This window comes from Staphylococcus sp. 231237_7MaSpsaltlick, from assembly GCF_043107035.1.
Genome location: NZ_JBICNX010000005.1, coordinates 57,672 through 288,357 on the forward strand (window position 1 = coordinate 57,672; position 230,686 = coordinate 288,357).

At 32.0% G+C, this 230,686-nt stretch carries 221 protein-coding genes and 1 pseudogene (2 of these 222 only partly in view); 160 read left to right on the forward strand and 62 right to left on the reverse strand.

The genetic code is table 11. The features are described from left to right. Nucleotides 1-270: the 3' end of an NADPH-dependent FMN reductase gene (locus ACF91D_RS10880; protein WP_039068920.1), read on the forward strand. 297 nt of this gene lie to the left of the window's left edge; 270 of the gene's 567 nt are visible here — the last part of the coding sequence; its start codon lies off the left edge, out of view; the stop codon is at nucleotides 268-270. A 158-nt stretch (nucleotides 271-428) separates the two neighbouring features. Here ACF91D_RS10880 and ACF91D_RS10885 read toward each other — a convergent pair whose 3' ends face one another. From ACF91D_RS10885 to ACF91D_RS10905, 5 genes are all read right to left on the reverse strand, one after another. Next, on the reverse strand, nucleotides 429-767 hold the full coding sequence (locus ACF91D_RS10885; RefSeq protein ID WP_039068919.1) for a transcriptional regulator, SarA/Rot family: 339 nt from the start codon (nucleotides 765-767) through the stop codon (nucleotides 429-431). Between the two features lie 97 nt (nucleotides 768-864). Then, on the reverse strand, nucleotides 865-1,614 hold the full coding sequence (locus ACF91D_RS10890; RefSeq protein ID WP_069792784.1) for a hypothetical protein: 750 nt from the start codon (nucleotides 1,612-1,614) through the stop codon (nucleotides 865-867). A gap of 300 nt (nucleotides 1,615-1,914) precedes the next feature. Continuing rightward, nucleotides 1,915-2,793, reverse strand: coding sequence for a GTP cyclohydrolase FolE2 (gene folE2, locus ACF91D_RS10895; RefSeq protein WP_039068917.1), 879 nt, complete (start codon nucleotides 2,791-2,793; stop codon nucleotides 1,915-1,917). Nucleotides 2,794-2,807: 14 nt separating this feature from the next. Then, nucleotides 2,808-3,473: a bacillithiol biosynthesis deacetylase BshB2 gene (gene bshB2 / locus ACF91D_RS10900; protein ID WP_039068915.1), complete on the reverse strand. Its 666-nt coding sequence runs from the start codon at nucleotides 3,471-3,473 to the stop codon at nucleotides 2,808-2,810. A gap of 12 nt (nucleotides 3,474-3,485) precedes the next feature. Further along, complete coding sequence (locus ACF91D_RS10905; RefSeq protein ID WP_392437018.1) at nucleotides 3,486-3,845, reverse strand: YojF family protein; 360 nt, start codon at nucleotides 3,843-3,845, stop codon at nucleotides 3,486-3,488. Nucleotides 3,846-4,214: 369 nt separating this feature from the next. On the opposite strand from ACF91D_RS10905, the gene nagB reads away from it, so the two are divergent. The 7 genes from nagB (at nucleotide 4,215) to ACF91D_RS10940 (ending at nucleotide 9,921) form a co-directional block, all read left to right on the forward strand. Further along, on the forward strand, nucleotides 4,215-4,946 hold the full coding sequence (gene nagB, locus ACF91D_RS10910; RefSeq protein ID WP_318760340.1) for a glucosamine-6-phosphate deaminase: 732 nt from the start codon (nucleotides 4,215-4,217) through the stop codon (nucleotides 4,944-4,946). Between the two features lie 109 nt (nucleotides 4,947-5,055). Next, entirely contained in the window at nucleotides 5,056-5,688 is a 633-nt protein-coding gene (hxlA, locus tag ACF91D_RS10915; protein ID WP_039068910.1) for a 3-hexulose-6-phosphate synthase, read from the forward strand. A gap of 1 nt (nucleotide 5,689) precedes the next feature. Further along, a complete protein-coding gene (hxlB, locus tag ACF91D_RS10920; protein WP_327620815.1) occupies nucleotides 5,690-6,238 on the forward strand; it encodes a 6-phospho-3-hexuloisomerase in 549 nt (182 codons plus the stop codon). Nucleotides 6,239-6,693: 455 nt separating this feature from the next. After that, on the forward strand, nucleotides 6,694-8,274 hold the full coding sequence (dcuS, locus tag ACF91D_RS10925; protein ID WP_069792783.1) for a DcuS/MalK family sensor histidine kinase: 1,581 nt from the start codon (nucleotides 6,694-6,696) through the stop codon (nucleotides 8,272-8,274). Between the two features lie 14 nt (nucleotides 8,275-8,288). Further along, nucleotides 8,289-9,008, forward strand: coding sequence for a response regulator (locus ACF91D_RS10930; protein WP_119586130.1), 720 nt, complete (start codon nucleotides 8,289-8,291; stop codon nucleotides 9,006-9,008). Nucleotides 9,009-9,162: 154 nt separating this feature from the next. After that, nucleotides 9,163-9,531 carry a YbaN family protein gene (locus ACF91D_RS10935; RefSeq protein ID WP_107543199.1) on the forward strand — a complete coding sequence of 123 codons (369 nt, stop codon included), beginning with the start codon at nucleotides 9,163-9,165 and terminating at the stop codon, nucleotides 9,529-9,531. Between the two features lie 225 nt (nucleotides 9,532-9,756). Next, the gene (locus ACF91D_RS10940) at nucleotides 9,757-9,921 is read left to right on the forward strand and encodes a hypothetical protein (RefSeq protein WP_326025312.1); all 165 of its coding nucleotides are present in this window, start codon (nucleotides 9,757-9,759) and stop codon (nucleotides 9,919-9,921) included. 144 nt (nucleotides 9,922-10,065) lie between these two features. On the opposite strand, the gene ACF91D_RS10945 is transcribed toward ACF91D_RS10940, so the two are convergent. After that, nucleotides 10,066-10,302, reverse strand: a complete 237-nt coding sequence (locus ACF91D_RS10945) for a hypothetical protein (RefSeq protein WP_327620814.1) — start codon at nucleotides 10,300-10,302, stop codon at nucleotides 10,066-10,068. A 277-nt stretch (nucleotides 10,303-10,579) separates the two neighbouring features. Between ACF91D_RS10945 and ACF91D_RS10950 the strand changes: the two genes are divergently transcribed. Further along, the gene (locus ACF91D_RS10950; protein WP_327620813.1) at nucleotides 10,580-11,176 is read left to right on the forward strand and encodes an NDxxF motif lipoprotein; all 597 of its coding nucleotides are present in this window, start codon (nucleotides 10,580-10,582) and stop codon (nucleotides 11,174-11,176) included. Between the two features lie 690 nt (nucleotides 11,177-11,866). Here the strand turns inward: ACF91D_RS10950 and lepB are convergent. Further along, on the reverse strand, nucleotides 11,867-12,451 hold the full coding sequence (gene lepB, locus ACF91D_RS10955; protein ID WP_327620812.1) for a signal peptidase I: 585 nt from the start codon (nucleotides 12,449-12,451) through the stop codon (nucleotides 11,867-11,869). A gap of 377 nt (nucleotides 12,452-12,828) precedes the next feature. Between lepB and ACF91D_RS10960 the strand changes: the two genes are divergently transcribed. The 3 genes from ACF91D_RS10960 (at nucleotide 12,829) to thrS (ending at nucleotide 16,735) form a co-directional block, all read left to right on the forward strand. Next, on the forward strand, nucleotides 12,829-14,052 hold the full coding sequence (locus ACF91D_RS10960; protein ID WP_327620811.1) for a hypothetical protein: 1,224 nt from the start codon (nucleotides 12,829-12,831) through the stop codon (nucleotides 14,050-14,052). A 92-nt stretch (nucleotides 14,053-14,144) separates the two neighbouring features. Then, nucleotides 14,145-14,438: an antibiotic biosynthesis monooxygenase family protein gene (locus ACF91D_RS10965; RefSeq protein WP_119605171.1), complete on the forward strand. Its 294-nt coding sequence runs from the start codon at nucleotides 14,145-14,147 to the stop codon at nucleotides 14,436-14,438. 383 nt (nucleotides 14,439-14,821) lie between these two features. Next, nucleotides 14,822-16,735 (forward strand): threonine--tRNA ligase, encoded by a 1,914-nt coding sequence (gene thrS, locus ACF91D_RS10970; RefSeq protein ID WP_327620810.1) that lies wholly within the window; start codon nucleotides 14,822-14,824, stop codon nucleotides 16,733-16,735. A gap of 140 nt (nucleotides 16,736-16,875) precedes the next feature. Here the strand turns inward: thrS and ACF91D_RS10975 are convergent, their stop codons facing one another. Then, nucleotides 16,876-18,273 carry an aminotransferase-like domain-containing protein gene (locus ACF91D_RS10975; RefSeq protein WP_119586116.1) on the reverse strand — a complete coding sequence of 466 codons (1,398 nt, stop codon included), beginning with the start codon at nucleotides 18,271-18,273 and terminating at the stop codon, nucleotides 16,876-16,878. Between the two features lie 163 nt (nucleotides 18,274-18,436). On the opposite strand from ACF91D_RS10975, the gene ACF91D_RS10980 reads away from it, so the two are divergent. Further along, complete coding sequence (locus tag ACF91D_RS10980) at nucleotides 18,437-19,321, forward strand: DMT family transporter (RefSeq protein WP_327620809.1); 885 nt, start codon at nucleotides 18,437-18,439, stop codon at nucleotides 19,319-19,321. 332 nt (nucleotides 19,322-19,653) lie between these two features. Here ACF91D_RS10980 and ACF91D_RS10985 read toward each other — a convergent pair whose 3' ends face one another. Further along, the gene (locus ACF91D_RS10985) at nucleotides 19,654-20,061 is read right to left on the reverse strand and encodes a carboxymuconolactone decarboxylase family protein (RefSeq protein ID WP_039068903.1); all 408 of its coding nucleotides are present in this window, start codon (nucleotides 20,059-20,061) and stop codon (nucleotides 19,654-19,656) included. A 110-nt stretch (nucleotides 20,062-20,171) separates the two neighbouring features. Here ACF91D_RS10985 and ACF91D_RS10990 point away from each other — a divergent pair, with 110 nt between their 5' ends. After that, nucleotides 20,172-20,582 carry an Lrp/AsnC family transcriptional regulator gene (locus ACF91D_RS10990; RefSeq protein WP_101050461.1) on the forward strand — a complete coding sequence of 137 codons (411 nt, stop codon included), beginning with the start codon at nucleotides 20,172-20,174 and terminating at the stop codon, nucleotides 20,580-20,582. A gap of 46 nt (nucleotides 20,583-20,628) precedes the next feature. On the opposite strand, the gene ACF91D_RS10995 is transcribed toward ACF91D_RS10990, so the two are convergent. Next, entirely contained in the window at nucleotides 20,629-21,537 is a 909-nt protein-coding gene (locus ACF91D_RS10995) for a PhzF family phenazine biosynthesis isomerase (RefSeq protein WP_101050460.1), read from the reverse strand. 293 nt (nucleotides 21,538-21,830) lie between these two features. Here ACF91D_RS10995 and ACF91D_RS11000 point away from each other — a divergent pair, with 293 nt between their 5' ends. From ACF91D_RS11000 to ACF91D_RS11035, 8 genes are all read left to right on the forward strand, one after another. Next, the gene (locus ACF91D_RS11000; RefSeq protein WP_369967359.1) at nucleotides 21,831-23,174 is read left to right on the forward strand and encodes a 2-hydroxycarboxylate transporter family protein; all 1,344 of its coding nucleotides are present in this window, start codon (nucleotides 21,831-21,833) and stop codon (nucleotides 23,172-23,174) included. Between the two features lie 68 nt (nucleotides 23,175-23,242). Continuing rightward, nucleotides 23,243-24,418: an NAD(P)-dependent malic enzyme gene (locus ACF91D_RS11005; RefSeq protein WP_327620808.1), complete on the forward strand. Its 1,176-nt coding sequence runs from the start codon at nucleotides 23,243-23,245 to the stop codon at nucleotides 24,416-24,418. A gap of 340 nt (nucleotides 24,419-24,758) precedes the next feature. Next, a complete protein-coding gene (locus tag ACF91D_RS11010; protein ID WP_327620807.1) occupies nucleotides 24,759-26,129 on the forward strand; it encodes an AMP-binding protein in 1,371 nt (456 codons plus the stop codon). After that, complete coding sequence (locus ACF91D_RS11015; protein WP_327620806.1) at nucleotides 26,126-27,268, forward strand: acetyl-CoA C-acyltransferase; 1,143 nt, start codon at nucleotides 26,126-26,128, stop codon at nucleotides 27,266-27,268. Before ACF91D_RS11010 ends, ACF91D_RS11015 begins: the two co-directional genes overlap by 4 nt. Next, nucleotides 27,240-27,602, forward strand: a complete 363-nt coding sequence (locus ACF91D_RS11020; RefSeq protein ID WP_327620805.1) for a hypothetical protein — start codon at nucleotides 27,240-27,242, stop codon at nucleotides 27,600-27,602. Before ACF91D_RS11015 ends, ACF91D_RS11020 begins: the two co-directional genes overlap by 29 nt. A gap of 1 nt (nucleotide 27,603) precedes the next feature. Continuing rightward, the gene (locus ACF91D_RS11025) at nucleotides 27,604-27,867 is read left to right on the forward strand and encodes a hypothetical protein (RefSeq protein ID WP_327620804.1); all 264 of its coding nucleotides are present in this window, start codon (nucleotides 27,604-27,606) and stop codon (nucleotides 27,865-27,867) included. Nucleotides 27,868-28,058: 191 nt separating this feature from the next. Further along, nucleotides 28,059-29,471 carry an MFS transporter gene (locus tag ACF91D_RS11030; protein ID WP_039068892.1) on the forward strand — a complete coding sequence of 471 codons (1,413 nt, stop codon included), beginning with the start codon at nucleotides 28,059-28,061 and terminating at the stop codon, nucleotides 29,469-29,471. Between the two features lie 293 nt (nucleotides 29,472-29,764). After that, on the forward strand, nucleotides 29,765-30,211 hold the full coding sequence (locus ACF91D_RS11035) for an ASCH domain-containing protein (RefSeq protein WP_039068891.1): 447 nt from the start codon (nucleotides 29,765-29,767) through the stop codon (nucleotides 30,209-30,211). Between the two features lie 256 nt (nucleotides 30,212-30,467). Here ACF91D_RS11035 and vraX read toward each other — a convergent pair whose 3' ends face one another. Both vraX and thiD read right to left on the reverse strand, forming a co-directional pair. Further along, nucleotides 30,468-30,638 (reverse strand): C1q-binding complement inhibitor VraX, encoded by a 171-nt coding sequence (vraX, locus tag ACF91D_RS11040; RefSeq protein WP_017723548.1) that lies wholly within the window; start codon nucleotides 30,636-30,638, stop codon nucleotides 30,468-30,470. 275 nt (nucleotides 30,639-30,913) lie between these two features. After that, entirely contained in the window at nucleotides 30,914-31,744 is an 831-nt protein-coding gene (gene thiD / locus ACF91D_RS11045) for a bifunctional hydroxymethylpyrimidine kinase/phosphomethylpyrimidine kinase (protein WP_039068889.1), read from the reverse strand. 598 nt (nucleotides 31,745-32,342) lie between these two features. Between thiD and ACF91D_RS11050 the strand changes: the two genes are divergently transcribed. The 4 genes from ACF91D_RS11050 to ACF91D_RS11065 all read left to right on the forward strand — a co-directional run bounded on the left by ACF91D_RS11050 (nucleotide 32,343) and on the right by ACF91D_RS11065 (nucleotide 35,308). After that, the gene (locus ACF91D_RS11050; RefSeq protein ID WP_039068888.1) at nucleotides 32,343-32,999 is read left to right on the forward strand and encodes a uracil-DNA glycosylase; all 657 of its coding nucleotides are present in this window, start codon (nucleotides 32,343-32,345) and stop codon (nucleotides 32,997-32,999) included. A gap of 3 nt (nucleotides 33,000-33,002) precedes the next feature. Further along, on the forward strand, nucleotides 33,003-33,368 hold the full coding sequence (locus tag ACF91D_RS11055; protein ID WP_039068886.1) for a DUF5327 family protein: 366 nt from the start codon (nucleotides 33,003-33,005) through the stop codon (nucleotides 33,366-33,368). A gap of 26 nt (nucleotides 33,369-33,394) precedes the next feature. After that, the gene (locus tag ACF91D_RS11060) at nucleotides 33,395-33,757 is read left to right on the forward strand and encodes a DUF423 domain-containing protein (RefSeq protein ID WP_039068954.1); all 363 of its coding nucleotides are present in this window, start codon (nucleotides 33,395-33,397) and stop codon (nucleotides 33,755-33,757) included. A 63-nt stretch (nucleotides 33,758-33,820) separates the two neighbouring features. Then, nucleotides 33,821-35,308 (forward strand): APC family permease, encoded by a 1,488-nt coding sequence (locus ACF91D_RS11065; protein WP_039068884.1) that lies wholly within the window; start codon nucleotides 33,821-33,823, stop codon nucleotides 35,306-35,308. A gap of 142 nt (nucleotides 35,309-35,450) precedes the next feature. Here ACF91D_RS11065 and ACF91D_RS11070 read toward each other — a convergent pair whose 3' ends face one another. The 3 genes from ACF91D_RS11070 to hemQ form a co-directional block, all read right to left on the reverse strand. Continuing rightward, nucleotides 35,451-35,903, reverse strand: coding sequence for a threonine/serine exporter family protein (locus ACF91D_RS11070; RefSeq protein ID WP_039068882.1), 453 nt, complete (start codon nucleotides 35,901-35,903; stop codon nucleotides 35,451-35,453). A gap of 11 nt (nucleotides 35,904-35,914) precedes the next feature. Further along, nucleotides 35,915-36,685, reverse strand: coding sequence for a threonine/serine exporter family protein (locus tag ACF91D_RS11075; RefSeq protein ID WP_172643899.1), 771 nt, complete (start codon nucleotides 36,683-36,685; stop codon nucleotides 35,915-35,917). A gap of 498 nt (nucleotides 36,686-37,183) precedes the next feature. Next, a complete protein-coding gene (gene hemQ, locus ACF91D_RS11080) occupies nucleotides 37,184-37,933 on the reverse strand; it encodes a hydrogen peroxide-dependent heme synthase (protein ID WP_327620803.1) in 750 nt (249 codons plus the stop codon). A 173-nt stretch (nucleotides 37,934-38,106) separates the two neighbouring features. Between hemQ and pta the strand changes: the two genes are divergently transcribed. The 6 genes from pta to ACF91D_RS11110 all read left to right on the forward strand — a co-directional run bounded on the left by pta (nucleotide 38,107) and on the right by ACF91D_RS11110 (nucleotide 45,433). Beyond that, nucleotides 38,107-39,093, forward strand: coding sequence for a phosphate acetyltransferase (pta, locus tag ACF91D_RS11085; protein WP_119585875.1), 987 nt, complete (start codon nucleotides 38,107-38,109; stop codon nucleotides 39,091-39,093). Continuing rightward, nucleotides 39,093-39,929 carry a lipoate--protein ligase family protein gene (locus ACF91D_RS11090; protein WP_039068875.1) on the forward strand — a complete coding sequence of 279 codons (837 nt, stop codon included), beginning with the start codon at nucleotides 39,093-39,095 and terminating at the stop codon, nucleotides 39,927-39,929. The genes pta and ACF91D_RS11090 overlap by 1 nt, the downstream gene beginning before the upstream one ends. A 618-nt stretch (nucleotides 39,930-40,547) precedes the next feature. Then, nucleotides 40,548-41,471: a mevalonate kinase gene (gene mvk, locus ACF91D_RS11095; protein WP_039068874.1), complete on the forward strand. Its 924-nt coding sequence runs from the start codon at nucleotides 40,548-40,550 to the stop codon at nucleotides 41,469-41,471. 5 nt (nucleotides 41,472-41,476) lie between these two features. After that, nucleotides 41,477-42,460 carry a diphosphomevalonate decarboxylase gene (gene mvaD / locus ACF91D_RS11100; RefSeq protein ID WP_327620802.1) on the forward strand — a complete coding sequence of 328 codons (984 nt, stop codon included), beginning with the start codon at nucleotides 41,477-41,479 and terminating at the stop codon, nucleotides 42,458-42,460. A gap of 12 nt (nucleotides 42,461-42,472) precedes the next feature. After that, nucleotides 42,473-43,549, forward strand: a complete 1,077-nt coding sequence (locus tag ACF91D_RS11105) for a phosphomevalonate kinase (RefSeq protein ID WP_039068872.1) — start codon at nucleotides 42,473-42,475, stop codon at nucleotides 43,547-43,549. Between the two features lie 273 nt (nucleotides 43,550-43,822). Further along, nucleotides 43,823-45,433, forward strand: coding sequence for an alpha-glucoside-specific PTS transporter subunit IIBC (locus tag ACF91D_RS11110; RefSeq protein WP_119605302.1), 1,611 nt, complete (start codon nucleotides 43,823-43,825; stop codon nucleotides 45,431-45,433). Nucleotides 45,434-45,586: 153 nt separating this feature from the next. Here ACF91D_RS11110 and ACF91D_RS11115 read toward each other — a convergent pair whose 3' ends face one another. Further along, a complete protein-coding gene (locus ACF91D_RS11115; RefSeq protein ID WP_039068871.1) occupies nucleotides 45,587-46,336 on the reverse strand; it encodes a MurR/RpiR family transcriptional regulator in 750 nt (249 codons plus the stop codon). Nucleotides 46,337-46,559: 223 nt separating this feature from the next. On the opposite strand from ACF91D_RS11115, the gene ACF91D_RS11120 reads away from it, so the two are divergent. The 20 genes and pseudogenes from ACF91D_RS11120 to ACF91D_RS11215 all read left to right on the forward strand — a co-directional run bounded on the left by ACF91D_RS11120 (nucleotide 46,560) and on the right by ACF91D_RS11215 (nucleotide 66,332). After that, on the forward strand, nucleotides 46,560-47,642 hold the full coding sequence (locus ACF91D_RS11120; RefSeq protein ID WP_069792770.1) for a Gfo/Idh/MocA family protein: 1,083 nt from the start codon (nucleotides 46,560-46,562) through the stop codon (nucleotides 47,640-47,642). Nucleotides 47,643-47,660: 18 nt separating this feature from the next. Next, entirely contained in the window at nucleotides 47,661-48,377 is a 717-nt protein-coding gene (locus tag ACF91D_RS11125; protein WP_327620801.1) for a ThuA domain-containing protein, read from the forward strand. 19 nt (nucleotides 48,378-48,396) lie between these two features. After that, entirely contained in the window at nucleotides 48,397-49,443 is a 1,047-nt protein-coding gene (locus tag ACF91D_RS11130; RefSeq protein ID WP_327620800.1) for a Gfo/Idh/MocA family protein, read from the forward strand. A 19-nt stretch (nucleotides 49,444-49,462) separates the two neighbouring features. Beyond that, nucleotides 49,463-50,431 (forward strand): sugar phosphate isomerase/epimerase family protein, encoded by a 969-nt coding sequence (locus ACF91D_RS11135; RefSeq protein ID WP_039068867.1) that lies wholly within the window; start codon nucleotides 49,463-49,465, stop codon nucleotides 50,429-50,431. 379 nt (nucleotides 50,432-50,810) lie between these two features. Then, nucleotides 50,811-51,152, forward strand: coding sequence for a YuzB family protein (locus ACF91D_RS11140; RefSeq protein WP_029377819.1), 342 nt, complete (start codon nucleotides 50,811-50,813; stop codon nucleotides 51,150-51,152). Between the two features lie 409 nt (nucleotides 51,153-51,561). Then, a complete protein-coding gene (locus ACF91D_RS11145; protein ID WP_039068866.1) occupies nucleotides 51,562-52,497 on the forward strand; it encodes an aldo/keto reductase in 936 nt (311 codons plus the stop codon). 265 nt (nucleotides 52,498-52,762) lie between these two features. Next, a complete protein-coding gene (locus ACF91D_RS11150; protein WP_107550059.1) occupies nucleotides 52,763-53,305 on the forward strand; it encodes a flavodoxin family protein in 543 nt (180 codons plus the stop codon). A 200-nt stretch (nucleotides 53,306-53,505) separates the two neighbouring features. Next, nucleotides 53,506-53,985 (forward strand): GNAT family N-acetyltransferase, encoded by a 480-nt coding sequence (locus tag ACF91D_RS11155; protein ID WP_039068864.1) that lies wholly within the window; start codon nucleotides 53,506-53,508, stop codon nucleotides 53,983-53,985. A 28-nt stretch (nucleotides 53,986-54,013) separates the two neighbouring features. Further along, nucleotides 54,014-55,318, forward strand: coding sequence for an HD domain-containing protein (locus ACF91D_RS11160; protein WP_172643896.1), 1,305 nt, complete (start codon nucleotides 54,014-54,016; stop codon nucleotides 55,316-55,318). 262 nt (nucleotides 55,319-55,580) lie between these two features. After that, the gene (locus tag ACF91D_RS11165; protein ID WP_101050450.1) at nucleotides 55,581-56,093 is read left to right on the forward strand and encodes a YwhD family protein; all 513 of its coding nucleotides are present in this window, start codon (nucleotides 55,581-55,583) and stop codon (nucleotides 56,091-56,093) included. A gap of 623 nt (nucleotides 56,094-56,716) precedes the next feature. Beyond that, on the forward strand, nucleotides 56,717-57,130 hold the full coding sequence (locus tag ACF91D_RS11170) for a YwiB family protein (protein ID WP_069792764.1): 414 nt from the start codon (nucleotides 56,717-56,719) through the stop codon (nucleotides 57,128-57,130). Further along, nucleotides 57,131-58,798, forward strand: a complete 1,668-nt coding sequence (gene argS, locus ACF91D_RS11175; RefSeq protein ID WP_327620799.1) for an arginine--tRNA ligase — start codon at nucleotides 57,131-57,133, stop codon at nucleotides 58,796-58,798. A 162-nt stretch (nucleotides 58,799-58,960) separates the two neighbouring features. Beyond that, nucleotides 58,961-59,581, forward strand: a complete 621-nt coding sequence (locus ACF91D_RS11180; RefSeq protein WP_101050516.1) for an endonuclease III domain-containing protein — start codon at nucleotides 58,961-58,963, stop codon at nucleotides 59,579-59,581. Between the two features lie 233 nt (nucleotides 59,582-59,814). Then, a complete protein-coding gene (locus ACF91D_RS11185; RefSeq protein WP_039068856.1) occupies nucleotides 59,815-60,699 on the forward strand; it encodes an ABC transporter substrate-binding protein in 885 nt (294 codons plus the stop codon). A 284-nt stretch (nucleotides 60,700-60,983) separates the two neighbouring features. Beyond that, complete coding sequence (locus ACF91D_RS11190) at nucleotides 60,984-61,934, forward strand: FecCD family ABC transporter permease (RefSeq protein WP_039068949.1); 951 nt, start codon at nucleotides 60,984-60,986, stop codon at nucleotides 61,932-61,934. Nucleotides 61,935-62,003: 69 nt separating this feature from the next. After that, nucleotides 62,004-62,748: pseudogene (locus tag ACF91D_RS11195) on the forward strand (HAD family hydrolase). Beyond that, a complete protein-coding gene (locus ACF91D_RS11200) occupies nucleotides 62,705-63,505 on the forward strand; it encodes an alpha/beta fold hydrolase (RefSeq protein ID WP_039068853.1) in 801 nt (266 codons plus the stop codon). The pseudogene ACF91D_RS11195 and the gene ACF91D_RS11200 overlap by 44 nt, the downstream one beginning before the upstream one ends. A gap of 330 nt (nucleotides 63,506-63,835) precedes the next feature. Beyond that, nucleotides 63,836-64,342 (forward strand): SA0570 family protein, encoded by a 507-nt coding sequence (locus ACF91D_RS11205; protein ID WP_039068851.1) that lies wholly within the window; start codon nucleotides 63,836-63,838, stop codon nucleotides 64,340-64,342. A gap of 275 nt (nucleotides 64,343-64,617) precedes the next feature. After that, the gene (locus tag ACF91D_RS11210; protein WP_039068849.1) at nucleotides 64,618-65,328 is read left to right on the forward strand and encodes a hypothetical protein; all 711 of its coding nucleotides are present in this window, start codon (nucleotides 64,618-64,620) and stop codon (nucleotides 65,326-65,328) included. Between the two features lie 203 nt (nucleotides 65,329-65,531). After that, on the forward strand, nucleotides 65,532-66,332 hold the full coding sequence (locus ACF91D_RS11215) for an alpha/beta fold hydrolase (protein ID WP_069792759.1): 801 nt from the start codon (nucleotides 65,532-65,534) through the stop codon (nucleotides 66,330-66,332). A gap of 247 nt (nucleotides 66,333-66,579) precedes the next feature. Here the strand turns inward: ACF91D_RS11215 and sarA are convergent, their stop codons facing one another. The 3 genes from sarA to ACF91D_RS11230 form a co-directional block, all read right to left on the reverse strand. Further along, on the reverse strand, nucleotides 66,580-66,954 hold the full coding sequence (gene sarA, locus ACF91D_RS11220; protein WP_017722642.1) for a global transcriptional regulator SarA: 375 nt from the start codon (nucleotides 66,952-66,954) through the stop codon (nucleotides 66,580-66,582). A gap of 521 nt (nucleotides 66,955-67,475) precedes the next feature. Next, the gene (locus ACF91D_RS11225; RefSeq protein ID WP_392437036.1) at nucleotides 67,476-68,255 is read right to left on the reverse strand and encodes an HlyD family secretion protein; all 780 of its coding nucleotides are present in this window, start codon (nucleotides 68,253-68,255) and stop codon (nucleotides 67,476-67,478) included. Nucleotides 68,256-68,372: 117 nt separating this feature from the next. Next, entirely contained in the window at nucleotides 68,373-69,302 is a 930-nt protein-coding gene (locus ACF91D_RS11230) for a DMT family transporter (RefSeq protein WP_039069366.1), read from the reverse strand. A 223-nt stretch (nucleotides 69,303-69,525) separates the two neighbouring features. On the opposite strand from ACF91D_RS11230, the gene ACF91D_RS11235 reads away from it, so the two are divergent. Beyond that, entirely contained in the window at nucleotides 69,526-69,774 is a 249-nt protein-coding gene (locus ACF91D_RS11235; protein WP_039069365.1) for a hypothetical protein, read from the forward strand. 126 nt (nucleotides 69,775-69,900) lie between these two features. Here the strand turns inward: ACF91D_RS11235 and ACF91D_RS11240 are convergent, their stop codons facing one another. Continuing rightward, nucleotides 69,901-70,119: a DUF2922 domain-containing protein gene (locus ACF91D_RS11240; RefSeq protein WP_039069364.1), complete on the reverse strand. Its 219-nt coding sequence runs from the start codon at nucleotides 70,117-70,119 to the stop codon at nucleotides 69,901-69,903. A 14-nt stretch (nucleotides 70,120-70,133) separates the two neighbouring features. Next, entirely contained in the window at nucleotides 70,134-70,340 is a 207-nt protein-coding gene (gene sroA / locus ACF91D_RS11245; RefSeq protein ID WP_039069363.1) for a sigS mRNA-stabilizing protein SroA, read from the reverse strand. Between the two features lie 146 nt (nucleotides 70,341-70,486). Here sroA and ACF91D_RS11250 point away from each other — a divergent pair, with 146 nt between their 5' ends. From ACF91D_RS11250 to ACF91D_RS11290, 9 genes are all read left to right on the forward strand, one after another. After that, the gene (locus ACF91D_RS11250) at nucleotides 70,487-71,038 is read left to right on the forward strand and encodes a tyrosine-type recombinase/integrase (RefSeq protein ID WP_101050444.1); all 552 of its coding nucleotides are present in this window, start codon (nucleotides 70,487-70,489) and stop codon (nucleotides 71,036-71,038) included. A 23-nt stretch (nucleotides 71,039-71,061) separates the two neighbouring features. Then, nucleotides 71,062-73,458, forward strand: coding sequence for a DUF4040 family protein (locus ACF91D_RS11255; protein ID WP_327620798.1), 2,397 nt, complete (start codon nucleotides 71,062-71,064; stop codon nucleotides 73,456-73,458). Then, nucleotides 73,445-73,870 carry a Na+/H+ antiporter Mnh2 subunit B gene (gene mnhB2, locus ACF91D_RS11260; protein WP_017722634.1) on the forward strand — a complete coding sequence of 142 codons (426 nt, stop codon included), beginning with the start codon at nucleotides 73,445-73,447 and terminating at the stop codon, nucleotides 73,868-73,870. The genes ACF91D_RS11255 and mnhB2 overlap by 14 nt, the downstream gene beginning before the upstream one ends. Then, a complete protein-coding gene (gene mnhC2 / locus ACF91D_RS11265) occupies nucleotides 73,867-74,214 on the forward strand; it encodes a Na+/H+ antiporter Mnh2 subunit C (RefSeq protein ID WP_039069360.1) in 348 nt (115 codons plus the stop codon). The genes mnhB2 and mnhC2 overlap by 4 nt, the downstream gene beginning before the upstream one ends. After that, entirely contained in the window at nucleotides 74,204-75,706 is a 1,503-nt protein-coding gene (gene mnhD2 / locus ACF91D_RS11270) for a Na+/H+ antiporter Mnh2 subunit D (protein WP_039069359.1), read from the forward strand. The genes mnhC2 and mnhD2 overlap by 11 nt, the downstream gene beginning before the upstream one ends. After that, on the forward strand, nucleotides 75,706-76,188 hold the full coding sequence (gene mnhE2, locus ACF91D_RS11275) for a Na+/H+ antiporter Mnh2 subunit E (RefSeq protein WP_029377794.1): 483 nt from the start codon (nucleotides 75,706-75,708) through the stop codon (nucleotides 76,186-76,188). Before mnhD2 ends, mnhE2 begins: the two co-directional genes overlap by 1 nt. After that, nucleotides 76,185-76,487, forward strand: coding sequence for a Na+/H+ antiporter Mnh2 subunit F (gene mnhF2 / locus ACF91D_RS11280; RefSeq protein WP_039069358.1), 303 nt, complete (start codon nucleotides 76,185-76,187; stop codon nucleotides 76,485-76,487). Before mnhE2 ends, mnhF2 begins: the two co-directional genes overlap by 4 nt. After that, nucleotides 76,462-76,908, forward strand: coding sequence for a Na+/H+ antiporter subunit G (locus ACF91D_RS11285; protein ID WP_017722629.1), 447 nt, complete (start codon nucleotides 76,462-76,464; stop codon nucleotides 76,906-76,908). The genes mnhF2 and ACF91D_RS11285 overlap by 26 nt, the downstream gene beginning before the upstream one ends. Nucleotides 76,909-77,232: 324 nt before the next feature. Then, nucleotides 77,233-79,284, forward strand: coding sequence for a cation:proton antiporter (locus ACF91D_RS11290; RefSeq protein WP_039069357.1), 2,052 nt, complete (start codon nucleotides 77,233-77,235; stop codon nucleotides 79,282-79,284). 609 nt (nucleotides 79,285-79,893) lie between these two features. On the opposite strand, the gene mntC is transcribed toward ACF91D_RS11290, so the two are convergent. The 3 genes from mntC to ACF91D_RS11305 are packed head-to-tail and all read right to left on the reverse strand — an operon-like array spanning nucleotide 79,894 to nucleotide 82,401. Beyond that, nucleotides 79,894-80,823: a manganese ABC transporter substrate-binding lipoprotein MntC gene (mntC, locus tag ACF91D_RS11295; protein ID WP_039069356.1), complete on the reverse strand. Its 930-nt coding sequence runs from the start codon at nucleotides 80,821-80,823 to the stop codon at nucleotides 79,894-79,896. Next, on the reverse strand, nucleotides 80,820-81,653 hold the full coding sequence (locus tag ACF91D_RS11300) for a metal ABC transporter permease (RefSeq protein ID WP_080750311.1): 834 nt from the start codon (nucleotides 81,651-81,653) through the stop codon (nucleotides 80,820-80,822). The genes mntC and ACF91D_RS11300 overlap by 4 nt, the downstream gene beginning before the upstream one ends. Before the next feature lie 25 nt (nucleotides 81,654-81,678). Then, the gene (locus ACF91D_RS11305) at nucleotides 81,679-82,401 is read right to left on the reverse strand and encodes a metal ABC transporter ATP-binding protein (RefSeq protein WP_039069354.1); all 723 of its coding nucleotides are present in this window, start codon (nucleotides 82,399-82,401) and stop codon (nucleotides 81,679-81,681) included. 120 nt (nucleotides 82,402-82,521) lie between these two features. Between ACF91D_RS11305 and ACF91D_RS11310 the strand changes: the two genes are divergently transcribed. Further along, a complete protein-coding gene (locus ACF91D_RS11310; protein ID WP_017722623.1) occupies nucleotides 82,522-83,166 on the forward strand; it encodes a metal-dependent transcriptional regulator in 645 nt (214 codons plus the stop codon). 918 nt (nucleotides 83,167-84,084) lie between these two features. Here the strand turns inward: ACF91D_RS11310 and ACF91D_RS11315 are convergent. Further along, on the reverse strand, nucleotides 84,085-84,486 hold the full coding sequence (locus tag ACF91D_RS11315; RefSeq protein ID WP_039069353.1) for an Lrp/AsnC family transcriptional regulator: 402 nt from the start codon (nucleotides 84,484-84,486) through the stop codon (nucleotides 84,085-84,087). Nucleotides 84,487-84,603: 117 nt separating this feature from the next. Here ACF91D_RS11315 and ACF91D_RS11320 point away from each other — a divergent pair, with 117 nt between their 5' ends. The 3 genes from ACF91D_RS11320 (at nucleotide 84,604) to ACF91D_RS11330 (ending at nucleotide 87,304) form a co-directional block, all read left to right on the forward strand. Beyond that, on the forward strand, nucleotides 84,604-85,365 hold the full coding sequence (locus tag ACF91D_RS11320) for an MBL fold metallo-hydrolase (protein ID WP_039069352.1): 762 nt from the start codon (nucleotides 84,604-84,606) through the stop codon (nucleotides 85,363-85,365). 12 nt (nucleotides 85,366-85,377) lie between these two features. Continuing rightward, nucleotides 85,378-86,523 (forward strand): MFS transporter, encoded by a 1,146-nt coding sequence (locus ACF91D_RS11325; protein WP_107549809.1) that lies wholly within the window; start codon nucleotides 85,378-85,380, stop codon nucleotides 86,521-86,523. Nucleotides 86,524-86,740: 217 nt separating this feature from the next. Continuing rightward, a complete protein-coding gene (locus ACF91D_RS11330; RefSeq protein ID WP_107549810.1) occupies nucleotides 86,741-87,304 on the forward strand; it encodes a GNAT family N-acetyltransferase in 564 nt (187 codons plus the stop codon). Between the two features lie 718 nt (nucleotides 87,305-88,022). On the opposite strand, the gene ACF91D_RS11335 is transcribed toward ACF91D_RS11330, so the two are convergent. After that, complete coding sequence (locus ACF91D_RS11335; RefSeq protein WP_039069350.1) at nucleotides 88,023-88,772, reverse strand: M50 family metallopeptidase; 750 nt, start codon at nucleotides 88,770-88,772, stop codon at nucleotides 88,023-88,025. 237 nt (nucleotides 88,773-89,009) lie between these two features. Here ACF91D_RS11335 and tarA point away from each other — a divergent pair, with 237 nt between their 5' ends. Then, nucleotides 89,010-89,756 carry an N-acetylglucosaminyldiphosphoundecaprenol N-acetyl-beta-D-mannosaminyltransferase TarA gene (tarA, locus tag ACF91D_RS11340; protein ID WP_039069349.1) on the forward strand — a complete coding sequence of 249 codons (747 nt, stop codon included), beginning with the start codon at nucleotides 89,010-89,012 and terminating at the stop codon, nucleotides 89,754-89,756. Between the two features lie 268 nt (nucleotides 89,757-90,024). Here the strand turns inward: tarA and ACF91D_RS11345 are convergent, their stop codons facing one another. From ACF91D_RS11345 to tagH, 3 genes are all read right to left on the reverse strand, one after another. Further along, a complete protein-coding gene (locus ACF91D_RS11345) occupies nucleotides 90,025-91,059 on the reverse strand; it encodes an NAD-dependent formate dehydrogenase (RefSeq protein WP_119585404.1) in 1,035 nt (344 codons plus the stop codon). Between the two features lie 297 nt (nucleotides 91,060-91,356). After that, the gene (locus ACF91D_RS11350) at nucleotides 91,357-91,716 is read right to left on the reverse strand and encodes a Na-translocating system protein MpsC family protein (RefSeq protein WP_119585406.1); all 360 of its coding nucleotides are present in this window, start codon (nucleotides 91,714-91,716) and stop codon (nucleotides 91,357-91,359) included. Between the two features lie 171 nt (nucleotides 91,717-91,887). Next, complete coding sequence (tagH, locus tag ACF91D_RS11355) at nucleotides 91,888-92,682, reverse strand: teichoic acids export ABC transporter ATP-binding subunit TagH (RefSeq protein WP_039069348.1); 795 nt, start codon at nucleotides 92,680-92,682, stop codon at nucleotides 91,888-91,890. Between the two features lie 385 nt (nucleotides 92,683-93,067). Here tagH and ACF91D_RS11360 point away from each other — a divergent pair, with 385 nt between their 5' ends. From ACF91D_RS11360 to tagD, 4 genes are all read left to right on the forward strand, one after another. Further along, nucleotides 93,068-93,868 carry an ABC transporter permease gene (locus ACF91D_RS11360; RefSeq protein ID WP_039069346.1) on the forward strand — a complete coding sequence of 267 codons (801 nt, stop codon included), beginning with the start codon at nucleotides 93,068-93,070 and terminating at the stop codon, nucleotides 93,866-93,868. 365 nt (nucleotides 93,869-94,233) lie between these two features. Beyond that, nucleotides 94,234-95,325, forward strand: coding sequence for a teichoic acid glycerol-phosphate primase TarB (tarB, locus tag ACF91D_RS11365; protein WP_039069345.1), 1,092 nt, complete (start codon nucleotides 94,234-94,236; stop codon nucleotides 95,323-95,325). Beyond that, nucleotides 95,322-96,380: a glycosyltransferase family 2 protein gene (locus tag ACF91D_RS11370; RefSeq protein WP_039069343.1), complete on the forward strand. Its 1,059-nt coding sequence runs from the start codon at nucleotides 95,322-95,324 to the stop codon at nucleotides 96,378-96,380. Before tarB ends, ACF91D_RS11370 begins: the two co-directional genes overlap by 4 nt. 92 nt (nucleotides 96,381-96,472) lie before the next feature. Next, complete coding sequence (tagD, locus tag ACF91D_RS11375) at nucleotides 96,473-96,871, forward strand: glycerol-3-phosphate cytidylyltransferase (RefSeq protein ID WP_017722614.1); 399 nt, start codon at nucleotides 96,473-96,475, stop codon at nucleotides 96,869-96,871. A 416-nt stretch (nucleotides 96,872-97,287) separates the two neighbouring features. On the opposite strand, the gene pbp4 is transcribed toward tagD, so the two are convergent. Next, the gene (gene pbp4, locus ACF91D_RS11380) at nucleotides 97,288-98,583 is read right to left on the reverse strand and encodes a penicillin-binding protein PBP4 (protein WP_327620797.1); all 1,296 of its coding nucleotides are present in this window, start codon (nucleotides 98,581-98,583) and stop codon (nucleotides 97,288-97,290) included. A 245-nt stretch (nucleotides 98,584-98,828) separates the two neighbouring features. Here pbp4 and ACF91D_RS11385 point away from each other — a divergent pair, with 245 nt between their 5' ends. From ACF91D_RS11385 to ACF91D_RS11440, 12 genes are all read left to right on the forward strand, one after another. Continuing rightward, nucleotides 98,829-100,547, forward strand: a complete 1,719-nt coding sequence (locus ACF91D_RS11385) for an ABC transporter ATP-binding protein (protein ID WP_327620796.1) — start codon at nucleotides 98,829-98,831, stop codon at nucleotides 100,545-100,547. 388 nt (nucleotides 100,548-100,935) lie between these two features. Then, on the forward strand, nucleotides 100,936-102,165 hold the full coding sequence (locus ACF91D_RS11390; protein WP_069792748.1) for a NupC/NupG family nucleoside CNT transporter: 1,230 nt from the start codon (nucleotides 100,936-100,938) through the stop codon (nucleotides 102,163-102,165). A 565-nt stretch (nucleotides 102,166-102,730) separates the two neighbouring features. Next, entirely contained in the window at nucleotides 102,731-103,567 is an 837-nt protein-coding gene (locus ACF91D_RS11395; RefSeq protein ID WP_327620795.1) for a YitT family protein, read from the forward strand. Nucleotides 103,568-103,903: 336 nt separating this feature from the next. Further along, on the forward strand, nucleotides 103,904-104,707 hold the full coding sequence (locus ACF91D_RS11400) for an ABC transporter ATP-binding protein (protein WP_327620794.1): 804 nt from the start codon (nucleotides 103,904-103,906) through the stop codon (nucleotides 104,705-104,707). A 9-nt stretch (nucleotides 104,708-104,716) separates the two neighbouring features. Continuing rightward, nucleotides 104,717-105,718 carry a FecCD family ABC transporter permease gene (locus ACF91D_RS11405; protein ID WP_039069335.1) on the forward strand — a complete coding sequence of 334 codons (1,002 nt, stop codon included), beginning with the start codon at nucleotides 104,717-104,719 and terminating at the stop codon, nucleotides 105,716-105,718. Continuing rightward, a complete protein-coding gene (locus ACF91D_RS11410) occupies nucleotides 105,715-106,731 on the forward strand; it encodes a FecCD family ABC transporter permease (protein WP_039069334.1) in 1,017 nt (338 codons plus the stop codon). Before ACF91D_RS11405 ends, ACF91D_RS11410 begins: the two co-directional genes overlap by 4 nt. 288 nt (nucleotides 106,732-107,019) lie before the next feature. After that, complete coding sequence (gene dhaK, locus ACF91D_RS11415; RefSeq protein WP_392437047.1) at nucleotides 107,020-107,985, forward strand: dihydroxyacetone kinase subunit DhaK; 966 nt, start codon at nucleotides 107,020-107,022, stop codon at nucleotides 107,983-107,985. A 31-nt stretch (nucleotides 107,986-108,016) separates the two neighbouring features. Continuing rightward, nucleotides 108,017-108,595 (forward strand): dihydroxyacetone kinase subunit DhaL, encoded by a 579-nt coding sequence (dhaL, locus tag ACF91D_RS11420; protein ID WP_039069332.1) that lies wholly within the window; start codon nucleotides 108,017-108,019, stop codon nucleotides 108,593-108,595. Next, a complete protein-coding gene (gene dhaM / locus ACF91D_RS11425; RefSeq protein WP_069792745.1) occupies nucleotides 108,595-108,957 on the forward strand; it encodes a dihydroxyacetone kinase phosphoryl donor subunit DhaM in 363 nt (120 codons plus the stop codon). The genes dhaL and dhaM overlap by 1 nt, the downstream gene beginning before the upstream one ends. A 155-nt stretch (nucleotides 108,958-109,112) precedes the next feature. After that, the gene (locus ACF91D_RS11430) at nucleotides 109,113-109,613 is read left to right on the forward strand and encodes a hypothetical protein (RefSeq protein WP_039069330.1); all 501 of its coding nucleotides are present in this window, start codon (nucleotides 109,113-109,115) and stop codon (nucleotides 109,611-109,613) included. Between the two features lie 394 nt (nucleotides 109,614-110,007). Beyond that, a complete protein-coding gene (locus ACF91D_RS11435; RefSeq protein WP_039069329.1) occupies nucleotides 110,008-111,075 on the forward strand; it encodes a YkvI family membrane protein in 1,068 nt (355 codons plus the stop codon). Nucleotides 111,076-111,219: 144 nt separating this feature from the next. Further along, on the forward strand, nucleotides 111,220-112,251 hold the full coding sequence (locus tag ACF91D_RS11440; protein ID WP_327620793.1) for an alpha/beta hydrolase: 1,032 nt from the start codon (nucleotides 111,220-111,222) through the stop codon (nucleotides 112,249-112,251). A 376-nt stretch (nucleotides 112,252-112,627) separates the two neighbouring features. Here the strand turns inward: ACF91D_RS11440 and ACF91D_RS11445 are convergent, their stop codons facing one another. After that, a complete protein-coding gene (locus tag ACF91D_RS11445; protein WP_039069326.1) occupies nucleotides 112,628-113,134 on the reverse strand; it encodes a GNAT family N-acetyltransferase in 507 nt (168 codons plus the stop codon). A 121-nt stretch (nucleotides 113,135-113,255) separates the two neighbouring features. On the opposite strand from ACF91D_RS11445, the gene ACF91D_RS11450 reads away from it, so the two are divergent. The 5 genes from ACF91D_RS11450 to ACF91D_RS11470 all read left to right on the forward strand — a co-directional run bounded on the left by ACF91D_RS11450 (nucleotide 113,256) and on the right by ACF91D_RS11470 (nucleotide 118,129). Then, the gene (locus ACF91D_RS11450; protein ID WP_069792744.1) at nucleotides 113,256-114,173 is read left to right on the forward strand and encodes an NAD-dependent epimerase/dehydratase family protein; all 918 of its coding nucleotides are present in this window, start codon (nucleotides 113,256-113,258) and stop codon (nucleotides 114,171-114,173) included. Nucleotides 114,174-114,185: 12 nt separating this feature from the next. Further along, a complete protein-coding gene (locus ACF91D_RS11455; RefSeq protein WP_069792743.1) occupies nucleotides 114,186-114,860 on the forward strand; it encodes a response regulator transcription factor in 675 nt (224 codons plus the stop codon). Further along, nucleotides 114,853-115,881 (forward strand): sensor histidine kinase, encoded by a 1,029-nt coding sequence (locus tag ACF91D_RS11460; RefSeq protein ID WP_039069321.1) that lies wholly within the window; start codon nucleotides 114,853-114,855, stop codon nucleotides 115,879-115,881. Before ACF91D_RS11455 ends, ACF91D_RS11460 begins: the two co-directional genes overlap by 8 nt. Before the next feature lie 609 nt (nucleotides 115,882-116,490). After that, nucleotides 116,491-117,108, forward strand: coding sequence for a DUF47 domain-containing protein (locus ACF91D_RS11465; protein WP_017722596.1), 618 nt, complete (start codon nucleotides 116,491-116,493; stop codon nucleotides 117,106-117,108). Nucleotides 117,109-117,121: 13 nt separating this feature from the next. After that, nucleotides 117,122-118,129, forward strand: coding sequence for an inorganic phosphate transporter (locus tag ACF91D_RS11470; RefSeq protein WP_039069320.1), 1,008 nt, complete (start codon nucleotides 117,122-117,124; stop codon nucleotides 118,127-118,129). 420 nt (nucleotides 118,130-118,549) lie between these two features. Here ACF91D_RS11470 and ACF91D_RS11475 read toward each other — a convergent pair whose 3' ends face one another. Beyond that, nucleotides 118,550-119,356, reverse strand: coding sequence for a LysM peptidoglycan-binding domain-containing protein (locus ACF91D_RS11475; protein WP_039068845.1), 807 nt, complete (start codon nucleotides 119,354-119,356; stop codon nucleotides 118,550-118,552). Between the two features lie 463 nt (nucleotides 119,357-119,819). Between ACF91D_RS11475 and ACF91D_RS11480 the strand changes: the two genes are divergently transcribed. The 5 genes from ACF91D_RS11480 to ACF91D_RS11500 all read left to right on the forward strand — a co-directional run bounded on the left by ACF91D_RS11480 (nucleotide 119,820) and on the right by ACF91D_RS11500 (nucleotide 124,922). Continuing rightward, entirely contained in the window at nucleotides 119,820-120,473 is a 654-nt protein-coding gene (locus tag ACF91D_RS11480) for a Bax inhibitor-1/YccA family protein (protein ID WP_069792741.1), read from the forward strand. A 340-nt stretch (nucleotides 120,474-120,813) separates the two neighbouring features. After that, the gene (locus tag ACF91D_RS11485) at nucleotides 120,814-122,964 is read left to right on the forward strand and encodes a helix-turn-helix domain-containing protein (RefSeq protein WP_069792740.1); all 2,151 of its coding nucleotides are present in this window, start codon (nucleotides 120,814-120,816) and stop codon (nucleotides 122,962-122,964) included. A gap of 164 nt (nucleotides 122,965-123,128) precedes the next feature. Next, on the forward strand, nucleotides 123,129-123,485 hold the full coding sequence (locus ACF91D_RS11490) for a transcriptional regulator, SarA/Rot family (protein ID WP_039068841.1): 357 nt from the start codon (nucleotides 123,129-123,131) through the stop codon (nucleotides 123,483-123,485). A gap of 212 nt (nucleotides 123,486-123,697) precedes the next feature. Next, nucleotides 123,698-124,414: a YebC/PmpR family DNA-binding transcriptional regulator gene (locus ACF91D_RS11495; protein WP_069792739.1), complete on the forward strand. Its 717-nt coding sequence runs from the start codon at nucleotides 123,698-123,700 to the stop codon at nucleotides 124,412-124,414. A gap of 1 nt (nucleotide 124,415) precedes the next feature. Then, nucleotides 124,416-124,922: a cupin domain-containing protein gene (locus tag ACF91D_RS11500; protein WP_069792738.1), complete on the forward strand. Its 507-nt coding sequence runs from the start codon at nucleotides 124,416-124,418 to the stop codon at nucleotides 124,920-124,922. A gap of 84 nt (nucleotides 124,923-125,006) precedes the next feature. Here the strand turns inward: ACF91D_RS11500 and ACF91D_RS11505 are convergent, their stop codons facing one another. Next, nucleotides 125,007-126,119: a 5-methyltetrahydropteroyltriglutamate--homocysteine S-methyltransferase gene (locus ACF91D_RS11505; RefSeq protein ID WP_069792737.1), complete on the reverse strand. Its 1,113-nt coding sequence runs from the start codon at nucleotides 126,117-126,119 to the stop codon at nucleotides 125,007-125,009. Between the two features lie 210 nt (nucleotides 126,120-126,329). Here ACF91D_RS11505 and ACF91D_RS11510 point away from each other — a divergent pair, with 210 nt between their 5' ends. From ACF91D_RS11510 to ACF91D_RS11530, 5 genes are all read left to right on the forward strand, one after another. After that, complete coding sequence (locus tag ACF91D_RS11510) at nucleotides 126,330-127,016, forward strand: ribonuclease FAU-1 family protein (protein ID WP_069792736.1); 687 nt, start codon at nucleotides 126,330-126,332, stop codon at nucleotides 127,014-127,016. Nucleotides 127,017-127,238: 222 nt separating this feature from the next. Continuing rightward, nucleotides 127,239-128,093 (forward strand): LysR family transcriptional regulator, encoded by an 855-nt coding sequence (locus ACF91D_RS11515; protein ID WP_327620792.1) that lies wholly within the window; start codon nucleotides 127,239-127,241, stop codon nucleotides 128,091-128,093. A 98-nt stretch (nucleotides 128,094-128,191) separates the two neighbouring features. Next, nucleotides 128,192-129,403 (forward strand): sugar efflux transporter, encoded by a 1,212-nt coding sequence (locus ACF91D_RS11520; protein WP_069792735.1) that lies wholly within the window; start codon nucleotides 128,192-128,194, stop codon nucleotides 129,401-129,403. 2 nt (nucleotides 129,404-129,405) lie between these two features. After that, nucleotides 129,406-129,894, forward strand: a complete 489-nt coding sequence (locus ACF91D_RS11525) for a DUF456 domain-containing protein (RefSeq protein ID WP_039068835.1) — start codon at nucleotides 129,406-129,408, stop codon at nucleotides 129,892-129,894. Between the two features lie 260 nt (nucleotides 129,895-130,154). Beyond that, complete coding sequence (locus tag ACF91D_RS11530; protein ID WP_039068834.1) at nucleotides 130,155-131,315, forward strand: MFS transporter; 1,161 nt, start codon at nucleotides 130,155-130,157, stop codon at nucleotides 131,313-131,315. 594 nt (nucleotides 131,316-131,909) lie between these two features. On the opposite strand, the gene ACF91D_RS11535 is transcribed toward ACF91D_RS11530, so the two are convergent. Next, nucleotides 131,910-132,593 carry a DUF1129 family protein gene (locus tag ACF91D_RS11535; RefSeq protein ID WP_039068832.1) on the reverse strand — a complete coding sequence of 228 codons (684 nt, stop codon included), beginning with the start codon at nucleotides 132,591-132,593 and terminating at the stop codon, nucleotides 131,910-131,912. A gap of 101 nt (nucleotides 132,594-132,694) precedes the next feature. Here ACF91D_RS11535 and ACF91D_RS11540 point away from each other — a divergent pair, with 101 nt between their 5' ends. The 4 genes from ACF91D_RS11540 (at nucleotide 132,695) to ACF91D_RS11555 (ending at nucleotide 134,680) form a co-directional block, all read left to right on the forward strand. Then, nucleotides 132,695-133,162 (forward strand): GNAT family N-acetyltransferase, encoded by a 468-nt coding sequence (locus tag ACF91D_RS11540; protein ID WP_069792734.1) that lies wholly within the window; start codon nucleotides 132,695-132,697, stop codon nucleotides 133,160-133,162. A 40-nt stretch (nucleotides 133,163-133,202) separates the two neighbouring features. Continuing rightward, complete coding sequence (locus tag ACF91D_RS11545; protein ID WP_052253452.1) at nucleotides 133,203-133,415, forward strand: SA0632 family lipoprotein; 213 nt, start codon at nucleotides 133,203-133,205, stop codon at nucleotides 133,413-133,415. Between the two features lie 314 nt (nucleotides 133,416-133,729). After that, entirely contained in the window at nucleotides 133,730-134,026 is a 297-nt protein-coding gene (locus ACF91D_RS11550; RefSeq protein ID WP_039068830.1) for a hypothetical protein, read from the forward strand. Between the two features lie 102 nt (nucleotides 134,027-134,128). Further along, on the forward strand, nucleotides 134,129-134,680 hold the full coding sequence (locus ACF91D_RS11555; RefSeq protein WP_039068829.1) for a GNAT family N-acetyltransferase: 552 nt from the start codon (nucleotides 134,129-134,131) through the stop codon (nucleotides 134,678-134,680). Between the two features lie 203 nt (nucleotides 134,681-134,883). On the opposite strand, the gene ACF91D_RS11560 is transcribed toward ACF91D_RS11555, so the two are convergent. Then, a complete protein-coding gene (locus ACF91D_RS11560) occupies nucleotides 134,884-136,311 on the reverse strand; it encodes an aminotransferase-like domain-containing protein (RefSeq protein ID WP_327620791.1) in 1,428 nt (475 codons plus the stop codon). Between the two features lie 118 nt (nucleotides 136,312-136,429). Between ACF91D_RS11560 and ACF91D_RS11565 the strand changes: the two genes are divergently transcribed. Further along, nucleotides 136,430-137,044 carry a LysE/ArgO family amino acid transporter gene (locus ACF91D_RS11565; RefSeq protein ID WP_327620790.1) on the forward strand — a complete coding sequence of 205 codons (615 nt, stop codon included), beginning with the start codon at nucleotides 136,430-136,432 and terminating at the stop codon, nucleotides 137,042-137,044. A gap of 65 nt (nucleotides 137,045-137,109) precedes the next feature. On the opposite strand, the gene ACF91D_RS11570 is transcribed toward ACF91D_RS11565, so the two are convergent. The 4 genes from ACF91D_RS11570 to ACF91D_RS11585 all read right to left on the reverse strand — a co-directional run bounded on the left by ACF91D_RS11570 (nucleotide 137,110) and on the right by ACF91D_RS11585 (nucleotide 139,937). Beyond that, on the reverse strand, nucleotides 137,110-137,676 hold the full coding sequence (locus ACF91D_RS11570; RefSeq protein ID WP_039068826.1) for an LOG family protein: 567 nt from the start codon (nucleotides 137,674-137,676) through the stop codon (nucleotides 137,110-137,112). 2 nt (nucleotides 137,677-137,678) lie between these two features. Continuing rightward, a complete protein-coding gene (locus ACF91D_RS11575) occupies nucleotides 137,679-138,143 on the reverse strand; it encodes a YaiI/YqxD family protein (RefSeq protein WP_327620789.1) in 465 nt (154 codons plus the stop codon). A 5-nt stretch (nucleotides 138,144-138,148) separates the two neighbouring features. Then, nucleotides 138,149-138,850 carry a hypothetical protein gene (locus tag ACF91D_RS11580; RefSeq protein ID WP_039068823.1) on the reverse strand — a complete coding sequence of 234 codons (702 nt, stop codon included), beginning with the start codon at nucleotides 138,848-138,850 and terminating at the stop codon, nucleotides 138,149-138,151. Between the two features lie 211 nt (nucleotides 138,851-139,061). Further along, nucleotides 139,062-139,937: an undecaprenyl-diphosphate phosphatase gene (locus ACF91D_RS11585; RefSeq protein ID WP_039068821.1), complete on the reverse strand. Its 876-nt coding sequence runs from the start codon at nucleotides 139,935-139,937 to the stop codon at nucleotides 139,062-139,064. Nucleotides 139,938-140,231: 294 nt separating this feature from the next. Between ACF91D_RS11585 and ACF91D_RS11590 the strand changes: the two genes are divergently transcribed. Then, nucleotides 140,232-141,875, forward strand: a complete 1,644-nt coding sequence (locus ACF91D_RS11590; RefSeq protein WP_327620788.1) for an ABC transporter ATP-binding protein/permease — start codon at nucleotides 140,232-140,234, stop codon at nucleotides 141,873-141,875. After that, entirely contained in the window at nucleotides 141,859-143,538 is a 1,680-nt protein-coding gene (gene cydC, locus ACF91D_RS11595; RefSeq protein WP_107550171.1) for a thiol reductant ABC exporter subunit CydC, read from the forward strand. The genes ACF91D_RS11590 and cydC overlap by 17 nt, the downstream gene beginning before the upstream one ends. Before the next feature lie 295 nt (nucleotides 143,539-143,833). Here the strand turns inward: cydC and mgrA are convergent, their stop codons facing one another. Next, nucleotides 143,834-144,277, reverse strand: coding sequence for a global transcriptional regulator MgrA (gene mgrA / locus ACF91D_RS11600; protein ID WP_017722569.1), 444 nt, complete (start codon nucleotides 144,275-144,277; stop codon nucleotides 143,834-143,836). 227 nt (nucleotides 144,278-144,504) lie between these two features. Here mgrA and ACF91D_RS11605 point away from each other — a divergent pair, with 227 nt between their 5' ends. From ACF91D_RS11605 to mdh, 5 genes are all read left to right on the forward strand, one after another. Then, nucleotides 144,505-145,431 (forward strand): CobW family GTP-binding protein, encoded by a 927-nt coding sequence (locus ACF91D_RS11605; RefSeq protein WP_107550176.1) that lies wholly within the window; start codon nucleotides 144,505-144,507, stop codon nucleotides 145,429-145,431. Nucleotides 145,432-145,465: 34 nt separating this feature from the next. Then, entirely contained in the window at nucleotides 145,466-146,374 is a 909-nt protein-coding gene (locus ACF91D_RS11610; protein ID WP_069792727.1) for an aldo/keto reductase, read from the forward strand. 25 nt (nucleotides 146,375-146,399) lie between these two features. Further along, the gene (locus ACF91D_RS11615; RefSeq protein WP_039068813.1) at nucleotides 146,400-146,699 is read left to right on the forward strand and encodes a hypothetical protein; all 300 of its coding nucleotides are present in this window, start codon (nucleotides 146,400-146,402) and stop codon (nucleotides 146,697-146,699) included. A 33-nt stretch (nucleotides 146,700-146,732) separates the two neighbouring features. Beyond that, the gene (locus ACF91D_RS11620) at nucleotides 146,733-147,344 is read left to right on the forward strand and encodes a DedA family protein (RefSeq protein WP_069792726.1); all 612 of its coding nucleotides are present in this window, start codon (nucleotides 146,733-146,735) and stop codon (nucleotides 147,342-147,344) included. Nucleotides 147,345-147,444: 100 nt separating this feature from the next. Next, complete coding sequence (mdh, locus tag ACF91D_RS11625; protein WP_069792725.1) at nucleotides 147,445-148,380, forward strand: malate dehydrogenase; 936 nt, start codon at nucleotides 147,445-147,447, stop codon at nucleotides 148,378-148,380. 385 nt (nucleotides 148,381-148,765) lie between these two features. Here the strand turns inward: mdh and ACF91D_RS11630 are convergent, their stop codons facing one another. The 3 genes from ACF91D_RS11630 to ACF91D_RS11640 all read right to left on the reverse strand — a co-directional run bounded on the left by ACF91D_RS11630 (nucleotide 148,766) and on the right by ACF91D_RS11640 (nucleotide 150,457). Continuing rightward, nucleotides 148,766-149,041 (reverse strand): hypothetical protein, encoded by a 276-nt coding sequence (locus tag ACF91D_RS11630; RefSeq protein WP_069792724.1) that lies wholly within the window; start codon nucleotides 149,039-149,041, stop codon nucleotides 148,766-148,768. Then, complete coding sequence (locus tag ACF91D_RS11635) at nucleotides 149,038-149,655, reverse strand: DUF1361 domain-containing protein (protein WP_039068809.1); 618 nt, start codon at nucleotides 149,653-149,655, stop codon at nucleotides 149,038-149,040. Before ACF91D_RS11635 ends, ACF91D_RS11630 begins: the two co-directional genes overlap by 4 nt. Nucleotides 149,656-150,037: 382 nt before the next feature. Then, the gene (locus ACF91D_RS11640) at nucleotides 150,038-150,457 is read right to left on the reverse strand and encodes a PPC domain-containing DNA-binding protein (protein WP_039068807.1); all 420 of its coding nucleotides are present in this window, start codon (nucleotides 150,455-150,457) and stop codon (nucleotides 150,038-150,040) included. 204 nt (nucleotides 150,458-150,661) lie between these two features. Here ACF91D_RS11640 and norA point away from each other — a divergent pair, with 204 nt between their 5' ends. The 11 genes from norA to ACF91D_RS11695 all read left to right on the forward strand — a co-directional run bounded on the left by norA (nucleotide 150,662) and on the right by ACF91D_RS11695 (nucleotide 164,350). Next, a complete protein-coding gene (gene norA, locus ACF91D_RS11645) occupies nucleotides 150,662-151,822 on the forward strand; it encodes a multidrug efflux MFS transporter NorA (RefSeq protein WP_039068806.1) in 1,161 nt (386 codons plus the stop codon). Between the two features lie 398 nt (nucleotides 151,823-152,220). Beyond that, nucleotides 152,221-152,955 (forward strand): hypothetical protein, encoded by a 735-nt coding sequence (locus tag ACF91D_RS11650; protein ID WP_119585295.1) that lies wholly within the window; start codon nucleotides 152,221-152,223, stop codon nucleotides 152,953-152,955. A gap of 181 nt (nucleotides 152,956-153,136) precedes the next feature. Next, the gene (gene galU / locus ACF91D_RS11655) at nucleotides 153,137-154,006 is read left to right on the forward strand and encodes a UTP--glucose-1-phosphate uridylyltransferase GalU (protein ID WP_039068804.1); all 870 of its coding nucleotides are present in this window, start codon (nucleotides 153,137-153,139) and stop codon (nucleotides 154,004-154,006) included. Between the two features lie 107 nt (nucleotides 154,007-154,113). After that, nucleotides 154,114-154,599, forward strand: coding sequence for a Cys-tRNA(Pro) deacylase (ybaK, locus tag ACF91D_RS11660; RefSeq protein ID WP_327620787.1), 486 nt, complete (start codon nucleotides 154,114-154,116; stop codon nucleotides 154,597-154,599). A gap of 545 nt (nucleotides 154,600-155,144) precedes the next feature. Continuing rightward, nucleotides 155,145-155,903, forward strand: a complete 759-nt coding sequence (locus ACF91D_RS11665) for a DeoR/GlpR family DNA-binding transcription regulator (RefSeq protein ID WP_069792722.1) — start codon at nucleotides 155,145-155,147, stop codon at nucleotides 155,901-155,903. Then, a complete protein-coding gene (gene pfkB / locus ACF91D_RS11670) occupies nucleotides 155,900-156,823 on the forward strand; it encodes a 1-phosphofructokinase (RefSeq protein ID WP_101093958.1) in 924 nt (307 codons plus the stop codon). The genes ACF91D_RS11665 and pfkB overlap by 4 nt, the downstream gene beginning before the upstream one ends. Nucleotide 156,824: 1 nt before the next feature. Beyond that, nucleotides 156,825-158,774 (forward strand): PTS fructose transporter subunit IIABC, encoded by a 1,950-nt coding sequence (locus ACF91D_RS11675; protein ID WP_101050403.1) that lies wholly within the window; start codon nucleotides 156,825-156,827, stop codon nucleotides 158,772-158,774. Nucleotides 158,775-158,972: 198 nt separating this feature from the next. Further along, nucleotides 158,973-160,133 carry an N-acetylglucosamine-6-phosphate deacetylase gene (gene nagA / locus ACF91D_RS11680; RefSeq protein ID WP_327620786.1) on the forward strand — a complete coding sequence of 387 codons (1,161 nt, stop codon included), beginning with the start codon at nucleotides 158,973-158,975 and terminating at the stop codon, nucleotides 160,131-160,133. Between the two features lie 267 nt (nucleotides 160,134-160,400). Further along, entirely contained in the window at nucleotides 160,401-161,750 is a 1,350-nt protein-coding gene (locus ACF91D_RS11685; RefSeq protein ID WP_069792720.1) for a hemolysin family protein, read from the forward strand. A 329-nt stretch (nucleotides 161,751-162,079) separates the two neighbouring features. Beyond that, a complete protein-coding gene (locus ACF91D_RS11690; protein WP_119585289.1) occupies nucleotides 162,080-162,919 on the forward strand; it encodes an aldo/keto reductase in 840 nt (279 codons plus the stop codon). Nucleotides 162,920-163,288: 369 nt separating this feature from the next. After that, nucleotides 163,289-164,350 (forward strand): glycosyltransferase family 2 protein, encoded by a 1,062-nt coding sequence (locus tag ACF91D_RS11695; protein ID WP_039068794.1) that lies wholly within the window; start codon nucleotides 163,289-163,291, stop codon nucleotides 164,348-164,350. 180 nt (nucleotides 164,351-164,530) lie between these two features. Here ACF91D_RS11695 and ACF91D_RS11700 read toward each other — a convergent pair whose 3' ends face one another. From ACF91D_RS11700 to queC, 5 genes are all read right to left on the reverse strand, one after another. Then, on the reverse strand, nucleotides 164,531-164,785 hold the full coding sequence (locus ACF91D_RS11700) for a GlsB/YeaQ/YmgE family stress response membrane protein (protein WP_017722549.1): 255 nt from the start codon (nucleotides 164,783-164,785) through the stop codon (nucleotides 164,531-164,533). A 63-nt stretch (nucleotides 164,786-164,848) separates the two neighbouring features. Then, the gene (locus ACF91D_RS11705; protein ID WP_039068792.1) at nucleotides 164,849-165,442 is read right to left on the reverse strand and encodes a hypothetical protein; all 594 of its coding nucleotides are present in this window, start codon (nucleotides 165,440-165,442) and stop codon (nucleotides 164,849-164,851) included. A gap of 236 nt (nucleotides 165,443-165,678) precedes the next feature. Beyond that, nucleotides 165,679-166,395, reverse strand: coding sequence for a 7-carboxy-7-deazaguanine synthase QueE (gene queE, locus ACF91D_RS11710; RefSeq protein WP_069792717.1), 717 nt, complete (start codon nucleotides 166,393-166,395; stop codon nucleotides 165,679-165,681). Next, nucleotides 166,388-166,816 (reverse strand): 6-carboxytetrahydropterin synthase QueD, encoded by a 429-nt coding sequence (queD, locus tag ACF91D_RS11715; protein WP_039068790.1) that lies wholly within the window; start codon nucleotides 166,814-166,816, stop codon nucleotides 166,388-166,390. Before queD ends, queE begins: the two co-directional genes overlap by 8 nt. 2 nt (nucleotides 166,817-166,818) lie before the next feature. Beyond that, the gene (queC, locus tag ACF91D_RS11720) at nucleotides 166,819-167,490 is read right to left on the reverse strand and encodes a 7-cyano-7-deazaguanine synthase QueC (protein ID WP_327620785.1); all 672 of its coding nucleotides are present in this window, start codon (nucleotides 167,488-167,490) and stop codon (nucleotides 166,819-166,821) included. A 255-nt stretch (nucleotides 167,491-167,745) separates the two neighbouring features. On the opposite strand from queC, the gene ACF91D_RS11725 reads away from it, so the two are divergent. From ACF91D_RS11725 to ltaS, 6 genes are all read left to right on the forward strand, one after another. Further along, nucleotides 167,746-168,339: an anthranilate synthase component II gene (locus ACF91D_RS11725; protein WP_069792716.1), complete on the forward strand. Its 594-nt coding sequence runs from the start codon at nucleotides 167,746-167,748 to the stop codon at nucleotides 168,337-168,339. After that, nucleotides 168,323-169,465, forward strand: a complete 1,143-nt coding sequence (pabB, locus tag ACF91D_RS11730; protein WP_069792715.1) for an aminodeoxychorismate synthase component I — start codon at nucleotides 168,323-168,325, stop codon at nucleotides 169,463-169,465. The genes ACF91D_RS11725 and pabB overlap by 17 nt, the downstream gene beginning before the upstream one ends. Next, a complete protein-coding gene (locus tag ACF91D_RS11735) occupies nucleotides 169,465-170,073 on the forward strand; it encodes an aminotransferase class IV (RefSeq protein WP_101050397.1) in 609 nt (202 codons plus the stop codon). Before pabB ends, ACF91D_RS11735 begins: the two co-directional genes overlap by 1 nt. Nucleotides 170,074-170,412: 339 nt before the next feature. Further along, the gene (locus tag ACF91D_RS11740) at nucleotides 170,413-171,120 is read left to right on the forward strand and encodes a 5-oxoprolinase subunit B family protein (protein ID WP_101050395.1); all 708 of its coding nucleotides are present in this window, start codon (nucleotides 170,413-170,415) and stop codon (nucleotides 171,118-171,120) included. After that, the gene (locus ACF91D_RS11745) at nucleotides 171,108-172,112 is read left to right on the forward strand and encodes a 5-oxoprolinase subunit C family protein (protein ID WP_039068781.1); all 1,005 of its coding nucleotides are present in this window, start codon (nucleotides 171,108-171,110) and stop codon (nucleotides 172,110-172,112) included. The genes ACF91D_RS11740 and ACF91D_RS11745 overlap by 13 nt, the downstream gene beginning before the upstream one ends. Before the next feature lie 716 nt (nucleotides 172,113-172,828). Then, nucleotides 172,829-174,769, forward strand: a complete 1,941-nt coding sequence (ltaS, locus tag ACF91D_RS11750) for a polyglycerol-phosphate lipoteichoic acid synthase LtaS (RefSeq protein ID WP_039068779.1) — start codon at nucleotides 172,829-172,831, stop codon at nucleotides 174,767-174,769. A gap of 258 nt (nucleotides 174,770-175,027) precedes the next feature. Here the strand turns inward: ltaS and ACF91D_RS11755 are convergent, their stop codons facing one another. Next, nucleotides 175,028-175,846, reverse strand: a complete 819-nt coding sequence (locus ACF91D_RS11755; protein ID WP_039068777.1) for a ZIP family metal transporter — start codon at nucleotides 175,844-175,846, stop codon at nucleotides 175,028-175,030. Between the two features lie 112 nt (nucleotides 175,847-175,958). Here ACF91D_RS11755 and ACF91D_RS11760 point away from each other — a divergent pair, with 112 nt between their 5' ends. From ACF91D_RS11760 to ACF91D_RS11785, 6 genes are all read left to right on the forward strand, one after another. Beyond that, nucleotides 175,959-177,839: an ABC-F family ATP-binding cassette domain-containing protein gene (locus ACF91D_RS11760; protein WP_039068775.1), complete on the forward strand. Its 1,881-nt coding sequence runs from the start codon at nucleotides 175,959-175,961 to the stop codon at nucleotides 177,837-177,839. 13 nt (nucleotides 177,840-177,852) lie between these two features. Next, a complete protein-coding gene (gene recQ, locus ACF91D_RS11765; protein WP_039068774.1) occupies nucleotides 177,853-179,631 on the forward strand; it encodes a DNA helicase RecQ in 1,779 nt (592 codons plus the stop codon). 457 nt (nucleotides 179,632-180,088) lie between these two features. Beyond that, complete coding sequence (locus ACF91D_RS11770) at nucleotides 180,089-181,051, forward strand: ABC transporter ATP-binding protein (RefSeq protein ID WP_039068772.1); 963 nt, start codon at nucleotides 180,089-180,091, stop codon at nucleotides 181,049-181,051. Further along, the gene (locus ACF91D_RS11775) at nucleotides 181,048-182,565 is read left to right on the forward strand and encodes an ABC transporter permease/substrate-binding protein (protein WP_327620784.1); all 1,518 of its coding nucleotides are present in this window, start codon (nucleotides 181,048-181,050) and stop codon (nucleotides 182,563-182,565) included. The genes ACF91D_RS11770 and ACF91D_RS11775 overlap by 4 nt, the downstream gene beginning before the upstream one ends. 188 nt (nucleotides 182,566-182,753) lie before the next feature. Beyond that, nucleotides 182,754-183,809, forward strand: a complete 1,056-nt coding sequence (hisC, locus tag ACF91D_RS11780; RefSeq protein ID WP_039068770.1) for a histidinol-phosphate transaminase — start codon at nucleotides 182,754-182,756, stop codon at nucleotides 183,807-183,809. A 251-nt stretch (nucleotides 183,810-184,060) separates the two neighbouring features. Further along, entirely contained in the window at nucleotides 184,061-184,609 is a 549-nt protein-coding gene (locus tag ACF91D_RS11785; RefSeq protein WP_039068769.1) for a 5' nucleotidase, NT5C type, read from the forward strand. 190 nt (nucleotides 184,610-184,799) lie between these two features. Here the strand turns inward: ACF91D_RS11785 and ACF91D_RS11790 are convergent, their stop codons facing one another. The 5 genes from ACF91D_RS11790 to ACF91D_RS11810 all read right to left on the reverse strand — a co-directional run bounded on the left by ACF91D_RS11790 (nucleotide 184,800) and on the right by ACF91D_RS11810 (nucleotide 191,487). After that, nucleotides 184,800-185,750: a diacylglycerol/lipid kinase family protein gene (locus ACF91D_RS11790; RefSeq protein WP_392437069.1), complete on the reverse strand. Its 951-nt coding sequence runs from the start codon at nucleotides 185,748-185,750 to the stop codon at nucleotides 184,800-184,802. 629 nt (nucleotides 185,751-186,379) lie between these two features. Then, nucleotides 186,380-187,888, reverse strand: coding sequence for a peptide MFS transporter (locus tag ACF91D_RS11795; RefSeq protein ID WP_327620782.1), 1,509 nt, complete (start codon nucleotides 187,886-187,888; stop codon nucleotides 186,380-186,382). Nucleotides 187,889-188,385: 497 nt separating this feature from the next. Then, nucleotides 188,386-189,900 (reverse strand): peptide MFS transporter, encoded by a 1,515-nt coding sequence (locus tag ACF91D_RS11800; RefSeq protein WP_039068765.1) that lies wholly within the window; start codon nucleotides 189,898-189,900, stop codon nucleotides 188,386-188,388. A 184-nt stretch (nucleotides 189,901-190,084) separates the two neighbouring features. Next, the gene (gene queF / locus ACF91D_RS11805; RefSeq protein ID WP_039068764.1) at nucleotides 190,085-190,585 is read right to left on the reverse strand and encodes a preQ(1) synthase; all 501 of its coding nucleotides are present in this window, start codon (nucleotides 190,583-190,585) and stop codon (nucleotides 190,085-190,087) included. A gap of 20 nt (nucleotides 190,586-190,605) precedes the next feature. Beyond that, nucleotides 190,606-191,487, reverse strand: coding sequence for a DMT family transporter (locus ACF91D_RS11810; protein WP_039068763.1), 882 nt, complete (start codon nucleotides 191,485-191,487; stop codon nucleotides 190,606-190,608). A gap of 720 nt (nucleotides 191,488-192,207) precedes the next feature. Between ACF91D_RS11810 and nrdI the strand changes: the two genes are divergently transcribed. From nrdI to ACF91D_RS11850, 8 genes are all read left to right on the forward strand, one after another. After that, complete coding sequence (gene nrdI, locus ACF91D_RS11815) at nucleotides 192,208-192,606, forward strand: class Ib ribonucleoside-diphosphate reductase assembly flavoprotein NrdI (protein ID WP_039068761.1); 399 nt, start codon at nucleotides 192,208-192,210, stop codon at nucleotides 192,604-192,606. Then, complete coding sequence (nrdE, locus tag ACF91D_RS11820; protein WP_039068760.1) at nucleotides 192,569-194,674, forward strand: class 1b ribonucleoside-diphosphate reductase subunit alpha; 2,106 nt, start codon at nucleotides 192,569-192,571, stop codon at nucleotides 194,672-194,674. The genes nrdI and nrdE overlap by 38 nt, the downstream gene beginning before the upstream one ends. 115 nt (nucleotides 194,675-194,789) lie before the next feature. After that, nucleotides 194,790-195,758: a class 1b ribonucleoside-diphosphate reductase subunit beta gene (nrdF, locus tag ACF91D_RS11825; protein ID WP_039068759.1), complete on the forward strand. Its 969-nt coding sequence runs from the start codon at nucleotides 194,790-194,792 to the stop codon at nucleotides 195,756-195,758. A 398-nt stretch (nucleotides 195,759-196,156) separates the two neighbouring features. Next, entirely contained in the window at nucleotides 196,157-197,125 is a 969-nt protein-coding gene (locus ACF91D_RS11830) for an ABC transporter permease (RefSeq protein ID WP_327620781.1), read from the forward strand. Continuing rightward, nucleotides 197,115-198,074: an iron chelate uptake ABC transporter family permease subunit gene (locus ACF91D_RS11835; protein ID WP_327620780.1), complete on the forward strand. Its 960-nt coding sequence runs from the start codon at nucleotides 197,115-197,117 to the stop codon at nucleotides 198,072-198,074. The genes ACF91D_RS11830 and ACF91D_RS11835 overlap by 11 nt, the downstream gene beginning before the upstream one ends. After that, nucleotides 198,071-198,871: an iron ABC transporter ATP-binding protein gene (locus tag ACF91D_RS11840; RefSeq protein ID WP_039068756.1), complete on the forward strand. Its 801-nt coding sequence runs from the start codon at nucleotides 198,071-198,073 to the stop codon at nucleotides 198,869-198,871. Before ACF91D_RS11835 ends, ACF91D_RS11840 begins: the two co-directional genes overlap by 4 nt. A gap of 105 nt (nucleotides 198,872-198,976) precedes the next feature. Then, a complete protein-coding gene (locus tag ACF91D_RS11845) occupies nucleotides 198,977-200,023 on the forward strand; it encodes a ferrated catecholamine ABC transporter substrate-binding lipoprotein SstD (RefSeq protein WP_327620779.1) in 1,047 nt (348 codons plus the stop codon). 315 nt (nucleotides 200,024-200,338) lie between these two features. Beyond that, nucleotides 200,339-200,665 (forward strand): PH domain-containing protein, encoded by a 327-nt coding sequence (locus tag ACF91D_RS11850; protein ID WP_069792706.1) that lies wholly within the window; start codon nucleotides 200,339-200,341, stop codon nucleotides 200,663-200,665. Nucleotides 200,666-200,948: 283 nt separating this feature from the next. Here ACF91D_RS11850 and ACF91D_RS11855 read toward each other — a convergent pair whose 3' ends face one another. The 3 genes from ACF91D_RS11855 to ACF91D_RS11865 all read right to left on the reverse strand — a co-directional run bounded on the left by ACF91D_RS11855 (nucleotide 200,949) and on the right by ACF91D_RS11865 (nucleotide 202,971). After that, on the reverse strand, nucleotides 200,949-201,263 hold the full coding sequence (locus ACF91D_RS11855; protein ID WP_039068753.1) for a CHY zinc finger protein: 315 nt from the start codon (nucleotides 201,261-201,263) through the stop codon (nucleotides 200,949-200,951). 14 nt (nucleotides 201,264-201,277) lie between these two features. Continuing rightward, complete coding sequence (murB, locus tag ACF91D_RS11860; protein ID WP_039068752.1) at nucleotides 201,278-202,198, reverse strand: UDP-N-acetylmuramate dehydrogenase; 921 nt, start codon at nucleotides 202,196-202,198, stop codon at nucleotides 201,278-201,280. A gap of 230 nt (nucleotides 202,199-202,428) precedes the next feature. After that, a complete protein-coding gene (locus ACF91D_RS11865; protein WP_327620778.1) occupies nucleotides 202,429-202,971 on the reverse strand; it encodes a GrpB family protein in 543 nt (180 codons plus the stop codon). Between the two features lie 127 nt (nucleotides 202,972-203,098). Here ACF91D_RS11865 and ACF91D_RS11870 point away from each other — a divergent pair, with 127 nt between their 5' ends. From ACF91D_RS11870 to ACF91D_RS11880, 3 genes are all read left to right on the forward strand, one after another. Beyond that, nucleotides 203,099-203,992: an EMYY motif lipoprotein gene (locus tag ACF91D_RS11870; protein WP_039068750.1), complete on the forward strand. Its 894-nt coding sequence runs from the start codon at nucleotides 203,099-203,101 to the stop codon at nucleotides 203,990-203,992. A 154-nt stretch (nucleotides 203,993-204,146) separates the two neighbouring features. Beyond that, the gene (gene ytxJ / locus ACF91D_RS11875) at nucleotides 204,147-204,467 is read left to right on the forward strand and encodes a bacillithiol system redox-active protein YtxJ (RefSeq protein WP_039068748.1); all 321 of its coding nucleotides are present in this window, start codon (nucleotides 204,147-204,149) and stop codon (nucleotides 204,465-204,467) included. Nucleotides 204,468-204,746: 279 nt separating this feature from the next. Further along, nucleotides 204,747-205,871, forward strand: coding sequence for a glycerate kinase (locus ACF91D_RS11880; RefSeq protein WP_327620777.1), 1,125 nt, complete (start codon nucleotides 204,747-204,749; stop codon nucleotides 205,869-205,871). A gap of 184 nt (nucleotides 205,872-206,055) precedes the next feature. Here the strand turns inward: ACF91D_RS11880 and pepT are convergent, their stop codons facing one another. The 4 genes from pepT to gdpS all read right to left on the reverse strand — a co-directional run bounded on the left by pepT (nucleotide 206,056) and on the right by gdpS (nucleotide 210,185). Beyond that, entirely contained in the window at nucleotides 206,056-207,288 is a 1,233-nt protein-coding gene (gene pepT / locus ACF91D_RS11885) for a peptidase T (protein WP_039069815.1), read from the reverse strand. Nucleotides 207,289-207,300: 12 nt separating this feature from the next. Beyond that, complete coding sequence (locus tag ACF91D_RS11890) at nucleotides 207,301-207,801, reverse strand: threonine/serine exporter family protein (RefSeq protein ID WP_101050365.1); 501 nt, start codon at nucleotides 207,799-207,801, stop codon at nucleotides 207,301-207,303. Nucleotides 207,802-207,816: 15 nt separating this feature from the next. Beyond that, nucleotides 207,817-208,578 (reverse strand): threonine/serine exporter family protein, encoded by a 762-nt coding sequence (locus tag ACF91D_RS11895; RefSeq protein WP_039069816.1) that lies wholly within the window; start codon nucleotides 208,576-208,578, stop codon nucleotides 207,817-207,819. A gap of 536 nt (nucleotides 208,579-209,114) precedes the next feature. Further along, nucleotides 209,115-210,185, reverse strand: coding sequence for a GGDEF domain-containing protein GdpS (gdpS, locus tag ACF91D_RS11900; RefSeq protein ID WP_039069817.1), 1,071 nt, complete (start codon nucleotides 210,183-210,185; stop codon nucleotides 209,115-209,117). Between the two features lie 407 nt (nucleotides 210,186-210,592). Here gdpS and ACF91D_RS11905 point away from each other — a divergent pair, with 407 nt between their 5' ends. Further along, nucleotides 210,593-211,654 (forward strand): glycosyltransferase family 4 protein, encoded by a 1,062-nt coding sequence (locus ACF91D_RS11905; protein WP_039069818.1) that lies wholly within the window; start codon nucleotides 210,593-210,595, stop codon nucleotides 211,652-211,654. A 119-nt stretch (nucleotides 211,655-211,773) separates the two neighbouring features. Here the strand turns inward: ACF91D_RS11905 and ACF91D_RS11910 are convergent, their stop codons facing one another. Next, the gene (locus tag ACF91D_RS11910; RefSeq protein WP_039069820.1) at nucleotides 211,774-212,415 is read right to left on the reverse strand and encodes a YigZ family protein; all 642 of its coding nucleotides are present in this window, start codon (nucleotides 212,413-212,415) and stop codon (nucleotides 211,774-211,776) included. Between the two features lie 164 nt (nucleotides 212,416-212,579). Between ACF91D_RS11910 and fakB1 the strand changes: the two genes are divergently transcribed. The 15 genes from fakB1 to ACF91D_RS11985 form a co-directional block, all read left to right on the forward strand. Further along, entirely contained in the window at nucleotides 212,580-213,443 is an 864-nt protein-coding gene (gene fakB1 / locus ACF91D_RS11915; RefSeq protein WP_039069822.1) for a fatty acid kinase binding subunit FakB1, read from the forward strand. 271 nt (nucleotides 213,444-213,714) lie between these two features. Further along, complete coding sequence (locus ACF91D_RS11920; protein ID WP_039069824.1) at nucleotides 213,715-214,797, forward strand: DEAD/DEAH box helicase family protein; 1,083 nt, start codon at nucleotides 213,715-213,717, stop codon at nucleotides 214,795-214,797. Then, on the forward strand, nucleotides 214,790-215,461 hold the full coding sequence (locus ACF91D_RS11925) for a ComF family protein (RefSeq protein WP_327620776.1): 672 nt from the start codon (nucleotides 214,790-214,792) through the stop codon (nucleotides 215,459-215,461). The genes ACF91D_RS11920 and ACF91D_RS11925 overlap by 8 nt, the downstream gene beginning before the upstream one ends. Before the next feature lie 66 nt (nucleotides 215,462-215,527). Beyond that, nucleotides 215,528-216,094 carry a ribosome hibernation-promoting factor, HPF/YfiA family gene (hpf, locus tag ACF91D_RS11930; RefSeq protein ID WP_327620775.1) on the forward strand — a complete coding sequence of 189 codons (567 nt, stop codon included), beginning with the start codon at nucleotides 215,528-215,530 and terminating at the stop codon, nucleotides 216,092-216,094. Nucleotides 216,095-216,379: 285 nt separating this feature from the next. Further along, nucleotides 216,380-218,911, forward strand: coding sequence for a preprotein translocase subunit SecA (secA, locus tag ACF91D_RS11935; RefSeq protein ID WP_101050359.1), 2,532 nt, complete (start codon nucleotides 216,380-216,382; stop codon nucleotides 218,909-218,911). A gap of 219 nt (nucleotides 218,912-219,130) precedes the next feature. Beyond that, a protein-coding gene (prfB, locus tag ACF91D_RS11940; protein WP_101050357.1) for a peptide chain release factor 2 occupies nucleotides 219,131-220,247 on the forward strand; the annotation gives its coding sequence in 2 pieces (ribosomal slippage) (nucleotides 219,131-219,202 and nucleotides 219,204-220,247; 1,116 coding nt in all). Between the two features lie 476 nt (nucleotides 220,248-220,723). After that, nucleotides 220,724-221,662, forward strand: coding sequence for a CHAP domain-containing protein (locus ACF91D_RS11945; protein ID WP_327620773.1), 939 nt, complete (start codon nucleotides 220,724-220,726; stop codon nucleotides 221,660-221,662). Nucleotides 221,663-221,960: 298 nt separating this feature from the next. Continuing rightward, nucleotides 221,961-222,602, forward strand: coding sequence for a YfbR-like 5'-deoxynucleotidase (locus ACF91D_RS11950; RefSeq protein ID WP_029377670.1), 642 nt, complete (start codon nucleotides 221,961-221,963; stop codon nucleotides 222,600-222,602). A gap of 5 nt (nucleotides 222,603-222,607) precedes the next feature. Then, nucleotides 222,608-222,838 carry a CsbA family protein gene (locus tag ACF91D_RS11955; protein WP_101050353.1) on the forward strand — a complete coding sequence of 77 codons (231 nt, stop codon included), beginning with the start codon at nucleotides 222,608-222,610 and terminating at the stop codon, nucleotides 222,836-222,838. A 321-nt stretch (nucleotides 222,839-223,159) separates the two neighbouring features. Next, nucleotides 223,160-225,142: an excinuclease ABC subunit UvrB gene (uvrB, locus tag ACF91D_RS11960; RefSeq protein ID WP_039068626.1), complete on the forward strand. Its 1,983-nt coding sequence runs from the start codon at nucleotides 223,160-223,162 to the stop codon at nucleotides 225,140-225,142. 5 nt (nucleotides 225,143-225,147) lie between these two features. Continuing rightward, nucleotides 225,148-227,982 (forward strand): excinuclease ABC subunit UvrA, encoded by a 2,835-nt coding sequence (uvrA, locus tag ACF91D_RS11965; protein ID WP_101093978.1) that lies wholly within the window; start codon nucleotides 225,148-225,150, stop codon nucleotides 227,980-227,982. 291 nt (nucleotides 227,983-228,273) lie between these two features. Then, a complete protein-coding gene (gene hprK / locus ACF91D_RS11970) occupies nucleotides 228,274-229,209 on the forward strand; it encodes an HPr(Ser) kinase/phosphatase (protein ID WP_039068628.1) in 936 nt (311 codons plus the stop codon). 3 nt (nucleotides 229,210-229,212) lie between these two features. Beyond that, entirely contained in the window at nucleotides 229,213-230,049 is an 837-nt protein-coding gene (gene lgt, locus ACF91D_RS11975; protein ID WP_039068629.1) for a prolipoprotein diacylglyceryl transferase, read from the forward strand. A gap of 9 nt (nucleotides 230,050-230,058) precedes the next feature. Then, on the forward strand, nucleotides 230,059-230,535 hold the full coding sequence (locus ACF91D_RS11980) for an acyltransferase (RefSeq protein WP_039068631.1): 477 nt from the start codon (nucleotides 230,059-230,061) through the stop codon (nucleotides 230,533-230,535). A gap of 21 nt (nucleotides 230,536-230,556) precedes the next feature. Continuing rightward, nucleotides 230,557-230,686, forward strand: the start of a protein-coding gene (locus ACF91D_RS11985; protein WP_069792697.1) for a tetratricopeptide repeat protein. The gene runs 1,307 nt beyond the window's last position; the window shows 130 of its 1,437 coding nt (coding positions 1-130); the start codon lies at nucleotides 230,557-230,559; the stop codon falls past the right edge of the window.

The window sequence follows — 230,686 nt, forward strand, 5'->3', positions numbered from 1 at the left end:
ATGGATGATTTTAAAATGAAACCAGTTGGCTTGATTGGTAATAGTGGGGGTATAGTAAGTTCTGAACCACTATCACATTTAAGGTTAATTGTTAGAACGTTGTTAGGTATAGCGGTACCAACACAAATCGCTACTCATGATACAGATTACAAAAAACTTGAAGATGGTACATTATACTTAGATAATGAAGAGTTCCAATTACGTGCACGTCTATTTGTAGATCAAATAATCTCATTCGTTAAAAACAGTCCTTACGAACATTTAAAATAGGGTGAGAGTACCATTTCATTTATGAACTAAAATGGTGCTGTTAATCAGTGTAAAATAGTTATAAAAGGAAGCAAAAATCCTACATAATACTCTACATCACAATAATGGGCTGGAACATATATGTTCCAGCCCATTATTTATATTATAAACTTGGTTGATTAGCTTTTTCTACTTAATATCGTATCGACTATTAAATGATATTGCTTAATAATAGATTTTATTTTAGAGAAATCAATATCATGTAAGAAAATGCGTCTTTCATCATAAACGTCTCTTGATTTTTTAAACAATCCTAAGTCACTTAAGTGATTAATTTGTACTGATATTGGTGTATTTTCTATATTTAAGTGTTTTTTAAGTTCTACAGCATCAATTTTTTCTTTATTGAGGTAATTTAGCTTTTCTAAAATTACAATTTCTAAAAACGACATGTCTAAATTCTTCTTTAGTGCTCTTTTAATTGTATTTCTATTTTCTTCATAATAAATTGTATCCATATTTACCCTCTCAATTCTTTTTAAACTTTGTATAAAGATTTGTCTTATTGGTTCACTTTATAGTGCGCATCCATATTGACTATGCCTTTAATACGTTTTATTTATTAAAAGATTGATAGGGAGCATAGCCTTTAATTTTTTCAAATTGTTGCAAATAATTTTGAAAAGTACGGAAATGATATATTTTCCAGACGTCTTCTAATGTATCTCCGTTCAATAATGAACAATTAGAAAAATGAATTTTTGCAGCAACAATATATTGTGACAATGTACTACCTACGATCATTGTAAAAGTTCGAGATAAAAAGCTAGCATTTACAAAAAATATTTCGGCAATTTGCTGACAATTTAATTTATCTTGTATATGATTGTGAATGTAAATTGTCACGTTTTTAATTAGCGCATATTTATAATTATTTGCTTCATATCCAAGTTGATTGTTACACATGCTTAATGTATGTATAGTTGTTAAAAGTGTTAAAAATGCTTGATTAGGTATATGACTTTGTTCCGTCAAAGTTGAAAAAAGATTTGTAAATTGTGATTTTAGTATACGGTGCGCTTCAAGATGTGTAACAATGGTTTTGGACATTGTTTGTTCGATATCATTTATGTAATGGTAGTTGTTTATTGATAAGCAAAGTAAGTCAGCATCAATAGATATAAGCTCGGTATATTCATAATCATGGACGTAAAAAATATCACCAGCAATATATTGTTCAAAGATATCGTTTTTTAGTAAAGTGACATCGCCCTTTGAGACCCAATAAATATTTAAAAAGTGTGGCGTACTTAAATTATAATCAGTGCTTTTTATAAGTTTATGAAGTTTAATTTTATAGTCCATCTTTTCATTACCCCACACTTATCGTATAAAAATTGATTTAAAGTTACTATCATAATCATTTTAATATGGAAATCGTATATAGAACATTAGCTAAATTTAAATCTTAGTATTTATTGTTTTAAAAATAGAGAAGTGCAGCTTAAATAGATGTTAAAATTTTTAATCTAACATACTAAAATTTTACTCAAGTGTCACTTATACTACCAAAACATAAAAAATATATTATATATGCAAACAAAAAAAGCGTACAAAAAGTCTGGTTAATATCGACGTTTTGTACACTTTTTAAATGTCTAAATTTTATTTTCTGTATTTTAATTTTGCAAAAGCATCATGTTGATGTATAGATTCTTCGTTACGACATTCTATATCGAATCCATCGAGCCATTCAAAACCGACTAAGTCTGCAGCGATTAGACGAATTAAATCTTCTACAAATCTTGGGTTTTCATAAGCGCGTTCTGTAACGCTTTTTTCATCTGGACGTTTGAGGATAGGGTATAATATAGAGCTTGCGTTAGCTTCCATGGCATCAAGAATTTTTCCTTTATAATCGTCTACTAGTTCAACATCTTTATTGATGTATGCTTTGACAGTTACGATACCACGTTGGTTATGAGCTGAGTATTCACTAATTTCTTTAGAACAAGGGCAGAGTGTCGTTACTGCAGCTTGAATTGTGATTTCCTTACGTGTTACTTCTTTTTTATCTATTGCTAGGCCGTAAGTAACATCTGCATGACCTACAGCTTTAATTTGAGTTACTGGGCTGTGTCGATCAAAAAACCACTTTGCTGATACATCTAGGCCAGCAGCATTTTGATTCATGCTTTCTTGTAAACTACGTAGCAGTTGATAAAGTGAGTCAAAGTCTAATTCTATACCGTTATGGTAGTGTTTTTCTACGCTTTCTAAAATACGGCTCATATTGATACCTTTTTCATCTTGATTAAGGCTTGTTGAGAAACTAAAGTTTCCAGCAGTTTGGAAACGATCAACAAGTACAGGATAAACAAGGTTTTTAATGCCGACTTCTTCTATCTCAAATAAGAAGTCTTTATGAGTGCTTTGCAAGTCTTTCATATTTTCTTTTACGGTTGGTTTAGTTCCTTCAATAGGGTCGACGGAGCCGAAATGTTTCCAACGACCTTCTCGAGTAGATAAGTCAAATTCTGTCATGCTATTGCCTCCACTTAAGATTCAAAGTTATAAGTCCAATAAGGTTCTACTTCTAAGAAACTGTGCACTTCTCCAGGGACATCAGGTGTTGCTAATTGCTCTAAAAATGGTCCTGTTTGTGATGCGTGTGCTTCAAATGCACGAAGTTTTACCTCTTTATAATCACTGATCTCATTTAGAATGTCAGGTTCACCTAATTTTTCAGGTGCGTCATTACTAAATGCTACAAGTTGTAAACGTGGTCTTTCAGATGCTGGCATACGACCAACTGTTCTTACGACTGCCTCAGCAGTAGCTTCATGGTCTGGGTGTACAGCGAACTGAGGATAGAACGAAATAATTACAGATGGTTGTAATTCATCAATTAAAGATTTAACCATAGCATCCATTTCGTCATGTGGTTCAAATTCAACCGTTTTATCTCTTAATCCCATTTTACGTAAATCAGTTATGCCTATTGCTTCCATGGCATTTTCTAATTCTTTTTCTCTAATGTCCGGTAATGTTTCACGTGTTGCAAAAGGTGGGTTACCTAAATTACGACCCATTTGCCCAAGTGTTAAACATGCATAAGTGACCGGAACGCCATTGTCGATATAACGTGCGAGTGTGCCCGCAGATGAAAATGATTCATCATCTGGGTGTGGAAAAATTACTAATACTTGGCTTTCCTCTGACATAATATGCCCTCCTTAAGCTTTAAATGGTTGAGTACTTATTTCTAAAGCAGCAGCTAATTGACCTTCATAGTTAAATCCCGCTAATAGAAACTCGTCATTTTCATTTACTTCGTAATGTGTTAACCCCTGAACATAAACCCAACCATTATCTTTTAATTTTAGTCCAACGCGGTAAGGATCTTTGTTGCCGCCTTTCAGTTGCGCATGTTCATAAGTCACTTGTATATTTCTTAAAAAGGTTCCCGCATTAAATACACATTGGTCAAAGTGTGCAGCGTAAGCACCATTTGTCGTTTCGACGTGTAGGTATACAGGTTTATGCTCATATGAAGAAAGTAAAGATTGTACTTTTTCATGATTTATTTCTTCCAAAATTTTGCCTCCTTGCTTTCAAAACCCAACATTACAAAATTCATTTGATTTAAATTTAGTACAAACAATGTACGCAAAAAGATATCTACAGTCTAGTTTAAACCGACTTTTGTACATTTGCCACCTGAAAAGTAAATTTTATATACAAGAATTGTACTGTAATTTTGATTATCTATCTATTCTACTAAAAACAGCAATAGAAATGTATAACTCTGCTCATTTTAATATAATTAATTTATGAATTTTTTTAAGGTGTAAGTTCTAAAATTCAATTTCTGTTAAAACGAATAAAAAAACGTATAATGAGTAGTGTGATTGTATATAGTATAAAGTAGTAGTTTAATCATCTTAATAGGAGGGCATTTGTTTATGAAAATAACAAATCTTGGAACAAGAGATTATGCTTCTTTTTATGTAGCTTGCGAATTATATAAACAGATGAGTCAACAATGTCATAGCAAATTAGGTTTGGCTACAGGTGGTACCATGATAGGGGTCTATAAATTTTTAGTCGACTTATTAAAGAAAAATAAATTAGATGTATCGCAAATAGAAACATTTAATTTAGATGAATATGTAGGGCTTGATGCAAATCATGCACAAAGTTATCACACATATATGAATAACGTATTATTCAAACGTTATCCTCACTTTAATCTGTCATTACTTCATGTTCCAAATGGTAATGCAGTGGATTTAGATGAAGAAACAAAGCGCTATGAATATTTGATTAATCAACAAGGTCCAGTAGATATTCAAATATTAGGCATCGGTGAAAATGGACATATTGGTTTTAATGAGCCTGGTACAGATGTGAACAGCGCAACGCATATTGTAAATTTAACAGAAAGTACGATTAACGCGAATAGTCGTTATTTTGAAAATGAAGCTGAAGTACCAAAACAAGCTATTTCTATGGGGCTTTCTACTATTTTAAAAGCTCAGAGAATTATTTTACTGGCATTTGGAGAGAAGAAAAGAGAAGCTATTGAGAAATTAGCTGAAAATGAAGTGAACAGTGAAGTTCCAGCTACCATATTGCATGCACACCCCAATGTAGAAATTTATGTTGATGATGATGCAGCACCTAGATTAAAGTGAGTGAGTTTTAATCATACAGAAAAGGGTAAACATTTTAAGCGTAAGATTTTAAAGCGTAAGCATAGCCAAATGAGGCTTTGATAATCTAATTCAAGAAGGGATGATCATTTTGGAATTACAACTAGCAATTGATTTATTAAACAAAGAGGAAGCGGCAGAGCTTGCAAATAAAGTTAAAGATTATGTAGATATTGTAGAAATTGGTACACCGATTGTAATAAATGAAGGGTTACCAGCAGTACAACATCTAAATGATAATATTGAAGGCGTTAAAGTTTTAGCTGACCTTAAAATTATGGACGCAGCAGATTATGAAGTGAGCCAAGCGGTGAAATTTGGTGCAGATGTAGTAACTATTTTAGGTGTTGCTGAAGACGCTTCAATCAAGGCTGCAGTAGAAGAAGCTCATAAACACGGTAAAGAATTATTAGTCGATATGATTGCAGTACAAGATTTACAAAAACGTGCGAAAGAATTAGATGAATTAGGTGCGGATTATATTGCAGTTCATACAGGTTACGACTTACAAGCTGAAGGTGAATCACCGTTAGAAAGTTTACGCCAAGTGAAGTCGGTAATTAAAAGTTCTAAAGTTGCAGTAATTGGTGGTATCAAACCAGATACAATTAAAGAAGTAGTAGCAGAAGAACCAGATTTAGTTGTAGTTGGTGGCGGTATTGCTAATGCAGATGATCCAGTAGAAGCTGCAAAACAATGCAAAGATGCGATTGAAGGCAGATAATATGACTGAAATTACAAATTACCGTCTAATCTTAGACGAACTAGACCATACCCTTTCACATGTGAAAGATAATGAAGCTGAAGTATTTTTAGCACAGGTCGTTAAAGCGAAACAAGTTTTTGTTGCTGGCAAAGGCCGTTCTGGCTTTGTAGCTAATAGTTTTGCCATGCGTTTAAACCAATTAGGTAAATATGCGTACGTTGTTGGAGAGTCAACGACACCATCCGTCACTTCAGAAGATTTATTTGTGATTATTTCAGGCTCAGGAAAAACCGAACACTTGAAAATTTTAGCTGATAAAGCTAAAAGTGTTGGAGCTGAAGTTGTTTTATTAACGACAAGCCCTAATTCGCCAATTGGCCAATTGACTAATGCAATCATTGAGTTGCCAGCAGGTACCAAATATGATGCAGAAGGCTCAGCTCAACCATTGGGCAGTTTATTCGAACAAGCATCGCAAATATTCTTAGATAGTATTGTTTTAGATTTAATGACGGAACTAAAAATAGATGAAGAAACCATGCAACAAAACCATGCAAATTTAGAATAAGTAAGGTGTTAGTCACTTAAATTATTAACATCTTCTAGACTGTCGACAGGGTCTCCGACTTTGTTGGCAGTTTTTTTGTGCAATTATTATGTATATTTTTCGTGAGTTTCTTCAATCTTCGGCTGTACGCTACAGTTATCGCTTTTCGCACAAAAGCATACTTTAATAATGAATAGTTTTTTTGTACGTATACATAATTTGCGATGGAATTGAATATATATTCTGTTGTAGGATTATATATTATGAATATACGATGAGTTTATTAATATTTCATTTTTATTGGAGTAAGGGCTTTCAAAAAATGCGTATATATTTTAATATTAATTGAATAGATAAAAATAAATTTAGCTAACTATTTATAAATATAGTTTTTATAAATAAATTTAGTGTGATTAATAAATAAAAAGTTAAGATATATTGATGTTTTAGCGTCTAATGTGATGAAGGTGAGATATTTGAAGAAACGACAATGGAAATTAAGTACAATAATTATTATTTTTGTATGTATCGTTGTGCTAATTTCTTTAGTTATTACTAGTATTTTAATAGGAAATACTGTTAAAAATTCTATTCATAGAACTGCTGAAGAGAAGGCAGAAGCTGTGTCTAGCACAACGGCACAATCTAATATTGTTAAAAGGGGTTTGAAAGATAAAAGTAAGGAACAACAAATACAGCGTTATGCTTCTGAAATTAAGGCAGCGACAGACGTCAGTTTCATTGTTGTTATGGATATGAATAGTATAAGAAAATCGCATCCCAATTCTGATTTAATAGGTAAAAAATTTCAAGGAGGAGATGAATCACCAGCCTTAAAAGGGAAAGAAATAATAACTGAATCTAAAGGAACTTTAGGCAAATCTTTAAGGTCATTTACTCCAATTTATGATGAGGGGGAACAGATTGGTATAGTCGCAGTTGGTATACCCATTGAAACTGTAAATGAAGCATTTGCATCGGGAATGAAAGATATTTGTATTGGTCTGATTATAGGTTTGTTTTTCGGCATTGTAGGTGCATACTTATTGGCGAGGTATATTAAAAAGATATTACATGGTTTAGAACCTGGAATTATTGCGAAACGATTAGAGGAAAGAAATACGATGTTGCAGTCTGTTCATGAAGGTATCGTTGCAGTAGATAAAGAGGGTAAAATTAATTTGGTAAATAAATCGGCTATACAAATATTTAAAAAAGCGGGATTAGCTGCATATCCAATCGGCATGAAAATAAATGAATATTTGGATTCAACTCAATTAGATAAAGTGGTAGAGATTGGACAACCTCAAGTTGATGAAGAACAAAATATTAACGGCGTGAAAATATTAGTTAACAGAGTGCCACTATATGTTAATAACCAAATCGTTGGAGCAATTTCAACTTTCAGAGATAAAACAGAGATGAATAGATTATCCGAACAGCTAGTTGGGGTGAAAACTTATGCGGAAACTTTAAGAGCACAATCTCATGAATTTAGTAATAGGTTACATGTTATTATGGGCATGTTACAAATGGAAAATTATGAGGAAGTAAAACAATATATTCGAGAAATTGTGAGTTATAGTGCTCAAGAAAATGTTAATATTGCTACACAAATTAAAGATGCGGCATTGGCAGGGTTTCTAATTGGTAAACTGAGTTTGGCTAGGGAGAAAAATATAGAATTAACGATTCACATAAATGAAGTGGTTCCCGAACCTCATGATAGTCGCTTAACACATGAAATTATTACCGTAATTGGTAATTTAATTGATAATAGTATAGATGCTTTAGAACATCAGAATGACAAAATAATTAAAGTTAATTTAAACTATACACAACAAAATTTGAAATTTGATATAACAGATTCTGGAGAAGGTCTAACAACACATATGCAACATAAGATCTTCGAAAAAGGTTACTCTACAAAAGGAAAAAACAGAGGGTATGGTCTATATTTAATAAAAGAAAGTGTTAAGAAGCTCAATGGCTCGATTAATGTCGATAAAGATTTGGATGGATGCACTAAATTTATAGTTGAAATCCCATATGATTGAAAGAAGGGTAAAAGATGATTGATGTATTAATTGTTGAAGATGATCCGATGGTCGCTCAATTAAACCAACAATTTTTAGAAAAAATAGCAGGATTTAATATAAACGATATCGCATATAACATTAAAGATGCCACAGAAATACTTCAATGTAAGAAGGTTGATTTAGTATTATTAGATGTCTATTTACCAGATGAAAGTGGTTTGACGTTACTTAATTATATACGTCAACATCAATTAAAAACAGATGCAATCTTAATTACAGCGGCCTCAGACATAGAAAAAGTTCAAACTGCGCTACATTATGGGGCAGTCGATTACTTAATTAAACCTTTTGAATTTGAAAGATTTGAACAAGCATTAGTTAAATATAAGAATAAATTTCAAATATTTAATCAACGTGAAGTAGTAGATCAAACCGCGTTAGATGAGGCGCTACTTAATAAGCGCAATGCTGTTAATGAGACTAAAGCAACACTCCCTAAGGGTTTAACACAGAGTACATTACAAGCGATTGTTAATAACGTGAATCAATCAGAAAAGAGTGAGTTTTCTACGTCAGAAATTGCAGAAGTGGCACATATATCTAGAGTCTCTGTACGCAAATATTTAAAGTTTTTAGTAGAAATAGATATTCTTGAAGAGTCACTCACTTATGGCATTGGTAGACCAGTTTATTTATATAAATTTAAGAAGAAAAACATCGATTTTCTACAAAGATATATCTCAGTTACCTAGAAATTATGTAATAATGGCTCAAGTAAATCTTTGTAGTGTTCATAACTGCTGATTGAATATCTACTGCTGAATTTGGACTATGATTGAAGTCTAAAGTTCAAAAAGGCATAAAATTAGTTTATAATTGGAATTAATTAACTTTAGGAGTGTTTTTTTGAAATACTTTTTAATTACTATGGGTGTATTATTTACAATTATTGGTTTTGTAGGAGCTGTATTACCGCTATTACCTACAACGCCATTTTTGTTAGTTGCTGTTATTTGTTTTTCCAAGAGTTCGGAGAGATTTGAAAACTGGTTAGTAAATACTAAAATTTATATAACTTATGTAGAGAGTTTTAAAAACAACAAAGGCTATACTTTGAAAAATAAATTTAAGTTATTGATTAGTGTTTATATTGTTGTTGGATTTTCGATTATTATGATAGATCATTCATTAATCAGACTAGGTTTGGTAATAATGCTGCTCATCCAAACAATTGTACTATTTACAGTTGTTAAAACATTACCTAAGCATTTTTAAGCCTAAAAAATTAGAAATAAGCAACAATAGGATAGCGATTAAACTGTATTTAATTTTTATTTTGACCATTTGTATTTATAAAAGGTAGAAATGGTCAAATGCTCATGTATAATCTCACAAACTCAATATGCAGATTACAAGAGAGGGCTTAAAAATAAAGATATAGGGTCGATGTGCATAAAAACTAGTTTTTAAGCGTTATGCTTTATAACTGGAGGATTAAAAATGAAATTTATCAGTATTATTTTAGGTATTTTAGTGATACTTTCTTGGTTGTTTGTACTAAAAGAGTACAAACAAGGAAATGAGAAAACAGAAAAAGGTAAGACAGTCATTCTAATTGCTTGTGCTTTGACTTTAGTAATGACATTAATGAATTTCTTTGACTAGTTAGAAAGTTGAACATCATACTAATTGGTTTTAAAAGTGATCGAGTTAAAATTTATAAACTTTAGTCATTATATGACATAATATGAATAGAAAAGCTCCCTGGAATCTTTATAGTCGATTTCGAGGAGCTTTTTAACAAGGAATTTATTTTATTCTTTTAAATATAGTTGAAGCCATGGCACAAAAAATGGTAATACAAAGTAAGGCACATAAAAGTATAAAGCTACTGCCAGTGACATTAAAGCCCATTTCAAAAGTAGTATTACGCTTATATCTATAGAAATTTATAATTATATTAATTACCACGCCAATAAAGGAAAGTATGCCTATTATATCAATCATTAATTTAGCGTAAGGGTACTTGATATTTTTAGTAGTCATATCTTCACCGCTTTCTTTAAATTTAGTTTATGGAAAATGCTAGTTGTTTGTACTTAAAGTAAAGTGATAAATAATAGATAAATCAAACAAATTTTTTATAGGAAAAATGCTTCACTTATCATCAAAGAATTAGCAATTTATTTTTCTTTAAACTTTAAATGTTAATCATAATTATAAAATACATAATATTTTGTGATAAATACTATATACACAATAACATAGTTTATTAATATGTTATAATCGTAACAAATATATTTTAGGAAAAAAGGGTTTGATAATGAAAGTTTTAAAATACTCATTACTAATCGCGGTAACATTACTATTAACAGCTTGTAATAATGCTAAATCGGAATATGAAACTCCTGATAAAGAAGCACAAGGGACAGAAACACCAACTGAAATATTTTCAAGTCAGAAAATAGATGAAACTATTAGTGAAGAAGAAATGGATTCAAGTATTAAGCAATATTTAGAAACGTTTAACGCGTTGGAAGAAAACACTTCAAAAATGAGTGAGAGAGATGAGTTAAGTGAGAAGGATCAAGCAAAATTAAATAGATTAACAAAAATGGCTCACAAGAATGATGAAAACTTTAAGCATTTTATAGAATCAAATCAAATACCTGAACAATATGAAAAAGGAAGTTTTGAAGTTAGTGATTATGTAACTTCTGTGAATGAATTAATGAGTAAAATTAATGATAAAGTAAACGAAACGAAAAATGAGGCACATTCAGATAAGGTAAAATTAAAAGCTGTAGGAGAAATTGAAGATCTGAATGCTAAATATAAAGATAGAGTTAATGGAAAAAAACAGGAAAAAGTAGAGCAATTTCTAAATAAACATGATATTAAAACAAAGGCGTTTGATTAAAATAAAAGAGAAATATATTGATTAGTAATGTTAATCCCCTCACTGCTGTATATATGTAGTGAGGGGATTAACTGTTTAAATAGGTTCATTTAGTTACCGAACTTATTTTCTTTTAGATCATTATAAGTATGTTGTTTATTCTTATTTTTTAATTTAATAAATGTTGGATATAGCAAAATTAATAAAACGACTAAAATTTTGGGCGACACTTTTATACACCTCTTTTCATAGGGATTATAAGTAGTTATTAAGCAGTAAATTAATATAAAAATCTAATTGTTGTTAGTTATTTTGATGCTTTTCTATTTTGTCAAAAACTAATTCTACTACGTAATGGGTTACAACTCCTAAAATAATGGATAACAGTATAAGCGTAAAAATATTTAATTTGTCATACCAATCATTAAGTGTAAATAAAGTTGCATATACGAAAAGTAAAATAAATTTAGTGAATGTTTTTTCACCTTCCACTGTACGTCACTTCTTTCGCAAAATAAATTTTAGAATGTTGATATAGAAACCTAAAAGATCTTATGTAAAAATAAAAATAACTTTTTGATGAGTTTCAGTATGAAATAAGTGATGAAAATTAATAGTTCTAAATTTAAAAATGAGACCATCTGTGACAATTTTGATGATAAATACTTTTATTGTTATGAACTCTAATTCAACAAAAGATACAAAGGCTAATTAATCATTTATACTATTAAAACTAGTAGGATAAAAATTAATTTGTATATCTTTTAAAGGTAAAAACCTAAAACTTACTTTGCCAATAACTTTATCTTTTGGAACTAATCCTAAAGCCCTTCTACTATCATTACTTATGTATCTATTATCTCCTAGTACCAAATACTTCCCTTTAGGGATTGTTTGATGACTTTTAGCATGTTTCAAATCAGATACATTAAAGTTTTTAGTAAGATATTTGGTAGACTTGCTATTTTTATTAGTATCCAAATAGGGTTCATTAATATACTTGTCATTGATGTATAAGTTATCTTCCTTGTATTCCACCTTATCTCCAGGAATCCCAATTAACCTTTTAATATAGTCTTTATCTTTAGTTGCGTGAAAAACAATTACATCTCCTCTATGTATTTTATTTAAAGGAACTGAAAGTTTATTCACGATTAATTCGTCGTGGTCATGGAACGTGGGGAACATTGAGCTCCCGCTAACAGTGTATCTAGTAAAAATAAAAGTATTAATAAGTAAAGCTACGGCAATACCTATAAGTATAGAAAGTACCCATTCAATAATATGTTTTTTCATGCAAATAATCCTCTTTACTATGTTTAATGAAAAAATTTAAGTATAACTATTTATAAATTTTTAAAAATAAAATTGGGAATTGATATTTCTAAAAATAAACACTAAATAAGTTTAACATAATATTTGTTCGAAATAAATATTACTTAAAGATAATAATTTTTAAGTTTCTATAGCAATTGGTAAATTTAAACATTCAAATTATATTGAGTAGCTTAATGATTATTAAGAAAATCTTTTTATTAGAGTAAATGATTACATTTGAAAATAAACATCTATAATATAATTAATCATAAAATTTATTAATAAAAATCAAAAAACTATTTATTATTGTATTGATAAAAGATAAACTTATTATGAAAATAAATTGGAGGTTTATTATGGGGAAGATAAAAAATTTTTTAAACAGATTTAAATGGTTTTTGATTGGAGCATTAATTTTGGTGATTATTATCACTGTTATCGCAACATTGATAGTGAAAAACCATAAAGTAAGTGTTGAGGATGATGTGAAAGTTGATTTTAGTGGTTACAATAAATCAGGATCAGCAGAAATCACAGATGACTCCTATGAAAAAGTTATGAATAAGCTTTATGTACGTGCATTAAAACAATCTAACTTCAAAAACAAAGAAGTAATTAAGATGATTGAGGGTAATAACACAGAAGAAATTGAAGAAGAAAATTTAAATTATGAAGAACAACAACAAGCTAGACAAGCATCAAAAATCATGGAAAATGTAGATTTTGATATACATAACGATACCGATTTGAAAAACGGGGACAAAGTCAAAGTTAAATTAGAAATCAAAAAAGGTATCTCAAAAGATTATAAATTGAAAGCCAAGGAATTCACAAAAGAATTTAAAGTGAAAGGGCTAGAAGAACCTAAAAATTTAACAGCCAAAGATTTATTTGAAGGTTTAAAACCAAAATTTACTGGTGTAAATGGCGCAGGTTCATTTAATTTAATAAGTAAAGACGCACCAAAAGTATTAAAAGATTTGTCACTTTCTAATTATGAGTTCACAGTACCTAATAATGGAAATTTAAAAAACGGTGAAGAACTTAATCTAAAAATCCCTCAAGATTTAGTAGATGATATAAATAACAGTGGTTCCAACACTTTCAGCGGTAGTAAATCTTACAAAGTGAAGGTTAAAGATTTAAAAGATATTAATAATATTGATAACATCACTGAGGTGCTAGAAAAAAATAATAAGTTAATTAATAAAGCGTATGAAAGTAGCGAATACAGAAAATATAATACAGAAAATATAGGTAATTATTATAAAGTTCAAAATGGAAATTCTGGAAGTATTTATTCATATGAAGACGAAGATAAACAAAGTGAAAAAGTAACGCCTGTTTCAGATATTGAACCAACAAATCTAACGCTTATTACAACGACTAAAATTACTGAAACAGGTGAATTTACTGATTCAGAAGTTAAATATAGTTATGAAGGATATGAAAATTATAAGCTAGAAGATAATAGACTTGTTAAAGACGATACCACTGAAGAACTTTCTATGACAAGCTCAAAAGAAAAATTAGATGAATTGACTAAAAAACTCGACTCAGATAATTATAAAAAAATGTAGTAGTTAATAATTATAAGAAACAGTTAAAACGTTAAGAAAAAGTTATATCAATTTAAAATGTTTAGTAGAAAAAGCAAGTGAGGGGATAATTCATGATATTAGAATCTGCTATGTTACAAGTTAAGAAAAACATGGAATTTGATTTTGAAAAATCATTTGAGGAAGCATCAGGAATTATTAGCTCTATGGACGGTTATATAAGCCATTCATTAAACAAATGTTTTGAGGAAAGTAACAAATATTTATTGTTAGTAAAATGGGAAAAGCTAGAAGATCATACAAAAGGCTTTCGTAATTCTTCAGAATATAAACAATGGAAAGATTTATTACACCATTTTTATGAGCCCTTTCCAGTAGTTGAACACTTCAAAGAAATTGAATTTTAAGTAAGTTAGCAAGTGCGACTTGATATGTGTAATTATATTTAATTTGTTTCAAAATCAAAAATAAATGAATATTGAAATTATTGTTGGAATGATATATGATTATAAATAATTTAAAATTAAAATCAGAGAAAAAGAAAAAGTATACAGCATAAAAACAGGGAATAGAGGCCATCGGCTGGAAGCTTCTATAATATATAAATACTTTACTACTTTGGAGATATGTATGAAAGTACATCGTTTAATAACATGTTACGTTATTCAATGAGCTCTAATTGGTTAATTGACTAATTAGAGGAATTTGGGTGGTACCACGAGACTGCGCTCGTCCCTATATCTATAGGGATAAGCGCAGTTTTTTAATATAAAATAAAGGAGTGTTATCAATGTTTGAAGATAATGTGAAGATTGAATTATCAAATAATAATGAATTGGAGGTGCCACAGGAAACAACATTATTTCATATTGCTAAAAGTATTGGTAACTCTTTCTCAAAAAAGGCTGCCCTAGGATATGTTAATGGTGATTTAAAGGAAATAACTTATGCGATTAAAGAAAATAGTAAAATAGATTTTATAACTTATGAAGATCAAGAAGCTGAGGAATCAATAAAATATACATTAGCTTTTTTAATTAGTTATCTCATACAAAAACAATTTGAAAATATTAAAATTGCAGATTTAGGCGTAGATAATAATTCTTTTTATTGTGATTTTCAAAATCCAATCAAGAACATTAATAAAAATGACTTGAAAGATATAAATAAAGCATTGTATAAACTCATTGAATCTAATCCAACAATAGAGATATCGGAAATGTCTAAAGAAAAAGCTAAAGTAGTTTTAGCGGACAAAGCATATATGAAGTACCATATTGAACATAATGATGAAGAAAATATTAAAATTGCTAAAATTGGTGATTATATATCATTAATTACTTATCCTATTATTAGTAATTTATCAAAACTTAAAAATTATAAACTCAAAAATATTTCATCTACAAATTGGTTAAGAGATGTAAATAACGAATCTTTACAACGTATATCAGGAGTAGCTTTTTCTAGTGAGAAAGCCTTAAAAGAACACGAAGAATTTCTTGAAAAATACGAAAATATAAATCATAGAAAATTAGGTAAAGAGCTGAATTTATTTACATTTTCTGATTATGCTCCAGGTATGCCTTTCTATAAGCATAATGGTCAAATTATAAGATTAGAACTCCAAAATCTTTTAAGGAAATTACAATTTGAAGAAGATTACGAAGAAGTTTATACACCTTTTATAATGAATGAATCATTATGGAAGAATAGTGGGCATTGGGATCACTATAAAGATAATATGTATTTTACAGAAGTAGATGATATAAAATATTCATTAAAGCCTATGAATTGTCCAGGGCACATGCTCATTTATAAAAATGAACATCATTCCTACAGAGATTTACCTATTCGCATGGCTGAATTTGGTCAAGTGCATAGACATGAACTGAGTGGATCTTTAAATGGACTGTTTAGAGTAAGGACATTTAATCAAGATGACGCCCATATCTATATAAATAAAAAACAAATAGAAAGTGAAATTCTTAATGTTCTTAATTTAATTGATAAAGTATATACAATCTTTGGATTTGATTATGAAATTGAATTATCTACACGACCAGATGATTACATGGGAGATATCAACTTATGGGATTTTGCTGAGTCTTCTCTTGAAAATGTTTTAAAATATAATAATTTAAAGTATACACTTAATGAAAAAGACGGTGCCTTTTATGGGCCGAAAATAGACATCCATATTAAAGATGCATTAGGTAGAAGTCACCAGTGTGGCACGATACAACTTGATTTCCAAATGCCTGAAAAATTCGATTTGAATTATATTAATGAAAACAATGAAAAAGAAAAGCCTGTAGTTATTCATAGAGCTATTTATGGGTCTATAGATCGATTTTTAGGTATCCTACTTGAACACTACAGTGGCAAATTACCTCTATGGCTATCACCAAACCAGGTTAATATTATACCCGTTAATAACAAAATACATTTAGCTCATGTTGAGAAAATTAAAAAACAACTAAAATCTAAAGGTATAAGAGTTAATGTTGATAAAAGTGAGGAAAAAATGGGCTATAAAATTAGAAATGCTCAAGTTAAAAAAGTGCCCTATACTATTGTTATAGGTGACGATGAATTGAATAATCAAACTTTATCAGTACGAAAGTATAATGAAAATAAAAATGAAATATATAATATTGATGAATTTGTAGAAAAAATTGTAAGTGAAAAAAATGTGTTTAATTAAACAAAATTGAATGTTTTGCAATGAAAATGATCCCCCCTAAACTAGGATTCGAAATTCCGTCATTTAGGGGGGGATTTTGTATGCGAAAATAACTTTTACATATTTGATGAATATCGAAAGGAAAACATATAGATTTCATACTAAAAGTGATCAATATAATAACGAAGTTTATCTAATGCATATTTAATATTTGTATCATTTTCATAGGAATAAGATAATCTAATAGTATTTTCTGTACTTCCATAAATATATCCTGGGTTAATAAGAATATGTTCTTTATCTGCAAGTTCAATAAAAAGTTTTTTAATATTAATACTGTTTTTTAATGTCAGCCATATGAAAAATCCGCCTTCAGGAACATTCCACGTCGCAATTGTTGAAAAGTTTTCATTCAATATTTTTAACATATAATCTCTTTTTTGTTTTAGTGCTTTACGTACAAATTTAGTATGTTCATCATATTCATTACTATTCAACATTTCATAAACAACCATTTGAGATAATATACTAGATCCGTAATCAATTTGCATTCTAATATCTCCAAGTTGTTCTACAATTTTCTCAGAAGCAGCTATCCAACCAATACGCATAGCTGGCGCAATTGTTTTTGAAAAGCTATTAATGTAAATAACATTGCCATTCGTATCAAATGATTTGATTGGTATATTTGGTTTATTTTCAAACCATAAATCTCTGTAAATATCGTCTTCAATTATTGGTATATTGTGTACTTTACTATAGTTTAATATATTTTCTCGTGCTTTTGATGAAAGTACTGTTCCTGTAGGATTATTAAATGTTGATTCTACATAAAATGCTTTAATGTAAGCATTTGAGTAACTATTTAATAGTGCCTTTGATTCTTTAGGTTGATTGTAATTTATATTAATACTACGCATATTTAATATATCGAAGACATTTGTAGAGTCGACATAAGAAGGCGTGTTACGGAATATAAGTGTATTTTGGCTCAAAAAACCTATTGAAAGTAATTGAATAGCGTGAAGGGCACCGGAGGTTATTAATATATTTTTACTTGATACGAAAATGTTGTGCCTTTCTAGTCTTTTGGCAATAAGTTCCCTCAATTTAATATAACCATATCCATTATTATAGCCAAATGACAGATCACCTATGTAGTCTGAAACACGGTGCATTGCTTTTTTTAAGGCTTCGTGTGGTAAAATTTCGTCTCCTAATTCGCCTTTGCTTATATGTATATATAATTGATTTGTTTCTAATTTATTAATAAGTTGTACAGTGTATTGACTACGGGTACTTGAACTCCATTCCATCATTTCTTCCCATTTATTTATAATATATGTTTTGTCTAAATAATCATTAACATAAGTACCGCTACCTCGTGTGGTGTATATAAAACCTTCAGCTTCTAATAACTCAATGCTTTTGATGATTGTAACTCTGTTTACATTAAATTGGTCTGCTAATTTTCTTTGTGATGGAATGCGCATTCCATAAAACCAGTCACCATTAATGATTTTCTCTCTTATATATGATGCAATATCCTTATATTTCATAAATATCTTCCTTTTAAAATTGGTTGGGTTAATTTTCGTTGAATTGGTTGTACTTAGTGTAACGTTAATTCTTTATTCTGAACACATATTAAATTAAAGGTAGGCGTTCAGAGATGAAAAAAGATAAAGTGTATATTACTTTCATAGTAAGTGTGGGCAATTTATGAATGATAAACAAACAAAAATAAAAGTCTGTTTTGCTTTCATGGTTACTATATTTTTGTGGGCTTCAGCGTTTCCTATGATAAAAGTAGCATTATATGATTTTAAAGCAGAAAATTTATCTGCATTAAGACTAATGTGTGCGAGTTTAATCCTTCTAGGTATAGCGATAATTAAAAAAGTCTCATTACCTGAACTTAAAGATATTCCTATTATATTGCTCTTGGGATTTTGTGGTTTTACAGTTTATCATACGGCATTAAGTTTTGGAGAATATTATGTAAGTGCTGGTGTTGCGAGCTTAATTGTCTCAACTACACCAATATTTGCGACACTTTTAGCTACTTATTTCTTAAGAGAAAAATTTTCTAAAATAGCATGGTTAGGTTCAATTATTGCATTCGTTGGAGTAGCATTTATATCGTTGGGGAATGATGCGACATTGCATGCTATGATTGTAGGTATTATTTTAGTATTAGTAGCTTCCATAGGTGAAAGTATATATTTTACTTTTCAATCGAATTATTTAGAGAAATATGGATTTATACCATTTACTATTTATACTATTATCGCTGGTACATTGTTCACTGTGATATTTTTACCTGATGCATTTACTGAATTGCAAAATGCGAGTGTGATATCAATCTTATCTGTTTTCTATCTAGGTGCATTTCCAACAGTTATCCCATACATTGCTTTAGCATATACTATAAATAAAGTGGGAGTTTCCGATGCTACAATGGCTCTTTACTTAACGCCTGCAGTTTCTCTTATTTTGGCGTTTTTTATACTTGGAGAGGTTCCTAATATTGTAGCTATGATAGGTGGTGTTATTACATTAATAGGTGTCACTATAACTACTAATCAATCGAATGAATACATGTGAAATCTAATTTTGAAGTATTAACAGTTAAGAGATTTTCTTGTTGATACTTCAATTTTATAAAAGATTTAAATTCTAGTTTGTTATTCTATGACTTTTATATATAAATATAGGTTTCTATTTTATTTACAAAGCTAGTAGATGAGCAAAATGGAAATAAATAGCTATTATGCATTTTAGTTAAGCTGAATATTTTATATCAAGCTTTTTAATTCTCTGAGTATCTTTACTGAAGTTAGGTCAGTTCTATAAATGTATTTTAGTGCAAATTGTTCCCTTTCGTACTACTAATGTTTATTTTTAGATTAAATTATTGAAATTAATATCTGATTTGGTTATGGTTCTAACTGCATAATTGCTCCAAAGTGTTGTTGGCAAGTAGTAAAAGATACAAATGCTATCAATTCACTTATTTCTGAAGGAGTTAGATGATCTTTCAATATTTTAATAGCATAATCAGGGATTGCATTTCCTAATGTGAGATATACTTCTACAAAACCAATACAAATGGCTGATTTTTCATCAGTTAATTCATGGCTTGGTTTTCCTTTTGCTTTACAGTATTTGCAACCATTCTTTTGAGCTAGCATTCTGCGTAATTCTTCTTTTAAGGCTTGAGATAATAAACGTTCCTTTTCTAATGATTTACTAAGGTTATTCCAGTTATACATAATTTCCTTGTTATAACCTAATAATTTTTGGAATGGTGTTTCGCCGCAAGCAGACAATTCAATTATAGGCATATATATTCCTCCTTTAACTTAGTTAATTTTATGATACTTATAAATTTAATTACATATTAAAAATTAGGTATAATGTAAATATTATTGCTAAATTGAAGGGGATTATATAAATGGACTTAACAGATAGAAAAATCTTAAAAACTTTAAAAGAAGATAGTAAAGTTTCTCTAAATTATATTAGTAATGAAGTTAATCTTTCAACGCCTTCGGTGCGAGAAAGAATAAATAAATTGAGAGATATAGGTGTTATAAACAAATATACAATTGAAATTGATTATAAAACGTTAGGATATGACATTGAAGTCATAATAGATATAGTGATTAAAAATAATTTATATAAAGATTTTAAACTATACATAGCAGAACAAAATAATGTGGAATTTTGTTATAGGATTTCTGGGGAAAGTTGTTTTATTTTTAAAGTAAGATTTAAAAGTATGATAGACGTAGAACGTTTTGTCGATAGTATGCAAAGGTATGGTCATACTAAAACGCATTTTATATTTTCAAAAACAATTTAAACTAAAGCATGTGGCATAAATATATGATCCACATGCTTTTATTGATTTAAATGTTACCTAAAACTATGTTAAAGGTTTTGACATACACAGCATTTCCAGAAATTTTTATATCATAAGCATCAGTATGAGTTGTCACTTCAACGTTCACTTTACCATCCTTTTCTAGTTCTTGACCTTGTTCGATGAGTAGCGTTAATGGGTTAGATACCCTCTGCCTCTGTTTTATATATTTAATGTAATATGCACCCATTACACCGGATGCAGTACCTGTGACTGGGTCTTCTTTAGTACCTGAAAAGGGTGAGGAAAAATGTCTTGCATGCATATCAGTGTTGAAATGATGCGTTTCCATGCAGAATGGATGAATAGAAACGTGTGGCATTTCTTTTAATATTGAAGGAAATAGTTCATTATCTGGGTTCAATTTTTCACAAACTTTAAGGTTTTTAACCGGCGTAATAAGTGTCCAAACACCCGTGCTTCCATAAACAATAGGTAAATTGTCGTCAAAATCGCTTGTTTCTATACCCAAAACCTTAGCTAAATCAACCTTAGAACCAGAGAATGTTTTAAACTGTGGTGAGGATTGTTGCATAGTAATATATACACCATCACTTGAATTATCAATTTTTATTGGTAACACACCAGCGTTGGTTTCGATTGTAAAGTCGGTTTTATTCTGTAATAAACCTCTAGTTTTTAATGCGTAAAGCGTTGCAATAGTTGCATGACCACACAGATTCATTTCATGACCTGGCGTAAAAAATCGTATCCTTAAATCAGCTTTATTAGATTTAAGTGGAAAAGCAGTTTCATTGAATCCAACTTTTAAGGCAATTGCTTGCATTTCTTCAACCTTTAAGTCATCACCACATAATACGACACCCGCTGGATTACCCTTATTTGCTTCAGTACTAAATGCGTCATAGTGATAAACTTCTACAGATTTTGTCATTAAATCACTCCTACATAAGTAACAACCTCACACTTTAAGATTGTTGATAAAATAATTTGTTGTTATATATAATTTATCAAATTTTAGCAGCTTGATAATAATTAAATACTAAAACAACCCTACTTGTAATCTTATTTAAAACCAAAATATTATTCTGTTTACCCGTTATTATTTAATAATGTTACGTATTTTTGGTTTTTTTAATTACAAAAAGATTTAAAAATTTACATAATCTATCATTCGTCCTTATTTAGCAATATTATGAAAATATTCATTATTTAAGGGGGATGTCAATGATATCTAAAAGTGAAATGAAAGCGCTTACTATAGATGGGGGAGAAAAAGATGGCCGAATCTGGTCGAAATTAACACATATGAAGGTAGGGGTTATACCTTTACCTCTCTATATAACATTAGCAGTAATCATATTTATTGCCTCTGTTTACAATGCATTACCGGCTGATATGATCGGTGGGTTTGCGATCATTATGATTTTAGGGGTACTGTTTGGTGATTTAGGAATGAAAATTCCAATTTTAAAAGATATAGGTGGTCCTGCAATTTTAGCTTTATTAATACCATCTACTTTAGTATTTTTAGGTGTGTTTAATACAGCTTCGATGAACGCCGTTACAACGTTAATGAAAACATCAAACTTCTTATATTTTTATATTTCATGTCTCGTTGTCGGTAGTATTTTAGGAATGAAGAGTAAAGTTTTAATACAGGGTTTTACTCGAATGTTTATCCCATTAATTGTTGGTACTTTAACAGCAGTTATTGTTGGATTACTTGTAGGTATGTTATTTGGTTATGACATCAAACATACATTATTTTATATTATTGTACCTATTATTGGGGGAGGAATTGGAGAAGGCATTTTACCTTTATCAATAGCATACTCATCAATTTTAGGGGAATCTGCTGAATCCTTTGTTGCGCAAATGATACCAGCAGCCGTTATCGGTAATATTATTGCAGTTGTGACAGCTGGATTAATGATGAGATTAGGAGAAAAGAAAAAGTCATTATCTGGTGATGGGACATTAGTAAAGGCATCTGATGATAAAGAGATGGCAGCTGATACAAACGACGATAATAAGAAAGTAGATTTTTCGCTTATGGGAGCTGGTTTATTAATAGCCTGTACGTTTTTTATTTTTGGTGATCTTGCACACAAATTTATTGGTATTCCAGGACCAGTAATTATGATTTTATTAGCGACGTTGATTAAATGTTTACAATTGATGCCTAATAAAATGGAACAAGGGGCACATCAACTATACAAATTTATATCTACAAGTTTGACTTGGCCTCTTATGGTTGGTCTAGGGATGTTATACATCCCATTAGAGGAAGTGGTTAAAATTGTATCACCTGCATATATTGTAATTTGTGCTTCAGTTGTTATAACGATGATTAGTTCAGGATTTTTTGTAGGTAAATTAATGAAAATGTATCCAGTTGACGCCGCTATTGTGACAGGGTGTCATAGTGGATTAGGTGGTACAGGTGACGTCGCAATTCTGTCAGCATCAAAACGCATGTCATTAATGCCGTTCGCGCAAGTAGCAACAAGATTAGGCGGTGTATCAACAGTAATAGCTGCAACATTCTTAATGAAATTATTAAGTTAGTAAGAATGCATTCACTACTATTTATAAATAAAAGACGAAATAACAAATAATTAAGGGAGTAGAAATACATGACTATAAAAAACTATAAAGCTGAATCAATAGAGCTTCATCAAAAACATGCAGGGAAATTGGAAATTAATAGTAAAGTAGATGTGAATACGCAAGAAGATTTAAGCACAGTTTATACGCCTGGTGTTTCGGAAGTGTGTAATGTAATTGCTGAAGATGAAGAAAAGGTAAACACATTGACGTCTAGAGGTAATATGATTGGCATTGTCTCAGACGGTACAGCTGTTTTGGGGCTAGGCGATATTGGGCCTAAAGCTGCGATACCAGTCATGGAAGGAAAAAGTATATTATTCAAAAAATTTGCGGACTTAGATGCATTTCCAATTTGTTTGGATACTAAAGATACTGAAGAAATTATTAATATTATAAAAGCACTTCAACCTAATTTTGCAGGAATAAATTTAGAAGATATTGCAGCACCTCGTTGTTTTGAAATTGAAAAAAGATTAAAAGAAGAATTAGATATTCCTGTGTTTCATGACGATCAACATGGGACGGCTATTGTTGTGCTTGCTGCATTAATTAATGCATTAAAAGTTGTCGAGAAAGAAGATTATGAAGTGCAAATAGTGATTAATGGTGCAGGGTCAGCAGGTATTGCAATTGCGCAATTATTATTAAGTGCTGGATATAAAGATATTGTATTATTAAGTATTGAAGGTGTGGTTTGTCAAGGCGAGACATGGATGAATGATGCACAAAAGGATATTGCTGAAGAGACTAACTTAACGCAAAAACGCGGTGGTTTAGATGATGTGATTCAAAAGGCAGACGTATTCATAGGTGTTTCGGCACCTAATGTTTTAAATGAAAGTCACGTTAAAGCGATGAGTGATCAACCAATTATTTTTGCATTAGCCAATCCAATACCTGAAATCTTTCCAGAGAAAGCAATTGCTGCGGGCGCTGCTGTTGTAGGAACTGGTCGTTCTGATTATCCAAATCAAATTAATAATTTACTAGCGTTCCCAGGTATCTTTAGAGGCATTTTAAATGCGCGTAAGCAGAATATTACGACTGAAATGAAAGTAGCTGCTGCACAGGGTATTGCAAATGTTATTTCTGAAAGTGAATTAAGTAAAGACTATGTAATTCCACATGCATTAAATTCAGACGTGGTAGCAACGGTAGCCAATGCAGTTGAAAAATCAGCTTTGGAAACAGTCCATAAATAAATTGATTTAAATGAAGTGGATGATTGATAGAGTCAGTAACTGTAACTGATTTTTAAACCTATCAAAGTTACCGATATTAAAAATTCTATTTCTTGTAAATGCTGTTGAGAGCATTCTAAATCGTATAATAAATGAGGTCGGTATGAGTCGAGGATAGTGTTTCTGTCCCGAAATCATGTCGACTTTTTTATTTAAAATGGACTGATTGTTATAGAAATCGTAATAATAAAATATAAAAGCATTTGCAAAAGAAACAGTATATATCTACACCGAACAATAGGAAATCTATATAAGAAATGTTAACATTAAGAATATTATAGTTAACAATAAGGTGATAAAAATGCAATTATTAAAAAATATTGAAATGTACGCACAATATCAACCGTACGATTGTGCACTTCAATTTGATGCAGAACTTATAAGTTATAAAGCGTTGCAAGCACGCATAGTAGCGATTGTAGAACAATTACATGATATTCCTGAAAATCAATGTGTTGCACTTACGATGAACAACCCGATGTCTACAATATTGTATTATTTGGCTTTAATCAAAAAAGGGTGCATACCTTGTGTTATGGATTTTCGATGGACTCAAGAGCAAGTAAACAAGCTCATAGAAAAATACGATATTGCATATCTTATAAATAATGATTTAAAAGTCATATTATTTAAACAAGTAGAACAAAATACTACAGAGATAGATAATATATTACATATTGGTTTTACTTCTGGAACGACAGGTCTGCCTAAGGCGTATTATAGAAATGAGTTGTCATGGTTATATTCATATGAAGAAACAGAAAAATTAATGGAAAATGAAATAGATACTATGATTGCACCAGGGCCGCTATCACACTCTTTATCTTTATTTGTGTGCATCTTTGCTTTGTATAGTGGTCGCAAATTTATTGGGCAGCAACAATTTAATGCAAAAGTATTAATGAATAAAATGAAAACAGACAAAACAATAAAGCATTGCGCTTTATTTGTAGTTCCTACAATGTTAGATACTTGTGTTGCTTGGAACAGTTCTATGCAACAAATTAGATATATATTTACGACCGGAGATAAGTTACAACATCGTTTAAGAAATAGCGTTACCATGCTTTTTCCTAATGCAACATTAATAGAGTTCTTTGGAACTTCGGAGGCGAGTTTCATTAGTTATAACTATAATAATGAGGCACCTAGCCATTCTGTTGGAAAACTATTTCCTAATGTTAAAGTCAATCTTGACCAAGTTGATGAATATGGTATTGGTAAATTAAAAGTTAAGAGCAACATGGTATTCAGTGGATATATTGGGGATTCACATCCAAATGATGATTGGATAGAAATTGGTGATTTTGCATCATTAAATTCAGAAGGTTACTTATATTTACATGGTCGCCAGCATGATCGAATGATTATTGGTGGTAGGAATGTTTATCCAAGTGAAATAGAACGTTTCGCTCAAAATTTTAAAGAGTTCAAGGAAGTATTAGTCATTAGTGAGTCTCATTCAAAATTTGGCGAAATCGCAGTATTACTTTATACCGCTAATCAAGAAGTGACGTATCGGGAGTTTAAGCATTATTTAACTCAGTATTTGGCTCGTTATCAGGTGCCATCAAAGTTAGTGAAAGTAAGTAAAATGTATTATACACAAAGTGGTAAAATTGCACGCAAACTTATGAGAAGTCTTTATTTAAAGGGTGAATTAAAACAATGAACGAAGCAGTTGTAATCGCAGCGAAACGAACGCCATTTGGCAAATATGGTGGGAAATTAAAGCATTTAGAACCAGAAGCATTATTAAAACCATTATTTGAGCATTTCAATGAACAATATCCACATATAATGTCAGAAATTGACGATGTTATTTTAGGTAATGTGGTAGGAAATGGTGGCAATATTGCTAGAAAATCTTTGCTAGAAGCTAGATTGAATCAAAATATTCCAGGGCTTACATTAGACAGGCAATGTGGTTCTGGGCTAGAAGCTGTGATACATGCATGTCGAATGATTCAAGCTGGCGCGGGTTCAATATATATTGCTGGTGGTGTAGAAAGTACAAGTAGGGCGCCATGGAAGATTAAAAGGCCGCAATCCGTTTATGACACGCAGTTACCTGAATTTTTTGAACGTGCCTCTTTTGCACCAGATAGCCAAGATCCATCGATGATTCAAGCTGCGGAACATGTAGCACAAACATATAACATTTCAAGAAAAGATCAAGATGCATTTGCATGTAAAAGTCATAGCAAGACAATTATGGCTTATAAACAAAAGCATATTAATCAAGAAATTGTTCCGTTGGAAGTAAAAGGTGAAATTTTTAACAGAGACGAAAGTATTAAAGAAAAAATGGGTGAACGCACATTAAATCGTTTGAAACCGTTATTAACTGAAGGAACAGTCACTGCAGGTAATTGTTGTATGAAGAATGACGGTGCAGTATTATTGTTGGTTATGGAAAAAACAGTCGCTGAAGATTACGGTTTACAAGAAGGTTTAATTTTTAAAGATGGTATTACAGTGGGAGTTGATCCTACTTTACTTGGAATTGGTCCAGTACCTGCGGTAAACACATTACTTAAGAGAAATAAACATACCATAGGTGAACTAGACGCTATAGAATTAAACGAAGCATTTGCATCTCAAGTATTAGCAAGTCAAAGAGAGCTAGGTATGTCACTAGATAAGTTGAATGTATATGGTGGCGCAATCGCTACAGGACATCCATATGGAGCAAGTGGAGCTGCCTTGGTTACACGCTTGTTTTATATGAAGAATTATCATAGAACTATTGCAACTATGGGTATTGGAGGGGGCATGGGGAATGCAGCATTATTCGAACGATGGTCATGAAGTTAGAGATGTTATGTTCAATGATAAGGAAGTAAATATTTACAATCAATTTTTTGGCGGTGAGCCAACTAATATAGTTCCTCCACTTTTGTGCGCAAAGCTATGGCCAGAATTTACCTTGTTTCAAGAATTTATAGAAAATGAAATTTTACTTAGAGAAACCGAGGTTACTCAAATACAACCTTTAAGTGTAAATGAACATTATTTAGCACATATGTATATTGTTGACTGTAAGAAAATTCGTCAATATATGAAATATATAGTCAAGTTAGAAATTAATAAAAATAAATATAAATGTATATCTATTACGCAAACTTTTTTGGAGCGTATTTAAAATGTTTGAGCTAAATATAAAACAAGTAAGTGAATATTTATCATTAATTAACGATCATAATCCTGTACATAAGCAAATTGTTCCAGGCCAAATGGTAGTTCAAATAGCCCTTACAAAAACAAAAGTAAATTGGTCATCTTACAGAGTCAAATATGTTGAATCTATTGAAATATCAGAAATTATTAAAGTTAAATTTGAAAAGCCTAATAAATTAATTATTTTAAATGAAAATGACAAAATAAAAATATGTATAACAAAAAAATGAGTTCCCAAATTTACTTAAGGGAACTCATTTTTTATTTTGTTATAAGTTTTATATGTGCGAAAAATAAAAAGACTAGTATACATTTTTTGCATAAAAATAAAGAGAAAGGTGATTAAAAGGTTGAGGTCAGTTTGACAATATTCATTAACTACGTATAATTGTATAACATGTTAAAGGGAGTGGACATATTCATGGATTATGAAAAGGATTTTGATAAAAGTAGTATAAATAAGGTTGATCCCAAAACTGCTAAAAAAACTGTGTTTGCCACAGGTATCGGAAACGCAATGGAATGGTTTGACTTTGGTTTATATTCTTATTTAGCGGTGATACTCGGACAAAACTTCTTCAGTTCGGTAGAAAATGATCAACTCAAAACAATATTTACATTTGCAACATTTGCAATCGCGTTCTTACTTAGACCAGTCGGTGGTATTATCTTTGGTATGATTGGAGATAAATACGGTAGGAAAGTTGTATTAACAACAACCATTATTATGATGGCGTTCTCAACGTTACTTATTGGTATATTACCTACATATGATCAAATTGGTGTTTGGGCGCCGATACTACTTTTATTAGGTAGAGTGTTACAAGGATTTTCAACAGGTGGGGAATATGCAGGTGCAATGGTATATATAGCAGAATCTTCACCGGATAGAAAACGAAATACGCTTGGTTCTGGCCTTGAAATTGGTACATTGTCAGGTTATATTGCTGCATCAGTATTAAGTGGATTATTATTCTTCTTTTTAAATGATGATCAAATGGCTTCATGGGGTTGGAGAATTCCATTTATCTTAGGCTTATTCTTAGGTATCTTTGGTTTTTATTTAAGAAGAAAACTAGAAGAATCTCCAGTGTATGAAAACGAACTTGCAGATAAACCGAGAAGAGATAATATCGGTTTCTTAACAATTATTAGATATTATTATAAAGATATTATTGTATGTTTTGTTGCAGTCGCATTCTTTAACTGTACAAATTATATGGTAACTTCATATATGCCATCATATTTACAACAAATTATTAAATTAGATAGTACAACAGTATCTGTTTTAATTACAGTTGTTATGGCAGTGATGATTCCATTAGCATTAATGTTTGGTCGACTTGCTGATAGAATTGGTGAAAAAAATGTATTTTTAATTGGATTGGTTGGTACTGCAGTGTTTAGTATTGCTGCTTTTTCACTTTTACAAACAACGTCGATTATCTTTATTATCGTTGGTATCTTTGTCTTAGGTTTCTTCTTATCAACATATGAAGGAACTATGCCTGGTTCGTTACCAACAATGTTCTATACTCATATTAGATATAGAACGCTGGCAGTAACATTTAATGTATCTGTGTCATTATTTGGTGGCACGACACCGTTAATCGCATCTTCACTTGTAGCAAAAACAGGCGATCCATTATCCCCAGCTTATTATTTAACAGCAGTGAGTATTGTGGGTATTATAATTATTTCGTTATTACATGTAAGTACAGCTGGGAAATCACTTAAAGGTTCATACCCTAATGTCGAAAGTGACGAAGAATATGAATATTATAAGGATAACCCTGATAAAGCATTGTGGTGGACGAAAGATAAGCGAGTTTAATTAAAAGTTTTAAATATATTTAAAAGAGGGACAGAAATCAATTTTTTATAAAATGATTTTTGTCCCTTTTTAGTATGATAAGGAATGAAATAATTTTTGAAGCAAGAAATGCTCGAGTTAGTGCTCATATATAAGCAAGACTAACTCAATAAGGTGATTGCAAGGAGTAAAACTACTTATGTTCATTTCAGTTATTTACAGACTATATGATGAAATAGTGCCAGACATTCAATGACCAAGACTGATTTTTTATGTTATCTTAAGATTAACTGAGAAAAATTAGGAGGATGAATATGGCTGTAACAGTAGAACAATATTGGAGAACATTTATTGAAGCATTTCCAGAATATAAGGGTGTGAAATTTGAAGCATGGTCCTTTGGTGTTGATGAAGATGAATTAGCAGAATTAGTAAAGCAAGGTGAGAAAACTGCTACGACGAGTGGTTACGAAACGTATAAAGTTGAAGAAGAACCGCTACCTCAAGTAGGAGAAGTTAGTGTGATCTTAAATGAAAAGGGACAGCCAAAATGCGTAATTGAAACAACACGTGTTTATCAAACTCCTTTCAATGAAGTAACTGAACATCACGCATACTTAGAAGGTGAAGGCGATAAGTCATTAACATATTGGCGGAAAGCACATATTGATTTCTTTAAGCCGTATTACGAGTCTTTAGGATTGGAGTTTAATGAATCTATTATCGTAGTATGTGAAGAATTTAAAGTGCTATATGTATAAAAATAGTGGTACATAAGTTAGGACTGCTTCGAGGTTGCTCTCCAAGCAAACAAAGGGGACAATCTTTGCCTAACTATGTACCACTTAGGGTGAGTGTTTATAGGGTTGTGTGTTCAAAGTGTGTATAAGGGGACAACTTATACACACTTTGCTTTTTTAACTTCATATGTCTTAAAGGGGAGTTAATTGTATATCTTAAATTCTGAATTCTTCTTAGTGCAATTTCTGCATAGTCTTCGATGTATAGAAAATGTGCTTAATAACTTAGCTTCATGTTATCAACATCATTTTCAAGTAGAGAGAGTAACTTATATAATTCATTCATGTTGAAATTTTCATCGAATTTAACAGAAATTGTTTTGAAAGTCTTGGTGATAATTTCATATATTGGGTTACCATTTTCAAAAGCCTGTTTGTAGATAATCATGTTGTGATTCCCTCCTTTATCTCTCTACACTTATTATAATAATGGAAAATCAATGTAAATACATGAGTCTACAGTATCAACTTTTTATCAGACTAATGTCGTATATTATTTGAAGATTTAAATAATTGTGCGTGTTAGGTATGATTTTATAGGTTGTTTAAAGTCTGTATTATATATTTATAAAAGCCTTATTTTTCAAAACCTTCCATAGTATATATATAAAGCACACCTCACTAGTAACATTCTTTTGAGGTGTGCTTATGGCTTTTATTTATTTAAACTTCTGTAACTTCTACATCTATGTGTTCAACGCGGTTAAATGCGCCGTGATCAACTGGACCAACGAAGTCGTTCATTTTCCAACCATTTTTAATTGCTGAAGCAACAAATGCTTTTGCAGCGATTACAGCATCTTTAGGTGATTTGCCATTTGCTAAGTATGCAGTGGTAGCAGCTGCGAAAGTACAACCAGCACCATGGTTATAACTTTGTTGGAACATATCTGTTGTTAATTGATAGAATAGCTTTCCATCATAGTATAGGTCATATGATTTATCTTGGTCTAATGCTTTGCCACCTTTAATAATTACGTGCTTTGCGCCTTGTTGGTGGATAATTTCAGCTGCCTTTTTCATATCATCTATTGATTTTAAAGTACCTAAATTCGCAAGTTGGCCAGCTTCAAATAAGTTCGGTGTTACGACAGTTGCTTTTGGTAATAAATGTTCTACCATTGCATCTGTGTTACCTGGGTTTAGCACTTCGTTTTCTCCTTTACATACCATTACTGGATCTACAACAAAGTAGTCTGCGCCAGATTCAACAAATGCTTCGCCAGCACGTTTGATAATTTCTTGTGTACCCAGCATTCCTGTTTTTACCGCGTCTGGGCCGATTGAAATTGCTGTTTCTAATTGTTTTTCAAATACATCAAATGGAATTGGCGTCACATTATGTGACCATGTTTTTTCATCCATTGTTACGATTGAAGTTAGGGCTACAATGCCGTATGTCTCTAGTTCTTGAAAAGTTTTTAAATCAGCTTGCATACCTGCACCAGCGCTAGTATCTGAACCGGCAATCGTTAATGTTTTTTTCAATGCCATTAAATTTCACTCCTAAATATCTTTTGCACTTATCATACCATGTTTAACGTGTATTCTAAATAACGAGGTGTTGATAAAGGTGGCTTTGAGAAGCTTGTAAGGTTTTAGAGGGATTTATGTAAGTGAGGGTCGTTAAATTAATAAACAGAGCGTACACCTGAGCTCAAGCGTAAGAACCCCTAATATTGCTAAAGCAAAAAAGTGTAAAAGCCTCTCGTTACCGAGAAAAGAGAGAGGAACACCTGAGCATAAGCTCAAGCGTAAGAATCCCTAATTTTGCTAAAGCAAAAAAGTGTAAAAGTCTCGTTACCGAGAAAGAATAGAGGAACACCTGAGCTAAAGCTCATGCGTAAGAATCCCTAATTTTGCTAAAGCAAAAAAGTGTAAAAGTCTCGATACCGAGAAAGAATAGAGGAACACCTGAGCATAAGCTCAAGCGTAAGAACCCCTAATATTGCTAAAGCAAAAAAGTGTAAAAGTCTCGATACCGAGAAAGAATAGAGGAACACCTGAGCTAAAACTCATGTGTAAGAACCCCTAATTTTGCTAAAGCAAAAAAGGGGTTCTTTATGTTACTATATGAATGAGGTGAGACGATATGGAATGGTCGGATGTTTTTCATGATATAACTACGCGACATGACTTTACTGCCATGCATGATTTTTTAGAAAAAGAGTATACTACTGAAGTGGTGTATCCCGATAAAGAAAATATTTATCAGGCATTTGATTTAACGCCTTTTGAACACGTGAAAGTGGTCATATTAGGTCAAGATCCTTATCATGGACCTAATCAAGCACACGGACTAGCTTTTTCAGTACAGCCAGATGCCAAGTTTCCGCCTTCTTTAAGAAATATGTATAAAGAACTGGAAGATGATATTGGTTGTGTGAGAAAATCTCCACATTTACAAGATTGGGCGCGTGAGGGTGTCTTATTATTAAATACTGTTTTGACAGTTCGCCAAGGAGAAGCGCATTCTCACAAAAATATTGGTTGGGAAATTTTTACTGATGAAGTGATAAAAGCGGTATCTGAACAATTGAAAAATGTTGTGTTTATTTTATGGGGCAAACCTGCGCAACAGAAAATTAAGCTAATAGACACTACGAAACACCATATTATTCAGTCTCCACATCCAAGTCCGCTGTCAGCATATCGTGGTTTCTTTGGATCAAAACCGTATTCTCTGACAAATAATTATTTACAAACAAATGGCATTAAACCAGTGAATTGGTGTGAGAGTGAGGATTAATACATGGAAAAAGAAAAGATTATTCAATTGATTGAACAGGAGTTAGTCCAAGCAGACGAAGCTCAAAGTAATGTTGATTTTGAGAAGCATATATATGCGATTCATACATTAACATCATTAGTTACTGAGACCCGTTCTAATAAACAACGTTATAGTGACAATAGTTTCAATGTATCATCTTCTTTTAAATCATCAACAGTACAACATGGAAATACTAAATCGAATATTTCTGAAAATGAAATCAGAGCGATGGGCGGAAAAGTACCAAATAGTTCCAGTCAGAATGTAACAACCGACACTGGATTAAATTCTAATAAATTGGTTACAGATGATGAAATAGGTAACGGTGACTCAATTTTTGATTTTTAAATAATGGAAGGATGGAAATTAACATGATGAAAGTGTTTATTGTTTTAGGTGCGCTTAACGCGATGATGGCAGTGGGTACAGGTGCTTTTGGTGCACATGGGTTAGAAAATAAGCTATCAGAAAAATACTTATCCATTTGGGAAAAGGCGACAACTTATCAGATGTATCATGGTCTAGGATTATTAGCGATAGGTATCATTAGTGGTACTACATCTATTAATGTCAATTGGGCAGGTTGGTTACTATTCTTTGGTATTATATTTTTCAGTGGTTCATTGTATATTTTAGCTTTAACTCAAATTCGTATATTAGGCGCGGTTACCCCAATTGGCGGCGTACTATTTATTGCTGGCTGGCTAATGTTAGTTATAGCAACGATTAAATTATAAAGTTATAATTGTTATAGAATTCATCTTATGGGTATAATACACTCCATGAGGTGAATTTTATTTATGAGTCAAAATGAAAAACAGATAGATAGAGGAGATTTAAAACAGAATTTATCTGAGAAGTTTGTATGGGCAATCGCCTATGGATCGTGTATAGGTTGGGGTGCTTTTATATTACCTGGTGACTGGATAGGTCAATCAGGCCCGGTTTCTGCAGCGATAGGTATCGTCATCGGAGCATTATTAATGATACTTATAGCAGTAAGTTATGGTGCATTAGTAGAACGTTTTCCTGTATCTGGCGGAGCCTTTGCATTTAGCTTTTTAGGATTTGGGAGGTACGTAAGTTTCTTCTCATCCTGGTTCTTAACATTTGGGTATATTTGTGTGGTCGCATTAAACGCCACAGCATTTAGTTTATTAATTAAATTTTTATTACCTGATATTTTAGAAACTGGTAAATTATATACGATAGCAGGATGGGATGTGTATATCACTGAAATTCTGATTGCTTCATTATTATTAATTGTCTTTATGTTTATAGCAATTAAAGGTGCAAGTGTTTCAGGGTCTCTGCAATACTATTTCTGTGTAGCAATGGTTATTACAATAATATTATTATTTTTCGGATCTTTCTTTGGTAATAACTTTTCTTTTGAAAATTTACAACCATTAACTAATGAAAGTAAGGGATGGTTTACTTCCATCATAATGATTGTGGCAATTGCGCCATGGGCATATGTTGGATTTGATAATATACCACAGACGGCTGAAGAATTTGATTTTTCGCCTAATAAAACATTCAAACTTATTGTATATAGTTTGTTAGCCGCAGCATTTACCTATGTATTGATGATATTATACACAAGTTGGTTAAGCACTTCGTCAACCAGTTTAAATGGAAACTTATGGTTAACAGGTGCTGTAACACAAGCAGCCTTTGGTTATATTGGTTTAGCAGTATTAGCAATTGCTATTATCATGGGGATTTTTACTGGATTAAATGGCTTCTTAATGAGCTCAAGTCGTTTGTTATTCTCTATGGGCCGTTCAGGTATTATGCCATCAGTATTTAGCAAATTGCACGGTAGATACAAAACACCATATATAGCAATTATCTTCTTGGTTACTATTACGTTAATTGCTCCGTGGCTAGGACGTACGGCGTTGACTTGGATTGTCGATATGTCGTCAACAGGAGTGTCGATTGCTTACTTTATTACTTGTCTGTCAGCTGCTAAATTGTTTAGTTTTAATAAAGCTAGTAATACGTATAGTCCTGTATATAAAATATTTGCAATATTGGGCACGGTTGTATCATTTGTCTTTTTATTGTTATTATTAGTTCCTGGTTCACCAGCGTCGTTATCTGTACCGTCATATATTGCATTAGGTGGATGGTTAGTGATTGGCTTAATCTTCTTTGTAGTCCGCTATCCAAAACTAAAGCGTATGGACAATGATAAATTAAGTAGATTGATTTTAAACCGTTCAGAAGATGACGTTGTAGATTTAATAAATGAACATAAGTCAGAGAAAGCGAATCAATAGTTATTACTTCTAGTAAAAATATGTAATTAACATGAAATAGTGAAAATTTAATTATTATAAAAAGAAGGCCAGTTAATCACAATGGTGCACATCATGGATTACTGGTCTTCTTTTTATATGTCTATAGGAGTAAATATAGTGTTTATACACGCTTTTTACGTATTTTTGTTCCTGAAACAATTAGTTTGGCTATCTGGTCAGCAAAGAGTAACCCCAACGCTATTGCACCAGCTATAAGCGTTACTTCTAACATAGTGTTTATAGCTTTACTAAACTCTAATAGTACTAGATTTTTAGTAGCGTCGAAGGCGAGGCCACCAGGAACTAATGGGATTATTCCAGGAACCATAAAGATGATGACCGGTTCTTTTTTTATGCGAGCCATGATGTGGCTTAAACAACCTAGAGCTAAGCTCCCGAAGAAACTAGAGTATATCGTGTGTGCAGAAAAACCATCATAAAATAAAATATAAACCATCCATCCGCTTGCTCCAACAAGGCCAACAATGTTATAAAGACGTTTCGGAACATCAAATATTACGCCGAAAAAGAGGGAAGCGGTATAGCTAAATATAAAATTTAATATCCAAAACATAGACATAACTCCTAAAAAATAATAAGTATCGTACTAACGCCAGCGCCAATACCAAAAGCTGTGACGAGTGCTTCTAATGATTTAGTGGTAAACATCAACATATGTCCGCCGAACAAATCTTGAATGGCATTTGTGATTAATACCCCTGGTACGATTGGCATGACGGCTGCAATCATAATAGTAGCGACGGAACCACCTGGAATGAGATGATGACCAATAATTGTAATCAACCCAATTACTAATGCCCCCATAAATTCAGGAATAAATTGGGCGTGCAATTTTTGATGTAATAATTCTACTACAATATAGCCAAAAGACCCAGCTAGTAATGCAGTTAAAACATCAATCAAATAGCCACCTTGTAAATATAAAAAGCTGACAGAAATAACTGCAGCAGCTATAAATTTATAAAAAAGATAATGGTTTTGAATGCTCTGTTCATTGTATATTTTTTGTAATTCTTGAAATGCGTCTTCTAGGGAAATATCACCAAGTGCTAGTCGTCTAGAAATGCCATTAGTACGTGAAATTCGCAGTAGATTCGTATCTCTTGTTTTAATTCTAAATATTCTTGGGTAAGACTCATTGTGGAGCATAAAATTAATAACGGTATTCGTAACGAAGCTATTACTCTCTTTGTATCCTAAAGTAAAAGCCATTCGTGTCATCGTATCTTCTACACGTGAACCTTCTGCCCCTGATTCTAATAGAATTCTTCCGGCAAGCATAATTACATCTTTTGCCATTTTTTCATCATAGCTCTCGATTGTTTGATTATATATTGTCATTTAATCACCAATTAAAATGTATTTAACTAACACTATAGAATTATTGTTATAGCGTGGGAATAAGTTATTGAGTTAATATTTTTTATTGTAACATTTTCCTATTACATTTTGTTATAAGGATTGCTCTATTTCTAATTGTATAAGGGATTTAATGTATTTTACGCAATTGTTACAATACATTTATGTTTCAAATATTTCAAATAGGTTAAAATAGTATTAGTTAACTGTTACAGACATATATTGAGTAGCGACAATATAAACAGTTAATATTTAAATTAAGTAGTGGCTAAAGTTCTCCCAAACACACTACAATTAGATGAGTATAGGGAAATATCCTTTATCTCAAAAGTAAAAGATCTCGTCATTAGTTAATCTAGTGACGAGATCCTTTTTAATTATAATGTAAAATTTTTAAACGAGTTAGTAACAGTTGCGCAAATTATTTCACAGAATACAAATTTTACTTCGCATAATTTCTGCTTGCTTCATAATTTATAATGAAAAAAGGTCTTGTAAATTTTCTTTCTTAACAATGTGACCTACGTAGAAACTACCGAAGTCCCCATAGCGAGCAGTGGTTTCATCAAATCTCATTTCAGAGACGATTTTTTTGAATTGTAATGGATCATCTGCAAATAATGTGACGCCCCATTCAAAGTCATCAAATCCCATTGAACCAGTAATAAATTGTTTGATTTTTCCAGCGTATTGACGACCTATTTTACCGTGTACATACATAAGTTCTTGGCGTTCTTCAAGAGGAAGCATATACCAGTTATAAGTTTCATTACGACGTTTATCCATTGGATAGAAACAGATATACTCAGAGTGTGGTAATTCAGGGAATAATCTTGGTTTAATATGAGGATTTTCATAAGGGTCTTCATCAGATTTTCCTGCAAGATAATTTCCTAATTCTATGATTGAAACATATGAGTATGTTGGGATTAAGAAATCTGTAATTTTTAATTTATTGAATTCATTTTCAAAGGCGTTTAAGTCTTTCATTTCTGGACGTAATGCCCATAAAAGAATGTCCGCTTTTTGACCTGTTATATTGTAAAATGCATGGTCGCCAGTGTTGTTTGTTCGTGCAGATTCATGTTTATTTAAAAATGATTGTAACTCTTCTACGAGGCTTCGACGTTCTTCATCTGGCACTAAACGTAGGCTTGACCAATCAATCGCATATAATAAATGTAAACTGTACCATCCATCTAAAGTTTCTGGTGCTTGTGGCATTTAAATCTCTCCTTTAATGAAAATTTTTATGTCTTCACTACAAAATTTTACCATAAAGGGAGTATTAAAACATAAGTAAATGATTACAAATTGGTGACATGGAATTCTAATAAAAAATAACGTATAATGGTATTCGTAAAATAAAAAAGAATTGAAATTTTGAGGAGGCCCTTATGTCTTTATTAGATGTATTACAAGAAAAACTTTCAGGAAAAAACGTGAAAATAGTCTTACCTGAAGGGGAAGATGAACGAGTATTAACAGCGGCAACACAATTACAAGGGACAGACTATGTGACACCTGTAGTATTAGGTAACGAAGCAAACGTTAAAGCTTTAGCTAATGACAAAGGATTAGATATTTCAAATTTAGAAATTATCGATCCAGAAACAAGCGAATTAAAACAAGAATTAGTAACTGCTTTTGTTGAACGTCGTAAAGGTAAAGCAACGGAAGAACAAGCACAAGAAATGTTGAAAAATGTTAACTATTTCGGCACAATGCTTGTTTATACTGGTAAAGCAGAAGGACTTGTTAGTGGCGCTGCGCATTCTACTGGAGATACTGTGCGTCCAGCATTACAAATTATCAAAACAAAACCTGGTGTCTCTAAAACTTCAGGCATCTTCTTTATGATTAAAGATAATCAACAATATATTTTTGGTGATTGTGCAATTAACCCTACACTTGAAGCACAAGATTTAGCTGAGATTGCAGTTGAAAGTGCTAAGTCAGCTAAAAGTTTCGGAATGTCACCACGCGTTGCAATGTTAAGTTTCTCAACTAAAGGATCTGCTAAATCGGATGATGTTGAAAAAGTTTCAAATGCTGTAGACATAGCTCAAGAGAAAATTAAAGCTGATAATATTGAAGACGTAGTTGTAGATGGTGAATTCCAATTTGACGCAGCAATTGTACCAGAAGTTGCGAAGAAAAAAGCGCCAGACGCTAAAATTCAAGGCGATGCAAATGTATTCGTATTTCCAAGTTTAGAAGCTGGAAATATCGGTTATAAAATTGCGCAACGTCTGGGTGGATTTGATGCGGTTGGTCCAGTATTACAAGGTCTTAACTCACCAGTAAATGATTTATCACGTGGTTGTTCTATAGAAGACGTATATAATCTATCAATCATTACTGCTGCACAGTCATTACAATAATGGATTTAGCAAGCAAATATTTTAATGCCGCAGATTGGCGTTATATAGATCATTCTTCAGGTTTGGAACCTATGCAATCATTTGCATTTGATGATACTTTTTCTGAAAGTGTAGGGAAAGATTTATCATGTAGTGTAGTTCGTACATGGGTACATCAACATACTGTAATACTAGGTATTCATGATTCAAGGTTACCTTATTTGCAAGATGGTATACGTTATCTTACAGAAGAGCGTGGTTATAATGCGATTGTTAGAAACTCGGGTGGACTAGGTGTGGTCTTAGATCAAGGTGTGCTGAATATTTCTCTGATTTTTAAGGGTAAACATGATATTACAATTGATGAAGCTTTTTCAGTAATGTATTTATTAATTGCTAAAATGTTTGAAGATGAAGATATTGAAATAGCGACACATGAAATCGAAAGGTCATACTGCCCAGGTAAATTTGACTTGAGCATTAATGGTAGAAAGTTTGCTGGTATTTCACAAAGGCGCGTTCGTGGTGGTATTGCAGTTCAAATTTACCTTTGTGTAGAAGGTGATGGCAGTGAAAGAGCTGAAATGATGCAATCCTTTTATGAGCGTGCGTTAAAAGGTGAGGAAACCAAGTTCACTTATCCAAATATTGAACCGTCTTGTATGGCATCTTTAGAAACGCTGTTAAATAAGAAGATAACAGTCCAAGATGTGATGTTCCAATTGTTGTATGCAATCAAGGATTTAGGTGGGCGCTTGAACATGGAACCAATCACTGATGAGGAATGGCAATTATATGAAGGTTATTTTGAAAAAATGATAGAACGTAACGCTAAAATCAATCAAACAATGAATTAGATTAGAGTGAGGCTAGTATGGGTACTTGAAGGTTAAGTATACATACTAGTCTTTTTTTATTTTGTTAAATTAAATAAGATTTATAGCAATAGGTTTTTAAATCTGTTGAATTATAGAAATGAAATAAGTAATATAGTGAAAGTATGGTTTAAAAACTAATAATTAATAAATTTGGCTATTTTCAATGTAAGTTTTTGAATATATAGTCCGAGCGTTTTATAATGAGTAAGTATGAGCATGAATTAGCATCTGGTGTTAATTTTTGTAATGATTGTTTATAGGTCTCTATGCTAATGTAAGCAGGTATAGTTTTTAAAATTTAATAAACTATGACCAGAGTCGTATGGCATTATGTTGATTTTGTGAGATAATATAAAATGATGTTTGCAAAAATAATGAAAATGTTTAATGATGATGAAATTTTATCTGATTTTAAAAATGGCATACTTAAATATTAATTCTTTTTCATTATCTATAGAATGAAAACAGAAAATTTCCTTGGAAATATGATTTAAGTAATGAGTGTGTTGTTATGGGCGAATAAATAGATGCCTGAACTGTACAAAAATCAGTACATATAAATACAATTTAAAGAAAATACTAAAGGTGATTGAAAATATGGCACAACAAGGATACGGGGAAGCGAATGGTAAAGTAATATTAATTGGTGAACATGCTGTAACATTTGGCGAACCAGCAATAGCAATTCCATTCACGACTGGTAAAGTAAAAGCAACAATTGAATCTTTGAAGGAAACAAGTGTTTCTTTTATTAAAAGTGAAGTATTTGAAGGTGAATTAAGCAAAGCACCTGAACATTTAAAAGCAGTAATTACAAGATTTATTGAAAAATATAGTATTAAAACGCCTATAAAAGTGTCGATTGATACAAATTTACCACCTTCAAGAGGGTTAGGTTCTAGTGCTGCTATGGCAGTGGCTTTTGTGCGTGCAAGTTTTGATTATCTTAAAAAACCGTTATCTGATGCACTATTGATTGAAGAAGCAAATTGGGCTGAGCGTATTGCTCATGGTAAACCAAGCGGTATTGACACACAAACTATTGTTTCCAATAAACCCGTTTGGTTTCAACAAGGACAAGTACAAACATTAAAACCATTAGGCCTAAGTGGCTATATGGTTGTTATCGATACAGGCGTGCGTGGCTCTACAAAGCAAGCAGTAGAAGACGTGCATAATTTATGCAAGGAAGATCGTAAATATCTGCAAAATGTAAAGCATATTGGTAAACTTGTACATGAAGCAAGTGAGTCAATTGAACACCATGATTTCGAACAATTAGCCTCTGTATTTAATTTATGCCAAGAGAATTTGAGAACACTAACTGTAAGTCATGAGAAAATTGAAGAAATATTAGAAGTAAGTAAGCAACAAGGTGCTATTGCTGGTAAGTTAACTGGTGGTGGGCGAGGTGGTAGTATGATTGTACTAGCTACTGATTTAGAAATAGCAGAGAACATCGTTAAATGTGCAACAGATTTAGGTGCACATCATACGTGGATTGAATACTTAGGAGGGTAATGAGGTTGGTCAATAGTGGTAAGGCACGTGCGCATACAAACATTGCACTGATTAAATATTGGGGGAAGGCTGACGAAACTTATATTATTCCGATGAATAATAGTCTTTCTGTAACATTAGATCGTTTTTATACTGAAACAAAAGTTACTTTTGATGAAAGTTATGACAAAGATACGCTTATTTTAAATGGTGAAGTGGTTGCAGAAAATGAAGCTGTTAAAATAAGTAAATTTATGGATATCGTGAGAGAATTAGGTGGAACATCTGCGCATGCATATATTGAAAGTGAGAATTATGTACCAACTGCAGCAGGGCTTGCTTCTTCAGCAAGTGCGTATGCAGCATTAGCAGCTGCGTGTGACAAGGCTTTAAATCTTGGATTAACGGGTAAAGCATTATCTAGGTTAGCTCGTAGAGGTTCTGGATCAGCATCAAGAAGTATCTACGGTGGCTTTGTAGAATGGGAAAAAGGTCATGATGATGCAACATCATACAGTTTTCCTGTTGAAGCAGACAATTGGGAAAATGACTTAACAATGATATTTGTAGTGATCAATAATAAATCTAAAAAAGTATCTAGTCGTGCTGGTATGTCACTAACACGTGATACATCTCGATTTTATCAATATTGGTTGGATCATGTAGATGAAGATATAACAGCAGTTAAACATGCGATAAACCAAAAAGACTTTAAGCAATTAGGTGAAGTTATAGAAGCAAATGGTTTACGTATGCATGCAACGAACTTAGGAGCACAACCACCATTTACGTATATGGTAGATGATAGTTATCTTGTAATGGATATTGTACACCAATGCCGAGAAGCGGGCTATCCTTGCTACTTTACAATGGATGCTGGACCTAATGTCAAAATTTTAGTTGAAAAGAAAAATCAACAAGCAGTGATAGATGCCTTATATAAATCGTTTGACGAAGCACAAATCATTGCGAGTGATATTATAAGCACAGGCGTTGAAATTATTGAGTAAGGAAGAGATAAAATGATTCAAGTCAAAGCACCAGGTAAGCTATATATTGCAGGTGAATACGCTGTTACTGAACCTGGATATAAATCTGTATTAATTGCAGTAGATCGATTTGTAACAGCTACTATTGAAGATTCTAATGTTTCTCAAGGCACAATACATTCAAAAACATTACACCATGAACCTGTGACTTTCCAAAGACGTCAAGATAGAATCGCTGTTTCTGACGTCCATGCTGCTAAACAATTGAAGTATGTTATTACTGCGATTGAAGTATTTGAGCAATATGTTCGAAGTAACAATATTAGTTTAAAACATTTTAATTTAACGATAGATAGTAATCTAGACGATGCGAATGGTCATAAGTATGGTTTAGGATCTAGTGCAGCTGTACTCGTTTCAGTTGTAAAAGTATTAAATGAATTTTATGAGACACATTTATCCAATCTCTATATTTATAAATTAGCCGTGATTGCTAATATGAAATTACAAAGCTTAAGTTCTTGTGGAGATATTGCTGTAAGTATTTATACAGGATGGCTAGCATATAGTACATTTGACCATGAGTGGGTTTCACAACAAATAGAGGACACTTCTGTCAATGAAGTACTAAATAAAAACTGGCCTGGCCTACATATTGAACCATTACAGCCTCCTGAAAATATGGAAGTCCTAATTGGTTGGACAGGTTCTCCGGCATCGTCACATCATCTTGTTAGTGAAGTCAAACGCTTAAAATCAGATCCCACATTTTATGGTAAATTCTTAGAACGCTCACATTTATGCGTAGAAAAACTGATTCACGCCTTCAAAACAAATCACATTAAAGGCGTACAACAAATGATTCGTACCAACCGTGAAATTATTCAATCGATGGATAAAGAGGCGACGATTGATATTGAGACAGCACATTTGAAAGTTTTATGTTCTATAGCCGAAAAATATGGTGGTGCAGCTAAAACATCAGGAGCAGGCGGTGGTGATTGTGGTATTACAATTATCGATAATAAAGTGAAGAAAAAATTAATTTATCAAGAGTGGTTAGACAATGAAGTGAAACCACTTGAATTTAATATTTATCATGGTCAATAAATAATGAATATTAAGGGGAATGCAGTATTTTAATCCGAATAAGAGGATTAAAGTGCTGTTTTTTTAATGCATAGGATTAAGAACTTGAAATTTAGAAGATATATTTATAAGTTCCGTTTTATTAAAAAATTGGAAAATTTACCTTTTGATGAAAATAAAATCATTCAAGGGTACATCATGTCAGAATCGCACTATTATATTGAACTTATAAATATTTAAGCATATCATCGTTTTAAGAAAGCGCTTCCAAACAGAGCGAAAAGGATGATGATTATGAACATTGGACGAAACATTGGCAATGCAATACGTAGGTTCGGCGGAGCGATGATAGTACCTGTGTTATTGTTCCCGTTTTTTGGTATTATTATTGGAATTGCGACACTTTTCAAAAATGAAGCTATTATGGGAGGGCTTGCCAATCCTGATGGTATATGGTTTCAAATATGGTCATTAATTGAAAACGGAGGATGGACTGTATTTGAAAATATAGAGCTCATTTTTGTTATTGGATTACCTATTTCATTAGCGAAAAAATCAGCAGGGCATGCAGTGATGTCTTCTGTTGTTACTTATATGATGTTTAATTATTTTATTAATGGCATATTAACGACATGGGGACCTACTTTTGGTGTTAACTTTAAAGAGAATGTTGATGATGCGACAGGACTGACAGAGTTAGTAGGCATTAAAACATTAGATACTAACATTATTGGAGCTTTAATTATCTCGGGTGTCGCAATATGGTTACATAACCGTTATTATGATAAGAAATTGCCTGAATCATTAGGCATATTCCAGGGATCGCCATTTGTAGTTATGCTTGCATTTTTTTGTATGATTCCAATTGCCTTTTTAACAAGTTGGGGTTGGCCAATTGTTCAAGGTTGGATTGCATCGTTACAAGTCTTTCTTGCTACATCTAGTTATATTGGTGTGTGGCTATTCCATTTCTTAGAAAGGATATTGATACCAACCGGTTTACATCACTTTATATATACGCCATTTGAATATGGTCCAGCTGTTGTAGATGGCGGTATTAAATCTTATTGGATATCACACCTTACTGAATATTCTGAGACAACTAAATCATTAAAAGATATCTTCCCTGGCGGGGGGTTCTTATTACAAGGTAATACGAAAATCTTTGGTTCGATTGGCATAGCGCTTGCGATATATTCCACAGCTAAACCTCATAAAAAGAAAGAGGTAGGTGCGCTATTATTGGCAGCCACATTAACTGCAGTATTTGCAGGGATTACCGAGCCATTAGAATTTACATTTATATTTATTGCACCTTTCTTATTCTTAATACATGCTGTTTTAGGTGCAACAATGGTTACAATTATGCATGCATTTGGCTTAGTTGGGAATTTAGGTGGCGGTTTTATTGAAATAGCGGCAACCAATTGGATTCCTCTATTTGGATCACATTGGGGAACCTATTTAGCACAATTTATAATAGGGATTATTTTTATCTTTATTTATTACTACTTGTTTAGATTTATAATATTGAAGTTTGATATTCCTATGCCTGGTAGGGAAAAAGATGACAATAAAGATACTAAACTATATACGAAAAAAGACTACCGTGAAAATAAAAAACAAAGTTCGCTTTCTGATAGTTATAGTGAATATCAAATGAAAGCAGATGTATATATAGAAGGATTAGGTGGCGCAGATAATATAGTTGATGTTACTAATTGTGCCACAAGACTTCGCGTCACCGTAAATGATCCTGAACAAGTAGCAGCAGATAATTATTTTAAATCAAAAGGCGGTGCCCATGGTCTTGTTAAAAGTGGTAAAAATGTCCAAGTTATTGTTGGACTTTCGGTATCACAAGTAAGAGAAGAAGTAGAACAAATTTTAAACAAATCAAGTTAGCCTTGTTAATATTCTAAATTAGTGGAGAAGTGTAGAAATCAAAACATATAATGATTTTCAAACACCCCCTCCACTTTTTATCAATACAGGATTTATAATGTCTTTTACTTGGAATTTTGTAGTAATAAAACCAGTTGTAAATTCACATGAAAACTAATTATTAATTTTATAATTATGATAAGTTCTTGCTATAAAATCAAATACGACATAATAAGGTGTGAAGCTGTAGTATTCCGTATTATTAAAAAATTGAATAGGTGGGCTATTAACGTAAATATTAAAGACAGCATGTTTAGCAATATAGTTATCATGCAAAGTTGTAATTGATACGTAAAGTAGTTCACGAGCTTTAATAAGTTGAATAGGCTCTATTAAATTTTTAGTTTCTCCTGATAATGATATAACAAAAAGTAAATCATTAGAGGACATTTGGTTTATAGCTAAACGCAATTCCGTTTCATCATTAATAACAATAGCTCTTTTAGAAATAGAGAGCATATGTCTTTGAGCTTCACGTGCTACATTTTGTTGCGCCATACCTGTACCAAAAATATAGATGAATGGAGCAGTTTCAATTAATTCATTAAGTGGTTGATAATCAAACATTTCAAGATGTTCAACAGTCCTTTGAACATCTTCAACTATTGTATCTGCGTTCGCGAATTGTGTAGATGATGTATTTGTATCCATTTTTAAGTAAAATTTAAAATTACTATAACCTTCAAATCCCATTTTTTTAACTAACCTATGAATCGTAGAGATAGATGTATGTGTAAGTTTACTTAAATCATGAATTTTCATGTTCGAAATTTGATCAATATTTTGTCTGATAATATTGATAATATGTAAATCATTTTCTGTTAGTTGTTCAAAATGTTTATTAATAAGATGATCTAATACCATATAAAAAGATTCCACCTATTCATTGGAAAAATTTCCGAATTTTGAAAATATATTCTAATGTTAATATATAAATTCTAAATACGTCAAACTTATTGGTGTTTTTAATTTTTTATTCTACTATAATTTTAAAGGAGTTAAAGTAAGAAAGAAGACTTAAATATTTTTTTGTATTTTATTGTAAGCGTTTTCTTTTGGAGTATTCAAAAATTAAGGAGATGAGATGATGACAGTTAAAGTTGGTGTTATTGGTTGTGGAGGTATAGCAAATGGTAAACATTTACCAAGTTTAGCGAAAATTTCAGAGGTATCAATGGTTGCCTTTTGTGATATAGATAAAACAAAAGCTGAATCAGCAGCAAGGCGTTATGGTGATAAAAATGCAACAGTGTATGAAGATTACATTGAATTATTAAAAGATAATTCGATTGAAGTTATTCATGTTTGTACACCGAATAATACGCATCAAGAGATTACTGTAGCAGCATTGAATGCAAGTAAGCATGTGATGTGTGAAAAACCAATGGCTAAAACTTCTGAAGAAGCACAATTAATGATTGATGCTGCAGTGCATAATAATAAAAAGTTAACTATTGGTTATCAAAATAGATTTCGTGCTGATAGTCAATATCTACGAAAAGTAACACAACGTGGAGATTTAGGAGAGATATATTTTAGTAAGGCTCATGCTATTCGAAGACGTGCAGTACCAACATGGGGGGTTTTTCTAGACGAAGAGAAACAAGGAGGTGGCCCGTTAATTGATATAGGAACTCATGCATTAGATCTTACATTATGGATGATGGATAATTATGAGCCTGAATCCGTGATGGGCTCTACATTTCAAAAATTGGGGAAACAAGCGGATGCAGCTAATGCTTGGGGTTCTTGGGATCCAAATAAATTCACGGTAGAAGACTCTGCATTTGGATTTATCAAGATGAAGAATGGGGCCACCATTATACTAGAATCAAGCTGGGCGCTTAATTCTTTAGACGTTGATGAAGCTAAATGTTCCTTGTCAGGTACTGATGGTGGCGCTGACATGAAAAATGGCTTACGTATACACGGTGAAGACTTAAAAACACTGTATACTTCTGAAATTGAATTAGAAAATGCTGGCGTTGATTTTTATGAAGGTGAAAAGATAGATGAAGCAGAAGAAGAAGCGAGATTTTGGATAAATAGTATTACTCAGGATATAGAACCTGTCGTTAAACCAAAAGAAGCATTTGTTGTAACTCAGATATTAGAAGCTATATACGAATCAGCTAAAACAGGGCAAGCTGTTTATTTAAATGATAAATAAAGCTTATGGAGGTATTTTATGAATATTACAATATGGAATGAATTTAGACATGAACAAGAAAGTGAAGATGTACAGGCTGTTTATCCAAACGGTATACATCATGTAATAGCATCATTTTTAACAGATGATCATATTGTGACTACAGCAACGTTAGACGAACCTCAGCACGGTTTAACAGATGATGTGTTAGCACAAACAGATGTACTTATTTGGTGGGGGCATAAAGTACATGAAGAAGTTGATGAAGAAGTCGTAGAAAAAGTAAAACAGAAAGTATTAGAAGGTATGGGATTAGTCGTCTTACATTCAGGACATTTTTCAAAAATTTTCAAGAGTTTAATGGGCACATCGTGTGACCTTAAATGGCGAGAGGCAGATGAAAAAGAACGGCTTTGGGTTGTTGATACCACGCATCCTATCGCTGAAGGAATTGACTCATATTTTGAACTTGAAAAAGAAGAAATGTACGGAGAACATTTCGATATCCCATCACCAGACGAAACAGTTTTCATCAGTTGGTTTGAAGGTGGAGAAGTCTTTAGAAGTGGAGCAACTTTTAAAAGAGGCAACGGGAAAATATTTTATTTTAGACCGGGCCATGAAACCTATCCTACCTATTACAATGTAAATGTGCAAAAGGTTATTAAGAATGCTGTGAAGTGGGCATTTCACAGTGATACGCCAAGACATCAATATGGAAACGCACAACCATTAGAACAAATATCAAAAAAATAATATTGGGAGTTTTCTACTTATGGATAAATTAAAAGTGGGTATTATTGGATGCGGTGGCATTGCATGTAACAGACACATTCCAGCTTTTCAAAATTTAAATCATTTAGTGGATGTTGTGGCAGTTCAAGATGTTGATTTAGCATTGGCAAAAAATGTTGCAAATGATTTTCATATTAAAAATATTCACGAATCATATTATACGATGTTTGAACAAGTTGATGCAGTAGCTATTTGTACACCAAATAAATTTCATGCGGAGATAAGTATTGATGCTTTAGAAGCAGGAGTCAATGTATTTTGCGAAAAACCAATGGCCATGAATTTAACTGAATGTGAGGCTATGGTAGATACCGCAAAACAAGCTGGTAAATTGTTGGCAATAGGATATCATTATCGCTTCACAGATGCAGCAATTACGGCAAAAAAAGCTATTGGTAGTGGTATAGTAGGTGATCCTTTAGTTACCCGTGTACAAGCATTACGTAGACGTAAAGTCCCTGGATGGGGTGTATTTACAAATAAAACGTTGCAGGGTGGCGGTAGTCTAATAGATTATGGTTGTCATATGCTCGATTTGTCACTTTGGTTACTAAACGACATTGAACCTAAAGAGGTGTTAGGTAAAACTTATAATCGTCTTAGCAAATTACCAAATCAATTGAATGATTGGGGTCCATTTGATCATGAAAAGTTTGATGTAGATGATCACGTGACAAGCTATATATCTTTTAATGATCATTCAACACTTCAATTTGAGTGTTCATGGTCAGCAAATATAAAAGAAGACACAAAACACTTAAGTATTTCTGGCGTTGATGGCGGTCTGAATTTATATCCATTTGAAATATATCGACCTAAATTAGGGACTTATTTTACTGAACAAGCATATGCAGAACATGATGAAGGTATAGCGGCACAACGACAAGCTCAGAACTTTGTAAATAGTTGTCTTGGTAATGAAACACTTATCGTACAACCAGAACAAGCATTGAAAATAAATAAGATCATAGATGCAATTTATCGAAGTAGTGAAATTGGTCAAAGTATTAAATTGAACGAGTTATAATGTTAAAGGAGGATTATTTATGAAAATTGGTGTGTTTTCTGTATTATTCCAAGATAAACAATTTGAAGAAATGTTAGATTATGTAGCAAATGCTGGAGTCAAAATGGTGGAAATAGGAACAGGAGGTAACCCTGGTAATCAATTCTGTCCGATGGATAACTTACTAGAAGACGAACTTCAACGTAATGCTTTCATTGAAGCGATTCATCAACGTGGATTGGAAATTAGTGCTTTTAGCTGTCATAACAATCCCATTTCACCTAATGAAAAAGAAGCCCAACAAGCACATGATACCTTGTTTAAAACAATTAAATTAGCCTCACTTTTAAATGTACCCGTAGTTAACACTTTTTCCGGTGTTGCAGGATCAGATGAAACAGCTAAATATCCGAATTGGCCAGTAACCCCATGGCCGACAGCCTATACTAAAATATTAGAGTGGCAATGGGAAGAAAAACTTATACCTTATTGGCGAAAAGTGGCAGAATATGCTAAATCAAATGATGTGAAAATTGGTATAGAATTACATGCTGGTTTTTTAGTACATACACCTTATACAATGTTGAAATTAAGAACAGCAACTAATGAATATATTGGCGCTAATTTAGACCCTAGTCATTTGTGGTGGCAAGGTATTGAGCCAATTGCAGCAATTAAAATATTAGGGAAAGCAAATGCTATTCACCATTTTCATGCAAAAGATACATACATTGATCAAGAAAATGTAAATATGTATGGTCTGACAGACATGCAACCTTATGGCAATGTACAGACTCGAGCTTGGACATTTAGGACAGTAGGATACGGTCATAATACTCACGCGTGGGGGGATATGATTAGTGCACTAAGGATAAATGGTTACGATTATGTTGTAAGTATAGAACATGAAGACCCTATAATGTCTATTGAAGAAGGATTTAATAAGGCAGTTAATAATTTGAAGTCAATTAATATTGAGAATCCTGCACCAGATTTATGGTGGACGTAGGCCAAAAATATTTAATATTAAATGGAGAAGACCTTCGACGCTATTTCGGAGTATTGATTTACTATATAACTATAATTATAGTTATAAGAAATCTTAGTAAGTATTAATAATATATTTATTAAATTGGGGGGAGGAAGCAAATTTAAATTTGCTTCCTTATTTGGCTTCCATTTCATTATTTAACTTAAATAAAACAAAAAAGTTACTAAATTAAGAACTTGAAATTTTTATTAAAAAGGGTAAAATAATTAGAGTTGTAGATGGAAAGAGACATAAAATAGAATGTAGCTTGAGATATATGTAATCTTAAATAAAAGTAATGATATTATAGATTATATGAAATATGGGAAAGTCAATGATAAGGAAGGTGAGGGTAAAGTTGCAAAATAAATTTTTGATTTGTGATGATTGCCAAGCTGTAAATTGCAAAACTTTAGAAAAAAAGTTGACTAAATTAGACCCTGACGCTGAAATTGAAATCGGCTGTCAGTCATATTGTGGCCCAGGCCGACGTAAAACGTTTGCTTTTGTTAATAATCGTCCATTAGCGGCACTCTCAGAAGATGAGCTCATGGAAAAAGTGGTAAAACAGTTACAAAAACCAAGAGATCCTGAAGAAGAAGAACGTTTGAGAAAACGAAATGAAGAACGTAAACGTCGTAAAGAAGAGCAAGATAGAAAACTTAAAGAGAAATTAGCGAAACGTAAAAGTACGCAATAAATTACATGAGTTTATAAAGTAATTACATAAAACGGATTTAACTTATTAGAAAATAATGAAAAAAGGATTACCCTAAAAGTTAGAATTAAGATTCTGGCTTTTAGGGTGTTTTTTATAGATGTATCTAAAAATAGTTTAGAATATAATTATTATTTGAGACTTTTAAGTATTAATTACATATCTAATTAAGTTGTTTAATAAGCAAATTTATTTAGTTTCCCAACGAAACCGTGCTAAATTTAAAATATATAAAATTCTCATATTTCTCATTATTAAAATTGTTGAAAATGGGTAAAAGAACAATGTGAATCAATATACTCATTATTTGAAATAGTAACTAATTACAAATCTAAGTAACAGAAATAATGATAAAGTGGATTTTAAATTTTTACGAAGGAGTCGGATGATATTGACTAAAAAAGTACAAATTGGAAAATCAGATGTTAAAGTGAATCCAATAGCATTTGGTGCTAATGCTGTAGGTGGTCACAATTTATATAACGATTTGGATGAGGAACAAGGTATGGAAACAGTACGTACTGCAATTAGAAATGGCATAACTTTAATTGATACAGCATTTATCTATGGGCCAAAGCGTTCTGAAGAATTGATAGGAGAAACTATAAAAGAATTCACTCGCGAAGAATATGCCATTGCTACTAAGGGCGCGCATTATTTTGATGATGAAGAGAATGTGAAAATGTCGAATGACCCTGCATTTTTAAAGGAGCAAGTTGAACAAAGCCTAAAACGCCTACAATTAGATTATATAGATGTTTATTATATACATTTCCCAGATGATAACACGCCAAAAAATGAAGCGGTCGCTGCTTTAAAAGAACTTAAAGACGAAGGTAAAATTAAAGCGATAGGCGTGTCTAATTTTAATTTAGATCAACTCAAAGAGGCTAATAAAGATGGCTATGTAGATGTTGTGCAAATGGAATATAACTTATTAAACCGCGAAAATGAGCATATTTTTGATTACACAAGTAAAAATAATATTACCTTTATTCCATATTTCCCATTAGTTTCTGGTTTATTAGCTGGAAAATATAATGAAAACACAACTTTTGATGATTTACGTGCAAAAAACCCTGAGTTTCAAGGCGAAAGATATAAAGAGAACTTAGCCAAAGTGGATCAATTACGTGGTATTGCTGATAATCATAGAGTCGATGTAGCACATATTGTATTGGCGTTCTATTTAACTAGACCATCATTAGATGTTGTTATACCTGGTGCAAAACGTCCAAATCAAGTAGTTGATAATTTAACAACGTTAGATGTGAAATTAACTGAAGATGAAATTAATAAAATAGAAGAATTATTTCCTGTAAAATAATAAATATAATAAGACAAGCTAGAATTTAGTTTGTCTTATTATATTTATATTTATAACTTTACTTCTAAAAATATACATCCATAATATAAATAAAAAGATCTAATTTTGAGCAAATAATTTAATTTTTCAATCTATTTTCATTAAACTGTTTATAAACTAGACTTTTTAGTGTAGGATTATTAATTAAGTTTAGAAAATTTATGGAATTGTATATTTATGATTTTTACATGATGTATTTTTAAATTAGTAGTAGAAGGAGATTATTATGATTACAGTGTTATTTGGGGGCAGTCGACCAGATGGAAATACTGCGCATTTAACTAAGATGGCCATAGATGGGTATGACTATGAATGGATAGACTTAACAGAACATCAATTAAATCCTGTGAGAGATGTAAGACACGATAATACCACTATAGAATCATACGAAGATGATTACAAAACAATTATAGATAAAGTGTTAGCAAGTGATACGGTTATTATTGCTTCACCAATATATTGGTATAGCTTATCAGCATCAATGAAAGCGTTCATTGATCATTGGTCTGAAACGTTGATGGATCCAAGATATAAAGACTTTAAAGCGGAAATGGCGAAAAAGGATTTTAGGTTGATTATTGTGGGAGGAGATTGCCCTAAAGTCAAAGCTAAACCTTGTATTACCCAAGTTAAATATAGTTTGGAATTTATAGGCGCGAGCTTATCAGGCTATATTATAGGTACAGCAGAAAGACCTGGAGATATAGAAAAAGATGTTTACGCACTAAAACGCGCCCAAGAATGGCAACAAACTTTACAACAAAAGTAAATATATAACAAATAGTTTAAGCCCGAGACATGAGTATGTGTCTCGGACTTTTTAATCATATAAGCAATAGATTACTAAGATGACCTAAATAAAATGCGCTTATAACCAGCTATTTGTATCAAACGAGATAAAGTATTTTGAATACAAATATTATGTTATAATGTAGCTATTATTACCTATCTAAATAGGGGGAGAGCGACATGCAAGAAATTAGAAGAGCAACACCCGAAGATGTTGTGGGCATCAGAGATGTAGCAACGAAAGCTTGGTATAACACTTATTTGAATATTTACGCAGCTAAAACGGTCAACGAGCTATTGGCTGCTTCATATAATGGTCAACACTTACTTAAACGATTAGAAGATCAATTATTCCTAGTTGTAGAAGAAGACAATGAGATTATTGGTTTTGCGACGTTCATATATGGTACGGAATTATTTTTATCTGCACATTATGTGAGACCATCTTGGCAACATCACGGTTATGGTTCGAAATTGTTAACTGAAGGGTTGAATTATTTTGAAGGAAAATATGATGAAATCTTTTTAGAAGTCGATAATAAAAATGATGAAGCAGTGTCATTTTATGAGCAAAAAGATTTTGAAAAACTCCGTTCTTACACACATGTAATGTATGGAGAGGCAATGGATTTAGCTTTAATGCGTAAAACATTAAAGTAACCTGAGCAGTATAGATATGAATAGGAGAATGACATTGACCTTTACAACTTATGCTACACAAAAATTACCAGAAGAAAAAGTGTTTAAAGACCCCATTCATAGGTACATTCATGTCAGAGATCAAGTAGTTTGGGATTTGATTAAAACAAAAGAGTTCCAACGTTTGAGAAGAATTAAGCAATTAGGAACATTATATCTCTCATTCCACACAGCTGAACATAGTAGATTTGGTCACTCACTTGGTGTATATGAAATCGTGCGTAGAATAATCGATGATTCATTTAATGGACGTGAGGCTTGGGATAATAACGATAGACCTTTAGCCTTATGTGCAGCTTTATTACACGATTTAGGACATGGGCCTTTTTCACATAGTTTTGAAAAAATATTTAATACAGATCATGAAGCTTTTACACAAGCGATAATCACTGGACCAACTGAAGTTAACGAAGTTTTAAAGCGTGTGTCAGAAGACTTTCCACAACAAGTAGCAGATGTAATTAACAAAACACATGATAATAAATTAGTAATCTCAATGATATCTTCTCAGATTGATGCAGATAGAATGGATTATTTACAACGTGATGCTTATTTTACAGGCGTATCTTATGGCCAATTTGACATGGAGCGTATATTAAGACTGATGAGACCTTCTAAAGATGAGGTGCTTATTAAAGAGAGTGGTATGCACGCAGTTGAAAACTTTATCATGAGCCGTTATCAAATGTATTGGCAAATATACTTTCATCCGGTAAGTAGAGGTGGCGAAGTATTACTAAATAACTGTTTAAAACGAGCGAAACAATTGTATAACGAAGGTTACACATTCAAAATGTATCCGACTGATTTCATACCTTTCTTTGAAGAATCTATGACAATCGAACAATACGTTGATTTAGATGAAGCTGTTGTATTATATTACTTAAAAGCTTGGGTTAAAGAAGATGATCCGATATTGAGTGACTTATCTCGCCGTTTCATTAATCGTGATTTATTTAAATATATGCCATTTGATGGTTCTATTATAACGATTACAGAATTAACGGATTTATTTATTCAAGCAGGCATTGATCCAAACTATTATTTCGTAAGTGAATCTTTCTCAGATTTACCATATGATTATGACAGACCGGGGTCTGATAGAAAACCGATACATCTTCTAAAAAGAAATGGTAAAACTCGTGAAATAAGCAGCCAATCGTTGGTTATTCACAGTATTACTGGTATTAATAGAGAAGATTACAAATTATATTATCCTAAGGAATTGATTTCTCAAATAGAAGATGACGAAATAAAGAATGCTATCAATAGCATTTTAGATGAGTTGAATTAATTTGAAGTAGGGTTGTAGAATATGAGTTAAGGCGTGAATTAAATAATCAAATGTGGGTTTAAGAGCTAACAATTTAGTAATTTACTAGACATCGGTGTCTGTAATCAGACTTTATACATGTAGTTAGATTAAAGATGATTTACATTTGTATTTATACTTAACACAATAAAACATCATTGTTAAACTCAATATTTAATAAATAATAAATGATTAAACTCAAGAGCTATTACAAATTAAATGTAAATGTGGGAGGTGTACGATAATGGCTGAAAATAAAGGATTTAAGTTCAATATTATCAAGAATGATCCACTAGACGGGCATAAAGGTACAAATATAGGTTCAATTAGCTTAGACAACGTAGCACCTGTTTTTTTAGATGTTCAAAACAAGGAAGCTTTCATAGATATTGGTGGCATGCATGCACGTTCAAGTGTTGAAAAAGGCGTTAAATGGATTAAAGAGAAAGAAGTAGTAGAAGGTGACGAAGCGAAACCATACTGGTTATGTTGGGTTACAACCGAAAGAGGAGAAAATGGCCCATATTATGCTGGTGTTACAGCTTGTTATTTATTGGTGAACAAAAGTATACGTAGAGGGTATAAGAGTATGCCTGAACACGTTAATATGATGGATAAATCAATGAAACATCAAATCGAAATAGACCATATTGGTGAAGAAAATAAAGCTGTATTAAGAGAATTCCTTAAATCACACAATGCAGAGATGTGGCATAATTCCGAAGCACTATTACATGAAACCTTAGGAAATAAATAATTGATGGTATGAGGAGACAGTTGAGCCTTTTGTTAAGGTTTTGCTGTCGAATCTGGGACATAATGTTCTTATATTAGTGAAAAAAGGCGATTTCTATTGAAATAAAATAGAAATTGTCTTTTTCATTATTGTTTTGATTATAGTTAGCTCGTTAATTTAGTTTAGTCGTGTTTATTAAATTATACGTAAGGGCCTTATTTTTTAAAATATTTTAATGTAAAATTACATATGAATGTGAGGTGTTTTGGCGAGACTCTTGAGGGAACTGGACAAGCTGAAGATTACAGGCTGAAGCTGCCCTCTAAGAAAACGAGCCAATAATACGAAGTATTGAATTAAATCATCTGAGTGCTATTTTTCTGGGATTTACGTTCCATCCTCAGTTTTGATATTGATACGCTGTGGCTTCATAGTGAACTAACTTTTATCATATCTAGGGAATATGATTTATTTCATATGTATGTAATGCAAGAGTTTGTTTATATAATTTCTTTATTTTGTATAGATATACGTTGTTTAGAGAAAGTGCTTCTATGATAAAAATCGTTTTCTCAACTGTAATGCGCATATTAAGTATGCTATAATAGTGTGTATTATTTTAAAAGATTAGGGTGAAACGTACATTGGAAAACAATGTTAATATCCAAACTAAACAAATTGTTAAACAATTTGACAATAAAGAAAAATTCAATGTGAACACACAAGGCACTTGGCAAAAACGAAAAGCTGAATTTATACGTTATCAAGAAGAAGTTAATGAAATGACTGTAAATGTGACTGTTAAAATCGAAGAATCTGGTGTGAAAATTATTCGTAAAGGTGATATCAACATGAATCTTCATTTTGTTGAAGGTGAAGATACAATTACTTTATATGAAATAAGTGGTGGTCGCATTCCGTTAACTGTACGAACACACTCTATTTTACATTTTGTATTAGAAGATGGCGGTAAGTTGAAAGTGCATTATGATTTAATTCAAGATGAAGAAAAAATGGGTTCTTACCAATATGAAATTATTTATAAGGAGACGCCGTAAATGAATATAATTGATCAAGTGAAACAAACGTTGATTGAAGAAATCAATCATAGTATACAACAAGCGCAACTCGCAGACGCAAGTGAAATTCCAGAAATTAAAGTTGAAATCCCTAAAGATACTGCAAACGGTGATTATTCAACGAACATTGCAATGGTTTTAACGAAAATTGCGAAACGTAATCCACGTGAAATTGCACAAGCAATCGTAGACAATTTAGATACAACTGCAGCAAATGTTGAAAAAGTGCAAATTGCTGGGCCAGGTTTTATTAATTTCTATTTAGATAACGCTTATCTAACAGCTATTATTTCAGAAGCTATAGATAAAGGTTCTGATTTTGGAAGTACAGAAGAAAAAAATGGTGAAAATATATTATTAGAATACGTGTCAGCAAACCCAACTGGAGATTTACATATCGGTCATGCGCGTAATGCAGCTGTTGGGGATACATTAGCAAACATTTTAACTGCAGCGGGTTATAACGTAACTAGAGAATATTATATTAACGATGCTGGTAACCAAATTACAAATTTAGCTCGTTCTATTGAAGTACGTTATTTTGAAGCACTTGGTGATTACTCATTTGAAATGCCTGAGGGCGGGTATCACGGAAAAGATATTATTAATATTGGTAAAGACTTAGCTGAAAAACAACCAGAATTAAAAGATCTAGATGAAGAAACACGTATTAAAACATTTAGAAAATTAGGCGTCGATTACGAAATGGAAAAATTAAGAACAGATTTAGCTGATTTTAATACTCATTTTGATAGTTGGTTCAGTGAAACAACTTTATATGAAAAAGGCGAAATCACAGAAGTACTTAATAAGATGACTGAACTTGGTTATACTTACGAAAAAGATGGTGCGACATGGTTACGTACTACTGATTTTAAAGATGATAAGGACAGAGTATTAATCAAAAATGACGGTAATTATACTTATTTCTTACCAGATATTGCATATCACTTTGATAAAATTGAGCGTGGCAATAATACTTTAATCAATTTATTTGGTGCTGACCATCATGGTTATATCAACCGTTTAAAAGCTTCTCTTGAAACCTTTGGTGTTGATAGTGAACGTCTTGAGATACAAATTATGCAAATGGTGCGTTTAATGCAAGATGGACAAGAAGTTAAAATGAGTAAACGTACAGGTAATGCCATCACTTTACGTGAAATAATGGATGAAGTAGGTGTAGATGCTGCGCGTTATTTCTTAACAATGCGTAGTCCTGATACACACTTTGATTTTGATATGGAACTTGCTAAACAAGAATCACAAGATAACCCTGTTTATTATGCGCAATATGCACACGCGCGTATTTGTTCAATATTGAAACAAGCAGCTGAAAGAGGTATTACACCTTCTAAAGACGCAGATTATTCACTTATCACAAATGATAAAGCAATTGACTTGTTGAAAAAAATTGCTGAATTTGAGACGACGATACAAAGCGCTGCTACGAATAGAGCTCCACATAGAATTACAAATTATATTCAAGATTTGGCTTCACATTTCCATAAGTTTTACAATGCTGAAAAAGTACTTACAGACGATGAAGATAAGACAAAAGCACATATTGCGTTAGTAGATGCAGTGAGAATTACATTGCACAATGCACTTGATTTAGTCGGTGTAACTGCACCAAAATCAATGTAGTGTGTAAATAAAGGAGAGCTAGTATGAAAATTGTTGTTTTTGAGTAGGCTGATATTAGCTTACTAAAAACAATTAATAAATCGTGCTAGCTATTTTTATTATGTTAAAAGTAGCAAGAAACTCAAAGAATTAGGGGATGTTCAAGTGGGATTAGATACCAAAATGTTATATCAAGTATTATATAAGCACATGGGTCCACAAGGTTGGTGGCCGGCCGACACTAAGATTGAAATAATGTTAGGGGCAATTTTAGTTCAAAATACAAATTGGAGAAACGCAGCTTATGCAATTGAATCTCTCAAATTAAATACTTCATTAGAACCACAAAAAATACTGAATTTAGAAATAGAAGTGTTGCAAAAAATTATAAGGTCTAGTGGGTTCTATAAGAGTAAAGCACAAACAATTCATGCTTTATTGAGTTGGTTAGAGCAATTTGATTTTGATTATGAAGTCATTAATGAACATTTTCAAGAAAATCTTCGAAAGTCATTGTTAAGTATAAAAGGCATCGGTAGTGAGACTGCTGACGTTTTGATTGTCTATATATTTGATGGTATTGAATTTATACCTGATAGTTATACGCGAAGAATATATTATAAATTGGGTTATGATCACACTATGAGTTACGAAAAGCTTAAAAAACATATCGATTTGCCAGATAGCTTTACGAATCAAGATGCAAATGAATTTCATGCATTGTTAGATAATTTCGGTAAAGAATATTTTAATGGTAGTGGGCCACACAAAGTTGATTTTCTTGAAAAATATTTTGTACGATGACTTTAATTTGAAAGAATTTGTATATGGCAGTTATGGTTCGTTCAAATTATTTCGATTATAATTAAGTAAGATTATAAAATTTATTAGAATTACTAGAAACTGTGAGAGATCTTTCTACAGTTGTAGTATTGTAAATATGCGCCTTAATTTGAAACAAAATGCTTTAAAAAAATAAATAAAAATAACTAGAAATTTGGTATGATAAAAGAAAAATAATAATAGGAGTTTAAGAAATGAAAAAGCAATTTAAAATAGTAAGTCTTTTTATTGTTATTGCCATACTTTTAGTAGCATGTGGAACAAATTCTAATCAATCACAACAGAAAGAGCAGTCAGAAAATCATGATTATAAACGAATTGTATCTTTGATACCGAGTAATACTGAAATTTTATATGAATTAGGGTTAGGCGACAGGGTGGTTGGAGTTTCAACTGTAGATGATTATCCAAAAGAGGTAAAAGATAAAAAACAGTTTGATGCAATGAAGTTAAATAAAGAGGCCTTGTTGAAGGCTGAACCAGATTTGATTTTAGCGCATGAATCCCAAAAGTCTACGAGTGGTAAAATACTCAATTCACTCAAAGAAAGTGGCGTGAAAGTTGTATATGTCAAAGATGCCCAATCCATTGATGAAATGTATAAGACATTTCGTCAAATAGGGGAAGTCACAGGTAAGAATAAAAAAGCTAAGGAACTTGTAAAAGAAACAAAAGCAAATATTAAAGAAGTTAAAGATTCTATTCCTAAAAATGCTAAAGCCCAAAAAGTATTTATGGAGGTATCATCTGAGCCAGAAATTTATACTGCAGGTAAAGAAACTTTTTTTGACGATATGTTAACTCAATTAAAAGTAGATAACAGTTTTTCTAATTTAACAGGATGGCAAAAAATTAGTAAAGAAGATATTATTAAGAAAAATCCTGATATTTTGATTTCTACGATGGGGATTTCAAAATCAGAATATGAGAAAATTATAGATCAACGTGGCGGTTTTAATGAAATTAATGCGGTGAAAAACAATAATATTGAAGCGATTAATGGAGATCAAATTTCACGTCCAGGACCAAGAATCGATGACGGATTGAAAGCTTTAAGAGATGCTATTTATAAACAATAAGTATAATAGATATCCGTTGTTTAGAAAGTAACTATCATAAGAAATATTAAACTTAACACCTAGCGTGAGATGTGTTGAGTATTACATACTTCTTCGCTAGAATGTTTAACATTTTAGTTGATCGTAAATTGTAAGGGACGGAATATAAATCTAATCAAAAGTTTAGATTTATATTCCGCTTTCTTTTTCTAATTTAACAGAAAATCACAGGATTAAATATAGTGTTAATTACCAGTGGTATTATAATTATTGAGAATGTCAGTGAAAGCGTGGCGTGGAAAGAAATGAGATATTATAAAGCAATCATAATATGGTCAATACTACTTATAGCAAGCATCTTGTTAAGTTTAATGTGGGGGATTGGACATGTAAGTGATGCATTGTCCCAAACAATTTTATATCAAGTAAGAATGCCTAGAATGTTGCAAGCATTACTCGCAGGAATAAGCTTAACGCTAGCAGGACATATGTTTCAAACACTGTTAAATAATCCTTTAGCAGATAGCTTTACTTTAGGTCTCGCGAGTGGTGCAACATTTGGGTCAGGGTTAGCTGTTGTCTTAGGTGTTTCCTTTATATGGTTGCCAATGTTTTCGGTAGTATTTAGTATAATTACACTTATCCTAGTAATCACTCTAACTACAGCCATGTCAAAAGGCTATCCAATTAGAACATTAATATTAGCTGGAATTATGATAGGCGCACTATTTAATGCGTTTTTATATGTTTTGATTATATTTAATCAAAGTAAAATGAAGAATATTGTAAATTATATGTTTGGTGGATTTTCATCTGCAGAATACAATGAAGTAATTTATAGTGGCGCCGTAACCGTTATTAGTGTGATAATGCTATTTGGTATGATTTCCAAAATAAAATTATTGCAACTTGGAGATTTACGTGCGCAATCATTAGGACTAAATGTGAAAAGTATAACTTATATGACATTATTAATTGCTTCTATTATGACTGCAGTGATTGTGGCGTATGTGGGGGTTATAGGATTTATTGGGATGGTTATTCCTCAACTTGTAAGAAGAAATAGTGTACATTATAATTTAAGTCAACAAATGGTGCTGAACATGATGATAGGTGGTACAATCATGGTGCTCTCAGATTGGTTGGGGAGTACATTGCTGGATCCTTTCCAAATACCAGCTAGTATTATTTTAGCGTTACTTGGTATTCCAGTATTATTTTATATTATGATGACACAATCCCGTGTTTATGATTAGATAGTGATGTTTAAAAAAATAAAGCAAAATTTGCTTGTTTGAAAAAATGTTTATAAAGAGGTTATGATGATGGACTTAACACAAGTTAAAGCGGTCGTGTTCGATTTAGAAGGAACACTTTTAGATCGAAAAAAATCACGTGAAAAATTTATTGAAGAGCAATATGAACGATTCCATGATTACTTGGTGCGCATTCAACTTGAAGATTTTAAAAGAAAATTTATTGAGCTAGACGATGACGAAGATCACGATAAACCAGAACTGTATAAGGCGATTATTAAAGATTTTCATGTTGATCGGTTAACTTGGAAAGATTTATTTCATGACTTTGAGATGCATTTTTATCGTTATGTCTTTCCATATTACGACACATTATATACGTTAGAAAAATTAACAAATAGTGGCTATTTAACGGGTGTTATAGCTAATGGCAAATCTAAAATTAAGCAATATCGAATGCATGCATTAGGTGTAGAAGATGCTATAAATTACTTATCTACTTCAGAAACTGTTGGTTATCGCAAACCGCACCCGAAAATTTTCGAAGATATGTTAAATCAATTAGGTACAAAACCTGAAGAAACAATGTATGTAGGTGATGATCCACTAAATGACGTAGCACCAGCAAGAGCCATGGGAATGATTAGTGTCTGGTTTAAAGAAGAAGAAACAGTTGATTTAGAGCCTTTACCAGAAGAAGTAGACTTTACAATCAATACAACTGAAGAACTGTTATCTATATTACCTATTACAAAGAAAGGGAGATAATTATGAACCTATTTACAACAAGAGATGGTGTAGCCTTAAATTATAGAACAAGTGGAGAAGGCAATGTCATAGTGATGATACACACTGCTTTAGATAATTTAACTGTTTTTAATGATATTGAAGAAAAATTTAACAAGAATAATCAAGTGGTGTTAGTAGACTTACGTGGCCATGGTTATTCAGATAAACCAAATGAAATTAATTTTGAAACATATGCAGAGGATATTAAAGCATTGTTAGATTACTTATATGTAACTCAGTGTGCATTTATTGGTCATGAATTAGGTGCTTCTGTTGCAGTATCATTTGCGTCTTTATATCCAGATATGACAAGTTCTTTAACGTTAATCAACCCGACTTTATTGAGTGATATGTCACCAGAGGAACGCTTGTATCGTAAGTATGCTGATCAAATTAGAAATTGGGATAAAGAATCACAACAAAAATTCTTAGATAAGCATTTATACTATTCTAAGCGCAAAGCTAAAAAATTCTTAAAACAAGTAGATGACACAAATAGCATTGCAACAAAAGCAGAATTATATGCAGTAAAAGCTTCATTTAACGATAATAATATTATGCGTTATTTAAGTGGAGTTGTTTCACCGACTTTAATTGTTGCGGGCCAACATGGAGCGAGAACTACAGTAGTTGAAGCGAAAGAAGTAGGAGACTATATTGGCGAAGTGAAATTTGAAGTTTTTACAGCTTCCGGATTATATCCATTTGTAGAAGAAAAAGAAAAATTTGTAGATGTTGTATCTAAATTTATTAAAGAAAATGAGCCAACAATGTTGTATTAAAATGCAATAATGTAGACAAACCAAAAGCTAATTTTAGCATTTGGTTTGTTTTTTGTTTGAAGATAAAAATTGAAGTTTATAATTTAGATAGTACGCTATTGAATAAAAAATATGTGAAGCTTTGTCGGTGAAGAATCACAGAAATGATATGATTCGATTTATCTAATAATTAATAATATAAGTTAGAATATTGGAAGATTATTATTACTTTGATTACAACGGAACATCTTTTTGTAATCTTTTTGTAATACTACTGTTATTTTAGTAACATTTATAGTACAATATAGATAAGCACAAGATAACTTATATAGACAGAAGGAGAGAGTGCTTATGAAAAAATTATTTGCAGCAGCCCTAATTTCAGGTTTAGCGATTTCTGGATTTAGTACAGGTAGTGTTGAAGCAGCGTCAGGTAACTCTATCCAAAGTGTTAAATCACTTCAACAGGGAGATACAACGCTAGAAGGTGCTAAAATAGGTGCTTCTATACAAAGCGTATTGAGTGAAAATAATGCCCCAATTTATTCATATAGTCCAGATGGTAATGAACATTATTATGAATTTAAAAAAGACAACGGTGTGCTTGTTGTGACGGCAGACGGTAAGAAAAACAAAGGAAAAATCATTCGTGTTTCCATGAGTTACAATGATACTAATGGCCCAACATATAAAGATGTTAAGTCACAGGTAAGTAAAAATGCTGTTACACGTGAGCATTATAATGATGTGACTGGTAACTTTGGCTATGTACAAGATGACGAACTATCTTATCAATTTAGTTCTGCATCTCCAAGTGATAAAGATATCAAACTATATCGTATAGATATGGGAGAATAATATTTACTTTGTAATATTTTAACGAATTGTGTGGTAGCGAATTAACATTTTAACGGTTGAATAGTGTAACTTTAAAAAGTGGTTCTTTAAAGTGGCACTTAAACTGCCAATATTAATTGAGAGGCTAAGACATTTATTAATGTCTTAGCCTCAATTTATTGTTAAAATAGAGAGTAATGTGAGATTATTAACTGAATTAAAGGTTACGCCATTTTAGTGATTTAAAAATAATGAGTCATTACATAAATTTTAAAAATGATTTAAAGGAGCCGATCATGAGAGTTAACGACAAAGTTTTAGTAGAAAATATAAACGACTATTTTACTCATAAAGGTCTTTCTCCCAATTTAATAGACGATATTAAAGAGAAACTAAAAAAAGATTTAAAAAAATCAGAGGCAAAAGATGAAGATTATATAGAATATAGACGTAAATCACCAGCTGAAATTATATTAACCATACAACGTAATTTATTCACTTTACAATTAAATCCCATCATATTCTTTATTGTAAATTTTATTTTGTTGTCTTATTTATATGATAAACAATATGTACCGTTCCAAGCAGCTACGGGTACTTCTATTTTTTATTGTCTAGTGATTTTACCAATTTCAATTTTTATATATTTAAGGATTGATTGGAAAAACTATCTATATAGTAATAAATTCGAAATGGTTATAGGCTTAGTAGTCGCTGTTGTATCTATGGTTCTAGTCATCTTACAAGGCTTCAATATCAATTTAGGTATTGTTGCTGTAACAATTTATGCCCATCAAGCTGTATTTTTTATCGGTATTTTATTTAGTATATCGGGTCTATATTTTAGACGGTTAGAATTTACAGGTATAGGTTTATTGTTATGCCAAAAAACCATAGATGCCATGATAAGTAACTCAAGTATTACGCAAATTGCATCTATTGTTATTTGGATATTACTACTTATAGTGATTATATATTACACTATTCGAATTTCTTCACGAAACTAATATAAATTTTTACATTTTTTTAAAATGAACTGAAACACGTGCTAATTTATTGAAGTCTTATGACCACAAAATAGCACGTGTTTTTTATTGCATCTAAAGCGTTTATAAACCATGCCAGTTTATAAAAAAATTAAAAATAAAAAATGTAGCATACGCACTTTAAAAAAGGGGTATATTATTTTTGTAAGGGGAGGTGACCCATAATGAAAAAATTAGTAACAAACTGTAACAACGAGATTGCATACATCCGAGAGGGTCAAGGTTTTCCTATTATATTAATCCATGGACTCGATGGTAATATGGCTTCATTATTTGCTTTGAAAGATGAATTAAAACAACATTACGAAGTTATTGTTTACGATGTTAGAGGTCACGGTAAATCATCTAAACCCAATTCATTTAATTTAGATGATCATGTAGAAGATCTAAAGGAATTGATGGCAAAGTTAAATATTTCAACTGCACATATTATTGGGCATGATATGGGTGGTTTAATTGCAAAGCATTTTAATGATAGATATAACTCGATGGTAAAGACACTGACATTGATAGCTTGTAACTTAATTGATAGCGTACATGGGTTAAATAAATTGATGATTGAACATCAAGATGAAATTGAAGGTTTTGATAAGTCCGAATCGCTCATTTTATTGTTACCTTATATGTATCAAGAAGAAGAAAAGGCAAAAAGATGGTTTCAAAAACAATTAATTTATAGCAGACAGACTGCTGAAGATAGTGCTGTAGCAACACGTGCGTTAATGCAATTTCCAGTATTTAATAAAGATATTGTTATTAAAAATACGGATACACCTACATTAATTATTAATGGGAAATATGATCCGTTAATTTCTAATAAAGTACTAGAAAAGTACCATTATGCGTTTAGTTCACTGCAAATGATAGAATTTGAACATTCTGGCCATGCGCCTCATATAGAAGAACCGAAGTATTTTTTAGCTGTTTATAGTGATTTTATAAATGCTACAGAGTATCAAAAATAGTAAAGTAATATTTTTGATACTCATTTTAATTGCAAACATTTTAAATTACGATGCATACAAAAATAAGCTTGAGCCATAAATCATTATGGCTCAAGCTTATTTTTGTATTAGCGTATACTGATTTACATAGAATAAACGCTTCTAACAAGCGCTATAAGTTTCTTTTTACCAAATATACTTAGTTAGAGTAATCAAGAAATACATTTAGTAAATAAAATTTCTTGATTATCTTTTTTAAAGTAAAAGTTTATACTTCGTTATCGTCGTTTGCTGCTTTAATACGGTCATTAACACGTGATAATAACTCATTAATTTTCTTACGTTGTTTCGTGTTTACTAAAATTAATACAGTTCTTTCATCGTGTTCATTACGTTTTTTATCGAAATAATCTTCTTGTGATAAGTTTTTAACTGCTTTAACAACTTGAGGTTGTTTATAGTTTAAGTGATTAATAATATCTTTCAAATAATATTCTTCACTTTCGTGTTCGCTGATATATGTTAATACAGCAAACTCCTCAAAACTTACAGAAAATTCCTTTTTGATAATACCTTTTAATTTATCAGCGTAAGTAACCATAGCTAATAATTCAAAACAATCATTGATTTTGGTGATAGCCATCCTATTATTCCTCCCTAATTCTATATGCCCAATCAAATATACATATTAAAAATATTTTTGTATAATTATTTGTCTTAATTCAAAGTGTAAAACAAAGAGTTTATCATAATCTATGGCTTAATTATATTTGGGTAAAATATATTAAAACCACTATTATTTAGTTTATTATAACTAAATAAAAATAGAAAGTAAACAAAAAACTGTTTAAGCGTTACGTAAATGATTTCAGATATTAATTCAATTCTATACATACCAATGATTGAATTGAAATTAATATATCTTCGTTTCAATTTGCCGTGATTTGATAAAAATAGTAAATAAGCGTTTTGTATTTAAAGACAATTACTATTTATGCTGTGCACTTCTAATTTTTAGACACTACTGTATCAACGTTTCTAGCGATTATGTCTCCTTGATTTAAACCATCAAGAATTAATACATCTTTTTTATTACCCATATTTTGTGATTTGATAACCCGTTTAATAAATTTTTTATTTCTTTGTAAGAAAACAAATTTATTATCATATATTGCAGACTTTGGTATTACAATTTTTTTTATTAGGTTTTTCAATATAATAATGCTTGCCATGTAATGAATTTAAGTTAGTGCTAATTTCTACATTATATTGTGAGTGTTTAGCTTTAGCATCGAATTGTACAGGTAATTTAGCAATATATGTTATTTCACCAGTATAGCTTTTCTGATTTTCGTCTTTAAGCAATACTTTATCTTTTTCATGCAATTGTGCTATAAGTGATTCAGAAACAACAGATTTGATTATAGCATTAGAATTAAAAATTTGCAGAATAAGTTCTTTATCTTTTGTAGGAAATTTTTGATTCATTTGAATTTCACCTTCAAAGGGCGCATAAATAACAGTACGCAACGTTGATTGTAATGATTCAATTTCTGTTTGTGTGCGAGTAATTTCATTAGTAATAAATGATTGTAATTGAGGACTTTTACGTTTTAAATGTGACAGATATTTTTGTTTGTCAGTGATAAGGCGTTCAATGGCAGGATTATAATATTCAAAGAGCGGTTGGTGTTTTTTTACAGTATCATTGTTTTTGATAAACCAATTATGAATATAACCTTTATCTGTTTCTAAGAATAGTTTGGTTATTTGGGTAGGTTGCTGTATGCCTAAAAAGTGATAGGGGGATTCGTACTTAATTTTAATAGTTTCTATATGGGGATGGGTCTGATTAGAGGGGATAGATTTTAAATAGAACCAACAGGATAGTGCAATACTACCTAATATTCCTAATAATATAAGTAATATAAAAATTTTTCGCAATAAGGTCACCTCGTGTTGTTAAGATGGTTTGATTATACAGTGAAAAAGACTCAAATTGCTATAAAAAAAGTGCGTCATTTACAGTTTGACAAAAGTAAATGATGCACTATTACAATTTTAAAATAATCTTAGTAATATAATACCAATCATGATGGCTATAATCCCTAAAACTTTGCGTGGCGTTATTTTATTAACGTTTGTACCTAAGAGGCCAAAATGATCTATGATGATACCCATCAACATTTGGCCTAGCATAACAATAATCGTTGTCAGTGCAGCACCTAAATGTGGCATTAAGATAATGTTTGTTGTTACGAAGATTACACCTAATATACCACCGATAAAATAAATAGGTTTTAACTTACCTTCTTTACTATTGAAAGTGGTAACTTTAAGACTTTTGTTAAATATCAGCGTCAAAATAAACAATACAATAGTTCCAACTGTAAAGGATATGAGCGAGGCCATGATTGATGAATGTAGTTGCTGACCTAACGCACTATTAATAGCTGTTTGGATAGGCGGGCAGAACCCAAACATAAATCCGATAATAAGCCATATATATACTGTTGAAGACTGTATTTTGTCTTTGGGATTTCGTCGGACATAATTCATAAGAAGGATCCCGAAAATTAAAAAGAGGATACCTAACACTTTTAATAAAGTAAAAGGTTGTTTATCGGCGCCAAACCACCCAAAACTATCAATCGCCACGCCCATTATAATTTGACCTGCTACCGTCATAACGACTGTTAAGGAAGCTCCTAAACGTGGTAAAAGTAATAGATTTCCTGTTAAGAAAATAACACCAAGCATACCACCAACAAACCATTGATAATTCAATGACTGGTTGCTATAAAATTGGCCTGTAAAAACATCGGGATTAATAATTAGATTAATTAAAATTAGAAAAATAGTTCCTGTTGCAAATGAGATTGTTGATGCATAGAATGAAGATTTTGTATATAAACTCAACCTAGAATTGATTGAAGTTTGAAATGGTACTACCATACCTGCAACAATACCAATGATATATAAAAGAATCATTAAATCACGCTTTCCTTCAAGATAACTATATTATAAAGGAAAGATTAATGTATGCATACATTTAAATTTGGAGTAGAAATGTGTATATATCAGAGAAAATAATGTACACAATAAACAAAGTATAATAAAATACGTATATTGATGTTTTTTGTATCATAAAAAATAACAAATTTAATGTATTTTGTTTAATGAATGTAAATGCAGAAGTGAGTGACTATAGATATTGAAACAACTTTCCATAATTCGTCTTTTAGATGAGGAAACTTTTTTTGTTAGCGCAGGCAGTAACGATCAAATAAAAAAGAATCAATTTATAGAAGTGTTAAATCCTAGACGGACATATAAAAATTTAGCTCAAATCGTTGAAGTATATGATAATTATTCAATGTGTAAAAAATTGGGTAAAAAAAAGATATTTTTTGGTGATACCGTTAGGCTAAGACCTTTGAGAGATAATGATAGATTAAAATAGAAAAGTAGTTAGTTGATATAATATATGAGCTTTATTATTTGGTAGTAAAAAAGGCCTGAAACTATTTGTTTCAAGCCTTTTTACGTAATGTTTTTAAATATAGTCTATTACGTGGTTGTATTATATTTAATTTTCAAATATGAGTTTAGTAGATTTGTCTATAATTTGTGCAGCGTGTACTGTTTTAGGGATACCTGACTTCGGTCTTAAAATATCCAAATCAATTAATTTTGTCATGCCTTCTTTTACAGCGGATTCGTTTATAAAATGCTCGATTTTGGGTATTTGTAATTTGACCGTCTTGTTAACAGCATCGTTGAAAATAAGTTCTAATGTTTGAGACATACTTTGTTTCCTCCTTAATTAATAGTTTCTGTCTTAATGACTTCAAGTTTGTCAAAACGTTCTCCAGTGATTTGTTCGATAATAGATTTGAAACTTTTAAGTTGTTCGGGTTTTACGTCTGTGTTTAAATTAGCAAAATGACGCTTGAACTGACTGGCTTTACCATTTTTGTCGAACAATGTACGCGATAATGTGACTGCGAGTTGGCTTATATTATTCATCTTAATAACCTCCTTTCACTATATATATCGACTGCGAGTAGCAAAACGGTCAAAAAATTTCAAAAAATTTGTATTAAACACTTCCATGTGACATAAATATCATATATCATTAAATAAGAAACATTTATGGTGTGAGAGGTGGAAATATGAATCAAGTAGATCCTATTAGGGATATTGAAGAAATTAAATCAATGTATAAAGTGTTGGGTTGTAAGTCTAGACGAGATTATTTACTATTTAAATTTGCGATACATACTGGTGTTAAACTATCTGAATTATTAAATTTATGTGTGAATGATATTAAAGGATCCAATGACCATATAAAGTTATATTGGCTTGAAGACCATGCACCTAATATTTATATTAAATTACCTGATGATTTAAGAAATGAATTGCTTGAATATATAAATGAGGAAGGCCTAAAGGAAGATCAATTGTTGTTTCAATCTAATAGAACGTTTAAAGGTTTATCGAGGCAACAAGCGTACCGAATTATACATGCGGCTGCTAGTGACTTAGGCATGCCACATATCGGTTTGACCACATTAAGAAAAACATTTGCATATCATGCTTATCAATCAGGTATTTCCATATCAATTATTCAAAAATACCTAGGTCATCAAACTACTTATGAAACGATGAAATTTATAGGTATTTCTACAAAGAAGAGTAATACCACAATAGCTTTGAATTTATAAATTATAATTAAAGGGGGAATACGATGAGTTTAGTCTATCTACTTGGAGCTTTATTTTTAATAATGTTACTTTTATTAGTAACAATGGCTACACCTAAAATCCAAAGATTTGCAGGTCATATTGCACTCTTAGCACCCCTCGTTGCCTCTATATACTTTCTATGGCAATTACCACAAGTAATGCACGGCCATTTTGTATCTGTAAAAATACCATGGCTTACACTATTAGATATCAATATAGATTTTAGACTAGATGGTTTAAGTTTATTCTTTAGCTTGTTGATTTCACTTATTGGATTAGCAGTATTCTTTTATGCTATGCAGTATTTATCAAAAGAACATGATAATTTACCACGTTTTTATATATATTTATTACTTTTTATGATTAGCATGTTAGGCGTAGTTACTGCAAATAATACAATTTTAATGTACGTGTTTTGGGAATTGACTAGTGTTTCTTCATTTTTATTAATTGCATATTGGTATAGTAAAGGTGAAAGTCAGTTTGGCGCGATTCAATCATTTATGATTACTGTATTTGGTGGACTTGCTTTATTAGTAGGATTTATCATGATTTATACTGTAACAGGTACGAATTCAATATCTTCTATTATTGAACAGAGCGATAAGATTGCAGAAAGTAATCTTTTTATACCTATCGTTATATTATTCTTAATTGGTGCGTTTACAAAGTCAGCACAGTTTCCTTTCCATATATGGTTACCTAAAGCAATGGCTGCACCTACGCCGGTGAGCGCATATTTACACTCTGCAACTATGGTTAAAGCGGGTATTTTCTTGCTATTTAGGTTTACACCATTATTAGGATTGAGTGATTTTTATATTTATTGTGTGACATTTGTTGGTCTAATCACGATGATCTTTGGAGCAGTTAATGCAACGAGACAGTTTGATATGAAAGCTATTTTAGCTTATTCAACAATAAGCCAATTAGGTATGATTGTTGCTATGGTTGGTTTAGGTGGTGGATTTGCACAACATCCTACCGGTGCATTATCTGAGGCATATGGATTTATCCTCTTTGCAGCATTATTCCATCTTATGAACCACGCACTATTTAAAGGTGCATTATTTATGGGTGTAGGTATTATTGATCATGAAACAGGTACGAGAGATATCCGCCGCTTGTCTGGTTTGAGAAAAGCCTTTCCAATCACACATATCGTTATGTTACTATCAGCATTATCTATGGCTGGTATACCATTCTTAAATGGATTCCTTAGTAAAGAGATGTTCTTTGATGGCTTAGTTAGCACGGTTGAACTACCACAATTTAACCTTTCATTAACAATAGTTATAACATTTATTGGAGTTTTAGCAAGTATTTTTACATTGATATATTCAGCTTACATGATTAAGGAAGTGTTCTGGGGAGATTATCAAAAAGCAGATTTACCAATCAAATCACCTCATGAGCCTTTTATATTTACTCTACCTTCTGCAATTATGATGATTTTGTTACCGGTTATCTTTTTTGTACCAAATATTTTTGGACATCATGTGATTTTACCGGCGTTACGAAGTATCACAATTGGAGAAAAAGTAGATAATGTGGCGCCACACATTGCTCAGTGGCATGGCTTTAATTTGCCTCTGATTTTAAGCATTATTGTAATAGTTGTCGGATTTACAATGGCTTTTAAAATAAATTGGAAAAACTATGCTAATAAGTTTAAAGTGAAATCAATCACAGACTTATATTTAGGTTCGTATAATCAATTTGAACATTATTCTGGTTATGGTATCCGTACTTTAATGAATAACCGTTTAAATCATTATATTACATTAACTTTATTAATATTTAGTATGGTTGTCATTTATGGGATTATTCAAGCAGGTTTCCCAGATGTTCAACAGATTCATGTCAGTGAATTTGGTCCAATAGAAGTAATTACATTAATCGTTGTGTTCGTGCTCGGTATAGCTTTAACATTTATTCGTCAACGTTTAACAATGGTTATACTCAACGGAATTATCGGCTATTGTGTAACAATTTTCTTCATTTTAATGAAAGCACCAGATTTAGCGTTAACACAGTTGGTGGTAGAAACGATTACTACGATTCTGTTTATCGTTAGTTTCTCAAGATTGCCAAACGTTCCACGTGCAAAAGTACACAAAAAGCGTGAAGCAGTTAAAATAGTCGTATCATTATTGATGGCAGTTATTGTCGTGACATTAGTATTTATCGCTCAACAAAGTGATTCAATGCCTACAATTTCAACGTTTTATCATGATGCTTATAATTTAGCAGGTGGTAAAAACATTGTAAATGCAATACTGGGTGATTTCCGTGCTTTAGATACATTATTTGAAGGCATGGTGCTAATCATAGCTGGTTTAGGTATTTATACACTACTTAACTTTAAAGAACGGAGGGGTCAAGATGAAAGAGAATGATGTTGTATTACGAACGATAACGAAGATTGTCGTATTTATATTGTTAACTTTTGGATTTTATCTGTTTTTAGCCGGGCATAATAACCCAGGCGGTGGCTTCATTGGCGGTCTCGTTTTTAGTTCAGCATTTCTATTGATGTTTTTGGCCTTCGACGTTAAACAAGTTTTGGTTGCATTACCATTAGATTTTAGAATTCTAATGATTTGTGGCTCTTTATTATCATTCATTACAGCAGTTGTACCTATGTTCTTTGGTAAACCGTTCCTTTACCAAACAGATGCGTATGTGCAATTACCGTTGTTAGGAGAAGTTCATTTATCAACTGTAACACTATTTGAAGCGGGCATCGTATTATCGGTCGTTGGTGTAGTTGTTACAGTTATGCTGTCAATTAGTGGTGGTCGCTCATGAATTTAATTTTATTAATGGTCATTGGCTTTTTAATATTTATTGGAACGTATATGATATTATCAGTCAATTTAATAAGAATTGTTATTGGAATTTCAATTTACACGCATGCTGGTAATCTAATTATTATGAGTATGGGTAAATATAGCAGGGACATGGTTGAACCTTTAATTGGTGAGGGAAGCAAGCAATTTGTGGATCCTTTGTTACAAGCTATTGTATTAACTGCAATAGTTATTGGCTTTGCAATGACTGCCTTTCTCTTAGTACTTGTATATAGAACATATCGTGTAACTAAAGAAGATGAAATCGATGTACTGAGAGGTGATGATGATAATGATGAGTAATTTATTAATATTACCATTACTACTACCAGCTATTTGTGGTTTAGGATTAGTATTCATTCGTACGCATAGTAGGTTATCTAGAATCTTTTCAATTGGTACGATGGCTTTTACCACCGTAGTTTCCTTAGCATTGCTCATTTATGTAATGTATAACAAACCGCTTGCATTAGATTTTGGTGGTTGGAAAGCACCATATGGTATTCAATTTGTTGGAGATTCCTTAAGTTTATTGTTGGTTGTAACTTCAAGTTTTGTCGTTACACTAATTATGGCATACGGCTTTGGGCGAACTGAGAAAAGAGCGATACGTTACTATTTACCTAGTTTTATTTTATTCTTAACTGTCGGCGTAATAGGCTCGTTTCTAACTGCAGATTTATTCAATATCTATGTTATGTTTGAAGTGATGTTATTAGCTTCATTCGTACTTATTACATTAGGGCAATCTGTAGAGCAATTACGTGCTGCAATTATCTACGTCGTCCTAAATATTTTAGGTTCATGGTTGTTATTATTAGGCATTGGTTTATTATACAAATTAACAGGTACATTAAACTTCACGCTTGTAGCTCAACGACTGAATGAAATGAGTGACAAGAGTGCTATCGTAATTGTCTCTATGGTGTTCATAATCGCATTTGGTGCGAAAGCTGCGTTAGTATTATTTATGTGGTTACCTAAAGCATATGCGGTACTAAATACAGAGTTAGCAGCGCTATTCGCAGCACTAATGACTAAAGTTGGTGCTTACGCCTTAATTCGTTTCTTTACGCTTATCTTTGATGAACATCATGGAATCTCACACCCATTATTAGTCTTTTTATCTTGTATTACAATGCTTATAGGTGCTTTTGGCGTACTTGCATATAAAGATATTAAAAAAATTGCAGCATACCAGGTTATACTATCAATTGGTTTTGTAATCTTAGGATTGGGAACGAATACTTTTGCTGGTGTAAACGGCGCGATTTTCTATTTAGCAAATGATATCGTAGTTAAAACGTTACTATTCTTTATTATTGGTAGCTTAGTATATGTGACGGGTTATAGACAATATAGAAGTTTAAATGGATTGGCTAAGCAAGAGCCGTTCTTTGGTGTAGCGTTTGTTGTGATGATACTAGCTATTGGTGGAGTACCACCATTAAGTGGTTTCCCTGGTAAAGTGTTCATTTTTGAAGGGGCAATTGAAAATGGAAACTACATTGGTTTATCACTGATGATTATTACAAGTTTAATAGCAATGTTTAGTTTATTTAGAATTTTCTTTGTGATGTATCTCGGCAATGAACAAAGAGGCAAAACAATTGTATTTAAAAAAATTCCACAATATCGTAAGGCGCTCATAGGAATCTTAGTAGCAACGATTATCGCAATGGGTATTGCGGCACCGTTAATATTTAAAGTAACTGAAGACGCGACGCATTTAAATATGGATGATGGATTGTTCGAAAAAATGGTTAATCCTCATTTAATGAAGGAGGATAAATAATGAGACAAGTCTTACTTAATATCGTCATTGCCTTTTTATGGGTCCTTTTTCAAGATGAAGATTCTTTTAAAATTTCGACCTTTTTTGCAGGTTACCTTATAGGTTTATTGGTTATTTATATTTTACATCGTTTCTTTGGCCAACAATTTTACTTGAAAAAAGTTTGGGTCAGTATCAAGTTTTTAGCTGTTTATCTTTATCAGTTAATTACTTCAAGTATGACGACAATCAATTATATTTTATTTAAAACAAAGGACTTAAATCCTGGGTTAGTAACTTATGAAACGACGTTGGATACAGACTGGGAAGTATCATTCCTAACAATCTTAATCATTATCACGCCCGGCTCCACAGTTATTAGGATTTCCAAAGAAAAGCAAAAGTTCTTTATACACGCCATTGACGTTTCAGATAAAGAAAAGCAAAAATTACTGAAAAGTATCAGACAATATGAAGGACTCATATTGGAGGTGGCAGAATGATTGAATATCTAATAGATTTCTTTATTACGAGTGCATTGATATTATTTGGCATAGCGTTATTACTAACATTATTTAGATTAATAAAGGGGCCAACTACTGCGGATAGAGTGGTTGCATTTGATGCTGCCAGTGCCATTTTAATGTCGATGGTAGGATTGCTAAGCATCGTGTTCGGCACATTTTCATTCTTAGACTCGATATTACTCATCGCCATTATTTCCTTTGTAAGTACAGTGTCAATTTCTAGATTTATAGAAGGGGGGCACGTCTTCAATGCAAATAACAAGCGAAATCGTTAACCTTATTGCAGCTTTTATGATATTTTTAGGAAGTATTATAGCCTTAATTAGTGCCATTGGTTTAATTAAATTCCAAGACGTCTTTTTACGTAGTCATGCGGCAACGAAAAGTTCAACGTTATCTGTATTATTGACGCTGGTAGGCGTTATCATTTATTTTATTTCGTCACAAGGTTATTTAAGTGTAAGACTTATTCTCGCTTTAGTGTTTATTAATTTAACATCTCCTGTTGGGGGACACTTAATTTCTCGTGCGGCGTACCGTACTGGCGCGTATATGTATAGAAAAAGCGATGCGCCTAGACAAACTAATATTTTATTGAGCGCTACTGAGAATAACACATTTGAACAATTGAAAAAGCGTGCACATGAGCGTGAAGAACGCAGAAGAAAAACGTATGAAAAAGAACACGATTACTAATTTTTTAATAAGGAGACACTTCTCATATTTTAAGAAGTGTCTTTTTGTTTCAAATGGCGTAATTAACTGTAATTATACTTTAAAATAGAAAATTATAGTTTTTAGGTGCATTACGTTTAAGTGATAGTCAATAAAATGATAAAATAATATATATTTGTAATTATGTTAATTTTTAAATTAATTATCGAATTGGGGAAGAAAAAAACATTTAGTATTTGATGAGTAAGAGTTTGAAACACGATATGTTCAGTTAAAAACAATATTATTTTATGTTTCAACCTCAATGATTATGAATGAATAATTATGTTGAAAAGAGGTGAAACCTTGCAAATATTTGAAACGATACTTATATTTTTAGCACTTGTTATTGTAAGTTCGTTGGTACACACAATACTTCCTAAAGTACCATTGGCGTTTATTCAAATTATATTAGGTATGTTGTTGTATGTAACTCCAATTCCCGTTGAGTTCCGATTTGATTCTGAACTATTTATGGTCGCTTTGATTGCACCGCTGCTGTTTGTTGAGGGCGTTAAAGTTTCACGTGTCCATTTGCGACGGTACATAAAACCAGTTTTAATGATGGCGTTAGGTTTAGTAGTAACGACAGTTATAGTAGTAGGGTTATTTGTACATTGGATTTGGCCAGAATTACCGATGGCAGCTGCTTTTGCATTAGCTGCGATACTATGTCCAACTGATGCTGTCGCCGTACAAGCTATAACTAATGGAAAAGTATTACCTAAGGGTTCTATGACAATTTTAGAGGGTGAGTCGCTTTTAAATGATGCTGCAGGTATCATATCCTTTAAAATTGCTGTAGCAGCACTGATTACAGGTGGCTTTTCGATGATTAACGCTATTGAACAGTTCTTAATCTCTTCAATTGGTGGATTTGTCGTAGGGTTAATCATAGGCGTTGCGCTTGTTAGATTTAGAGTAACGCTATCTCGTCGTGGTATTGAAAATATTAATATGTTTACGTTTATTCAGTTAGTCACGCCATTTGTAACTTATATCGTGGCAGAAATGTTCCATGCTTCTGGTATTATTGCAGCAGTAATTGCTGGTTTAGTTCATGGTTTTGAACGTGACCGTATCGCTCAAGCACGTACAAGGTTACAAATGAGCTATAACCATACCTGGAATATTTTGGGATATGCTTTAAACGGTTTTGTGTTTTCTATTTTAGGATATTTAATACCGGAAGTGGTGGGGCGTATTATTGAAAACGAACCACATAATTTAATATTCTTAATAGTAGTAACATGTTTAATCGCCTTAGCTATTTATTTATTTAGATTTTTATGGGTTTTTGTTTTATATCCATATTTTTATTTACCAGTGAGTCCATTCCAAAAAATGATTTCATATAATGAAGATGAAACAAAAGTGAAGGAAACCCCGCCTAAACGTGGGATGTATGCCTTTATAATGACTTTATGTGGTGTTCATGGGACGATTTCTTTAGCCATTGCTTTAACATTGCCTTATATGCTTGCAGACCATCATTCGTTTACTTTTAGAGATGATCTATTGTTTATAGCTTCAGGTATGGTTATCATTAGTTTGGTTGTGGCACAATTTGTACTTCCTGTTGTTACTCCGAATGCTAAAAAACCTAAAGTTGTAGGTATGAATTTTAAACAAGCACGAGTGTATATTTTAGAGAAAGTTATAGATAATTTAAACCAAAGGTCTTCGGTAGAATCTAGCTTTCAATATGGGAACGTGATTAAGGATTATCATGATAAATTGGCTTTCTTAAGAACTGTTGAAAATGAAGATGAAAATACTAAAGAACTGCAAAGGTTACAAAAATTAGCATTTGATGTAGAGAACCATACACTTAATAACTTAGTTGAGAACGGTGATATTACTACTAACGTATTAGACAACTATATGCGTTACACAGAACGTACTCAAGTTTATAAACAAGCTTCGTTAATACAACGTATAAAAGTTGAATTCAGGGCAATGCTTTTAAAAAGAAGAATTAAATATAAAGTGAAAACTAATGCGGCATCTCCGTTATCAATAATTGATAACTTACAAGAGATTTCAAATGTAATGCGTACAGTTCACTACCGTGTTGTGAGTCGCTTAGCAAAAGAAACAACTGAAGATAATAAATTAGAGGTCGGTATGATTTGTGATAGCTATCTTCTTCGTATAGATAACTTAACACCTTCTAATTTCTTTAATCCTAAAAATGAAAACTCAATAACAAAAATTAAATTACTTGCACTTAAAGAGCAACGTCGTATCTTAAATCAACTTGTTGAAGATGAAGAAGTAAGTGAAGTAACAGCACTAAAAATCCGTGAAGCAATAAACTACGATGAAATGATTATTGTGGATAGTCTAACGGATTAAGTTAAAAAAGCAGATTCCAATGATAGAATCTGCTTATACTGTCGGCAAAGTCTACGACTTTGTTGGCAGTTTTTTTATGCATGCTTTCCGCGGACACTTCCTTAGCCTGAAGTCTTCGGCTAGTAATCTTCCCGCCGAAGTAGGCTCAAATAACTGCCGATATTACACTAAAAAGATTATAATATATTAAACAGTGTTACGTTTATTATGTTGAATAAATCAATTGATAAAAGAGCTAACTTTAATCTGAAAGATTATTTCTATTTTGAAAAATAACTATACAATCATAAACAGACCTTAGGCGAACTGGCGCTGAACCCAAATAGTGGGAATGAAATAAAAACACTTTCGTTAAATTCATTTAAAATGAATCGTACGGAGGTGTTTTTTCTATGAAATCTATTATTTAATTTAGCATATGTATAATTATTTGCTTTATTTTAGTACCATGTATTATAAAAATCTCCATCAATGGGGGGAGGAACCAACCATTGATGGAGTTAGGGAGATGATTTAAGGCTTGAATACCACCATGCCGTACGCAATTAGGAGGAAAGCTGTACGGCATGGGACTATTCACCTATTATCTAGGTTAATAGCCCAAATCATTTATTCCATACTGCCGTGCACAGTTTCGATATTTGATTTCATCATATTGTAATAAGAATCACCTTTTGATCCTTCTTGACCAATTGAATCAGTAAATACTTCGCCGTAAATATCTTTATTAGTTTCTTCACTTAAACTTTGCATACTCTTCTTATCTACACTTGTTTCAACTAGAAGATGTTTTAAGTCATGATCTTTGACGAACTGAATCGCTTGTTTCATTTGTTCTGGTGTGCCTTGTTTTTCAGTGTTAATTTCCCAAATATAACCTGGTGTGATGTCATATTGTTTAGAGAAGTATTTAAATGCTCCTTCACTAGTAATCATTGCTCTGCGGTCTTTTGGTATATCATTGAATTTTTCATGGCTTTCTTTATTTAATTCTTCTAATTTAGCGATATAATCTTTGCTGTGTGATTTGATATCATCATTATGTTCTTTATCATGTTTTAATAATGTTTCACTAATCGTTTCTACGTATTTTATTCCATTTTCTAGACTTAACCAAGCATGTGGATCTTGTTTACTTTCATCGCCTTCAGCATCGTTTAAATATAATGGTTTTACTTTTTCAGATACTTTTACTACACTGTCATCTTTTGTTGACTTACCAGCTTGAGACAAGGCTTTATCAAACCAACCATTTCCTGTTTCTAAGTTTAAGCCGTTATAAAAAACGATATCAGCATCAGTTAACGCCTTAATATCTTTAGGCTTAACTTCGTATTCATGTGGGTCTTGACCTATTGGTACGATACTGTGAATTTCAACGTTTTTACCGCCAGCGTTTTTAACCATGTCATATAGAATAGAGTTTGTTGTTACAACTTTTAATTTTTCGTTTGAATTTGCACCTGAGTCGCTCTTTCCGTTACCGCAGGCTGCTAAAAATAGTAAAAATATTAAAGCGATAGATAGTATTTTCTTCATGTTTGTTGTCCTCTCTTTTTAAAAAGTTCTAATTTAGTTAAAGCAAAAATAATGATATAAATTAAGAATGCAAAGAACACAATCGTTGCACCACTAGGGATGTTATAAACGTAGCTGAAATACAGTCCGACAATGGCACTTATAGTACTAATTAGGCTAGCTACAATCATCATCGTATGTAATTTTTTAGAAATTAAAAATGCAGCAGATGCTGGTGTGATAAGTAAAGCTACCACCAATATAATACCGACAGTTTGAATACTTGCTACAGTTACGAGCGATAATAATAACATTACAAAGTAATGAATTAACGTTGTATTTAAGCCACTCATTCTGCTGAATACTGGATCGAATGTTGAAACCATTAAAGGTCTATAAAAAACAATAATTAATATCATTACTAAAACTCCAACAACGATAGTTGACCAGAATGTGACTTGCGTAACTGCGAGTAAATTACCGAATAAAATATGGTAAAGATCGGTTGTACTATTGATTAAACTAACTAAGATAATCCCTAAAGCTAAAAATGCAGTATAGCTAATGCCAATGGCTGCGTCGGATTTGGTTTTACTATTCTTGGTAATAAAACCAATAAAAATACTTGCGACCATGCCGGTTGCTAAAGCACCAATAAACATAGGTATATTGAATAAAAATGATAACGCTACGCCTGGTAATACGGCATGGCTCATTGCATCTCCCATTAGTGAAAGGCCTCTAAGTACAATAAGAGAGCCAACTGTTCCACAAACAATACCTACAACGATTGAAATAATTAGGGCATTGCTCAAAAATTTATAATCGAGTAATTGTTGAAAAAATTCCATTATAAGTTACGTCCTTTCTAAAATACTAAGCAGTTTCATGTTGTGACGGAGCACTTATAAATGTGTTGTTTAAATGCTCAGGTTTCATAGCAGTTGTGCTGTCCCCAAAATAACGAATATTTCTGTTTAAAAGGATTACGCGATCAAAGTATTCATCAGTTTTTGATAAATCATGATGTACAATGAGCAGTAATTTTCCGGATTCTTTTAGAATGCGTAATTGTGACATAATGATTTGTTCACTGTGAAAGTCAATACCAACAAAGGGCTCATCTAATAAATAAAGTATGCTATCAGTCATTAAAGCACGAGCGACGAGTACACGTTGTAACTGCCCACCACTTAGTTCTGAAATTTGACGGTGACGTAAATCTTTTAACTCTAAGGTATCCATTAATTGATTTAATCTTTTTTTAGTTTCGGAATTTACCCATTTAAACCATCCTATATCTTTATATGCACCTGACATAACCACGTGCTCCACATTGATAGGAAAATCTAAATCAATATGTGCTTTTTGTGGGATATAAGTTATAGATTTCAAATCATTTTGTATGGGATCACCATTTAATTGGGCTTTGCCTGTTGATTTAAATTCTCCGATAAGAGATTTAATTAAAGATGATTTCCCAGCACCATTAGGACCCATAATCCCGATTATTTCGCCATTAATAGGGATGGATAAGTTAACATTTTGTAGTACATGTTTATTCCCTAATGTAAGATTTAAATTCTCAATTTCTAACATCTTCATCCTCCTTAATAATATTTTTAGGTTAACCTAATTTCATTTATAATATACCATGAACTTTTAGCGTGTCAAGTCGATTCGTGATACAATAAGGTGAATGACTTGAGAGGTGAGATAATGCTAACTGAAGAAAAGGAAGATTATTTAAAAGCAATTTTAACGCATGATGGTGACCATTCTTTCGTTTCAAACAAAACACTTTCCCAATATTTAAACATTAAACCACCTTCTGTAAGTGAAATGGTTAATCGTTTGGAAAAGTCGGGTTATGTAGAAACAAAACCTTATAAAGGTGTAAAACTTTCTGAAACGGGTTTAACTTATACATTAGATATAATTAAACGTCATCGTTTGTTGGAATTATTTTTAATAAAAATTTTGCAATATAATTGGGAAGAAGTGCATCAAGAAGCAGAGGTGCTGGAACATAGAGTATCTCATTTGTTTGTTGATCGTTTAGATAAATTATTGGATTATCCAATAACATGTCCTCATGGGGGCGTGATACCAAGAGAAAATCAATATAAAGAACTATACACAACGAATCTATTATCTTTTGAAACTGGTGATATAGTAACAATTAAAAGGGTACGCGATAGAACGGACTTATTAATTTATTTATCAAGTAAAGCAATTTTAATAGACGAGCAAATAGAAATTATCAATAGAGATGATACCAACAAAGTGATTATCGTTAAAAAAGGTGACCAAGTTACGGTATTGAGTTATGATAACGCTGCACATATCTATGCAGAAAAATAATAATGCAAATTGAGCTTAGACATATACTACTTTCAAAAAAGCACCTTCATTTTATGAAGGTGCTCAGACTGTCGACAAATTCTCCGACTTTGTTGGCAGTTTTTTTATGCACGTTTCCGCGGACACTGCCTTAGCATTAAGTCTTCGACTAGTAATCATCTCGCAGGAGTCGGCCAAAATAACTGCCGATATTACACTAAAAAGATTATAATATATATTAAACAGTGTTGGTGTTTATTATGTTGAATAAATCAAATGATAAAAGAGCCAACTTTGATCAAAAATATCACTGCTATTAAAAAATAATTATACAAATAGACAAACCTTAGATGATAGTTGAACTGACCCCAAATAGTGGGAATGAAATAAAACACTTTCGTTGAATTCATTTAAAATGAATCATACGGAAGTGTTTTGTCTATGAAGGCGCTCAGACTACCAATGATTATATAATCCCACCAAAGTAGACATTAAATATGAAAAATTTGGTGAGATTTTTTATATGCGCATTCCATTGATATGCTTTTGTTCTTAGGTTAGTGTTGTTTTCGCTGGAGTTGAAATAAATAACTGTCAATATTAAAAAAGAAATAATTATATGAAAACATTTCTAGATTTGAATTAGTTTCTATTGAATAGTACAGTCAAAAAAAGAAAATTTGGTGATGACAAGAAGTAATACACATGAAAGGGACATAATCTAACGACTAAAAAATTTCCCTACATGCTTTGCTAATTTATACTGTTGTGAATTTTAAAAACAACAATATGAATAGTGAAATATCATTTTACTTAGTCATATAAATTTCTGATGATTGTCGTTTGTGTTCATAAAAAATAGTTTTATGAATAATGATTTTACTAATTATTTTAGTTTTAATTATAGTGAAAAACCATGCTTAATTTTGAGATGAAGTTTTATATCGCCATTAGAACATTATAGTTTGCGTGTTTATTTAATCGTTCTAGAAATGAATTTAAGCATTCGCTATTTGGAAAACGACATTCCAAAAGATAACATGGGTCGCCGATAACTTTATAGTTATTCATTACAAAAATGCTTTCTTTCTCAATAAAATCAAGATATGAATTATGCGATATTTTATGTGTATAGATATTAATGAATACGTGAACTTTACAGTCTAATGCTTCTTGATTTAAATCAATAGTATATCCAGTAATAATGTTGTCATCTTCTAATTTTTTCACTCTATTTGTAGTTGCTTGACCAGTTAGGTTTACTTTTGCTCCCAAATTCTTCATTGAAATTTTACTGTTATTTTTTAATTCGCTAATTATTTTTTTATCTAATTCGTCCATTTTTGTCACTCACTTTCATTTTTCAAGTATTTAGCCAAAAACTCTTTGAAATTTATATTTAAACAAATAGACCTTCCAAATAAAATGAATATATACAAAAATTTGGAGGAATTATTTATGAACATAACACATATAAGAAACGCTACAAGTATAATTGAATATGCTGGTAAAAAATTTTTAGTTGATCCGATGTTAGGGGAAAAAGGATCTTTTGCAAGTTTTCCTAACGCTCCTGGAGAAGAGTTAGAAAATCCACTTGTGGACTTACCTATATCTCTAGAAGATATCATTAAAGATATTGACGCAATTATTTTAACACATCTGCATATTGACCACTTTGATGAAACGGCACAAAAACATTTACCAAAAGATATCAAGGTATTTGTACAAGACGAAAACGATGCAGAAGAAATTAAAGGTGTTGGCTTTAAAGATGTAGAAATATTAAGCGAGTATACAACATTTGAGGACATTAAACTAATAAAAACGCCTGGTGAGCACGGTAGAGGAGAAATTTTAGAAATTATTGGTTCTGTTTGTGGTGTTATTTTTGAACACCCTAATGAACAAAAACTATATATTGCAGGAGATACCGTATGGTATAGCAAGATTAAAAATGTAATAAATCACTATGAACCTGAAGTTATCATTGTAAATGGTGGTGACAACCAATTTTATGAAGGTAGCTCATTAATTATGAACGAGTATGATGTATATCAAGTAGCTAAAGAAGCACCAAATTCAAAAATCATTGTAGTGCATATGGAAGCAGTAACTCATTGGAATTTATCTAGAAATAGATTAAAACAATTTGTAAATGAAAAAGGATTAGAATCTCAAGTATTAATACCAAATGATGGTGACAGTTATCATATGTAGAAAGGAGTTATTATGAACAGCAAAATATGGTCGAAAGATTTTGTGATATATTCTATCATAAACTTTTTATTGATACTCGTGTATTTTTTATTAAATTCTACTATAACTAATTATGCGCAAACTGAATATAATTCGTCTAGTATAATGATGGGATTTATAGCAAGTGTATTCATAGTAGGTGCATTACTTGGTAGAGTTCTCACTGGATTTATTAAAATTACGAAGAAAATATTCATTTTAAATATGGTGATTTATTTAGTATCAATAATTTTATATTTTGTGAACTTAGACGAATATTTTTTAGTGTTTGTTCGGTTATTACATGGGCTTTCTACGGGTATCACTACAACGATAGTAGGTACTATTGTTGCCTTAGTAATCCCTCAATCGCGTAAAGGCGAAGGAATTAGCTACTTTGCGTTAAGTACTGCACTGGCTACAGGATTCGGTCCATTTATTGGAATATCTTTAACACAGAATTCTAGTTTAATGAATATTTTTTATGCCAGTTTGATCTTTGCGATATTAAGTTTATTTATGTCATTTTTAATTAAAGTTCCTTATAACGAAAATAAGAAAGAAATATCTATAAAAAACTTAATAAATAAATCAACAATACCAATTGGATTTATTATATTTTTGAGTGCATTTTCTTTTTCAGGGATAGTATCATATATTAATTTGTACGCAATCCAAATTGATTTGGTAAAAGCGGCAAGCTTCTTCTTCATAATATATACAGTTTCAGTATTAGCATCTAGACCATTTACAGGAAAAATTGCTGACATTTATGGAGCAAATAAAATTATGTATCCAGCTCTTATATTCTTTTTTGTTGGGTTACTTTTACTAAGTTTCAGTAGCGATGACTGGATGATGTTATTGTCAGGACTATTTATTGGGCTTGGTTTTGGTAACATTTCTTCAATCACTCAAACGATCGCTGTCAGTGAAGCTAAACCAGAAAATGTAGGGTTAGCTACTTCAACATTTATGATTTTTATGGATTTAGGAAATGGATTAGGACCTTATATATTAGGATTTGGAATCCCAATTTTAGGTTATGCAGGGATGTATAAAATCCTTGCGATTATTATTCTAATTACTTTTGGTTTGTATTATTTATTACATGGAAAGAACGCTAAAAAATTTATATAGTGTCTTGAATGTTGAAAATATTTATTGAAAAGGACTGTTTTGGGTTCTTTATAAATTATTTATTAATCGAAAGTTTGAATTTGTACTATCTGATTTAGCGTCCGTTAGTATGTTTTTCAATATACTGATGAGTAATATTATATCGTTTTGACTTCGATGTTATTTAATTATTGTAGCTAATGCGTATAATTTATAGTATAGAAAGGAGAATAAATATATGAGTTTACAAGAGAAAAATGTTAATAAGGATTCGAGTGATTTAAAACATATAGAATCATTACTTAAGAATTCTTTTCCAGAAGTAGAAAGATTCCCTATGGATTTAATTTTATATAAACTAGAAAAAGATATTGGTAATTTATTAGCTATTTATGACGATGATAATTTTATAGGTTTCACGTATTTAATCCAATATAATAATTTAACATATGTTCAATATCTAGCTGTAGACGATAAATATCAATCTATGGGCTATGGAAGTAAAATTTTACAGTTTATCAATGAAAAGTATGGAATGAACCCGATTATTCTAAATATAGAAATAGTTGATCCGACATTTGAAAACTATTTACAAAGAAAAAAAAGAAAAGATTTTTATAAGAAAAATGAATTTAATGAATCTGGGCTTATATTTAAAGATAGATGGGGAACATATGAAGTTATGGTAAATAATGAATTTAGCATTAACAAAAATGATTTTATTAACCTTATGAAATGTTTTGTAGGAACTTCACTTTTCTTATATTTAGAAATATCAATTACAGATAATGAGTTATTATAAAACTTATATTAGTGGCTTGGATATAAATTTTATTCTTAAAAAAGACTAATCCGTATAAATTATATGCTCTCTTTAAAGTAGACACTTAAAAATGTAAACTTTAAAGGGAGCTTTTTTATGACCAAAAGAACATTATTACCTGAAATTTATCAAAAGTCTTTCAGCTTATATGAAGAGGGAAATAGTATTAAAAAAGTAATCCCCAAAATTGAAATTAAATTGTTCTCCTAAGAGGTTATTGATTAACTATTATAGATTTAAGAAGTATGGAATAAAGTTGCTTTTACTTATAGAGCAAAACAATACATATTCAAATGAATTTAGACTTAAAGTTGTATACGAATATAAATAATAGTCTATCTAGAACTGATTTAGTAGTTAAATATAATATTCCCACTACTTCAATTATAAACAAATGGATTTCACAGTAATTATAGGATGAAATGTTAAAAAACACATTTCTCAAAAGCCGTGGTATATCAATCGAAATATTTTAAATCTCTTGTCCTTCAAAAGAGACTTAATTGCTTTGATGAATTATTTCTATATTTTTTAAATATTAAGTAAGCTTCATTATAATTTAAGCGAATAGATATGCATTTAATTTAAAGGACTATATATTAAGAATTTATAAAACAATGTCATTGTCATAAATAATCTGCATACCATTTATACAATGACACTGTTGTACTATTTCAGTAACCAAACTAACCAGGTTTTAGGTTGTAAAATAGGCATGAAATAATTGATAAATAGTAAATAGATTGATGGCTATCCAAATAACACTAAATACAAATGTTGGAATATAAGTTAGTGATTTCAGTGTTGAGCCATCCCAAGTCGTTGGTTGACGTGAAAATGTTAATTTAAAAATAGTCCATGATGATTGGATAACTTCGCCTAAAAGTACACCTAGAATGAAATGATAAGTGATTGCTACAATGTAAAACATCATGAGTTGATTATCGCTTTGAAACAAGAAATAAAGTAAAGCAAATAACAATATCACAATAATGATTGGCAATACTTTTCTAGAAGTCAATATTAAAAAATATATAAAAATGATTAAGTACGCCACAATAAATAAACTAGGGTATTGTGAATCTAGTGCCCAAAAACCGATAAACAGCATTAGTGGTGGCATAATATATCCGCCAAAAGTGGTGATGGCTTGTCCTAGGCGTGATTTTGATTGAGTAATAGCGAAACCTTGTTGAGAAGTTTCGATACGTTCTGAAGGTGAGGAAACAATCACCAAATCTTTAGCTTTGCCGCCACTTATTTTATTAAATAAGATATGTCCGAATTCATGTGTTAATACGGGGATGTAATTTAAGTATATATCTAAAATTTGATTTATTGGTTTGTTGCGATAAGAATGAATCAAAACATATATTAAAGCTATAAACACGACCCAGTACAAATTGAGTTGTATTACAGAGCTAAAAAATGATTGTAAATATGACATAATATAACCTCGATTTTAATTTTCAATAAACGCTTTTATAGAAAGTAAAAACAGTCATAGCGCAATATTAAGTATAAAGTAAATTTTGAAATAAAGCATTTGGACTTTGGATGTAGATTTATAATATAAAGATGATTAGTACTTATTTATATTATATGGATGAATCATAATGTGTTAATATAACAAGCATAAACTATAATGATAAAGCGCTATAAATGAGTTAGGAGATTCCAAAACATGACGGAAAGCAACAAAGAAAATAAAGTAAATGTGTTATCTGTATATTTTGATAACGTTACTCTAGAGGAAATGCAAGGCAATATTAAACAATTTTTCTTAACATCAACTTCTAGAAATTTATTTATTGTAACTGCAAATCCTGAAATTGTAGATTTTGCTACGGAGAATGAGAACTATAGAAATTTAATAAACCGTGCAGATTATGTAGTACCAGATGGGACTGGCGTCGTTAAAGCCGCGAGAATCCTTAATACACCTTTAAAAGCTAGAGTACCAGGTATTGAATTGATGGAAGAGTGCTTGAAAATTGCTAATGCAAATCAACAAAAAGTATTTCTACTGGGTGCTGAAAAAGATGTTGTTAAAACAGCGCAACAAAAACTAACTGAAAAATACCCTAATATTATTTTTGATTACCACCATGGATTCTTTGATTTATCAGATGAAATGGTATTAAAACAAGTTACTTCTTTTGATCCGGATTATGTGTTTGTTGGTATGGGTTACCCAAGACAAGAACAATGGATAGAACGTTACTCAAATCAATTTAACCAAACTGTTTTGATGGGAGTAGGTGGCTCAATAGAAGTCTTCAGTGGCGCGAAAAAAAGAGCACCTGTAATATTTAGAAAACTAAACATAGAGTGGATTTATCGCTTATTAATTGATTGGAAGCGTATAGGAAGAATGAAATCGATACCTAAATTTTTATTTAAAGTAGCTAAAGTTAAATTTAAAAAATAGTGAAGAAGAGATTAGAAGAGAAATATAATTTATTTAAAAAATATTTTCTCATCTTTTCCTATAAAATGATTAAGGCTGAGAAAATTAAAGTTTGTCTCAGCCTTTTCTGTCATATGCTCATGTAAAACATTACATATAATTTATTTAATTGTTATTAATGTTTTACATTATCTTTAAAGTGTGGGAGTTACGTGTGGATATTAATTTAATCTCAGTTAATACATTTCAATTAATTAGAATTTCTGATATATCTGATATTAATTAGTAATTACTTACCTTTATTACTCTTATAACTAGCACTTGAAATTTGACCGCCAGAAACAATTACATCTTTATCTTGGAACGGTTCACTGTTAAAGAAGCGATTTAAAATATCTTTAACGCCTTCTTCAATACGTTCTTGTGCTTCTAAAGTCATACCAGAATAATGCACTGTCATTGCATTTCTAGGCATAGTTCTCCATGAATGATCAGCTGGTGCTGGCTGTGGATACCATACATCTCCAGCATATCCTTGAATGTGTTTTGCAGTTAAAAGTTCTACTAAATCATTTGTATTAACAATCTTACCGCGTGCAGTATTTACTAGATAACTACCAACTTTCATACGGCTTAATACATTATAATCAAATAAATTATCTGTATCTGGTGTTAGAGGTGCATGTATTGTAATTGCATCGCTAGTAGAAACAAGTTCATCAAAATTAACAAAATTAGAATATTTGTTGTCTTTTTGGTTGATTGGATCATAATGTTGAATTTTGACGTTAAATGGTGCAAGTCTTTCAGCGACAAGTTGACCAATTCTACCAAAACCGAAAATACCTATTGTTTTATTTTGTAATTCGTGTGCGTGGTTCCCAACTTTAGATAAGTTCCACTCACCGTTAACAGACTGGCGATGTCCTTCTTCGTAGTTACGTAACAAAATGAGAAGGTCCATAACTGCATGTTCAGCTACACTAACGGTATTACTACCAGTTACTTCAACTACGCCGATATTGTTTTCACTGGCAGCTTGTAAATCTACATGATCAGAACCTACACCAGCAGTAATCGCTAATTTTAAGTTTGGTGATTTTTCTATACGTTCTTTTGTCATGTATGCTGGATAGAAGGGCGCGCTAATTACAACGTCCATATCTGATAAATGCTTGTCTAAGTCTGCGTTATTATCTGTTAATATAACAAGTTCATGTCCTTTTTCTTCTAAAAAGGGAATTAAACCGATGGCTTTCTCAGTGTTTAATAATTGGTTTTCTTGTCCTTCTATATATTCTGGGAATAATGCTACAATTTTCATAATATACACTCCTAATATTTTTTTATTGAGTTATTTCTATGATGAAAAGCGCTTATTACGTTGATTGATTCATTTTAAATTGAACCAAAAAAAGTACTTGATGGATTTGTATAAACCACCTCCTTGAATGTTAATACGTTCAGTGAGGGGAGTAACAAATACAGCACCAAGTACTTTTTGACAATCCCTTTAATATATAACTTTTTAATATTTACACAATACATTGTATGCATGAGTAACTTATAAAAAAGTTGAAGTAAAATTATAAATGATAATGATATAGTTAGTTTTTAAAATCTATTCAATATTTTGATCGAAAACAAATACAGAAACAACTTCGTCGTCTTCTAAAGAGAGGTCGGTAAATAGTTTAACGAATTTTGCTCCGACAAGTTCTTCCATTTCGGTTGGTGGACTTTGTTTATATAATGCTTTTACTTCTTCAGTCCTTCCATATTTAAGCATACTCTCTAAATCTTTATTACGCAAATAAAGATTTTCAACTTTGCTTAAACTACCGGTCATGTGAACTACGGCCCAATTGTCTTTAAAGAAAACTTTAACAGTCTCTGGACCCTTGCCGATATAAGTTTTTCTATAAGCACGAACTAAATTAGCGAATGCCTGGGTTTTATTATTTTTTTCTATGATATTCACCCCATTTGCTAAATAATATTTATTATTATAGTCACATAAATATATGTTAACGCTTTTATTTTACTTTGAAAAGTGCTTTGTTTGTAATTCATTGATTCAAAAGTCTATAAAATATAAAAAGCCCTAGCATTGAATATGAGATCAATGCTAGGGTATTTATCACGTTTTATATTATTTTACAACGAATCTTGAATTGTCTAAGTCGCTTCTGAATTTCTTTTGTTCTGCTTTAGAACGTTTTTTAAAGTCATTTAAGAATTTTTCATATTCAGGTAAGACTTCGTCTAATTCGCCGAATTGCTTTAGTTTGCCAGCTTCTATCCAAGCAATTTTAGTACAGAATTCTCGTACTTGTTTCATATTATGACTTACAAAGAAAATAGTTTTACCTTGTTCTTTGTATTCAAAAATTTTATCCAAACATTTTTGGGCAAAAGTTTGGTCACCCACAGATAAAGCTTCGTCAATAACAAGGATATCAGGGTTGGTTGTAATATTAATTGAGAAGCCTAATTTAGCGCGCATACCACTAGAATATTTTTTTACAGGTTGGTATATGAATTCTCCTAATTCACTGAATTCAATAACTTCAGGTGTTAATTCTTTGATTTGTTTTCTAGTGAATCCCATGCATAACATTTTAAATTCAATATTTTCTATGCCTGTTAGTTGTCCATTTAGCCCTGCGCTAATTGCAATAACGCTTACTTCACCATCGCGCTTAATACCACCATCAGTAGGAGACAATGATCCACCAATCATATTACTTAAGGTGGATTTTCCTGAACCGTTGATGCCGACTAATCCAATTACGTCGCCCTTATATGCTTTTAAGGACAAGTTATCTAAGGCATAAAATGTTTTGTTTTTATGGAAAGGGAGTAAGACATCCTTTAAACGTTCCTTGTTATTACGATAAATACGATATTCTTTAGTTACATTTTCAATGTTAACGGATACATTCATAATTTTACCTTCCTTGTTTACAGATAATACTATTATATTATACATTATATTAGTTGTTAAATTTATAAACCTATTGTAAAGTAAGTGAGTATAATTTAACGGAATTAATGCTTGTACAGTTGTTAAATTTTACTGAATAAAAATTATAAAATCAACTATAACGCCAAAATTACAAAAATATAAAGTGCGATAGCTTTTATTTAGACTTATATCAACTATTACTCAATATATAAAAGATTTAACTTTTTAACACTTTTTAAATAACTATTTTCGAAAGTAACTGAAAGTTGTTATGATAGTTAACAAAGCGTATATTGAAATTGAATACAATAGCGTCATAAGTAAATTGTGATAAGCAAATCGATTGAAAGTGTGGTTTATTTAAATGAATGCAGTGTGGGTAGTATTTAGAGAGCATTTTAAAAATTTCTATTTAATACAGAGACTAGCACAGTTCCAAGTGAAGATTTCTAATACAAATAATTATCTAGGTATGGCTTGGGAATTAATTAATCCAGCTATGCAAATTATGGTTTATTGGTTTGTATTTGGTCTTGGTATTAGAAGTAATGACCCTATAGATGGCGTGCCATTTATATACTGGTTACTCGTCGGTATTAGCATGTGGTTCTTTGTTAACCAAGGTATCTTGGAAGGTACTAAATCAATAGCAACAAAGTATAATCAAGTAGCGAAGATGAATTTTCCGTTATCAATTATACCTTCTTACATCGTAATGAGTAGGTTTTACGGTCATCTTGCATTGCTTATTGTAGTTATTTTATTATGTATGTTGGCAGGTTACTATCCAACGGTATACACATTGCAACTTTTCTTGTATGTACCATTTGCATTAATATTAACAACTGCAATAGCGTTGTTTACGTCAACGTTAGGAGTACTTGTAAAAGATACGCAACAGGCAATTCAAGCGCTTATGAGAATGGTATTCTTTGCATCATCTATTTTAATTGTACCGCCAGAAGGCATTGTAAAAGAAGTAATGAAATTAAATCCAATTTATTACTTAGCTGAAGCATATCGTTCTGCTGTGTTACATAAAGAGTGGTATTTTATAACACATTGGGAACTAACATTGTATAATTTATTAATCATATTGTTCTTGTTTATAGTAGGTTCAATTATGCATATGCGTTATAGAGACCACTTTGCAGACTTTATGTAATAAAAATTATTGGAATATGACTATGATTGAGTAGTTTTGTATTGGGAGTAGGACAGAAATCAATTTTACCAAAATGGTTTCTGTGGCTATTCCCGTTTTTTATTTTCATCTAATATTAAAAGGTGTAAATTCGTTTGCTATTTATATTTAATATTTTGTCAGAGAACTGTTACGATACCTAAATAGCATAAAAGTTTAGCTAGAAAGTATAAATTTTAAAATTATGTGAGTTCATGTAGGAAAGTTAAATCCATTTTTAAAATGTATTTATGCTCACACACATAAAAGGGTTTTTCTATAATTTTTTCTGTAGGATAGATATAATATAAGCTAAAGTAGTTAATAAATAACGGCGGTGAAATGTATTGAGACAAATTATAAAAAAGCTTTATATCATTATTATTAGCTTGTTAAATATGATATATCGTAAGAAAAAAGTCAAAAGTGACCATATTGTTGTGATGATGACTTTTGCTGAAGATGTGTTACCTATTATTGAAGCGTTAAACCGTAAAGGATATAAACTGACAGTTATTGGTACAGAACAAAATCGTAAATATATCGAACATATAGAGCATATAATATATTTACCTGCAGGAAATAAACAAGTGTTTAAGCATATCAAGGCATTAAGTAGCGCAAAGGTGATTGTGATAGACACTTATTATCTGATAATGGGTGGATTCAAGAAGAAAAAACAGCAAACGGTGTTACAAACATGGCACGCAGCAGGTGCATTGAAAAATTTCGGGTTTACAGATAGACAAGTTGACTTATCAAATAATAAAATAGTTCAACAATATAAAAAAGTTTACGACGCAACAGATAAGTATATTATTGGTGGCGAACCCATGGCTAACTGCTTTAAAGAATCTTTTGGAGCAAATGAAAAACAGTTTTTAAGAACCGGATTGCCGAGATTGGTGCCATATACGAGATTGAACGTTGAACAAAGACAACAAGAATTGAAACAACAATATGGGATAAATGGTAAGGTAGCTGTTTATGTACCTACTTATCGGGAACACAAGCAGGCTAACCGTCAGATAGATAAACAGAAATTTGAAACAGAGTTGCCAGAGTATACTTTATTGAGCAAATTACATCCTTCGATTGCCACAGAGCAGCAGACGACAATTAACTTGCAATCATTAATGATATTAGCAGACGTAATTATTAGTGATTACAGTTCACTAGCAATTGAAGCGAGCATATTAAAGAAACCTACAATCTTTTATGTCTATGATGAAGCGGATTATAATCTTGCCCGTGGATTGAATGCATTTTATGAAAAAATACCAGAGATATATAAAGCATATAGTGAGGATGAGTTAATGCATAAGTTACAAGAAAATAACTTCGCACCAGCTACATTGTTTGAAGCGTGGCATGAATATAATACAAAAAATAGTTTGACGAATATTATTAATGAAATTGAAAAGATGGTGGAAAAATGAAAATTTCAATAATCATTCCTGTGTATAATGCAGCAAAAACAATTCGTAGAGCAATTGCCTCGATTGATACAAAGCAGAATTATGAAATTATATGCATTAATGATGGTTCCGTAGACGATAGTAAGTTTGTATTAGAACAATTGCAAAAAGAATATAAAAATATAATAATTATAAACCAAGAAAATCAAGGTGCAGCAGCCAGCAGGAATGTTGGTATTGCTAATATGTCAGGTGATGTGTTTATGTTTTTAGACGCTGACGATGAGTTTTTACCTAGTAGAATTGATTTTATGGCTGACTATTACCAAAGCAATGAAAATGTAGATATTGTTATCGGACAAATTGCTAGAGAAAACAATGGAGATTGGCAAACTATTTATTCTCATGAATCAATCAAAAAATTAGATACTGTAAATATGGCTCAATGTCCTGAAATGATGCAATCAATTGGCCCTGGCGCCAAAATGTTTAGCGCAAAATTTGCTGATTTACGGTTCGATGAAGATGTTGTTTTTTGTGAAGAACATACTTTTATAATTCAAGCATACAAGAAGGCTCGTGATATTCAACTGTTACCAGATATCGTATATGGTTATAATGAACAAGTTGGATCAATAACCGATCAACTTGCAAATCAATTTGAATCTTATATGCGTGATGCAGAAAAAGTAAGAGCGCGTGTAATGGATACATTATTACTAAGAGAAGCAAGAGTTTATTATAGTTATCGTATGGATGAGCTAATTGTAAGTTATCTAATCCAAGCTTACCTCGTAGAGCATAAAATTGTTACACAACAAATGTTAGATAATGTTATTTCATATATTAATGAAATGCAAAAAACAGATTACGCTGGCGAAGCATTATTTAGAATAATAAAAGTGATTGAACAAGGTAGTGTAAAATGGAATAAGACATTATATTATCAGTGGAGAAATGCATTGTTGAGCGTAGGTATTGGAAGACCAAATTACTATCGTTTTAAAGTAGAAGTGCTACCGAAACGTGCAAAATTTAGAAGTAAAATGAAATTAAAGCAAGTTTTAAAAAGATGAAAATTATCAGAATTCGTAAACTAACATTTAATATGCTATAATTTTTAAAAATGTAAAATTTAAATTAATATTTTGTTAAGGAGCATATGCTTATGAAACGAGTTATTACTTATGGAACATATGATTTATTACATTATGGCCATATTGAATTATTAAGAAGAGCAAGAGAAATGGGCGATTATCTAGTCGTTGCCCTCTCAACAGATGAATTTAATCGTGTTAAGAATAAAAAATCTTATTATAACTATGAACAAAGAAAAATGATGTTAGAATCAATTAGATATGTCGACCTTGTAATCCCAGAAAGTGGTTGGGGACAAAAAGAAATCGATGTAGACCGTTATGAGATAGACACATTTGTTATGGGTCATGATTGGGAAGGCGAATTCGACTTCTTAAAAGATAAGTGTGAAGTAATTTATCTAAATCGTACTGAAGGTATCTCTACGACTAAAATTAAAAAAGAACTTTATGGTGATAATGAAAAATAGTTTTGCTATGTTATAAATTATTTACTGTGAATTGATTTGAGAAGCTAAGTTACAGAAATTCTGGGTTGATTCCCATTGATGTAACTTAGCTTCTTTTTGTTATTGTTGGTTAAGGATTAAGACGTGTATTTAGTATTAACTGTTTAAAAGGTATACAAAGAAGCGGCTGGAATTAGGAATCACCATTTCAACTGAAATTTATTTATCTACCTGACTCATTTAGTTTGGTTATTAAAAAAGAGGGTGTGAAAACAAAATCAAAAATTCGATTTCGCTTTTACACCCTCAATTTGTTTGAGCAGTTAACATCTAGTTGTCTACTTTCCAGAAGTAGTTATATTAACGCTATTTTTATGTGCATTATTCCATTTGAACAAGAGCAGGATTTAACAATGGCACAATCACTTGCATGATTATTATTTCTTTTTATTTGATTTTTTTCTTATCAAATCAATGATTAGATAGATAATGATTGCAATTGCTGCAATAATTAGGACCATACCTAATAAAGTTAATATAGGGTGCTCATCCCATGATGATTTCACAACTGTAGTAGCTTGATGAACAAGTGGTTTATTGACATCAACTGAAGGTGGACCATATTTATCACTAATAAATTCACGATCATACTCAATATGTACTTTATTATCTTCAATTACAACTTTATAATCTTTTTTATCAAAATCTTTTGGTAATACATCATAGAGATCTTTTTCTACAAAGTATGTTTTCCCATTAATCTTTTGTTCACCTTTTGACAATATCTTTTCATATTTATATTGATCGAAAGACATGTTCATTAAAGCATTGCCTATCATATTACGTTGCTTTTCACCACCAAGACTATCGTAATTGCCAGCTCCCATAATAGCTTGGTTAATTCTAAAACCATTACGCTTCGTTGTTATAGTATGGTTATAGTCAGCAACATCGCTTGAACCCGTTTTTAAACCGTCAGTACCTTCTAAACTCATATCAGCGCCTTCTAGTGAATGATTGAAAGTGTAATATGTCACGCCGTGTTGTGTAGGTGCAAGTTGCTTAGTGAAATCTAATATTTTCGGCGTGTCTTGAACTGCACGTTGCGAAAGTATACCGAAGTCTTTGGCAGTTGACGTATTATCGTTTTCATTTTTGTATTTTTTAGGTACGAAATCACGGAGTTGCTGATTTTCTGCACCTGTTGGATTTACAAAATGCGTGTTTTTCATTCCTAATGCTTTTGCTTTTTCATTCATTTTATCGGTAAAGTCCGAAAGGTTGCCCGAGACTTCTTTTCCTAAAATGAGTGCAGCTGCATTACTTGAGTTTGATACTGTAATTTGGAGCAATTCCTTAATTGTGTATGTTTCGCCTGAATACAATTTAGTGTTGCTCAATTCTGGTAGGGTAGACATCCGATAGTGTGTATCTGTAATTTTCACTTTATCATCTAAAGACAACTCGCCTTTGTTAACCGCATCAAGTGTAAGATACATTGTCATCAACTTGGTCATTGAAGCAGGGTACCATTTCTTATTCATATCGTATTGATAAAGTAATTGGCCCGTTTGTGCAACATTTACTGCACCTTCAGGTTGGTAAGCCTCAGATACATTATAACCATATTGATTTGCTGCTTGTGTAGGTGTAATAGTTTCAGCTTCAGCAAATGGTGTTATAATTGTACCAACGAAGAGTACAGTTATAAATGTCAAAATTAACTTTCTCATAATTACATTCCCTCTTAATATTTTGAGTTTTATTGCAATAGAAATATTTTAGCATATTGTAAAGTTTAAATAAAATACATTCATAAAACCAATGCAATTATTGTATTGTCAAAAATAATTGTAAAAAATAAAATTGTGTTTACTTGGAATTTAAGTCACTAGCTATTATAATGTTATTCTGCTCATATTTATTTTTAGCATTAGCTTAAAAACATAAAAAATATAGGGATAGAAGAGGTAAAAATATGAAGCAAGAAAATCCATTATTCTATTTATTTAAAAAACTATCATGGCCCATTGGCCTTATCATTATTGCTGTATTTATTTCTTCATTGGGTAGTGTTACTGGACTTTTAGTACCACTTTTCACAGGAAAATTTGTAGATAAGTTTTCCTTTGAGAATATGAATTGGATGTTTATCGCAAGTTTTATTTTAATATTTATTCTTAATGCGCTACTTAGCGGTATTGGATTATATCTGTTAAGTAAAATTGGGGAAAAGGTTATATACGCGATTAGATCTGTATTATGGCAGCATATTATACATTTAAAAATGCCGTTTTTTGACCAAAACGAAAGTGGACAATTGATGAGTCGACTGACGGATGATACGAAAGTTATCAACGAATTTATTTCTCAAAAACTTCCTAATTTATTACCATCCGTATTAACGCTTTTAGGTTCATTGGTCATGTTATTTATTTTGGATTGGAAAATGACGTTAGTGACATTCATAACTATTCCAATTTTTGTGTTAATCATGTTCCCTTTAGGCAAAGTCATGGAAAAGATTTCTAAAAAAACACAAACTGAAATCGCTAATTTTAGTGGTCTGTTGGGCCGTGTTTTAACTGAAATGCGTTTAGTGAAAGTTTCGCATACGGAAGACTTAGAACTAAATAATGCACATAAAAACTTAAAAGAAATTTACTTTTTAGGACTAAAACAAGCTAAAATCACTGCCGTAATACAGCCTATTTCAGGTGTGATTATGTTACTTACAATCGCTATTATATTAGGTTTTGGTGCCATTAGAATTTCAACAGGTGCTATCACAGCAGGTACATTGATTGCTATGATTATCTATGTTATTCAACTAACAACGCCGCTCATCAATCTCTCAACACTTGTTACAGATTACAAAAAAGCTGTGGGTGCAAGTGGTCGTATTTATGAAATTATGGAAGAACCAACGGAAGCATTTTACTTAGAACAAAAAAACATGATTACTGATGGTAGCTTAGTATTTGAAAATGTTGACTTTAAATATGGTGTTAAGCCAATACTGAGCGACGTTAATTTTGAAATACCGCAGAGTAAAGTAACTGCATTTGTTGGACCTTCAGGCTCAGGAAAGAGTACTATTTTTAATATTATTGAGCGGATGTATGATATTGACCGGGGTGATATCAAATATGGTGGTGACTCCATTTATGATATTGAGTTAGGTGAATGGCGTACCAAAATTGGCTACGTGATGCAATCAAATTCAATGATGAATGGTACGATTAGAGACAACATATTATATGGTATTAATCGCGAAGTAAGTGAAGAAGAACTGATTCATTTTGCGAAATTGGCTAACTGTCACGAATTTATTGAACAATTTGAAGATGGTTACGATACCATGGTTGGCGAACGAGGATTGAAATTATCGGGTGGGCAACGACAACGTATTGATATAGCCCGTAGCTTTGTGAAAAACCCAGACATTTTATTATTAGATGAAGCTACAGCTAATTTAGATAGTGAAAGTGAAAGAAAGATCCAAGATGCGCTAGAAGAATTGATGGAAAATCGTACAACTGTAGTTATCGCACATAGATTATCTACTATTAAGAAAGCAGAACAAATTATTTTTGTTGATGCTGGTAAAGTAACTGGCAAAGGTACACATCAAGAATTGATTATGAATCATAAGAAATACCAACAATTTGTAAGCACACAAAATTTGACGAAGTAAGAAAAAGAGTAAAAAGTAAATGATGACTATGGATTTGTAGGCGTTTTCATAGTAGGATACGAATATTTAAGCTTAGATTGTGTACAAAAAGTGACGTTTATCGAACAATAAAATTGTTATTTTATATAAAGTACATGCATGCTATAATTATTGTGAATTATTAATAAACAGTGTTTTGAGAAAGTATAAATTATTAACAAAAATGAATTAACAAAACTAGGGATTAGGAATAATTAAGGTAAATGCATGGTTTAATGTTGTCTACGAACGCAAGTTTGTTTATGTCAGCAATATGCATTTACCTTTATTCTTCTGAATACATAGCTACATAATTACTTTCAAAAATTCATTGTTATCAATGATTTTAATAAGAAATGGTGGGTGTATTATGTTTTTAGTGATTAACATAATTGGATTGTTTGTGTTTTTAGGGATCGCAGTATTATTCTCTCGAAGCAAAAAGGATATTCAATGGAAATCAATTGCAATATTGGTTGTTTTAAACTTATTTTTAGCTTGGTTCTTTATGTATTTTCCGTGGGGAAAAACTGCGGTACAAACATTAGCTAATGGTATTTCTTGGGTAATTGATTCAGCACATGCAGGTACAGGCTTTGCTTTTTCTAGCTGGGTAAAACCAGGTGCAATGGACATGGCAGTAAGTGCACTGTTCCCAATATTATTAGTTGTTCCGTTATTTGACATTTTAATGTATTTCAATATTTTACCTAAAGTGATTGGTGGCATTGGTTGGGTATTAGCAAAAATCACACGCCAACCGAAGTTCGAGTCATTCTTTGGTATTGAAATGATGTTCTTGGGTAATACGGAAGCATTAGCAGTTTCAAATGAACAATTAAAACGTATGAAAGAAACTCGTGTTTTAACGGTAGCGATGATGTCTATGAGTTCTGTATCTGGCGCTATTGTAGGCGCATATGTTTCTATGGTCCCGGGTGATTTAGTATTAACTGCTATTCCATTAAATATAATTAATGCTATTATTATTTCATCCATATTAAATCCAGTTACAGTAGAAGAAAAGGAAGATATTATTTACACTATTCAAAGTAATGAATTAGAGCGTCAACCGTTCTTCTCATTCTTAGGTGACTCAGTATTAAATGCAGGTAAATTAATCTTAATAATTGTAGCGTTTGTTATTAGTTTCGTCGCACTATCTGATTTAATTGATCGATTAATTAATTTACTTACAAGTGTCATTGGTAGTTGGGCAGGCATTAAGGGCAGTTTTGGCTTAGATCAAATACTTGGTGCGTTTATGTATCCATTTGCGCTGTTACTTGGTTTACCATGGGACGAAGCTTGGATTGTTGCGCAACAGATGGCCAAAAAAATTGTTACTAATGAATTTGTTGTTATGGGTCAGATTAAAGATGTTGTTGAATCTTATTCACCACATAGACGTGCAGTCATTACAACATTCTTAATTTCATTTGCGAACTTTTCAACAATTGGTATGATTGTAGGTACATTAAAAGGAATTGTAGATAAGAAAACATCAGATTTTGTATCTCAATATGTACCGATATTATTACTTGCAGGTATTTTAGTATCATTGATGACTGCAGGATTTGTTGGACTATTTGCTTGGTAAGTTATAAATGAATTGTATAATTATTTTTGATTGAAATATATTAAATGACTAGATGTTTAAAAGTGTTTGTGCACGCTTTTGAATATCTAGTTTTTTTGTTCCTTATAGATATAACGTTACAGTTTGCTACAAATTATGTTCGTATCCATGAACCATTATAATTATAAAATGCAAAAAATTAAGCCAAGTAATTGAAGTGAGGAGACACATTCATCATTACTTGGCTTTTACGGGAAATGAATTAACTGTATATAAATAGTAAGGACTAGGTACTAAGTATATACTCGAGCAAAAATTGTTTTGTTTGTTACTATAAACAACACAAAGGAGATGGCTTCTTATTGGCTATCAATAAGAAGATAAATTTTATTATAGCAAAGAAGAATTAATAAGTAAACAGAAATTTCAGAATTTTTGAAAATTAATAAATTTTAATTTTATATAAAGGCATTACAATACAAATTAAATTTATTATAGAAAGGATTTTCTTTACATTCATGTTGTAGTATTTCCGATAATTTGCTAACATTCAATTGATTAGAGCAAAATCAAGGGGGTCCTGTGGGTGAATAAAACAGTACGAGATTTAATATTAGTTATTTTTGGGTCGTTCATTTTTTCAGCTGGGGTGAATACCTTTATTATATCTGCTGATTTAGGTGAGGGAGGCGTGACTGGTATAGCAATCGTACTCTACTATGCTTTTCACATTTCTCCAGGTATTACAAACTTTGTATTTAACGCCATTTTAATTGGGGTAGGTTATAAATTTTTAAGTAAACGAAGTATGTATTTAACGATTGTCGCAACGATTTTAATTTCTATCTTTTTAGAATTAACTGGAAGTTGGGAAATTAAAACGGGCAATATATTAGTTAATGCAGTATTTGGTGGTCTTTGTGTGGGACTAGGTATCGGTGTCATCGTGCTTGCAGGTGGTACTACAGCGGGGACTACAATATTAGCTCGAATCGCTAATAAATACTTAGACGTGAGTACGCCCTACGCATTACTATTCTTCGATTTAATTGTTGTAGCTATATCGCTGACTGTTATTCCAGTTTCTAGTGCATTGGTCACTGTGATTTCATTATATATTGGTACAAAAGTAATGGATTACGTAATTGAAGGTTTAAATACAAAGAAAGCAATGACAATTATTTCAAGCAAGCCTGATGAAATTGCTAAAGTTATTGATGAACAAGTAGGGCGTGGGCTTACTATTTTAAATGGACGTGGTTATTTCTCAAAAGAAGATAAAGACGTTTTATATGTTGTTATCACTAAAACACAAGTAACAAAAGCAAAACGTTTGATAAGAAAAATTGATGATAACGCATTTTTAGTTATTCATGACGTACGTGATGTATACGGTAATGGTTTTTTAATCGATGAACATTAACATAAAAAACTAAAAATTAAATAATAAAGTAAGCCTAATTTATTTGGAAAATTTCCATCATAAATTAGGCTTTTATTATAGCGAAAAATTGATCAAATAATAGAGAATGTCATAAGTTGAAAATATTATTTTTTAACTAAAAGCCTGTAAATATAACGAAATATGAGGGTCTGTTAAAAATAATTAATAGTCATTAGGTGTAAAAAATGATATAATATCATCTATGATAATGATTATCATTTACTTAAAGTAAATAGAAAATTCAACATGAAATAATATAAATTAATTGGGAAAATACACGATGTTATGCTTATTAATATAGGAAGAAGGGGAATTATGAATCGCTTAAAAGGAGAACAGGTCACTATAGGTTATGGAGAAAATGTCATTGTGGATAATTTAGATGTTAATATACCCGATGGCAAGATTACCTCTATTATAGGACCAAACGGTTGTGGCAAGTCGACATTACTTAAAGCGTTATCTCGACTCCTACCAATAAAAGGCGGAGAAATTAAATTAGATAACGAAAATATACACTCACAATCTACGAAAGAGATCGCTAAAAAAATTGCAATTTTACCTCAATCTCCAGAGGTTGCAGATGGCCTTACAGTTGGTGAATTAGTATCATATGGTCGTTTTCCGCATCAAAAAGGTTTTGGACGTCTATCTGCTGAAGATAAAAAAGAAATCGATTGGGCAATGCGTGTTACAGGTACTTATGATTTTAAATTACGGCCGATAAACGATTTAAGTGGAGGCCAACGACAACGTGTATGGATTGCAATGGCGTTAGCTCAACGTACAGATATTATATTCTTAGATGAACCAACAACATATTTAGACATCTCCCATCAGTTAGAAATATTAGAATTAATTACACAGCTTAATAAAGAACAAGGTTGCACGATTATTATGGTATTGCATGATATTAACCAAGCTGTTCGTTTTTCTGATCATTTAATCACTATGAAGAACGGCGATATTATCGCAAATGGTGACACTGAAGAAGTATTAACCAAAGACATATTAGAAAAAGTATTCAATATTGATGTTGAAATTAGTACAGACCCAAGAACTGGCAAACCAATGCTAGTGACGTATGATTTATGCAGAAAGAGCTATTCACAAGTTTAGGGGTAAATTATGACTACTAAGAGAAAAGGGAAATTAAGTTTTACAGCAACTTTTATCATAGCTGTATTATTATTAATTGGCGCACTAATCATCTCAATATTATTTGGTGATGCTAAAATTCATTTAGGCACAATTTTTGAAGCAGTGTTTAATTATGATTCTAAAAATCAACAACATAATATTATCAGTGAAATACGTATACCAAGAGATATCGGTGCAATATTAGTAGGCGTTGCGCTAGGTACTTCAGGTGCTGTCATTCAAGGTGTGACTAAAAATGGTTTGGCTGATCCAAGTTTAATAGGCTTAAACTCGGGGGCCTCATTTATGCTAGCGCTTACGTTTGCATTTTATCCTACTGCTCCTTTTTTAGTGATGATGTTTGCTGGTTTTATAGGTGCGTTGATGGGCGGGTTTATCGTATTAATGATTGGAAGATCAAGAAGTGATGGATTCAACCCGATGAGAATTATTTTGGCAGGTGCTGCTGTCAGTGCATTACTAACAGCATTAAGCCAAGGTGTGGCGTTATTATTTAGATTAAACCAAAGTTTAACATTTTGGAGTGCAGGTGGGGTATCTGGTACAACTTGGAATCAATTAGTTTGGGCAGCACCATTTATCATCATTGCACTTGTTATCATCATTTCAATGAGTAAGCAATTAACAATTTTAAATTTAGGCGAAACATTAGCTAAAGGTTTAGGCCAAAATGTGGCTTTCACGCGAGCTATTTCACTGATATTATCTATGATTTTAGCTGGTATTGCAGTTGCAATGGTAGGTCAAATTGCTTTTGTCGGCCTAATGGTGCCCCATATAGTGAGATACTTAGTGGGGACGGATTATGCTAGAGTGATACCTTTGACTGCTGTAGTCGGTGGTTTGCTATTACTAGTAGCAGATACGATTGCACGTATGTTAGGAGAAGCCCCAGTGGGAGCTATCATTTCCTTTATTGGTGTACCTTACTTCTTGTATTTAGTTAAAAGAGGAGGTCGCTTCTCATGATAGATCCAAAGTTAAGATATAAACAGTGGCTTACGATGATTATACTCTCGATTCTAGTCTTGCTAGCGTGTGCATGGAGTATTACTTCAGGAGAATATAAAATGTCTGTCGAGGCATTTTTCAAAACGTTGATTGGCCAGGGTGAATATACAGATACATTGATATTGATGGAATTTAGATTGCCGCGTATGATTATTACAATATTAGCTGGTGCTGCTTTAGCCATGAGTGGTGCAGTCATACAAAGTGTAACGAAAAACCCACTGGCAGAGCCTGGTATATTAGGTATTAATGCCGGAAGCGGATTTGTAATTGCTTTGTTTATAGTGGTAGGCCAGGTAGACGCAAGTAATTTTGTGTATGTTTTACCATTTATTAGTATGATAGGTGGCGTTTTAACAGCGCTTATTATTTTCTCGTTTAGTTATAATAAAGGAGAAGGTATTACTCCAGCGAGTATGGTACTTGTAGGTGTGGGGATGTCTACTGCACTTAGTGGTGGTTCATTAACACTAATGTCCACATTTGACGAAGACCAATCAGAATTCATAGCTTCTTGGCTTGCTGGCAATATCTGGGGTGATGAATGGGCGTTTGTAATCGCCTTTTTACCATGGATAATCGTATTAATACCATTCTTATTATTTAAAGCAAACGTCTTAAATTTATTAAATACACATCAGTATATTGCTCAAGGTGTTGGTGTCAAGATAGGCCGAGAACGTATCGTCTTATTATTAGTTGCAGTTGTGCTATCATCTGCGGCTGTTTCTGTAGCAGGGGCAATCGGATTTATTGGTTTGTTAGGACCACATATTGCTAAGTCGATTGTTGGTCCAAGGCATCAAATGTTCTTACCGATTTCAATATTGATAGGTGCTTTTTTGCTTGTGCTAGCAGATACTATTGGACAAGTGATACTACAACCATCAGGTGTTCCGGCAGGTATTGTAGTTGCTATAATAGGCGCGCCTTATTTCTTATACTTAATGTATAAAACGAAATCAGTATAATTTGTTTTAGTGCGAAAAGTATGTAAATTATAAAATTTCTACTTTACGTATTGTTTATAAAATAGAAAAAGCCAAAGATAAGAAGCATGAGATATATTTATATCTCGTGCTTTTTTTTGCGATTACTCATCTTTGCTAACAGTGTATTGCTACTATAAATCGGTTTTAGAAAATGTGAATAATGTCTCAATTTCTCACGTACAAATAAAATTCGCATTCATATGTTAGCGTTTGCATTTGTGTGTGGGGTATACTATAACTGAATAGTTTAAATAGGAGGTCGTTATTATGAAAAAATTAATTAAACAAAAAACGAATTTTTTGAATGATATGTTGGACGGGCTTTCAAAAACAAATAAGCAAATAGAAATTATTTCAGACACAGTCGTAGTTAGAAAAAATAAAAAAGAACAAGGAGTTTCTTTGGTTTCTGGTGGCGGGAGTGGCCACGAACCAGCTCATGCGGGGTATGTTGCCAAAGGTATGTTAGACGCCGCAGTTTGTGGAGAAGTATTTACTTCACCGACGCCAGATAAGATTCTTAGTGCCATAAAAGCTGTTGATAATGGTGATGGTGTATTACTAATAGTAAAAAACTATGCTGGTGATGTTATGAACTTTGAGATGGCGCAAGAAATGGCAGAAATGGAAGACATTCAAGTAGCAACTGTCATCGTAAAAGATGATATTGCAGTGGAAGACGAAGCACAACGTCGAGGTATAGCTGGCACAGTGATTGTTCATAAATATGCAGGATATTTGGCAGAAAAAGGGCTATCGCTAACAGAGATTAAAGATAAAGTAGAAGATTTATTACCTAAAATAAAAAGTATCGGTATGGCATTAACAGCACCTATGGTTCCAACTACTGGACAGTATGGATTTGATATTGAAGAAGATGAGATGGAAATCGGCGTGGGTATACATGGTGAAAAAGGATTGTCTAGAGAAAAGGTTGAACCTGTGAATCAAATTGTAGAGCGATTAATACAAGTTTTGCTAACAGAAGTTGAATCAGATGAGCTCATTGTAATGGTAAATGGCATGGGCGCAACACCTCTATCTGAACTTAATATTGCCGCAAAATATGTCGGTGAAAATTTAGAACAAAAGAGTAAATCGATTGCTCATTGGCTAGTTGGAGATTACATGACTGCTTTAGATATGCAAGGTTTATCATTAACATTTGTACCCTCTTCAGAAGAATTGTTAGTAGCGTTAACTGATACAACAGAAAGTCCGTATTTTCATTAAAATAAAGTAATTATAAAAGGAGCGAAAATATATGAATGTCGCTGAACTAAAAGAAAGATTATTGAAATTAGTAGATGTGTTTGAAGAGAAAGAAGAATTACTAACAGAATTAGATAGAGCAATCGGTGATGGTGACCACGGAGTGAACATGGTTAGAGGTTTCAAAGCGTTACCAGATAATATTGACGATAGTTCTATGCAAAGTTTACTAAAATCTACAGGTATGACACTTATGTCTAACATTGGTGGCGCTTCTGGTCCATTATATGGCTTTAGTTTTGTAAAAATGTCACAAGTAGTATCAGATGAAATAGATCGTTCGAATTTGCAAGCGCTTTTAAAAACTTTTTCAGAGGCAATTGCTCAAAGGGGTAAAGTAACGTTAAATGAAAAAACGATGTATGACGTAATTGAACGCGCAAACCAAGCTATACAAGAAGATGAATCGTTAACAAGAGAGACATTGCAATCCTACGCAGATTTAACCAAAGATATCGAAGCGACTAAAGGTAGAGCTGCGTATTTCAAAAAAGATTCTTTAGGACATGTTGACCCTGGAGCTCAAAGTAGTGTTTATATCTTAAACGCGTTGATTGGAGATGATTCATAATGACAAATATAGTGATAATTAGCCATAGTAAAGAAATTGCAGAAGGTACACAAGCATTATTAAACCAAATGGCTGGTGATGTTAACGTAATTGTGCAAGGTGGCGTTGATGGTAAAATTGGTACATCGTATGATCATATTCAAGCATTAATAAACGAATTAACAGATGATGCATTATGTTTTTATGATATAGGTTCTGCTGAAATGAATTTAGATTTAGCGATTGAAATGTATGAAGGTGATCAACGCATTGAAAAAGTAGAAGCACCAATTGTTGAAGGTAGCTTTACTGCAGCTGTGAAATTATCTGTAGGAAGTTCCATAGAAGAAACTTTGGAAGAATTAAATAAAACGTTTGGTTAAATAGTGTTATTTGTTTTACTATGTTAAATATAATTTAAAATGAAGTTCTCAACTAATATAGCAAAAAATTTCTTTTTTATAGGAATATTTAAATGAATTGTGGTAAAATGAAAATTAATTGTAATAGAAATCTGGATATCTAGGAGGACATTGCCATGAAGGATTTAATATTAAAGCATGTCTTAAACGGCGAATTTGAGTCAGTCAAACGTTTAATGTCCCAAACAGATTTTATGGAATTTGAAGAAGTATACATTTCAAGCGCACATGAAGCAGAAAACATTATGTTTTATACATGTATTTTAGATATGATGAAAGTAGAAGAAACTGCAGAAATGCATGACTTAGCTTTTCTATTATTAGTCTATCCATTAAGTGATCTTCAGGGTGCTTTAGATTCTGCTTATTATCATGCTGAGTCATCCATAAAACTTACTGAGGGCAAAGAAGTAAAAAGTTTGTTACAAATGTTATTGTTACATGCAGTTCCTGAACCAGTCATTTCTGATAAAAAGGCATTTGAAATTTCACGCCAAATACTTAAATTGGACCCAACTAACAGTGTTGCACGTAATGTTCTAAAAGAAACAGCTAAACGTATGGATAACGTAGTTGTTGACTTTAACGAACTTAATCGTTTTAAAAATGCACACTAATAACAAAATCGTCATAGTTGAACAATCATAATTATTAGAACTTGACAAAATAATACATTAAAGTGATTTACTAAAGAATCGAAATATACATGTTAAAAGGTGTATCTATTTTGATTCTTTTTATTTTATTTTTTGGAATTTTACACACTATTAAAGCATACCTTTAGTAATGTATAAAATTGCAAAAATAAAATTAAGATAACTATAAATATGCAATAGCTATAATAAAATTCGTTATATTTAAAGAATATAATGAATGATTAAAAATAGCATTTAAATTATTGAGTATTATTGAGAGCAATCAAAAGTGTAAAATTTTATGTTGTGCAGTTGCAAAAAATAATCAGTAAGTTATAATAATGCAATGTGTTAACTATGAGGAGGTTAAAATAACATGGGGTTGAATAAAGAAGCTATAAAAATTGGTTTCGCTTATGTCGGTATCGTTGTAGGTGCTGGCTTTTCAACAGGACAGGAAGTTATGCAATTTTTCTCACCATATGGCCTATGGTCATATATTGGGGTTATACTTTCTGGTTTAATATTAGGCTTTATAGGTCGACAAGTTGCAAAAATCGGTACTGCGTTTGATGCGCAAAACCACGAATCAACTTTAGACTATTTGTTTGGTGATAAGTTCAGTAAACTTGTAGACTATTTGCTTATCTTTTTCTTATTTGGCATTTCAGTCACAATGATTGCTGGAGCAGGATCAACATTCCAAGAAAGCTTTAATGTGCCAACATGGTTAGGCGCATTGATTATGGTTATTGCAATTTATATTACATTATTGATGGATTTTAATAAAATTGTTAGGGCGTTAGGCATTGTTACACCCTTCTTAATTATTTTGGTTGTAATCATTGCTGCGTATTATCTTTTTAACGGTAGTATTTCGATAGGTAAAGTAAACGAAACTGTACCAGAAGCTAGCTTATGGTTAGGTATATTAAAAGGAATTAACTATGGCGGACTTGCATTCGCAGTAGGTTTTAGTACGATTGTAGCTATCGGCGGTGATGCTTCTAGACGTAGAGTGTCGGGGGCTGGGGCATTGTTTGGCGGTATTGTTTATACAATATTATTAGCGTTGATTAACTTTGCGCTACAGTCTGAATTCCCAAAAATTGAGAATGCTGATATTCCTATGCTGACATTGGCTAATGGAATAAATCCTTGGATTGCACTTGTATTATCAGTTATTATGTTAGCTGTTATGTATAATACAATTCTTGGCTTAATGTATTCATTTGCCGCTAGATTTACAGAACCATATAGTAAAAAATATCATATATTTATTGTAATTATAATGGTTGTAGGTTATGGTTTAAGTTTTGTAGGTTTCGCAGGTTTGATTAACTTCTTATATCCAATAATGGGTATTGTTGGACTTGTTGTTGTAATCGGTGTGTTAATCAAATACTATAGCAGAAAACGTCAAAATAAAAAGTTCATAGCATAAATTATTTGTTCTATTAAAATAAGAAATATAAACTCAGCTTGTACAATTTATGCAAGCTGAGTTTTTAATAATTTCGACAATTTATAAACACTACTGTGCACTAGTTAATTATGGTACAATGCATTTCGAAAGGGAAGGTAATGCATGAAGAAAAAACATAAATGGACAATAATTACTTTAAGTATTGTTATTGTAGTAGCAATCTTGACTGCGCTGTTATTAAAACAACAGTATGACCGTCAACATTCACAAGAAATTAAAGAGAAAGTACAAATTAACAATAAAAATGTAAATGCATTTACAAATATAACTTATGGTACTGGCACGCCTAATAGTAGGTTAGATATATTAACGCCTACGGAATTAGATTCAGATAATAAGTTGCCTGTAATTTTTTGGATGCATGGTGGAGGTTTTATCGCAGGTGATAAACAGTATAAAAACCCACTATTATCGAAAATTGCAGAGCAAGGCTATATTGTAGTAAATGTTAATTATGCGCTTGCACCAGATAATAAATACCCAACGCAGCTACATCAAATTGACCAAGCTGTAAAATTTATAAAGCGTAATAAGCATGAATTACCTATGGATTTTGATCAAGTTATTTTTGGAGGAGACTCTGCGGGGGCACAATTATCTAGCCAATACACAGCAATTCAAACAAATAAATCATTAAGAGAAGATATGTCATTTGAACAACAATTTGAGGCAGATCAATTGAAGGCAGCAATATTTTTCGGTGGCTTTTATGATATGAAAACAGTGAAAGCTACTGAATTTCCGAGAATACAACTTTTTATGGAAAGTTATACTGGAAAACGTGATTGGGAACAACAATTTAAATATATTAGTGAAATGTCTACGATAAATCAGGTTACTAAAGATTACCCACCAACGTTTTTATCTGTAGGTGACGCGGATCCGTTTTACAGCCAAAATATATCATTTTATAAAAAGTTGAAGACTTTAGATGTTCCAGCGGATAAATTATTTTTTGATGGTTCTCATAATTTGAGACATCAATACCAATTTCATATGGATTTACCTGAATCACAACAAAATATAAAAGATGTCTTGAGATTTTTAAGTAGAAATACAAGTTCTTCAGGTGTTGAAACAAATGTTAGCGAAGAAACGACGAATCCTAATGGTATTGAATTAAACCCTTATTAAAACATGAGGGGACATTAGGTTCTATTTGTAATTTTTGATAAGCACTTGTAATTTTAAATTACTAGGGTGTTAATATGAGAGTGAGTTAAACGTAGATAGTATAGTTATTAATTTAATTTCAAAAATTGAGTACATTCTAGCTGTAAAAAAGGAGTGGGATAGAAATCATATTTTTTAGTAATGATTTTATCATCCCACTCCTTTTAAATTTGAAGCTACAAGTTAAACGAGGTCAACTATTAATGCTTATAAAAGAGATTTGTATTTTGAATTTCAACATCCAAAAGATTATATGACAATATTGTTATTTGGGTCTTTGTTCATTTACAATGTAACTATAAGTATGACGCGTTTAAATATTATGCTTAGAGGTAGATTAAAGTAATAACTTGGCCATTACATATTTGTTGTAGTATCTGCCATCGATGTATAGTTTATCACGAAGTTCACCTTCTGTTTGGTAACCGGCAGTTTTAAATAATTCAACAGCTGTAGTATTTTCGGGTACAACTGTTGCTTCTATACGACGAATGTTATGGTTTAAGCACCATGCCTCTACAGAATTAATTAAAGATTGACCTAGTCCTTTTTCTCTGTAGTGTCTAATGACGCCCATTGAAAAATGAGCTTCATGACGTGTGCGTTCAAAATCTTCTGTCGTTACGATTGCAAAGCCGACGAGCTCGCCATTATTTTCAGCGATATAAATGGCATTGGAAGGCGATGTAATATAGTGTTCTAGGTTCGAAAGCGCATCGTTATTAGACGGCGCGTATTCTCCTGGATTGTATATTAAATAATCAGATTCATCATAAATTGTCGTTAATAATTTAACAAATGGATCTACATCATTGATACCGATTTCACGTATTTGATGAACCATGTGTGTCCACTCCTTATTTCTATTTTGCTGATGATTAGTTATAGTATAACTTAACATCATTAGCGTGATATTACTAGGACATATTTATGTTGAGCTAAACTAATGCAAAGGAAGTATAATTATGAAACCTAACATTTTATTGGCAGGTGTTACAGGATATATAGGTAAAAATTTAATTCAACATATAAAAAATGATGCTAATTTATATACATTATCAAAATATCCTAAAGAAGAAGATTTTAAAGCGGTGACATGGTTAAAAAAAGATATTTATAATTATTTAGATGTTGTATCAGCGATGAAAGATATGCATATAGCCATTTATTATTTAGATCCAACTAAACATTCAGCAAAATTAACACAGGCCACAGCAAGAGATTTGAATTTAATCGCTGCAGATAACTTTGGACGGGCAGCTGCTAAAAATGGCATAAGTAAAATTATTTATATTAGTGGAAGTAGATTTGATTATGAAACTGTACAACGTTTGTCGGCACATGGTGTCTTCGTTGAAAAAACAGCAACAACTGTATCACGTCCACATGTGTCAGTGGAACTTCAATCTTCTAAATACGATGACGTTCGTAGCGCTTTAAGCATGCAACTTCCTATGAATTGGACACTAGAACAAATGGTTGAGTACTATTTTAAATGGTTAAATGAAACTAAAGGAACCTTACTGCACACATACAAAGATGAAGGTAACTATGTAATATATATTAAAGATAAGGCTAAGCCTATTCTTATTTTTAATAAAATGCAAATAGAGGATGATATTATTTCATTATATTTGGTGGGTGGTACACTAGTAAAACCCAATTTATTGAAACAAGGTAAACTAGAATTTCGCAGACTCAAAGATACGCAAACTGTAGTGGTACATTTATATGATTATATACCTAAACTTGTTTGGCCGGTGTACTATTTGGTCCAGTCACCATTCCAAGGATTGATGATGAGAGGGTTTGAAATAGATTGTCGAATAAAGCACTTTAACGGGAGAATTCAGTCAGGCGAAGATATAAAATATACTAAATAAAGTGGTGATGACGTGGATATTTTGTTAGTAGAAGATGATATGACATTGTTTAAAGAATTAAGCGAAGAATTAGAACAATGGGATTTTAAAGTTTATGGTATTGATGACTTTAGTAATGTAATGGCTAAATTTGAAATGGTCGATCCTGCCATCATTATTATGGATGTGAAATTACCTAAATATGACGGTTTTTATTGGACTAGGAAAATTAGAGATATATCTAATACGCCAATTTTATTCCTGTCGTCGAGAGACAATCCAATGGATCATGTGATGAGTATGGAATTGGGCGCGGATGATTATGTTCAAAAACCATTTAATACGAGTATATTAATTGCCAAATTACAAGCGATTTATAGACGTGTATATCAATTTAGCTTAGAAGAAAAGCGTGTCCTTACTTGGCAAGATGCAACTTTAGATTTGTCTAAAGATAGTATTAGTAAAGATGAAGCGCAGATTTATTTATCCAAAACAGAAATGATTATTTTAGAAATGTTAGTTAAGAAGCAAAATCAAATTGTCACGAGAGACACATTGATAACTGCGTTATGGGATGACGAGGCGTTTGTTAGTGATAATACGTTAACGGTTAATGTGAACCGTTTAAGGAAAAAATTAGCTGACATTGATATGAATGATGCAATTGAGACGAAAATAGGTAAAGGTTATATGGCTCATGGATAACTTTAAGTGGATATATATTTTTTTAAGGTCACGTATATATTGGATTTTATGGTTTATCTTTTTAAACTTTATCACCTTGATTATTGCTTATTTAGATTATGATATTAGTGTAGGGAGTACATATTATATTATTATTTTGAATCTAGGTATTTCAATATTGTTTTTATCGTTCACATTTTTAAAGGAAATAAAATTTTTTAAACACTTAGATGAGAATATAGAACCTGAGGCGTTAAAGCATAAATCATTAGCAGATACGCCTTTACAGCAAGAAGTGGTTGATTATTTACACGACCAAATTATAGCTCAAAAATCATTAGTTACGCGTCAGCAAAAGCAGATTCAATCCACTGAAGCCTCATTAACAGATTTTGTACATGATATTAAAACGCCTGTAACAGCAATGAAGTTATTAATAGAAAAAGAACAAGATACTACTAGAAAAAATGCACTTTTATATGAATGGACACGAATAAATGACATGTTAGATAGACAGTTATTTTTAACGCGTTTAGAATCACAAAATAAAGACATGTATTTTGAACATGTGGCGCTGAAACGTCTTGTTATTGAAGAAATACAAATCACTCGATATATCAGCCAGTCTAAAGGCATTGATTATGATTTGGATTTTGAGGATGACTATAAAGTATACACAGATGCTAAATGGTGCCGAATGATGATTAGACAAATTTTATCAAATGCCGTTAAATATAGCGAAGAAAGTACAATTCATGTCCATGCTTATGTAGATCAAGGTCATACAGTTCTTGAAATTAGAGATGAAGGTAAAGGGATAAGTGCTAAAGATTTACCACGTATTTTTGAAAAAGGTTTTACTTCCACTACCGATCGTAATGAAACGTCAGCTTCTGGGCTTGGCTTGTACCTTGTCAATCATGTGAAAGAAAAGTTAGGTGTCCATGTATCTGTTTCTTCAGAATTGAATGTAGGGACAACTATGAAATTTATTTTCCCTAAGCAAAATGAATTGATATCAAGATTATCTGAAAATATATAAAATTAATGAGTGACTGCAAAAATATAATAATAAATGTATAGGCATTATGAATTGTGTTAGCTAATACGTATTTAGAACCTGAGAAGATTGTTTATTTCTTGGGTTCTTTTTGTTTTTAACATTATATGGTGGATAGATATGTATTTAAAATTATTTATAAAAATATTTGCAAATTAGTGAAAAAAGTTGTTGAATACAAATAATAAATATGCAATCATATTCAAGGTGAGTTTAATATGAAATAGTTATTAAAATTAATTCAATCTGATAGGTTACAATTCCTAAATATGCGACTATGATTAATAACAATAAAAGTAGTAAAATTTTGTTAATTTTACGAAAATGTAATATTAAGAATTTGTAAATGCAATTGTAGGATTGTAAATTTTATGCTATTTTCAAATAAGGATAAATCAACATTTATGAGATTTTTTAACCAATAGAAGCAAATACTCATTTACACAATTTTAACAATAACTATAACAATAAAAAATGATGAGTGAATTGTAAATCTTGTGAATCTTAATTTATCTTAATTATTGGTATTTAAATTTTTTAAATTTATTGAAGGTGGTTGGGGACAATCGCTGTAAATGGAGGATTTTTTGGATGTTTAACAAGAAAAAAGATAAGTTCATGGTGAAATTAGAAGAAATGGTGTTCAATTTAGACAGAGCAGCAATTGAATTTGGAAAAATGGATTTTAATACACACTTAGATTTAAAAGCATACTCTGATAATATTAAAACATATGAGTCACATGGTGATGAATTAATGCATCAAGTGATTTCAGACTTAAACCAAACTTTTATCACACCAATCGAACGTGAGGATATCCTCTCTTTATGTAACGCAATTGATGACGTATTAGACGCAATTGAAGAAACTTCAGGAATGTTTGAAATGTATTCTATTGAATATACTGATGAATACATGGCTGAGTTTGTAGATAATATTCAAAAAGCTATTGCAGAAATGAAATTAGCTGTTGGCTTATTAGTAGATAAAAAATTATCACACATGCGTATTCATTCTATTAATATTAAAGAGTTTGAAACAAATTGTGATGGTATTTTACGTCAATCAATTAAGCATATTTTTAATAGTGAAACAGACCCAATCACATTAATTAAAATAAAAGAAATATATGAAAGCTTAGAAGAAATTGCAGATAAGTGCCAAGCCGTAGCAAATAACTTTGAAACTATAATAATGAAAAATAGCTAAGGAGTCCTAACTTATGGAATATATTTTGATCATCACAGTAGCTATTGTTATTTTTTCACTCATATTTGACTTTATCAATGGTTTCCATGATACAGCCAATGCTGTTGCTACTGCTGTTTCAACGCGTGCCTTAACTCCTAGAACGGCTATACTTTTGGCATCTGTTATGAACTTTATCGGTGCTTTAACGTTTACTGGAGTTGCAGGGACAATAACTAAAGATATCGTAGACCCATTTAAATTAGAAAATGGTCTAGTTGTAGTGTTAGCAGCTATTATTGCTGCAATTTTCTGGAATTTACTAACTTGGTATTATGGTATACCGAGTTCATCTTCTCATGCATTGATAGGTTCTATCGCTGGTGCGGCAATTGCTTCACAAGGTTCATTTGCCGTATTACATTATCAAGGTTTTACAAAAATCATAATCGTGTTACTTTTATCACCAGTTATTGCATTCTGCGTAGGGTTTATTATGTACTCTATTGTAAAAGTAGTATTTAAAAATGCGAACCTTACAAAAACTAACCGTAACTTTAGATTCTTCCAAATTTTTACAGCGTCTTTACAATCATTTTCACATGGTACGAATGATGCTCAAAAATCAATGGGGATTATTACATTAGCTTTAATTGTTGCGGGTATTCAAACCGGTTCTAGCGTAGAACCGCAATTATGGGTTAAAGTTTCTTGTGCTACTGCAATGGGATTAGGTACGGCTGTTGGTGGTTGGAAAATTATTAAAACAGTTGGTGGTAATATTATGAAAATAAGACCAGCTAATGGTGCTGCAGCAGATTTATCATCTGCGTTAACTATATTTGTGGCATCATCACTACATTTCCCACTATCTACAACACACGTAGTTTCTTCATCTATCTTAGGTGTGGGATCTTCTAACCGTATTAAAGGTGTTAAGTGGAATACAGCGCAACGTATGATTGTTACATGGGTTATTACATTACCAATTTCTGCAATAGTTGCAGCATTGATTTATTATATTATTAATTTTTTCTTATAATTTAAGATAAAGCAATCCAAAAGCGGCTGAGTCAAATTAATTGTCTCAGCCGTAATTATTTTATAGCAGTAGTTTTAAAGGCACTTTTCTTAATTTATTGAGTTAGTGGTTATTACACATGAGCTTTTACTCAGACGTTCTACTTATAAAAATTAGTATTACTTATGTAAGAGCTCCAGTTCTCTTTATAAGTACATCCAGTTAATGGAACTTAAACTTGAGTATTGGTTAAAACAAATCTATTAACCTTATCTAATAGCTTTCAGTCTCACGCTGTTTGATTCAAATATAGAGCGCTAGGAAATGATAAATGGTTAGAGTTCGTGAGCACAAAATAATAGCCTGAGACATTTATGTCTCAGGCTATTATTTGATTTATTTTACTACTGTCATCGTTTCATTCGCATAATAAGTTTATAATTAATGAATATAATTATAACTTGAAGCTTGTGATGCAGGGATTGTACGATAATCAACAGTACCTGGAGGCGTATTGTAATTCATTTCTGAAATTAAAATACTACCATCTGGATTTACTTGTTCTACGTAAGCAACGTGTCCAATAGGTCCTTCATAATTTTGCATGATTGAACCAGCTGTAGGTGAATTATTTACAGTATAACCATCTGCAGCAGCATTGTTTGCCCAATGATCTGCATTCCACCAGTAAGTGCTAATTGGTCGATCAGTTTCTGCTCTACGATTAAATACGTGCCAAGTACATTGTCCCCAATCGTATAAGTTAGCATCACTTGCTGATGATCCACCTGTGTTCGTGTTTGGTGTTTCTGTTGAGCTTCCGCCCGCACCACCAGTTCCTGTTGCACCAGGGATTGTTAATGTTTGATTAGGGTAGATGATGTAACCATTTAAATTGTTGGCTGAAACAATTTCATCAACTGAAACGCCGTATTTATTTGCAATGATATTTAAAGACTCACCAGATTGTACAGTGTGACTTGATCCACCTGAAGCAGCGTTTGAAGATGATTCTTGTCCCTGAGAACCGCTTCCGCCAATTTCGATGACTTGTCCTGGGAATACAATGTTATTATTAATGTTATTATTTTGTTTAATTTCATCAATTGAAACACCGTATTGCTGTGAAATTGACCATAGTGACTCACCAGATTTTACTGTATGCTGTGTTGATGCATCAGCTTCATGATTTGCTATGAATGCTGCTGCACCTGAAGCAGCTGTTACTGCAAATGCTAACTTTTTCAAAAAAACTCCTCCTTCAATGCCTATGTCTAACAGTGATTATTGAAATAAATACATGTCGTTAGTTTTTTTAATCTCAATTCACGTTTCATACTAACAAAAATCATTTGCTTTGTGTACGTTGTTATAAAGTTGTAATATTATTAATATTTAGTGTTTCACTGAGGATTGTTCGATAAATGCCTTTGTACAGGAGTTTATAAGCATGTGTTACATTTCACTTGTAATTAACTTTATTTGAAATGTAACATTAACTATTAACAAAAATAGTGATTTTAACATTAAAATTGTTAGAAAATACATTCATCATGTTTGCTAATCAATGAAACAGTGAACATTAAAGTATTAATAAATGCAATCGTAGGACATTGTGAAAATTTACATGCTATACATATATCCCATAAATGTTATGATTAAACGCATATTATTTTTATAAATAGTTCTATAATGAGAAGGAGTGAGTAAATTGGCTGAATCAACACAACATGTTAATAAGCAACAAAAACAATCTAAATCACAGTCGCATGCTTATAGTAAAGTATGGCTATTCTTTATGTACTACTGGATTATTTTTGGTATTGGCTGCTATTTTGGACAATTCTTACCTATGGAATGGAGAAAACCACTTTCATTCGTACTTCTTGCCTTGGTACTGATTACGGTTATCTTTAATCGGGCACGTAAATACGGTTTAGTAATTTCCCATATTTACGCAATCGTTGTAGGTTTATTATCTTATGCAACGTTCACCGCATATTTACAAAATTTAGGACCAGAGGTATTTTTCAAAAATATCATTTTAGCAATTTCAGCGTTTATTGTTTTTGGTATTATCGGCTATTTCTTAATTGGTAATGCGGCTAGTATGGGAAAATATTTATTTGTTACTTTAGTTGCACTTATTATAGCAAGTTTAATCGGTATGTTTATACAAAATCCAATTTTCCATACGATTATAACTGTAGTAGGCTTGTTACTATTTCTACTCTATACACTGTACGATTTTAATCGTATGAAGCGTGGACAATTTTCTCCAAGGGAAATGGGCTTTAATTTATTTGTGAATCTGTTGCATATCATCAAGTATGTATTAAGACTTGCAACTAAGTTTAGAAAATAATAAAATTTTAATATTCAATTTGATGAAGACACCTTCAAAAATACCTTGTGAGATGAGAGGTTTTTTGAAGGTGATTTTTTTATCTGATGGGATTCTTTGATAAAACAACATTTTAAAATTTTAAAAAATACAATGCAACATTTTTAAAATTGAGTTTAATTAATGAAAAAAGTTGACAAAATTATTTGTTTTATACAAAATTATTTGTTTTATACAAAATTATCTAAAGATAAAAAATACTTATTTAAATAATTAAGATATAAAGTGCCAACTTTAGCATTTATGATAGAGTGACATTTTAATGCATAGCGTATGACAATTATTTGAAAGAGGTTAAATTATGAAAGCGCAGTGCTTAAATATTATTTCTATGGATAATTATCCTACGAAACGTGTGGCGGATGGTTTACTACTAATACTTCCTTTAAAAGGAATCACAGAAATACAACATTTTATAACAGATATAAAAGTTGAAAATGACTTATTTATAATTAATAATTCTGAAATATTTACAATAAAAAGAAATGAAAAAGCGATTAAATTATATATTGCTAGTGATTGGTTTTATGATCGTGGCTATGATTTTTTTGCGTATCAATATACTTCAAATTTAATCCAATCTTCCAATGCGTTATTCCAATCTATACTCAGTTTAACGCAACGTCAGTTAAATCAAACGTTGACTAAAGTATTATTTGAGTCCTACATGAATAATATTGTCGATATTATTGCTTCTGAAGCAAAAGTCGATATAAAATATTTAAAACAACAAACAGACTACTCATTTTATGGTATTACTGGTGAAATGCTAGATTACGTTAATAACCATTTAGATAAAAAATTAACATTAAAAGAAATTGCTAATAAGCTTTTTATTTCTCAATCAAATATATCATCACAATTTTATAATACATTAGGTATGAGCTTTAAAACGTATATAGATACTTTAAAACTTTCAACATCGATATCCACTTTGTTAACGGGAAAATCTACGATTAGTGAAGTGTCTGATCAGTATGGTTTTAGTAGTTCTGCTAGCTATAGTAAAAAATTCAAACACTATTTTGGTCATTCGCCAAAGGATTATCGTATGCTTTCGAAATTAGATAAATCATTTCCTTTTACGACAGAAGATTACACTGCGAGTTCGATAGTTGAGATTCAGAATATAATAACGGAGCGACTTAACAAACTCAATGTTCAAAATAATTATATATGCATTGATTTACAGCATATTAATGAATCTACTAACGATACTATTGTAATCCAAATTCATAATATAAAAGAGTTTCATAACTTGTTTGCGAATAAAAGTATGAGCTATCTATTTGAAGGTACACAAAAGGTTGTTGTTTATTGCATGATAGATCCAAGAAAGTTACAAGAAACATTTATGGATGAAGCTTATGGCTTTATTAACTTCGTTTATCATGCAAATGTAAATTTAGCATTTCAAATCACAAATAGTGATGACGTGAATATTTATATCGATCAAATTTATAGTCAATATCAAACTTATTTACAAGCACACCCTGAATTATCAGAAAAACATATGCATTCAGTGAGCTATATCTTTAACGCTGAGACTATGCCTATCAAAGAAATTTATCGTAATATTATTAAAATTCAGCAGTACAGAGAACATGTGAAATTTGGTATTGATATTACACACTTATTCAATAACCCTGAATGTTTTAAATTGATGGAAAAACAGATGAAACGTATAGGTTTTGATTATTTCTTTGTTGATAATCATAAATTGGCATCGCCTTATTTGAGTGAAGATCATGAAGATTTGCTTACAAAACAAGTATTTAAATTCAGTAATATTAGAAAAATTATGAACGATATGGAATTAGAAGAAAGAGCGTACTTTCTTTTGAATGTGCATAATAATTACTTGTTGAATGACGATAATATGGAAATTATTGAAAGTCCACCATTGCTTATGGGTATGTTTAAACAGATGCGTGAACATTTTACTGGTGTAGGGATAGATTTATTCCAGCAACAAGGTGAGAAAAATGCATTGTATTTATATGATCAAAAAGGTTTCCGCTCCGTTCTTGGTAATATGTATGAAAGAATAATGGAGAAAATGAGATACGAAGTGAAAGATTTTGAATATTATACTATTGTGAACCAACCAGAGAAAATTTCGATTTTTGTAAATGATTGGCGCATAGGTGAGAGTGAAACTGCAGAATGTGAGCCACAAAATATTCAAATACATTTAAATTTTAAAGATAAGGCTATGAAACGTCCATATATTATTTTTTATGAAAAAATAAATAGCACATTTGGAAATATCAATGGTATTATTGCACCATCTTTAAGAATTGAACATACATGGTCAGATGAATTAATCAGTAAAATCGACGATTATAATAAACCGCATTTCAGTGTTATGCAGCATCATTTTGAAGAAGAGAATTTGATCATTGATTTAAATTATAATACGGTCCACATCATTGATATTTATAAAAATTAAAAAGACATGATATTATACCTTTTTAAATAATATGCGTAGCAAAATTCAATTTATCGTTATTCGTAATTTTGACAAATCAATAACTATAAATAATAAAGACATAGACGTGGAATTTGTGGATAATTGTATTGTATTGCTTACTAGCATTTGGAGGTGTAACAACAGTGAATAAAGACAAAAAGGAGCAATTTTTAAATATTTATAAAAAATATAAAAGCTTAATGCACTATATTGATTCAAACTATAAATTGACCATGAATGATGTGGCAGTTTTAGAATTGATAGAACAAAATTGTAGTGAAAATAATATGTTGATGCAGCCATTTTTAAAAATTGCAACTACTGAACTTGAATTAAGTAGAACTAAGGTGCTTGCATCGATTCGCAGATTGATTGATCAAGATAGAGTAAGCAAAATACGTTCAACTGAAGATGAGCGTAAAGTATACTTATTTATGGATAATGACAATGCACAAAACTATAAATCTTTATTAGATGATATTGAAGGGTATGTTAAGTAATTAATAGTAAACTATGACGCCTTTAATAATCGAAATAGAATATTAAAATAAAAACTACAGTTATTTACTTTATCATAGTAAGTATCTGTAGTTTTTTTACTTTGAAAAGGTTTTGGATTCAATCAATGTGCGTAAATCTATATTCTACAGTAAAAATATTGTATAATATATCATATTAATAGATGTAGTAATTGAGAAAGCGAGATGAAATCATGGGACGTAAGTGGAATAATATTAAAGAAAAAAAAGCCCAAAAAGATAAAAATACAAGTAAAATTTATGCGAAGTTTGGTAAAGAGATTTACGTAGCAGCTAAATCAGGTGAACCTGACCCACATGCCAACCAAACTTTACGTTTAACATTAGAGCGTGCCAAAACTTATTCAGTTCCGAATCACATTATTGAGAAAGCAATTGAAAAAGCTAAAGGATCTGGTGAAGAAAATTATGATGAATTAAGATATGAAGGCTTTGGACCAAATGGCTCAATGATTATCGTTGATGCTTTGACAGACAATGTAAATAGAACAGCTTCAGATGTACGTGCAGCTTTCGGTAAAAATGGAGGCAACATGGGCGTATCAGGATCAGTCGCTTATATGTTTGAATATACAGCTGTGTTTGGTTTTGAAGGCAAATCAGTAGACGATACATTAGAAGAATTAATGGAAAAAGATGTGGATGTCAGAGATGTGATTGATGAAAATGGATTAACTATTGTATATGCTGAGCCAGACCAATTTGCTCAAGTACAAGATGCATTAAGAGAAATAGGTGTTGATACATTTAAAGTTGCGGAATTTGAAATGTTGCCCCAATCTGATATTGAATTATCAGCAGAAGATCAGGAACAATTCGAAACACTTATTGAAGTATTAGAAGACTTAGATGATGTGCAAAATGTATTTCATAATGTGGATTTGAAATAATATGAATCAATACGTACAAGCTTGGATTTCACAATTACAACTGCAACCGCACCCAGAAGGTGGTTATTATAAAGAAGTAATTAAAGGTACTATAGTCGGCGCAAATCAAAGAGCGCAGTATTCTAGTATTTATTTCTTATTAACGCATGACAATATTTCACATTTTCATCGTATCGATGCAGATGAAATTTGGTATTACCACGATGGTGACTCACTTATGATTCATATGATTCACCCAGACGGTAGATATGAACAAGTATCCTTAGGAAAAAACATAGAAGCGGGGGACGTATTACAGTATGTAGTACCAAAAGGGACCATATTTGCATCATCAGTGGAAGGTCAAAATGCTTACGCGCTTGTTGGATGTATGTGTCAACCTGCATTTAAGTTTGAACATTTTGAATTATTGAGCCAAAGTTGGTTGAACGAACAGTACCCTAACTTAGAAGATATCAATATGCGTTATGCATTATCTGCTGAAGCTATTGAACAGAATGAATATTAAACTCTATAAAAAAATAGATTTGAGAGCCCGAGACATTACTTTGTGTCTCGGGCCCTCAAATCGTTAATACTGTTTCACTTTATGTTATTTTGCAGTGCCAAATACTTCTTTGGCAATTTCTACTATATAAGCAAGTTTTTGCCATTGTGCTTCTTCTGTAAGTTTATTACCTTCTTCAGTAGAAGCAAATCCACATTGTGGACTCAAACAAATTTGATCTAAATTTATATATTGTTGAGCTTCTTCAATGCGCTTAAGTATAGCATTTTTATCCTCAAGTTCTCCTGTTTTTGAAGTGAATAAGCCTAATACTGCTGCTGATTTATCATTTGGGAAATAACGTAATGGTTCAAAGTCTCCAGAGCGATCATCGTCATATTCTAAGAAAAAACCACCTAAATTTTCTTGGAATAAATAAGGTGCTACTGGTTCGTAACCGCCTGAAATTGCCCAAGTAGATTGGTAGTTACCCCGACAAACGTGAGTTGTGATTAGTAAATCTTCTGGTAATCCTTGTACTGCTTCATTGACAACACGGAATGCAAGTTGACGTGCAGTTTCTTTTTCTTCTTCGGTACGATCACGACCACGCGTTTTTTGAGTTCCTGATGTTAGGTTTGCCCAATAAACATCATCTAATTGAATATAACGTGCCCCTAGCTCATAGAATTTTAATAAGCTATCGTGATATGCTTTGGCAACATCGTGGGAATAACTTTCAATATCTGGGTATATTGTTTCGTTCAAAATATTTGGATGGAAAAGCTGGTTAGGGCTAGGGATAGAGACTTTTGATGTCCCTCGGCCATTTACTTTTTCATGTAAGAATTGGAAATGTTCAAAATGGGGGTGGTTTGGGTTAAATGCAACCTTATCTACAACCTTCACATTATAATTTCTAGTTTCCACACCTTCGAATTCTAAACCATGTTCGGATGTATAACCTTGAATGCCATCTAAATGTTCTAAAAAGTCGAAATGCCACCAACTTCTACGAAATTCACCGTCTGTGATACTATGTAATCCTACTTCTAATTGTTTTTCAATAATATGTTCAATTTCTTCATCTTCAATAGTTTTCAATGCATTTGCATCAATTTTATTGTTTTTGTAATCTTGTCGTGCTTCTTTTAAGCGATCTGGTCGTAATAAACTACCAACATGATCTGCTCTAAATGGTCTTTGAATAACTGTCATGGTTAGGCTCCTTTATTTATGGAATTTTCTGAAAAATATAGATAAAATTTATCAGACTTCAGAGAATTTGTCAATTTCGCTTTTACACTATGAAATATAGTACAATAATACTAATCAAATTTTAAAGTTAAAATTAAAAGACACCAATATAATTCATGAGATGACATGGGCGAAACAGTTTTATATAATAATGACAAGGAGTTGGTGACAGTGAAAGTAAAATATATCGATAAGCGTCACTGGCGTCGCATCATTGATAGAGAATACACAGAGGTCAAAGTGAACAATAATAAGTTTAAAGGTATTATTGGTTTAGTCACTATGAAAAAAGTTCGGGAGCCATTAGAGGTGTCAGTAGTTGGACAAAACATTATTGTTGCTGATGACAACTATCAGTGGTTACAAATCTTACCTGAGAAAAAGCGTTATAGTATTACAGTGATGTTAGATGACAAGGGCAACCCATTAGAATATTATTTTGATATTAATTTAAAAAATGTTACTCAGAAAGGAAATGCACGTACGATTGATTTGTGTTTAGACGTACTTGTATTACCAAATGGGACTTATGAACTTGTTGATGAAGACGACTTAAAACGTGCATTGGATACGGGACAAATTACTAAAAAACAATATCATGAAGCATATGTAATCGCGCATCAACTTATGATAAAAATTGATGCTGATTTCCCAACTATGCAAGATAAGATTATGTATTGCTATCATAAAATTAAACAAAAAGCTAAAGGTCAGAAATATAGTAAACATAAGTCGAAAGAACATAAACATCATATGCATAAATCCAAACACCACACACATGAAAAACATAAACAGCATAGACATACTTCTACGCATAAACAAGGACAACAAAAGACTTCACACCATGAAAAGAATTAATATATCATGACATACATTTGAAATAGTAGTAAATATAATGGAAACGGTACTAACTATTGAAAATTATGTGTTAAAAATGGCATATAAGTATATAAATAAACGTGTTATAGTGAATATTACATGTAAAATGAAAAGCTTAGAATTGCATGTAATCTACACAAATAAAAAAATAGAGTTATTCTACGATAATTAATAGGGTTTTATAAAAATAGGGGGATAATTATGAAGATTGACGATTATCGCTTGTTAACTACTTTGGATGAAACAAAAACACTGAGAAAAGCAGCTGAAATTCTCTATATTTCACAACCTGCAGTTACGCAAAGACTTAAAGCGATTGAAAATGCTTTTGGCGTCAATGTTTTTATCCGAACTAAAAAACAATTGATTACGACAACTGAAGGTACAATGATAATTGAACACGCTAGAGAAATGCTGAATAGAGAGCGCTTGTTTTTAGACAAAATGCAAGCGCATATTGGTGAAGTCAACGGGACAATATCTATTGGATGTTCGTCTTTAATTGGCCAAACTTTGTTACCTGAAGTATTGAATTTGTACACAAGACAATTTCCTAATGTAGAAATTCAAGTTCAAGTTGGTTCAAGCGAACAAATTAAAGCAAATCACAGAGATTATCATGTCATGATTATTCGTGGTAATAAGATTATGAATTTAAGTAATACACACCTTTTTAATGACGAGCATTACTTCATTTATCCTAAAAATAGGAACGATGAACTAGAAACAATGCCTTTTATTGAATTCCAAGCAGACCCAATTTACATTAACCAAATAAAAGAATGGTATGGAAGTCACGTTGGTCAAGATTATCATGCAATGATTACAGTAGACCAAGTTGCAACTTGTAAAGAAATGTTATTGAATGGCGTAGGTGTAACAATATTGCCGGAAATTATGATGAAACATTTAGATCGCGAGTTGTTCGAATTTAAACGTGTGGATATCGATAATAAATCGCTCATACGTTCTACGTTTTTAAGCTACGATTCAAGCATGCAGCAGTTGCCTCAGGTAGAGTCATTTATAAATCTAATGATGGAATATGTTGAGTAATAAAATAGATATGGATTTGATTTTGAGTTTCATTTTATAAAAGTAAAGTTATTGTACTGACGAAGATTTATATTATTAAGAGAATAGAGGTTGTCTACATGTTTAGTGCCTTATTACATATTAAAAACTACAAATTATTTGTAGTGAATATGATGCTATTAGGTATGGGGATAGCAATTACTGTACCTTATTTAGTGTTGTTTGCTACAAATGATTTAGGTATGACTTCCACGCAATATGGATTATTGTTAGCCTTAGCTGCAATTAGTCAATTTATAATGAATACGATAGTTGCGCGTTTCTCTGATACGCACAATATTAATAGAAAATTAATCATAATTACAGCCTTATTTATGGGGGCAGTCAGTTTTTCAATTTATTTCTATATCCATGAAATATGGATTTTTATAGCAATGTACGCTATTTTTCAAGGATGTTTTGCGCCAGCAATGCCTCAAATGTATGCATCAGCTCGTGAATCAATTAATGCTTCTGCTTCAAGAAACAAAGCTAAATTTGCTAATGCAGTTTTACGTTCTATGTTTTCATTTGGCTTTTTATTTGGTCCTTTAATCGGTGCTTTACTATTAAGTGCTAATGGATATTCAGGCTTGTTTGGTGGTACCATTACAATCATTATCTTCACCTTACTATTACAAGTATTTTTCTTTAAAGATATCAAGACAGAACACACTGTTTCTGATGTAAACCATGTTGAGACAACAGCTCCTAATATGTTAAGAGATAAGTCACTATTTGTTCCGTTTTTAGCGTTTATTTTACTGCATATAGGGCAATGGATGTATACATTGAATATGCCGCTATTTGTAACGAAATACCTTAATGAACCTGAAGGATTTGTTGGTGGATTAGCAAGTTTATGTGCCGGATTAGAAGTGCCTTTTATGGTTGTTTTAGGTATATTGTCAGCGAAAATGACTACGCGTATGTTACTTATGTTAGGTGGTCTCTTTGGAGGGTTATTTTACTTTAGTATCGGCGTGTTCGAAAGTTTAGCTATGATGTTTGTAGGACAAGTGTTTTTAGCGATATTTTTAGCAATACTACTTGGTTTAGGGATTAGTTACTTTCAGGATATATTGCCGGACTTTCCGGGTTATGCTTCAACATTATTTGCTAATGCAATGGTTATTGGCCAATTATGTGGTAACTTGTTAGGTGGTATAATGAGTCAATGGGTTGGTTTAGGAAATGTCTTCTATGTTTCTGCAGGATCTATATTTATAGGCATGATTCTCATTTTCTTTACTAAAGATCAAAAATTTACAGAAGAAAGTATGAGTAGTTAATAATGGCAATTATTTTATGGTTATGTATTATAGCGGCATTTGTCTTAGCATTTATAGGTTTAATTAAGCCGGTTATTCCATCTGTACTTGTCTTGTGGGTCGGTTTTCTAATTTATCAATTCGGTTTTCACAATGGTAATTTATCATGGGTGTTTTATGTATCTATGATTTTACTTACATTATTTATAATCGTTGCAGATTTTATAATGAATCAATATTTTGTTAATAAATTTGGTGGTTCAAAAGCAAGTGAATATGCAGCGCTTGGTGGCGTTATTGTGGGGTGCTTTGTCTTTCCTCCATTTGGAATTATTATTATTCCATTTGTTGCGGTATTAATTGTAGAAATGATTCAAGAACCAAACTTTACAAAAGCTTTAAAGGCAAGTTTTGGTTCGGTTGTAGCATTCTTAGCAAGCACAGTTGCACAAGCATTTATCATGGTTATTATGATAATATGGTTCTTTATAGACGCATTACTAATTAATTAAAATTATATTTTGAGCTAATAGTTTTATCTTTAGAATAAAGTGAGCAAGTCATTTAATTCTAAGTGGGGCTGTTAGCTCTTTTTTATGAAAAATTGTAACTCAAAAATTAAATTAGGACGATTAAATACACATATAATTTTAATGAAAGCGCATTAATATAATAATTTAATAAAAAATCAAGCAATTACCTTGTTTTCAGTAACTTTATTTTAGTATAATCACAAACATGTTTAAAAAACGGAATAGGAGGGAGAGTCAAAATGAAATATCCAATAGCTATATGGATGCTGGCTATCGGTGCATTTGCAATCGGTATGACAGAATTTGTAATTATGGGACTTTTACCAAATATTGCAAGGGACTTTGATGTAACTGTGAGTCAAGCAGGACAATTAATTACTGGTTATGCGTTAGGTGTTGCCATTGGTGGACCAATCATAGTCATGTTAACAATAAAATGGAATAGAAAGTATCTACTATTAGTGTTAATGGGCATCTTTATTTTAGGTAATTTTGCTGCATCATTTAGTCCGAGTTATGGATTTATGATGACAAGCCGTATTATTACATCATTAGCACATGGTTCATTCTTTGGTATAGGTTCTATATTAGCCGCAAATATGGTTAGGCCAGAAAAGAGAGCAAGTGCCATGGCTTTGATGTTTATGGGACTAAGTTTAAGTAACATCTTAGGTGTGCCATTTGGTACATTAGTTGGTCAAAATTTCGGTTGGCCAATGACATTTATTGTTATTTCTATTATTGGTGCGTTAGCTTTAATAGGAATCATTATTTTTGTACCAATGCAACGTGAAACGATTAAGTCTTCTGTATTAAATGAATTGAAAATTTTAAAAGAAAAGCGTTTATGGTTAACATTAGCCGTGACATTATTCGGATTTAGTAGTGTGTTTGCTTATTTCACATATATATCTACAGTTTTAACTGACGTATCTAATGTTCAAGAGCATCTTATTTCATATTTACTTATTATATTTGGTGTAGGTGTTACGTTAGGCAATGTCGTAGGTGGTAAACTTGCAGATTGGAATTTAAATAAAGCGTTACAAATGATATTTACAGTATTTATTTTATATTTCGTGCTGTTATACTTTATCCAAATGAACGGATTCTTAATGGTCGCAGGTATATTCTTCTTTGGTTTAATAGGATTTAGTATGAGTCCATCACTACAATTCAAGAGTACTTTAATTTCAAAAGATGCGCCAACACTTGCTAGTACATTAAACCAATCAGCGTTTAATCTAGGGAATGCCTTAGGTGCATTTATAGGTGGGTTAGTTGTTACTCATTTACCAGTAGCATCTCTAAGTCTTATCGCACCTATTTTAACAGCTATAGGTTTAATATTCTTATTTATCAGTGTTGCTGTTGAGAAAAAAGAAGGCATGACAACTTAAAGTAATGTTGTCATAATTAGTCGGTGTAGATTATATAGCGTTTTAAATTTCCCTATACGGACTTTATTATGTTTGATCAGAAAAATAATTAAAGCTTAGAGGTCATGAGTAGAAATATTTTATTCAATTTAGTTATAGATTAAGCAATATAAAATAAGAAAGATTGGGACATAAATCCCAGAAAAATAGCACTCAAATGATTTAATTCAAATCATCTGAGTGCTTCTATTTTATTCAATACTTCGTATTGTTGGCTTGTTCCTCAAGAGTCTCGCCAAAACACTTCGCATTTATATGTAATTTTACATTAAAATACTTTTAAAAAATAAGGCCCTTACGTATAATTTAATAAACACGACTAAACTAAATTAACGAGGTGCCTTATATATAAAGAATATAATATGACTCCACTCACACTACCAATGGAAACTTCAGTTCTTACCCCCACATATGATATGTCACGACATGCTAATGAGATCGTTGAAACAATGCCTGAAAATGAATTGAATGCATTCAATTCATTCAAATATCATCGTAGCAGTACATCATATCATCTTGCTTTGCTTTTAATATTAAAATCAAGTCATTACTAAATCATAGTGAAGTATTTGTGTCTTTATTAATATAGTGATGATCAATATACAATGAAACCGGAATAATTATGAAAGAAATAATAATAAATGTCCAATTGCTTATAAAAATATAAGGACCTACAGCAAGCGCTGCTTGAGGTACAAAAAATACATAAAATATCGCAAATAATAAAATTATAATACTTACGTATGTCATAATCCAAGTCCAATGCGATTTGGTAAAACATTGCATTTGCACAGTTTTAAAAACCATCCATATAAATATGAAAATAATGCTAATACCGACGAGTAACATTATGGGAAATGTATATATATATAGCCGTTTAGCACCGATAAAAAACCCAATAAACCCTTTTAGAAAACAAAAAATACCAAAGAAAAGTAAAATATGTTGGAAAATATATTTGAATATATTGGTGAGTGTCTCGTTCGGCAATTTTTTAATTTCTTGTTTTGCGTGTGATTTAGGATCATGATCAAAGAAATCCATAGCGAGCGTGCCTTCTTTTTCGGCTTGTAATAATTGAGTTAATATACGATTCAACATCTTTTCAGAGTCATGAGGATTCACACTCAAATCCGCGCGTACATAAGTCATATAGTTTTCGAATGTCTCTCTATCAGTATTGTTTAATCGTAGTGATTTTACATTATTTTCACGCATTAATCTTTCAGTAGATTTCATTTGAATTCCGCTACCTTTTTTATAGAATGTAAGAATAAGATATGGCTTATTATGACTAAAATCACGACATAAATCAACTTTACTTTTTAAAAGGAGAAATTATGGAACAACTTTCATTATCACAAAATAAATTTATAGCAGAAGTTGCAAACATACATGAGGAACAACTTGAACAACAGTATTACGATTATCAAAAATCTAATTTGTCTGTCGCTTTGCGTATAGAAATGATTGAAAGAAGTTTGAAACTAGAAGCGGGGCACATTTTAATTGAAACACTTAATGATATTTTAGTAGGGTTTGTATGGGGACAATTTGAAGTAGTAGGATGTAAAGTTGTGATTGAAATGCTCTACGTCCATCCTGAATATCGAAATCAAGGTATAGGTGACAAATTGAAAACATCCATAGAATCGTGGGGAATTAATCAAGGTGCTCAAAAAATAGAAAGCACCGTTGCGTATAGCAACAAAGAAATGATAGAAATGAATTTAAAAAGAGATTATCAGGTGGAGAAGTTAATTATGTCTAAAAAACTGTCAGTAATTAATGAAGATAATAATAATTAATGATAAAATTAATATATTATAATGAAAAAGGAGTTCTTACATGAAAAAGTGTTTGGCACTCATATTAGCAGCAACAGTTACATTAACAGCTTGTGGTAAAGATGATGAAAAAGCATCATTGGAAAAAGATGTTGATAAATTAGAAAAACAACAGAAAGATTTGAAAAAACAAAAAGAAAAATTAGAAAAAGAGCATGATAAATTGAAAGATAAATCTGAAAGTCTAGAAAAAGATATAAATTCAGAAACGTAAATTACATAGGTAGAGTGGGGAGCCGAACGAAATATAGATAATAAAAAAGTATATCTGTATAATATATAGTAATTAGATTTAATTATATTTTGAAAATACGTTGTAATATTTCCTAGGAAATCATTGTAATATGGTTTTACTAATTGTTATAATGGGTATCATTAAACATAATGTGGATTAGTAAATACGTATAAAAATGCAAAAAAGTTGAAATACAAGGGGATTGTTGATTATTCATTCAGTCCTAAATTGATGGTTGGTTTGACTTACGTTACAGTTTGATAATTCCCTTACATAGAAAAGAGGTAATGAATATGCATGAACAAGATTTCAATTTATTAGAAGGCAGATCTATTACTTTACCAGAATTAGGTAGAGAAATAGAAAATATTACAGGTAGAGAAATAAAAGATTCGACAGGTGAAATTAAACGTGTAATTGCACACTTGCCAAACTTTGAATCTGATACAGATACTTTTGTAGCTACTTATAGACTAAATCATAAAAATGATTTCATCGATGCAACTTTCACTGCACCGAAAAGTGAACGTGGCCGTTTGAAAGAAGTTACAGTAAATGTAGAGTTAATTAGTTATATTTCAAGAGCTTAATTGATGATAAGCGACAATAATATGTAGGTAGCGCGATATGAACTGTTTCATAACGCGTTACTTTTATATAGAAATTTATTTTCCAGTTTAGAGGTGTAACATATGACAGTTTATATTGAAACTGAACGTTTAAGGTTACGTGACTGGCGAGAGGAAGATTTGCTACCATTTCAACAAATGAACGCAAATCAACAAGTTCGTAGATATTTTCCGAGTTTATTAAGTTATAGACGTTCAGAACACGATATGAATAAAATGGATGAAGTTATATCAAAATATAATATTGGTTTATTTGCAGTTGAATTGAAAGAGACAAATGGTTGGTTAGGTTTTATAGGATTGAATTATGTGCCTAAAGAAAGTAAATATACATTTGAAGAGTTGCCATTTTATGAAATAGGGTGGCGCTTAATCCCAGAAGTGTGGGGAAACGGTTTTGCTACAGAAGGCGCGGAAGCTGTATTAAAATATGCCAAATCTCAAGGTTTAGAAGAAGTTTATGCCTTTACTTCAGAAAATAATGCTGCTTCTAGAAAAGTGATGGAAAAGATTGGCATGCAATTATACGATTATTTTGAGTATCCGAATCTTAGTAAATACCATCCACTTAAAAGGCATGTTAGATATTATAAAAATTTATCAAAAAACGTTTGAGAGTAGTTGTTTGGATAGCGTACATCGCAATTTCTACAAATGTATAATGATTGGGGGCTGGGGCAAATTTAATTGTCTCAGCCTCTATCATTATATAGGCTTATTTATGAGCTTCAGCTCAGTAAATTTTAATCTACATTAACTTTGCTAGGACGCGTAGAGGAAGTCTTGTTAAATAAATTAGATTTCTGTGCCATTCTCTTTTATGACGATTGGCTAAAATGTGTTTGGATAATTTTGCTTAAATGTTTTAAAGTTGAATCGATATCATCAGGTTCTATATAAGCATATGAGAAACGAATACAATGGCGTGCATGTTTATCATAAACTTCTCCAGGGTTAATAAGTATATTTTCTGCAACAGCTTCGTCGAAAAGTATTCTCATATCAATTGGCGTCTTAAATTGGAACCAAATATAAAATGAACCTTCTGGCGTTGACCAAGAACCGAAATTATTAAAATATTTCTCTAGGGACTCTAAAAATAAATTTCTTTTAATTAAAAGTTTATCCTTTAGACTTTTGAGATGTTGCTCGTGATATTGTGGCTGTGTTAACCATTCTGACGCGATATATTGTGATATAGAACTTACGCCATAGTCATTTTGCATTTTTAAATCAGCTAAATGCGCTGCGACGGAAGGCTTGGCAATAATCCAACCGACACGCAAACCAGGACTTACAGTCTTAGATAAGCTATTCAAATATAAAATATTGTCATTTGTATCAAATGATTTTAAGGGTTTAGGACGTTCGTGTTTAAAATATAAGTCGCCATAAACGTCATCTTCTACAATAGGTATATCGCGTTGTGCACATTGCATGATGATTTTTTGTTTTTCTTCTATTGAATAACAATGTTGTGTAGGGTTGTGTAATGTCGGTATACAATAAAAAATGCTGTTTGTATATTGTGTTTGTGCTTTAAATATATTGTTAATGTTACTTTTAATATCAGAAATGCTTATTTGTTGTATATCGGCTCTAATGTTGTGCCATGTACGGATTGAGTTTATATATGAAGGAGATTCAACAATAATCTTAGATTGTGGAATAAGTAAGCCATCTGCAATTAGTTTTAAACCTTGTAAGGCACCAGAAGTAATACAAATGTGGTCAACTGCACATGTAATGCCTAATTTTCTCATATATTGCACAATTGCTTCTCTAAGTTTGAGATTACCTTGGGGTTGCTCGTAATTAGTGTTTAACACACTAGCATTACACTTACTCAAAATTTCTTTAAACCGCTCATTAGGTATAAGATCGGGACCAAGTTCTCCAGTACCTAAACGCATCATGTTAGTATAGAATTCTAATTTATTAATTTGTTGAACAAAGTATTGGTTGTTTTTAGTTGTACTATTACTAATATAGTTTTGCCAATTAATATTGTTTCTAATATAACTATGCCATGTGTTTCCAGATACATATAAACGTTGTTTTTCTCTACCTTCTATAATTCCCTGACTTTTAAGAATATCGAACGCTTGTATAACAGTAGAACGATTTACTTGGTACTGGGAGGCCGTATCTCTTTGAGAAGGTAATTGCATGCCTTGTTCTAATTCGCCAGTATCAATTTGTGCAATAATATCATCAATAATTTGTTTGTACTTTGGTTTGAACATAAAATAACTCCTATATTATCTGGTTGGTATTCTAATTTAAATCTGGTTGGTCCAATTTCTGTGCATATAGTATAGCATAGTTAGTATAGACATAATAAATAAAGGAGAGTGGTTTTGCATGTTGCAACCAGTCGTTCATGGATTACTATTGGCATTAGGACTCATATTACCTTTAGGCGCTCAAAATGTATTTGTATTTAATCAAGGTGCTAATCATAAAAGTATTTATAAATCATTGCCCGTAATAATCACTGCTGGTTTCTGTGATACATTATTAATTTTGCTAGCTATATTAGGCATCTCGTTAATTTTGCTGTCCTTACCCATTTTGCAGATAACTATATATTGTATCGGCATTGTCTTTTTAGTTTATATGGCATGGTCGTTATGGACATCACACCAACATCAACTTCAAACTTATAAGCCTATGTCTGCTAAAAAGCAAATAGGTTTCGCATTATCAGTGTCATTGTTAAATCCACATGCAATTATGGATACAATAGGTGTAATAGGTACAAGTGCTGCTGTATATGAAGGGGCGGAGAAAGTTGTGTTTGCTGTTGCGACAGTTTTAGTGTCATGGGTTTGGTTTTTCTTGTTAGCAATAGCAGGAAAAGTTGTAGGACATGTTGATAAAACAGGAAAATATATTTTGAGTTTAAATAAATGTTCAGCAATTATTATCATTATCGTTGCATTGATGATAATAAAACAATTAGTAGAAATTATGTAAATTATAAACAAAGGGCAAGGGAACAAATTTAATAATAATTTGCTCCCTTGCCCTTTGTTTATAATTTAGTCGTAAGTTCTAACGCCTAAAGGTTTATAATGCTTGATAGTTTCAAAAAGTGCTTCAGTCGTATCACATAATGGTGCTAAAGTGTCGTATTTAGCATCGATGAATCCTTCTTCAATCATGTGAGATAATAGTGATTGTAATGGGTCGAAGAAACCATTGATATTAAATACAGCAATTGGTTTTTGATGAATACCGATTTGCGACCAACTATACATTTCAAAGAATTCTTCTAAAGAGCCAGCGCCACCAGGGGCCATGACAAATGCATCTGCTAATTCGGCCATTTTGTTTTTTCTTTCGTGCATAGAGTCAACTAAAATAAGTTCTGTTAATTTTTCACTTGTTATTTCTTTTTCATTTAACATGTTAGGCATAACACCAATAGCACTACCACCATGGTCCAATACACCATCTTGGATTGCCCCCATGATACCTACTGAACCAGCTCCAAAAATTAATTCATAACCTTTTTCGGCCATAGTTTTACCTAGCTGATAAGCTTCCGACATATAGGAAGGGTCATTCCCTTTACTAGCGCCACAGTAAACAGCAATTCTTTTCATTTTTATTCCTCCTTGTTCAAGCATTGATCTTGTAATATAGATGAAAATGCAGATTCAAATTTACCTAAATCTTGTTCTGTGAATGCAGAAGGGCCTTTTGTACGACCACCACTTTTTCTAAATTGTGCACTCGTGTGTCTTTGCTCCAGTAAAGTGTCAATATTTTGGTGGTTATATACATAGCCTTTATGATGCATAACAATCTTTGTTTTATTAAGCAATAAACTTGCAAGACCATAATCTTGCGTGATTACTAAATCATCATTTCCTGCTAGTTTAACAATTCTATAATCAACAGCATCTGGTCCATCATCGACATAAACGGTTTTTACATGCTCTGGTTGTTCCACAGTGGAAAAATGGCTAAAACTACGAACGATTGTAACAAAAATGCCTGTCCCTTCAGTCAATTCAATAACTGAATTGATTACAGGACAAGCATCTCCATCTATAATGACTTTTGTCATCAGGGTTATTCGCCTTTATTATCGTTGTTTTGCTTTACAACACTTTTAGCAACGTAATCTTTATATTTTTTGAATTCAGATAAGCGCGCTTTTTTATCTTTTGCTCGTACTTTATCTTCTTCTTTATGGCGTTTGTCGATGTTTTTTTGTAGGATTTTATCCAGTTTTTGAATCTCTTTACGATTTTCTTTTTCTAATTTTTCGCCTTTTTTCTCAGTTTCTTCATCAAGTTTGCCGGGCGTTAATCCAACTTTTTCCATATGTTTGTTAGATTTTTTCATATCTTTAATACGTTGTTTTTCGTTATCTTGACGTGCTGTTGCTTCTTCTTTATGACGTTTGTCGATATTTTTTTGAAGAATTTTATTCATTTTTTGAGCTTCTTTACGGTTCTCTTTTTCTAACTTTTCGCCTTTTTTCTCAATGTATGCTGGATCATGTTCCTTAGCAATACGTTTAAGTTCACGTTTTTGATCCATGTCGTGTTTTTTATCCACTACATATTCTTTTGCATGAGATGATTTTTCAACGACAGTATCTTTAAATTGCACAGATTTATCTGCAACTGTTTTAGAAGCATTTACGGTTGCATCGCTTGCTTTTTTAACATCTGGGTGATCTTTAATACGTTTGCGTTCAACGATTAATGGTACTAAAAACACAGGAGCCACTGTGATTATTGTTTTGATTAATTGCTTTTTGTCCATATGCGTTGCCTCCATTTAATTTATACTATCTTCATATTACCCTATCATACATGAAAATAAACGGTAAATATAGCCTGATCATAGGATTATTAAAGAGAAATAGGCTAATGATTAAATAGTTTGGAATATAAGAATAAAAAGCTGATAAACATCTGAAAAATGGTAGATGTTTATCAGCTTTAATGTGCAAGCATTTAAGTTAAACTTAAAATTATTCTCCGGTGATACCTTGTCCGATACCAAAACCGAAGTATAGAATGGCAATGATAATAACCAATATAATTCTATAAATTGCAAATGGTATTAATTTAATTTTACTAATTAGGTATAAGAAAGTTTTGATTGCAATTAATCCGACGATAAACGCGGCGATAAAGCCAACGATATAGAAACCGATATGGTTTAATTGAATATACTCCAAATTTTTCACTAGTGATAAACCACTCGCTGCTAGCATGACAGGAACTGCCATGATAAATGTAAAGTCTGAAGCAGCCTTATGATTCATTTTCATCAATACACCAGTAGAGATTGTTGATCCAGATCTACTAAAACCTGGCCACATTGCTATGGCTTGAGATAGGCCGATAACAAATGCTTGGAAATAATTGATTTGATCTACATTTTGAGGATTAGTGACTTTTTTACTGTAGATGTCAGCAATAATCATATAAACCGCACCTACAAACAATCCAATCATTACTGTTGGTACACTGAATAGATATTTTTCGATAACATCATCAAATAGCAAACCTAAAACACCTGCAGGAATCATACCTACAATGATATGTAATAAGTTTAAACGTTTTGGCTTTTGACCAATACCATCAATAGGTTCTCCTCTATATTTACCTATATGTAACATTTCGAAATAACGCTCACGAAATACCCAAGCGCCTGCGAATACTGAACCTAGTTGGATGACAATTTTAAATGTAAACGCCGATTCAGATCCTAAAAATTCACTTGATTTCAACCACATATTATCGATGAGTATCATATGCCCTGTTGATGAAACAGGCGCGAATTCTGTTAAACCTTCAACGATACCTAGAATGATACCTTTAATCAATTCAAGTATTAACATAATTTACCTACTTTCATAGTACTTATAAAATTTTGTGTATTTTCATTTTTTAATGATAGCATAATAAAAATGTATTATGCCACTTAAAAATGTGATTTTGGACTAAAGATGTATATAATTAATAGATAATAATCATTTTAGAGGATTAGTGTAAAGTTATAGTAAAATTTCAATTAAAATAATAAAAATTAATTATGTCTAAAATATGAAAACATCATAAAAAGTATAGAAAATAATGAGCGAATTAATTTAATTTTTATATACGCAGTCTATAATGTGAGGTAGGTGATATTTGTGAAAAGATTAACAAGTTTAGCAATGCAATATAAAATATATCCTATTTTTATGTTTATGGTCAGTACATTTTTAGCTATTACAGTTGTAGTGCAAAATATTTCGATTGCAGAAATATTAAATGCAATGCTGTTAAGTGCTAATCATGATTTATTAAATTTATTAATTTTTACATTAATTATTTTAATAGCACGTGCTACGTTTAATACTATGAACCAAATGGTAGGAAATCAAATGGCAGCAAAAGTTAAGCGTGATTTAAGACAACGTCTTATTATTAAGCAATCTAAAGATTCAATTGGCGTACAGATGAACACTTTAACTGAAAGTGTTGATGGTATTGTTCCTTTTTTTAATAGTTATTTTCCGCAAGTATTTAAATCAACGATGGTCCCATTATTAATAATTATTGCAATGTGTTTTGTTCATTTAAACACGGCATTAATTATGATTGTTACAGCGCCTTTTATTCCCCTTTTTTATATCATTTTTGGCTTGAAAACTCGTGATGAATCTAAAGATAAAATGACTTATTTAAATCAATTTAGCCAACAATTTTTAAATAAAGTAAAAGGTCTGATAACGTTAAAACTCTTTAATAGAACTGAATATACAGAAAAAGAACTTTATGAAGAAAGTACTACATTTAGAGATTTAACTATGCGTATTTTAAAAAGTGCTTTTTTATCTGGCTTAATGCTTGAATTTATTAGTATGCTCGGTATTGGTTTAGTAGCATTAGAGGCTGGTTTAGGTTTAATTTTATTTCATAATATAGATTTCAAGACAGCGGCAATTGCGATAATATTGGCACCAGAATTTTACAATGCAATTAAAGATCTTGGACAATCTTTTCATACTGGTAAGCAAAGTGAAGGTTCAAGTGATGTATTGTTCGAAGTATTGGACAGGGAAGATAAAGAGCCAAAACCTCAAATACAAACTCGTTTGAGTCAGAGTTCTTTGATTCGCTTAGACCAAGTGAAGTTTAAATATAAAGATGCAGATGAGTATGCATTAAGAGATATTAATTTGAATATTAGAAGTGGTGAACATATTGCATTAATTGGTAAAAGCGGTGCAGGAAAATCTACATTGGCGCAACTAATTGCGCAAAATTTAGAACCGCAAAGTGGTGCAATTACTTACCAACAGAATGATTTGAATATAGGTTTCCTTAGTCAGACACCATATATTTTCAACGCTTCTATACGAGATAATATAACGATGTTTCATCAAGTAGATGATGCTCAAATATTACAAGTTTTAGCTGATGTAGAATTAAAAGAAAAAGTATTATCGCTAAAATATGGTTTAGACACAAGAATAGGTGAAGGTGGAGAGATGCTTTCAGGAGGTCAAATGAGACGCATAGAGCTATCAAGAATATTATTGGAACATCCAGACCTATTAATCTTTGATGAGCCAGCAACAGGCTTAGACGTGAAAACTGAGAATGTAATACAAAATGTGATTGAGCAGCAGTTTTCTAATATCACAATGATTACTATTGCTCATAGAGCACATACAATTAAAAATGCAGACAGACGTATTTTGATTGAACAGGGAACTTTAAAGTTAGGCGACGCTCATAAATTAAACGACCCTGGACAAGGCGGTGATGAAAATGAAACCACGGATTAAATTTCGCATAGATAAGGATTTAATATTATCTATTTTAGTTGGTATAGTCGGCAGTTTAGTTGCGTTAGGTATGTTCTTTTTAAGTGGTTATATGATTACACAAAGTGCTTTAGGAGCACCGTTGTTTGCGCTGATGATATTGATTGTGTCAGTAAAAATGTTTGGATTTCTTAGAGCGGTAGCGAGATATATTGAAAGACTACTCTCTCATAGAACGACGTTTACTATGTTGCGCGATGTGAGGGTTCAATTCTTCAAAAAATTATTGCCAGTGGTACCTGACGTTTATCGTAAATTCAATTCTAGTGACTTGATTGCACGTATGATTGGTAGAGTAGAAGCTTTGCAAAATATTTATTTAAGGGTCTATTATCCACCTGTAGTTATCGGTTTAACTGCGATTATCACAATGATTACGATGTTTAATTTTTCATATATACACGCAGTAATTATTTGTGTAAGTATGATTGCTACGTTAATCGTTATCCCTTGGTTAAGTGCTAAAAGGGCACGTATATTAAAAAGACAAGTAAACGAAGTCCAAGGCAGATTTTTAAGTCGATTTTATGACTATAAAGAAGGTTACGATGAATTAGCACGGTTTAATCAAACAGAATATTATAAAAAGCAAGTTTTAGAACAGTTAGACGCGTATGAAAACATTCAAGCTAAAGAACAACGTTTCTTATCACTTTATGAATATAGCTTGAATATAGTAGCGATGATTTCATTGTTTTTCACTTTATATCTAGGTGTTATTCAAGTACAAAACCAACAGTTAGATGTTGTGTATTTGACGAGTATTGTATTAATGATGTTAACGTTATTTGAACAAGCGATACCGATGAGTAACGTGGCTTATTATAAAGCTGATACTGATGAAGCTTTAGCTGATATTAATGATGTGATTGCACATCCAACGATACAAGGTCATGAATCAATGAAAATGTCAACTTCTAGTGAAAGACCTTTAATGCAATTACGTGATGTTGATTTCAAATATTGGAATCAATCAACCTACGTATTATCACAGATTCGGTTAGTCATAAATAAAGGTGAACATGTAGCGATAGTTGGGCCATCTGGCTCAGGTAAAAGCTCTTTATTACAACTTATGCTAGGTTTATACCAAAGTGATAAGGGTGAAGTACTATTAAATCAACAATATATTACTCAAATATTAAATGAAGATAAGTATAGTTATATTAATGCGCTCTTACAAACACAACAATTGTTTGACGGCACGGTAAGAGAAAATTTATTTTCAAAACAAGAAGATGATGTGCTTAGAGAAGTCCTAAACCAACTTGGATTAGCTCACATTGATTTAGATAGGGCGATAACGCTTTCTGGTCAAACATTATCAGGTGGAGAAATACAAAGGTTAGCCTTAGCAAGATTATTATTAAAACCTGCTGCATTTTGGCTACTTGATGAACCTACAACTGCTTTAGATATCCATCATACAAATATAGTTATGGATTTAGTTCATAAACATGCTGAAACGCTAGTTGTAGCTACACATGACTTAAGATTGTTACCAAATTTTGATAAAATTATCGTGATGCAAGAAGGTACTATATTAGAAGAGGGTAGTTATCAAGATTTAGCTACTAAAGAAAACGGTTATTTGCAACAAATGATTAAGATTAATGCTTCATAATTCTGTAGATAATTATAAATTCCGAAAATTATATTATTTAAGGGCTTCATAAAAAACATAAAGAAATAAACTTTAATTTTAAATAGTAGGTATTAAACGGGATTTAGAGCTGATGATTATGTAAAGCTCCAATGTTTTCTTAAAATAGGTATTCTAAGCTTTACTGTTTATAGTATGAGATTTTATAATAGTTAAAAAGAGCTCAAACACAAAAGTGTTTGAGCTCTCTCTTTAAATCAAGTATATTTAAGGAATCAATTTGATATATCTTGACTTATACTATAGTTAGAAAAGCTTATTTTGCTTTTTCTTCTGTAAAGGCATCGATTACTTTAGCAAGTAATCTATTTAATTCTTTAGATTCATCTTCATCAAGAGAAGATGCAACTGCAACGTCTTGACATGCAGTATCTAATTCTGGACGAATTGCTTCGCTCTTATCAGTTAAGTGAATAAATACTTCGCGTTGATCTACTTCAGAACGTTCACGTTTGATTAAATCAACTTGTTCCATTCTTTTAAGTAATGGAGATACAGTACCAGTATCAAGCGCCAATTCCGTAACGACTTTTTTGACATTGACAGGTGATTCACCCCAAAGAATAGTAAGTACTAAAAATTGTGGGTATGTTAGTTTGTATTTCTTAAAGACATTATTAGAGTAGTAGCGATTTACTTGTCTTTGAGCATTATACAAACTGAAACAAAGTTGTTCCTTTAAATTAAGTGGTTCAGACATAAGTTCTCCTCCAGACATTCTATCCGTTTTCTTCACTTTGCATCGGACCTGAATCCGTCTAACGTTGTGTGTGACACTTCCTCAAAAACACTTTTGCACTGTGCCATGCTAAAATATAGCGTGTATAAAGTTTAGAAGATATCTAATATTTTATCAAGTGAAAGATTAATTATACGAAAAAATTATCTTTTACACAAACATTTAAATTTATGAAATGAGTGATATTTTTGAAAAATATTAAACAGCCTAAAATAGCTATTACCGTAGTAACAGGTTTTTTAGGTAGTGGGAAAACAACTTTTCTCAGTAATTATGTAAAATATTTACTAAATAAAAATGAAAACCCAAGTATCATCGTAAATGAATACGGCAATTTAGATGTAGATAGCAATGCATTAAGCGATGATGTAGAGGTTGCATCGATATTAAATGGTTGCATATGTTGTGATTTGCAACGGGATTTAATAAAACAATTAAAACATTTTATTAACAAAAGTGCAATGCGCCATATTATAATTGAAGCGACGGGTGTCGCACATCCAATTGAAATTATTGCGGCTTGCCAAGATCCCGAAATCGTCGAGCATCTTGCTCCACCAGTGGTTATAGGCTTAGTCGACGCGCCGAGATTTTTGACTAGAACCCAATATACTAATAGTACAATACAATTGATGGAAGAACAATTAAAAGTAAGTCATGTAATTGTGGTCAACAAAATAGATTTATTGAATAGAGTTGAGTACGATAAGATAAATGAAATTGGAAAAATTAATCCATTAGCGCAAAAATTTTATACATCATATGCCGATTTAGATATGAGTGACTTAATTTTAACTACATATCATAATAAAGAGCACTTGGGTGGACCAGCGCATCATCATGGTATTAAAAGTATACAGTACCAATTTACTGGGCCAATTGACCGTCAATTATTTTATCAGTTTATTTTACGACTACCAGATAATGTTCTAAGATTGAAGGGATACGTCAAGTTTCAAGATATGCCAAATGATACATATGAATTTCAATATTCATTTGGTTTACCAGATTATCAAGTCATCGACACAACGATGCCATTAACAATTGTAATTATTGGTGAACAAATAGATGAAAACCGACTGCGTAATAAATTGGACATGCTACAGTTCACTTGATTATTGAATATAATAAAAAGGGTGTTGAAGATATATGGATAAAATGAAAATTAATCAATACGTTTCTTTTTCGAATATAATACAGGGATTTTGGAGAGCGAAAGACTGGCAATGGACACCGCAACAACTAAATAGATATTTAAACGAATTAGTTGAAAGAGGTATTACAACTATGGACCATGCTGATATTTATGGCTCGTATAGTTGTGAAGGTATCTTTGGTGAAGCACTAAAATTATCACCACAACTCCGCGATCAAATAGAAATTGTAACGAAGTGTGGGATTATATTGCCATCAAATCCATTTCATGAATCAAGTGGTCATCGCTATGATCATAGTAAAGAGCATATTATTCAATCTGTTGACCGTTCGCTACAAAATTTACAAGTTGAACAATTAGACTCGCTACTTATTCATAGACCATCACCTTTAATGGATCCTAACGAAGTGACTGAAGCAATAAAAGCATTAGTCAAACAAGGCAAAGTCAAGTCATTTGGCGTTTCAAACTTCAACAAATCTGAATATGATTTACTAAGCAAGTGTCTTGTTTGTGATAAATTGCATATCACTTTAAATCAATTAGAAGTATCACCTTATACTTTAGACGCTATTGAAAGTGGTACTATTAATCATATGTATAAGGATGATGTTAAAATTATGTCGTGGAGTCCTATGGCAGGTGGCAAGTTATTTAATTTAGAAGACGAAAAATCTGCAAGAATCATGGCAGTTCTTTCTCCATTAGCACAAAAATATAATGTAACATCGAATGGTATTATTATAGCATGGTTAAATAAACACCCTGCATCACTAATGCCTGTGTTAGGTACACACAAAATTGAACGTATTGATGAAGCGATTAATGGCTTGAAGGTGTCACTTACAGATCAAGAATGGTTTGATATTTATACGGCTTCTTTAGGTCACGATATTCCGTAGTTTAAATTTTGAAGGAGTAAAAATAATGAATACACAGAACGAACAGCATCAACTAAATCAATATAAATTTCAACGTAATTTTATTAATTTTCCGTTTTTAGGTTTTGCCTTAGTCATTGCAATATTAAATATTGTGTATCCTGATATTAATATAATGATGACACTTTTTGGCCTGTTTTTCTTTTATAACGGTGCTATTTTATTCATAGCATTTATTAAGCATTATAAACGTACTATTATTTTGGCATTAATATTAACAATTTTAAGTATGATTCTACTTGGTTTATCAATGTATTTATATGCGTTAACGAATAACCTATTTTAATGCTTTGTTTTCAAGACCTATAGGAGGAAATGAATGGAACAGTGGATAACGCATTTTATGGAGCAACACGGCTATTTAGGTATAGCATTATTAATCTTTTTGGAAAATATATTTCCTCCAATACCATCTGAAATTATTTTAACGTTTGGCGGTTTTATGACAACTAAGTCTGACCTTGGCTTTATTGGAGTGACAATTACCTCAACACTTGGTTCTGTTATTGGAGCTATTGTTCTATATGGTATTGGCGCTTGGATTGGTAAACAGAATTTATATCGCTTTATAAATCGTTATGGAAAGTTTTTACGTGTAAAAACTAAAGATATAGATAGAACGATTAATTGGTTTGAAAAGTATGGTTACTGGACAATTTTCTTTTGTCGTTTTGTACCACTGTTAAGAAGTTTAATCTCTATCCCAGCAGGCTTAACTCGAATGAATATACCTTTGTTTATTTTGTTTACTACGATTGGTACATTAATTTGGAATACGGTTTTGATTTATTTAGGTCAAGCCGTGGGTGGAAACTGGCATGCAATTGTTTATTACATGGATATTTATTCTAAAATAATTTATTTTGTATTAATTGTTTTAGCCATTTTGATAATTTGGAAATGGATTAAAAGACAAAAAACACATAAGTAAATTTGATAATTTAAATTAACGAAATGAAATCATTATCGTTGGTTAGAGATGATATAATTTATGTAACATAATCAAGAGATTGTATGAGGGAGTTGTTTTTATGACAAAACAAAAAGTTTCTATTATAGGTGGGGGCAATACGGGAGCGACATTAGCTTTTATCGTTGCGCAACAAGAGTTGGCTGATGTGGTTTTGATTGATCGTCCAACAAACGAAGGTCAAGTTAAAGGGAAGGCATTAGATATTTTAGAAAGTAGTCCAGTCTATGGTTTTGATGTAAATGTAAAAGGGTCCGTTGATTATACTGATACAAAAGATTCAGATGTTGTAGTAATTACAGCAGGTGTGCCACGTAAACCTGGCATGAGTCGTGATGATTTAGTACAAGTTAATGAGGCTGTTATGCATGATGTTACAAAAGAAATCGTGAAATATTCACCTGACTGTAAGATTATTGTACTTACCAACCCTGTAGATGCTATGACATATTCTGTATTAAAAGCTTCTGGATTTCCAAAAGAGCGTGTAATAGGGCAATCTGGTGTATTAGATACGTCAAGATATCTAACATTTATCGCAGAAGCCTTAAATGTATCTGTTAAAGATATCAAAGGTTTAGTACTAGGCGGTCATGGCGATACGATGGTCCCGTTAGTAGATTCAACTAATGTGAACGGCGTACCACTTCATAAATTACTTGATGCACAACAAATTGAGGCAATTGTTGAACGTACACGTAAGGGGGGCGCAGAAATTGTAGAATTACTTGGAAATGGTTCAGCTTATTACGCCCCAGCTTCAGCTGTCTACAGTATGATTGAAGCGATATTAAAAGATCAACATAGATTGCTTCCTAGTATTGCTTTGTTAGAAGGAGAATACCAATTTACTGATATATGTTTAGGCGTTCCGACAATTTTAAGTTCAAATGGTATTGAGCGCATTATAGACTTGAATTTATCTGATGACGAATATGCGCAATTAAAGGTTTCTGCCGAATCAGTTCAAGAAGTTAAACAAGCATTAAAGCTTTAAAATTTATGGTATGACGGATTCATTTTAAATAGGTGATTTATATATAACGCTTTTAGCTAAGAGGTGGGACATAATAACATGTTCCACCTCTTATTTTTTATCACGTTAGAGCAATAATAAAAATGGTTTAGTTAAAGTTTAGCTCAGTTAATAAAATTTTGAAATCTAATATAACGTGTTTAGTTTATTTAGGAAAATGAAGCGATTGGCGGTTATATTATTATTATGGCTGAAGCAATTTATAAATACGTAAAAAGCTGCCGACAAAATGTTCGAAGACTTGTCGACAGCTTAGTAATGCGTATGCAAATTTGTAAATTATTATATACACCCATAAGTAAGAGGTATGTCGTGACCAAAATATAATATATACTATATAAATTTATTAAAATCTAAAGACACAAATATATAAAGTTACATATTCAAAAAACGTCAATATATACATGTATTTTAATCTTAATTTTATATTGATAGGGACATTCCAATTTGGAAAACGACGTTCATAATAAAATAGCTGGAGATAAAATAAACCAATACCTAATGGGAATAACATCAATATAATGCTGTGAAGATATGAAAAGCCTACATCATGTAATAAGTGTCCTATAATCAATTGACATAAAATTAAAACGATAATGAGAACTAAAATATTCCAAGTCATTTTACGCTACGCACTCCTTTCGCAAATAGGAATATGATCACTTGTAACGCAATAAGTAATAAAATAAAACGTAACGTATCAGCATTTAAACTCGAGGATACTTCATTAAAAATACGAAGCGGTTCATGAATAAGATAAACTGAATGTAGACGTAAGAAACGTCCGATAAATATACCGAGACCATTTAAGAACATCATAACTATAATAATTAATCTATTAAGCCAAAGATATTGGGTGAATTGTTCCATTTCTAAAAACATTAAGATTAATAGGTAAATAGCTAGTAATACACCAGATACAAGAAATGCAAAGTATGCCCATTCGCTAATTACTAAACCTTGATAAAAATTGAAATTAAACTGATTTAAATGTATTAAGTCAGTAATCATATACAAAGTATTTGGTACCATAAAGACAAAAATAAGTGTGAAAATAATGAATAATGGCCACTCATATTTGTATTTTGGTTTAAATAAATTTAACAGTAAGCATAGTTCAAACGGCACATACGCTAGAAATAGGTTAAGCGTCATAAATTGGAAATAATTATTAAAAAATATTGAAACTAATATCAATATAAGGAAAATGCTTCTAGCGATATAACGCGCTTGCATAAATACACCTACTTTCTTTTTAATTAAGCGCTAATATAATAGATTACTAATGAATTGTAATTTAATTGTACATAATTGAATATAATCAAAAACACATTTTGTGCTAATAGACAAAGACCAATATTAACTTATGTTTTTGAAATATGAGACTACATGATACATTTTTTAAATACAAATTTCAATTATTAACTTAAATTATACATGTTAAACAAGCAGATATAGCGCTTTAAAAGGGACATTTAAGCGTATAATCTATAGAAAGATAAACCCATGTATAAAAACAGAGATGCTTCTACGATATTGAAACATCCCTGCTTACTAAACGTTGTACATATTGAGTAACATTTAGTCTGAAGTTACTCTTTTACTTTAAATAACAAAATTATAAATCTAACAAGTTTAACCCAATTGTTTCATTGTGTTTGCGATTTATATCTAAAGTTGTCATTGTAATTACAATTTCTGCTGTAGCAGAAACGACAGCTTTAGTTAAATGCCCACTCAGTGTTTCGTATTGGTTAGTTCCGAAAGTGGCATGCAAATGCGCAAAAGGCTTTTCGTCAATATGAGAAATATTACCCATTAAACTGATGAGCTCTAATGGTTCATCGATGGTTTTCTTTTCATAAGTTTTGGTGTCTAAATTATAGAAGTTAAGTTCCGCGCTAGAACATGCGCCAATGCCACTAACTGTACCGAATTGACCACCTTGTTCTGTTGCAATATCTGTTACCGCAGATACAATATCTTCACCTTGTTCTAATACTAAAACAATTGTCTTACCATCTACTTGATAAATCATATGAAACCCCCATTCTGAAAATTAGATACACTTTTATTATACAAGTTATAATTACGATATTATATGATAGTGATTAGAAAATGAATTTTTTATTGTCATTTCTCTTGAAACTGTTATAAAATGTTTTAATGTTAGGCTTGTTCTCGTGTATTAGAGAATTGAAAGCCACGTTAAACAATTTATAAAAAGAAAGGAGCGAGTAACGTGAAGAAGCAGTTTATTATTTTATATTTTAATATTTTTCTTGTCTTTTTAGGTATTGGTTTAGTTGTTCCTGTGCTCCCCGTTTATTTAAAAGATTTAGGTTTAAAAGGTAGCGATTTAGGCATACTTGTAGCTGTATTTGCTTTAGCTCAAATGATTATTTCACCATTTGGTGGTACACTCGCAGATAAATTAGGTAAAAAGTTAATCATCTGTATTGGCTTAGGCCTATTTGCGATTTCAGAATTCTTATTCGCTGCAAGTCATACGTTCTCACTTCTAATTATTTCTAGAGTACTTGGTGGCTTTAGTGCGGGTATGGTTATGCCAGGCGTTACAGGCATGATTGCAGATATTTCATCAGGTAGAGATAAAGCTAAAAACTTTGGATATATGTCAGCAATAATTAATTCGGGATTTATTTTAGGACCAGGACTTGGTGGGTTATTAGCAGAAGTATCACATAGATTACCTTTCTATGTTGCAGGCTTTAGTGGCTGTTTAGCCTTATTACTATCGATTATACTTATTAAAAATCCGAAACATGAAACGCAAGATGGGTTTACCAAATATCAACCTGAGTTACTAGCGAAAATTGACTGGAAAGTCTTTCTTACGCCAATCATTTTAACACTAGTATTAGCTTTCGGGTTATCTTCATTTGAAACACTGTTTCCATTATATACTGCTGATAAAGCGCAATATTCTCCTATTGATATCTCATTTGCTATCACAGGCGGCGGTATTTTAGGTGCGGTATTCCAAGTTTTCTTTTTTGATAAGTTTATGAACTATTTTAAAGAACTAACATTTATTACTTATTCATTGTTATATTCAGCAATTATTCTATTGGCATTAACTTTTGTTCATGGTTATTGGTCAATCATGTTCATCAGCTTTATTGTTTTTATTGGTTTCGATATGATTCGCCCAGCTATTACAAATTATTTCTCGAATATAGCAGGAAATAGACAAGGTTTTGCAGGTGGGTTAAACTCTACGTTTACCAGTATGGGAAACTTTATTGGTCCATTAGTTGCAGGTACATTATATGATATTAATTTTGAGTTTCCATTATACATGTCAATATTCGTTATGGTTTTAGGTATGTTGGTCATCTTTATAGAGAGTCAATTGAGATCACGATTTAGAAGAACATAATTCATTGTAAGAAAGAGGTGGTTAGGATATATGACCATGACGTGTCCTAATCTTAAATATGTTATAAATTTTAGCTAAGTGATTGTAAATAAATGTTGAGTTTGTGCGGCTTTTTTGTTTTGGTAAAAGTGGGGCAATGAAATCTGATTAAAAATAATTAGATTTCATTGCCCTGCTTTTTTTATTATATGGAATTTTAATTGCGTTAATGGCGATATCTATATTAGTCGTATTGAAGGAAGGGTGAATATGACACTTGTATTAAATAAAGTAGTTATTACGTAATAAACATGTAACAAAGGTTACGATTGTTTTAAATTGTGTTCTATATAAGTTTTTCGTCAATAATCTATGATAACATTATAGGAAATGTAATAACTGTAAGTAAGGGGATAAACTTGAAAAATTTAATTTTAACTATCATGGCCTTCCTTCTCGCTTGCTGCTTAGCTTTTCTTCTTTTTATAGCTACGAACCAACAAGCTCTAGGCAAAGTGCATGAAACCATTTCTAGTTTTTCTGTTGTGGATGAAATTGCAGAAGCTAAAGATATAACTAAAGAAAAAAGTGAGAATCCAATAAATGCAGCAACGGAAAAAGAAACACATAAAGAGCCATATAATGCCAAAAACTATAAACCTATTGCCAAATTGACGACACATGATTTAAAAAATGACGAAATTGGAAAAGCAAATTTGCCTTCATTTTCCAACTCATTACAAAAGGCACAAACATTAGTGAATAAAGATAATAATGCTTCAAATGCTTATAATGATTACGGTATTGATACGACGTGTCAAGGCGTACATTATTATATCTTCACATTTGAAAATAAAAGTAAACCAAATACGTATTATCGAGTTACTGTAGATGAATATAATAAAGCAAGCGTTTTTGATAAGTCTTATCAAATAAAACAGCAAAATGATAAACCTAATATTTCTCCTCAAGAATCTGAAGTTATAGCACAAAAATATGCTATTGATGAGCTAGGTGAAAACGCAGTGTTAAAAGATGTTAAAGAATCGAAAGATGGCATGTTTTATACATTCCATGAATATAAAACAGAAAGAGACTATAAAGTTGTTGTGAATAAAACAGGAGATGTTATTCGTCAACCAGCGCTTGATTAAGCATTAAAAATAGCCACACAAACGTTAATTTATGACGTTTATGTGGTTATTTTTTATAAATGAAAAAAGTATTAAGTGAAACGTTTCAATGTTATGATAATATTAACGGCTAAAAAGGATAATGAAGTGTAGATTATTTTCAATCAGTACGTAAAATTTGTTTAAGAAAGGGATGAGCGTTTTGAGAAAAATAAAGAAAGCAATCATACCAGCTGCTGGTTTGGGTACGAGGTTTTTGCCGGCTACAAAAGCTATGCCGAAAGAAATGTTGCCAATCTTAGATAAACCGACAATTCAATACATAGTTGAAGAAGCGGCTCGTGCAGGTATTGAAGATATCATTATTGTAACAGGTAAACATAAAAGAGCTATTGAAGATCATTTTGATAATCAAAAGGAATTAGAAATGATTTTAGAAGACAAGGATAAGCAAGAATTACTTGAAAAAGTGAAATACTCTACAGAGCTTGCGAATATATTCTATGTTAGACAAAAAGAGCAAAAAGGATTAGGTCATGCGATTTATTCTGCGCGTCAATTTATAGGCGATGAACCCTTTGCAGTATTATTAGGTGACGATATAGTTGAATCTGAAACGCCAGCGATTAAACAATTGATGAATGCTTATGAAGAAACTGGAAAATCAGTGATTGGTGTACAAGAAGTTAAAGAAAATTTAACGCATAGATATGGTATTATCGATCCTATGAAAAAGTTAGGTAGAAAATATGAAGTGGCTAAATTTGTTGAAAAACCAAAACAAGGCACGGCACCTTCTAACTTAGCTATCATGGGACGTTATGTATTGACTGCGGATATCTTTGATTATTTAGCGACACAAGGTAAAGGCGCAGGTGGCGAAATTCAACTTACAGATGCAATTGAACGTTTAAACACAAATGATCAAGTTTACGCTTATGACTTTGAAGGTGAACGGTATGATGTTGGTGAAAAATTAGGATTTGTGAAAACTACGATTGAATACGCTTTGAAAGATGAAACAATGCGAGATGAATTAACTGATTTTATTAAAAGTTTGAAATTAGATTAAAGTTTTGAATTAAAAATCATACTAGGATGATAAATAAAGTTAAAATCCTATCATTTGTGCTGTTATATGTATCAATCGGAGTGGTTGATACACTATGAGGTGATGAAATGAAACAAAAGAAAACAAACGCGATGCGAATATTAGACAGACAAGCTATAGCATATAGCGTGAATACATATGATATTAGTACACAACATATGGATGGAGAACATGTAGCCCAAAAAGTAGGCGTTGCTCCAGAACATCTATATAAAACGCTTGTGTTAGAGAATACAGCGCATGAACACTTCGTTTTTATTATACCAGTAAATAAAACATTAGATATGAAAGCAGCAGCCCAGTCAGTGGCAGAAAAAAAGTTGAATTTAATGCCGCTTGATCAATTGAAAAAGGTTACTGGTTATATTAGAGGTGGTTGTTCGCCAATAGGAATGAAGCGTCAGTTTCCAACAGTGATTGACCAACATGCTGCAGCATTAGATTCAATATACGTAAGTGGCGGAGACCGAGGGGTTCAAATTAATATAAAAGTAGAAGATTTAATCGCAGTAACACAAGCGCAAGTTGTACATGTCGTACAAGAGGTAATGTAGCACGGACATAGCATTATAACTGATTTAACTTAACATACATGTCAAATTGAACTATCTAGAAAGCGGCTTTTGCTACTAAGAAAGTATTAAGATTAAAGGTTTCCTTAATAATGTATGTTTAACCACTTTATAACTTTTATACATAAGGCCCTTTGTTAATTTAGTTCTGTTTATTAAATTTTATACAAATGTCTTTTTTTGTACTCAAGTAGAAACTTTGTAACGTGCTAATGCTAAGCTAAATATGTAAGCTTGTTATTATAAGGTTTTGCTTATATAAATAGCCATGAAGCAATCTATAACGATAGATTACTTTATGGCTATTTTTAGTATGTTTATTTTTGAGAAGAGAGATTTAAATCGAAGTTAATCTTTTATTAAATTTGATCTATACGAAAATAAAGCAGATAAGTGTATTAAGAACAAAATTTGACATAAACATGAATTTTCAAACTAATAGTTGACTGTTTTTGATTGTTTTTGACAAAAAATGATTGAAAAAAGAAAGCGGAAACATTATAATGGCAATGAGCTGAGGTGAAGGTATGATAACGGAAAAACGCCATGAGTTAATTTTGACTGAATTGTCAAAAAAAGATTTTTTAACGTTACAAGAATTAATCGATCGGACAGGTTGTAGTGCTTCGACAATTCGCCGTGATTTATCAAAGCTACAAAATTTTGGAAAATTAAAAAGATTACATGGAGGCGCAACACTCAATCAAACTTCAGTGTTAGAGCCCAATTTGGCAGATAAACGAGGTACCAATTTAAAAGAGAAGCAAGAAATTGGTAAAATTGCTGCGAGAGAAATAGAAGACTGCGATTGCGTATTTTTGGATGCAGGCTCTACTACACTCGAAATGATTCCGTTTATTAAAGCAAACGACATCATCGTAGTGACAAATGGTTTAACGCATGTTGAAGAACTCCTTAAATATGGAATTAGAACATTAATAATTGGTGGAGAAGTTAAATCTACTACATTTGCAACAGTGGGTGCGAGCGCCTTAGAAACGTTGAAGCGTTATCGTTTTGATAAGGTGTTTTTGGGAATGAATGGGATAGATTTAAAATATGGTTTAACAACCCCAGATGAACAAGAAGCCATTATTAAACACCATGCCATGGAATTAGGAACACAAGTTTATGTATTAATTGATCATGCTAAATACGAAAAAGTATATTTTGCTCATGTCCCCATAGAAGCTAATGTATCACTTATTACTTCTAAAAAGGCAATGACAAATAAATACTTTAGATTATTTGCTGAAAAATATAACTTTATTGGAGGAACACTATGATTTATACAGTTACATTTAATCCTTCTATTGACTACATTATGTTTGCAAATAACTTTGAACTTAATGGATTAAATCGTGCTACAGAAACATATAAATTTGCAGGTGGCAAAGGTATTAATGTTTCTAGAGTATTGAAGACACTAGGAGTACAATCTACAGCACTTGGTTTTGCAGGTGGGTTTCCAGGACAATTTATTACAGATACCTTAACTAAAGCAAATATTTGTACTGATTTTGTTCAAGTAGATGAGGATACTAGAATAAACGTTAAATTAAAAACAGGGGAAGAAACTGAAATTAATGCACCTGGTCCACAAATTTCGAGTACGCAGTTTGAAGCATTATTATCGCAAATTAGGGATACAACAGAAGAAGATACAGTGGTTGTTGCTGGTAGTATACCTAAGAGTGTGCCAAGTGATGCTTATGAACAAATTGCTAAGATTACAAAAGAAACAGGGGCACAACTAGTAGTTGATGCTGAAAAAGATTTAGTTGAATCTGTATTAAAATATAATCCATTATTTATTAAACCGAATAAAGATGAATTAGAAGTAATGTTTAATACTACAATTGATTCAGATCAAAAAGTGATTCAATTTGCACATGAAATTTTAGCAAAAGGTGCTAAATCTGTAATTATCTCATTGGGAGGAGAAGGAGCCGTATATGTAGATGAACAATACAGTTATAAAGCAAGTGTACCAAATGGTCATGTTGTAAATACTGTTGGCTCTGGAGATAGTACAGTAGCAGGCATGGTTGCAGGTTTAGAAGCAGGTCTGACGACTGAAGAAGCATTTAAACAAGCTGTGTCAGCAGGTACTGCTACAGCATTTAATGATGATTTAGCTACGAAAACTGCAATTGAAGACATTAAAACACAAGTTGTGATTACGACACTAGACGGGAGTGAATAATATGAGAATTACCGAATTATTAACAAAAGATACAATTGCAATGGATCTTTCTTCAACAGAAAAGAATGGTGTCATTGACGAACTAGTTAATCAATTAGATAAGGCTGGAAAACTAAATGATGTGACTTCTTTTAAAGAAGCAATCCATAATCGTGAATCTCAAAGTACAACAGGTATTGGTGAAGGTATAGCGATACCTCACGCTAAGGTTTCAGCAGTTACTACACCAGCAATTGCATTTGGGAAATCAAAAGCAGGTGTAGATTATCAAAGTTTAGATATGCAACCAGCACATTTATTCTTTATGATTGCTGCACCAGAAGGCGGAGCACAAACACACTTAGATGCATTAGCTAAATTGTCAGGTATTCTGATGGATGAAAATGTTCGTGAATCATTACTTCATGCCAATTCACCTGAAGAAGTATTACAAATTATAGATCAGGCTGATGATGAAGCAACTGAAGAAGAAGCATCTGAAGAGGCGGCTCAAGGTGTTGCCACAGATAATGAAAATTCAAATGAACCATACGTTTTAGCAGTAACAGCATGTCCAACAGGTATTGCTCATACTTACATGGCACGTGACGCTTTGAAAAAACAAGCTGAGAAAATGAATGTTAAGATTAAAGTTGAAACAAATGGCTCAGGCGGCATAAAAAATCATCTTACAGACGAAGATATTCAACGTGCTTCAGGTATTATTGTAGCCGCAGATGTACATGTTGAGACAGATCGTTTTGATGGTAAAAACGTCGTTGAAGTACCTGTTGCAGATGGTATAAAACGACCAGAAGAATTAATTAACTTAGCACAAGATACATCTCGCAAGCCATTTGTAGCACGCAGTGGCAATAAGGCAAGTAATCAATCAACAAGCAACGAAAAACAAGGCGTTGGTAAAACAATATACAAACATTTAATGAATGGTGTATCTAATATGTTACCACTTGTTATCGCTGGTGGTATTTTGATGGCAATTGCGTTCTTGTTTGGTGCTAACTCTTTTGATCCAAAAAGTTCAGAATATAATGCTTTTGCTGAACAATTATGGAATATAGGTAATAAGAGTGCCTTCATGCTAATTATTCCAATACTTGCTGGTTACATTGCACGTAGTATTGCAGATAAGCCAGGCTTTGCAGCAGGTCTTGTCGGTGGTGTTCTAGCTAGTACAGGTGATTCAGGATTTATTGGCGGTATTCTTGCAGGTTTCTTAGCAGGTTATTTAACATTAGGTATTAAGAAATTATGTTCAGGTATGCCTCAAACATTAGAAGGTTTAAAACCAACACTTATCTTCCCGGTGCTTTCAGTTACGATTACAGGATTACTAATGATTTATGTTATCAATCCACCAGCATCATGGTTGAATAATACGTTATTAAATGGATTGGAAAGTTTATCAGGTACGAACATAATGCTACTTGGTTTAGTTGTTGGTGCGATGATGGCTATTGATATGGGCGGTCCGTTTAATAAGGCGGCTTATGTATTCTCTGTAGCAGCGTTGACAAGTGGTAATGCTGCGCCAATTACTGCAGCAATGATTGGTGGTATGGTGCCTCCAATTGCGATTGCAACAGCAATGGTTCTATTCCGTAAGAAATTCACAAAAGAACAAAAAGGTTCTGTACTACCTAACTATATTATGGGCTTATCATTTATAACGGAAGGCGCTATTCCATTTGCAGCTGCTGACCCAATTCGAGTTATACCTTCAATGATGGTTGGATCTGGTGTGGCTGGTGCAATTGCGCTAGGACTTGGTTCAGCAATACAAGCGCCACATGGTGGTATTATTGTTATATTAGGAACAGACTTTGGCCACGTACTTCAATCATTAATTGCAATTATTATCGGTTCATTAGTTGCGGCAATTATTTATGGTTTATTAAAACCTAAGTTAACACAAGATGAAATTCATACTTCTGAAGCTATGAATGATTAAACTATAGATGCTTCATAACAATAAAGAAATAAAGCAAAGCCAGAAAAACTCATCTAATTGAGTTCATTTTCTGGCTTTTTTAATTATATAGTGAAAAGTAAAAAGCTTTGAATATAATTAAGTGATTGAATTTGGTAAAATATTAATAAAGTTGCAAAGAAATTAATGAGATTAAATTAGCGAAAAGAAGGTAGAAAAATGAGTAAATATGTTATTGCAAATGGTCGCATTTATACTGAAAATGAAACAATTGCACAAGGCTATATTATAATTGATAATGGTAAAATTGCACAAATTGGTACAGGTGAATATCAAGGAGAGTTAACAACTATAGATTTAAAAGGGCAACATGTGCTACCTGGTTTTATTGATATACATATGCATGGTGGCTATGGCGAAGATGCTATGGACGCTTCATTTGAAGGGTTAAAACATTTGTCAGAATCATTATTATCAGAAGGTACAACAAGCTTCTTGGCTACAACAATGACCCAGTCTGATGAAAATATTATCAAAGCATTAAAGAATATTGTGAACTATCAAGGACAACAAGATAACTTAAACGCAGCAAGTATCGTTGGGATACACTTAGAAGGGCCATTTATATCTGAACATAAGGTAGGCGCTCAAAACCCAGCGTATGTTCAACGACCTTCAGTTGCAAAGATACAACAATTTCAAGAAATTGCTAACGACCAAATTAAAGTAATGACTTTTGCACCAGAAGTAGAAGGCGCACGTGAAACTTTAGCAGCGTTACATAATCAAATTAATTTTTCTATTGGTCACACGGTAGCAACATTCGATGAAGTCAATGAAGCGGTGGCACATGGTGCGAAGCACGTGACCCACCTTTATAATGCTGGCACAGCGTTCGAACATAGAAATCCAGGATTATCTGGTGCTGCTTGGGTCAATGATAAACTTAGTACAGAATCTATCGTTGATGGTATTCATTCACATCCCGCGTCTATAAAGATTGCCTATAAACAAAAAGGAAATAAACTTTTTTTCTTGATTACCGATGCTATGAGAGCGAAAGGTATGCCAGATGGTGAATATGATTTAGGCGGTCAGAATGTAACGGTAAAAGGTTCTGAAGCGAGACTGGCCTCTGGTGCTCTTGCAGGTAGTATCTTGAAAATGAATGAAGGTTTAAAAAACTTAATTAAATTTACTGGAGCTTCTTTAGATGACTTATGGCGTGTTACAAGTTTAAACCAAGCAATTGCCTTGAACATTGAAGATAATAAAGGGAGTATAGCTGTAGGAAAAGATGCTGACATTGTAGTCGTCGATGATGATATGCATGTTTTAACAACGATTAAATCAGGCGAAGTTCACAATTTCGGATCATAATTGCTTAGGCTTAAAAATACTGAAAAATTGACTTTAATACAAATTTAAGTTTCAATAATTAATTGGCTTAAAAAGCGATTGATTGCAAAAATTACAAGAAATGTTCATTTTGTGATATGATAAAAGAAATGCGTATTTTTAGGGAGGTGTCACAATGGGAAGGATGTAGTACGTCAAAAAGCAATCATTAACAATAAAAATACTTATGTTCGGTCACCTATTGTGACACGATATTTTGGAGGTGAATCCCTAGAAATAGGGAATTAATTGGAAACTGTGACCATAATGAATTTAGTAATATTTTTTCTTTTAATAGCATTAACAACGGTATTCGTAGGCTCGGAATTCGCTTTGGTGAAAGTCCGCAGTTCTAGAATTGATCAACTTGCGTCAGAAGGTAATGGTAGTGCACGTGTAGTTAAAAAAATGATTAAAAACCTAGATTATTATTTATCAGCGTGTCAGCTCGGTATCACTGTAACTTCTTTAGGTTTAGGTTGGTTAGGTGAACCGACTTTTAATAAACTATTACACCCACTATTCGAAGCGATTAGCTTGCCTGATCCGTTAACGACAACAATATCATTTATTGTTTCATTTATTATTGTGACTTATTTACACGTAGTACTTGGTGAATTAGCACCTAAAACGTTAGCAATACAGCATACTGAAAAATTAGCATTGTTCTATTCACGACCATTATTCTATTTTGGTGTTATTATGAAACCATTAATTTGGTTAATGAACGGTTCAGCGAGAATGATTATCCGTATGTTTGGCGTTGATCCTGATGCTAATAATGACGCAATGTCAGAAGAAGAAATAAAAATAATAATCAACAACAGTTATAATGGCGGTGAAATTAACCAGACCGAATTAGCTTACATGCAAAATATCTTTTCATTTGATGAAAGACAAGCTAAAGATATTATGGTGCCGCGTACGCAAATGATAACGATGAATGAACCATTTAACGTGGATGAATTGTTAGACACAATTAAAAAACACCAATTTACCCGTTATCCTATTACAGCTGATGGGGATAAAGACCATGTAAAAGGGTTTATTAATGTGAAAGAGTTTTTAACTGAATACGCTTCAGGAAAACAAATGAAAGTAAGTAATTATGTACATGACTTACCTATGATTTCAGAAACAACACGTATTAGTGATGCACTAGTTCGTATGCAAAGAGAACATGTCCATATTTCCCTTATTATAGACGAATACGGCGGTACAGCTGGCATCTTAACAATGGAAGATATCTTAGAAGAAATTGTTGGCGAAATTCGTGATGAATTTGATGATGATGAAGTTAACGATATTGTGAAAGTAACAGACAGTAGATATCAAATCAATGGTCGTGTATTATTAAACGACCTACAAGATCAACTAGATATCGAATTTGAAGATTCAGAGGACATTGATACCATTGGTGGTTGGTTACAAGCACACAATACGAATTTACAACAGAATGATTATGTTGATACTGAATATGATAGATGGGTTATTTCTGAAATTGATAATCACCAAATCATTACTGTTATTTTAGAGTTAGAATATCATAAAAATAGACCAACATTAGAAGAAGAAGCCGAGGAAGAAGAAAATAATTAAAAAGTGATGATTAATGTGAAAGTGTAACATTAATTAGGAAATAGGAGAGAAATCAATTTTTGATAAAATGATTTCTCTCCTGTTTTTTTATGACCTATATGACTAAAAAAGTGGATTCATTGAATTTACTATAGTTAATTTTGAAGTATGCATATCATTAGATTCTTTTTATTATCAGAATTATATTTATGGGTAAGAAATATAGTTATATAGATAACATACTGTGGTCTATTAAAGGAAAAAGTGTGAGATAGTATATTTTTATGTCTAAGCGTATTAAAATAAAGATATTACTTATACAAACAAAGTAATCAGAAAGGGGATTAATAATGATAGAAGATATATATTATTTAAATAATGGTTATCCAATGCCTAAAGTAGGATTAGGTGTATATAAAATCGCAGAAGAAGAGATGGAACAAGCAGTAACAGCAGCGTTAGATGCTGGATATCGTGCATTTGATACAGCTTATTTCTATAAAAATGAAATTGCATTAGGTAATGCATTGAAAAAATCAGAAGTACCTAGAGAAGATCTATTTATTACATCTAAGTTATGGAATGACTACCAAGGGTATAATCAAACGATTGAATTCTTTACCAAATCAATTGAAAACCTTGGTACTGATTACTTAGATCTATTCTTAATACATTGGCCATGTGAAGCAGATGGCTTATTTATCGAGAGTTATAAAGCTATGGAAAAGTTATACGAGGAAGGGCGAATCCGTGCCATTGGCGTATGTAACTTTAACCAACATCACTTAGAAAAGCTTATGGAAGCAACTGAAGTTGTACCTGCAGTGAATCAGATAGAAGTGCACCCTAATTTCAATCAACAAGCATTACAGGAATATTGTGATAGCCATGATATTGCAGTTACTGCTTGGATGCCGTTAATGAGAAATAGAGGATTGCTCGAATATGATGTTATTACAAAGTTAGCTGAACGTTATAATAAAACACCAGCTCAAATTGTACTACGTTGGCATCTAGCACATAATAGACTAGTGATTCCAAAGTCTAAGACGCCTGAACGTATTAAAGAAAATTATGATATCTTTGATTTTAATTTAGAACTTACTGATATTGCTGAAATTGATAGCTTAAATAAAGATGAGCGACAAGGCAATGATCCTGATAAGGTTCGTATAGGGACATTAAAATAATTTTGAACGAGACTATGTATTCAATTGATTTCTGAATATATAGTCTTTTCTTTATTGTGTTGATAGTTTTCATTTTCAAATAATGAAAATAATTGATAGACTTAAAGTAACAATTTATAACTTTTATAAGTTTATATTTCAGTCAATATTAGCATTTTGATTAAAAATTCAATGGATGAATGATTTTTGATTTTTTAAAATTATCTTGAAATTAATTCGTTTTTAAAAATCTTCGCTTAAAAGTTAAGTTTTAATATTTAGTATTAAGGCTATATAAAGATTATGTAAATCTAAATGATTTATATAGCATAATGATGGTGAGAATTGATAAAGTAAAAATTGAAGTAATTGAAATGAAGGTGTTTATATATGCAAATAAGAGTTATAGTACCTTGTTATAATGAAGGTGAAGTAATAGTAAAAACGTATGAACGATTGACTGAAATATTATCGAAAGATAGTCAGAATCATCATTATGACTATGATTTATTATTTGTAGATGACGGAAGTAAAGATAAGACCATTAATTATATTCAAGAGATGGCCACGAAAGACAATCATGTTAAATTTATATCCTTTAGCCGTAATTTTGGTAAAGAATCAGCAATGATTGCTGGTTATCAACATAGTGAAAATTGCGATGGCGTTATTATGATTGATGCAGACTTGCAACATCCCCCTGAATTAATACCTCAAATGATAGAAGGTTATATGGACGGTTATGATCAAGTGGTAGCCAAAAGAGATAGAACGGGTGAAAATCAGTCTAGGAAAATGATGACGAAAATTTATTATAAATTGATAAATCATTTTGTAGAAGATATTAAATTAGAAGATGGCGTTGGAGATTTTAGATTGTTAAGCCAACGTGCAGTACAATCTTTAACCCAATTAGATGAATATAATAGATTTTCTAAAGGCTTGTACGAATGGATAGGTTATAATACCAAAGTCTTTACCTATGAAAATGTTGAGCGTGAGGATGGAGAATCTAAATGGTCATTTAGTAAATTATTAAATTATGGTATTGATGGTCTGATTTCATTCAATAATAAACCTTTACGTGCAATGATCTATCTAGGGCTAATTGTATTCTTTATTAGTTTGCTATATATCGGTTATATTTCAGTAGGTATTATGATAAGAGGCGTTGAAACACCAGGCTATTTCTCTACAATTGCAGCTATATTACTCCTTGGTGGCATCCAACTCATTTCAATAGGAATTGTCGGTGAGTATATCGGTCGTATTTATTACGAAGTGAAGCAACGTCCTAAATATATTGTGCAGGCTTCTAATTTCAAATGTGCTTATGAAACAAATAACCACAATATTACTCAAGATATTAACGATGACGTTGGCAGTAATGAGCGTAGAAAGTATTCGGAAACACAAGATAAAAAGAAAAAAGAACTAATTAAAAATAGATGAATTTTAATTAGTCCTTGATTAAAATACTATGAATTTATAAAAGGCAAAATAATAAATATGCGTCCGAGACAATCGTTATGTCTCGGACGCTTTTGCCTTGGCAGCCACAAAATCTCGAGTAGATTTCTGTGAGCCACTCCATATTAATTTTAGTAAATCATTACGTTTTATTATGGTTGATTATTTTTTACGTAATTTACCGAAAATGAATGAAACGACTGCAACTAAAATGATTGTACCGATTAATGCTGGGAAGATTGCGATGCCACCTAAGTGCCAACCCCAGTCACCAAAGATCCATGAACCTAATGCTGCACCTACGATACCAGCAATAATATTACCTAAGATTCCACCTGGGATATCTTTACCAACGATGCCACCAGCTATCCAGCCGATTAAGCCACCGACAATTAACATAAGTATAAAGCCAAACATAATTTAACCTCCTTTAAGAAATCATTTAACTGTTTATTTATACCACAAAATATAATATGTTAATCATTTATGTGAAAAAAATATATTCTGCCATAATAAGAAAAATATAAATAGCAAATGAACTATAATAAAGGCATACCAGTAAGGTGTTAATAGCATCATTATCGTAAAAGCACCAATCATACATATTTGACCTATTAAAATTGGGTGCTTGATACGTTGTAATAGCTTAAGTTGCTCTTTTTCATTTGGCTGAAAAGTACTATAGAAAAGTAAGATTGCGCCAATTAGGAAAATAGCAGGGGCTAAGTATGGAATAGACATATAATACGAGTCATGGCTAGTGCTATATGTAAGGATTAATGATGTACTCATGATAATTGTTAAAATAACTGCAATGAATTTTTGATCTGTAATTTTAAAAGCAGTTATCTTACGATTTAAATAAAGTTGTAATAAAGTCCAAATAAATAATTGTGTAATTGTATAAAAGGCGATGTAATCATATTCACCGACTAAAAATAAATTAATAATACCGTTGAGTGTTATTGCAATCAGTATAGAGCTAAACTTTAGTTGTTTGAAATTCTGACGATATAAATCAATGCCGAGCACAATTAATACCGTAGCTATATTTATAATTATATTAATTAGCATGATGCTCTCCTAACCTAGATACTTCACTGCAACATTATATCAATTAAGTGAAAGTTATTCATTTAATTACATAATTTCTTCAAAGCATCATCATTCAAATGTGATTAAAAATGATGTTAAATGCATAATAAAAATAATTTTACAGTGATGACCAACTATATATTTTTGCATCACTAAAAAGCGATTCGTTATATAGACAAAGAGCATTATACAACGGATCGCATAGATTACACAATTTAAACACCTTTTTTGTTACTCCATAGCAACGTGTGTAATTGAGGTAGAACATATACATTGTTCATATCGCTACTGACCATTACGCGGTCTACTAGCGTTTCATATAACGTTAATAACTTTTTAGTGTGTGATTCTACGTATTCACCATCTAAATAAGGATTACCTACTTGTAAGTAAAAAGGAATAGTAGGGTATCTGTGATGAATCATTTTTGCAAATTCATAGTCTTCATCATCAAAAATAACAACTTTTAGATTTAGTGATTCTGGCACGCATTGCTCGATGACTTCATCTAATATAGGCAAATTTGGTTTCATTTTTGAACTTGGTGGTTTTGGACTGATTGTTAAATCGTCAATTTGAGTCATCCATGGTTGAAACTTACTTCCTTGTGTTTCTAAAGCACTTTGTATGTGTTTTTCATCAAATAAATCAACTAATTGTTGAATTCCTTTAATTAGGGCAGGATTACCACCAGAAATTGTCACGTGATTAAAAGAGTCGCCAGCAATTTCGTATAAAGCCTCATAAATTTCTTCAGCAGTCATCATACGAATATCTTCTTTAGCGCTACCGTCCCAAGTAAAGCTTGAATCGCACCAACTACAACGGTAATCACAGCCGGCAGTTCGTACAAACATGGTCTTGCGGCCTATGACACGACCTTCACCTTGAATGGTTGGACCGAAAATTTCTAGTACAGGTATTTTACTCATGATTACGTTGCTCCTTTGGTCTATATACGACATAGCTTGTCGGCGTTTCTCTTACGTAGACTTGTACACATTTAGGTTGATTACTGCGTTGATCTAAAGATGTTTGAACCATTTCATATATAGTTTGAGCAACAATTTCAGTAGATGGACTTTTTCCTTCAAATTGTGGTAAATCATTGAGTAAGTAGTGATCAAATTGTCCGTGGACTAATTGTTTTAGTTCACTAAAATTCACTAAAAAACCATTATGGTCTAGTTTATCGCCGACAATCGTTAGATTTACAAAATAAGTGTGGCCATGTGTGCGCATGCATTTGCCTGCGTCTTCATTTGGTATATAATGCGCTGCAGAAAAATTAAAGTCTTTATTTAGTTCAAAAGTATAGGGATGTTGCACGCTAGGATAATTTTGTTGGAACATAATTAATTCACTCCTTTTTCAGCTAAATACGTATTTAAACCATTTGCTCTCAATTCGCAAGCAGGACATTCTCCACAGCCTTCACCAACAATGCCGTTATAACAAGTGAGCGTGTTGTAGCGAATATAATCTAGCGCTCCAAGTTCGTCACTTAAAGCCCATGTTGCTTTTTTATCCAACCACATTAAAGGTGTATGAATTACAAAATCTTTATCCATTGATAGTGATAACGTTACATTCATTGATTTGATAAAACTATCTCTACAATCTGGATACCCAGAAAAATCCGTTTCACATACACCGGTAATGATATTTTTAGTATTAGTCTGATATGCTAAGGCACCAGCAAAAGATAAGAAAAGTAAATTTCTTGCAGGAACAAACGTATTAGGAATGCCATCATCTCCTACTTCGATATCCATATCATGTTGTGTTAGGGCGTTAGGTGTTAGTTGTGAAAGTAAAGACATGTCTAAGATATGGTGTTTTACATGTTGTTCTTGCGCTATGCGTCTTGCTACTTCAATTTCTGTATCATGTCTTTGGCCGTATGCGAATGTAACTAGTTCTACATTTTCAAAATGTTTTTTAGCCCAAAATAGACAAGTCGTACTATCTTGACCGCCACTAAATACTACGATGGCCTTATTATTGTCTAAAGATTGTTGCGTCATATTGCTTGCACTCCTTCATATTGTCAAACTAGCTGTTTTAACTCATGCTATGACGGCATAAAAAAACGTCCATCTCTATAAAAAAGACAGACGAAATTCATGTGTCTAGTTTTTTATAGAGGGTATCAGCTAGGAACCTCTTTGTATTCATTTATAACGTGATTTAGAATAATATATTTAAACTGTAAAATCAAGTTAATATTTGTGATAATAAGTATAACAGAATAATGAAGATATTTAAAAAGAGGCGACAAAATGATACTGATTATAGATAATAAAGATTCGTTCACTTATAACATTGTAGATTATATTAAGCAAAGTTATAGAGGACAAGTTGAGGTAGTTGATGTAGAAATGATGACAAATGAACGTATTCATTCACTTCAGCCACATGCAATTGTAATTTCACCAGGGCCAGGTTCTCCTGAGGACTATCCGATATTAAATCAAGTAATTCAAACATTTTCAACAAAAGGACCTATATTAGGCGTTTGTTTAGGGTTTCAACAAATTGTGACTTATTTTGGTGGAAATATAGTAAAAAGTGATAAACCTATTCATGGTCATACAACACGCATAAAACATAATGGCATAGGTATCTTTGATGGTTTACCAGAATCATTCGATGTGATGCGTTATCACTCTTTAAAAGCGGAGCAATCATCCTTTCCCACAACGTTAACTGTGACAGCGACCAACCATGAAGGTATTATAATGGCTTTGGAACATAAAGTATTACCTATTTATGGAGTGCAATATCACCCAGAATCCATATTAAGTGAATATGGTCTTAAACAGATTCAAATATTTATAGATATAGTGGAGGCATATCATGCAAATACACTTTAATTATCGTTACATAACTGATGAAAAAACACATGAGACATATCGTTATTTATTTACAGAATGTATTGCTAAGAAAATTGCATACACTATAGAAGAAGTTGGTGAAGTCGTGTGCTTTGCAGAGAAGTACCAAAACGATGGCTATTGTGCAGCCTTGTACTTACCTTATGAAGCGGCAACGTACTTTAATAAAGAGATGGCAACAGTGTCTACTGAAGAAGGCTATGTATACGCGGCAGCATACATTTTTGAAAATATATCAGAAGCGAAGACGAACATTGATGACACGATATATCAACAACAATGTAGCTTCCAATTCCAATTAAATAGAGCCGAACTTATCAAACATATTCGGACGATACAATCAGCTATTGTAGAGGGAAATACATATCAAGTAAATTATACAACAAGATTAGTAGATTCAATTCATCATTCTATAGCGACATTATACTATCATCTATTAAATGATAATCATGGCTTTTATTCAGCGCTTATTGAAACAGATGAGTTACAGGTTGCTTCATTATCACCAGAATTATTCTTCCAACGAGGGCCATTTAAAGCAGATGAAGATATATTGTTAAGTAAACCCATGAAAGGTACGATGCCAAGAGGCAGTGATGAAACAGAAGATAGGAACAATCTAAACACGTTAAGTCACTCAAGCAAAGATAGAGCAGAAAATGTGATGATTGTAGATTTACTACGTAATGACATGAGTCGTATTGCAGAAACTGGTACGGTTAACGTTTATAAACCGTTTCATATTGAACCATATCAAACAGTATTTCAAATGACTTCAATGATCACTGCCAAGTTACATAAAAACACAAACTTAAATCAAATACTAAGTGCATTGTTTCCTTGTGGTTCGATTACAGGCGCCCCAAAACTTAATACGATGAACTATATAAAAGCACTAGAACAAACGCCGCGAAATATTTATTGTGGTGCAATTGGCTTATTGCTTCCAAATGGCAAATCAATCTTTAATGTGCCGATTCGAACAATACAATACTTAAATAATCAAGCGATTTATGGTGTCGGTGCAGGTATTACGATTGATTCTATACCTGAGCAGGAAGTTCAAGAATTTATAGACAAGACAAAGATATTGGAGAGGTTATAATGCAACTTTTTGAAACAATGAGGTTAGAATCAGGCTTGTTTTCTAGGCTTTCTTATCATAAAAATAGAATGAAAAACGCTTCAGAAGAATTAGGGTTTTTGTTTGATGAGTCGGCTTGGTCAGAGCTTATAGACTCAATTAGTGAGCAATATGCAACGGGTATTTATCGACTGAAAATTTTGTTGAATAAAGATGGCACAATGGAATACGTTGCAGCGTCTTTACCAGAAAAGTCAACATTTACAGCAAAACTGTTACCTTTAACGTCTGATGTGAATAAACAAGTCGTAATTAACAAGACGACACAAAGAGCACATTTAGAACATAATCACCAAACAGATATCGTTCTATTATACAATGAAAAAGGTAAAGTATTAGAATTTGATATAGGTAATGTAATGATAAAAGAAAATGGCCATTACTATACACCCCTTTATAATGAAGACTTTTTGCGTGGTTGTATGCGTCAAGAACTATTAGATAAAGGTGAGTTGCTGGAAAAAGATTTTGAGGTACATGAATTAAAAGATAAAATTAGTAATAATAAAGTACAGATTTTTCTAATAAATAGCTTACGAGAGGTTGCCGAGGTAGAAATTTATCTATAGAATATAGAAAGTATAAACATGGGTTATTGATAGCATATACATGATTTAAGATACCCAAATTTTATGAACAGAATAGTAATCTAAAACTTATAAACAGTGAGTGAGGCAAAATGATGATATTGGTTTGGACATTAACAATTATTATAATTTCTGTGCTTACCAAATGGGGCGTAAATCAATTGTTGAAAAGGCAAAGTGTTTATTTAACACGCTTTGTCATTACAATATCTTGCGTATTTCAATTTATATTTGTCTATTTCCTAGTAAAAGAACTCGTACATTATTTGATACAAGCATTTGATGTATTTTATCGTTAGTAACAATTTATGAGGTGAAACTATGAAGATATATAGTCAAGGAGACCAAGCAATAGTGGTTTCTATAGAAAAAGAAGTCTCTAAAGATTTGACTGAAGATCTGTTAGCTTTAAAAAAATATTTAGCAGACAAACAATATCCTTTTATAACAGAAATTGTACCTACAGAATCAGACATGATGATTTGTTATGATGCAAGGGACATGATTAAGCATCATCATATTCAATCACCATTTTTATATATGAAAGCGTTAATGCAAACTGTACAAATGGAAATTAAGCATGAGGAAGAAACGGTTGAACCTGTTGAAATTCCAGTGATTTATGGTGGGGAATATGGACCTGATTTAGCTTCTTTACTAACTTATTACAAAATGAACTTTGAAAAATTTGTGAAATTACATACAGCACAAACCTATTTTGTGTCAATGATGGGCTATACGCCGGGATTCCCTTATTTAACGGGCATGGATAAGCGTTTGTTTGTAAATCATACGGGTGGAAAAAAGACCTTTATTCCTGCTGGCTCTGTAATTATTGAAGGTAAAAAGACAGGTATCACTACAACAGATACATATGGTGATTGGCTTGTTATAGGGTATACACCGGTGCGATTATTTAATCCAGAATTAGAAGATTTCACAAAATTAAAACTAGGAGATAATGTTAAATTTTGTGCGATTCAAGAGGAAGTACTGGATTTAGGAGGATTTCAACCATGTCAATCATAATAGAAGGCGAAGGGTTATTTTCAAGTTTTCAAGACTTTGGTCGTAAAGGGTATGAACATGATGGTGTTATACCTGGTGGTGCCTTAGACCCTTTATCGCATGAAATTGCAAACAGACTTGTAGCTAATGATAAGCATGAAGCTACTTTAGAAATGACTAACAGAATGGCGAGTTTTCGTTTTACTGAACCGACTCTTATTGCTTTGAGTGGTGGAAATTTCAAAGCTAAAACTGAACATATGAAAGTCTTACCCAACAAATTGTATTTAATGGAAAAAGGTGATGTGCTCGTTTTTACAGAAACAAATCGTACATCTAGAGTTTACTTGGCAGTAGGTGGAGGATTCGAGTTAGATGAATGGTTAGGATCAACTTCAACGGATTTCAAGTCGAAAATAGGTGGTTTCCATGGCCGCAAAATACAAAAAGGTGACGAAGTTAACATGAAACGAGACTACACTGAACGTCATCATAAATTATTTGAAAATCTAAAAGAAACACATCAAACAGATTGGGGAATTGATGGTTACGCCCTATCTTTCAATTATATGTCTGATGTTTTTCATGTAATAAAAAATAAAGGTACAGAAGATTTTAAATCAAAAGTATTAACTCATTTTACTTCTGGAGAATATAAAGTGACAAGTAGAGCGAATAGAGTTGGTATGTATTTAGAAGGAGAACCTGTAAAAGCATTTTATGAAGACATGCCGGAACATCAATCGGTACAAATTGGTACGATACAAGTTAAACGAGATGGCACGCCAATTATTTTATTAAATGATCATTATACTTTAGGAAGTTACCCACAAATTGGTACGATTGCAAGTTACCATTTAACAAAATTAGGGCAAAAGCATCAAGGGACTAAATTGAAATTTCAATTTATAGATGTGGAAAGTGCCGAGAAGAATTTAATCAAATATACAAATTGGTTGAATCAATTATTTCATGGCATTGAGTATAGAATGCAATTAGAGATGTTAAAATAAGCTGCGAATATTAATTGTTGTAATAAATATTTAAAAGCAGTAACGCCAAAGTTAAGCCTAGATTTTGGGTTGCTGTTTTTTTCTATCTTTATTTCCTCAAATCATTTAGTTGGCTACAAATAGGTACAAACATGTGAAAGTTAGAGATTATATTAGTTGAATTGCTAATACGACCATAGTCCGATTAATATGCTATTCAATAAAGGTATAATTAAAAAGCATATAAATACTTAATAGTCAGTTAACAACTGTTTAATAAGGCGTTAATAAAGCTTTTGTTGGATGCCAAATTACATAAAAAAGTGTCTTTTTACTTGATATTTAACTACGATTGCTTTATATTTATTAATTGAACTATGTGCGTTTTATTACGAACATATTACAAAATGATAAAAATTGTAAAGATAATTTGGACTTATGAATATTATTAATATGGATTGGCATGACAATAGTCAAATATCAATAATTCATAATATAGATATCAATTAAAAACTTAAAAAATGAAACATGTGAATGCTTGTAACAGTGTACTTTAAGTTAATGATTAAAGATGACACTAAAGCATGATTCTAAAACAATTACCCAAGCCAATAACGACTTTCGTTTATTAGAGATACTAACATCGCTAATAAATGTTTAAGATAGTAATTTTGCCACTTTTTATAAGGTTAGGTAAGCGTTCTAGCCTATAATAATTTATATCGGGGGATAAGAACATGAGTATACACAAAAAGAAATTAACTCTTTTTGGGTTTTTTATTTTAACGGTGCTAACAGTCACCTTAAAAACATATTTTTCATATTATGTTGATTTTTCTTTAGGTGTTAAAGGATTAGTTCAAAACTTAATCTTATTAATGAATCCATACAGTTTAATTGCATTAGTATTGAGTATTTTCTTGTTTTTCAAGGGTAAGAAAGCCTTCTGGTTCATCTTTATTGGTGGCTTTTTATTAACTTTCTTATTATATGCAAACGTTGTATACTTTAGATTCTTTTCTGACTTTTTAACATTCAGTACATTAAATCAAGTTGGAAATGTTGAATCAATGGGTGGTGCTGTAACAGCTTCATTCAAATGGTATGACTTTGTTTACTTCATCGATACTATTGTGTACCTGTTTGTTTTAATATTTAAACAAAAATGGTTTGATAAACGTGTATTCAGTAAAAAGTTTGTACCAGTAGTAATGGCTGCATCAGTCGCACTATTCTTTTTAAACTTGGCATTTGCTGAGTCAGATCGTCCAGAATTACTAACACGTACATTTGACCATAAATATTTAGTTAAATATTTAGGACCGTATAACTTCACTGTATATGACGGTGTTAAAACAGTTCAAAACAATCAACAAAAAGCATTGGCTAATGAAGACGATTTAACTAAGGTATTAAATTATACGAAACAAAAACGAACTGAACCGAACAAAGAATATTTCGGCGCAGCTAAAAAGAAAAATGTTATTAAAATTCATTTGGAAAGTTTCCAAACTTTCTTGATAAATAAAAAAGTAAATGGTGAAGAAGTTACACCATTCTTAAATAAACTCTCCTCTGGTAATGAAGGATACAGATATTATCCAAACTTCTATCACCAGACTGGACAAGGTAAAACATCAGATTCAGAGTTTACTATGGATAACAGTTTGTTTGGTCTACCACAAGGGTCAGCTTATTCATTGAAAGGTGATAATACTTACCAATCATTACCTGCAATACTAGATCAACAGCAAGGTTATACATCTAATGTTATGCATGGTGACTACAAAACATTCTGGAACCGTGACCAAGTGTACAAGCATTTTGGTGTAGATAAATTTTACGATGCAACATATTTCGATATGTCTGAAGAAAATCTTGAAAACTTAGGTCTTAAAGATAAAGAATTCTTTAAAGAGTCAGCAGATTATTTAGCAAAAGAAAAAGAACCATTTTATAGTCACTTAATTACATTAACTAACCATTATCCATTTACTGTGAAACCAGAAGATGCATCAATAGACAAACCAAACACAGGGGATTCAACCGTGGATGGTTATGTACAAACTGCAAGATATCTTGATGAATCATTAGAAGAGTTTATAAATGAACTGAAGAAAAAAGGGATATATGATGATTCAGTAATAATGATGTACGGTGACCATTATGGTATTTCTGAAAACCATAATAAAGCAATGGAAAAATTATTAGGTGAAGAAATTACACCAGCTAAATTCAACGACTTAAACCGTACTGGTTTCTGGTTGAAGATTCCTGGTAAAGAAGGTACAGTAGATAAAACTTATGCAGGACAAGCCGATGTAATGCCAACATTATTACATTTAATGGGTATTGATACGAAGAACTACTTAATGATGGGTACAGATTTATTATCGAAAGATCACGATGATACAGTGCCATTTAGAAATGGTGACTTCGTAACGAAAGATTATAAATATGTTAATGGTAGAATTTATGATAATAAGAATAATGAACCAATAACAGAAAAACCTAAAGACTTTGATAAGCGTAAACAACAATCTGAGAAAGATTTACAAATGAGTGACGATGTCCTCAACGGTGATCTTTTAAGATTCTACGATAATCCTGATTTCGAAAAAGTTAAGCCTTCAGATTATGAGTATAAACCAGGTCCAAAAGGACAAGAGAAAAAATAAATAAAAGTACCGACGATTCTAATATAGAGTCGTCGGTCTTTTTTAATTTATAGAGATTTAGTGGTACGACTTGTTTTAATGTAATTATAAAGTAAGTGAAACTAATTATGGAGCGTATGTTGCTTATTATGACTGTATGATAAATGTCATTAAAAAAACAGCCTAAGACAGTATTGCTTGTCTTTGACTGTTAAAATCGTGTAACTTTTTTTAATGTCTAATTTTAAAATATAACAACATCAATCATTTGGTTTGCCCTTATCCAAGCGCAACATCTAAAATCATCATAATAGTGAAACCTAACATGAGACTCATTGTTGCAAGGTCAGTATTATTACTAGCTTGTGAATCAGGAATCAGTTCTTCAACCACTACAAATATCATTGCTCCTGCAGCAAATGCTAAGGCATAAGGTAACATAGGGGTAACAATCAATACAGCAGCTGCACCAATTGTTGCAAATATAGGTTCGACAATAGCGGACGCTTGCCCATAGTTAAATGCTTTCCATCTAGAAGCACCAGCCGCTCTTATTGGCATGGATAAAGCTGCGCCTTCAGGAATATTTTGAATACCAATTCCTATAGCTAAGCCAAGAGCCCCTAAAAATGTAGCTTGCCCATTGCCAGCCACAATGCCGCCAAATGCGACACCTATAGATAAACCTTCTGGGATATTGTGTAGTGTAATAGCTAAAACGAGTAACGTATTCTTATTGAGTTTTTTTGTACCTACACCTTCTTGGTATTGGTTTGTATCTTGGGTGTTTGGGTGTATGTGAGGAATAACTAAATCTAGTGCACGAATAAATACTCCGCCCAATAGAAAACCGATAGCAGCTGGCAACCATGGTAATGATGTACCTTCACCATAATTAATAGCTGGTTGTAAGAGTGACCAAAAGCTAGCTGCAATCATTATACCGGCAGCGAAACCTTGCATTGAATTTAAAATCTTATCGTTGACTCTCTTGAAAATAAAAACAGCTGCAGCTCCTAATGCAGTAAGTAGCCATGTAATAATACCAGCTATTAGTGCTTGGATATAAGGAGGCAAGTTTTGGAAAAATTCCGACATAAGCATTGCTCCTTTGTATCATTTGAGTTCAAAAAGGTGTATAATATGTAGAACTGAAATTAAGTTTAACAGAAATAATTATAATTTTCGATATTAAAAAGGATGTTGGGCAATGGAAGCGTATAAAATTGAACATTTACATAAATCATATGCCGATAAAACCATTTTTGATAATTTGCAGTTGTCAATTTCTGAAGGTGAAAAAATAGGACTTGTAGGTATAAATGGTACGGGCAAAAGTACTTTATTGAAAGTGATTGCAGGATTGGATGAAGACTTTGAAGCAGAAGTATCACATCCGAATGCTTATCGTATCCGATATTCATCTCAAAAACATGATTTTGATCAAAATATGTCGGTGTTTGAAGCGGTATTAACTTCAGAAACTGAAACGATTAAGGTTATTAGAACGTATGAAAATGCTTTGGCTCGATATACAATGACCCAAAGCGATGAAGATTTTCAAAAAATGATGCAAGCTCAAGAAGCTATGGATAATTATCAAGCATGGGACTATAGTGCTGAAATTAAAACAATTCTTTCTAAATTAGGTATTTATGATATAAACAAAGAAGTAAGTGAACTTTCAGGAGGCCAACAGAAACGTGTTGGTTTAGCTAAAACACTTATTGAACAACCTGATTTATTACTATTAGACGAGCCAACCAACCATTTAGATTTTGAATCAATTAATTGGCTGATTAACTATGTGAAACAATATCCACATACAGTATTATTTATTACTCATGATCGTTATTTCCTAAACGAAGTATCTTCTCGCATTATTGAATTAGATAGAGGTAAATTGACTACCTATGTAGGAAATTACGAAGATTATATAGCACAACGCGCAGAAAATGAAATTATAGAACAAAAACAACAAGCGAAACAGCAATCCTTATATAAGAAGGAACTTGAGTGGATGCGTGCTGGAGTTAAAGCACGTACGACTAAACAACAAGCCCGTAAAAATAGATTTAATGAACTAGAACAAGATGTAAAAAATCAACATCAACAAGAGAAAGCGTCTTTAAATCTTGCGTATTCAAGATTAGGAAAACAAGTATTCGAATTAGACGGCTTAACGAAACGTATTAACCAAAAAACTTTATTTGAAGATATAACTCAAATAATCCAAAGTGGGCAACAAATTGGTATTGTTGGACCTAATGGCGCAGGTAAAACAACGTTACTTAACATCCTAAATGGCGAAGATAAAGATTTTGAAGGTGAACTTAAAATTGGGCAAACAGTAAAAGTCGCTTACTTTAAACAGACTGAAGAACGTCTGAATCGTGATATAAGAATGATAGATTACTTGAGAGAAGAAAGTGAAGTTGCTAAAGAAAAAGATGGTACATCGGTGTCTATCACGCAATTACTCGAAAGGTTTTTATTCCCAAGCGCAACACATGGTAAAAAGATTTATAAATTATCTGGTGGAGAGCAAAAAAGATTATATCTTTTAAGGTTATTGGTACACCAACCGAATGTACTTCTTCTAGATGAGCCAACAAATGATTTAGATACAGAAACACTTACAATTCTTGAAGATTATATTGAAACATTCGGTGGCGCTGTTATCACAGTTAGTCATGATAGATACTTTTTAAATAAAGTAGCACAAGAGTATTGGTATATTCATGATGGTCAAATGGAACGTATCATAGGTACATTTGAAGACTATGAAGCTTATAAAAAGGAACAGAATCAGTTAAAAGAGCAAAATAGTCAGCAGCCTAAAGTTAAACAACAACCGGAAAAGAAAAAAAGAAAAGGTTTATCTTTTAAAGAAAAACAAGAGTATGAAATGATTATCGAACGTATTGATACAACTGAAGAAAGATTAGAAGCTATAGAAAAGGAAATGATTGAGGCAACTTCTGATTATGCCAAGATTAAAGAACTCAGCGAAGAACAACGAAGATTAAATGAGTTGTATGAAGAAGATATTGCAAGATGGAGCGAGCTTGAAGAACAAAAAGAACAATGAGGGATTTTATAACATGGAGTCAACTTTATCGCATTATTTTGGCTATGACACATACCGTCCTGGTCAAAAAGAAATCATATCAAGAGTATTAGATCATAAAAATGTGCTCGGCGTTTTACCTACCGGTGGGGGAAAATCAATTTGTTATCAAGTACCAGGATTAATGTTGGGTGGCACAACAATTGTGATCAGCCCGTTAATTTCATTGATGAAAGATCAAGTTGATCAATTAAAAGCGATGGGTATTCGCGCGGCATATTTAAATAGCAGTTTAACGCAAAAACAACAAAAAGAAATTGAAACACAACTAAGAAATGGTGAAATTCAATTCTTATATGTTGCGCCAGAACGTTTTGATAATGCTTATTTTATTAGCTTATTACAGCAACTATCAATACATTTAGTTGCTTTTGATGAGGCTCACTGTATTTCTAAATGGGGCCATGATTTTAGACCAAGTTATCAAGATGTAATCCATAAAGTATTTGCATTACCTCAAGACTTTACGATTGTTGCACTAACTGCAACTGCGACAATTGAAGTACAAAAAGATATAATGGAACGTTTGAATATAGGGAAAAACGACGAGGTAAAAACGAGTACAAAAAGGCGTAATCTCGTTTTTCAAGTTAATCCTACGTATCAACGCCAAAAATTTGTTATGGAATATGTAAAAGAACATAAAAATGCAGCAGGCATTATCTACTGTTCTACACGTAAACAAGTTGAAGAATTGCATGAAGCTTTACAGAGTAATGATATTAACAGCACGATTTATCATGCTGGACTGACAAATAAAGAGCGTGAAGCAGCGCAAAATGATTTTGTGTATGATCGTGTACGCGTTGTTGTTGCAACTAACGCTTTTGGTATGGGTATAGATAAATCTAATGTGAGATTCGTTATACATTATAATATGCCTGGCGATTTAGAATCATATTATCAAGAAGCAGGACGTGCAGGTCGTGATGGCTTAAACAGTGATTGTATCTTATTATTTAGTGAACGAGATATTGGATTACATCAATATTTTATTTCATCGTCAAAAGCAGATGACGACTATAAAGATAAGATGGGAGAAAAATTAACTAAAATGATTCTCTATACTAAAACAAAGAAATGTTTAGAGGCGACTTTAGTTCATTATTTTGAACCGAATGAAAAACTTGAAGAATGTGAACAATGTAGTAATTGTGTCATCGAAAATAAAACATATAATATGACAGATGAAGCGAAGATGATTGTAAGTTGTATTGCACGTATGAAACAAAAAGAGAGCTATAGTGTTATTATACAGGTGTTAAGAGGAGAAGACTCTGATTATATTCGATATTGTGATTATAACGAATTATCAACACATGGAATTATGAAAAATTACACAACTTCAGAACTTAGTCATCTAATAGATGAATTAAGGTTTAAAGGATTTTTAAACGAACATGATGAAATTTTAACGTGTGATCAATCTGTTAAGGATTTGCTCGGAGGCCAAGTTGAAATATTTACAACGCCATTCAAACGTAAAACAAGAGAAAAAGTAAATATCAATACGGTAGAAGGTGTGGATCGCGCATTATTCGATGAATTAATCGGAGTTCGAAAACAATTAAGTGAAAGCTTGAGTATTCCACCAGTTAGTATTTTCTCAGATTTTACTCTAGAAGAATTTGCTAAAAGAAAACCGGAAACAAAACAAGAAATGATTTTAATTGAAGGTGTAGGTAGTTATAAATTAAAACATTATTGTCCGATGTTTTTGGAGAAAATTCAATCATATAAATCTAAAATTTAACAGAATAAAATAGCTAATCTGTACAAAAGATTGTAACAAAATAAGTCACTTTTATGTTGTTAAGATGAGCACGCGAGCGCTTAAACTAAAAATATGATTTGTAAATCTATTTTTTTAAATGAGCTTTCTTGAAAAGTTAAAGGTGACGACATCTTATAATAGCAAATAGGTATTGTTCCTTTACTCACTAGCATAAGTAAATAACTTATAAACTAAAGCGATTGAGCGAAGTTAATTTGACAATAATTAATATACTATGTAAATTCATGAGCCATAGATATAATTTTATTTCGAATTAACTTCGCTATTTTTTTAATGATTAGAACGGGGACTTGCAAATTAAATACTATGAATAAATTAATTGAATTATACATAAAACCAATACAAATAGGGAATATGTCATTTGATTGAAAAATTATTTTTTGTTAAATGAATATATGATAATGAAGGTGACAAAGTGATAGAATTTAAAAATGTAGTTAAACGCTATGGTGATAAAATAGCTGTTGATGATATTAGTTTTAATATTGGTGAAGGGGAGTTTTTTGTTTTAATCGGTCCGTCAGGTTGTGGCAAGACGACTACGTTAAAAATGATAAATCGATTGATTTCTCTTTCAGAAGGTTATATTTATTTTAAAGATAAACCAATAAGTGATTACCAAATATATGAAATGCGTTGGGACATTGGGTATGTCTTACAACAAATCGCGTTATTCCCACATATGACTATTAAAGAGAATATCGCACAAGTACCGCAAATGAAAAAATGGCAAGACGGGGACATAGATCAACGTATTGATGAATTAATGGATATGGTAGGACTAGAACCTGAAATATATAAAGATCGTAAACCAGATGAACTTTCTGGTGGGCAACAACAACGTGTAGGTGTTATTCGTGCATTGGCAGCTGATCCGCCAGTTATTTTAATGGATGAACCATATAGCGCTTTGGATCCAATTAGTCGTGAAAAATTACAAGATGATTTAATTGAGCTACAACAAAAAATCAAAAAAACGATTATATTTGTAACTCATGATATTCAAGAAGCTATGAAGATGGGCGACCGTATATGTTTGTTAAATGAGGGTAGGATAGAACAAATAGATACACCAGAGGGTTTCGTTACAAATCCTAAAAACGATTTTGTTAAACAATTTATGGGTGATAAATTGAAACGTTCAATTAATGAGTTAAAACTTTCCGAATTAATAGATCAATTGCCTATTCAAGAAGGAGAAATGAAAGAAGATTACCCAATTGTTGATAGTAATTTATATGTTAAAGACGTGTATACAGCTTTGATTGACAGTGAGGCCGTTATTATTAATAATCCAGCTACTTCAACACAGCACGTATTGAAAAGACAAGATATTTTTCAAATTTTGTCAGAGCATAAAGGAGGTCACGATGAATGAATACCTTCATTAATACACTTGTAGAGCGTAGAGGACAATTAATAACAACGATATTTGAACACATACAATTATCTTTTATAGCATTATTGATTGCAGCACTAATTGGTGTGCCTTTGGGTATATTTTTAACAAAAACGCGTAAACTTTCGGAAATTGTTATGAATATCGCGGCGATACTTCAAACAATCCCTTCACTGGCATTATTAGGATTAATGATACCGTTGTTTGGTATAGGTAAAGTTCCAGCCGTTATAGCGTTAGTCGTATACGCGCTGTTACCAATATTAAGAAATACATATACTGGTATTAATGAAGTAGATACATCATTAGTTGAAGCGGCTAAAGGTATCGGTATGAAGCCAGGTAGAAGATTGACTAAAGTAGAATTGCCCATTGCTATGCCAGTCATTATGGCAGGCATTCGTACGGCAATGGTATTGATTATTGGTACGGCAACGTTAGCTGCACTCATTGGTGCTGGTGGCTTAGGTGATTTAATCTTATTAGGTATTGATAGAAATGATTCATCGCTTATTTTAATAGGTGCCATTCCAGCAGCGTTATTAGCTATTTTATTTGATTTAGTGTTACGTTTTATGCAAAAGCTTTCTTATAAAAAACTTTTAGTGTCACTCGGTGCGATTGTCATTGTTTTATTATTAGTAATTATTGCACCGTTACTAGCCCAAAAAGGTGACAAGGTTGTCTTAGCTGGAAAATTAGGCTCAGAGCCATCTGTGATTACTAATATGTATAAAATATTAATTGAAGAAGACACGGATAATACGGTAGAAGTTAAAGATGGTATGGGCAAAACTTCGTTTCTTTTTAACGCGCTAAAATCTGATGACATTGATGGTTATTTAGAATTCACTGGCACTGTATTAGGCGAATTAACTAAAGAAGATTTAAAATCTAAGCAAGAAGCAAAAGTATATGACCAAGCGAAAGCTAGTTTAGAAGATAAATACGATATGACTATGCTGAAACCTATGGAATACAATAATACTTATGCCTTAGCAGTTAAAAAGGATTTTGCTGAAAAACATAATATCAAAACAATTGGTGATTTGAATAAGGTGAGTGATGAGATTAAACCAGGCTTTACATTGGAATTTAATGATCGTGGAGATGGATATCCAGCTGTTAAAAAAGCCTACGATCTAGATGTAGGTGATGTAAAAACGATGGAACCTAAATTACGTTATCAAGCAATTGAAAGTGGAGATATTAATCTGATTGATGCTTATTCAACAGATGCTGAATTAAAACAGTATGATATGGTTGTGTTGGAAGATGATAAGCATGTGTTCCCTCCTTATCAAGGAGCACCTATGTTTAAAACATCTTATCTGAAAGAACATCCTGAAATTAAAAAACCACTAAATCGCTTAGCTGGGAAAATTTCAGACGAAGATATGCAAGCTATGAATTATGATGTAACAGTGAAAAAGAAAGACCCATATAATGTAGCAAAAAATTATTTAGAGAAACATAATTTAATCGATAAATAAATCTTAATAAGAGAATATGAGGCTGATACCTTAGTATGAAATATAATACTAAAGTTATCTAGTCTCATATTTTTTATCATTTTAAATAATGGTGTCTGTAATGACACATTGATTTTATTCTATTATAAGGTTTATAATAGTTACTAAGTTTTGAAATTTCTGTAAATTCAAGGAGGACCGAAGCAACTATGAAGAAACAAATTGAACAATTATCAGCTTACGAACCAGGACTATCACCTCGAGCATTAAAAGAACAATATGGAATTGAAGGTGAGTTATATAAATTAGCTTCTAATGAGAATTTATATGGTCCAACACCAAAAGTTAATGAGGCAATTAAAGCACATTTAGATGAGCTACAATTTTACCCTGAGACGGGTTCTCCATTATTAAAAGAAGCAATAAGCAAATACTTAAACGTAGACGCATCACGTATATTATTCGGTGCTGGTTTAGATGAAGTTATCTTAATGATTTCACGTGCAGTACTGACAGCTGGAGATAAGATTGTGACAAGTGAAATGACATTTGGTCAATATTATCATAATGCAATTGTAGAATCTGCAAAGGTGACTCAAGTACCACTCCAAGAAGGCTATTTTGATTTAGAAGGTATTTTATCGGAAATTGATGAAGATACTAAGTTAGTTTGGTTATGTAATCCAAACAATCCTACAGGAACTTATTTTTCACATGATGAATTACAACGCTTTTTAGAACGTGTACCGAGTGATATTCCGGTTATTATTGATGAAGCATACGTTGAATTTGTAACTGCTGATGATTTCCCAAATACATTAGCATTACAAAAACAATTTGCAAATGCCTTTTTATTACGCACATTTTCAAAAGCATATGGCTTAGCGGGTATGCGTATTGGATATGTTGTAGCCGCTAAAGAAGCTATTGAAAAGTACAACATTATACGTCCACCATTTAATGTTGGTCGTCTATCAGAATACGCTGCCTTAGCTGCATTAGAGGATCAAGCATATTTAACTTCTATACGTGATCGCAACGCTCAAGAGAGAGCGAAATTCTTTGAATTATCTCAAAGTGATGCGTTTTACCCTAGCCAAACGAATTTTATTTACGTGAAAACAAATAAACCACATGATTTGTATGAAGCTTTGTTAAGTGTAGGATGTATTACGAGAGAGTTTCCTAAAGGTGTGCGCATTACAATTGGCTTCCCAGAGCAAAATGAAAAAATGATAGAAGTACTTAAAGACTTTAACTTCTAAAAATAATTCTTAACGAACGTTCAACGATACAAAAATTGGCATTTGATTAATATAAGTAGGCTGTTTATTATATGGCTATCCTATGGGCCTAGTAAATTACTTGAAAGAGGTACTATTAATGTTATGTTCAATTTTGGTTTAGTTGAACGTATTTTGCTATAATTGAATTGATAGTGGGATAGATTTGTACATGTATATTGCATGTTATAAATTAAAGCATATTAAGAAGAAAAAGGGAGTAGAGTAGTACAATGACTAGAAAATCAATAGCGATTGATATGGATGAAGTACTTGCTGACACAGTAGGTGCATTAATTGAAGATGTAAATAAGCGCACAGACTTAGGTATTTCTATAGATATGTTAGATGGTATTAAATTAAGACATGCGATGCCTGAGCATGATGGTTTACTGACTGAAATCTTACGTGAGCCTGGATTTTTTAAAAAATTAGCAGTAATGGCGGATGCACAAGATGTTGTGAAGAAGCTAACTGAATATTATGATGTATTTATCGCGACTGCTGCAATGGATGTACCGACGTCGTTTCATGATAAATATAATTGGTTGAGAGAATATTTCCCATTTTTAGATCCTCAACATTTTGTTTTTTGTGGTCGAAAAGATATTGTTAATGCAGATTATTTAATCGATGACAATCCGCGACAATTAAGTATCTTCACTGGAACGCCAATTATATATACTGCAACACATAATATCAATGATGATAGATTTGCACGTGTTAATAATTGGAAAGATGTAGAGCAATACTTTTTAGGAGATAGTGAATACAAAATTTAAACGTTTTTAAAGCAGTGAAGCGGACGATTCTTATTGTTTTCTTTGCTGCTTTTATTTATGACTTTTGTTTGAGTTTATTGTGTGCGGTATAAGCATTAAAAAATAAGATTTTATTACTGGCATAAGAGCCAATGATAAAATCTTATTTTTATATATAAATATGTTTTTAGAAGGTAAATTAGTGCTTGGACTAATCATCGTCTGACTGTTGTGTATCTATATCTGATTCTTGCGACGTTAGTATATCAATTGCACTAGGTACGATTTCAATGTTGAGTGGTGTGTTTAAGACAATTTCACCATCTATATCTACTTTCATTTGTGGGTCAGTTTCAATAGTTATTTCTTTAGCTAAGATGTGTTTAATACCATCTGTCATATTATTCCAATTCATACTGTCACGTTGTTTAAATATATCATTTATTACACTTGAGCTGTGCTCTTCAAAAATAAATATATTTAAATAACCGTCACTAGGTGAGAGGTCCGTTAATGGAATACGGCTTCCTCCTATAAATGGACCATTTGCTACCACAATCATTGCGGTATTGCCATTAATCTCTTTACCGTCTACGGTTATTTTATAATCAAAGTGTTCTGGATTGAGTAATGTCTTAACGGTAGAACCGACATAGCTCAGTTTCCCAAAAATGTCTTTATTTCCATTTTGAACATTTTCTGCATTTTGTACTATAAGACCTAATCCTGCGAAGTTAAGTGCGTATCGATCATTTATCTTCATTACATCATAAGATTGCAATTCTGAATTGATTAATTGCTGGCTTGCCGCTTTATGGCGTGGATTAAGATTTAATGTTTTTACGAAATCATTAAACGTACCGCCAGGAATAATACCAATAGGGATGTCTAATTCGCTTTGCATTAGTCCATTAATAAGTTCATTTATTGTACCATCTCCACCAAGAATGAAAATAATATCAACATCATCACTATAGCTTTGGTCTTTTATTTTTTTGCAGAAAGTGATGATATCACCTTCATTTTCACTTAGTTGGATAGATAATTGTTTACAAAATGTTGTTAAAGAAGAGGCCACATCCCCTAAACCTCTGTAAATATCTTTTATACCTGAGTGTTCATGATAAAATAACACACCGTGTTTATATTTTGTTTTAGTCAATCTATTCACCATATTTCTTCTGATTTTGCGTTCTATTTTATTATGTACCCGATTCTCTTATAAAATAAATACATAACACTTAGGGACTAAATTATAGACCTTAATCATCTAGTAAGCAAATAGCAAGTCATATTCGTAAATATGAGCTAATAGTAAGATGACGTAATGTGTGCCTTTTATGTACATATAATAAGATATTCTAAAGTTAGTGCGTAAATTTGATATTGGTTGATATTACAAAATGAGAGTTAGTCTATATTTTATGCCTATAGAGTAGTCTAAAATAAACCAAACGCGTGTTTAAGCGTTTGATTTATTTTAGACTGTCGACAAAGTCTTCGACTTTGTTGGCAGCTTTTTTGTGCACGCTTTCCGCAGACACTGCCTTAGCCCGTAGTCTGCAGCTAGTGATTTTCCCGCAGGAGTCGGCTCAAATTACTGCTAATATTATACGAAAAAGATTATAATATATAAATTAAACAGTGGTGGCGTTTATTATGTTGAATATATCAATTGATAAAAGAAGCAACTTTTGGTCTGAAAGATCATAGCTATTTTGAAAAATAACTATACGAACGTAAATAAACCTTAGGACTGTCACCTAAGGTTTGTTTATGTTCGTATTGAAATTATTTAATGCCTCTCATGCCTCTAACAATTTTTGGTACAAAAGCAAGGACAATAAGACTTACTACAATTGCAATAACACCTAAAAATAAGAAATAGTTCTTATGGCCTAGTGGTTCGATTAAATGAACAAGTGTACCATTAATCGCTTGTGCACATGCATTTGTTAATAACCATAAACTCATCATTTGTGTGTTAAACGCTTTTGGTGCTAATTTAACAGCGGCACTATTACCAGTTGGAGATAAACATAATTCGCCGATTACACAGATGATATAAGAAAGGATAACCCAGTTAACACTTAACATTGAACCACCCGATGAATGTCCAATTAAGCCTATCATGATGTATGAAGCACCAGCTAAAGACGCACCTAAGACAAATTTTGTCGCTATGCTTGGTTGGCGTCGAGCCATTTTTGCCCATATGATTGACACAACTGGAGCTAATAATACGATAAACAATGGATTAATGGATTGGAAAAGTGTTGGCCCAAAGTCCGTCTTCCATCCAAAAATATTTAATTTCATATCACTACTTTCAAAAGCGAATAAGTTAAGTACATTTGCTCCTTGTTCTTGAATAGACCAGAATAAAACACCTAAAACAAACAACGGTATAAAAGCAATAACACGAGAACGTTCATCGTCTGTTACTTCTTTGCTGCGTATCATAATTGTAAAGTAAATGATAGGTAATGCTATACCGAGTACTAATACAGTTGTACTTACGATATTAAATGAAAGTGTACCTGTTAAACCAGTAATAATTAACACAGCGGCAATAATTAGCGCTACAACCGCAAATATTAAACCATATTTTTTCTTCTCTTGTTGGTTTAATGGATTAGTAGGTTTTGTACCAACATCACCAATGTTTTTCTTGTTGAAAAGCATGTACCAAATCAAACCAAGTGCCATACCAATGGCTGCAATTAAGAAACCGCCATGGAAATTCCCACTATCTACAAATTGATTTAAAATTAGTGGTGAAAGTAATCCACCCAAGTTTACTGACATATAGAAAATAACAAAACCTGCGTCTATACGCGTGTCATTTTCTGGATATAGTCTACCGACAATATTTGAAATACTTGGTTTCATTAAACCAGAACCAATTATAATGAAAAACATTGAGATAAATAGGCCGATGATATCTAATGGTAAACTTAAGAAAATGTGACCAATAATAATTAATACACCACCATAAAATGTGGCTTTACGTGTACCGGTAATTCTATCTGAAATCCAACCTCCAAGTACTGAGGTCATATAAATTAATGCACCATACACAGCCATTACTGATTGTGCAGTGCTTTTATCCATACCAAGGCCACCGTCTTTGATAGCGAAATACATATAGAAGATTAATAATGCACGCATACCATAGTAGCTAAATCTTTCCCAAAATTCTACGAAAAATAAAACACCGAGTCCTTTAGGATGACCAAAAAAACCTTTTTGAGGAATTGATTCGACTGTTGGATCTTGTGATGTATACTTATCTTGCATAAAACATTCCCGTCCTTCCTTGCTCCCAATAAAAATGTATAAAAAAGATTTTACGCTTAATTAAATTTAATTGCAATAATATTCTCAAAATAGCAATATTCTGAATGTTCTGATAAATTATAATTAATATACAACTATATTTATATTCCAGTAAATATAAATAATAGTGTTCACGGAATGGATAAAATGGGTAATGATTGTGTTGGATTTTTAGTTAAGAATGGTATGCTCAAGCAGAAAGAGGTTAGAGATGCGGTTAGGAGTAATCTGGCTACAGAGCACATGTGTAAGGATCACCAATGTATTAGTGGAATAAAGATATAAGATAGGAATATTTTAGATCAAGTGTTTTTGAAGATAGGCAGAATTAAACGTAAGACAAAACAGCCCAAAACAATATTGTCTTGGGCTGTTAATCAAGTTAAGGATAGATGACAGGAGCATAGCTACACCGTATATAAAATTATTTCTCCTAGCCATTTGTTCAATTAATTTGGTTAATAAACGCCTTTCATTGCGCGTTTTACTTTTGGTGAAATAAGTAATAATAATACACCGATAACTACTGCAACAAGACCTGAATACATAAAGTAATCACTTTGATCCATCTTAGTATAGATAACAACGAGTTGTGCGTTAAGTCCTTGTGCAGTTGCGTTACTAAGCATCCATAAGCTCATCATACGTGCTGTGAATGCAATAGGTGCTAATTTTGTAGTTGTTGATAAACCGACAGGTGAGATACAAAGTTCACCGATTGTTATTAATAAGAAACTCAGTACAAGCCATAATGGGTTAATTAACTCGTTGCCTGTAGCTAATGGAATAATCATTACTAAATATGATAGCCCAGCAATAATTGCTCCAAATGCAAATTTATATACAGTAGGTGGGTTGCGTTTGCCTAACTTCATCCATAACGTTGCAAATACTGGTGCTAATACAACTATAAATATTGGATTTAATGATTGTGCCCAAGCTGCTGGAATTGTAAAGTCAAATAATCCATTGGTAAGGACTGACATTTCTAATTGTGTTTTTTTATCTGCAAACGTTGCTAAAATTGTTGAGCCTTGTTCTTGAATCATCCAAAAAGCTACGGATGTTATGTACAGTGGTACGTAACTATATACACGTGAACGCTCATCTTTAGTTACATCTTTACTTACAATCATGTTAATAAAGATGTAAATAGGTAATACGATACCTAAAATAGTAATTAAGAAACTGAAGTTTTCAAGCGTCAGTGCATTGAATAAATGTAAAACTAATAAATAAACTAAGAATAATAAGATGACAACACCAGATATATAACCGAATTTCTTAAGCTCTGGTCTTGTTAATGGATTTGGGACGTTACGTCCAGCAAAACCTAAGTTTTTCTTACGTTTAATCGCATAGACAACTAAACCACAGAACATACCGATTGCAGCAGCTAAGAAACCAGCGTGGAAACTAATTCTAGTTTGTAAGAAACCAGTTAATAACGGCGCAAGTAAGCTACCTAAGTTGATTCCCATATAGAATAATGTGAATGCAGAGTCTCGGCGTACATCATTACGGTCATATAATTCACCAACTGTAGTTGAGATATTTGGTTTTAACAAACCCGTACCTGCAATGATGACAGCTAATGCAATCATAACTAATGTTAAATTATTTGGTAATGATAGTAATAAATGACCAAGCATGATGAGGATACCACCATAGAAGACAGCATTTTGAGTGCCAGTAATCCTATCGGCAATCCAACCACCAATCACACCTGACATGTAGATTAAGGTACCGTATATTGCAACGATTTGCATCGCAACGGCTTGGCTTAATCCGAAACCACCTTCAGCTACGCTATAGTATAGGTAAAAAATCAAAATAGCTTTCATACCATAGTAACTGAATCTCTCCCAAAATTCAGTGAAGAAAAGTGTACTTAGTCCTTTTGGATGTCCGAAGAAACCTTTGTTTGGAATACTTTTCATTATTTCTTCGTGTGTGTAATCAATCTTTTTCATAAATTCCCTCCCCCTAAACGGTTGGATTTATTCTATACCGTTTTTCTAAAAATAACAAGCGTATATATGAAAAGTACAAAATTTAATGAATAATCAGTTAATTAACGATAAAAAATTATAAAAAAATAAACTACCAAAGATGTAATGTACTCAAGTTTCTTTGATAGTTTATGGAAATAGGATTCTAACGGTTATCTATTTTTTCTGGATATAAATCGTGATTCATTAAACGATGTTCTGCCATTTTTTCATATTTAGAATCTGGACGACCATAGTTTGTATAAGGGTCGATTGAAATACCGCCCCGAGGTGTGAATTTGCCCCATACTTCAATATAATGAGGATCCATCAATTGAATTAAATCATTCATAATAATGTTCATACAATCTTCATGGAAATCACCATGATTTCTAAAACTAAATAAATATAGTTTTAATGATTTAGATTCAACCATTTTTATATTTGGTATATAAGAAATATAGATTGTTGCAAAATCAGGTTGCCCCGTAATTGGACAAAGTGATGTAAATTCTGGGCAATTAAATTTTACAAAATAGTCGCGTCCTGGGTGTTTATTATCAAATGATTCTAAGACTGATGGGTCATAATCAAACTCATATTTATTGTTTTGATTGCCAAGTAAAGTTATATCTTGTAAATTTTCTTTGTTACGTCCTTCGCTCATAATTGAAATCTCCTTTATATTTATGGTTTTTCTTCTGCTTTTTGAATTGTAGTAGGTTGCCTTCTTGCTTTTTCAAACATATAGTAACTAGATCCAATGATAATCATATAGCCTAGTACTGCATAAAAGTCTGGCGATTCACCAAATAAGATAAAGCCAAATAAAGCGGTAAAGATAATAGATGCGTACGTAAAAATGGAAATATCTTTAGCAGGCGCGTAGCTATAAGCGAGTGTAATACCGATTTGACCAGCGGCAGCTGATAGACCAGCACCGATTAAATACCATACTTGAGTCATTGTCATTGGCTCAAATGTAAATATAGTAAATGGTATTAGTACTATAATTGAAAAGAATGAAAAGTAGAACACAATTGTATAGGGTGCTTCGCGCGTACTAAGAGCTCTGACACAAGTGTATGCGCTTGCTGCAAATATACCAGATAATAAGCCGGCTATAGCTGGTATCATAGATGAAGAAAATTCTGGTTTTATTACAAATAACATACCTGCTATGGCTACAATCATAGCTATAAATTGATAATTACGAACTTTTTCATTCAAAAATATTAAACTAAGTAGAATAGTCCAAAATGGGTTTAACTTCATTAAAGTATCAGCATCACTTAGAATCATATGATCTATCGCATAAATATTTAACAAAACACCAATTAATCCCAAAGTTGAACGTGAAATCAACAAGGGCTGACTACTGAGTTTACCGAATAGGGGTTGCTTATATTTAAAAATAAAATACATTGGTATAAACATTGCTACTAAATTTCGAGCAAGTGACTTTTGATATACTGGTAAGTCACCAGCTAATCTGAAGAAAACAGACATAAAGCTAAAACCAACTGCTGAAATAAGTATGGCAATGATACCCTTAACTTTAGGATTCACATGTATCGCCTCAATTGTTAGTTTTTAACGTATATATATTAGCATATATTCCTAGAACCTGTATATATCCTTGAAAGTCTAATGAAAGTATATTATGATTACATGAACGAACAAGTGTTCTTGTTTTAGCATTAGAATTTACAACTTATTTAAATGTAATTTATGGCTTGAGTAATTTAGGTTGTAGACAACTTGAAGGGTGTTATCGTGTAAACCACGGTAAATCAAGCGTTACAAGCTTTTCGAAAAAAGCAAATGAAAAAACCTTAAATTCAGTAAAAAAATTTTTTGCACTCAAAAACGTCAGTTTAATGTTGAATTGGTGCCATTTATCTCTGTTCTTCAAGAATTTGTCAAAAACAAAGGTCTTTAAATAAGGTTCTGAATTATGTATAATGAAACACATAATATAGTATTGATGATCGGGACGAAACACAATATATTGTGTTTTATATACGTGGTCACTTTATTTATAATAAACCAAATTTTAAGTAAAATAACACTAGTGAGAGCGTTTAATAATGACAAATCAAGCATAAATACTTAATTAATGAGTTTTTACATACCAATATATAGATGACGTATTTTCTATATATAGTGGTTAACTCCAAAGGTTAATACTAATTATTATTTCTTAAGTATAAATTATAATAGTTTAATTTTATAGTTGCGATTTTTCATTAATAAAATATTAGTTAAATAAAGAAAGAAGGTGGTCCAATGAAGGTTGTCTATTTTTCATTTTCCGGTAATGTGCGCAGATTCATCAAAAAAACCGAGCTTACAAACGTAATGGAAATTACACAAAGTAATTGTTCTGAGAAAATTGAAGAACCATTCATATTGGTCACTGGAACGATAGGATTTGGCGAAGTACCACAACCAGTTCAGTCATTTTTAGATGTAAATAATAATTTATTAAAAGGCGTTGCAGCTAGCGGAAACCGCAATTGGGGTCAAAACTTTGCGAAAGCTGGACGGTCTATCTCAGAAAAATATCAAGTTCCTTTATTAATGAAATTTGAAGTACAAGGAACACAAAATGATATTAGCGAATTTAAAGATAAGGTGGGGCATTTCAATGAAGATTATGGACGAGAAGAAATACAATCATATTGAGTTAAATAACGAGGTTACTAAACGTAAAGATAATGGCTTTTTCAATTTAGAAAAGGATCAAGAAGCATTAGAAGTATATTTAGAAGAAATAGAAGATAAAACAATATATTTTGATACTGAAATCGAACGCCTTCACTATCTCGTTGATAATGATTTCTATTTTGACTTATTTGCAAAATATTCAGAAGCAGATTTGATAGAAATAACAGATTATGCTAAGAATATTCCGTTTAAATTTGCGAGTTACATGTCTGCAAGTAAGTTTTTCAAAGATTATGCTTTGAAAACAAACGATAAAAGTCAATATTTAGAAGATTATAAGCAACACGTAGCAATCGTTGCATTATATCTAGCAAATGGACACAAAGCCACAGCTAAACAATTCATTTCAGCAATGGTTGAACAACGTTACCAACCGGCAACGCCTACATTCTTAAATGCTGGTCGTGCTCGTCGTGGTGAACTTGTATCTTGTTTCTTGCTTGAAACAGATGATAGTTTAAATTCAATTAATTTTATTGATTCAACGGCAAAACAATTAAGTAAAATTGGCGGCGGTGTTGCTATTAATTTATCTAAATTGCGCGCACGTGGTGAAGCGATTAAAGGCATCAAAGGTGTTGCTAAGGGTGTACTTCCAGTTGCGAAATCACTTGAAGGCGGTTTTAGTTATGCAGACCAACTTGGACAACGTCCTGGGGCAGGTGCGGTTTATTTAAATATCTTCCACTACGATGTTGAAGAGTTTTTAGATACTAAAAAAGTAAATGCTGACGAAGATTTACGTTTGTCTACGATTTCAACAGGATTAATCGTACCGTCTAAGTTTTTTGATCTTGCAAAAGAAGGCAAAGATTTCCATATGTTTGCGCCGCATACAATTTATAAAGAATACGGTGTCACTTTAGATGATATTAATTTAGATGAATATTATGATGAGCTAGTTGCAAACCCAAATGTTGATAAAAAGAAAAAAGATGCACGTGAAATGTTAAATACGATTGCACAAACACAATTACAATCAGGTTATCCATATTTAATGTTTAAAGATAATGCAAATAAAGTGCATGCTAACTCTGATATTGGACAAATTAAAATGAGTAATTTATGTACTGAAATTTTCCAATTACAAGAGACTTCTATTATCAATGATTATGGTACAGAAGATGAAATTAAACGTGACATCTCATGTAACTTAGGCTCATTGAATATCGTAAACGTGATGGAATCTGGTAAATTTAAAGACTCAGTGCATACTGGCATGGATGCGTTAACGGTTGTTAGTGATGAAGCAGATATTCAAAATGCACCTGGCGTTAGAAAAGCTAACAGAGAATTACATTCAGTAGGATTAGGCGTAATGAATTTACATGGCTACTTAGCTAAAAATAAAATTGGTTATGAATCTGAAGAGGCGAAAGATTTCGCTAACATCTTCTTTATGATGATGAACTATTATTCTATTGAACGTTCAATGGAAATTGCTAAAGAAAGACAAGAAGTATATAAAGACTTCGAGAAATCTGATTACGCAAACGGTAAGTATTTTGAGTTCTATACAACTCAAACTTTTGAAGCAAAATATGAAAAAGTTCGTAAATTGTTTGAAGGTTTTGATGTTCCGACAGCTGAAGATTGGAAAGTGTTACAAAAAGAAGTTGAAACACACGGTTTATTCCATGCATACCGTTTAGCGATTGCACCTACGCAAAGTATCTCTTATGTACAAAATGCAACTAGTTCAGTTATGCCAATCGTTGACCAAATTGAACGTCGTACTTATGGTAACGCAGAAACATTTTATCCAATGCCATTCTTATCACCAGAGACAATGTGGTACTATAAATCTGCCTTTAATACAGACCAAATGAAATTAATAGATTTAATCTCAACTATTCAAACTCACGTGGATCAAGGTATTTCTACAATTTTATATGTGAATTCTGAAATTTCTACACGTGAACTATCTAGACTTTATGTGTATGCACATCACAAAGGATTAAAATCTTTATATTACACTAGAAATAAATTATTAAGCGTTGAAGAGTGTACAAGTTGTTCAATATAAAATAGCAATAAGAGTCAAGTTAAGTGATTATATAAACCAGTCTAGTCTAGGAGTTAGATTAGGCTGTAAATCACTGCTTTAATTAAATATTTACTAGATAGGGGACATTATCTAAATGAAAGCAGTCAATTGGAATACACAAGAAGACATGACTAACATGTTTTGGCGACAAAATATTTCGCAAATGTGGGTAGAAACAGAATTTAAAGTATCTAAAGATATTGCAAGTTGGAAAACGTTATCTGAACCTGAAAAAGAAGCATTTAAAAAAGCTTTAGCAGGATTAACTGGTTTAGATACCCATCAAGCAGACGATGGTATGCCGCTTATTATGTTACATACGACAGATTTACGTAAAAAAGCTGTATATTCATTTATGGCGATGATGGAGCAAATTCACGCTAAAAGTTATTCGCATATCTTCACTACATTACTACCTTCTAGTGAAACAAACTATTTATTAGATAAATGGGTCATTGAAGAACCACATTTAAAATATAAATCTGATAAAATTATTAATAATTATCATAAATTATGGGGTAAAGAAGCTTCAATTTATGATCAATATATGGCACGCGTATCAAGCGTATTCTTAGAAACGTTTTTATTCTATTCTGGTTTCTATTACCCATTATATCTTGCGGGACAAGGTAAAATGACTACATCTGGAGAAATCATCCGTAAAATATTATTGGACGAATCTATTCATGGTGTATTTACAGGTATGGATGCACAAAGTTTACGTAACGAACTTTCTGAAAGTGAAAAGCAACAAGCAGATCAAGAAATGTATAAATTATTAGAAGATTTATACAGAAATGAAGTTGCTTATACGCATTCACTTTATGACGATATTGGTTTAACTGAAGATGTACTTAACTATGTTAGATATAATGGAAATAAAGCATTGTCTAACTTAGGATTCGATCCATATTTCGAAGAACGTGAGTTTAATCCAATCATTGAAAATGCTTTAGACACTACTACTAAAAACCATGACTTCTTCTCTGTAAAAGGTGATGGCTACACATTAGCTTTAAACGTTGAAGCGTTAAAAGACGAAGACTTTGTTTTCGAAGACTAAAATAAATTATGAATATAAGACTGGCCTAGAGTGCTAATGTCAATTATATAACCAATAAGCCTTCTAAAAGTTAAACTTTTAGAAGGCTTATTTTATATGGAATTAGTAGTTAGATAGGTATAGTCCATTAAATATTTCAGTAAGAAATCAATGAAAAAGCTATTCAAATAAATAGTTAAACAAGTAAAGCATAAAAATTCAACTAACTCATCAACAGTAAATTAAATATTTTTTGTATATAGTTTACAATTAAATACTTTTATTTAAATCACTGATTGCTATTGAATTTACGTTTAAAAATGGTAGAATTTTATTATAACCACTGATAATGATTATCATAACCATTGGTTAACATCATGAATAATTCAGAATTATGAAAGGATTAGAGGTACATCATTATGAAATTCTTTTTAAATGGTATAGTTTTAGCTATCATTTTATCATTACTTACTATCCTTTCTCTTTTTATAGGTGTGAGTAAGGTTTCTATTACTGACATTTTCACACTTTCTAAAGAGCAAATAAACATTATTGTCTCAAGTAGAATTCCAAGAACTGTCAGTATATTAATATCAGGTAGTACACTAGCGCTTGCTGGGTTGATTATGCAACAAATGATGCAAAATAAATTTGTGAGTCCAACTACAGCAGGAACTATGGAATGGGCGAAACTAGGTATCTTAATATCTATGATATTTTTCCCTCAAGAAAATATCATGATTAAATTAGTTTTTGCAGTAGTCTTGAGCATTGCAGGCACTTTTTTATTTGTAAAATTAGTTCAATATATTCGCTTTACCGATGTTATTTTTATTCCACTCTTAGGAATCATGCTCGGTGGTATTGTTTCGAGTTTTGCAACTTTTATAGCGCTTAGGACGAATACAGTTCAAAGTATCGGTAACTGGTTAAATGGTAATTTTGCCATTATTACGAGTGGTAGATATGAAATTTTATACTTAAGCATTCCGTTACTAATATTTACATATATTTTTGCGAATCATTTTACAATCGCAGGGATGGGGAAAGACTTCAGTAATAATTTAGGTGTCAACTATGAAAGAATTATTAACATTGGATTATTTATCACAGCTACGATTACAGCGCTAGTTGTTGTGACTGTTGGAATATTACCTTTCTTAGGGCTCATTGTTCCAAATATTGTTTCAATTTTTAGAGGAGATCATTTGAAAAATGCTTTGCCACATACTGCGATGTTAGGTGCTATATTTGTTATGTTTTCAGACATTGTCGGCAGACTGATTGTTTACCCGTATGAGATTAATATAGGTTTAACAATTGGTGTCTTTGGCACTATTATTTTCTTAATTTTGCTAATGAAAGGAAGACATAACTATGCAAATTAGCGCTAAAACAAAAATGTACGTCTTAATTGCATGTACAGCCATAGTAGCAGCCATTTACCTTGTAATAGGTATTGATTTTGAAATATTCCAATATCAATTTACTAGTCGTTTGAGAAAGCTCATACTTATGGTCTTGGTGGGCGGTGCGATAGCGGCCTCTGTAGTTATTTTCCAAGCAATTACGACCAATAGATTATTAACGCCTTCTATTATGGGATTAGATTCAATTTATATGTTTGTAAAAGTTCTTATTGTATTTGTATTCGGTGTACAATCAGCCTTTGTTACAAATTTATATTTAAGTTTTTTAATTTCTTTAATAGTTATGATTGGTTTTTCTTTATTATTATTCCAAGGTATTTTTAGAATTGGCGATGTATCAGTATATTTCATTTTACTAGTTGGTATTATCTTAGGAACTTTCTTTAGAAGTATTACAGGATTTTTAGAACTAATTATAAATCCAGAAGATTTCTTAGCTGTTCAAAGTGCGATGTTTGCAAATTTTGACGCTTCTAACAGTAAGCTCGTAACACTATGTGGTATTATACTTGTCATTCTTATTCTAATTACGGTTTATGCAATCCCGTATTTAGATGTACTGTTATTAGGTCGAGACCAAGCAATCAACTTGGGTATATCATATAAAACTTTAACGCGCTTATTATTAATTTTAGTATCAGTGTTGGTATCTATTTCAACGGCTTTAGTTGGTCCTATTACATTCCTAGGATTACTAACAGTCAATTTAGCACATGAACTAATGAAAACATATAAACATAAGTATATTTTGCCAGCAACGATTTGTATTAGTTGGTTAAGTTTAATCATCGCACAAGGAGTAGTAGAAAATTTCTTTGAAGCAACTACACAAGTCAGCATCATTATTGATTTAGTTGGAGGAAGTTACTTCATTTATCTATTAATTAAAAGGAGACATGCGCATTGATCAAAGTTCAAGGTCTTAATAAGACGATACAAGACAAAGCGATTTTGCAAAATATAAATGTTGAAATCAACAAAGGGAAATTGACGACGATGATAGGCCCAAATGGTGCAGGGAAGAGTACACTCCTTTCAGCTATAACAAGATTGATTGATTTTGAAGAAGGTACGATTGAAATAGAAGGAAAATTAATTACTGATTATAAAAGTAATGATTTAGCAAAAAAATTAGCAATTTTAAAACAATCTAATCACACAGAATTAAATATTACTGTTGAAGAACTAGTGCAATTTGGACGCTTTCCACATTCGAAAGGCCGATTGAAAAGAGAAGATAGAGATCAAGTTGAATATGCATTAGATTTATTACATTTAAATGAAATTAGAGACCGTTATTTAAAAACACTCTCTGGTGGACAGCGTCAACGAGCTTATGTAGCTATGACTATAGCTCAAGATACAGAATACATATTATTGGATGAGCCATTGAATAATCTTGATATGAAGCATTCGGTTCAAATTATGCAAACATTACGTAGGCTCGCAAAAGATTTGAACAAAACGATAGTTGTGGTGATTCACGATATTAACTTTGCTTCTTGTTATTCTGATGACATCATCGCTTTAAAAGATGGCCAACTTGTAAAAGCAAGTACGAAAAATGACGTTATACAAACAAATGTACTAAAAACATTATATGACATGGATGTCAGAATTGAAGAAATTCGCGGTCAACGCATATGTGTTTATTACGATGAGTTAACAGCTCATGAAGATTTAGTATTGGCACATTCCATGTAATAAATTAATGATAACTTTGAGGGGAGTGATGCAACTGTAACGTTGTTAACTTTTAGGGACATAAAAAGGAATACATCATTTAGAAATCCAGGAGGAGTTAAGCACATGAAAAAATTAGGATTATTATTAGTAGTAGGGTTAATGTTTTTATTAGTAGCATGTAGTAATGGTGGATCAGACGATAAAAAAAATTCAGAAGCTGATTCAAAAGGCGAAAGTTCAGATAAAACTGTAAAAATTGAAAATAACTATCAAGCAAGTGGAGAGAAACGTGATGGCAGTGATGCTAAAGCAGTCAAGGAAACTGTAGAAGTTCCTAAAAATCCAAAAAATGCAGTTGTTTTTGATTATGGTACATTAGATACAATGAAAGAATTAGGACTTGAAGATAAAGTAAAAGCACTTCCTAAAGGTGAAGGTAATAAATCATTACCAGATTTCTTAAGTGATTTCAAAGATGAAAAATATTTAAATACTGGAAGTCTAAAAGAAGTTAATTTCGATAAAGTTGCTGAAGCTAAACCAGAAGTTATTTATATTTCAGGACGTACAGCGAATCAAAAAAATCTAGATGAATTCAAAAAAGCTGCGCCAGATGCAAAAGTAGTTTACGTTGGCGTTGATGATAAAGATGAAGTGAATTCATTGAAAAAGAACACTGAAAATTTAGGTAAAATTTATGATAAAGAAGACAAAGCAAAATCACTAACTAAAAAATTAGATGATAAAATTGCAGGCATCAAAGATAAAACAAAAGATTTAAAAGATAAAAAAGCGTTATTCTTATTAGTAAATGAAGGTGAATTATCAACATTTGGAGCAGGTGAACGTTTCGGTTCGATGATATTTGATACAATGGGCTTCACACCAGCTGATGAAAATATTGAAAATAGTAAACACGGTCAAAATGTAACAAATGAATATGTAGCAGAGAAAAACCCAAGTATTATCTTTGCAATGGACCGTGGACAAGCAATTAGTGGTAAATCAACAGCTAAAAACGCATTAGGTAATGATGTAATCAAAGATGTAGATGCAATTAAAGATGACAAAGTATACGAGCTTGATCCTAAACTTTGGTACTTTGCAAGTGGATCAACAACAACAGCAATTAAACAAATTGAAGAAGTTGAGAAAGCTTTAGAAAAATAAGTTTAAATGACGTTATCTGTGGGGGAACGTCTGAATTGAGAGTCTGGCTTATACCAGGCTCTCTTTTTAATGCTCCAAGTTAAGTTAATGGATTATTAAAAAATAGTAGAATCGTTGAGTTAAATCGCATTTATAATATATTAAAATGATAATTGAAGCCGTGTTATATCTTGGTTTTAAATAAATCAAGATATTATTAAACTTTAAGGTAGTAATGTTATAATAATGGAATGAATACAAGATGATTTTTAGAAAATAAGCCTCTAACATCAACTTGTAAAAATCAAAACAACGAATGTAGGAGGATTGAAATACATGATACTAGATAATATTAATCCAAATGATTTGTATCCAACTGAGAAAAAGGGACCTAGTGTCTTGGGAACTATAGAATATTCTGTACAAGGTTCTTCGGAATTTGAAGGAGCTTTTATAGCCACGAGTGAAAGAATTATCTTGAATGTGGATATGAACGGTGAATTTTATTATAGAAGCATAGCATATAATGAAATAGAATCGATTAACTACGATGGTGAAAAAATCAATTTTAAATTTAATATTGGACCAATGCCTATGAAGGATATTCAAAAAGGTGACGTAGAGACTTTCATTCAATTTGTTAGTGATAAAATAGATCATTAATTGACTAACTGAAAAATTGACAATCAATCGAAGTGTGAAATTGTGAATTTAATAATTGAAGTTACAACAAATGAAATAGTTTGGTACATAAATACTAATACTTAAAATAAACAAAACCTTCAATTTTTGTGGGGGTGTTGTTTATTTTATCCAAAATCACAGGAAAGTATTATAAGCAAAGTGTAATTATCAAAATTTTGAAATCAAAGAAACTGTAAAAAAATACGTGTTACATCTTCTGTTTAATAAATAAGATGTAACACGTATTTTTTAAAATGGCTAATTAAACTGAAAAATATAAATGATAGTGATATTTACAACGATTGTTGAAATGCGCATCACACTCGGGACAAGCTTCAATCATCATATAGTCATTGATAGTCATTTCATGATGGCAAACGCCACATAAAATTGCTTTTTCATTAAATTCGTCTGAATTCCATCGCTGTATGCTATGGTTTTCATGTTCATTATGACATTTATAGCAAGGATAATATTTGTCACAACATTTAAATTTAATTGCAATAATGTCTAATGGTGTTTGATAGTGTATACACCGAGACTCATTATCTACTGTAGAACCGTATACATTAATCATAGTCTTTGCTCCTATTAATCAACAGGATGGTCTCCAATGATTCTTACTTCGGGATGGAGATCAACGTCAAATTTTTCTTTTACGACTTCTTGAACGTAGTGAATTAAATCTTCATAGTCAGTGGCTGTACCTTTATCAACATTCACCATAAAGCCAGCATGCTTTTTAGACACTTCAACGCCACCAATACGGTGACCTTGTAATTCAGAATCTTGAATTAATTTACCTGCAAAGTGGCCTGGAGGACGCTGGAAAACACTGCCACATGATGGATATTCTAGTGGTTGTTTGGTTTCTCGTCTTTCAGTTAAGTCATCCATAGTCGCTTGTATCTCGTCTAGGTTGCCAGGCGCAAGTGTAAATGCTGCTTCTAAAACCACTAAGTGTTTTTGTTGTACAATACTATTACGATAATCTAATTCTAATTCTTTATTCGTTAATGTAATTAACTCGCCTTTTTCATTTACACAGAGTGCATAATCAATACAATCTTTTACTTCTCCACCATAAGCACCTGCATTCATAAATACAGCACCACCAATAGATCCAGGTATACCACATGCAAATTCAAGACCTGTTAAAGCATGGTCTCTTGCAGTACGTGAAACATCTATGATTGCTGCACCACTACCAGAAATAATTGCGTCATCTGATACATCGATATAATCAAGTGAAAGCAAGCTGATAACAATACCGCGAATACCACCTTCGCGAATAATAATATTAGATCCATTTCCTAAATAGGTAACGGGAATATCTTTAGTATAAGCATAGTGAACAATAGCTTGAACATGTTCATTTTTGGTAGGGGAAAGGTAATAATCAGCCTTACCACCAGTCTGCGTGTATGTATACTTTTTTAAGGGTTCATCAATTTTAATAATTTCTGATGGTACAATCGCTTTTAATTCCTTTAAGATGTTATCTTTATGCAACTATAGAACATCCTTTCTTGTTTAATTCATTTATTTATTATACCAATGATTCGTGTGCTTGGCTAAAATCTTAGGATATTATTTATGATTTTTTGAATTTTAATTGGTTCATTAATAGGTTAGTCTCAAAAATGGGAATTTAGTGAAAATGCCTTGAATTAAAAGTGTACATTATAAATATTTATTCCATTCATTTCCATATTATGTCATTTCATTTTTAACAATTTTAATTATATATCAGTATTTTTCGCACCGTCACTTAAACGTTTTATGAGTTCGCAAAACAGCTGATGCTTTTGGTTTTCGTAGTCACGAATATTTGATGCAGTAATTGCTACAGATTGTTTTGATTTACCAAATGTTGAGGATAATGTACGATTTTCACTAAGTAAAAGGTTTGTTTGCAAATAATCATTATACAGTTTTGAGTCTTTTTGAATAATATGTAAACGAGTAATTTGTTTTAATTCTATTAAGTTATTAAATTGCGCCATAACTACTTTTTTCTTGTATGGGTGGTGTAAGCGATAGAATCCTTTATAATTTAAACGTTTTTCATCTAAGGATGTAATATCGTGTAAATTATTTACGCCTACTAATATATCTAAAATAGGCTCTGTAGGATAATTAAAGTGCGAAGTCCCACCGATATGATGTGTTGATTTAACAGGTGTATCAAGTAAGTTGAAAAGCGTATCGCTTAGGTCTTGGTATCGTTGTTGATAAATGTTGTTAGAATCTTTTGTTATTAATGGTTGAATATGAGAATACATGTAGGTTGTCCACGCCTTTCAATGTTATGATAGAACTGTTAAACTATAAATTCTGAAACAATATATCATATATCATTTTCAAGTTAAATAAGTTTCTGTATAATACTGAATGATAAGGAGTGCAGAAATGAAAAAAATAATTTGCATTGTTTTATTGTTTTGCTTCTCAATTACACTAAGCGCATGTGGCAATGAAGGATCGACCGAATTTAAAGATTTTGATAGCACGCTTAATGATGTGAAATCCAAAGAAACAGAACTGAAAAAGGTCATAGATGATATTCATTTAAAGCGTTTAGATGATTTGAGCAAGACAGATATGACAGATAATAACAAAAAAGAATTTAACGAATTACAAAATAAAGTGAATAGTAAATTGATTCCTAAGCTTGATAATTATGAAACGGCTGCGAAAAAATTACCTGCTGATTCTGAAGAAACAAAAAAATTAAAATCAACATATTTGAAATCGGTGAAAGAGAAAAAAGCTGCTATTAATAATTTAAAAAACTTCACAGATTTATGCAATCAGGCAGTTAAGGCAAATGAGGATATTTTAGATTATACTAAGTTATTTGAAAAAAATAGATCTCAAGTTGAAGCACATATTCAAAAAGCAAGTGACGCAGGTTCGACAACTGACGTAAATAACTTTAAGCGTAAATTAGAACAAAATAATAAAGAGTTGAGAAACACAGCCGAAAAAGAAGCGGATTCAACAGATTCTACAAAAGTGAGGCAGTCTATAGAAACACAAATTATGCCTTTGATTGATAAGCAAATTAAAGATTTGAATAAAACAGCAATTACAAACAATTATGTCAACGATGCACGTAAAAATGCCATAGAAATGTATTACAGCTTACAAAATTATTATGAAACTCGTAAAGAAACTATAGATATTAGCGAACAATTAGAAAAAATCAACGCTAAAGATTTACCGAAGAAAGGTGAAGATTTAGAGAAGTTTGACGCTGATTTTAACAAAGAATATAATAATGTAAAAGAAGGCTTTAATTAAAAAGGTTTTTTAGCAAAGTTATAAAATTTTAAATAAACAGTTAACAATAAAAAGAGAGTTGTGTATAATTGGAAACAATGATATGAGTATATCGTGTAAATTTCACACTTTTTGAAACATCATCGTGTGTTAAATATTTTTAGAGGTGAATAGAATGGCTATAAAGCTGAGTTCGATTGACCAGTTTGAGCAAATTATTAATGAAAATAAATATGTATTTGTACTGAAACATAGTGAAACATGCCCGATTTCAGCAAATGCAATTGACCAATTCAACAAATTTTTATATGAAAGAGATATGGATGGTTTTTATTTAATTGTACAACAAGAACGCGAATTATCTGATTATATAGAAGAAAAAACAAATGTGAAACATGAATCACCACAAGCATTTTATTTTGTTAAGGGACAAGCAATTTGGAATGCGAGTCACGAAGACATTAATGTTTCAACATTAGCTAGCGCTGAAGAATAAACTACAATAAAATAAAGTTTTAAACGCTTGTTAAGCGCTTATCAATGAGGTAGGTGTTTAACAAGCGTTTCTTATAATGTGAAAATTTTTCTTCTGGCATGTATAATAAATAATTGAATAAGAAATGTAGACTACTATTTTATCATTTATACATATATGACTGAATGATATGGTATTCATATATGTTCATATGTATATAAAATTGGAAAGTAATCGTGTTTCTAATTTTTATTTTTATCAATCAAATATCATTTTAATAAAAATACTAGAGGTGACAAAATGAAAGTTTTAGTTGCGATGGATGAATTTAATGGGATTATTTCTAGCTATCAAGCGAATCGTTATGTTGAAGAAGCAGTGGCTAGCCAAATTGAAAAAGCAGACATAGTACAAGTACCTTTATTTAACGGTCGTCATGAACTAATGGATTCTGTTTTTCTTTGGCAGTCTGGTACAAAATACAGAATGACAACACATGATGCTGATATGCAAGAAGTAGAAGCGGTGTATGGTATCACAGATAGTGGTATGACTGTGATTGAAGGTAATCTATTTTTAAAAGGTCAAAAGCCAATCAACGAACGTACAAGCTATGGTTTAGGAGAAGTTATAGCAGATGCTCTAGAGAATGATGCGACTCATATTGTTATTTCACTAGGTGGCATAGGTAGTTTTGATGGTGGCGCGGGTATGTTACAAGCACTTGGTGCTAAGTTTTATGATGACGAAGCACAAGAAATTGATTTACGACAAGGTAGTTATAAATTGAAATATATTCGCAAAATTGATATTTCTGGGCTGGAGCCAAAATTAAACAACGTACGTTTTCAATTAATGTCAGATTTTGATAGTAAAATTTACGGAAAAAATAGTGAAATTATGCAAACATACGAAACTTATGGCATAACACGTGAAAACGCTGCCGAAATTGATAATTTGATTTGGTATTTAAGTGAAATGTTCAAAAGTGAACTAAAACTTGTGTTGGGTCCAGTGCAAAGAGGGGGAGCAGGCGGTGGCATCGCTGCAGTATTAAATGCACTCTATAATGCAGAAATCATGACCAGTCATGAACTCGTAGATCAAATTACACACTTAGACGCCCTAATAGCGCAAGCAGATTTGATCATTTTTGGTGAAGGTATAAATGAAGCTGACCAAATACTTGAAACGACAACGGTCCGCCTAGCAGAATTAGCTACAAAATATAATAAACCATCAATAGCAATTTGTGCCACTGATGATAAGTTTGATTTATTTGAATCTATAGGTGTTACAGCCATGTTTAATACCTTTATTGAAATGCCAGAGAGTTTTACTGATTTTAAAATGGGAATTCAAATCAGACATTATACAGTTCAAGCGATTAAACTATTGAAAACGCAATTTGATGAAAACAAATAAATTAAGTTGTTAAAATGCATTTAAATTTATCTTTTTGGAATGTAGCTCAAGTTACTAATATGATAAATAGTTTTTAATAGCCTTATTCGTAATATCTGTATTATTTTTAGTAAAATAGTATCATAAAAATTAAGGTTCCGGGACATCTGTATATGTCTCGGAACCTAATTTTATATAAATACAATTATTTTTGATATGTTTGTACGACTTCTTCGGTGATACCCACAATGACTTCAATAGCTTTTTCCATCACATCAATAGATGCGTATTCGAAAGGACCGTGAAAATTATCACAACCAGTAAAGATATTTGGTGTAGGTAATCCCATATAAGAAAGCTGTGAACCGTCCGTGCCTCCACGGATTGGTGCAGTGTTGGCTGGAATATCTAATTTGGCAAAAACACGTTTTGGTATATCAATAACGTGTGGGTTAGCGGAGATTTTTTCGCCCATATTATAATATTGATCATTGATTTCGATTTCAATAGGATTGTCTTCGAAATGCGTATTGATATCATTTTTTATTTCAATTAAACGTTTCTTACGTAGGTCAAATTGATGACTGTCGTGATCACGAATAATATAATGAAGTGTTGTTTTTTCAACATCGCCGTTTATTTTCATCAAATGATAAAATCCTTCATAACCTTCAGTTCTTTCAGGAACTTCGTTTGGTGGAAGTAATGAATTAAATTGTTGGCCTAATAATACAGCATTAATCATCGCATCTTTTGCTGAGCCTGGATGCACGTTGACACCATGACAAGTTACGATTGCTTCAGCAGCATTAAAACTTTCATATTGCAATTCTCCATATTCACTACCATCCATCGTATACGCAAAATCAGAATTAAAGCGTTCAACATCAAATTCATGAGGACCTCTGCCAATTTCTTCATCTGGTGTAAATGCAACGCGGATACGGCCATGTTTGATTTCAGGATGTGAAGTTAAGTATTTTAAAGCTTCCATAATTTCAACGACGCCCGCTTTATCATCAGCACCTAATAATGACGTTCCATCTGTAACCATAAGTGTATGACCTTCAACATTTTTCATATTTGGAAAAACATCTTGGCTTAAAACACGGCTTGTATCTCCAAGTTGAATTGGTTTGCCATCATAAGCTTCAATGATTTGTGGATTGACATTCGTAGCATTAAAGTCTGGTGATGTGTCGACGTGAGCCAAAAATCCAACAGTTGGTAAATCAGCATCTACATTGCTTTCTAGTGTTGCAAATAAGTACCCTTGTTCATCGATATCTGTTTCTAATCCAAAGTCAGTCAATTCATCGTTTAATAAATTCAATAAATTCCACTGTTTCTCTGTAGATGGTGTTGTATTAGATTCTGGATCAGATTGCGTGTCGATAGTTACGTATCTTGTTAGTCTTTCAATTATGTCTTGTTTCATAAAAACACCCCTTTAAGCTCTATTGTTCATGTTGTAAGATTTTTTATAAGTTTTACCATTCATTTTACCATAATGTTGTTTTATGCGTGTATAGATGTAATAAATAATCTCCGCACATAAAATACCAAAAGCAATCGCTCCAGAAATTAGGGTCACTTCTAAAAATGTATTAACGGCATGGGTGTATTCATTACTTACTAAAAAACGTGTCGCTTCATATGCTAAACCACCTGGTACAAGTGGAATAATGCCAGGGACAATGAAAATAATTACAGGTCGTTTGTAACGTCTACTCATCACGTGGCTCATTATAGCTAGGATAAAACTACCTAAAAAAGAGGCTAGAACTTTACCTAAATCAGCGTCAAACGTTAACTTATAGATAATCCATCCCATTGCGCCTACAAAACCACATGCTAAAAGGAGGCGTCTTGGTGCATTGAACAGAATTGAAAATAGCATTGTTGCAAGAAAGCTAATTATAAATTGTGAAAAATAATATACAATGGCCATATAAGCACTCCTTTTTTAAAATATTAGTAATACAATGGCAACACCAGCGCCAATCGCAAATGAAGTTAACGCCGCTTCAACACCGCGTGACATACCTGCAAGTAATTCGCCAGCCATCAAGTCACGTATAGCGTTAGTAATCAAAATACCAGGTACAAGTGGCATAACGCCGGCAATGGTTATAATATCTTGGTTATGTGACCAACCCATTTTTGTGAAAGTAGAAGCTATCATAATAACGACTGCTGCACTAATAAATTCAGAAAAGAATTTTATTTGTATATAACGTTGCACATAATTGAACGTTAAAAAAGCGCCAGCGCCAGCGATAATAGCGAAAATAAAGTCTTGGATGATACCACCAAACATGAATAGGAAAAAACCACATGCAATAGGAGCTGCCAAGAAATTTGTTATGGATGAATATTGTAAAGAAGCATGGTGCAAATGTACCAGTTCAGATTTTGCTTGATCTATATTAAGTTCATTATTAGAAATTTTTCGTGAGAGACTGTTAGTCAAAGCAATTTTTTCTAAGTCTGTTGTACGTTCACGGATTCTGATAAGTCGTGTATTAGTACGATTATTTAATGAAAAAATGATTGCAGTAGATGTCACAAAGCTATATGTATCATCTAAACCAAAACTTGCAGCTATACGCGTCATTGTGTCTTCAACGCGGTAAGTTTCAGCGCCGCTTTCAAGTAAAATTCTTCCTGCAATAAGAACGACATCAATAACCTTATCTTCATCAATGATTGTAATTGAATCTGACATAGCTTTGCACCTCCTGAAAAGTTTTTAGAACAATTGAAAGTTTACAGTGTACAATTGAAACTTTCAATAGTAATTCATACACCCTCAACATTTTTTAATGTACCCCTATATATTGTAACAAACTTAATTGTATAACTATAACAGTTTATAGAAAATGAAAGCTTTAGCTAAAGATAATAAAATTAATAACTATCGCGTTAAATTAACATTATTTGTCATAATAGTTTGATGAATTTTAAATATAAAAAAACTTAAAGTTTGTAGTAGGAGAAGTAAGCGACCAATGAATTCGTAATGATTGTTCGTATTTAAAATTGATTTTGTTTGATGAGTAATGAGATTTGATAGGAGCTTCGATATATCAAAAAAAGACAAACACCTTATGTTGAGTGTTTGTCTTTATATCGATATAAATCAAATTGTGATGCGACAAGAAAGTAGTTTAAGGCAAAACATCTCACGAGTTTTGTTTAGCAATGGTTAAATAAATAGCGCTTATATAGTCATAATAAAAATGAGAATAGTTAAAAAGACTATTAAAGTTTAACGATAGGATTAAACATTACTTGATTACGTCCTTCATTTTTAGCCATATGCAACATATCATCTGCTATTTTAAATACTTTACGTTGTGACTTATAATCATCGGCAGTTAAATAACCAACACCTATTGAAACAGATAATTTAATAACCTCTTTATTAGGTAAATGGAAAGTTGACTGTTCTACGCCACCACGTATACTCTCACTCAATTTAACACATTGATCTAAAGTATAATCGTATAAAACGATAGAGAATTCTTCGCCACCGTTACGGTAAATACTAAATTCTTGTGGAACATAGTTTTTAAGAAGTTGTGCAACTTGCCTTAATACTGCATCACCAGACTGATGTGAAAATTTATCATTTACATCTTTAAAGCCGTCAATATCAATGAGCAACAACCCAATACTTTGGTTGTTTTTTTCAGCGATGCTCGTCGTTTCATTTAGGTGTCTGTCGAATTCTTTAACGTTACCTAAACCTGTTAAATAGTCAAATTTATCTTCATTTTCGTAACGATTTACTAAAGAGAAAAAATACCAAATATCGACAAATGTGATTGATGAAGTAATCATTAATATAAATGATATAGGTATTAAGAATAATACTTCTGTAATTTCGTAATATGGACTTATGAGTGATAAAATTAGGAAAATAACAAGTGTAATTACATTAAGAATTTGTAGTGAAATAATATCGTTTTGTTTTAAAAATGGCCCAACAGCCCCAACAATTATAGCAATAACAATGAGTATCATAGCAGCAATGATAGTATAATCACCAATTAGAACGTTTACTAAACCTACGATTAACGCCGAAAGCACAGTATAAAACATATTCGTATATCTACCTAAGAATAGTATAGGTATGAAGGTTAAGTAAAGTGTGTATTGATTAAATAATGGTACGGGGTAAGCGGATAGTAAAAGTGCTACTATAGTCATTAAAACAGTAACATATTCTTTAGAAAACACCATATTTTTATTCTCTGAATACTGTAAGCGGTGAAATAAATAGATACCTGCTACTGTAACAGAAATATTGTAGATGATAGCTTCAAACATTTAACTTTACACTCCTCTTTAATAAACATTTAGTTATTGTAAGTGAAAACTTACAATTTGTCATCTTTATGAAAATAGAAATTTATAACATTCACTTAATATTCGTGTTAAAATTATTTTTTGAGTGAATATACAATGATTCACTCTTGAAATTTAAATACTTAAGAAAAAATCCTGCGACTTATCAATTATTGCATTTCAAGTTGTATAAGTAAAAGTGTATAGGGTATTATAGAATTATGTAATATATCATACTATATAACGACTGTAATTAAATTTTTAAATTTAAATTTGCATGAGTGGATAAAATAGATAATGATTAGCTTACAATTAATTTGAATAATTATTTTCAACTTAGGATTTTGAAATAAAAAATAAAACAGAATTATATTAATGAAGGTGAACTGATGTACACATTATTATTAATCATTTTTTCAATGATTGTCAGTTTGATACTTACACCAATAGTTATAAAGGTTTCACATAAATTAGGGATTGTAGATCAACCGAATTTTAGAAAGGTACATACTAAACCTATATCCGTACTTGGTGGAACTGTAATACTCATATCATTCTTGGTAGGGATATGGCTTGGACATCCTATAGAAACGGAAGTTAAACCTCTGGTTATTGGGTCAGTGTTAATCTACTTGGTTGGACTCATAGATGATATTTATGATTTGAAGCCGATAATTAAATTATTAGGTCAGGTAATTGCAGCACTTGTTGTTGTTTATTATGGTGTGACTATTGATTTTATTTCTTTACCTATTGGACCTACGATTCATTTTGGTATTCTTGGGATACCGATTACAGTTGTTTGGATTGTAGCAATTACTAATGCAATTAATTTAATCGATGGACTAGATGGCTTAGCATCTGGTGTCTCAATGATTGCATTAATGACAATAGGTTTTATAGCTATCTTACAAGCAAATATATTTATTATGATGATTTGTAGTGTTTTAATTGGAGCGCTTCTGGGATTCTTATTCTTTAATTTCCATCCAGCAAAAATCTTTTTAGGCGATAGTGGTGCTTTGCTTGTTGGTTTTATTGTAGGTTTCTTATCACTGCTTGGGTTTAAAAATATTACCTTTGTATCATTATTCTTCCCGATTGTTATTTTAGCTGTACCATTTATTGATACGCTCTTTGCTATGATTCGTCGTGTGAAGAAAGGTCAGCATATTATGCAAGCTGATAAATCGCATCTCCATCATAAATTTTTAGAACTCGGTTATTCACATCGTCAAACTGTACTATTGATATATTCTATAGCAATCTTATTTAGTCTTGCTAGTATTATATTATACCTATCTCAACCATGGGGCGTACTCATGATGTTTATTTTGATTTTAATCACGATTGAACTTATCGTTGAATTTACAGGACTCATTGATGACGAGTATCGACCATTATTAAAATTAATTGAAAATAAAGAACAGCATGATGATTATCACAAATAATATATAAAATATTGCTCATAGCAATAGAAATGCACCTCCTGATTATAGGAGGTGTATTTTTTGTTTAAAATGTGTTGTGTATTTATATTAATTGGACGTTAATTTAGCATCACAAAAAATTAATTTGTAGGAATATCGAAAGGTAGACGAACTGTTTCACCTTCAATTAAAGTATAATTACCTGAGGTAGTGCGATTTAAAAATTCTAGAAAGGTATCATAATCGGAATTAACAACATCAATTTGGTAACTTACTTTATCCGTGTAGTTTTGGTCTCGCAATAAGAAAGGTGTACTTTCTAATTCATATTCAAATTTACCAGTTAAATCATAACCTATAGTTACAGTGGTAGGTATAGCAGAACGTAAAGCAACACGTCCTATATCAAATATAACGTCTCTCACAGCACCACTATAGGCGCGTATTAAACCGCCACCGCCTAATTTAATACCACCGAAATAACGTGTAACCACCACGCATGCATTATGGATCTCAAGCTTTTTAAGAATATCTAACATCGGCACGCCGGCTGTACCACTTGGTTCACCGTCATCATTTGCTTTTTGAATATTCATTTGGTCACCAATTGTATATGCTGAACAGTTATGATTAGCTTCTTTATGTTCTGCTTTGACAGCTGCTATAAACGCTTTTGCTTCTTCTTCTGATTCAACAGGTTTAATATGCGCTATAAAACGCGACTTACTGATTATATTTTCAATCTTATGTTCTTGTTTGATTGTTTTGATTATGTCATCCATTTATAGTCACCTCAATTATGTATTATACGTTTAGTTACTTTCAGTGAATCAGTTATTAACTAATATTATACACTGTATTGAATTATAGATTAAATGTTAAAATGAATTTTCTTTTAAGCAAAAGTAAGGTATTATAGTTGTGAGTATAATTGAGGAGGATTATGATGAAAATCGCTGTCTTGACAGATTCAACGAGTTATCTATCTCAAACGTTAATTGACAAATATAATATAAAAGTGGCTCCATTGAGTGTCACTTTTGATTCTGGTGAAAATTTTGTTGAGAATGCAACAATATCTACAGATGAATTTTATAAACGCATGAAGACCTCGAATACAATTCCAACAACTAGCCAACCTGCGATCGGTGATTTTTTGGATAAGTTCGAACAACTAAGTGAAGAAGGTTATACAGATGTCATCTGTGTGTTTTTATCTGGAGGCATTAGTGGTTGTTATCAAACAGCTACTCAAGCTGGAGAAATGGTTGAAGACATTAATGTCCATACGTTTGATTCAAAATTAGCGGCAATGGTTGAAGGCGCATATGTACTCAAAGCGATTGAAATGATTGAACAAAACTTTGAGCCGCAAGCAATCATTGAAGAGCTATATGCCATGCGTGAAGATACTGGCGCAGTCTTAATGGTAGATGACTTAAAAAATCTACAAAAAAGCGGTAGAATAACTGGTGCACAAGCATGGATCGGTACAATGTTAAAAATGAAACCAGTATTAAAATTTGATGATGGTAAAATAGTACCTGATGAGAAAGTGAGAACAAAAAAACGTGCTTTGCGTAAAATGATTGATAAAGTCATTGCAGAAGTAAAAGAGTTTGAAGAAGTCACACTATTTGTTATTGAAGGTGATATTGCGGAAGACTCAGATTGGATTCAAAACGAGTTAGAAGAAAATTATGCGCAATACCCAGTTTATCGTTCAAGTTTTGGACCTGTAATCGCAGCGCATTTAGGCTCTGGGGGAATTGGGTTAGGTTATGTTGGGCGCACCATCCGTACAAAATAATATTTTTACAATAAAGACATGTCAGGTTTCGTTGCCACATGTCTTTATTTGGAGGTAAAGGACGATAAAATATTATGGGAAATTAATTATAGATAAATCACTTTTAACCAATGAAAAGATCAGCCGTGTATCAAAAGGTGTAATTATAAAAAATAACAAATGGCATTGTATACAGTGTCACACTAACCAACCAAGCCATTACTATAAATACTTTTCAGCAGTTTTGAATAAATACATTGTTTATTGTCGAAATTGTATTAATTTAGGAAGAATGGATAATGTACATTCAGTTTTTATTACCGCATCGCAAAGCCACGTTTCGCAAGGCGCATTTCAATTACCATTTGACCTTTCGGAACAACAAAGTTATGCATCCAATAAAATTTTAGCGGCTATAAAAGCGTTTCAGTCAAAGATATTATATGCCGTTACAGGTGCAGGAAAAACAGAAATGATATTTGAAGCTATCCAATATGCGCGTAGTAAAGGGTATAATATTGCCATTGTTTCTCCTAGAGTGGATGTTGTAATTGAGGTGAGCATGAGAATTGCAGATAGCTTTCAGCAAGAAGATATTGATGTTTTATACCAAGGGCAAACCCAAAAATATAACGGTCATTTCGTCATAGCAACTGTACATCAGTTGTATCGTTTTAAAAGACATTTTAATTTAATTATTGTTGATGAAGTAGATGCTTTCCCCTTAGACATAGACCCTTCTTTATTTGAAGCAGTTAAACACGCGTCAAAAAAACAGTGTTCCCACGTTTATATGACTGCTACACCGCCGAAAAAACTACTCCAACAAATGAAATGTACAGATATGATTATCTTACCAGCACGTTTTCATAGACATTCACTCCCGATACCTCAATTTAAAAACTTCAACTTAAAACCACACAAAATTCAAATAAAACTATTAAATATTTTAAGAAAGCAGATTGCTAATCAACGCTATACTCTTGTATTTTTTAATAATATTCAACTAATGAAAGAAACATATAAGCAATACAAAAACAAATTCACGTCAATAACTTATATTCATAGTGATGATGTATACCGTTTTGAAAAAGTAAAGGACTTACGAGCTGGAAAGTATCGAATTGTTTTTACAACAACAATCTTAGAACGTGGTTTTACGATGGCTAACTTGGACGTCGTAGTCTGCAATAGTCATCACTTTTCAACCAATGCATTAATTCAAATTGCAGGAAGGGTTGGACGCAAGCGAGAAGATCCAAGTGGACTTGTTTTATTTCTACATGAAGGCGTCACATTTAAAATGATAAAAGCACGTAAAAACATTAGGCGTATGAATCAAATAGCTCGTAAAAAGGGGTGGATAGATGACTAAATGCATACAGTGCCAGGCAACATATATTGAAGACTTTAATGCTAAGACTTTTTATAGAAAAGCAACAAAATTTTGTGAAAGATGCTTAGAACGGTGGCAAAATGTTAAACTTTTACCAGAAAATCGGTGCTCACGATGTTTGAAACAATTAGCTGTAAACGAAAAAGATTGTTTAGACTGTAAATTTTTGATTACACAATTCAAACTAATGCATCAACTTTATTGTGACTATCAATACGAAGGAATTGTAAAACAGTTAATACACCAATATAAATTTATGAAAGATGTGGCGCTTAGCGAAGTGTTAGCTGCCCAAATGCGACTGCCTAAAGTGCGTTACGATTATATTGTACCTATACCTTCGTCGATAGAAAAAGATCAAACACGTACGTTTAACCCTGTGACGTGTGTATTAGATCAAATGAATGTACCATACGAATCTTTATTAATTGCAAAAGTAAGGCCGAAACAATCATCATTAGGAAAATTGCATCGTGCCGAGCTAATTAACCCGTTTGAAGTTGCGCAAAATATAGATTTAGAAAATAAGAATATATTACTTGTAGATGATATATATACTACAGGGTTAACGGTTCACAAGGCGTTAGCGACCCTACTTATTAGAAAAATCAGAAAATTCGATGTGTTTACGTTTGCACGATAACATAAAAGTGGTATTATAAGAGTAAGCAATATTACCAATATAGAGGTTTTAAAGGAGTCGATTATTATGATCAGATTTGAAATTCACGGGGAGAACCTCACTATTACTGATGCGATTCGCAACTATATTGAGGAGAAAATTGGTAAACTTGAACGTTATTTTAATGATGTGCCAAATGCCACTGCACATGTTAAAGTAAAAACGTATCATAACTCAGCTACTAAAATAGAAGTAACTATTCCATTGAAAAATGTTACATTACGAGCTGAAGAACGTAACAATGATTTGTATGCGGGCGTTGACCTAATTAATAACAAACTTGAAAGACAAGTTAGAAAATACAAAACACGTGTAAATCGTAGAAATAGAAATCGTGGTGAGCAAGAAGCGTTTGCCTCACTACCAGAAGAAAATGAAGTAGTAGAAACTCAAAATGATGATTCTGAAAACGAAATCGAAATCATTCGTGCTAAAAATTTCAGTTTGAAACCAATGGATTCAGAAGAAGCGGTATTGCAAATGGATTTATTAGGGCATGATTTCTTTATTTTTACAGATCGAGAAACAGATGGAACAAGCATTGTATACAAGAGAAAAGATGGTAAATATGGGCTAATTGAAACAACTGAATAACATTTTAATTTAGTTTCATATTAAATAATAGTAGCGTTCATGATTAAGTTAAATCGTGGACGCTCATTTTTTGCTATGTTACTATGAAATAATTTGAAAGTTATACATGTATTTGTGTATATTTTTAGTGAGTAAAGTTTCAAAGACGAATTAAAAATAACCAAAGTTTATGTTTGATGTCAGAATTAATAAATATATTGAAGTCAATAAGTGTAAATTTAAGCTTATTAATGATAATATAAGTTGTTGTAAGCTAAGAGTTATTAAGCTAAAGGAGCGAACAAAATGGGTTTTTTATCAAAAATTGCAGATGGCAATAAAAAAGAAATAAAACGCCTTGGTAAATTAGCCGACAAAGTCCTTGCATTAGAAGAGGATATGTCGATATTAACTGATGAAGAGATTAAAGGAAAAACAAAAGCATTTCAAGAACAATTACAAGCTGAAGAAGATATAAAAAAACAAAATAAAATACTAGAAGATATTCTACCAGAAGCTTTTGCAATCGTAAGAGAAGGTGCAAAGCGTGTATTCAATATGAGTCCATATAAAGTTCAAGTTATGGGCGGTATCGCAATTCATGGTGGCGATATTTCTGAGATGAGAACTGGTGAAGGTAAAACATTAACAGCAACGATGCCAGTATATCTAAATGCTTTAACAGGGCGTGGCGTCCACGTTATTACAGTCAATGAATACTTATCTAGTGTTCAAAGTCAAGAAATGGCTGAATTATATGAGTTTCTTGGATTATCTGTTGGGTTAAATTTAAATAGTAAGACAACAAATGAAAAGAGAGAAGCCTACGCATGTGACATTACGTATAGTACAAACAATGAGCTAGGTTTTGACTACTTACGTGATAATATGGTGAATTATGCAGAAGAGCGAGTTATGAGACCATTAAACTTTGCTATTATTGATGAAGTTGATTCTATTCTAATCGATGAAGCACGTACACCATTAATAATTTCGGGTGAAGCAGAGAAATCTACTTCTCTGTATACTCAAGCAAATGTGTTCGCAAAAATGCTAAAAAGTGAAGATGACTATAATTTCGATGAGAAAACAAAAGCAGTTCAATTAACAGAACAAGGTATCGACAAAGCTGAACGTATGTTTAAAATCGATAACCTATATGATGTGAAAAATGTTGATATTATTAGCCATATTAATACTGCCCTACGCGCACACGTAACATTACAACGAGATGTAGATTACATGGTCAATGATGGTGAGGTACTTATTGTCGATCAATTTACAGGTCGTACAATGCCAGGCCGTCGTTTCTCTGAAGGGTTACACCAAGCTATTGAAGCCAAAGAAGGCGTGAAAATTCAAAATGAATCTAAGACAATGGCATCTATTACATTCCAAAACTATTTCAGAATGTACAATAAATTATCAGGTATGACGGGTACTGCAAAAACGGAAGAAGAAGAGTTTAGAAATATTTATAACATGACTGTAACTCAAATTCCAACGAATAAACCGGTACAACGTATAGACAAACCAGATTTGATATACATCAGTCAAAAAGGTAAGTTTGATGCAGTAGTCGCAGATGTAATTGAAAAACATAAACAAGGACAACCTGTACTTTTAGGTACTGTCGCTGTTGAAACCAGTGAGTACATCTCTAACTTATTAAAGAAAAACGGCGTACGTCACGACGTATTAAATGCTAAAAATCATGAACGTGAAGCAGATATTGTTGCCAACGCTGGACAACGTGGTGCTGTTACAATTGCTACAAATATGGCAGGCCGTGGTACGGATATTAAACTAGGTGAAGGCGTTGAAGAAATTGGCGGACTTGCAGTTATTGGTACGGAAAGACATGAATCTCGTCGTATCGATGACCAATTACGTGGCCGTTCTGGTCGTCAAGGTGACAAAGGTGATAGCCGTTTCTATTTATCACTTCAAGATGAATTGATGGTCCGTTTCGGTTCAGAGCGTTTACAAAATATGATGAACCGCTTAGGCATGGATGACTCTACACCAATCGAATCTAAAATGGTTTCACGTGCAGTGGAATCTGCACAGAAACGTGTTGAAGGTAATAACTTCGATGCGCGTAAACGCGTGCTTGAATATGATGATGTATTACGTAAGCAACGTGAAATTATTTATAACGAACGTAATAATATTATTGATAGTGATACAAGTGGTGATTTAGTAGATCAAATGCTATATTCAACATTAGAAAGAGGTGTTCACTACCATGTGAATGAAGAAGTAGATGAACCAGATTATGAACCATTCATTAATTATATCGATGATGTATTTTTAAATGAAGGCGACTTAAAAGTTGAAGACATTAAAGGCAAAGATAAAGAGGATATCATTGAAATCGTTTGGAATAAAGTTGAGGTAGCATTAAAAGATCAAAAAGAAAAGATTGGTACACAATTTGACGAATTTGAACGTATGATTTTACTACGTTCTATTGATACACATTGGACTGATCATATTGATACAATGGATCAACTTAGACAAGGTATACATTTACGTTCTTATGGTCAACAAAATCCGTTGCGTGATTATCAAAATGAAGGCCATCAATTGTTTGATACAATGATGCAAAATATTGAAGAAGATGTAAGTAAATATATTCTTAAATCAGTCGTTTCAGTTGAAGATGACGTGGAAAGAGATAAAGCTACAGACTTTGGTAAAGCTGAACATGTTTCAGCAGAAGATGGTAAAGAAAAAGTTAAATCATCTCCATATGTTAAAGACGAACATATTGGTAGAAATGACCCTTGTCCTTGTGGTAGCGGTAAGAAATATAAAAACTGTCACGGTGCGTAACACATGTGATTATAAATTAAACCGGGAGCATTGATAGTCATATCATTAACTTCCGGTTTAATTTTTTGTCTTAAAACAATATGCTGAATATAGAGAAGATTCAATGTAAAGTTGAAATGTTAAGTCAAAGTTCTGTAGAATAGTGACGTTGGATAAAATAAATGAGATTAATAAGTAAGTGTAAGTATTTCATTTAAATGATAATAGGAGAGATGCAAAATGGAATTATCAGAAATTAAGCGTAATATTGATGCTTATAGAGAAAGATTAGAACAACTTAGGGGGTCTCTTTGACTTAGAGGAAAAAGAGACGAATATTAAAGAATTTGAAGAGATGATGACAGATCCTACATTTTGGGATGACCAAGATAAAGCACAAAAGGTGATTGATAAGAATAATGCTTTAAAATCAATTGTTAATGCTTATAGGTCTCTCGAATCAACTCTGGAAGATATGGACACTACAAGAGCATTGTTATTAGAAGAAAATGATGACACATTGAAGCAAGAATTAGAACAAGAAGTCTATTCATTTGAAAGTGAGTTAGACAACTTTGAATTACAATTGTTGCTAGATGGCCCTTATGATACAAACGACGCTATTATGGAGTTACATCCTGGTGCAGGTGGTACTGAGTCGCAAGATTGGACTAACATGCTCTTGAGAATGTATCAACGTTACTGTGAGCAAAAAGGCTTTAAAGTAGAAATTGCTGACTACTTACCTGGTGACGAAGCTGGAGTTAAAAGCGTGACTATAATTGTAAAAGGTCATAATGCTTATGGTTATTTGAAAGCTGAAAAGGGTGTGCATCGTCTTGTTCGAATTTCTCCATTTGATTCTTCAGGACGTAGACACACATCATTTGCATCATGTGACGTAATCCCACAATTTAATAATACTGAGATAGAAATTGAAGTTAATCAAGATGACATTACAATTGATACTTTTAGAGCATCAGGTGCAGGCGGGCAGCACATTAATAAAACTGAATCAGCCATCCGAATCACACACCATCCAACTGGTATCGTTGTAAATAACCAAAATGAACGTTCTCAAATTAAAAACAGAGAAGCGGCTATGAAGACTTTGAAATCTAAATTATATCAATTGAAAATTGAAGAACAAGAACAAGAAATGGCAGAAATTCGAGGAGAACAAAAAGACATAGGCTGGGGTAGTCAAATCAGATCTTATGTATTTCATCCATATGCTATGGTTAAAGACCATCGTACTAATGCAGAAACTGGGAAAGTTGATGCGGTAATGGATGGAGATATCAATTCATTTATAGAAGCATATTTACGTAGCCAGATGGATCATAGTGAAAAATAATCACAAATGAAACTAAATTACACGAAATAAAATAGCAATCTGAAATTTGGTAGTATATAAGGGATGAGGTAGTAATCAATTGTAAAATATTGATTGATATCTCGTTCCTTTATTTTTTGGAATTTTATAGCAGATAGCAAATGAATGACATGTGAACTAAACGTAAAGAGAGAGGTAGTTATACATTTAAAAAGAGGATAAACATATAATTGCATATTTTTTATGATTTTAAAATATAAATTATTGGATGCAAAATACATTTTTAAATATTACATAGTCTAGTAGTGGTGAAATGATATTGTTTCTTTAAATACAGTGATGTCAAGGTGCTGAGCTATTTTTCAATGAAATAAATTTACTCATTTAAATTCAAAATTGACTGTTGTATTACAGTATAATAACAATCGCAAATGTCTAGGGGTTATGTGCTATATTATTGTTGATTAAAATTAAGACAGTAAAGGATGAAATACTTAATGAAGAAAGGGTTAACATTTTCTATAACTACGGCAGCAATGTTTTTTGGAATAAATGGTGTAGCATCTGCAGACCAAATCCATACAGTGAAAGAAAATGCTAAATTAACAGATATAGCTCAAGCATTTGCAACATCAACTAATGAAATTCAAAGCTTAAACCAAATAGATAAAAGAGAATATGTGCAAGCAGGAGAAAGATTAGTACTTCCAGATGATGATATTGTAGAAGTAAAAGCTGGTGATTCAATTCAAAGTATCGCAACAGCACATCAACTTACAGTTGATCAAATTGTCCAGTTAAATCCAAATTTAAGAGAAATGATTTATCCAGGTCAACTTATAGCAGTCTCTGAGAAAGGTTCAGCACATTTAAACAATCAATTACAGCAAATATTTAGTGAACATGTTGGTGAGCAAAATGATAATTACAATGCAACTACTTATGAACAATCAATACCAAATCATATTGCAACTTCATCAAGTGTATCATCTGTTGCACCACAAGCATGGTCATATGTTAACTCACAAGACACAGGGGTAGACAACCAATATACGTATGCCAATCAAAATGCGGAATCTACAGGACAGCATAGTCCAGTGCAACAAGCTTCAAATGGTAATAACTATTATACTTGGGGACAGTGCACATATTACGCTTTCGATAGACGACAGCAACTAGGAAAGTCTGTAGGTAATTTATGGGGGAACGCAAATAATTGGGCTTCAGCAGCTCGCCAAAATGGCTATCAAGTAAACCATACGCCAGAAGTTGGAGCTATTTTTCAAAGCACTGCAGGCAACTATGGCCATGTAGGTGTAGTGGAACGTAAAAATTCAGATGGGTCAATCCTTGTGTCAGAGATGAACTGGCAAGGGGTAGGCCAAAAATCTTATAGAACTGTACATAACACAGGACAGTATAATTATATTCACTAACAAATACCATAGCCCTCAGTCTACAAATATATTAATAATTTATTTTATAATATAATGAGCGAAATCGATAGCTATATTAATTTGATAGAATGAATATAGAAAAAGTTTTAATAAGTTGAAGATTCTGTACGAGGGAGTGGGACAATGAAATCATTGTAGCGTAATGTGATTTCGCTGTTCCACTCCCTCATTATATTAAATATTTATTTTCAAGGATATTAGTAAGACATTTTATTTGTTGAGTGATATTATGAAAATAAGTATAATGATTCATTAAATAAACTTAGGAGGCGATGTCATGGGAGTACATCAATATTTTAAACGCTTATCTGATTTAGAAAAATTAATTAGATTGCCAGGTAAATTTAAGTATTTCGAGCATAACGTCGCTGCCCACTCATTCAAAGTAACTAAAATAGCTCAATATTTAGGGACAGTTGAAGAATATCATGGGAATGAAGTGGATTGGAAAAGCTTATATGAAAAGGCATTAAATCATGATTTCGCAGAAATATTTACAGGAGATATTAAAACACCTGTAAAATATGCTAGTGGAGAATTAAAGAAATTATTCTCACAAGTAGAAGAGGAAATGGTAGATCATTTTATAAATGAAGAGATTCCAGAACCATATCAAGCTATCTATAGAGAAAGACTACAAGAAGGTAAGGATGATTCGTTAGAAGGTCAATTGCTTTCGGTAGCTGATAAAATAGATTTATTATATGAAACATTTGGAGAAATTCAAAAACGTAACCCAGAACAATTATTTTTTGAAATATATGAAATGTCATTAGAGACAATCATGCAATTTGATCACCTTAGCTCGGTACAAGATTTTATAGAAAATATCATTCCTGAAATGTTGACAGAAAAATTTATTCCAAAATCAGAATTACGAGAAACAACCATGGCTATTTTGAATAATAGAAACGGGTGAAACGAATGATTTGGTATGCGCTTGCGGCTTTTTTTCCTTGTATTTTTGTTGTGTTATTTAGTGTATTAACGAGAAATAAATGGGTAGGCACAATTCTGACATTAGTTATAATAGGTGCGTCTGTACAAAAAGGATTCTTCCATAGCGAATGGATTATTTTTATAGATGTAGTGTCTATGTTGGCAGGGTATCTCATTATTGATCAATTAGAATTGCACAAAAAAGAAGACGAATGAAAAGTAAGTATTGAGCAACCCAATTGCTATAATTGAATAAGCGCTTTATAATTATATGGCTTGAGATAATCAAGAATATGATTATAATCCTAATTTATGCAAACATGGTAGATTGACTATGTTTGTTTTTTATTTATAGAGAACAAGATTAACTAAAACGAACAAATGTTTGCTTTCGTGTTTGTTAATCTGTTAAAATATGTAACGAGTATGAGCACCTTCGGAAAAAATTACGCCAAATAAGTAATATATATATAACCTAATAAGGAAATTTGAAATAGGTTCTAAGCGTTAGAAATGATATAGGAGGTATGGGTTAATATGGAACATTATCCGTTTAAACTACATTCTGATTTTGAGCCCCAAGGGGATCAGCCAGAAGCTATAAAAAAAATTGTGAATGGTGTCAATGAAGGAAAAAGACATCAAACGTTACTTGGAGCTACAGGTACAGGTAAAACTTTTACAATGAGTAACGTTATTAAACAAGTGGGTAAACCTACATTAATTATTGCACATAATAAAACGCTAGCAGGTCAATTATATAGCGAATTCAAAGAATTCTTCCCTGAAAATAGAGTAGAATATTTTGTCAGTTATTATGATTATTATCAACCAGAAGCTTACGTGCCATCAACAGATACTTTTATAGAAAAAGATGCCTCTATTAATGATGAAATTGATCAATTACGACATTCAGCAACTAGTGCATTATTTGAAAGAGATGATGTCATTATCATAGCCAGTGTAAGTTGTATTTACGGTTTGGGTAACCCAGAAGAATATCGTGATTTAGTTGTAAGTGTTCGTGTCGGCATGGAAATGGATAGAAGTGAATTGCTAAAAAAATTAGTTGATGTGCAATATACGAGAAATGATATTGATTTTAGACGTGGTACATTCCGTGTTAGAGGTGATGTAGTAGAAATATTCCCAGCCTCAAGAGAAGAAATGTGTATTAGAGTAGAATTTTTTGGTGATGAAATAGATCGCATTCGTGAAGTAAACTACTTAACTGGTGAAGTGTTAAGAGAACGAGACCACTTTGCCATTTTCCCAGCTTCCCACTTCGTAACACGTGAAGAAAAAATGAAATTAGCTATCCAAAGAATTGAAAATGAATTAGAAACACGTTTGACTGAATTACGTTCTGAAAATAAATTACTAGAAGCGCAACGTTTAGAACAGCGTACAAACTATGACCTAGAGATGATGAGAGAAATGGGCTTTTGTTCAGGAATAGAAAACTATTCCGTTCATCTTACTTTACGACCAACAGGTTCAACACCTTATACGCTTTTAGATTACTTTGGTGATGATTGGTTAGTAATGATTGATGAGTCACATGTTACGTTACCACAAATTAGAGGTATGTATAACGGCGACCGTGCTCGTAAACAAGTATTGGTTGACCATGGATTCCGCTTACCGAGTGCTTTAGATAATAGACCATTAAAATTTGAAGAGTTTGAAGATAAGACTAAGCAACTAGTCTATGTATCTGCTACACCAGGTCCATTTGAATTAGAACATACAGATGAGATGGTACAACAAATTATCAGACCAACAGGTTTATTGGATCCTAAGATTGAAGTTAGGCCAACTGAAAATCAAATTGACGATTTAATTGGGGAAATTCAAGACCGTATTGATCGAAATGAGCGTGTCCTAGTAACTACTTTAACTAAAAAAATGAGTGAAGATTTAACTACCTATTTGAAAGAAGCAGGCGTAAAAGTTAACTACTTACATTCAGAAATTAAAACGCTAGAACGAATTGAAATTATTCGTGACTTACGAATGGGCACATATGATGTCATTGTCGGAATTAATTTATTAAGAGAGGGTATTGATATACCAGAAGTATCTCTTGTAGTGATATTAGACGCAGACAAAGAAGGATTCTTGCGTTCACAAAGATCACTTGTTCAAACAATTGGACGTGCTGCACGTAATAGTCGTGGTGAAGTTATTATGTATGGAGACAAGATTACTGACTCTATGCGTTATGCGTTGGATGAAACAGAAAGACGTCGCACTATCCAAGAAGCATATAATGAAAAATATAACATTACTCCTATGACAATTAATAAGAAGATACATGATGTGATTAGTGCTACTGTTGATAACAATGAAACTAATGATCAACAACAAACGGAAGTTCCTAAGAAAATGACAAAGAAAGAACGCGAAAAGACAATTGCAAATATAGAAAAAGAAATGAAGCAAGCAGCGAAAGATTTAGATTTCGAAAAAGCTACAGAGCTTAGGGATATGTTATTTGAATTAAAAGCAGAAGGGTGACACAAATGAAGCAACCATCCATTGTAGTAAAAGGGGCACGTGCCCATAATTTAAAAGATGTTGATATAGAAATACCTAAAGATAAACTTATAGTTATGACTGGACTTTCAGGTTCAGGTAAATCATCTTTAGCATTTGATACAATATATGCTGAAGGACAACGTAGGTATGTGGAATCATTAAGTGCATATGCAAGACAATTTTTAGGCCAAATGGATAAGCCAGACGTAGACACGATAGAGGGATTATCACCAGCTATTTCAATAGATCAAAAAACAACGAGTAAAAATCCAAGGTCTACTGTGGCAACCGTAACAGAAATTTATGATTATATTAGATTACTCTATGCACGCATTGGGAAACCATTTTGTCCTAATCATGGCATTGAAATAGAATCACAAACAGTACAGCAGATGGTCGATCAAGTCATGAAATTAGAGGCGCGTTCTAAGATTCAAATTCTTGCGCCAGTAATTACCCATAGAAAAGGTGCACAAGAGAAATTAATTGATGACATTAGTAAAAAAGGTTACGTACGTGTAAGAGTAGATGGTGAAATAACTGATGTAAATGAAGTGCCTGCATTAGATAAAAACAAAAACCACACTATCGAAGTAGTCATCGACCGTTTAGTTGTTAAAGAAGGCATTGAATCACGCTTGGCAGACTCTATCGAAACAGCATTACAACTTTCTGAAGGTAGCCTTATAGTGGATATCATTGACGGCGAAGAGTTAAAATTCTCGGAAAATCATGCTTGTCCGATTTGTGGATTTTCAATTGGCGAATTAGAACCACGTATGTTTAGTTTTAACAGTCCATTTGGTGCATGTCCAACCTGTGGTGGCTTAGGTCAAACACTTACTGTTGATTTAGATTTAGTTGTTCCTGATGCTAATAAAACGTTAAACGAAGGCGCTATTGTTGCTTGGGAATCATCTAGTTCTGATTATTATCCAACATTGTTAAGTCGTGTTTGTGAAGTGTTTAAAATAAATATGGACAAACCTTTTAAAAAACTTACAGATCGACAAAAGGATATCATTTTATATGGTTCAAAAGGTAAAGAAATTGAATTTACATTCACACAACGTAATGGACAAACGCGCAAACGTACAATGGAGTTTGAAGGAGTAATCAATAATATAAATAGAAGATATCATGATTCTCCATCTGAATTGGTAAGAGAAATGATGAGTAAATATATGACTGAATTGCCGTGTGAAACTTGTCATGGTAAACGTTTAAGTCGCGAAGCGCTATCTGTTTACATCGCCGGAAAAAATATTGGTGATGTCGTTGAACAATCCATTAAGGAAGCGTTGCATAGTTATGAACATATAGAATTATCTGAACAAGATAGAAAAATTGCTAATCAAATCTTAAAAGAAATCAATTCAAGATTAGAATTCTTATATAACGTTGGACTTGAATATTTAACATTGAATCGTGCATCTGGATCGCTATCTGGTGGCGAGGCACAACGTATTCGCCTTGCGACTCAGATTGGTTCGAGACTTTCAGGTGTACTTTATGTATTAGATGAACCTTCTATCGGCTTGCACCAAAGGGATAATGATCGTTTAATTAATACGTTAAAAGAAATGCGTGATTTAGGTAACACCTTAATCGTTGTTGAACATGATGACGATACAATGCGCGCAGCAGACTTCTTAGTTGATGTTGGTCCGGGCGCTGGTGAACATGGTGGAGAAATCGTTGCGAGTGGGACACCGAAACAGGTAATGAATAATAAGAAATCATTAACGGGCCAATATTTAAGTGGACAAAAACGCATTGAAGTACCAGAAGCACGTAGGCAGATTACAGATCGCAAAATTAGCGTGAAAGGTGCTAGAAGTAACAACTTGAAAGACGTAGATGTTGATTTCCCACTTTCAACAATGACTGTTGTCACAGGGGTTTCTGGTTCTGGTAAAAGTACATTAGTGAATGAAATACTATATAAATCATTAGCAAAACACATTAATAAATCTAAAGTAAAACCTGGAGATTATGATGAAATTCAAGGTATAGACCAATTAGATCGTATAATTGATATCAATCAATCTCCGATTGGCCGGACACCAAGGTCTAACCCAGCTACGTATACAGGTGTTTTTGATAATATACGAGATATCTTTGCGCAGACAAATGAAGCAAAAGTTAGAGGTTATACAAAAGGACGCTTTAGTTTCAACGTTAAAGGTGGGCGTTGTGAAGCGTGTAAAGGTGATGGTATTATAAAAATAGAGATGCATTTCTTACCTGATGTATATGTCCCTTGCGAAGTTTGTGGTGGCTCTAGATATAACCGTGAAACTTTAGAAGTAACATACAAAGGAAAAAATATTGCTGATATTTTAGCGATGACAGCTGAAGAAGCTACGTCTTTCTTTGAAAATGTACCTAAAATTCATCGTAAATTGAAAACATTAGTAGATGTTGGTTTAGGCTATGTAACGTTAGGCCAGCCTGCTACTACTTTATCTGGCGGTGAAGCGCAGCGTGTGAAACTTGCTTCAGAGTTGCATAAACGATCTACAGGTCGATCAATTTATATATTAGATGAACCTACAACTGGTTTGCATGTTGACGATATTAGCCGCCTGTTAAAAGTGTTAAATACACTTGTCGAAAATGGTGACACTGTAGTTATTATAGAACATAATCTAGACGTAATTAAAATGGCTGACCACGTCATAGATTTAGGCCCAGAAGGTGGCGATGGCGGCGGTACACTTGTTGCTACTGGTACGCCTGAAGCAATTACAGAAGTTGAAGAAAGTTATACAGGACGGTATTTAAAACCAGTATTAGAGAGAGATACAGTTAAATAAACAATCATGTTTCAGTACACATTGATGAACTATATTAAAAGTACAAAATTAGAATCCTCACAAATAACACATAATAGTGTTGTTTGTGAGGATTCTTTTTCTGGTTTTACTATAAAAATATATAATTATTAGATGAACGAACTAAAAATTGAAGATATCGTTTATAATTAATTAAGAAGTGATGAATTAAATTATTGATCTCCTACACTTTTTAATATGGATTATCTATTCTTTTTGATATGATAATAAATATACTATAAATGTCGGAGAAATATTGATAGAGGTGAACCAATGTTAACTACAAAAAGTTTAGTAGAACGCTTCGAACTTGAAATGATTGCAGGAGAAGCAGGACTAAATAAACAAATTAAAAACACTGATATTTCAAGGCCTGGATTGGAAATGGCGGGGTATTTCTCTCACTATGCTTCAGACCGTATTCAATTATTAGGCACTACAGAATTATCTTTTTATAATTTATTGCCAGATGAAGAACGTAAAGGACGCATGAGAAAATTATGCCGACCTGAAACACCGGCAATTATTGTGACGAGAGATTTAGAACCACCAGAAGAATTGATTGAAGCTGCAAAAGAACATGAAACACCTTTAATTACTTCTACAATTGCTACTACTCAATTAATGAGCCGTTTGACTACGTTTTTAGAACATGAACTAGCTAGAACGACGTCGCTTCACGGTGTGCTTGTCGATGTGTATGGTGTAGGAGTACTAATAACTGGTGATTCTGGTATTGGTAAAAGTGAAACAGCTTTAGAATTAATTAAAAGAGGGCATAGACTTGTAGCAGACGATAATGTTGAAATAAGAGAAATTAGTAAAGATGAATTAATTGGAAGAGCTCCAAAATTAATAGAACATTTACTAGAAATTAGAGGTTTGGGCATTATTAATGTTATGACTTTATTTGGTGCTGGATCAATTCTTACAGAAAAAAGATTACGTTTGAATATTCATTTAGAAAATTGGCATAAAGAGAAATTATATGACCGTGTAGGATTAAATGAAGAAACTTTACGTATCTTAGATACAGAAATCACGAAGAAAACGATACCGGTAAGACCTGGTCGTAACGTAGCAGTTATCATTGAGGTAGCAGCGATGAATTACAGACTAAACATTATGGGTATTAATACTGCTGAAGAATTTAATGATCGTTTAAATGCAGAAATTTTACGTAATGGTAATAATGGTGAGGAGAAATAAGTAATGTTGACATTAAACTATATCGATCCTATTGCATTTGAATTAGGACCGATTTCAGTCCGATGGTACGGCATCATCATTGCGGCTGGTATACTATTAGGCTATTTCATAGCACAAGCTAGTGTAAAAAAGATTGGTTATGACCAAGATACGCTAGTTGATATTATTTTTTGGAGTGCAATATTAGGCTTTATTGTGGCAAGAATCTATTTTGTTATTTTTCAATGGCCTTATTACATACAAAATCCAATTGAGATACCAATGATATGGCATGGTGGTATTGCGATACACGGTGGTTTAATTGGAGGATTTGTTACTGGCATTATTATTTGTAAACAAAAGAACATTAACCCTTTTCAAATTGGTGATGTAATTGCACCTAGTATGATTCTTGGACAAGGTATTGGAAGATGGGGGAATTTCATGAATCATGAAGCCCATGGTGGACCAGTTTCAAGATCTGTGCTTGAAAATTTACATATCCCTAATTTTATTATTGATAATATGTACATTGAGGGTAAATATTATCAACCAACATTTTTATACGAATCTATATGGGATATCTTAGGTTTTGTTATATTGATTTTATTAAGAAAACATCTACGTATTGGTGATACATTCTGCCTTTATTTAATTTGGTATTCTATCGGGAGATTTTTCGTGGAGGGCATGCGCACGGATAGTTTAATGTTAACAAGCGATATTCGTGTAGCACAGTTAATGTCTATAATCTTAATTTTAGTTGGTATTATCATAATGATTGTTAGAAGGGTGAAATATCATTCGCCGCGTTATAAAGATGTTGGGCCGTTATCATGGCCAAATACCAAAGTGAAGTGATAAAATAGCATGCGGAATTTAAAAAGACTAAAGTCACAAGTCAGAAATCCACTGTGGCATATGTACCGTTATATAAGGTTTGTTAAAATTTTCAAGCAAACAGTGATTATTGAAATTTGTCGATATTTACCTATAGTAAAGTTAAAACATTGGATATATCGTAAATTTCTAAAAATGAATATCGGAGCAGAAACTGCATTTGCGTTTAAAGTTGTTCCAGATTTACTATATCCAGAATATATTACAATAGGTAAAAATTGTGTCATTGGATATAACACAACTATTTTGACGCATGAGTTTCTAGTGAATGAGTTTAAAACAGGGCCAGTCTGTATTGGAAACAATACATTAATTGGAGCGAACGTTACTATTTTGCCTGGTGTTACGATAGGTAATAATGTCAAGATAGGTGCGGGCGCCGTTGTATCTAAAGATATACCGGATAATTCGCTGGCTTATGGGAATCCCATACAAATTAAAAGTTAAAAACATAGGAGGTGATCATGGATGGCGCATAACGACAATGTAATACCGATGAAGTTAGATAGTCAATTTTATAAAAAATTAGGTGAGCAAAAATTTCACCAACAAGATTATAAAAAGGCTGCAGAACATTATAGAAAAGTGCTTGAAATGT

Coding starts and splice junctions, on each gene's coding strand:
- ACF91D_RS10885 (WP_039068919.1), bottom strand. CDS start 767: ATGGATACAATTTATTATGAAGAAAATAGAAATACAATTAAAAGAGCA.
- ACF91D_RS10890 (WP_069792784.1), bottom strand. CDS start 1,614: ATGGACTATAAAATTAAACTTCATAAACTTATAAAAAGCACTGATTAT.
- folE2 (WP_039068917.1), bottom strand. CDS start 2,793: ATGACAGAATTTGACTTATCTACTCGAGAAGGTCGTTGGAAACATTTC.
- bshB2 (WP_039068915.1), bottom strand. CDS start 3,473: ATGTCAGAGGAAAGCCAAGTATTAGTAATTTTTCCACACCCAGATGAT.
- nagB (WP_318760340.1), top strand. CDS start 4,215: ATGAAAATAACAAATCTTGGAACAAGAGATTATGCTTCTTTTTATGTA.
- hxlB (WP_327620815.1), top strand. CDS start 5,690: ATGACTGAAATTACAAATTACCGTCTAATCTTAGACGAACTAGACCAT.
- ACF91D_RS10930 (WP_119586130.1), top strand. CDS start 8,289: ATGATTGATGTATTAATTGTTGAAGATGATCCGATGGTCGCTCAATTA.
- ACF91D_RS10940 (WP_326025312.1), top strand. CDS start 9,757: ATGAAATTTATCAGTATTATTTTAGGTATTTTAGTGATACTTTCTTGG.
- ACF91D_RS10945 (WP_327620814.1), bottom strand. CDS start 10,302: ATGACTACTAAAAATATCAAGTACCCTTACGCTAAATTAATGATTGAT.
- ACF91D_RS10950 (WP_327620813.1), top strand. CDS start 10,580: ATGAAAGTTTTAAAATACTCATTACTAATCGCGGTAACATTACTATTA.
- lepB (WP_327620812.1), bottom strand. CDS start 12,451: ATGAAAAAACATATTATTGAATGGGTACTTTCTATACTTATAGGTATT.
- ACF91D_RS10960 (WP_327620811.1), top strand. CDS start 12,829: ATGGGGAAGATAAAAAATTTTTTAAACAGATTTAAATGGTTTTTGATT.
- ACF91D_RS10965 (WP_119605171.1), top strand. CDS start 14,145: ATGATATTAGAATCTGCTATGTTACAAGTTAAGAAAAACATGGAATTT.
- thrS (WP_327620810.1), top strand. CDS start 14,822: ATGTTTGAAGATAATGTGAAGATTGAATTATCAAATAATAATGAATTG.
- ACF91D_RS10975 (WP_119586116.1), bottom strand. CDS start 18,273: ATGAAATATAAGGATATTGCATCATATATAAGAGAGAAAATCATTAAT.
- ACF91D_RS10980 (WP_327620809.1), top strand. CDS start 18,437: ATGAATGATAAACAAACAAAAATAAAAGTCTGTTTTGCTTTCATGGTT.
- ACF91D_RS10985 (WP_039068903.1), bottom strand. CDS start 20,061: ATGCCTATAATTGAATTGTCTGCTTGCGGCGAAACACCATTCCAAAAA.
- ACF91D_RS10990 (WP_101050461.1), top strand. CDS start 20,172: ATGGACTTAACAGATAGAAAAATCTTAAAAACTTTAAAAGAAGATAGT.
- ACF91D_RS10995 (WP_101050460.1), bottom strand. CDS start 21,537: ATGACAAAATCTGTAGAAGTTTATCACTATGACGCATTTAGTACTGAA.
- ACF91D_RS11000 (WP_369967359.1), top strand. CDS start 21,831: ATGATATCTAAAAGTGAAATGAAAGCGCTTACTATAGATGGGGGAGAA.
- ACF91D_RS11005 (WP_327620808.1), top strand. CDS start 23,243: ATGACTATAAAAAACTATAAAGCTGAATCAATAGAGCTTCATCAAAAA.
- ACF91D_RS11010 (WP_327620807.1), top strand. CDS start 24,759: ATGCAATTATTAAAAAATATTGAAATGTACGCACAATATCAACCGTAC.
- ACF91D_RS11015 (WP_327620806.1), top strand. CDS start 26,126: ATGAACGAAGCAGTTGTAATCGCAGCGAAACGAACGCCATTTGGCAAA.
- ACF91D_RS11020 (WP_327620805.1), top strand. CDS start 27,240: ATGCAGCATTATTCGAACGATGGTCATGAAGTTAGAGATGTTATGTTC.
- ACF91D_RS11025 (WP_327620804.1), top strand. CDS start 27,604: ATGTTTGAGCTAAATATAAAACAAGTAAGTGAATATTTATCATTAATT.
- ACF91D_RS11030 (WP_039068892.1), top strand. CDS start 28,059: ATGGATTATGAAAAGGATTTTGATAAAAGTAGTATAAATAAGGTTGAT.
- ACF91D_RS11035 (WP_039068891.1), top strand. CDS start 29,765: ATGGCTGTAACAGTAGAACAATATTGGAGAACATTTATTGAAGCATTT.
- vraX (WP_017723548.1), bottom strand. CDS start 30,638: ATGATTATCTACAAACAGGCTTTTGAAAATGGTAACCCAATATATGAA.
- thiD (WP_039068889.1), bottom strand. CDS start 31,744: ATGGCATTGAAAAAAACATTAACGATTGCCGGTTCAGATACTAGCGCT.
- ACF91D_RS11050 (WP_039068888.1), top strand. CDS start 32,343: ATGGAATGGTCGGATGTTTTTCATGATATAACTACGCGACATGACTTT.
- ACF91D_RS11055 (WP_039068886.1), top strand. CDS start 33,003: ATGGAAAAAGAAAAGATTATTCAATTGATTGAACAGGAGTTAGTCCAA.
- ACF91D_RS11060 (WP_039068954.1), top strand. CDS start 33,395: ATGAAAGTGTTTATTGTTTTAGGTGCGCTTAACGCGATGATGGCAGTG.
- ACF91D_RS11065 (WP_039068884.1), top strand. CDS start 33,821: ATGAGTCAAAATGAAAAACAGATAGATAGAGGAGATTTAAAACAGAAT.
- ACF91D_RS11070 (WP_039068882.1), bottom strand. CDS start 35,903: ATGTTTTGGATATTAAATTTTATATTTAGCTATACCGCTTCCCTCTTT.
- hemQ (WP_327620803.1), bottom strand. CDS start 37,933: ATGCCACAAGCACCAGAAACTTTAGATGGATGGTACAGTTTACATTTA.
- pta (WP_119585875.1), top strand. CDS start 38,107: ATGTCTTTATTAGATGTATTACAAGAAAAACTTTCAGGAAAAAACGTG.
- ACF91D_RS11090 (WP_039068875.1), top strand. CDS start 39,093: ATGGATTTAGCAAGCAAATATTTTAATGCCGCAGATTGGCGTTATATA.
- mvk (WP_039068874.1), top strand. CDS start 40,548: ATGGCACAACAAGGATACGGGGAAGCGAATGGTAAAGTAATATTAATT.
- ACF91D_RS11105 (WP_039068872.1), top strand. CDS start 42,473: ATGATTCAAGTCAAAGCACCAGGTAAGCTATATATTGCAGGTGAATAC.
- ACF91D_RS11110 (WP_119605302.1), top strand. CDS start 43,823: ATGAACATTGGACGAAACATTGGCAATGCAATACGTAGGTTCGGCGGA.
- ACF91D_RS11115 (WP_039068871.1), bottom strand. CDS start 46,336: ATGGTATTAGATCATCTTATTAATAAACATTTTGAACAACTAACAGAA.
- ACF91D_RS11120 (WP_069792770.1), top strand. CDS start 46,560: ATGACAGTTAAAGTTGGTGTTATTGGTTGTGGAGGTATAGCAAATGGT.
- ACF91D_RS11125 (WP_327620801.1), top strand. CDS start 47,661: ATGAATATTACAATATGGAATGAATTTAGACATGAACAAGAAAGTGAA.
- ACF91D_RS11130 (WP_327620800.1), top strand. CDS start 48,397: ATGGATAAATTAAAAGTGGGTATTATTGGATGCGGTGGCATTGCATGT.
- ACF91D_RS11135 (WP_039068867.1), top strand. CDS start 49,463: ATGAAAATTGGTGTGTTTTCTGTATTATTCCAAGATAAACAATTTGAA.
- ACF91D_RS11150 (WP_107550059.1), top strand. CDS start 52,763: ATGATTACAGTGTTATTTGGGGGCAGTCGACCAGATGGAAATACTGCG.
- ACF91D_RS11155 (WP_039068864.1), top strand. CDS start 53,506: ATGCAAGAAATTAGAAGAGCAACACCCGAAGATGTTGTGGGCATCAGA.
- ACF91D_RS11160 (WP_172643896.1), top strand. CDS start 54,014: ATGACATTGACCTTTACAACTTATGCTACACAAAAATTACCAGAAGAA.
- ACF91D_RS11165 (WP_101050450.1), top strand. CDS start 55,581: ATGGCTGAAAATAAAGGATTTAAGTTCAATATTATCAAGAATGATCCA.
- argS (WP_327620799.1), top strand. CDS start 57,131: ATGAATATAATTGATCAAGTGAAACAAACGTTGATTGAAGAAATCAAT.
- ACF91D_RS11180 (WP_101050516.1), top strand. CDS start 58,961: ATGTTATATCAAGTATTATATAAGCACATGGGTCCACAAGGTTGGTGG.
- ACF91D_RS11185 (WP_039068856.1), top strand. CDS start 59,815: ATGAAAAAGCAATTTAAAATAGTAAGTCTTTTTATTGTTATTGCCATA.
- ACF91D_RS11190 (WP_039068949.1), top strand. CDS start 60,984: ATGAGATATTATAAAGCAATCATAATATGGTCAATACTACTTATAGCA.
- ACF91D_RS11200 (WP_039068853.1), top strand. CDS start 62,705: ATGAACCTATTTACAACAAGAGATGGTGTAGCCTTAAATTATAGAACA.
- ACF91D_RS11205 (WP_039068851.1), top strand. CDS start 63,836: ATGAAAAAATTATTTGCAGCAGCCCTAATTTCAGGTTTAGCGATTTCT.
- ACF91D_RS11210 (WP_039068849.1), top strand. CDS start 64,618: ATGAGAGTTAACGACAAAGTTTTAGTAGAAAATATAAACGACTATTTT.
- ACF91D_RS11215 (WP_069792759.1), top strand. CDS start 65,532: ATGAAAAAATTAGTAACAAACTGTAACAACGAGATTGCATACATCCGA.
- sarA (WP_017722642.1), bottom strand. CDS start 66,954: ATGGCTATCACCAAAATCAATGATTGTTTTGAATTATTAGCTATGGTT.
- ACF91D_RS11230 (WP_039069366.1), bottom strand. CDS start 69,302: ATGATTCTTTTATATATCATTGGTATTGTTGCAGGTATGGTAGTACCA.
- ACF91D_RS11240 (WP_039069364.1), bottom strand. CDS start 70,119: ATGTCTCAAACATTAGAACTTATTTTCAACGATGCTGTTAACAAGACG.
- sroA (WP_039069363.1), bottom strand. CDS start 70,340: ATGAATAATATAAGCCAACTCGCAGTCACATTATCGCGTACATTGTTC.
- ACF91D_RS11250 (WP_101050444.1), top strand. CDS start 70,487: ATGAATCAAGTAGATCCTATTAGGGATATTGAAGAAATTAAATCAATG.
- ACF91D_RS11255 (WP_327620798.1), top strand. CDS start 71,062: ATGAGTTTAGTCTATCTACTTGGAGCTTTATTTTTAATAATGTTACTT.
- mnhB2 (WP_017722634.1), top strand. CDS start 73,445: ATGAAAGAGAATGATGTTGTATTACGAACGATAACGAAGATTGTCGTA.
- mnhC2 (WP_039069360.1), top strand. CDS start 73,867: ATGAATTTAATTTTATTAATGGTCATTGGCTTTTTAATATTTATTGGA.
- mnhD2 (WP_039069359.1), top strand. CDS start 74,204: ATGATGAGTAATTTATTAATATTACCATTACTACTACCAGCTATTTGT.
- mnhE2 (WP_029377794.1), top strand. CDS start 75,706: ATGAGACAAGTCTTACTTAATATCGTCATTGCCTTTTTATGGGTCCTT.
- mnhF2 (WP_039069358.1), top strand. CDS start 76,185: ATGATTGAATATCTAATAGATTTCTTTATTACGAGTGCATTGATATTA.
- ACF91D_RS11285 (WP_017722629.1), top strand. CDS start 76,462: ATGCAAATAACAAGCGAAATCGTTAACCTTATTGCAGCTTTTATGATA.
- mntC (WP_039069356.1), bottom strand. CDS start 80,823: ATGAAGAAAATACTATCTATCGCTTTAATATTTTTACTATTTTTAGCA.
- ACF91D_RS11300 (WP_080750311.1), bottom strand. CDS start 81,653: ATGGAATTTTTTCAACAATTACTCGATTATAAATTTTTGAGCAATGCC.
- ACF91D_RS11305 (WP_039069354.1), bottom strand. CDS start 82,401: ATGTTAGAAATTGAGAATTTAAATCTTACATTAGGGAATAAACATGTA.
- ACF91D_RS11310 (WP_017722623.1), top strand. CDS start 82,522: ATGCTAACTGAAGAAAAGGAAGATTATTTAAAAGCAATTTTAACGCAT.
- ACF91D_RS11315 (WP_039069353.1), bottom strand. CDS start 84,486: ATGGACGAATTAGATAAAAAAATAATTAGCGAATTAAAAAATAACAGT.
- ACF91D_RS11320 (WP_039069352.1), top strand. CDS start 84,604: ATGAACATAACACATATAAGAAACGCTACAAGTATAATTGAATATGCT.
- ACF91D_RS11325 (WP_107549809.1), top strand. CDS start 85,378: ATGAACAGCAAAATATGGTCGAAAGATTTTGTGATATATTCTATCATA.
- ACF91D_RS11330 (WP_107549810.1), top strand. CDS start 86,741: ATGAGTTTACAAGAGAAAAATGTTAATAAGGATTCGAGTGATTTAAAA.
- ACF91D_RS11335 (WP_039069350.1), bottom strand. CDS start 88,772: ATGTCATATTTACAATCATTTTTTAGCTCTGTAATACAACTCAATTTG.
- tarA (WP_039069349.1), top strand. CDS start 89,010: ATGACGGAAAGCAACAAAGAAAATAAAGTAAATGTGTTATCTGTATAT.
- ACF91D_RS11345 (WP_119585404.1), bottom strand. CDS start 91,059: ATGAAAATTGTAGCATTATTCCCAGAATATATAGAAGGACAAGAAAAC.
- tagH (WP_039069348.1), bottom strand. CDS start 92,682: ATGAATGTATCCGTTAACATTGAAAATGTAACTAAAGAATATCGTATT.
- ACF91D_RS11360 (WP_039069346.1), top strand. CDS start 93,068: ATGAATGCAGTGTGGGTAGTATTTAGAGAGCATTTTAAAAATTTCTAT.
- ACF91D_RS11370 (WP_039069343.1), top strand. CDS start 95,322: ATGAAAATTTCAATAATCATTCCTGTGTATAATGCAGCAAAAACAATT.
- tagD (WP_017722614.1), top strand. CDS start 96,473: ATGAAACGAGTTATTACTTATGGAACATATGATTTATTACATTATGGC.
- pbp4 (WP_327620797.1), bottom strand. CDS start 98,583: ATGAGAAAGTTAATTTTGACATTTATAACTGTACTCTTCGTTGGTACA.
- ACF91D_RS11385 (WP_327620796.1), top strand. CDS start 98,829: ATGAAGCAAGAAAATCCATTATTCTATTTATTTAAAAAACTATCATGG.
- ACF91D_RS11390 (WP_069792748.1), top strand. CDS start 100,936: ATGTTTTTAGTGATTAACATAATTGGATTGTTTGTGTTTTTAGGGATC.
- ACF91D_RS11400 (WP_327620794.1), top strand. CDS start 103,904: ATGAATCGCTTAAAAGGAGAACAGGTCACTATAGGTTATGGAGAAAAT.
- ACF91D_RS11405 (WP_039069335.1), top strand. CDS start 104,717: ATGACTACTAAGAGAAAAGGGAAATTAAGTTTTACAGCAACTTTTATC.
- ACF91D_RS11410 (WP_039069334.1), top strand. CDS start 105,715: ATGATAGATCCAAAGTTAAGATATAAACAGTGGCTTACGATGATTATA.
- dhaK (WP_392437047.1), top strand. CDS start 107,020: ATGAAAAAATTAATTAAACAAAAAACGAATTTTTTGAATGATATGTTG.
- dhaL (WP_039069332.1), top strand. CDS start 108,017: ATGAATGTCGCTGAACTAAAAGAAAGATTATTGAAATTAGTAGATGTG.
- dhaM (WP_069792745.1), top strand. CDS start 108,595: ATGACAAATATAGTGATAATTAGCCATAGTAAAGAAATTGCAGAAGGT.
- ACF91D_RS11430 (WP_039069330.1), top strand. CDS start 109,113: ATGAAGGATTTAATATTAAAGCATGTCTTAAACGGCGAATTTGAGTCA.
- ACF91D_RS11435 (WP_039069329.1), top strand. CDS start 110,008: ATGGGGTTGAATAAAGAAGCTATAAAAATTGGTTTCGCTTATGTCGGT.
- ACF91D_RS11440 (WP_327620793.1), top strand. CDS start 111,220: ATGAAGAAAAAACATAAATGGACAATAATTACTTTAAGTATTGTTATT.
- ACF91D_RS11445 (WP_039069326.1), bottom strand. CDS start 113,134: ATGGTTCATCAAATACGTGAAATCGGTATCAATGATGTAGATCCATTT.
- ACF91D_RS11450 (WP_069792744.1), top strand. CDS start 113,256: ATGAAACCTAACATTTTATTGGCAGGTGTTACAGGATATATAGGTAAA.
- ACF91D_RS11460 (WP_039069321.1), top strand. CDS start 114,853: ATGGATAACTTTAAGTGGATATATATTTTTTTAAGGTCACGTATATAT.
- ACF91D_RS11465 (WP_017722596.1), top strand. CDS start 116,491: ATGTTTAACAAGAAAAAAGATAAGTTCATGGTGAAATTAGAAGAAATG.
- ACF91D_RS11470 (WP_039069320.1), top strand. CDS start 117,122: ATGGAATATATTTTGATCATCACAGTAGCTATTGTTATTTTTTCACTC.
- ACF91D_RS11485 (WP_069792740.1), top strand. CDS start 120,814: ATGAAAGCGCAGTGCTTAAATATTATTTCTATGGATAATTATCCTACG.
- ACF91D_RS11495 (WP_069792739.1), top strand. CDS start 123,698: ATGGGACGTAAGTGGAATAATATTAAAGAAAAAAAAGCCCAAAAAGAT.
- ACF91D_RS11500 (WP_069792738.1), top strand. CDS start 124,416: ATGAATCAATACGTACAAGCTTGGATTTCACAATTACAACTGCAACCG.
- ACF91D_RS11505 (WP_069792737.1), bottom strand. CDS start 126,119: ATGACAGTTATTCAAAGACCATTTAGAGCAGATCATGTTGGTAGTTTA.
- ACF91D_RS11515 (WP_327620792.1), top strand. CDS start 127,239: ATGAAGATTGACGATTATCGCTTGTTAACTACTTTGGATGAAACAAAA.
- ACF91D_RS11520 (WP_069792735.1), top strand. CDS start 128,192: ATGTTTAGTGCCTTATTACATATTAAAAACTACAAATTATTTGTAGTG.
- ACF91D_RS11525 (WP_039068835.1), top strand. CDS start 129,406: ATGGCAATTATTTTATGGTTATGTATTATAGCGGCATTTGTCTTAGCA.
- ACF91D_RS11530 (WP_039068834.1), top strand. CDS start 130,155: ATGAAATATCCAATAGCTATATGGATGCTGGCTATCGGTGCATTTGCA.
- ACF91D_RS11535 (WP_039068832.1), bottom strand. CDS start 132,593: ATGAAATCTACTGAAAGATTAATGCGTGAAAATAATGTAAAATCACTA.
- ACF91D_RS11540 (WP_069792734.1), top strand. CDS start 132,695: ATGGAACAACTTTCATTATCACAAAATAAATTTATAGCAGAAGTTGCA.
- ACF91D_RS11545 (WP_052253452.1), top strand. CDS start 133,203: ATGAAAAAGTGTTTGGCACTCATATTAGCAGCAACAGTTACATTAACA.
- ACF91D_RS11550 (WP_039068830.1), top strand. CDS start 133,730: ATGCATGAACAAGATTTCAATTTATTAGAAGGCAGATCTATTACTTTA.
- ACF91D_RS11555 (WP_039068829.1), top strand. CDS start 134,129: ATGACAGTTTATATTGAAACTGAACGTTTAAGGTTACGTGACTGGCGA.
- ACF91D_RS11560 (WP_327620791.1), bottom strand. CDS start 136,311: ATGTTCAAACCAAAGTACAAACAAATTATTGATGATATTATTGCACAA.
- ACF91D_RS11565 (WP_327620790.1), top strand. CDS start 136,430: ATGTTGCAACCAGTCGTTCATGGATTACTATTGGCATTAGGACTCATA.
- ACF91D_RS11570 (WP_039068826.1), bottom strand. CDS start 137,676: ATGAAAAGAATTGCTGTTTACTGTGGCGCTAGTAAAGGGAATGACCCT.
- ACF91D_RS11575 (WP_327620789.1), bottom strand. CDS start 138,143: ATGACAAAAGTCATTATAGATGGAGATGCTTGTCCTGTAATCAATTCA.
- ACF91D_RS11580 (WP_039068823.1), bottom strand. CDS start 138,850: ATGGACAAAAAGCAATTAATCAAAACAATAATCACAGTGGCTCCTGTG.
- ACF91D_RS11585 (WP_039068821.1), bottom strand. CDS start 139,937: ATGTTAATACTTGAATTGATTAAAGGTATCATTCTAGGTATCGTTGAA.
- cydC (WP_107550171.1), top strand. CDS start 141,859: ATGAAACCACGGATTAAATTTCGCATAGATAAGGATTTAATATTATCT.
- mgrA (WP_017722569.1), bottom strand. CDS start 144,277: ATGTCTGAACCACTTAATTTAAAGGAACAACTTTGTTTCAGTTTGTAT.
- ACF91D_RS11610 (WP_069792727.1), top strand. CDS start 145,466: ATGGATAAAATGAAAATTAATCAATACGTTTCTTTTTCGAATATAATA.
- ACF91D_RS11615 (WP_039068813.1), top strand. CDS start 146,400: ATGAATACACAGAACGAACAGCATCAACTAAATCAATATAAATTTCAA.
- ACF91D_RS11620 (WP_069792726.1), top strand. CDS start 146,733: ATGGAACAGTGGATAACGCATTTTATGGAGCAACACGGCTATTTAGGT.
- mdh (WP_069792725.1), top strand. CDS start 147,445: ATGACAAAACAAAAAGTTTCTATTATAGGTGGGGGCAATACGGGAGCG.
- ACF91D_RS11630 (WP_069792724.1), bottom strand. CDS start 149,041: ATGACTTGGAATATTTTAGTTCTCATTATCGTTTTAATTTTATGTCAA.
- ACF91D_RS11635 (WP_039068809.1), bottom strand. CDS start 149,655: ATGCAAGCGCGTTATATCGCTAGAAGCATTTTCCTTATATTGATATTA.
- ACF91D_RS11640 (WP_039068807.1), bottom strand. CDS start 150,457: ATGATTTATCAAGTAGATGGTAAGACAATTGTTTTAGTATTAGAACAA.
- ybaK (WP_327620787.1), top strand. CDS start 154,114: ATGAAACAAAAGAAAACAAACGCGATGCGAATATTAGACAGACAAGCT.
- ACF91D_RS11665 (WP_069792722.1), top strand. CDS start 155,145: ATGATAACGGAAAAACGCCATGAGTTAATTTTGACTGAATTGTCAAAA.
- pfkB (WP_101093958.1), top strand. CDS start 155,900: ATGATTTATACAGTTACATTTAATCCTTCTATTGACTACATTATGTTT.
- ACF91D_RS11675 (WP_101050403.1), top strand. CDS start 156,825: ATGAGAATTACCGAATTATTAACAAAAGATACAATTGCAATGGATCTT.
- nagA (WP_327620786.1), top strand. CDS start 158,973: ATGAGTAAATATGTTATTGCAAATGGTCGCATTTATACTGAAAATGAA.
- ACF91D_RS11690 (WP_119585289.1), top strand. CDS start 162,080: ATGATAGAAGATATATATTATTTAAATAATGGTTATCCAATGCCTAAA.
- ACF91D_RS11695 (WP_039068794.1), top strand. CDS start 163,289: ATGCAAATAAGAGTTATAGTACCTTGTTATAATGAAGGTGAAGTAATA.
- ACF91D_RS11700 (WP_017722549.1), bottom strand. CDS start 164,785: ATGTTTGGCTTTATACTTATGTTAATTGTCGGTGGCTTAATCGGCTGG.
- ACF91D_RS11705 (WP_039068792.1), bottom strand. CDS start 165,442: ATGCTAATTAATATAATTATAAATATAGCTACGGTATTAATTGTGCTC.
- queE (WP_069792717.1), bottom strand. CDS start 166,395: ATGAGTAAAATACCTGTACTAGAAATTTTCGGTCCAACCATTCAAGGT.
- queD (WP_039068790.1), bottom strand. CDS start 166,816: ATGTTCCAACAAAATTATCCTAGCGTGCAACATCCCTATACTTTTGAA.
- queC (WP_327620785.1), bottom strand. CDS start 167,490: ATGACGCAACAATCTTTAGACAATAATAAGGCCATCGTAGTATTTAGT.
- ACF91D_RS11725 (WP_069792716.1), top strand. CDS start 167,746: ATGATACTGATTATAGATAATAAAGATTCGTTCACTTATAACATTGTA.
- pabB (WP_069792715.1), top strand. CDS start 168,323: ATGCAAATACACTTTAATTATCGTTACATAACTGATGAAAAAACACAT.
- ACF91D_RS11735 (WP_101050397.1), top strand. CDS start 169,465: ATGCAACTTTTTGAAACAATGAGGTTAGAATCAGGCTTGTTTTCTAGG.
- ACF91D_RS11740 (WP_101050395.1), top strand. CDS start 170,413: ATGAAGATATATAGTCAAGGAGACCAAGCAATAGTGGTTTCTATAGAA.
- ACF91D_RS11745 (WP_039068781.1), top strand. CDS start 171,108: ATGTCAATCATAATAGAAGGCGAAGGGTTATTTTCAAGTTTTCAAGAC.
- ltaS (WP_039068779.1), top strand. CDS start 172,829: ATGAGTATACACAAAAAGAAATTAACTCTTTTTGGGTTTTTTATTTTA.
- ACF91D_RS11755 (WP_039068777.1), bottom strand. CDS start 175,846: ATGTCGGAATTTTTCCAAAACTTGCCTCCTTATATCCAAGCACTAATA.
- ACF91D_RS11760 (WP_039068775.1), top strand. CDS start 175,959: ATGGAAGCGTATAAAATTGAACATTTACATAAATCATATGCCGATAAA.
- recQ (WP_039068774.1), top strand. CDS start 177,853: ATGGAGTCAACTTTATCGCATTATTTTGGCTATGACACATACCGTCCT.
- ACF91D_RS11775 (WP_327620784.1), top strand. CDS start 181,048: ATGAATACCTTCATTAATACACTTGTAGAGCGTAGAGGACAATTAATA.
- hisC (WP_039068770.1), top strand. CDS start 182,754: ATGAAGAAACAAATTGAACAATTATCAGCTTACGAACCAGGACTATCA.
- ACF91D_RS11785 (WP_039068769.1), top strand. CDS start 184,061: ATGACTAGAAAATCAATAGCGATTGATATGGATGAAGTACTTGCTGAC.
- ACF91D_RS11795 (WP_327620782.1), bottom strand. CDS start 187,888: ATGCAAGATAAGTATACATCACAAGATCCAACAGTCGAATCAATTCCT.
- ACF91D_RS11800 (WP_039068765.1), bottom strand. CDS start 189,900: ATGAAAAAGATTGATTACACACACGAAGAAATAATGAAAAGTATTCCA.
- queF (WP_039068764.1), bottom strand. CDS start 190,585: ATGAGCGAAGGACGTAACAAAGAAAATTTACAAGATATAACTTTACTT.
- nrdI (WP_039068761.1), top strand. CDS start 192,208: ATGAAGGTTGTCTATTTTTCATTTTCCGGTAATGTGCGCAGATTCATC.
- nrdE (WP_039068760.1), top strand. CDS start 192,569: ATGAAGATTATGGACGAGAAGAAATACAATCATATTGAGTTAAATAAC.
- nrdF (WP_039068759.1), top strand. CDS start 194,790: ATGAAAGCAGTCAATTGGAATACACAAGAAGACATGACTAACATGTTT.
- ACF91D_RS11830 (WP_327620781.1), top strand. CDS start 196,157: ATGAAATTCTTTTTAAATGGTATAGTTTTAGCTATCATTTTATCATTA.
- ACF91D_RS11835 (WP_327620780.1), top strand. CDS start 197,115: ATGCAAATTAGCGCTAAAACAAAAATGTACGTCTTAATTGCATGTACA.
- ACF91D_RS11845 (WP_327620779.1), top strand. CDS start 198,977: ATGAAAAAATTAGGATTATTATTAGTAGTAGGGTTAATGTTTTTATTA.
- ACF91D_RS11850 (WP_069792706.1), top strand. CDS start 200,339: ATGATACTAGATAATATTAATCCAAATGATTTGTATCCAACTGAGAAA.
- ACF91D_RS11855 (WP_039068753.1), bottom strand. CDS start 201,263: ATGATTAATGTATACGGTTCTACAGTAGATAATGAGTCTCGGTGTATA.
- ACF91D_RS11865 (WP_327620778.1), bottom strand. CDS start 202,971: ATGTATTCTCATATTCAACCATTAATAACAAAAGATTCTAACAACATT.
- ACF91D_RS11870 (WP_039068750.1), top strand. CDS start 203,099: ATGAAAAAAATAATTTGCATTGTTTTATTGTTTTGCTTCTCAATTACA.
- ytxJ (WP_039068748.1), top strand. CDS start 204,147: ATGGCTATAAAGCTGAGTTCGATTGACCAGTTTGAGCAAATTATTAAT.
- ACF91D_RS11880 (WP_327620777.1), top strand. CDS start 204,747: ATGAAAGTTTTAGTTGCGATGGATGAATTTAATGGGATTATTTCTAGC.
- pepT (WP_039069815.1), bottom strand. CDS start 207,288: ATGAAACAAGACATAATTGAAAGACTAACAAGATACGTAACTATCGAC.
- ACF91D_RS11890 (WP_101050365.1), bottom strand. CDS start 207,801: ATGGCCATTGTATATTATTTTTCACAATTTATAATTAGCTTTCTTGCA.
- ACF91D_RS11895 (WP_039069816.1), bottom strand. CDS start 208,578: ATGTCAGATTCAATTACAATCATTGATGAAGATAAGGTTATTGATGTC.
- gdpS (WP_039069817.1), bottom strand. CDS start 210,185: ATGTTTGAAGCTATCATCTACAATATTTCTGTTACAGTAGCAGGTATC.
- ACF91D_RS11905 (WP_039069818.1), top strand. CDS start 210,593: ATGTACACATTATTATTAATCATTTTTTCAATGATTGTCAGTTTGATA.
- ACF91D_RS11910 (WP_039069820.1), bottom strand. CDS start 212,415: ATGGATGACATAATCAAAACAATCAAACAAGAACATAAGATTGAAAAT.
- fakB1 (WP_039069822.1), top strand. CDS start 212,580: ATGAAAATCGCTGTCTTGACAGATTCAACGAGTTATCTATCTCAAACG.
- ACF91D_RS11920 (WP_039069824.1), top strand. CDS start 213,715: ATGGATAATGTACATTCAGTTTTTATTACCGCATCGCAAAGCCACGTT.
- ACF91D_RS11925 (WP_327620776.1), top strand. CDS start 214,790: ATGACTAAATGCATACAGTGCCAGGCAACATATATTGAAGACTTTAAT.
- hpf (WP_327620775.1), top strand. CDS start 215,528: ATGATCAGATTTGAAATTCACGGGGAGAACCTCACTATTACTGATGCG.
- secA (WP_101050359.1), top strand. CDS start 216,380: ATGGGTTTTTTATCAAAAATTGCAGATGGCAATAAAAAAGAAATAAAA.
- ACF91D_RS11945 (WP_327620773.1), top strand. CDS start 220,724: ATGAAGAAAGGGTTAACATTTTCTATAACTACGGCAGCAATGTTTTTT.
- ACF91D_RS11950 (WP_029377670.1), top strand. CDS start 221,961: ATGGGAGTACATCAATATTTTAAACGCTTATCTGATTTAGAAAAATTA.
- ACF91D_RS11955 (WP_101050353.1), top strand. CDS start 222,608: ATGATTTGGTATGCGCTTGCGGCTTTTTTTCCTTGTATTTTTGTTGTG.
- uvrB (WP_039068626.1), top strand. CDS start 223,160: ATGGAACATTATCCGTTTAAACTACATTCTGATTTTGAGCCCCAAGGG.
- uvrA (WP_101093978.1), top strand. CDS start 225,148: ATGAAGCAACCATCCATTGTAGTAAAAGGGGCACGTGCCCATAATTTA.
- hprK (WP_039068628.1), top strand. CDS start 228,274: ATGTTAACTACAAAAAGTTTAGTAGAACGCTTCGAACTTGAAATGATT.
- lgt (WP_039068629.1), top strand. CDS start 229,213: ATGTTGACATTAAACTATATCGATCCTATTGCATTTGAATTAGGACCG.
- ACF91D_RS11980 (WP_039068631.1), top strand. CDS start 230,059: ATGCGGAATTTAAAAAGACTAAAGTCACAAGTCAGAAATCCACTGTGG.